Source organism: Roseateles sp. P5_E8 (genome assembly GCF_054177665.1).
Genome location: NZ_JBGCUM010000003.1, coordinates 1 through 199,081 on the forward strand (window position 1 = coordinate 1; position 199,081 = coordinate 199,081).

The following is a 199,081-nucleotide window of genomic DNA, read 5'->3' on the forward strand; positions in this document are numbered from 1 at the left end:
CAGTAGTTCTGCTCGCCGATGAAGGCACGCGGCAGGTCGCCGCGCGGTAGCGACCGGGCGACCTCGGCGACGGCGGCATTGCGGTCGGGCCATTGGGCGGCGTCGCGCAGTTCGACCTCGGGCGGGGCCTTGCCTTCATGGCGAACCCGCAACCAGCGCCATTCCTGCTCGCCGACAAAGAGTGCGCGGCCGGGGCGCGAGGACAGCAGCTTCCAGCGCCGGTTGTCGTCCGACGCCTCAACGCGCGTGGCCGCGCCGCTGGCGAACCACAGGCCGTTGAACTCGCGCAGGCGGTGGAAGTCCAGCGTCACCTCGCCACCGCCGATCTTGCGTTTCGGTTCGGGCCAGGTCCTGGGCGCGGGTTCGCGCGGCTCCAGGCTGATTGCGCCCACGCACAAGGCCCCTGCGCCGCCACCGCCCTGCTGGCCGGCAACGACGACGAACTCGATGAACTGGCTGCGCTTGAGGACGCGGTCTTCGGTGGGGCCCCACGCGAAGGCGATGTGGCGGCGCTTGAAGCTCAGTTCGGTCAGCGTCTCGGGCAGGGCGAACGACGGGCGGTTGACCCACCAGACGTTGTCGCCGCTGGCGTCGACGAGCTTGATCTGGATGTCGTTGTTCTTGCTTGTGCCTTTGATCTGCGTCGTCAGGGCGAAGTCTGTCGGCCAGTCGAGTGGCAGTTCGCGGCGCAGAACGGCGTAGCCGGAGACGCCGGAGAAGTCGTAGTCGAGGCAGAGGCTGTCGTCACGGGCGTCACGGCGGACGGTCGCCTTCACCTGGTCGGAGGCAGTGGCCAGCCAGGGGGTGGGGTCCTTCATGTCGTCGAGCGCTGTGGCACTTGCGAAGCGAGCGGCTAGCAGCAACGTGAGAAGGAGGTATCTCATGCTGTGGCTTTGTGCGACGGCCCATGCGGGGATTTCGCCCCCGCAGGCGAGTCACTTTCTGGGCCGCCAGAAAGTAACCAAAGAGCTCCCCCCTGACCGCCCCGCCCTTCGCTGCGCTGCGGGTCCCCTGCGGTACTCAGCCCCGAAGCCCCGCGCCGAACTCGCGCCGCTACGCTCTGCTCAAACAGGCGTCGCGAGTCAGTTCTTGAAGTTCGCTGCGCGAACGGGCTTCGGGTCTTCCGCTCCTCGGCGGGGCTAAAAGGGGGCAGACAGAAATACATCCACCACCCGGATTTCGGGCTTGGCTGTTGGCTGTTTAGGCTGTTCGGCTGTTCTGGTGCCTCCCCTTCTAAACCGCCGAGAAGCGCAGAAGCCCGGGGCCCGAGCGAAGCGAGGTTCAAGCGCTGACTTCGCACCCCTTTGTTTGAACGGAGCGTAGCGAAGTGAGTTGGGTGCGGCCCCGGGCTTCGAGCATCGCAGGGGACCCGGCTCCGCCGGGCGGTTTCGCAGGGGAGAGCTTTTTGCCTACTTTTTGGCGGCGCAAAAAGTAGGTCGCCTGCGGGGGCGAAATCCCCGCTGGGCCTGGCCACAAAGCCACCACAACGAGAAGCGAAGCCGATCACTTCACGCTCCCCATCAACAACCCCTGCATGTAATACCGCTGCAGCGCCACAAACAACACCAGCACCGGCAACACAGTAATCACGGCGCCCGCCATCATCAGTTCGCTGTCGTTCACATGCTCCCGCGACAAGGCCGCGAGCGCGACGGGCAGCGTGTGCATGTCGCCGTCGGTCAGCACGATCAACGGCCACATGAAGTCGTTCCAGCTGCCCAAAAAAGCAAACACTGCCAACGTCACCAACACCGGCTTCAACGTAGGCAACACGATGTTCCAGAAGATGCGCCACTCCCCGGCGCCATCCAGCCGCGCCGCCTCCAGCAACTCATCCGGCACCCCCCGCGCGTACTGCCGCACCAAAAAAATCCCGAAGATCCCCGCCATGCTCGGAATCAACACGCCCATCCACGTATTCACCAGCCCCATGCCCTTGAGCATCAGGAACAGCGGCAGCATCGCCACCTGACCGGGGATGACCAGCGCTGCGATCAACAGTCCGAACACGCGCTCGCGGTGACGAAACCGCAGCTTGGCGAAGGAGTACCCCGCCAGCGTGTTGAAGCTCACCGACATCAGCGTGCTCACCACCGCCAGCCCCAGGCTGTTGACGAAGGCACGCTTGAGGCCACCGTCGCCGAGCAGCAGCCGGTAATGCTCCAGCGTCGGGTGCGCCGGAATCAAGGGCGGCGGCAGGCTGGACGCGCTGCCGGCGGGCATCAGCGACACACAGACCATCCAGACCAGCGGGAACACCGCCAACCCGGCGAAGGCCCACAGCAGCATGTTGAGGACGACACGCTTCATGCGCCCTCCCCCGTCAGCCGCCGCTGCACCGCGATCAAGCCCTTGCTGACCACGACGATGATGACGAACAGCACGAAGGCCACGGCCGAGGCCAGGCCCAGGTTCCACCACTTGAAGCCTTCCTCGTACATCAGGTAGAGCACGCTGACCGTGCTCTGCAGCGGGCCGCCCTGCGTCATCACATAAGGCTCGGCAAACAGCTGGAAGTAGCCCGCCGTCGTCAGGATGGCCACCATCAGCAGCGTCGGCGCAATATTGGGCACCGTGATGTGGCGGAACTGCGCCCACGAACGCGCACCGTCGAGCCGCGCGGCTTCGTAGAGGTCATGCGGCACGGCCTGCAGCGCGGCGATGAAGATGATCATGTTGCCGCCAAAGTTCTTCCATGCGGCGAAGCCAATGATGGTCGGCATCGACCAGTGCGGATCACCCAACCAATCGATGGGGTCGACACCGAAGGACTGCAACGTGTAGTTCACGAGGCCGTACTTCACGTGGAAGAGATAACGCCAGATCACCGCGACCGCCACCAGCGTGGTGACGACGGGGGCGAACAGCGCGGTGCGCAGCAGCGGTTTGAAGCGGACCAGCTTCGACTGCAGCAGCACGGCGGCGGCAAGAGACAGCGCGATGGACAGCGGCACGCCCAGCACGACGAAGTAAGCGGTGTTGCCCAGGGCCTGCCAGAACAGCGGCAGGCTCAGCACATGGACATAGTTGTTCCAGCCCTGCCAGCGCAGGTTGCCGATATCGGCCAAGGCGTAGATATCGAAGTCGGTCAGGCTCAGCGCCAGCCCGGCGAACACGGGCACGCCGAAGAACAGCGCGATGACGATGAGCGCCGGAGCGGCGAAGGCCCAGGCGGCGAGGGATTCGCGATGAAGCGTTCTCATGCCCTGGCCTTGTCCAGCATCCAACGCCGCTTTTCCAGGATGCCGTCGACACGCGCATCCAAAGCCTTCACGGTCGCGTCGAGGTCGCTCACGCCGTGCACCGCACGCGTGGCAGCGAGCTGCATCTCCTTCTCGATGCGCTCCCACTCGGGCACGGCCGGTGCTGCGCGCACGCGGTCGAGCTGGCGATGGAAGGCGGCGGCGTGGCGGTCCTCGGCCAGCGTCGCGCCGTTCAGCGGCAGCGACCAGGCGCTGCGGCGGGCCGGCAGATCACCGGTCAGGCGGTAGAACTCCAGCTGCACATCGGGCCGGCTCAGGTAGCTGATCAGTGCCCAGGCCTCCGGCTTGTGGCGCGAGCGCTTGAACATGGCCAGGCTGGCGCCGCCGGCGATGGAGGTGCCGGGGCCGGTTGGCCCGGGCAGCTCGGCGGTGATCCACGCATTGGCCAGTTCGGCCGGCAGGCGGCGCTTGAACTCGCCGATGTCCCAGGGGCCCGACAGGTAGAAGGCGAAGCTGCCACGGCCGAACTCCTGCCAGAGGTTGCCGATCTGGACCTCGCTGACGCCCGGCGCCTCGCCGCGCTGAAAGCGCTCCAGGTAGAAGGCCAACGCCGTGCGAAAACCCGCGCCCGAGAAGTTGCCGTAGCGGCCGCCGTCGCGCAGCACTTCTTCCGGCTGCTGCAGCGCCAGAGCCAGCAGCGGCGCGGACTCGTTAGTGGGCAGCAGCAGCGGTTTGTCCATGCCGTGCTGGCGCAGCCGTGCCAGGGTCTCGCGCCAGGCGGCCCAGTCGCGCGGCATCTCGGCAATGCCGGCCTTGGCGAGCAAGTCCTGGCGCACGAACATCAGCCGCGTGTCCACGTACCAGGGCAGGCCGACGCGCTGGCCACTCGGCGCGTTGGTGGCCCAAATGCCGCTGAAATAGTCGGCCGCCTTCAGCATGGGCGTGCGGTCTATCCAGGGCTGTAGCGGCTCCAGCGCGCCCAGGGCCTGCATCTCGGGCAGCCAGGTGTTGCCGACCTGGGCGAGGTCGGGCGTGGCGTCGCCGGCAAAGGCCGTCAGCAGCTTCTCGTGCGCGGCCGTCCAGGGCAGTTGCTCGACCTTGACGCGCACCTTGGGGTGCTCGCGCTCGAAGCCTGCAATCAGTTCGGCCGCGACTTCGCTCTCGCGGCCCATGGCCCAGAAGCGCAGCGTGGTGGTGCCGCTATCGCGCGCGCAGCCGGCCAATGAGGCGACTGCCGCAGCGGTGAGCAGGCGGCGACGCTGCATCAGCCTAGCCAGCCGCCCGTGAAGCCGGCGCGCTTCAGGCCGCGCACCAGATGCGCGTTCTTGCGCATCACCTGCCACACCAGCTCGCCCCGGTGGTTGCCCATCATCGCCAACATGGGGCCTTGGTCTATGCCCAGCATGTCGGTGTCCACCCATCCCTTGCCAGCCTCGATGCGGCCGTGCGTCAGGCGCACGTCGGGGTAGTTGAAGCTGGGATTGAAGGCATCCCAGAAGCCGTAGCGGCCGAACGTGTGCGGGTAGCGCTGCTTGATGGCCATCAGCGCGGGAATGGCGATCTCGGGCGCGAAGGCGATGGAGCTGCCCGCCGCGTAAGGCGCCAGCGTGCCGTCGTCGACCTCGCCCATGCCCCGGCCGGCATAGCTGATGAAGCGGCGCTGCTCGACCTTGCCGGTGGCGGTCTTGTACGGCAGCTTGATGTCCGCCGGACCATCGCTGGCGCTGACGCCCCAGACCTCGGCGCTGTAGCCCTGCCAGCCCCGTGGGTTGGCGGCGGCGTAGGCCTGCTGCGCGTAGGTGGCGCGGCGCGAGTTCTCGAAATAGTCCAGGCCTTTGCCGCGCATGTAGGAGTCGCGAATGCCGCGGAAGTCCACCCAGCAGTGTGTGAACTGGTGGCCGAACAACGGCGCAAAGCGCAGCAGGCTCTGGCCTTGGGTCAGACCCTCGATCGGGCCCCAGCTGCGGTCGTAGGTGCTGAGCCAGGCTTCATACGCGTCGGGCGCGACCGGCCGCGTGGGCGAGCCCAGCGCGAGCAGATAGACCATCATGGCCTCGTTGTAGCCCTTCCAGTCCGACGGGATGAAGCCCTTCTCCGGAAACCAGCCATGGCTGATGGACGGCGGGCGCACCTGGGCCCAGGCCCAGTCGACGCGGCCGTAGATCTCGTCGACCAGCTTACGGATGGCGGCCTCTTCGGCGTGCTCGCCATCGAAGTAGCTCTGCGCATGCAGGGCACCCATCAGCAGCAGCGCGGTGTCGACGGTGGACAGCTCGCAGCGGCCAAAACGCAAGCCCTCCTTCATGTCGAGGAAGTGATAGAAAAAGCCCTTGTGGCCGGCCACGCCGGTCTTGCCCGGGCCCTGCGGCAGGCCGGCGAAGAAGCGCAGCGTGGTCACTGTGCGTTCGCGCGCCTGGGCTTGGCTGATGTAGCCGCGCGCCACGCCGATGGGATAGGCGCTGAGCGCGAAGCCGACGGCCGCGATGCTGGCGAACGAAGGCGTGGGCCAGCGGTCGGGCGCCAGGCCGGTGCGGGCGTCGGTCGTCTCCCAGAAGAAATCGAAGGTGCGGCGCTCCAGGTCGGCAAGGAAGGCCTCGGCCGTTTGCTCAGGCTTGAGTGCGTTTGATTCGGCAGCCCAGGCGGGCAGCGTGCCGGCCAGCGCCAGGCCGGCGCCGTGCGACAGCAGGGCGCGTCGATTCAGCATGTCCATGATGAGGTTGATTGTGGGAGCAGGCACGGGGCCCACTCCCACGGGTCAGGCAAGGTAGGACAAGTTCAGAAGGCGTAGCTGACGGTGAGCTTCACGGAGCGGGCGTTGTCCTTCACGCTGTTGGGCGTGCCGACGTTCAGGTTGTCGCCGCCGAACTTGTTCGCCGGTTGGCCCGTGCCCACCGGGCCACCACCCCAATCGTCCAAACCGTCATAGCTGGTGCTGTTGAACAGATTGAGGACGTCCATGCGCAGGCTGACGCGGTGGATGCCGAACTGCATGGCCTTGGCGATGCCGACGTCGATCTGGCGGAACACGGCGCCGTCACCCTCGACGTTGATGCACTTGTCCCAGCCCGCAGCGCAACTGGTCACGCGGCGCGGCGAGCCGCTGGACCAGGTGCCCTTGCCCGACAGCGACAGGTCCCAGGGCAGCAGGCGGTCCGCCACACCGGCCATGACCAGGCGGTGCTTGGGCGCATCCGTCGAGCGGTTCCAGCCGTGGGTGCCGCGGCCATAGGTCCAGTCATACGGGTCGTTCTTCCACTCCTTGTGCGTGGTCTTGGCGTCGCTGTAGGTGTAGGCGATGTTGGCCGCCCAACCGGACGCAGCCGTGTAGGGCTTGGCCGCGCTGATCAGCACCGCGCGCGTCTTGGTCTCGCCCACGGAGTCGCCCAGGATGAGATTGCCGTAGGTGGTCGGGCCGTTCCACAGCGGGTCGATGGGGCTCTGGGTGGCCGTGCCGCCATTGGCGTCGCGGTTGCCGCTGTACTGGATGAACTGGTTCTTGGCATGCACCTGGCTCAGCGCAATCTCGGTGTTCCATTCGCCCAGGCCCTGTCGCAGGCCAAAGCTGAACTGGTCGGAGAACGGCACCTTGAGCTTGTTGCTGATGAGGCGGATCTCGCCGGAACCCGGCGTGGCGTTGCTTTGCAACACGTCAATGGCGTAGTTGGCCATGGTGCGGTCATAGCTGCGGCCCCAGCCGCCGAAGAGCACGGACATGCGGTTGCCGAACAGGTCATAGGACGCGCCGACGCGCGGTGCGAACGCGCCCTTGAAGGGCTTGCGGTTGCCGGTGCTGATGAAGTCTTCGATGTTGACGCCGCCCTTGGCAAGGGACTGTGCGTACGTCTGCCCGGCCGGCGGCGTGATGCCCCAACGCGGCACGTCCAGGCCGCGCAGCGCGGTGACGCGGTCGGCCGGTGTGCTGTAGGCGTTGTTCAGCATGTTGGACTCGTAGTCCCAGCGGATGCCGAGGTTAAGTTCCAGCTGCTTGCTCAGCGCCCAGTCGTCCTGGATGTAGATGCCGAACTGGTTGTTGCTGTAGTCGACATTGCCGCGCGGCACGGCGCGGTCGATCCTGCACTCGTCGCTGTTGGTGCCGCCGTTGGTGACGTTGGTACCTGTGCAGGCGGTGCCATTGAAGTAAGAGTTGCCGGTGACGCGGTCGATCAGCGTCTCGACGACGTCCACCGCACGGTAGGTGCCACTGAGCTTGTACTTCATGGCCTTGAACTTCGCGCCCATCTTGAGGACGTGGCCGGCAATGCCGGTGTAGGTCAGGTCATTGGCGAGCGAGAAGCCCTTCTGGGCGCGGTTCTGCGCATCGGGCGAGCCGCCGCCGAAGATCACGTCGCCTGCTGCGGTCAAAAGTTGGGGCGTCAGGTTGTTGGCGACCTTGTATCTGATGAAGGGCGTGGTGCTAGCCGCTTCAGGGTTCCACGTGTAGTCCTCATAGCCGGCGCGGGCCTCGTTGAGCCAGGAACCGCGAGCCCACTCGTGCTTCAGGTCGACGCGGGTCTCGTCGTTCTTGCGCGCCTTGTCGTTGCCGGGCAGGCTGAGGTTGCGGTCCTCGGGCACGCGGTCTTCCTCGCGGCGCAGCCGGAAGGAGACGCTCAGGCGCTGCTCGTCGTCGATGTTGAGGTCGACCTTGCCGAACAGCAGGTGCTCCTTGAAGGTGTCGACCTGGCTGCCCTGGGCGGCCAGAAGCGAGGGCACGATGCCGGTGTTGGGCAGCTTCTCGGGGTTGCGCAGCAGGATCTGGCGCGAGTCGTCGATGTTCTTGCCGTCGTAGGCGAAAAAGAAATGCGCCTGGTCCTTCTTGATGGGTCCGCCAATGCTGAAGCCGTACTCGTTCTTGCTCGACGGCGGGCGGGGTACGCCGGCAGCCTCGCGCTGGCGCTCACTCATGTTGAGGGCGCGCCAGTTGGTGCCAGTGCGGTCGCCGTAGACCTCGCCATGCAGCTCGTTCGTGCCCGACTTGGTGACGGCCGTGATGGCCGCGCTGCTGACCTGGTCGAACTCGGCCTTGTAGTTCTGCGTGATGACCTTGTATTCGGCAATGGCCGACTGCGGGAATGGGTTGCCGCGCGAGGTGGCCTGGCCGCTCACGCCACCGGGCTGGATGTTGTTCTTCTGGCCCACGCCATCGATGAAGACGTTTACATGGTCATTGCTTTGCGAACCGGCCTGGATGGAGGTGTAGCCCGCGCCATCCGTCTGGAAGGCCACGCCGGGGGCCAGGTCGATGGCGCTGAGGAAGTTGCGTGATGTCTGCGGCAGGCCTTCGAGCATCTTGGCCGAGACGCTGGTGCCCACCTGAGAGTCGCGCACGCCCTGGCGCTGCGCCGTGCCGAGGATGGTGACGGTGCCCAGGTTGTTGGCGGCGGCGAGTTGCAGGTCGAGGGCGGCGGTTTCGCCGACTGCCAGCGTGACGCGCTCGCTCTTGGCGCTGCCGACGCGGATCTCGTAGCTGCCCGGTGCCAGGCCCAGCAGCGTGTAGCTGCCGTCGGCCTGGGTCTGGGCGCGGTAGGTGGCGCCGTTGGCGGTGTTGACGGCCAGCACGGTCAGGCCGGCGCGCTGCTCGTTGCCGGCTGCCTGCACCGAGCCTTTCAGGGTCGCCGTGCTGACCTGGGCCGAAGCGGCACCGGCCAGCGCGAGAAAGACCGCCGTTGAAATGGTCGTGCGAATGGCGTGGCGCTGCCAGGGCCTGCGATTCAAAGCTGTTGTCATGTCCATGTCTCCTATGTGTTGTGCTGTGGTTTCGGACGGGATTCAGGTCTTGTTGGCCGCGCCGCAGGAGCGGCGCACGACGAGCTGCACCGGCATCACGGTGGTGCTGACGTCGCTGCTGTCTTTCTCAAGGGCGTCGGCCAGCGCGTCGAGCGCCTGGCTGCCCAGCGCCGCGATGGGCACATGCATGGTGGTCAGCGCCGGGCTGACGTAACGCGCGACGGGGATGTCGTCGAAGCCGGCGAGGGCGATGTCCTCGGGCACGCGCACCCCGCCGGCCTGCAACGCGCCAAGCAGGCCGATGGCCATGATGTCGTTGGCCGCGAAGACGGCGTCGGGCCGGGCGCTCGGGTGCAGGCCCAGCAGCGAGGCAGCGGCACGCTGGCCGCCCGCCTCGAAGAAGTCGCCCTCCAGCAGCCAGGGCTGCGTGCCCTCGGGCAGGCCGGCGCGGTAGCCGCGCTCGCGCTCGCGGGCCTCGAAGTTGGCGGCCGGGCCGCCGAGGAAGGCGATGCGGCGGCGGCCGCTGCGCACGAGGTGCTCGGTCATCTCGCGCGCGCCGCCGAAGTTGTCGACGGCGAAGACGCGCTGGGTCGGTTCGCTGACGCCGGAGTTCAGCAGCACGGCCGGCAGGCTGACCGGCAGGTTCTGCGACAGGAAGTCGTCATCGGCATGCGGGGACATGACGATGAGGCCATCCACGCGACCGTTCATGGCGCGCAGCGCGGCGGCGGCCTCGTTGGCGTCGTCGTGCGAGCTGGACAGCAGCAGGTGCAGGCCGCGCGCACGGGCGGCCTGGTCGATGCCGCGGATGAGCTCAGAGAAGAACTCGCCGTGCAGGTCGGGCAGCAGCGCGCCTATGGTGTCGGTGCGGCGGGTGATGAGGCTGCGCGCGGCGCCGGAGGGGCTGTAGCGCAGCTCGCGGGCCACGTCGACGATGCGCTGGCGGGTGTCGGGCAGCACGTTCTCGGCGCCGTTCAGCGCGCGCGACACGGTAGCCACCGACACGCCGGCGACACGGGCGACATCCTTGATGGTGGCGGGCGATGGGCTCATTGGGAGGATGTCAGTCGAGTTGGACGCCATGTCTGGCAATGGCGCGCGGGACAGCGCCCGCACCGTCGGCGAGGGGCGCGCCTTGAAGCTGACAGGCAGGAGTCGCACGGCTCCAAAGGGAGCCTGGCGGGAACGGTTGTCTCATCCGTGGATCGGCTGGGCTTGCGCCTGCCGATGTCATGTAAACGTTTACACGTGATTTTGTCGGCCGGCCGCGAGCGAGTCAACAGCGTGTTTACCCGGCGCACGGTTAGGGATGGCGGCACCGGCTGTTGCACCGCGCCTCTCATCGCGGCAGGCCCAGGAAGGCAGCGTTAGGATCCGCGCCCCCGCCCCACGCCACCGGATGAAAGAGATGCTGGAAAAGCCCGTCGGACATGTCTTTGAAGCCAGCGCACTCGACGCCCTGGCGCCAAGCCAGCGCCTGCATCTGATCCTGCTCGGCGTGGAGAGTGTCGAGCGGTCGACGGCCTTCTACGAGGCGCTGGGTTGGGCTCGCTCACCCACCACCAACGCCGGCTTTGTGAAGTTCGATCTCGGGGGCTACGCGCTGTGCCTGATCTCGCGGGCCGACTTCGCCAAGGACGCGCAGTTCGATTCCCCGCAGGGCAGCGGCTTCCCGGGTGTCGGCCTGATCCACCTGGCCCGGTCGCCCGGCGACGTGGCGCGCATCCTCGCCAACGCCGTCGAAGCCGGTGGCCGGCTCGTGAAGCCGGCGACGCGTACGCAGTGGGGCATCGCCGGCTACTTCGCCGACCCGGACGGGCATCTCTTCGAGGTGGACTACGAAGAGGTCTGGGTGCTTGATGACGAGCACCGGCTGGTGGTCGATCAAATCAACGCCAACTGACGGACGACGGGCCTGCCACGCGAAACGTGGCGGGCCCTTTTCAGGCGCTGCGAAGTCGCAGCTACTTCAGTTCAGTCTGCGTACTGGCCAGCGGCCTTGATCACAGGCCCGAGCTTGTTGATCTCGGCCTCGACAAACTTCTTGTGCTCGGCCGGTGCCAGGCGGGCGTCGTTGACGATGACGGCGCCCAGGGCCTCCTGGCGCTTGTGGAAGTCGGCGTCCTTCAGCGCGGCGCGCAGTGCCGTGTTGATCTTGTCGACCACCGCCTTGGGCGTGCCCTTGGGCGCGTACAGCCCGTGCCAGACGGTCAGGTTGAAGCCCTTGAGGCCCGATTCGTCGGCCGTCGGCAGCTTGGCCAGAACCCCGCTGGTCAGGCGCTTGGCCGACATGACGGCGAAGGCCTTGACCTTGCCGGCCTCGATCTGACTGGTCGTGTTGGTGGTCTGGTCGCACATGATGTCGACCTGGCCGCCGAGCAGGTCGTTCATGGCCGGCGAGGTGCCCTTGTAGGGCACGGTCGTCATGTCGATCTTGACCGCCTGCTGGAACAGCAGGCCGCACAGGTGCGAGGCCGAACCGACTCCCGCGTTGGCCAGGTTGATGGTGCCCTTGTTGGCCTCCAGCCACTTGCTGAGCTCGGCGTAATTGGTGGCCGGCAGCGTGGTGCGGCCGATCAGCGTCATCGGCACTTCGTTGACCATGCCAAGGTATTCGAAGTCCTCCAGCGTCTTGTACGGCAGCGTGCGGTACAGCGACGGCGCGGTGGCCAGACCGATGTGATGCAGCAGCAGCGTATAGCCATCGGGCGCAGCCTTGGCGACCTTGTTGGCGCCCAGCGTGCCGCCGACGCCGCCGACGTTCTCGATGATGACGGTGGCGCCCAGCGGCTTGCGCAGCGCCTCGGCAAGATCACGGCCGACCTTGTCGGTCGGGCCGCCCGCAGTGAAGGGCACGATGAGGGTGATGGGCTTGTCGGGGTAGTCGGCAAGGGCGGGCAGGCAGGCCATCAGGCCCGCGGCGAGCAACAACGTACGGCGCATCGGGTTGTCTCCAACAAACAGTTAGCGACGGTCTTCGATGAGTTTGCCGTCGTTGGGCAGGCTGCCGGGTGGCAGCAGGTCTACCTCGATACGCAGTTTGGTCAGGTCGCGCGCCGTCTGCATCAGGCTTTCCACGAAGCCGGGGGTTGTGGGTTTCCACATTTCCAGCTGCAGCACGACCTGGTCCTGTGCCAGTTCGCCGCTGACGACGAGGCGGGCGCGCCGCACTTCGGGGTGGCGCTTGACGAGCTCGGCCACCTGGCCGGCGTGTACGAACATGCCACGCACCTTGGCGGACTGGTCGGCCCGGCCTAGCCAGCCGCGCAGGCGCTGGTTGCTGCGGCCGGTCGGGCAAGCGCCGGGCAGCACGGCCGACAAATCGCCCGTGGCAAAGCGGATCAGCGGGTAGCCCGGGCTGAGCGTCGTCACGACGACCTCGCCCACTTCACCTTCAGGCAGCGGCTCACCCGAGCCGGGGCGCACGATCTCGACGATGACGCCTTCATCGACGACCAGGCCCTCGCGCGCTGCGGTCTCGTAGGCGATGAGGCCGAGGTCGGCGGTGGCATAGCACTGGTAGGCGGCCACGCCGCGCTCGGCGAACCAGGCCACCAGAGCCGGCGGGCAGGCCTCGCCGCCGACGAGGGCGCGCTGCAGCCAGGGCAGTGAATGGCCGCCTTCGGCCGCCTTGTCGAGCAGGATGCGCAGGAAGCTGGGCGTGCCGGCATAGGCTTCGGGCTGCAAATCCAGCACCGCCTGCAATTGCAGCTCGGTGTTGCCGACGCCGCCGGGGAAGCTTGCCGCGCCCAAGGCGCGCAAGCCGGCTTCCATCATGGCGCCGGCAGGAGTGAGGTGGTAGCTGAAGCTGACATGCGCGAGCTGACCCGCGCGGATGCCGGCCGCGTGCAGAGCGCGGGCGATGCGCCAGGGGTCGGAGGCGTCGGCATCGGGCTCGGGCTCGTAGAGCGAGCCGGGCGACTGGAAAACACGTCGAGGCAGGCCCGCCGCGTAGCCGCCCAGGCGCAGCGTGCGGCGTGCGGCCTGGGCTGCGGCGAGGCTGCTCTTGCGCGTCAGCGGCAGCGTGGCGAGGGCCGCGCGCGAGGTGATGCTGGCCGCGTCGACGGCGGCGAGCAGCTCCGCATAGGCCGGGCTGCCAGCCTGGGCATGGGCGATCTGTGCCGGCAGCGCGCCCATCAACGCGGCCTCGCGCTCGGCGGGGTCACGGGTCTCCAGCGCGTCGAAGAACTCCGCGCTCATTCGTGCACCCTTCGGCCTACGGCCTTGCCTGTCCGACGGATCGGCCAGGCGTTCGCCAGGCTTGGAATGCCCACTGGGCATCCCAAGTCCGGGCTCACTCCCGCCAGGCGGGAGCGAGCTTGCTTGGGACGGCCCGGCGCGGCGCTCACGCGGTGTCCTTCCAGCGCAGCAGCCGCCGCTTGATCTCATCCTGCAGCTTGCGCGAATCGGGCGCCGACTTCAGCGTGAAGCTGTCCCACTCGGGTGTGCTCGCCGGTCGTTTGGCAAGCTGGGCCTTGACCGTGGCGCCGTCCACGCTTAGCTTCATCACCACGTTGCCGCCTAGCGCCCAGCCCTCGCTGCGCTCGGTCAGCGCGTGCTGGTCGCGGACAAAGCGCTTGAGCGCCAGCAGCGTCGCGTCGGCATTGAACGGTGGGAGCGCGATGTCCCAGGACTCTTCACTCATGCCAGCCACCTTTTCCTTCGCTTGTAGCTCTTCACATCCTTGAAGCTGCGCCGCCCTTCCCCGCCCACGCCGAGGTAGAACTCCTTGACGTCCTCGTTCTCGCGCAGCTCGGCGGCGGCGCCATCCATGACGACGCGGCCGTTCTCCAGGATGTAGCCGTAGTCGGCATAGCGCAGCGCCATGCTGGTGTTCTGCTCGGCCAGCAGGAAGGTCGTGCCTTCGCGCGTGTTGAGGTCACGCACGATCTCGAAGACCTCCTCGACGATCTGCGGCGCCAGGCCCATGGACGGTTCGTCCAGCAGCACCATCTTCGGGTTGGCCATCAGCGCGCGGCCGATGGCGCACATCTGCTGCTCGCCGCCCGACGTGTAGGCAGCCTGGCTGCTGCGGCGGGTCTTGAGGCGCGGGAAGTAGGTGTAGACCTTGTCCAGCGTCGCCGCTATTGCCGCGCGGCCGTCCTTGCGGGTGTAGGCGCCGGTCATGAGGTTCTCTTCGATGGTGAGGTGGGCGAAGCAGTGGCGGCCTTCCATGACCTGCACGACGCCGCGCTCCACCATGGCCGAGGTGGACAGCTTCTCGATGCGTTCGCCGCGGAGTTCGATGCTGCCCTTGGTCACTTCGCCGCGTTCGCCTTCGAGCAGGTTGGACACGGCGCGCAACGTCGTTGTCTTGCCGGCGCCGTTGCCGCCGAGCAGGGCGACGATCTTGCGCTCGGGGACTTGGAGCGACACGCCCTTGAGGACGAGGATGACGTGGTTGTAGATGACTTCGATGCCGTTGACGTTCAAGAGTGGAGCAGTCATGTCTGGCGCTCCTGCTGTTTTGTGGCTAGGCCCATGCCGGGATTTCGCCCCGGCGGGCGACCTACTTTCTGGGCCGCCAGAAAGTAGGAAAAGAGCTCCCCCCGACCGCCCCGCCCTACGCTGCGCTTCGGGTCCCCTGCGGTACTCAGACCCGAAGCCCCGCGCCGAACTCGCGTCGCTACGCTCTGCTCAAACAAGCGTCGCGAGTCAGTTCTTGAGGCGAGCTGCGCTCGCGGGCTTCGGGTCTTCCGTTCCTCGGCGGGGCTAAAGGGGGCATGCAGAAATACATCCACCGCCCGGACTCCGGGTTTGGCTGTTGGCTGTTGCGGCTGTTCGGGAACCTCCCCTTCTAAACCGCCGAGAAGCGCAGAAGCCCGGGGCGCGAGCGCAGCGAGCTTCAAGCTCTGACTTCGCACCCCTTTGTTTGAACGGAGCGTAGCGAAGTGAGTTGGGTGCGGCCCCGGGCTTCGAGCATCGCAGGGGACCCCGCAAGGGGCGGTTTCGCAGGGGAGAGCTTTTTGCCTACTTTTTGGCGGCGCAAAAAGTAGGTCGGCCGCCGGGACGAAATCCCGGCTGGGCCTGGCCACAAAGCCAAAGCAGCGCAAAGCCAACCTCAACTCTGGCACTCAGCCGGCGTACGCCGAGTCAGCTTCTTCTCCCCGGCGTACTTGTCCGCCGCCGCCTTCACCATCGGCTTGATGATCTGCTCATCCGCCTGGTACCAGTCCGAGCTGAAGGCCCATTGCTTGCCGTCCCAGGTGTGCACCCGCACCCAGGTCGAGCCCTGGTGGTCGTAGCAGCTCGTGCTGATCGGCCGAATGACGCCGGTCAAGCCCAGCGCAGCCAGCTTCTTGTCGTCCAGCGCCAGGTTCTCCAGCCCCCAGCGCACCTGCTCGCCGGTCATGACCTTGCCCTTGCCATAGCGCTCCTGCGCCCGCCGCACGGCCTCCACGCCCAGCGCCTGGATGACCAGGCCGCGCGTGTAGAGCACCGACCCGACCTCGTCCTTCGGCCCCGTGCCCTGGCCCTTGTCGTGCACCAGCTTCAGGATGTCCTGGATGACCTTGGGCGACTGCCCGGACGTGTTCAGGTTCAGCGCGTTGTAGCCCTTGGCGCCCTCGCCCACGTCCTTCACATCGGGCTCCGCGCCCGACCACCAGACGCCGTACATCTTCTCGCGCGGGTAGCCGGTCGCCTGGGCCTCCTTCAATGCGGTGGAGTTCATGACGCCCCAGCCCCAAAGCAGTACGTAGTCGGGCCTCGCCTGCCTCACCTGCAGCCAGGCCGACTTCTGCTCCACGCCCGGCGCGGTCACCGGGATCTTCACCAGCTCGAAGCCATGCGTCTTGCTGCGCTCGTCCAGCAGCGGGATGGGCTCCTTGCCGAAGGGGCTGTCGTGATAGACCAGCGCAATCTTCTTGCCCTTGAGCTTGTCCAGCCCGCCCTCCTTCTTGCCCAGATGCTGGATGAGCACGTCGGCCGCCGTCCAGTAGCTGCCCATCAGCGGGAAGTTCCACGCGAACACACCGCCGTCCGCCGACGCCGACAGGCCGTAGCCCAGCGTGATCAGCGGGATCTTGTCGTTAGGCACCTTGTCGGTCAGCGCGAAGGTGATGCCCGTGGCCTGCGGATCGAACAAGGTCGCGCCCTTGCCCTTAAGGCGTTCGTAGCACTCCACGCCCTTGTCGGTCGCGTAGCCGGTCTCGCACTCCTCGAAGGTGAGCTTCACGCCGTTGATGCCGCCGTCGCGCGCGTTGATGAGCTTGATGTAGTCCTGCTTGCCATTGGCCCAGGGCGTGCCGTTGGGCGAGTAGGGCCCCGTTCGATACACCAGCAACGGGAAGAACTGCTCCTTGGCTTGCGCCAGCGCTGCGGGTGCGGCGATGAACTGCAGAGCGGCGAGGGCCGCACAGGTGATGAAGGTCTTCATGGCTTGTCTCCTGTCGTCGTTGTGGTGCGTTGGATTCAATGCGGGAAGGGCCAAAGGCGCAACTTCTCCTTGGCGGTGGCCCAAAGGCGCGCCAGGCCGTGCGGTTCCTTGATGAGGAAGAAGACGATCAGCGCGCCGAAGATCATCAGCGCGAGATGCGAGGCGGTGGCCGTGTCCATGGGCAGGCCGGTCCAGTAGGGCAGCTTGTCCAGCAGCAGCGGCAGCACGACGATGAAGGCCGCGCCGAAGAATGCGCCCGAGATGGAGCCCAGGCCGCCGATGATGACCATGAACAGCAGGTCGAACGAACGGTTGATGCCGAAGGCCGCCGGCTCCCAGGAGCCCAGGTGCACGAAGCCCCACAGCGCACCGGCCACGCCGATGATGAAGCTGCTGACCGCGAACGCGCTGAGCTTGGCCTGCATGGGCCGGATGCCGACGACGGCGGCCGCCACGTCCATGTCGCGCATGGCCATCCACGAGCGGCCGATATGGCCGCGCACGAGGTTCTTGGTGCCCAGCGCGAAGACGACGACGAAGGCGAGGCACAGCAGGTAGCGCGATGCCGGTGACTCGACGCTGAAGCCCGCAATGCTCAGCCCCGCCACGCTCACCGAGCCGGACGATGAGCCGTTGGTGACCCAGGGCAGGCGCAGGCAGGCCCAGTCGACGAAGAACTGCGCCGCCAGCGTGGCGACGGCCAGGTACAGCCCCTTGATGCGCAGCGACGGCAGCCCGAAGGCCACGCCCAGCACCGTCGCGCCGAGGCCGCCGGCCAGCAGCGAGACGATCAGCGGCATGCCCTCCACACGCGCCTGGCAGTTGTAGGCCACGTAAGCGCCGACGGCCATGAAGGCGCCGGAACCGAGTGAGATCTGGCCGCAGTAGCCGACGAGCACGTTGAGCCCGAGCGCGGCCAGCGACAGGATCAGGAAGGGGATGAGCACAGCGCGCAGCAGGTACTCGCTGGACACCATGGGCACGACGACGAAGGCAACCGCCAGCAGCAGCGCCATGCCGATGCGGTCCTGCCGGATGGGCAGGATCTGGCTGTCTGCCGGGTATGTGGTCTTGAACTGGCCGTTCTCGCGGTAGAGCATCGTCAGACCCGATCAATGATCTTCTCGCCGAACAAGCCTTGCGGCCGGACGAGCAGTACAACCAAGACAAGCACATACCCAAACCAGTACTCGATGCCGCCCCCCAGCATCGGCCCGAGATACGCCTCCGACAGCTTCTCCCCCACGCCGATCAACAGCCCGCCGACGATGGCACCCGGCACGCTCGTCAAGCCGCCGAGGATGACCACCGGCAGTGCTTTCAACGCGACGAGCGACAGCGAGAACTGCACGCCCAGCTTGCTGCCCCAGATCATCCCGGCCACCAGCGCAACGAAGCCGGCCACGCTCCAGACGATGACCCAGATGCGTGACAGCGGGATGCCGATGCTCTGTGCGGCCTGGTGATCGTCGGCCACGGCGCGCAGCGCGCGGCCGGTCGCCGTTTTCTGAAAGAAAAGCGACAGGCCCGCGACCAGCGCCGCCGCGATCAGCGCCGCGTAGAGGTCTTCCTTGCTGACGAGGATGCCGCCGGGGAAGGTTTGTTCGAACAGGAACATCGGGTCCTTGGGCAGGCCGATGTCGATCTTGTAGATGTCGTTGCCGAAGATCATCTGGCCCGCGCCTTCGAGCAGGTAGGCGATGCCCAGCGTGGCCATCAGCAGCGTGATGCCTTCCTGGTTGACAAGCTTGGACAACGCCAGCCGCTCGACCAGCCAGGCGACGACGACCATCACGGCCACCGCGCCGGCAAAGGCCAGCCCGTTGACGACGATCTTGCCGTCCAGGCCCGTGTACTTCGGTATCCATTCGGCGAAGCGCGCCATCGCGAGTGCAGCGAACAGCACCATGGCGCCCTGCGCAAAGTTGAAGACGCCACTGGCCTTGTAGATCAGCACGAAGCCGAGCGCGATGAGCGAGTACAGGATGCCCGACATCAGGCCGCCGATGAGGGTTTCGAGGAATTGGCCCATCAGTGGCTCACTCCGAGATAGGCGCGAATCACGTCCTCGTTGGCCCGCACCTCGTCCGGCGCGCCATCGCCAATCTTCCGGCCGTAGTCCAACACGACGACGCGATCCGAGATGTCCATGACGACACCCATGTCGTGCTCGATCAGCACGATGGTCGTGCCGAACTCGTCGTTGACGTCGAGGATGAAGCGGCACATGTCCCGCTTCTCCTCGACGTTCATGCCGGCCATGGGCTCGTCCAGCAGCAGCAGGCTGGGCTCCATGGCCAGCGCGCGACCGAGGTCGACGCGCTTTTGCAGACCGTAGGGCAGGCGGCCGACGGGTGTCTTGCGGTAGGCCTGGATTTCGAGAAAGTCGATGACGCGCTCCACCGCCTCACGCTGCTCGGTCTCCTCGCGCCGCGCAGGGCCGACGTGCAGGGCCTGCCAGAACAGGCCGCGCCGCATGCGCAGGTTGCGGCCGGTCATGAGGTTGTCCAGCACGCTCATGCCCTTGAACAGCGCCAAGTTCTGGAAGGTGCGCGCCACGCCCATCTCGGCGACCTGGCGCGGGCTCATGTGCTTGAAGCTGCGGCCGCGCAAGGTGATGGCGCCCTGCTGCGGTTGGTAGACGCCGTTGATGCAGTTCAGCATCGAGCTCTTGCCCGCGCCGTTGGGGCCGATGATGGCCCGCACCTCGTGCTCGCGCACGTCAAAGCTGATGTCGGTCAGCGCCTTCACGCCGCCGAAGGCCAGCGAAATGTTCTTCACGTCGAGGACGACATCGCCAATCTTCTTCATGCCGCCTGGCCCTTCACCGCAGGGAAGGTGCGCGCCTCGACGATGCGCAGGTCGGCCGCGATCAGGGCCGTGCGCCCATCTTCGAACGTCACCTTCGTCTCTATGTACTGCGAGACCTTGCCGTCGTAGAGCGCATCGATCAGCACGCCGTACTTCTCGGCGATGGCCCCGCGCCTGACCTTGCGCGTGCGCGTCAGCTCGCCGTCGTCGGCGTCCAGTTCCTTGTGCAGCACCAGGAAGCGGCTGATCTGGCTGCCGGCCAGCAACTCGTCCTGCGCCAGATCGGCGTTGACCTTCTCGACACAGTCAAGGATCAGCGCGTAGACCTCGGCGCGCTGGGCCAGGTCGGTGTAGCCGGCGTACGGCAGATTGCGCCGCTCGGCCCAGTTGCCCACGGCCTCGAAGTCGATGTTGATGAAGGCGCAAACCCTGTCGCGCCGGTCACCAAAGCACACCGCCTCCTTGATGTGCGGGAAGAACTTCAGCTTGTTCTCCAGGTACTTGGGCGCAAACATCGCGCCGTCGAAGGCGCCGCCCATCAGGCGCCCCACATCCTTGGCGCGGTCGATGATCTTCAGGTGGCCGCCCGGCGTCAGGAAGCCGGCGTCGCCGGTGTGATACCAGCCGTCGGCCGTCAGCGCCTCGGCCGTCGCGGCCTCGTTCTTGTAATAGCCCTTGAGCAAGCCGGGCGAGCGCACCAGCAGCTCGCCGCTGTCGGTCAGCTTGATCTCCACACCATCGATGGGCACGCCCACCGTGTCGGCGCGGGCCTCGTGGTCGGGTTGCAGGCAGACGAACACGGCCGTCTCTGTCGAACCGTAGAGCTGCTTGAGGTTGATGCCGATGGCGCGGTAGAAGCTGAACAGGTCGGGGCCTATGGCCTCGCCCGCCGTGTAGGCCACACGCACGCGCGAGAAGCCCAGCGTGTTGCGCAGCGGGCCGTAGACCAGCACATCGCCTAACGCGTAGACCAGCCGGTCAAACAGGCCAACCGGCTGCCTGTCCATGCGCCGCGGGCCGACGCGGCGGGCCAGCGCCATGAAGCGGTCGAACAGCCAGCGCTTGGGCGCCGACGCATCTTCCATGCGGATCATCACCGTCGTCAGCAGCCCCTCGAAGACCCGCGGTGGCGCGAAGTAATAGGTCGGGCCCACTTCCTTCAGGTCGATACTGACCGTGGACGCCGACTCCGGGCAGTTGACGACATAGCCCACGGCCAGCCACTGCGCGTAGCTGAAGATGTTCTGGCCCACCCAGGCAGGTGGCAGATAGGCCAGCACCTCCTCCACGTCGGTCAGCTTGTCGAAGCGCTGGCCGGCCTGGGCGCGGTCGATCAGCGACGCATGCGTGTGCATGACGCCCTTGGGGTTGCCCGTCGTGCCCGACGTGAAGAACAGCGCCGCCACGTCGCCGGGCTGGCCGGCCGCGACCTCGGTGGCGTAGAAGTACGGCGACCCGGCGCGACCCGCTTCGATCAGCGCGTCCAGCGACGCCAGCCCCGGCTCGTCGTAGTGGCGCAGGCCACGCGGGTCGTCGAACCAGATGTGCGCCAGCTGCGGGCACTGCCCGCGCAACTCCAGCAGCTTGTCGACCTGCTCCTGGTCCTCCACCACGGCAAAGGCGACCTCGGCGTTGTTGAGCGGGAAGACGTACTCCGCCGCTGCCGCGTCCTGGTAGAGCGGCACCGGCACTGCACCCAGGGCCTGCGCGGCCAGCATGCTGGCGTACAGCCGCGGCCGGTTCTCGCCGATGACGACCAGATGCTCGCCGCGCTTCAGCCCCGCCGCCGCCAGGCCCAGCGCCAGTTGCTGCACCAGTGCCGCAAGCTGCGCCCAGCTCAGCGTCTGCCAGACGCCGAACGCCTTCTCGCGCAGCGCCGGCGCATCAGGCCGTCGGGCCGCATGGTCGAGCAAGAGCCTGGGAAAGGTGGTCAAGCCGGTCTCCGTTGCACGGGTTGGGGCCCGCGTCTGTGTGGCCCATTCTGGGCACTACTTTGACGCCCATCTGTCGGCACGACGACAATTTACGGGTCTTCACGGCCCAGACTTTCCCGCATGGCCCCTGTTGCACCCCTCCCGCTGCGTCAGCGCGCCCGCCAAGCGACACCGGCCGAACTGGACGCCATCCCCTGGCTGAAGCTGCTCGACGGCGGTCAGCGCGAACTGGCCGTCAGCACGCTGGAGGTGGCCGACGCCGAGCCGGGTGAGCGCCTGTGCCGCATCGGCCGGCCGGCCACCTTCTGGTTCGGCGTCGTCGACGGCCTGTTGAAGATGAACAACGACGACTCGCTGGGCGCGGCCATCACCTTCACCGGCATTCCGCCGGGTGGCTGGTTCGGCGAGGGCACGCTGCTCAAGCGCGAGGTCTACCGCTACAACATCCAGGCCCTGCGCCCCAGCGTCGTGGCCGGCCTGCCCATAGACAGCTTCCATGCGCTGCTGGACGGCAGCATCGCCTTCAACCGCTTCGTGCTGGACCAGTTGAACGAACGGCTGGGCCAGTTCATCGGCGCCCGCGAGACCGACCGCATCCATGACCCTGACGTGCGCGTGGCGCGCAACCTGGGCGCCCTCTTCCACCCGACGCTCTACCCGGGCGTGGGCAACTGGCTGCGCATCACGCAGCAGGAACTGGGCTATCTGGTGGGGCTGTCGCGCCAGCGGGTGAACCTGGCACTGCACCGCTTGAGCGATGCGGGCCTGATCCGCATCGAGTACGGCGGCCTGCGGGTGCTGGACCTCGCCGGCCTCAGGCGCTTCCCGGCCTAGGGTCGAAAGCGCTGCGGCGACAGCTGCTGCGCCGCCACACCCATGTCGACCAAGTCCTGCGGCAGCGCCCGACCCAACGCGAGTGCCGCGGCGGCGCGGCCCAGGGCGGGTGAGGTCTGGATGCCGTAGCCGCCCTGGCCGGCACACCAGAAAAAGCCGGACGCTGATGCGTCGAAGCCGATGACGGGCGAGCGGTCGGGGCTGAACACGCGCAGCCCCGCCCAGCGCTGGCGCACACGGCGCACCGGCTGACCGGTCAGCATCTCGAAGCGGTCCACGGCGATGGCCACGTCCAGTTCCTCGGGCTGGGCGTCGCAGGGCGGGCTGGGCGTTTCGTCGGCGGCCGAGATGAGCAGCAGGCCCGCGTCGGGCTTGAAGTACTGGCTCTCGTCGATAGCGACGACCGCGGGCCACAACGCCGCATCCACACCGTCCGGCAGCTCGATGAGGACGGCGGTGCGGCGCAGCGGCTGCAGCGGCACCGGCGCGATGCCGGCCATGGCAGCCACGCCGTCGGCCCAGGCGCCGGCCGCGTTGATGACGACGCCGGCGCGAAAGCTGCCGGCGGCCGTGTGCGCGAGCCAACTGCCTCCCTCGCGCTCCAGCGCCTGCAAGCCGGTACCCAAGTGCAGCTGGGCGCCGGCCGCGCGAGCCGTGCGCAAAAAGCCCTGATGCAGCAGGTCGACGTCGATGTCGGCGGAGGTCGCGTCCAGCAATGCGCCGGCGATGCGGTCACGCTGCAGCAGCGGCACGCGGGCCAGCACCTCGTCCACGCTCAGCGCCGTCGTCCGCTCGCGCACGTCGGCATCGGCGGTGAAGCCCGCGACCATCCCCTCCTGCCCGGCGCCGACGAGGAAGAGCGTGTGTCGCTCACGCAGCAGCGCCTGCTTGACCATGCCCTGCGACGGCGTGCGGAAGTAGCCCAGGCTGGCCCGCGTCAACGCGCGGATCGTCGCGTTGCCGTACAGCGCCGAGTAAAGCGCTGCCGAACGGCCGGTGGAGTGGTAACCCGCATGGGGCTCGGTTTCCAGCACGGCCACACTCGCCTCGCCCGCCAGCGAAGCCGCCACGGACGCGCCCGCGATGCCGGCGCCGATGACGATGCAGTCCACGTTCTTCGTTGTCTCTTGGCCCATGGCTGGTTTATGAATTTTCCAAAACGGAAAATAAATGTACCATCACGAAAATAGTTGAGCAATGCTGAAATCAGCGCATACGGCGCCGTTCTAGGAGATCTTGTGGACGCTTCCCTGCAACCTCCGCTGCAAGCCCGCCCGACCGCGCAGTGGCTCGGCCAGCCGCGTGGCCTGGTGGTGCTCTTCCTGACCGAGATGTGGGAGAAGTTCTCCTTCTACGGCATGAAGGCGCTGCTGATCTATTACATGATCCGGCACCTGCAGTTCCCGCAGGCCGACGCGTCGCTGATCTACGGCGCGTACACGGGCGGCGTGTATCTGACGCCCATCTTCGGTGGCTACATCGCCGACCGCTGGCTGGGCCGGTGGCGCGCCATCCTCATCGGCGGCTCGCTGATGGCGCTGGGCCACTTCACGCTGGCCTTCGAATCGGCCTTCTTCCCGGCCCTGGTGCTGATCGCGCTGGGCAACGGCCTGTTCCTGCCCAACCTGCCCAGCCAAGTGGGCGACCTCTATGACGAGAAGGACCCACGCCGCGGCGGCTCGTACAACATCTACTACGTCGGCGTGAACCTGGGCGCGCTGCTGGCGCCGCTGGTGTGCGGCACGCTGGGCGAGCTGTACGGCTGGCACTTCGGCTTTGGCGCCGCAGGCATCGGCATGTGCGTGGGGCTGGTCATCTACGTGCTCGGCAGGCGTCATCTGCCGCCGGACCGGCCGAGCGCCGCAGAGCCCGCCACTGACCGGCCTGCTGGGCTCTCGGCCGGCGCCATCGTGCCGCTGCTGCTGGTGGGCCTGGCGGTCGTCGTGTTCCGCAGCGGCTACGAGCAGAGCGGCAACACGCTGGCGGTGTGGGCCGAGACTGGCGTGCAGCGCGCGCTGTGGGGCTACACCATCCCGGTCACGTGGATGCAGTCGCTGAACCCACTGTTCGTCTTCATGTTCACGCCCTTCGTCGTGGCGAGCTGGCGCCGCGCGGCGGAGCGCGGGCGGGAGCCGTCGTCGCTGGCCAAGATGGCGCTGGGCGCGGCCGGCGTGGCACTGTCCTACCTGATGCTGGCCCTGCTGGCCGTGGGCAACGCTCCTGTGAGCCTGCTCTGGTTGGTGGCCTTCTTCGCTGTCTACACGGTGGCGGAGCTCTACATCCTGCCCGCGGGCCTGGGCCTGTTCGCGCGGCTGGCGCCTAGGGGCATGGGCGGCACTTTCGTCGCGGCCTGGTTCCTGGCGTCGTTCGGCGGCAACCTGTTGTCGGGCGTGGTGGGGCGCTGGCTGGAACCGTTGGGCGCTGCGGGCTTCTTTGTCTTGCTGGGGGTGGTCACCGGGGTCGCTGCGGTGGCGCTGCTGGCGCTGCGGCCGGCGCTGCGGCGCGTGGAGAGCGCGCGGGCGTCTAGCGGCGCGTAGCCTTGCCCACCGGCCGGGCAGCACGCGCCGCTCTGGCAGGCGCGGCGGGCTCGGGCGCCGGCGCAGCCAGGCGCTGCGAGGCCTCGACGAAGTGATGCGTCATCACGTCGCCGTGGCCGTTGCGCGGCGCGCAGGTGGCAACGAGGCGGCAGGGGGCGTCGGAGGCCTTCAGGTAGGCATGCCCCATCTCGCTGTCGAAGAAGATGGAGTCGCCCGTCTTCAACAGCACCGGCGCGTACAGCTCCGAGTGGAAGGCGACTTCGCCCTCGATGACGAAGGCGAACTCCTCGCCCGGGTGGCGGATGAGGTCGCCAAACTCGGCCTTGAACTCTTCCAGCGTGCGTGCCCGCACCTCGACGATCAGCGGCGTGAAGCGCTTGTTCAGCAGCTCCGACGCGAGATAGCTCTGCTTGTAGCTCAGCGTGTCGACGACCTGGCCGTCGCCCGCGCGGTGCACGACGCGCCGGCCGCCGCCACTCGGCGCGGGCCGCGCACCCTGTGTGTCGTGCAGCAGCTCGGCCATGTCCACGCCCAGGCCGCGACTGAGCAGCATCAGCTTGTCGTAGGACAGCGAGACGTTGCCTTTTTCCAATTTGGACAACGTCGAAACCGCCATGCCGGTGCGCTCGCCCACCTGGCTCAGCGTCAGGCCGAGCCGCTTGCGGACGCTGCGGATGTGTTCGCCGGGAGTGATGTTGGAGCTGGCCATGGGGTGGAGGAAATCCAATTCCATCTTAGGTCACAGCCCCTTGCCGGCCGTCTCCACAGTTGCCCTTAGACCAGTTGGGCATTTCATATAAGGTTTACACCGATGGGAAAGATTTTTCCAAATTGGAAACTTCACTCATCAAACAACCCAACTCTGATCCAGGAGAAGCCATGAGCCGGTCCTCCCGCGTCGCTCGCCCAGGCGCGCTGCCCCAACGCCACAAGCGTCATCGGCTGGCAGCCCTGCTGGTGCCCGGCCTCGCCACACTGTCCGCGCTGTGCGCGTCGCCACTGTGGGCGCAGTCCACTGCCGCAGCGGCACCCGAGGCCCAGCGCGACGTCGAGAAGCTCGACATCGTGACCGTCACCGCCACGCGCCGCCGCGAGCCGGTGCGCGACGTGCCGCTGCGCGTGGAGACGCTGGGCGCCGAGCCGATGGAGCGTGCGGGCGCCGCGTCGCTGAGCGACTACGTCGGCGGCCTGCCCGGCGTGGACGTGAAGACGAGCGGCGGCCCCGGCCGCGGCGCGGTGACGATGCGCGGCGTCAGCGTCGGCGAGCAGCAGATCGCCACCGTCGGCATGTATGTCGACGACGTCGCCTTCGGCTCCAGCAGCGCCTTCGTCGGCGGCGCCAACACGGCGCTGGACCTGTCGCTGCTGGACCTGCGCCACATCGAGGTGCTGCGCGGCCCGCAGGGCACGCTGTACGGCGCGGGCGCCATGGGTGGGCTGTTGAAGTACGTGACCAACGAACCCGACAGCTCGCAGTTCTCCGGCAAGGTCGGCCTGGGCGTGCGCCAGGCCCGCGGCGGCGCGCTAGGCCACACCGAGCAGGCGGTGCTCAACGTGCCGCTGAGCCAGGACGTGGCGGCGCTGCGCGTGGCCGCCTTCAACGACCACGAGGGCGGCCACATCGACGCCGTCGGCAAGGCGGCCGGTGAGCACATCAACGACGGCAACACGCGCGGCGCGCGGGTGTCGGTGCTGATCGAGCCCATGTCCAGGATGAAACTGCGCCTGGCTCACACGCAGCAGGAGATCCGGCGCAACGGCCTGAACGTCGTCGAGTACGACATCGCCACCGGCCAACCCATCTACGGCGAGCGGACGCGCCACCTCGACACCGCCGAGGCCTACAAGCTCAAGACGCGCCTCAGCTCGGCCGACTTCGAATACGACTTCGGCTGGGCGCGCTTCAACGCCATCGCGTCGACACAACGCGTCGACAGCGCCACCGGCCAGGACGCCACGGCCCTGCTGGGCAACAACCCGGCCTTCGACTTTGTGTCGCTGAACAACGCCTTCGGCCTGCGCAAGCAGACGCAGGAGCTGCGCCTGACCTCGCAGCGCGGCACCGTCGAATGGCTGTTGGGCTACTTCCGCACCAAGGAGACCGGCCTCGTCGGCCAGCGCCTGTGGGCGCAGGTGGCCGGCGGCGGCGGCGAGATGGTGCTGACGACGACCGGCCAGCCCTCCGAGTACCGCGAGCGCGCCCTTTACGGCGATGTGACCTGGAACATCGACCCGACGTGGTCCGTGACGCTCGGTGCCCGCGTGGCGAAGAACGAGCAGGTCTACACGGTGTTCGTCAACGACGTGCTGAACTCCTCGGCGCCCAGCGACGACACGGCCAGGACCTATCTCGCCACGCTGCGCTACGCGATCGACAAGACGAGCAACGTCTACTTCCGCGCCGCCAGCGGCTACCGGCCGGGCGGCCCGAACTCGCCGGCCATCGACACCAACGGCCAGGTCATCGCCGGCACGCCGGCGACCTTCGGCCACGACACGCTGTGGAGCTACGAGCTGGGCTACAAGGCCGACCTGCTGGACAAGCGCCTGAACGTCGAAGCGGCGCTGTTCAACATCGACTGGAACGACCTGCAGCAGCCCAAGGCCATCGGCGCCAGCCAGATCGTCGTCAACGCCGGCAAGGCGCGCGTGCGCGGCCTGGAGCTGGCCGCCCGCTACAAGGTCGACGCGCACTGGCAGCTGGAAGGCAGCCTGGCCTGGACCGACCCCAAGCTGACCGAGGACGCCCCGGCGCTGGGCCCGGCCGGCTCGCGCATGCCCAACAGCGCCAAGCTCGCCTTCACGCTGGGCGCGCGCTATGCCTTCGACCTGGTCAACAACCCGTCCTATGCCGGCCTGAACGTGCGCCGCGTCGGCCAGCGCAACGCCGGCTTCGACACGGTCGGCGGCTCGGTGCCCAACTTCAGTCAGCCCGGCTACACGCTGGTGGATGCGCAGTGGGGCGTGGAGATCGGCCGCTGGCAGCTCTCCACCTTTGTGCGCAACCTGACCGACAAGCGCGCCATCCTGGGCGCCGACACCGGCTTGACCGCCTTCGGCCTGCCGCTCAACGTGACGACGGTGGCGCCGCGCACGATCGGTGCCAACCTGACCCTGAACTTCTGATCACGGGACCTCGCATGACGAAGCTGTTCACCCGCCTGCACGCGCTGGCCTTCGCACTCACCGCGCTGGCGCCCGCCTGGGCACAGACCGGCCCTGCGCCGGCCGTGACGCCGCCCGCAGCCATTGCCGCACCGGAAGTCACGACGGCCATGCCCAAGCTCAAGGCAGGCGTGGCGCTCACCGCCGTCGATGCCGAGGCCTTCCTCGACGGCCTGATGCCGAGCGCGTTGCGCAGCGCCCGCGTGCCGGGCGCCGTGGTCATCCTCGTCAAGGACGGCCAGCCGCTGGTGCAGAAGGGCTACGGCTACGCCGACTGGGACAAGCATCTGCCGGTGGACCCGCAGAAGACGCTGTTCCGCCCCGGTTCGGTGTCCAAGCTGTTCACGTGGACGGCCGTCATGCAGCTCGTCGAGCAGGGCAAGCTGGACCTGGACGCCGACCTGAACAAGTACCTCGACTTCACGATGCCGGGCCGCAACGGCAAGGCGCTGACGCTGCGCCACGTGATGACGCACACGACCGGCCTGGAAGAGACGGCGCGCGACCTGCTGACCTACGCGCCCGTCACGCCCGACCTCGGCAAGGTGCTCAAGGGCTATATCCCGCCCTACGTCTACGACCCCGGCACCACGCCCGGCTACTCCAACTACGCCACCTCGCTGGCCGGCTACATCGTCCAGCGCGTCAGCGGCAAGTCGTTCGACGACTACCTGGAGCAGCACGTCTTCGCGCCGCTGGGCATGAAGCAGTCGACCTTCCGCCAGCCGCTGCCGGATGCGCTCAAGGGCCAGATGTCGCAGGGCTATATGACGCAGGACGAGAAGCCCCTGGGCTTCGAGATCATCAGCATGCCGCCGGCCGGCAGCATGTCGGCTCCGGGCGCGGACATGGGCCGCTTCATGCTGGCCTATCTGCAACAGGGCCGGCTCGGTGATGCACAGCTGCTCAAGCCCGAGACCGTCAAACTGATGTTCGGCCAGCTGACGCGGCCGATGCCCGGCCTCTCCGGTATCGGCCTGGGCTTCTACGAGCAGAACATCAACGGCCACCGCGTGCTGGCCCACGGCGGCGACACGGTGCTGTTCCACAGCGACCTGCTGCTGTTCGTCGACGATGGCATCGGCCTGTACGTGTCGGTCAACGGCGCCGGCCACGAGCGCCAGGGCGCCTGGCTGCGCGACAAGCTGTTCGAGGCCTTCGCCGACCGCTACCTGCCCGACGCCCGCCCGGCCACCAAGCCCGAGGTGAACGAAGCCACCGCCAAGCAGCATGCGCAGCAGATGGCCGGCGCCTACCGCAACACGCGCCGCGAGGACTCGACCTGGCTGTCCGTGCTGCAACTGCTGAGCCCGCTGAAGGTGCAAGCGCTGGAAGACGGCCGCCTGGCCATCGACCTGGCAGGCGCGCGCAGCGTCTACCGCGAGGTGAAGCCCTATTTCTGGGAGGAGGAACACGGCAAGCGCCGGCTGCAGGCCGCTGTGGAGAACGGCAAGGTCAAGCACTGGGGGCTGGAGCCTTTCGTGTTCGCCTTCATCTTCGAGCCGGTGCCCTTCATGGCCAGCCCGATGGTGCTGGTGCTGACGGGCCTGGCCCTCATCACGCTGCTGCTGACCGCCCTGCTGTGGCCCGTGGCCGCCGTGCTGCGCCGCCGCTACCACGTGGCGGTGCCCCCGCCCAAGCAGGTCACGTGGGTGCGCATCGCCAGCGTGGGCGCACTGCTGGGCCTGGGCCTGTGGGCCTGGGTGGTCTCGCTGCTGGAGAGCCTGGGGGACGCGTCGCTGCTGTTGCCGCTGGCGCAGCTGGTGCTGGCGGTGTCGGCGGTCGGCGGGCTCGTCGTGGCCGGCCTGCATGCCCGCCATGTGCTGAAGGTCGGCAACAAGGCCGCCAAGGCGCTGGCCATCGTCTGGGTGCTGGCCTTTGCCGTGCTGCTTGCGGTGGCGGTGTACCACCACCTGATCGGCTTCAACCAGTACTACTGAGAGGCCAGCCATGAAGCTCTTCCTGGGCGGGCTGGTGCATGAGACCAGCAGCTTCTCGCCGCTGCCCACCAGCGTGCAGTCCTTCCGCGAGGGCGTGCTGATCCACCGCAGCGACGCGCGCGCGCTGCAGAAGATCGTCGCCCAGCCGACGCTGATGGGCGTCATCGCCGCCGCCGCGCGCCAGGGCGACACGCTGCTGCCGGGGCTGTACGCCGAGGCGCAGCCGTCCGGCCCGCTGTCCCGCGCCGACTACGAGCAATTGCGCGACGAACTGCTGGCCGACCTGCGCGCGTCCCTGAGCCTGGGCCCGGTGGACGCCGTGTTGCTGGTGCTGCACGGCGCCATGCTGGCCGACGGCTACCCCGACTGCGAAGGCGACCTGCTGACCCGCGTGCGCGAGCTGATCGGCCCGCGCGTGCCGCTGGGTGCGCTGCTGGACCTGCACTGCAACCTGAGCCCGGCCATGGTCGACTCGGGCGCGGTACTGGTGGCCTGCAAGGAGTATCCGCACATCGACTACGCCGCCCGCGGCGAGGAGCTGCACGCGATGCTGAGCGCGATGGCGCGCGGCGAACTGGCGATCAAGGCGCAGTGGCGGCGCGTGCCCATGCTGGGCATCTTCGGCACGACGCAGCCGCCGATGAGCGACTTCGTGCGCCAGCTGCAGGCCAGCGAGCAGACGGTGCCGGGGGTGGCCTCGGTATCGGTGCTGCACGGCTTCCCGTGGTCGGACACGCCGTACACCAGCGCGGCCGTGCTCGTGCTGGCGCAGGACACGCCGGCCGCAGCCAAGGCGGCCGCGCAACTGCTGGGCGAACTCGCCGACAGCTTCTACGGCCTGCGCGAACGCGCCGTTGCCAACCGCCTGCCGCTGGATGCGGCGCTGGACGAGGCCCTGGCCGCCATGCAGCGGGCCGAAGGGCGCCCCGTCGTGCTGGCCGACACGGCCGACAACCCCGGCGGCGGCGCGGCCGGCGACAGCACCTTCGTGCTGCGCGAGCTGCTGCGGCGTGGCGTGCAGGACGTGGCGCTCGGCATGATCTGGGACCCACAGGCCGTGGCCATCGCGACGTCAGCAGGCGTCGGCGCGCGCCTGCAGCTGCGCATCGGCGGCAAAGTGGGGCCGATGTCCGGCGACCCAGTGGACCTCGACGTCGAAGTGCTCGCCTGCCGCGCCAATGCCTGCCAGCGCAGCCTGACGCCCGGCGGCACCGACCCGCTGGGCACGGCCGTCGCCGTGCGTGCGCAGGGCATAGACATCGTGCTCAACAGCACCCGCCAGCAGGTGTTCTCACCGGAATGCTTTACCGAACTCGGCATTGACCCCAGCGCCAAGCGCCTGGTCGTCGTCAAGTCGACCCAGCACTTCCGCTCAGGCTTCGACGCGATGGCCGCGGCGGTCGTGTACGCCGACACACCGGGCAGCCTGGCCTCGGACCTGGGCCGGCTGCCCTACAGGCAACTGCCCCGCCCAGTCTGGCCGCTCGACTAAGCGCTAAGCCGCGAAGGCGATGGCTTCCGGCTCGCCGCGCGGCAGGCTGGCCCAGCGGTCGGCGTTCAGCTCGTAGAGCAGCGCCGCAGCGCTGCCGGGGCCATCGGCCAGCGCGCCCTTGAGGCGCAGGCCCAGGCATTCCAGCGTCTTGCGTGTCGGCGCATTGCTGGGCAGCACTGCGGCGACGACCGTGCTCTCACGGCGCTGCTCGAACGCCTGCGTGAAGGCGTGAAGCGCCATTTCAGACGCCAGGCCGCGGCCCCAGGCCTGGGGCGTGATGCGGTAGTAGAGGTAGAGGCCGGCATGGCCGGCGACGCTACGGTGCATCAGGCCGCCAAAGCCGATCAGCACCTCGGGCTTGTCGCGCTCGGCAATGGCCCAGTGACCGAAACCCAGCTTCTGCCAGTGGGCGATCCAGCCCTGCAGCTGCGCCTCGATGGCGGCGGCACCCTGCGGCGTGGCAGCGGCACAAAAGCGGTTGACGGCGGGGTCGGCGTACAGCGCGACCAACGTCTGGAGATCATTTTCCCGAGGTGGCCGCAACACGAGGCGGTGGGTCACCATGGCCGCTGGCACGGCAGGAACAGGCGCGCAGAACTCACTCGGAACCATGGACGACGCTAACTCGGTGAAAACCCTAGGAGGGTATCCGCGAGCCGCTCGCAACGGAAGCCCGCAGCGACGGGTGTTGTCGCATTGCTGTCACAAATCGTGACGTGCGCACGTAAAGCTGAGCCGTCGGCCTGGCAACGGACGTCACGTTTGAACACGAAATATGGCTAGTGGATTCCAAGTGGATGGCGCATCATGCCGCCATGCCTGCTACTCCCCTGCTCTCGCCCAAGGCGGCCAAGCCCGTCGATGAAAAGCTGACGATCAACATTGGCTGCGTCGACCTCGGTCAGATCGACCTGCTGGTGCAGGAAGGCTTCTACGCCAACCGCAGCGACCTGATCCGCACGGCCATCCGCAACCAGATCGCCAACCACGCTGACGTGGTGCGCCAGGTCGTCACGCGCAAGAGCATCGTGCTGGGCATCCAGCAGTTCAGCGCGGCGGACCTCATCCAGGCCCAGGCGGCCGGCGAAAAGCTGCAGATCCGCGTGCTCGGCTTGGCCGTCATCGCGCCCGACGTCACACCCGAGCTGGCGCTGGCCACCATCGAGTCGCTGGCCGTGCTGGGCGCGCTGCATGCCAGCCCCGCCGTGAAAGCGGCCCTGGTCGGCCGGCTGCTGTAAACCTTTCATGAAAGTTCCCATGCACCCCCAGTTTTCCCAGTTGATGAAAAACGCCACCGCGCTGACGCGCTCCGGCGACCTCAGGGGCGCGATGGCCGCCATTGCCGGCGCGCTGAAAGGCGGCGCGGCGGTGGCGCCGCCAGCGCCCTCGGCCGATGCCGACGTCATCGACGTGGAGGCGCGCGTCATCGAGCGCGACACGCCGGTGTCACCCGCGCCGATCAAGGAGCGCGAGCAATTCGTCTCCGGCCACTTCAGCCACCGGGCCGGCGCGCGCGACTACCGCCTGTTCATCCCTGTCCCCCAGCGCGACAAGCCCCGCGCGCTGGTCCTCATGCTGCACGGCTGCACGCAGAACCCCGACGACTTCGCCAAGGGCACGCGCATGAACGCGCTCGGCGCCGAATACAACGCGCTGGTGCTCTACCCGGCGCAGACGCAACAGGCCAATGCCCAGGGCTGCTGGAACTGGTTCAAGCACAACCACCAGGGCCGCGAACGCGGAGAGCCCGCACTGCTGGCCGCGATGACGAAGCACATCGCCGAGACCCACGGCGTCGATCCCTCACGCGTTTTTGTCGCCGGCCTGTCCGCCGGTGGCGCGATGGCGGCCATCCTGGCGGCGACGCACCCGGACGTCTTCGCCGCAGCCGGCGTGCACTCGGGCCTGCCGGCCGGCGCGGCCCGCGATCTGCCAGGCGCGCTGGCGGCGATGCAGGGCCAGGCCGGCCACGCCTCGGTGGGCGCGCCGAAGTCGGGCGTGCGCATGATCGTCTTCCACGGCGATGCCGATGCCACGGTTCACCCGAGCAACGGCGAGCGGGTGGTGGCGGCGCATGGCGGTGCGGCGGTCCGCGTCGACGAGCAGGCCGGCCTTAAGCACGGCACGCGCACCTGCACGCGGCGCCTGCACAAGGATGCGCAGGGGCGTGTCGTCACCGAGCAGTGGACGGTGCACGGCGCCGGCCACGCCTGGTCGGGCGGCAACCCGGCGGGCTCCTACGCGGATGCGCGCGGGCCGGACGCCAGCGCGGAAATGATGCGGTTCTTCTTCGAGCGCTGAGTCCACGTCATTGATTCAGGGAACAGGGTGTGGTCCCTTCCCCGCAAAACAGGCATGGCCGGACCCGTTACGTGCGCCAGCCGGCACGCCGCGCCACGACGCCTACACTGAGCCGCACACCCCCTACCCAAGCGACCCATGGACAGTCGAGAGAGCAGCCGGTTGACGGCGCCTCTGGCTCATCGTGTCGCAGAGGACGCCGACTCCCACCAGATTGCCGCCGCGATCCACGCGCTGTGGACGGACATCGAAGCCGCCCTGCAGCCCATCGTCGGCCGTCGCGGCGTCGCGGCGCTGTTCAAGCGCACGCTGCACCTGGCCGCAGCGCGCCATCCCTGGCTGGCGCCGCTCAAGCCGGGCAGCGACGACGCGGTCGACCTGGGCCAGCTGACGGCGCTTTTCGCTGCACAACCACCATCGCGGGCAGGCGAGGCGGGCAGCGCCTTGTTCGAGATCTTTCGCGAGCTGCTCGTCACCTTGATCGGCGCCCCGCTGAGCGAGCGATTGCTCCAGACCGCCTGGTCGAATTCTTCAAGCGCTGCCCCGGCGCAGGACCCCACGCCATGACTTCCAAAGTGACCATCAACAGCCTGTCGACCGGCGTGCCCGGCCTGGACGACTTGCTGGGCGGAGGGTTGCCGGAGTTCTCGTTCAACCTGATCGCCGGCCAGCCCGGCTGCGGCAAGACGACGCTGGCGCACCAGATCATGTTTTCGCTGGCCACCGAGGCGCGGCCGGCGCTGTACTTCACCGTGCTGGGCGAGCCGCCGCTGAAGATGCTGCGCTACCAGCAGCAGTTCGCCTTCTTCGACCATGACGCCATCAACCGCAGCGTGCGCTTCGTCAACCTGTGCGACGAGGCCATGCTGGGCGACCTGGACCGCGTGCTGGCGCGCATCACCGAAGAAGTCGCCAGGCACGAGCCGGCGCTGGTGTTCGTCGACTCCTTCCGCTCCGTCGTGCTGGCCACACATGGCGACGGCAACGCGCACAACCACCTGCAGCGCTTCATGCAGCAGCTCGGCATGCTGATGACGAGCTGGCAGGCCACCACCTTCCTGATCGGCGAGTACTTCACCGACAGCGACGCCAACCCGGTGTTCACGGTGGCAGATGGCCTGATCTGGATGCGCCAGAACGTGCAGCGCAACGCCATGGTGCGCAAGATGGAGATCATGAAGATGCGCGGCCAGCCCTCGCTGCCCGGGCTGCACGCCTTCCGCATCAATGAGAGCGGGCTGCAGATCTTCGTGCCGGCGTCTGGCGCGCCTGAGGCGGCGCCACGCCACGGCACCGCGGACCGCGCCTCGATGGGCGTGCCCGGGCTGGACGAGATGATGAACGGCGGGCTGCCACGCGGCTATTCGCTGCTGCTGGCCGGGCCGTCGGGGTCGGGCAAGAGCATCCTGGCGGCGGCCTTCCTGAACGCCGGCGTGAGCAACGGCGAGACGGGCGTCATCGCCGCCTTCGAGCGCCGCCCCAACCGCGCGCACAACCAGGAACTGGCGCAGAACATCGCGCAAGGCCGCATCGGCCTGGTGGAAAGCCACGCGACCGACATCTCCATCGAGGAGGTCGTGCACCTGCTGGCCAAGGAAATCCACCGCTTGAAGGCCACCCGCGTCGTCATCGACTCGCTGTCCGGCTTCGAGCTGGCCCTCGGGCCGTCGTTCAAGGAGGATTTCCGCGAATCGCTGCTGCGGCTGGTGGCCTCGCTGACCGGCATGGGCGTGACGGTGCTGATGACCTCCGAGCTGGAGGACCGCTACACCGACCTGCGCTTCAGCCCCTACGGCACGGCCTTCATGACCGACGCCATCATCGTGCAGCGCTACATCGAGGTGGACAGCCGGCTGCGGCGCGTGATGGCGGTGGTCAAGGTGCGCGACAGCGCCCACTCCGACCAGCTGCGCGAGTACAGCATCGACGACAGCGGCATCCGCATCGGCACGATGCTCGCCGAGCAGGAAGGCCTGCTGGGCGGTCGCCCGGCCACCCGACGCCGCGCCGCCGCCGAGGCCTGACGCGGCGCGGTCTGGCCCACACCCAAGCAGCCGCAGGAGCGTATGGAAACCAGCCCTGAACCTCGCGGAACGGCGTCGACGGCGCTGGCGGCGGAGGTCGCCGCGCTGGAGCGCATGACGCTCAGCGCCCGCGCCGAGCTGGCCACCGTGCTGGCGGACCTGGCCCTGGCGCAGGCGCAGCTCGGCGGCCATCAGGTGCAGCAGTTGCTTGAAGCGAACGAGCAACTGGTGATCGACGCGGTGCGCTCCCGCACGATGGCCGACTCGTCAGCACTGCTGGTGACCGAGCTGACGAAGTCCAGCGAACTCGACGGCCTGACGGGGCTGCCGAACAGGGTGCTGCTGGTCGACCGCTTCTCGCAGGCGCTGACGCATGCCAAGCGGCGCGACACCCGCCTCGCCCTGCTGTTCCTGGATCTCGACCAGTTCAAGCGGATCAACGACACGCTGGGGCACAAGGTGGGCGACGCCGTGCTGCGCGAGGTCGGGCACTGCCTGAATGCCTGCGTGCGCCAGGTGGACACGGTGTGCCGCCTGGGTGGCGACGAGTTCGTGCTGCTGCTGACCGAGATCGCCGGCCCGGCCGACCCCGGGCGGGTGGCCGAGAAGCTGTTGGCCTCGCTGGCCCAGCTCACCACGGCGGGCGGCGTGGCGGTGCGGGTGTCGGCCAGCATCGGCATTGCCGTGTTCCCCGACGACGCCGCTGACGTCGAGCGCCTGGTGGACTGCGCCGACCAGGCCATGTACCGCAGCAAGCACGCTGGCGGCAATTGCTACCGATTCTTTTCCATGCACGACCCGCACACGGATGCGGCCTGGCCGGGCAAGCCACGAGAGGCGGGCGGCGCGCAGTTGCTGGAGGCGAACCAGAACCTGGTGCTGTCGGCGATGGCCGCGTCGGCCGTGGCGGAGCAGAAGGAGCTGCTGCTGGCCGACCTGCAGCATGCGGCCACGAACAAGGACGAGTTCCTCAGCGTGCTGGGCCATGAGCTGCGCAACCCCCTGGCGCCGCTGGTGACCACACTCGACGTGATGCGCCTGCGCGCAGGCGGCCACGAGACGGTCGAGCATTCGACGATGCGCCGCCACCTCGGCCACCTGATGCGCCTGGTGAGCGACCTGCAGGACGTGGCCAAGATCGCCACGGGCAAGGTCGACCTGCGGCTGGGAATCGTCCAGATCGGCGACATCGCCGTGGAAGCCATCGCGATGGCCAAGCCCCTGCTTGAGAAACGCCAGCAGCACTTCAGCTTCAACGAGGCGCCGCACCCCCTGACCTGCCGGGGCGACGCGGTGCGACTGGAGCAATCCGTCGCCAACCTGCTCATCAACGCCGCCAAGTACACGCCGCCGGGCGGCAGCATCTCACTGACGACGCGGCAGGAGGGCGAGCAGGCCGTCATCAGCGTCAGGGACAACGGCCGCGGCATTTCCGCCGAGGCGCTGCCGGACGTGTTCAACCTGTTCTTCCAGGAGCGCGGCGGCGATGCGCTACTGCGCGACGCAGGGCTGGGCGTCGGGCTGGCCCTGGTGCGCAGCCTGGTGGGCCTGCATGCGGGCAGCGTCAGCGCACACAGCGACGGCGTCGGCCTGGGCAGCGAGTTCACGATCCGCCTGCCCCTGCTGGCCGCCGACGAGACCGAGCTGATGCAGGCCGCATCGGCAGACGCAGCCGGCTCGGCACAGACCCCACGCCGCATCCTGATCGTCGACGACAACTACGACGCAGCGGATTCGCTGAGCATGCTGCTGCGCATGTATGGCCACGAGGTCTGGGTGGCGACGCACCCGGTCGCCGCGCTGCAGCTGGTGGCCACGGCGGCCCCCGACCTGGCCCTGTTGGACATCGGTCTGCCCGGCATGGACGGCTACGAGCTGGCGCGGCGCATCCGGCGGCAGTACCCCGAGCTCCGCGTGGCCATGGTGGCCTTGAGCGGCTATGGCCGCGCTGCCGATTTCGAGAACAGCACGGCGGCCGGTTTCGATGCGCACCTGGTCAAGCCCGTGCAGATCGACGAGCTGGAGCGCGTCGTGCGGACCGTGCATTTCACGCCGCGCAGCTAGGCCCCGGTCTCGACCCGCACACGCTTGAAGCGCGAGCCGCCGCCGCTGTGGATGCTCACCGCTGATTTGGCGCAGCCGAAATGCTTCGCCACCAGCGCGATCAGCTCGGCATTGGCCTTGCCGTCCACCGGCGGCGACTTCAGCCAGGCCGTCCAGGTGCCGTCGGCCTCCTGGACCAGCTCGGACCGTGACGATCCGGGCTTGGCCTTGAGCTGAAGCGTCGTGACGGTCAACCCGTCAGCAACGCGTTGACACGGCGCACGTAGGCAGCCGGGTCTTCCAGGTGGCCGCCCTCGGCCAGCACGGCCTGGTCGAACAGCACCTGGGCCAGGTCGTCGAAGTGATCGCTGCCGTCCAGCTTCTTGACCAGCGCATGGTCGGCATTGATCTCCAGCGTCGGCTTGCTCTCGGGTGCCGTCTGGCCGGCCTGCTTCAGCAGCCGCGCCAGGTGGCCGCTCACGTCGCCCTCTTCGACGACGATGCAGGCCGGCGAGTCGACCAGGCGGGTCGTCACGCGCACGTCCTTGGCGCGGTCCTTGAGCGCTTCCTTGAGCTTGTCGAGCAGCGGCTTCAGGCTCTCGGCGGTTTCGTCGGCCTTCTTCTTCTCGTCCTCGTCCAACAGCTTGCCGAGGTCGACCGCACCCTTGGCGACGGACTGCAGCGTCTTGCCCTCGAACTCGTAGAGGTGGCTCAGCATCCACTCGTCGACGCGGTCCACCAGCAGCAGCACCTCGATGCCCTTCTTGCGGAAGATCTCCAGCTGCGGGCTGTGCTTCGCGGCGGCCAGCGAGTCGGCGGTGATGTAGTAGATGACCTCCTGGCCGTCCTTGGCGCGCGACACGTAGTCGGCCAGGCTGACGTTGGCGTCGGCGTGCGTGGACGCAAAACGGAACAGCTTGGCCAGGCGTTCCTGGTTGGCGTGGTCTTCGCCGATGCCTTCCTTCAGCACCTGGCCGAAGTCGGTCCAGAAGGCCGCGTACTTGTCCTTGTCGGCTTGGTCTTCGCTGTTGGCCAGGCTCTCCAGCATGCCCAGCACGCGCTTGGTGGAACCCTCGCGGATGGCCTTCACGTCGCGGCTTTCCTGCAGCAGCTCACGGCTCACATTCAGCGGCAGGTCGGCCGAGTCGATGACGCCCTTGACGAAGCGCAGGTAGACCGGCATCAGCGCCTCGGCGTCGTCCATGATGAAGACTCGCTTCACGTACAGCTTCACGCCGCCGCGCTTGTCACGGTTCCACAGGTCGAAGGGCGCCTTCTGCGGGATGTAGAGCAGCTGCGTGTACTCGCTGCGGCCTTCCACGCGGTTGTGCGTGTAGGCCAGCGGCGCGTCGCTGTCGTGGCTGATCTGCTTGTAGAACTCCTCGTACTGCTCGGCCGTGACCTCGCTCTTGCTGCGCGCCCACAGCGCCGAGGCCTTGTTGACCGGCTCCCACTCGTCGAGCACAACCTGCTTGGCGTTGTCTGCGTCCCACTCTTCCTTCTTCATCAGGATGGGGAGGGAAATGTGGTCGCTGTACTTGCTGATCGTCGACTTGACGCGCCAGGTCTTCAGGAACTCTTCCTCGCCGTCGCGCAGATGCAGCACGACGTCGGTGCCGCGGCCCGGCTTGGTGATGGTCTCCAGCTCGTACTCGCCGGTGCCTTCGCTGCTCCAGCGCACGCCCTGGTCGGCGGGCAACCCGGCGCGGCGGGTTTCCACCGTGATGCGGTCGGCGACGATGAAGCCGGAGTAGAAGCCCACGCCGAACTGGCCGATCAGCTGCGCGTCCTTCTTCTGGTCGCCCTCCAGCTTGGCCATGAACTCGCGCGTGCCGCTCTTGGCGATGGTGCCCAGGTGGGACGCGGCTTCCTCGGCGCTCATGCCGATGCCGTTGTCGCTGATGGTCAGCGTCTTGGCTTCCTCGTCAAAGCTGACGCGCACTTCCAGGTTGGGTGTGTCCTCGAACAGCGCGGCGTTGTCCAGCGCCTCGAAGCGCAGCTTGTCGCAGGCGTCGCTCGCGTTGCTCACCAGCTCGCGCAGGAAGATCTCCTTGTTGGAGTACAGCGAGTGGGTGACGAGGTGCAGGATCTGCTTGACTTCGGCCTGGAAGGCGTGGGTTTGCTTGGTCATGGCGAGAGGTATTCCGTGAACGAAAACGCGGCCCACGTGGGGCCGCGCGATGCGGATTTCAAGAGCCGCGATTGTGTCAGCGGCGCGCCTTCACGGCTTCGCTCAGCACATCCAGCACCGCCAGCGAGTCGTCCCAGCCCAGGCAGGCGTCTGTGATGCTCTTGCCGTATTCCAGCGCGTTCGGATCATCCTGGCCCGGCGTGAACTTCTGGGCGCCGTCGTTCAGATGGCTCTCCACCATGACGCCGAAGATGTTGTTGCCGCCCTCGCGCATCTGGCCGGCGATGTCGCGGGCGACGTCGACCTGGCGCTGGTGCTGCTTGCTGGAGTTGGCGTGCGAGCAGTCCACCATCAGGCGTTGCGGCAGCTTGGCCTTGGCCAGGTCGGCGCAGGCCGCGGCGACATTGGCCGCGTCGTAGTTCGGCGCCTTGCCGCCGCGCAGGATGACGTGGCAGTCCTCGTTGCCGCTGGTCTGCACGATGGCGACCTGGCCGTTCTTGTGGACCGACAGGAAGTGGTGGCCGCGCGCCGCGGCCTGAATCGCGTCGGTGGCGATCTTGATGTTGCCGTCGGTGCCGTTCTTGAAGCCGATGGGTGCGGACAGGCCCGAGGCCAGTTCGCGGTGCACCTGGCTCTCGGTCGTGCGCGCGCCGATGGCGCCCCAGGCGATCAGGTCGCCGATGTACTGGGGCGAGATCACGTCCAGGAATTCGCTGCCGGCCGGCACGCCCAGGCGGTTGATCTCCAGCAGCAGCTGGCGGGCGATGCGCAGGCCTTCGTCGATGCGGTAGCTCTCGTCCAGGTAGGGGTCGTTGATCAGCCCCTTCCAGCCCACCGTCGTGCGCGGCTTCTCGAAGTAGACGCGCATGACGATCTCCAGCGTGCCGGCGTACTTCTCGCGCTCGATCTTGAGCTTGCGGGCGTACTCCAGCGCGGCGTTGGGGTCGTGGATGGAGCAGGGGCCGATGACGACGAGCAGGCGGTCGTCCTCGCCGCTCATGATCTTGCGGATGCGCTGGCGGGTGCTGCTGATCAGGCCTTCCATCGCGGTGCCGCGGATGGGGAAGAAGCGGATCAGATGCTCCGGCGGCGGCAGCGGCGTGATGTCGAGGATGCGCTCGTCATCGGTGGCGCTGGTCTTGTCGTCCTGGGAGTACCAGCGCTGGGCTTCGGGTTCGACGTTGGAGACTTTGGCATTCATCGTTGGCACCTCTGAAATGAAAAAACCGCCGGGCTTTGGAGGCCCGGCGGTTTGTAGGGAGTCTGTGGTCAGCGCGCGCGCTCAGGACTCTCCACCGCCGGGGCGGGGAAAAAACCAAAAGCTAAAAAGGGTGGCGCGGGACATGGGTGCGGAATCTAGCACGCGCCACCGCGGCTGGCTTCGCCGATGGGCAAGCGGATCTTCAGGCGCGCAACAGCGCCGCAGCCGTCCACAGCAGCGGCGCCTGGCCGTGCTTGTCGCCCACCACGCGCGGCCGCGCGAGGCAGTAGGCCACGTCCCGGCTGTGGCCCGTGCCCACGCAGACTTCGCGTACATCGCCCTCCGGCGTCAACTGCCCGACCAGCGCCAGCCAGGCACGGCGAGCCGGTGCGGCGAACTCGGCTTCGGGCAGCAAGCCCTGCTTGACGCCCGTGACGAAGGCGAACGTGAACATCGCCGTGGCCGAGCTTTCCTCCCAGCTGGCGGGCCGGTCGATGACCTGGCGCCACATGCCGCTGGGCGCCTGTTGGGCGAGCAGGCTGCGCATCATCTTCAGGTAGCCGGCCAGGATGGTCTTGTGCAGCGCATGACTGGCCGGCAGCTCGCGGAGCAGCTCGGTCAGGCCGGAGGCCACCCAGCCATTGCCACGCCCCCAGTGGATGGGTGCCTCCAGCGTGTGGAAGAACAGGCCGTTGGGCTGCTGCAACCGCTCCAGATAGGCCGCCAGCGTCTGCGCTGCGCGGTCCAGGTAGCGCGGCTCGCCGGTCGCGCGCCAGGCCTGCACCTGCAGCGCGGTGATCATGTACATGTCGTCGATCCAGAACCGCGACTGGCCGCTCAGCCCATCGGCGCGCGGGCGATCTCATTGCGCATCGGCGAATGCCAGGCCCATGCTGCGGTCCATGTGCCGCCGACCTTGCAGGTAAAGCTCCAGCGGCAACGCGCCAAAGACGGCGCCATCGACATGATCGGTCTGCGGCACGCGCGGCGATTCGATCTCGCGAAAGGGCAGGAAGCGCTCGGTCAGCTTGCCGCTGAGTACCTTGTCGCCTGAGAGGCCGGCGAACTGCAGGGCGCCGACCCAGGCCACCACGTCCGCGTAGTGCAGGGCCTCGGGCCCGTGCTTGCGGTTCTGCATATAGGGCGACGCTGTGAAGCGCAGCGCCACGCGCCGGCCCACGGCGACGGGATCCACCTCGGCCGGCCAGGCGCCGAGCTCGACGGCCTTCGCCCACAGGGGCAGGCCACCCAGGGCCGCGCCCAGGACCGTGCGCCGCCGCATCACGCTCAGGCGGTGCCGCCGACGGTCAAGCCTTCGATGCGCAGCGTCGGCTGGCCCACGCCCACGGGCACACTCTGGCCTTCCTTGCCGCAGACGCCGACGCCGGTGTCGAGCTGCATGTCGTTGCCGATCATGCTGACGCGCGTCAGTGCGTCCGGGCCGTTGCCGATGATGGTGGCGCCCTTGACGGGGTACTGGATCTTGCCGTTTTCGACCCAGTAGGCCTCGCTGGCCGAGAACACGAACTTGCCGCTGGTGATGTCGACCTGGCCGCCGCCGAAGTTGGTGGCGTACAGGCCCTTCTTGATCGACGCGACGATCTCCTTGGGGTCGTCCTTTCCGCCGAGCATGTAGGTGTTGGTCATGCGCGGCATGGGCACATGCGCGTAACTTTCGCGGCGGCCGTTGCCGGTGGGCGCGGTCTTCATCAGGCGGGCGTTCATCGCGTCCTGGATGTAGCCCTTCAGGATGCCGTCCTCGATCAGCACATTGCGCTGGCTGGCGCAGCCCTCGTCGTCGACGTTGAGCGAACCGCGGCGGTCGGGAATGGTGCCGTCGTCCAGCACCGTCACGCCCTTGGCGGCGACGCGCTGGCCGATGCGGCCGGCAAAGGCGCTGGAGCCCTTGCGGTTGAAGTCGCCTTCCAGGCCGTGGCCAACAGCCTCATGCAGCAACACGCCGGGCCAGCCGGGGCCGACGACGACGACCATCTCGCCCGCCGGCGCCGGGCGGCTGTCCAGATTCGTCAGCGCCGCGTGCACGGCCTGCTCGACATAGCTCGCGATCATCTCGTCGGTGAAATAGGCCAAGCCGAAGCGCCCGCCGCCGCCGCCCGAGCCCACCTCGCGGCGGCCGTTGCTCTCTGCGATGACGGTGATGGACAGGCGCACCAGCGGACGCACGTCCGCCGCCAGCGTGCCGTCGGCGCGGGCGATCAGCACCACCTCGTGCTCGGCGGCCAGGCCGGCCATGACCTGGGCCACGCGCGGGTCCTTGGCGCGGGCCATCTTCTCGGCGCGCTCCAGCAGCGCGACCTTGGCCGAGCTGTCCAGGCTGGCGATGGGGTCGGACACGCCATACAGCTCGCGGCTGCCGGCCACGCGGTGGGTGCCGGGCACCTTGACCTTTTTGCTCTGGCCAGCCGCCGCAATCGTGCGCACGGTGCGGGCGGCGTCGAGCAGCGAGTCCAGCGAGATGTCGTCCGAGTAGGCAAAGGCTGTCTTCTCGCCGGCCACGGCGCGAACGCCCACGCCCTGGTCGATGCTGAACGAGCCGCTCTTGACAATGCCCTCTTCCAGGCTCCAGCCCTCGGCGCGCGTGGTCTGGAAATAGAGGTCCGCATCGTCGATGCGGTGCTCGGTAATGAGGCGCAGCGCCTGCGAGAGCGAGGCCTCGGTCAGGCCGAAGGGCTCCAGCAGTTGGGAGCGGGCGGTGGCCAGGCGGGCCAGGGTGGGTTCGACGGCGATCATGGGTTGATTCTAGGAAGACTGCGGTCCCTGCGTTTTTTTGCGGCGACCGCTGCGCACGAGTCATTTCAAATTCGATACCGCTGCTAACAAATCAATGCTTGGCCAGACTCTCTTAGGGATGTGCCCTGGCTCGCAGCAAGCACAGCATCCAGCGCTCCTGCACCACGTCGGAGCGTCGAATGAAGTTGCTTGCCATTGCCAGCCTTGCGCTGGCCGCCGCCGGAGCCGCACCCGCCGCCACGCTGGTTGGCTCAGGATTTGACCAACCCGTCTTCCTGAGTGCGCCCGTCGGCGACTCGCGCCTCTTCATCGTCGAGAAAGGCGGCGTCATCAAAGTCAGGGACAGCCTGGGCAGCGTGTCCACGGTGCTGGACCTCACGACCAAGGTTGACAGCAGCGGCGAGCGCGGCCTGCTGGGTCTGGCGTTCGACCCCGGCTTCGCGACCAATGGCCGCATCTATGTCGACTACATCGACAAGACGACGCTGAGCACGGTGGTCGCGAGCTACTCGCTGACCGCGAGCGACGTCAACGCCAGCGCGCGCACCATCCTCACGGTCGCCCAACCGGCCAACCGCAGCAACCACAAGGCGGGCTGGATTGGCTTCAGCGCCGCCGACCCTGGCCAGCTCTACATCGCCACCGGCGACGGCGGCAGCAGCAACGACCCCGACAACAACGCGCAGAACTTGAACAGCAACCTGGGCAAGCTGCTGCGCGTCACGCCCGGCGCCGATGGCGGCTATACGGTGCCCGCGAACAACCCCTTCGTCGGCGTGGCCGGCAATGACGAGATCTGGGCCTATGGCCTGCGCAACCCCTTCCGCAACAGCTTCGACCGCGCGACCGGCGACCTGTGGATCGGCGACGTCGGCCAGGGTGCACGCGAGGAGATCGACTTCGCCTCCTTTGCATCAGGCCTGGGCCGAGGCGCCAACTACGGCTGGCGCGTGCGCGAAGGCAGCATCGCCACGCCGGGCATCAGCGACCCCGTGCCCGACGACCTGACCGGCCCGCGCTTCGACTACGGCCGCGCCAACGGCGACGCCACGGTCATCGGTGGCTATGTCTACCGCGGCGGCGGCGACGCGGCCCTCGACGGCAAATATGTCTTTGGCGACTATGTCTCCGGCCGCATCTGGACGCTGACCGGCAACACGGCCACTGAGCTGGCGTCGCCCTTTGCCGGCTCTCAGCTGACCAGCTTCGGCGAAGGCGGCGACGGCTCGCTTTACGCCGTCGGCATCAACGGCAACATCTACCTGCTCGCGGCGGCCGTGCCCGAGCCGGCACCGGCCCTGCTGCTGGCACTCGGCTTGGCGGCCGGCGGCCTGCTCACTCGTCGCCGCCGTTCTTGAGCTTCAGGCCAGCGTCGTAAAGCCGGTTGCGCGGCGCGCCGGTGATCTGGGCGGCCAGGGCCACGGCCTGCTTCAGCGGCAGCTCGGCCACGAGCAGCGCCAACACGCGCAGCGGCTCGGCGGGCAGATCGTCCTCTGCCACCGGCTGCGGCAGCCGCGCATGCAGCACCAGCACGAACTCGCCACGCTGGCGCTGCGAATCGGCCGCCAGCCAGGCCGGCAGCGTGGCGGCCTCGGCGGTGTGGATGCTCTCGAACTGCTTGGTCAGCTCGCGGCAGACCGTCACGCGGCGCTCCGGCGCCAGCTCGGCCAGCAGCGCGATGACCTCGACGATGCGGTGCGGCGCCTCGAAGACGACCTGGCTCTGGCCCTCGACGGCCAGCACCGCCTGCAAGGCCGTGCGGCGCTCGCCGGCCTTGGTGGGCAGGAAGCCGGCGAAGGCAAAGCTCGCGGCCGCCGTGTCGCCGGCGACGCTGAGCGCCGTCACCGTGCTGCTAGGCCCGGGCAGCGGCAGCACGCGGTAGCCGGCGGCGACAACGGCCTGCACGAGCACGGCGCCGGGGTCGGAGATGGCGGGTGTGCCGGCGTCCGATGCATAGGCCACGCGCTCGCCGGCCGCCAGCCGCGCAATGACCGTGGCACTCGCTTCGTGCTCGTTGTGCTGGTGCAGCGCAATCAGCGGCTTGTGCAGGCCCAGGTGGCGCAGCAGGCCGCCGCCCATGCGCGTGTCCTCGCAGGCCAGCGCATCGGCCATGCCAAGCAGGTGGATGGCGCGCAGGCTCAGGTCGGCGAGGTTGCCGATGGGCGTCGCGACGAGGTAGAGCGTGGCGGCCGGATACTGCTGGCCGCCGGCCGCAGCCTGCGCGGCCTGGCGAAGCAGAGAGGCATCAATGTTCAAGTGGGGCTCTCGATCAAAACCGGATACCAAGGCGCGCGGTGACGCGGCGGAGGACGCCGCACTGGCGCATCTGCAACGCGCCGGCCTGCGCCTGTTGGAGCGGAATTATCGAGTCGGTGCCGGCCCCAATCGCCGCGCCGGCGAAGTGGACCTCATCCTGCTCGACCACGACGGCACGCTGGTCTTCGTCGAAGTGCGCGCCCGGGCCAGTGCTTCGCACGGCGGCGCGGCGGCCAGCGTCACGGTACGCAAACAGCAGAGGCTCATCTACGCCGCCCAGCATTACCTGCTGCGCTACGCCAGCCCGCCGCCCTGCCGCTTCGATGTCGTCGCGCTCGACGGCGACCAGCTGACCTGGCTGAAAGCAGCCTTCGATGCCGGCTGACTATGATCCCGCCCTGATGATCGAACAGCGAATACAGCAGCAATTCTTCGAGAGCGCCGACCTGCTCTACCAAGCCGCCGAGCAATTGGCCCGACCCCTGGCGATGGCCGCGCAGATGGTGGTGGACGCCATCACCGGCGGCAACCGCATCCTGTGCGCCGGCCAGGGCCTGGCCAGCATGGACGCCGACTACCTCGCCGCCCGCCTGGCCGGCCGCTTCGAGCAGGAACGCCCGGGCCTGGCCGCCTGGAGCCTGTCCGCCCAGGTGCGGGACGCCGCCGGGCTGGACCTGACCCGCCTGCTGCAGGCCCATGGCCACCCGGGCGACGTGCTCATCATGATCGAGCCGCTGCGCGAGCAGCGCGACGCCTGGCAGCCCGCACTCGCCGTGGCCCATGCGCAGGAGATGAGCATCATCGCGTTGACGGCCCAGCCGCCGGGCTCGGCCGACGAGTGGCGCGGCGTGCTGCTCGACACCGATATCCAGATCCGCGTCAGCCACGGCCGCGAGCCGCGCGTTGTCGAAGCCCAGCGCGTGCTGCTGCATGCGCTGGCCGACGCTGTCGACCTGCAATTGCTGGGCAGCGACGAATAACCTTTTCGATGGAATTCCCGATGAAGAAGCTCTCTCTGACCCTGACCGCCGCCGTCCTCGCCAGCACGCTTGCCACCGGCTGCGCGCCGCTGCTGATCGGCGGCGCCATGATGGGCGGCGTCAGCGTCGCCACGGACCGCCGCACCTCGGGTGCCCAGCTGGAAGACGAGACCATCGAGGTCAAGGCCGGTGCCCGCGTGCGCGAGCAGCTCGGCAACAAGGTGCACGTCAACGTCAACAGCTACAACCGCGTCGCGCTGATCACCGGCGAGGCCAACTCCGAAGAGTCCCGCGCTGCGCTGGACGGCGTTGTCGGCGGCGTGGAGAACGTGCAGAAGGTGTTGAACGAAGTCGTCGTCGGCGCGGCCAGCTCGCTGGGCGACCGTTCCAACGACGTTGTCATCACCAGCAAGGTCAAGGCCAAGCTCATCGACGCGCGCGACCTGCACAGCAACGCCTTCTACGTCGTCGTCGAGCGCGCCCAGGTCTATCTGCTGGGCCGCGTGACCGAACGCGAGGCGGATCGCGCGACGGAGATCGTTCGCCAGACCGGCGGCGTCAAGAAGGTCGTGCGGGCGTTCGAGATCATCAGCGAGGAAGAACTCGCTCGCACGCTGCCGAAGAAGTAGGACGGGTCGCGACCCGCCCCGCAGGCTCAGGCCGACCGGGGCTGGGCGCGGCGGTCGGCGGGCGCAGGGCTGAGGCGCTTGATCAGGCTGGACGTGTCCCAGCGATTGCCGCCCATGGCCTGCACGTCGGCATAGAACTGGTCCACCAGCGCCGTGACCGGCAGGCGTGAGCCATTGCGGCGGGCCTCGTCGAGCACGAGGCCGAGGTCCTTGCGCATCCAGTCGACCGCGAAGCCGAAGTCGAACTTGCCCTCGACCATGGTCTTGCCGCGGTTGTCCATCTGCCAGCTCTGGGCCGCGCCCTTGCCGATGACGTCGAGCACTTGGGCCATGTCCAGGCCGGCGTTCTGGCCGAAGCGCACCGCCTCGGACAGGCCCTGCACGAGGCCGGCGATGCAGATCTGATTGACCATCTTGGCCAGCTGGCCCGAGCCCGTGCCGCCCAGCAGCGTGACGGCCTTGGCGAAGGCGAGCGCGAGTGGCCTGGCGGACTCAAAGGGCGCCGCGTCGCCGCCGCACATGACGGTCAGCGCGCCGTTGACCGCACCGGCCTGGCCGCCGGAGACCGGCGCGTCGATGAAGTGCAGGCCCTGCAAGGCCGCCACCGAGTGCAGGTCTCGCGCCACCTCGGCCGAGGCCGTCGTGTGATCGACGAACACCGTTCCCGGCGTCATGCCGGCAAAGGCGCCTTCGTCGCCCAGCACGACAGAGCGCAGGTCGGCGTCATTGCCGACGCAGCAAAAGACGAACTCCGCGTCCTTCGCGGCTTCCGCCGGCGTCGCGGCAAAGCTGCCGCCGTATTCGTTCACCCAGGCCTCGGCCTTGGCGGCGGTGCGGTTGTAGACGGTGACCTGATGCCCAGCGCGCGCCAGGTGGCCGGCCATCGGATGGCCCATGACGCCCAGGCCCAGGAAGGCAACGCGGCGGGAAGGAACGGGGTCGTAGCTGCGGGTACTCATGTTCAAAGAATCGTCAGGTGTTCGGTGCCGGAGGACAGGTCGCCGCTGCGCGCGCGCTCGCTGTTCAGCTTGATCTGCAGGCGCAGGTCATTCACGGAATCGGCATTGCGCAGCGCGTCTTCGTAGGTCACCTTGCCGGCCTCGTAGAGATCGAACAGCGCCTGGTCGAAGGTCTGCATGCCGAGCTCGCGCGAGCGCTTCATCAGCTCCTTGATCTCGGTGATCTCACCCTTGAAGATGAGGTCCGAGATCAGCGGCGAATTCAGCAGGATCTCGACCGCCGCGACTCGGCCCTTGCCCTCGCGGCGCGGCAGCAGGCGCTGACTGACCAGGGCGCGCAGGTTCAGCGAGATGTCCATCAGCAGTTGCTGGCGACGCTCTTCGGGGAAGAAATTGATGATGCGGTCCAGCGCCTGGTTGGCGCTGTTGGCGTGCAGCGTGGCCATGCACAGGTGGCCGGTCTCGGCGAAGGCGACGGCGTGCTCCATGGTCTCGCGGTCGCGCAGCTCGCCCATCAGGATGACGTCGGGCGCCTGGCGCAGCGAGTTCTTCAGCGCGGCCTCCCAGCTGTCGGTGTCCAGGCCCAGCTCGCGCTGCGTGACGATGCAGTTCTTGTGCGGGTGCACGAACTCGATCGGGTCCTCGATGGTGACGATGTGGCCATAGGTCGTCTCGTTGCGCTCGTCGATCATGGCGGCCAGCGACGTGCTCTTGCCCGAACCCGTGGCGCCCACGACGATGACCAGGCCGCGCTTGTGCTGCACCACCTCACGCAGCACCACGGGCAGGTCCAGCGACTCGATGGTGGGCAGCACGGACGGGATGGTCCGCAACACCAGGCCTACCTGGCCTTGCTGGATGAAGGCGTTGACGCGGAAGCGACCGATGCCGTGCGGCGAGATCGCGAAGTTGCACTCCTTGGTGCGCTCGAACTCGGCCGCCTGCTTGTCGTTCATGATGGCCCGCGCCAGCTGCAGCGTGTGCTGGCCGGTCAGGGGCTGGGGCGAGACCTTGGTCAGCTTGCCGTCCACCTTGATGGCCGGCGGGAACTCGGCGGTCAGGAAGAGGTCGGAGCCCTTGCGCGACAGCATCAGCCGCAGCAGGTCGTTGATGAACTTGGAGGCCTGGTCGCGTTCCATGATGGTGGGGTTCCTTGGCGATCAGCCGGGGAAGTTCTCTGGGAACTTGGCCTTCGACCGAGCTTCGGCCGGAGAAATGATGTTGCGGCGAACCAGATCCGTCAGATTCTGGTCCAGCGTCTGCATGCCCTGCGAATTGCCCGTCTGGATGGACGAGTACATCTGCGCCACCTTGTTCTCGCGGATGAGATTTCGGATGGCCGAGGTGCCCAGCATGATCTCGTGGGCGGCGACGCGGCCGGTGCCGTCCTTCAACTTGCACAAGCTCTGCGAGATGACGGCGACGAGGGACTCCGACACCATCGCCCGCACCATTTCCTTTTCGGCCGCGGGGAAGACGTCGACGATGCGGTCCACCGTCTTGGCGGCCGACGAGGTGTGCAGCGTGCCGAACACCAGGTGACCCGTCTCGGCCGCGGTCAGCGCCAGGCGGATGGTTTCCAGGTCGCGCATTTCGCCGACCAGCACGCAGTCCGGGTCTTCGCGCAGCGCCGAGCGCAGCGCGTTCGCGAAGGAGTGCGTGTGCGGGCCGACCTCGCGCTGGTTGATCAGGCTCTTCTTGCTCTCGTGCACGAACTCGATCGGGTCCTCGATGGTGAGGATGTGGCCGTACTCGTTCTCGTTGAGGTGGTTGACCATGCCGGCCAGCGTCGTGCTCTTGCCCGAGCCGGTCGGGCCGGTCACCAGCACCATGCCGCGGGGCTTCAGCGCCAGGTCGGCAAAGATCTTGGGCGCGTTGAGTTGCTCCAGCGACAGGATCTTGCTCGGAATCGTCCGGAACACGGCGCCCGCGCCGCGGTTCTGGTTGAAGGCGTTGACGCGGAAACGCGCCAGACCCTGGATCTCGAAGGAGAAGTCAACTTCCAGCGCCTCCTCGTACATCTTGCGCTGGGTGTCGTTCATGATGTCGTACACCATGTCGTGGACCGCGCGGTGGTCCAGCGCCTCGACATTGATGCGGCGCACATCGCCATGCACCCGGATCATGGGTGGCAACCCAGCCGAGAGGTGCAAGTCCGACGCCTTGTTCTTGACCGAAAATGCCAGCAGCTGAGTGATGTCCATGATGATCTGTGGAGTGCTCGGACCATTATGGCGATCTCCGACTCTCTCCAATCCACCAAAAGCCGCATCGTTGCGGCATGCGTCGCAGCCGGCAGAGCACCTGAGGCGGTTCGGCTGCTCGTCGTCAGCAAGACCTTCCCTGCCACCGCGGTGCGTGAAGCCTTTGCGGCCGGCGCTCGCGCCTTCGGTGAAAACTACGTGCAGGAAGGCCTGGCCAAGTCGCAAGAGCTGGCTGACCTCCCCATCGAGTGGCACCTGATCGGCCCGCTGCAGTCCAACAAGACGCGGCCGGTGGCTGAAGCCTTCGCCTGGGTGCATTCGGTGGACCGGCTCAAGACCGCCGAGCGCCTGTCCGAGCAGCGCCCCGCCGGGATGCCACCGCTGAACATCTGCCTGCAGGTCAACATCAGCGCCGAGGCCAGCAAGAGCGGGCTGTTGCCGGCCGATGTGGCCGCGCTGGCCCGCCAGGTTGCCGCCCTGCCCCGGCTGACGCTGCGCGGCCTGATGGCCGTGCCCGAGCCCGGCCCGGGCGCGCTGGCCCAGCACAAGGCGATGGCGGCGTTGTTCGAGGCACTGAAGGCCGAGGGCCTGGCGCTGGATACGCTGTCGCTGGGCATGAGTGCCGACCTCGAAGACGCCATCCGGGCCGGCTCGACGATGGTGCGCGTCGGCTCGGCGATCTTCGGCGCGCGGTGAGCGGCGACACGCCACGCTACCGCAGGCTGGCCGACGAGCTGGCGCAACTGATCCACAGCGGCGCGCTGCGCCCGGGCGACCGCCTGCCCTCGGTGCGCCAGACCCAGGCCAGCCGCAGCTGCAGCGCGGCGACAGTGTTCCAGGCCTACCACCTGCTCGAAGCGCGTGGGCTCATCCGCGCGGCCGAGCGCTCGGGCTATTTCGTGGCGCCCGCCGCTGCGCTGCCGGCGGCTCCCGCGCGGGAGCCACAGCCCGTTGCGGTCAGCGAGCTCGTCTTCCAGCTGCTCGGCACGGGCGGGCACGACATTCATGCGCCGCTCGGCTCGGCCTTCCCCAGCGCCACGCTGTTCCCCTTCGACAAGCTGCGCAGCGCCATGGCCGCCGGCAGCCGGCGCCTGGACCCGGCCGAGCTGACCCAGCAGCTGCCCGGTGGCCACGAGGGCCTGCGCCGCCAGATCGCGCTGCGCTACCTGCGGCTGGGCATGAGCATCACGCCCGACGAGATCGTGCTGACCGACGGCGCGCTGGAAGGCCTGAACCTGTCGCTGCAGCTGCTGACGCGGCCGGGCGACGCGGTGCTGGTGGAGTCACCCTGCTTCTACGCCGCGCTGCAGGCGCTGGAGCGGCTGGGGCTGCGCGCCGTCGAGGTGCCGACCGACCCGACCGAAGGCGCCGACCTGGACGCCATGACCGCGCTGATAGCCCGCCACGCACCCACGGCCTGCTGGCTGATGACGAGCTTCCAGAACCCGCTCGGCAGCCTGATGCCGCCGGACAGGAAGCGCGCCCTCGTCGCGCTGCTGGAAGGCCACGGCATCCCGCTGATCGAGGACGACGTCTACGCCGAACTGCAGCACGCCGGGGCGCCGCCGCTGCCCGCCAAGGCGTTTTCAACGCAGGGCGGCGTGCTGCACGCCGGCTCGTTCGCCAAGACGCTGGCGCCGGGCTACCGCGTCGGCTGGGTCGCCGCCGGCCGCTTTGCACCGGCGCTGCGGCGCGCCAAGTTGAGCCAGAGCCTGTCGGGCTCCTGGCCCGCGCAGGCCGCCGTCGCCCAGTATCTGGAAGGCGGCGACTACGAGCGCCACCTGCGTGCGCTGCGCCGCGCGCTGGCGTCTCAGCAGCGGGCGCTGCGGGCGGCGGTGCTGCTGCACTTTCCGGCCGGCACCCAGGTCACGCAGCCCCAAGGCGGCTACTTTCTTTGGGTGACGCTGCCGCCCGGGTACGACAGCCTGGCCCTGCACCGCGCCGCGCTGCTGGAGGGCATCAGCCTGGCACCGGGCCCGCTGTTCTCGGCCAGCGGCGGCTTCGCCCACTGCCTGCGCCTGAACAGCGGCCAGCCCTGGACGCCCGCGCTCGCCGCCGCCGTGGCACGGCTGGGCGAACTGATCCGGTCGCAGACGGCCTGATCTGCGCCTTACGCCGGCCGGCCGGCCCAGGCAAGATGACGAGCCATGTCCGCCACGATCCGCTCCCTTGCCGCCGCGCTGTGCCTCGTCGCGGCTGCCGCACAGGCTCAGACCCAAGCCGTGCCCAACACGCTCGCGCAGCGCGCCCTGGCGTGCACCGGCTGCCACGGCAAGGAAGGCCGCGCTGCGCCGGACGGCTACTACCCGCGTCTGGCGGGCAAGCCGGCCGGCTATCTGCACAACCAGCTGCTGAACTTCCGCGACGGCCGGCGCGACTACGGGCTGATGAGCGAGCTGATCGCGCCGCTGTCCGACGCCTATCTGAAGGAGCTGGCCGGCCACTTCGCATCGCTGGACCTGCCCTACCCGCCACCGCAGAAGCCCACGCTGCCCGCGCCCGTACTGGCCCGCGCTGAAAAACTCATCCGCAGCGGCGACGCCACGCGCCGCCTGCCCGCCTGCACCGCCTGCCACGGCGAGCGCCTGACCGGCACCCAGCCCGCCGTGCCCGGGCTGCTGGGCCTGTCGCGTGACTACCTGAACGGCCAGCTCGGCGCCTGGCGCAGCGGCCAGCGCCGCGCTCAATCGCCCGACTGCATGGCCGACATCGCCAAGGCGCTGACCACCGCCGAGATCAACGCGGTGACCCAGTTCCTGGCCGGCCAGGCCATGCCCGCCGCCCCTCACCCCGCCGCCACGCTGGCCGCGCCGGCCCCGGTGCGCTGCGGAGGTCTGCAATGAAGCGGCTGTTCATCGTCATCGTCGTGCTGGTCCTCGGCACGCCGTGGGCGCTGTTGGCCTGGCAGCGCAGCTTGAGCGACGCCACACCGCCGTCCACTGCCCCCGTCAGCTTAGAGCGCGGCGCCTACCTGGCGGCCGTTGGCAACTGCGCCGGCTGCCACACGGCGCGCGGCGGTGAGCGCCTTGCCGGCGGCCGGGCCATCCCGACGCCCTTCGGCACTGTCTTTTCGACCAACCTGACGCCCGACGCCACCGGCCTGGCCGGCTGGGGTGCCGACGACTTCTGGCGTGCCCTGCACCTGGGCATCGGTCGCGACGGCCGGCTGCTTGTGCCGGCCCACCCGATCACCAACACCACGCTCGTCACCCGCGAGGACGCCGACGCGCTGCACGCCTGGCTGCAGGCCCAGCCCGCCGTGGTCGCCACGCGTCGCGAGCACGAGCTGCGCGGCCTCTACGGCAGCCAGTTGGCCATCGCCGCCTGGCGGGCGCTGTACTTCAACCCCGGCGTCTACCAGAGCAACCCGGCGCACGACGCCGCCTGGAATCGCGGCGCCTACCTCAGCCAGGGCCTGGCCCACTGCAGCGCCTGCCATGCCGGGCGCGATGCGCTGGGCGGCGACCGCGGCGCGGCGGACTTCCGCGGCGGGCTGCTGGCCGGCATCGGCTGGGTGGCGCCCTCGCTGCTGGACCCGGCCGAGGCTGGCGTTCAGCGCTGGCCGGCCGCGACCGTGCAGCGCCTGCTGAGCGACGGCCATGCCGAGGGCCATTCAGCGCAAGGCCCAATGGCCGAGGTCGTGCTGGGCAGCACGGCGGCGCTGAACGACGACGACCTGGCCGCCATGACGGCCTATCTGCGCGCCCTCCCCGAGCAGGTCGTTGCGCGGCCTGACGGTGCCGAGCCCGACCCGCGCCGCCGCGAGCTGGGTGCCGGCCTCTACCGCGAGCATTGCGCCGCCTGCCATGGCGCCAACGGCGAGGGCCGGCGCGACGAGGCCGGCGCTCTGGCCTACCCGGCGCTGGCCGGCAGCCGCCTCGTCACCCAGGCCAGCGCGGCCAACCTGATCCGCCTCATCGAGCGCGGCGGCTTCGCACCGGCCACGCCCGGCCACCCGCAGCCCTACGGCATGCCGCCCTTTGCCGGCGTGCTCGGTGCCGACGATCTGGCCGCGCTGGCCAGCCATCTGCGCCAGGCTTTCGGTCACCAGTCGGGCGAAATCGACGCCGTCGAGGTGCTGCGTTTGCGATCGGCAGCCACTTCACACTGATTTACCAAGCCCCAGGGCGAGGGGCCGTCGTGAACGACTTCACGGCGGGGGTGAAGACACGGGAAGCAAATGGTCACAGGTCGCGACACACTGCGCGGCGGCCCGTCGCTGGGGCAGCCAAATATTGGCATGCGGGCCTACAGTCCAGTTCGGACATGGCGGCACGCGCCGCTGGATACCCGAAGAACACGACAAGGAATAGAACCGAATGAACTTCCTGACTCAACTGCGCATCGGCCAGCGCCTGGCCGTGAGCTTCGGCCTGCTGATCCTGCTGTTGATCGCCATCGGCGTCTATGGCGCGACCAACGCCAACCGCCTGGCCAAGGATCTGGACCGCACGGCCAACACCAGCCTGGTGAAGATCGCCGCGGCCAACGGGCTGGAAAGCCAGGTCAACATCATTTCCCGCGCCGTGCGCGACCTGCTGCTGCTGGACACGGCAGGCGCCATCAAGAAGCAGAAGGCGGCCATCGCCGGCGCACTGGCCGAGGGCGAGCGGCAGTTGAAGAGCCTGGAAGACGCCGCCTCTGCCAACGACACCGGCGAGAAGGCGGTCGTCGATGAAGTGCGCGGCCACAAGGCCAAATTCCTGGCGGCGCTGGAGAAGTTCCAGAAGATCCAGGCCGACGGCAGCCCCGATGAGGCCCGCGAAAGCCTGATCACCGACCTGCGCCCCGCCCAGGCCGCGCTGCAGGACGGACTGAAGAAGCTGGTCGACATGCAGTTCGACAGCGCCAAGGCCCTGGCCGTCTCCGGCGGCGAACTGGCCCGCTCCTCCGTCATGCTGACCGCGATCCTCGTCGTCGTGGCGGCCGCCCTCGGCATCGGTGGCGGCATCGTCATCTCCCGCTCCATCGTCGGCCCGGCCCGTAAGGCGCAAGCCGCCGCCGAAGCCATCCGCGACGGTGACCTCATGCAGGACATCCAGGTCGAAGGCCGCGACGAGCTGAGCCAGATGCTGCAGGCCATGAAGGACATGCAGGCTGCCCTTTCGGGCGTCGTGCGCGACGTGTCCACCGCCGCCAGCGAGGTGGCCCTGAACTCCGGCACCATCGCCGACAGCAACGCCAACCTGGCCGACCGCACCAACCGCTCCGCCGCCAGCCTGCAGAACACGGCAGCCTCGGTGGAAGAGATCGCCTCCACGCTCAAGGGCGCCAGCGACCTGACCCGCCGCGCCGCCGGCATCGCCATCACGGCCCGCCAGGCCGCCAGCAACGGTGGCGCCGTCGTCTCCAAGGTCGTCGAGACCATGGAAGAGATCAGCGCCAGCTCCAAGAAGATCGGCGACATCATCGGCGTGATCGACGGCATCGCCTTCCAGACCAATATCCTGGCCCTGAACGCTGCGGTGGAAGCCGCCCGTGCCGGCGAACATGGCCGCGGCTTCGCGGTGGTGGCCTCCGAAGTGCGCGCGCTGGCTCAGCGCTCGGCCGGCGCCGCCAAGGAAATCAAGGTGCTGATCCAGGAATCGACGGTCAAGGTCGAGAACGGCACCACGCTGGTCAACAACGCCGGCGTGACCATCCGCAGCGTCGTCGACGAAGTGAACAACATGGGCCAGCTGATCGAGGAGATCTCGCACTCGGCCCAGGAGCAGGCCACGGGCGTGGGCGTCGTCAACGGCGCGATGAACGAGCTGGACAAGGCCACGCAGCAGAACACCACCCTGGTCGGCGACCTGAGCCGCTCGGCCGATGCGCTGCGCGACAGCTCCACCCGCCTGATCGAAGCCGTCGGCTTCTTCCGCGCGGCCTGAACCTCACTCTCAACTGCAAAGGTTCGCCATGTCCTTTCTGCGTTCCGCCACCGTCCTCGTCGCCACCCTGATGCTGGCCATGGCCGCCCACGCCGTGCCCAAGGTCGTCAAGAAAGTGCCGCCCGAATTCCCCAACGAGGCTGCCAAGAAGGGCATCTCGACCGGCTCGGTCAAGGCCAAGCTCAACATCGAAGCCGACGGCAAGGTCAGCAGCGTCGAAATCATCGAAGCCGAACCCAAGCGCGTCTTCGACCGCGCGGTGATCGCGGCGCTGATGGAGTGGAAGTTCGAGCCGGGCGAAAAAGCCAGCCACGAAGTGAAGCTGGTCTTCAAGAACGAAGACTGAAGATTGAGAGCCCCTCGCCCGAGGGGGCGGTGATGCTCAGCGCCTCATCACGACGGGAACGTCGTCCGCCTTAGCCGCGGGCCACCACTTCACCCCGCCCAGCACCAGCATCACCGCGATCACGGCGCCGACCGCCAGGCCCAGGCGCCGTTTTCTTTGGGCTCGCTGCACGCGCGCCTGGCCCACGCCGACCGCCTCGCGCATGACCGAGCCGCGCGCGACCGGTTGCAGGCGCTTCAGGCTCACAGCCTGCTTGCGGCCGTCACGGCCGGTCACAATTTCAAAGCTGAGACGCTCGTCCAGCCTTGGCCCCGCACCATCGGTCGGGAAAGCGCCCAAACCCACAAACACCTCGTCGCCGCCGCCCACAGGGCGGATGCTGCCGTAGCCGGCATCCGGGTTCCACGCACTCAATACACCTTCGAATCGCATACAACCCTCTATCGCGCAAGACTTAAATCTTGGGGGTTGCAGCCTCAGGTCGGGCAACCGGATGTAAGCCCACGACAATCCCGCCCTTCGCCCAAATCCGTCAGCGCATGCCCATCAATTGGTTTCCCGGCCACATGAACTCCACCCGCCAGGCGATCAAGGATCGCGTGAAGGCGGGGCTGGATGTGGTCATCGAGCTGCTCGACGCGCGCCTGCCCGGCTCCAGCAGCAATCCGCTGCTGGCCGCGCTCACCACCGGCCGCCCGTCGCTGAAGGTGCTGAACAAGCAGGACCTGGCCGATGCCGCCCAGACCGAGGCCTGGCTGGCCTTCTACAACGCCCAGCCGCACACCCGCGCCATCCCGCTGGATGCGGGCGACAAGGCGCCGGCCCGCGCTCTCATCAAGGCCTGCCGCGAGCTGGCGCCATTGCGCGGCGACATCCACAAGCCGCTGCGCGTGCTGATCTGCGGCATTCCTAACGTGGGCAAGAGCACGCTGATCAACACGCTGGTCGGCAAGAAGGCCGCGAAGACCGGCGACGAGCCCGGCATCACCAAGCTGGAACAGAAGTTCGTGCTGGAGAACGGTTTTTACCTTTTCGACACACCCGGCATGCTGTGGCCGCGCATCGCCATCGAGCAGAGCGGCTACAACCTCGCCGCCAGCGGCGCCATCGGCCGCAATGCCTTCGACGAGGAAGAGGTGGCGCTGGAGCTGATCGCCACGCTCAAGCGCCGCTACCCCGAGCGGCTGCAGGAACGCTACGGCCTGACCGAGCTGGGCGCGGACGACGCGGTGCTGGAGGCCATCGGCCTGAAGCGCGGCGCCAAGGTGCGCGGCGGCGGCGTGCAGATGCACAAGGCCGCCGAAGCGGTGCTGATCGACTACCGGCAAGGCCTGCTGGGCCGCATCACGCTGGAGACGCCCGACGAAATGGCCGCCTGGCGCCGCGAGGCCGCCGAGGACGAAGCCCGCAAGGCCGACGAGCGCGACGCCGCCCAGGCGGCCGAGAAGATCAAGCGCAGCGGGCGGCGCAAGGCGTCCAGCGGCGAGGCGTGATTTCCCGGGTTTGACCGCCCACGGCGCCGGCCTATGCTGGCCCCATGACGCGCCTCTCCCTGCTGGACCTCGCCTTCTTCATCGCCGAGAGCGAGGCCAGCCCCAAGCATGTAGCGGGGCTGCACATCCACCGCATTCCCAAGGGTGGCACGGCCGGCTTCGCCAAGCAGCTGTACGAGGACTTCCTCGAAAAGACCGATGTCCAACCGCCCTTCGACCAGGTCATCCATTTCCTGTCCGCCGGGCTGATGCCGAGCTGGTCTGCGGCCGAGTCGGTGGACCTCACACAGCATGTCTTCTTCCACAAGCTCAAAGCCGGCGCCAACGACCGCGAGGCCCTGTATGCGCTGACTTCCCAACTGCACGAACCCCTGCTGGACCGCAGCCGGCCGCTGTGGGAGGTGCACGTCATCGCCGGGCTGTGGGACAAGCAGTTCGCCGTCTACTACAAGATGCATCACGCGGTCGCCGACGGCATCACGATGATGCGCTGGGGCATCAACTCGCTGCGCACGACGCCCGATGACCTGACCGTCACGCCGGTCTGGACCTTCGACCACACGCGCCGCGGCGGCCACGGCCGCAAGAAGCGGCTGGACCAGGCCGTCGCCGGCACCGTGTGGAAGCAGCTCACCGCCAACAGCAAGCGCGCCGTCGGCATCGGCCGGCTCACGGCCATGCTGGCACTGGAAGCCATCAAGCTGACCAAGAACGCCATCGCCCTGCCCTTCATGGCCAGCGGCGGCACGCCCTTCACCGGCAACGCCACGCCGGGCCGCCAGTTCGCCACCGCCTCCGTGCCCATGGCCCGCATCGACGCCATCCGCAAGGTCGCCCGCGCCACGCTCAACCACGTCGCGCTGACCTGCCTGGACGGCGCCATGCACCGCTACCTGGCCGACGAAGGGATAGAACTCGACCGGCCCATCACCATCCAGATGCCGGTCAACCTGCGCCGCGAGGGCGAGAAGGACGGCGGCAACAAGATCGGCATCATCCTCGTCGACCTGTCGCCGCCCACCGACGACGCCTATGTGCGCCTGCGCAATGTCGGCTACTCGCTGCGCAATGTGCGCGCCATGATCGACTCGGTCGCGCCCGAGGCGGTCGAGACCTACACCATCCTCACCGGCCTGCTCGGCCAGATCGCCGGCATGCTCAAGCTGGCTGACGTCGTCACGCCGCTGGGCAACACGTTGGTGTCCAACGTGCCCGGGCCGGCCGCCAAGCTCTACCTGAAGGGCGCGGAGCTGACCGAGATGCATCCGGTGTCGACGCTGCCGGCCACGCACCTGCTCAACATCACGCTGTTCAGCTACGCCGGCACGCTTTCCTTCGGCTTCATCGCGACGGACGCGCTGCCCAATCTGGGCCGGCTCGCCAGCTATGTCGACGAAGAAATCGCGGCGCTGGAAGCGGCCGTCGGCATCGCGTGACATTCGACGCCTACCTCTTCGACCACTGCCGCACGCCGCGTGGCCGGGGCAAGCCCGAGGGCAGCCTGCACGCGGCCACGCCGATCTGGCTGGTGCGCACGCTGTTGCAAGCGCTGCGCGAACGCACGGGGCTGGACACGGCGCTGGTCGACGACGTGGTGCTCGGCTGCGTGACGCCCATCGGCGAGCAGGGCGGCGACATCGCGCGCATCGCCGTGCTGGATGCGGGCTGGGCGGAGTCGGTGGCCGGCGTCACGCAGTCGCGCTTCTGCGCGTCGGGGCTGGAGAGCGTCAACCTCGCCGCAGCCAAGGTGGCCAGCGGCTTCGAGCGCCTGGTGGTGGCCGGTGGCGTGGAGAGCATGAGCCGTGTGTCCATGGGCAGCGACGGCGGCGCCTGGCTGCTGGACGAGCGCGTCGTGCAGGCGATAGGCCTGGTGCCGCAAGGCATAGGCGCCGACCTCATCGCGACGCTGGAAGGTTTCTCGCGCGGTGACCTGGACGCCTATGCCGCCCGCTCGCATCAACGTGCGGCGACGGCCCGCGCCGAGGGCCGCTTTGCGCGTGCTTTGGTGGCCGTGCATGACGAGTCTGGCGCGCTGCTGCTGGCCGAGGACGAGACCGTCCGCCCGCAGACGACCACCGACACGTTGGCCGCGCTGAACCCGGCCTTCATCAAGCTGGGTGCGAAATTCGACGCGCTGGCGCTGCGCAAGTACCCGCAGACAACGGCCATCGAGCACCGCCATCACGCCGGCAATTCATCGGGCATCGTCGACGGCGCGGCACTGGTGCTGGTCGGATCAAAGGCGGGCGGGGAGGCGGCGGGCTTGAAACCCCGCGCCCGCATCCGCGCCGCCGCCGTGACTGGCAGCGAGCCGACCATCATGCTGACCGGCACGACGCTGGCCTGCCGCAAGGCCTTGAAGCAGGCGGGCATGCAGGCGTCGGACGTGGACCTGTGGGAGATCAACGAGGCCTTTGCCGCCGTACCGATGAAGACGGCGCGCGATCTCGGGCTGGACATGGATCGCGTCAACGTCAACGGCGGCGCCATTGCGCTGGGCCATCCGCTGGGTGCCACCGGCGCGATGCTGCTGGGCACGCTGCTGGACGAACTGGAGCGCCGCGACCTTCAGACCGGCGTCGTGACGTTATGCGTGGGCGGTGGCATGGGCATCGCCACCGTCATCGAGCGGGTCTGATCAGTAGCGCCGGCCGGGCTGGCCGTAGCCAGGGCTGCGGTCATAGGAGTCGCTGTAGTGATGGCGGTCACCGCCGCGATAGCCACCATGGCGGGGCGGCACGATGATGCAGCCCGACAAAAGGGCGGCGGAAGTGATGAGGGCAATGGCCAGGGCCAGTCGTTTCATGAGGGAACTCCAGGCTGCAAGGATGCAGCCGCCCGTCCTTAACCGTCTGGCGCGTCACCCGGATGACGGGGTCACAGAGAGTTACTCGGTGCTCAGAGCCCGATATCCTGCAAGTCTCGAATTCCTGAGGGCACCATGAAGCACCTTTTCCTCATCCTCCTGCCGGCAGCGCTGCTCGGCTGCGCCGGCCCGCCGCCCGTCGAAGAAAAGACGGCCGCCGCAGCGGGCGACACCGTCTGCGAACGCTCCGAGGTCACCGGCACCCGCTTCACCGGCATGCGCTGCCGCACCGCTGCCCAGCGGGAGCAGGACAAGCGCAATGTCAGCGACCTGGAAGACGTGGCGCGGCGCGGCGCGGCGGTCACCAAGCCGGGAGGCAGCTGATCAGGAAGTGGCTCCTGGTACCCCTGCTCGCCATCGAGCCTGGCGGGACCGGCGTGCCGCCGAGGCCATCGGAGAAAACATCAAACCAGGCGCGGCGACAACGCCCGGGCGTCGGGTCCTGATCAGCGCGTCTCTCGCGATTCACGCAGCACGGCCACCAGCAGCAGCATGCCGACGACCATGACACCCGCAGTCAACCAGAGTGCTGCGTTGAAACTGCCGCTGGCCTCCACCATGCGGCCCGTCAGGGCCGGCGCGCTGATCTGCGCAACACCGTAGCTCAGCGTCAGCCGCGCCATCGCCTTGCCGGGGTTGGCGGGCGAGCGCCGGCCGACGAGGGCCAGCGTCAGGCTGACGATGCCGATGAAGGTCGCGCCATAGAGCAGCGCGCCCAGCAGCGCCGCCGCCAACCCGCCGAAGAGCGCCGGTAGCAGCACGCCGACGATCTGCACGCCGAAGGCGATCAGCAGCGCACCGACATCACCCGTGCGCCGTGCGATGCGGTCCCAGACGAACACGGCCGGCGTGGCCGCCAGGCCGACGAGCAGCCAGGCCCACGGCCCCTGGCCGGCCAGCAGCGGCTGCTTCTCGACGATGGCGACTGTGAACGTCGCATTGATGACGAAGCCCCAGCCGGCGCAGAAATAGGCGGCTACCATCAGCGCCATCCAGCGCCGGCTGGGCGCCGCACCGGCTTGCGACTTGGGCGGCGGCGGGGGAACCGGCGGGCGCCACAGCCAGGCCGGGATCAGGAAGGCCAGGCCGAGCAGCGCAAAGCCTTGCCACTGCCCAGCCCAGCCCAGGTTCAGTCCGGTCATGCCCATGGCGCCAACGGCCGACACGACGATGCCCAGACCCAGGCCGATGAAGTACAGCCCCAGCTCCGGCCGCCGCCCCGAGCGCATCAGCCAACCTTGAATCAGCCCCGAGCCGAGCAGCATGCCGGCCGCGCCGCACAGGCCGCCGATGTAGCGCGACAACGCCCAGGTTCCGAACGACGTGCTCAGGCCCATCAACGCCGTGATGACGAGGGCCAGCGGCAAGGCCCAGACGTAGAGGCGCCGACGCCAGGTCGGGTTCTCTATCCAGGCCGCCAACAGCGCACCGCTCATGTAGCCGGCGTAGTTGATGGCCGCGAGCAGCCCGCCGTCGGCCACGCCCAGGCCGGCCTGGGCGTGCATCTGCGGCAGCAGCGGCGTGTAGGCGAAGCGCGCCAGGCCGATGGTGAGCACCAGCGCGCAGACGCCGCCGCAAAGCACCTGCCAAGCCTGCAAATGGGGTGGATCGGCGCTGTCGTGGGGCATGGCCGCAGATTACGCGACGCAGCGGTGCTGCCTGCTTGCGGGGGCTTGCAAAGTGCGCCGCCGGGCCCAGTTGCCAGGCATGCCGCTGCTTATCTGCTTTGCCCTCGTCCTGCTCGCCGCCGGCGCCATCGCACTGTGGCCGCTGTGGGTCAGGCGGCGGCGTGAGCGCATCGCCGGCCGGCCCTTCCCGAGTGCCTGGCGGCGGCTGCTGCGCCGGCATGTGCCGCTGGTGTCGCGGCTGCCGGCGCGGCAGCAACTCAAGCTCAAGGGGCTGATGCAGGTCTTCCTGGCCGAGAAGCCCATCCTCGGCTGCGGCGGCCTGCGCGTGACGGACGAGATGCGCGTGACCATCGCCGCGCTGGCCTGCCTGCCCCTGCTGGGCGCCGCGCGCGGCCTCTACCCCGAGTTGCGCCAGGTGCTGCTCTACCCCGGCGCCTTCGTCGTGGACAGGCCGGTGACCGAGGGCGGCGTCCAGTCGGACCAGCGCCGGGTGCTGGCCGGTGAGAGCTGGAGCCAGGGCCAGGTGCTGCTGGCCTGGGATGAGGTCAGGCGCGGCGCGTCAACGCCGGGCGATGGCCACAACGTCGTCATCCATGAATTCGCCCACCAGCTCGACCAGGCAGGCGGCCCGGCCAACGGCGCGCCCGCGCTGCCGACGGCCGAGGCCTACCGACGCTGGTCGACGGTGATGCAGAACGAGTTCGATGGACTGCGCTGGCGGCTGGCGCGGGGCGAGCCGGGATTGATCGATGCCTACGGCGCAACCGACCCGGCGGAGTTCTTCGCGGTGATCAGCGAGCTGTTCTTCGAGCGGCCCATCGAGTTGGCCGCCGGTCACCCGGCGCTGTACGGCGAGCTGAGTGGCTATTACCGGCTGGACCCGGTGGCCTGGCTTTAGAACCCCAAGGACGCCAGCAGGTCGTCCACGTCGTCCTGCTTGAGGGCCTTGTCGGGCGTCTGCACGCCGCCGAGTTCTTCGGACGCTGCGGCCGCAGCAGGCTTGGGCAGGGACGCAACCAGGTCCTTGAGCGGCGGTTCGGCGCGCTCCAGCATCTTGCTGACCTTGTTGATGACCTGGCCGGAGAGATCCTGGAAGTCCTGCGACATCATGATCTCGGTGTGCAGGGACTTCTCGCGCGCGGCAAAGCTGGCAGCATCCGACGCGTAGGCGGCGCACAGCTTCATCAGCGCGCGGGCGCGGTCGGGGCTGATGTTGCTGGACAGGGCCAGGCGGTTCAGCGCGTCGGACAGCTCGCGGCCCTTCTTGCGCACGGCCTCGGCGTCGTCCTGGGCGGCTTCCACCAGGTTGAGCACCTTGGTGGCGGCCTGCTCCGTCATGCTGCGCACATATTGCAGACGCTCGCGGGCATCTGGCAGTTCCTCGACGACGGTGTGCAGGATCTGGGCGGCGTCGGCTCGGATCAAGGCCTGGATGGACGCATCGGACATTAGGGGGCTCCCTGGCAACACCCGTCTACAGCGACAGGGCCAGGGCAGTTTAGGACCGCCCCCCGGCGCGACGCAGATGTAAGCGTGTGCCGAGCGAGGCCTTTGTCACGGCCGATGCAAACGTGTTCAGAGTGGCGCCAGCAGGGCCCGCAAAGCGGCGACCTGGGGGCCATCCAGCCGCCCGGCGGCCTCGGCCAAAGCGAGCTGGCGCCGGCCCAGGGCGAGCAGCAGGTCGTTGCTCAAACCGGCGGCGGCGAGTGCCTCGAGGTGGCGGGTCAGCACGCCGGCATCACCCCGGGCGATGGGGCCGGCCACGGCGCCGGCCAGGCCGCGTGCGGCGGCGGTGTCCAGCGCACCGCGCGTCAGCGGCAGCAGCACTGGCAAGGCCTCAGCGCTTGCCAAGCCGGCGGCGCCCCACAGCGCAGAGGCCTCTGCCAGCACGCCCAGCACGCCGCTGGCGGCGAGGTTGGCGGCGGCGTGATAGGCAGCGCGGGCCTGCGCGCTCATCGGCGACGGCAGGGCCAGCGGGATGAGGCCGAGGCGCCCGGCCAGCGCATGCAGTTCGGGCTGGTGGCCTGGACCGGCTTCGATGCCGACGTGCACGCCGGCCAGGTCGCTGTCACCGGCCAGCAGCTTCAGCGGATGAAAGCCAGCTGCGGCGGGCGCGGCTGCCAGCGCGGTGAGCGGCGTCGCGCCGCTGCAATGCAGGGCGAGCTGGCCGGTCCGCCAGGGCAAGGCGGCGGCGGTGGCGGCGATGTGGTCGTCGGGGACGGTCAGCCAGACCCAGTCGGCTCCAGCCCCTGCCGAGGCAGCGGTGAACTCACCCGTGCCCGGAGCGCGTCGGCCGATGACGACATCCTCGCCCGCGGCACGCAATGCCGGCACAAGCGCCCGCGCCAGCCGGCCGTAGCCGATCACCGCGTGTCGTGTCATGACTTGCAGCGCGCGAAGAAGGTGTGAATGGGCCCCGCGCGTCCGAGCAGACCGCCGGGCGGGAGGGTTCGTTCACACCTGGTCATAGGTCGGCGGCGGCGTCCAGAGGCCTTCTGGGTGTTCGGTGGTGTCCTTCAAGGGTCGTCGCCCTGGGCAGGCGTGCCGAAGGCGGTCGGCATGAAAGTGGCAGTGAGGAACCGCGCCTTTCATCGGCAAGTCTCCTGTGGCATGCATCAGTATCCCGCGCGGCGGACGTGGCGTCGCTGGCAACGGTTGGCCGCTGTGGCCCACCCACGGCCGTGGCTGCTGCAGGCCATGCGCGCCATCTCGGCGGGCTGAACGCAACAAATTCGTGACGACATATCGAAATCGGAATCATGGATTTCGATTAGTGAACCATTGTTTTAATCCTATTGCCATCGCTGGCATGCTGCCTATACTGCGCTTTTGAATCATTGCCATCGCTGGCAATAGGCCACTTGACGGCTGGCCCCCTGCCCGCTGATCCGCCCCGCCGCACTGCTGTGGCGCCCGGCCCCTTGCAGCGCCCTGCGTGCGCGCTCCCCCATCAAGAACCTGCAACGCACAGGTTCGATGCATCACGGAGACCCTGCATGACCTCGTCGCGCCGCCGCGCCGCTACCCACGATCGCCCTGCCATCGGCCTCGCCCTGCTGGCGCAGGCCCCAGCAGGCCGCTCCATCCAACCCTGCCCTGGGAGCGGTCGTCGTCGCGAGCATCCGCACCTCGCCTTGGACAAGAAGCGCGAGGCGATGAGCGGCACGCACAACAGCCCGGTGCAGACACCGTGACGGGCCGCGAGTGCCTGTTCGGCGCGCGCTACCAGTGCTGATGGCGCCTGCCCATTGACGGTCACCGGCGCCGACACCGCGCCGGGCCATCGCCCCCAGTCTTCCGGTTCCCTTCCCACACCCCCCGCATCCGCGCTGCCCGAGCACTGGGTGGCCGCCAGCGCTCTTTCCACCCGCGTGCCTTCCACGGGCCTACGAAACCCGGAAGCGCCATCACCTCGTCGTTCATCCCTTTTCAATTTGGAGCTCTTCGATATGACCAGCACTTCCCGCGCAAACGCAGCGCGCCCATCGTTTCGGCTGGCCCGCCTCTCCACGCTGACGCTCGCGGTTCTAGGACTGTCAGCACAAGCCCAGGAGCAGAACCAGGCACTGGAAACCGTCGTCGTGACCGGCCTGCGCGCGTCGCTGGAAAGCGCGCTGAACAAGAAGCGCACGTCATCTGGCGTGATAGACGTCATCCGCGCCGAGGACCTGGGCAAGTTCCCCGACACGAACCTCGCTGAGTCCCTGCAGCGCGTTCCGGGCGTGGCCATCGACCGCGACGCGGGCGAAGGCCGGCAAGTCACCGTGCGCGGCCTGGGAGGGGGCTTCACCCGGACCCGGATCAACGGGCTAGAGGCCAACGCCACCACGGGCGGCTCCGACGCCTCGGGTGGCAACAACCGCAGCCGGACGATGGACTTCAACGTCTTCGCGTCGGAGCTGTTCAACCAGATCACGGTTCGCAAGACCAGCCAGGCCGAGGTGGACGAGGGGTCGCTCGGCGCGACGGTCGACCTGACGACCGGGCGGCCCTTCGACCTGAAGAAGGGATTCACCGCGCTCGCCAGCGTCAAGGGCACCTACAACGACCTGTCGGGCAAGGCCACGCCTCGCGGCACCTTCCTGATCGCCGACACCTTCATGAACAAGAAGATCGGCGTGCTGTTCTCGGCGGCTTATTCCAAGCGCAGCCTGTTGGAGGAAGGCTTCGGCACCGTGCGCTGGGACAACGGCCCGTCCCTCGGCGGCTGGTGCTCGCCCCAAGGCGCAACCGTCGCGCCGGGCACCACCTTGCCTGCCGGTTCGACAGCAACGACCTGCGGCCCGGCGGCGCAGGGCGTGCTGCGATTGCCGAACACGCCCGAGAACATTGCCGCTTACAACACCGCCTCGTCGGCAGCGAACTTCCACCCGCGCATTCCCCGCTACATGCGCTTGGTGCATGACCAGGAACGGCTGGGCATCACCAGCTCATTCCAGGCCCGGCCGACCGACTCGACGTTGATCACGGTCGACTACCTGTACGCGAAGCTGGACGCCACCCGCCAGGAAAACTACCTGGAGAGCTTCTCCTTCAGCCGCAACCTGAGCTCGGGCGGCAAGCAGCAGATCAGCGTAGTGGCCGCCGAATACGACCCGAACGGCAATCTGCTGTACGGCAAGTTCAATGGCGTCGACATCCGGGCAGAGCAGCGGTTTGATCGCCTGTACACCGTCTACAAGCAGCCCACGCTGACCATCGACCAGGACCTGGGCGACACCCTCAAGCTGAACCTGGCCGTCGGCCGGTCGGATTCGAAGTTCCGCAATCCCATCCAGACCACCGCCATGCTGGATGCGCCGAACACCGACGGCTACGAACTCGACTTCCGCACCGGCAGCCGCACGCCGCTCATCAAATATGGTTTCGATCCGCTGGCGTCGAATGGCGTGATGACCCTGGTCACCATTCCGGCGGGCGGGACGACGCTCGCGAACAGCCTGCCAAGCGAGATCCGGATCCGTCCGACCGGGACGAACAACCGGACCGACACCGCAACCGCAAACCTCGCCTGGGAGGTGACGGACGACATCACCCTCAAGGGCGGAGCAAGCTACAAGAAATTCAGCTTCGACACCTATGAGTTCCGCCGCGGCGGAACGGCGGGCGCCGAGGTCGTCAACATGTATGCGCCTCCGGCGGGCGTGACGATTGCGAGTCTCACCAGCAAGTTGACCGGCATCGGCAAAGGACAAAGCCTGCCTGCCGGCACGATTTCCGGCTGGGAAATGCCCAACCTGGATGCCATCGCGGCCGCCTACGACCTCTACTGCAACTGCCTGAAAAGCGGCCCCGTCAACGGCCCGGGTGACTTCACGCTCGGCTCGATCACGAACGGTGGCGCGCGGGGCAACAACTACAGCGTCACGGAAGTCGATCGTGGCGGGTATCTGCAGGCCGACTTCAAGCTGCGCGTCGGCGGCATTCCCATCCGTGGCGACGCGGGCGTCCGCTACGTCAAGACCGACGTCACGTCGACCGGCTACCTGGCCACCGGTGGCGCCACGCAGATCACCGTGCCCAACAGCTACAAGGACACGCTGCCCTCCGTCAATCTGACGGCGGAACTGACCCGCGACTGGCTGCTGCGTGCGGGCGCCGCCAAGGTCATGACGCGCCCGGCCATGGGCGCCATGCGCCCCGGTGGCAGCGTCACCGCGGTGGGCCAATTGAGTGTCAGCTACGGCAACCCCTACCTCATGCCGGTGCGCGCGAAAACGTTCGATCTCGGCACCGAGTGGTACTTCGCGAAGAACTCGATGCTGGGCGCCGGGTTCTTCTACAAGGACATCGGCACTTTGATCACGACGGCCACGCAGAACATGCCGTTCAACCAGACCGGCCTGCCCTTGAGCCTGCTGCCCAGCTCGTTCACCGGCACCGAGATCTTTGCCGTGAATTCGAGCTTCAATACCGAGGGAGGCAAAGTGAAGGGGCTGGAACTGAACTACCAGCAGCCCTTCACGTTCCTCCCCTCGTTCGGCAAGAACATCGGCCTCATCGCGAACTACACCTTCATCCAATCGAAGATCAAGTACGCGGCCGCGCCCGGCAGCACCACGTTGATCGAAGCGGACCTGATCAACATGTCGCCACGCTCGTGGAACGCATCGATCTACTACGACGATGGTGCGCTGATGCTGCGTGCTTCGTTCGCCAGCCGGTCCAAGTTCCTGCAGGCCGTGCCCTCGGCCACGAACACCAACGATGTGGACGGCAAGAACGCCACCCGCAACGTGGACTTTTCGGCCTCCTACAAGTTCAACAACAAGTTCAGCGTCAGCTTGGAGGCCATCAACCTGACCAACCAGGCAGGCGACCAGTACACCAGCAGCCTGCGCAACAGCGTGGCGCAGAACACGGTGACGGGCCGGGAATACCTGATCGGCGCGCGGTACGAGTTTTAAGCCGCGTCGTTGCCCCGGCTGCAACAGCCGGGGTTGCATTCGCTTGCGCAAGCTGAATGGGCCTGGCTGGAAACTGCCAGGCCCGTTTTCCTTTGGCGCCAGGGGGGCAACGAGTCGGTTGTGATGGGTTTTCAAATCGAATGGTCACGCCTCATCTGGCACTAGAGTCGCGGCATGAACGGAGCACGCACAGGCGAAACATCGGGCGCCACGATCGCCGACGTGGCGGCATTGGCCAAGGTGTCGATCAGGACCGTCTCGCGGGTCATCAACGATTCGTCGCTGGTGAACGCCGATACGCGCAGCCGCGTACTGGCGGTGGTGGAGGAACTGCGCTTCCGCCCCAGCCCGCGCGCGCGCGGACTGGCCACGGGGCGCTCCTACCTCATCGGGCTGGTCCACGACGAGCGCAACGCCCTCGTGCTTCACGCCGTCCAGCGCGGCATCGTGGCCGAAACGGCCAAGCGCGGTTACGAACTGGTCGTGCACTCGATCCCGGCGGACCAGGAGCCCTCGGTGGATGACGTGCTGAGCTTTCTCGGCCGCTCGCATGTCGACGGCATCATCATCCTCGCCACCATGTCGGGCTTGCGTGGCCTCGCGCAAGCGTTGGCGGACGCCAAGGCCCACGTCGTCGCCCTGTCTTCGGCGCACATCGACGGCTACCCCGCCATGCTGCTGACGAACGAACGCGAAGCGGTCGGGCAGGCAGCGGATTACCTGATCGCGCTCGGTCACAGGCAGTTGGGGCTGATCACCGGCCCTGCCGGCTTCTATTCGTCGCGCGAGCGCCGGGCCGGTTTCATCGAGGCCATGCAACGCGCCGGGTGCGAACTGGTGGGCGAAGCAGAAGGTGACTACGGGTTCGAATCCGGCGTGGCCGGCGCCCACCGACTGCTTGACGGCGTGCCGCGCCCCACGGCGATCTTTGCCTCCAACGACGTCATGGCAGCCGGTGTTCTCAAGGCCGCGGCAGCGCGCAACCTGGCTGTGCCGGGCGATCTCTCGGTGGTCGGCTTCGACGGCTCCCTGATCTCCGAGATGGTGACGCCAGCCCTGACCACGCTGCGCCGGCCGATGGAAAGCATGGCCCAGGACGCCACCAGGTGCCTGCTGGACATGATCGAGGGCATTGACACCCAGCATCAGTTGCGGGCCACGGTGACGCTGTGCGTCGGTGAGTCCACCGGGCCGGCCAAGTAGGCGAAGACGAGAAGACGGGATCACGCCTGGCCGATGGGCTGGCGCCGCGCGGCCATCAGGGTTTGACGAACTTCAGCGTCATGCGGTCGCTCTCGCCGATCGCCTGGTATTTGGCGCGGTCCTTGTCCTTCAGCGCGTAGGTCGGCGGCAGCGTCCAGACGCCTTCCGCGTGGTCGGCCGTGTCCTTGGCATTGGCATTGACCTCGCTCCTGCCGGCCAGCTTGAAACCGGCCTTCTCGGCGAACTTGATGACCACGGCCTCCTGCACATAGCCGCTGCCGGCCTTGGGGTCTTGCGTGCGTGATGCGGGCAGGCGGTGCTCCTCCACACCCAGCACGCCGCCCGGCTTGAGCGCCTTGAAGGCGGCATCGAAGACAGCCTGGGTCTTCTCCGGGCCCATGCTCATCCAGTTGTGCACGTTGCGGAAGGTCAGCACCGCGTCGGCGCTGGCCGGCGGGGCGATGTCGAGCAGGCCCTTGGCCGGGTCGAAGAGCGTGAGCTTGACCTTGCCGTAGACGCTCATCGAGTCCATCTTGGCCTTGAAGCGGCCGCCTTCGCCACCAGCCGCGTAGAGCTGGCCACCGTCGCGCAGCAAAGGCGCCAGGATCTCGGTGTACCAGCCGCCGCCGGGCGCGAGTTCGACGACGGTGTCGGTCGGCTTGATGCCGAAGAAGGCCAGTGTCTCGTAGGGGTGGCGGTGCACGTCGCGGGCCACGTTGCCCACCGTGCGGTGGTCGGCCGCGACGGCGGCCTTCAGCGGGTCGGCGGCCTGGGCTTGCGCGCCGAGGGCGGCGAGGGTGAGGGCGGCAGTGAGCCAAGTCTTCATGGGCGATGTCTCCTTGTGGGGCAGGCAGTATCCGGTCGCCACGATTCCCCTGCCGAAGGTCAGTGAAGCGAGCCCAGCCAGGCAGCTAGCGTGTCGAACAGCAGGGTGATGACGGCGATGGGCAGGGGCAGGCCGAGCAGCGTGCCGATGACGTAGTCGCGCAGGCTGACGCCGGACAGGGCCAGCGTGTAGTTCAGCGCCGGCATGGACTGGAAGAGCAGGCGCAGCAGCAGGACGCTGCGCGCCGGGTGGGCGTCCAGCCGCGCGAGCAGGCGCCGCGCGATGCGGTTGTCGAGCCCGCGCAGCGCGTCGGCGCCCAGGCTGCGCACGACGACGAAGGTCAGCGTGCAGCCGATGCAGGCCGCGACATAGGTGGCCAGCGCGCCCCACAGCGGCCCCAGCGCCAGCACGGCGGCCGCGAGGAAGAAGCCGCCCGGGATGTGCATGAGGTTGGCCAGCGCGAACAGCGCGGCGAAGAGCGCGAAGCCCCAGACCCGGTGCTGTGCAAAACCCTCGCGCAAGGCCTGCGCGCTGAGCTGGCCGCGCAGGCCGCTGAACTCGACGACGGCCCACATCAGGCCCACGAAGGCCAACACCGCCAGCCAGCGCCAGCGGGGGCGCGTGGGGGTGGCGGTGTCGGGAGTGTTCAACGCTTGGGCTTGGGCGGCTTCTTGGCGCCGGAAGTATCCGCCGGAGCGACGACACCCTTCACGGCCGCCTGGGCGAGCTTGAAGAACACGTCGGTGTTGTCAATGACGCCGGTGAAGGCCAGCGCGCCGGGGCCGTAGGCCGAGAGCGGCACGTCGGTCGCCGTGTGCACGGCCTGCTCACCAGGCACCTGGCCGGTGACGAGGAAGTCGCCCTGCGCGTCGTCGCGCTCCTGGGCGTTGGCGGGGTACCACTTCAGCGGCGCCTCGACGGCGAAGGGCTGCTGCACGTCGCGCTGCGGCGTCTTCTTGGTGCGCCAGTCCTCGTAGCGGTCGGCGTTGGCGCCGTAGCCCACCAGCAGCCGGTAGTCGATATCGGTGGTCTCGGGGTAGCCATCGGCGGCGATCCGGTAGCGCGGGAAGCCGGCCTTCTCGTAGGTGCCGACGACGCCGTTGCGCAGGTTGGCCACGCCCTTCTTCGCGGCGAGTTCGGCCAGGGCCTTGTCGGTGACGGTGGCGCCGCCGATCAGCGCGGCACCCGAGCATTCATGGTCCGCCGTGACGATGACCAGGGTGTCGCCCTGCTCGGCCGCAAAGTCCTGGGCCACGCGCACGGCGCGGTCGAACTCCAGCGTGTCCAGCATCCAGCGCTCGGTGTCCATCGCGTGGGCCTGCTTGTCGATGGAGGCGCCTTCGACCATCAGCACGAAGCCCTTGGGCGAGCGCTTGAGCACGCTGAGCGCCTTGGTAGCCATCTCGTCCAGCATGGGCTGGTCGGGCAGGCCGAAATCGTCGACGACGCTGCCGCCGTTCAAGCCGTTCTTCTCGCTGCCACGGCGGCCGTTGATCTTGTCCAGCGCGACGTTCATGTTGGAGAAGGCGAACAGGCCCAGCAGCGGCTTGGTCGCATCGGCCTTGTCCAGCGCGGCCTTGGTGGGCGCGTAGCTGAAGCCGGCGGCTTGGAAGTCCTTGATGAGGTCGCGCTGCTTGTCCAGGCTGCCTGCCGAAGCGCCCCAGCGCTTGACGAGGTCATCGCCCGGGGAAAAGGCGTAGTCGTTGGTGTCGGTGCGCGCGGAGCCCGGTGTGCCGGCGGGCAAGAACCACTTGCGGCCGCCGCCCATCAGCACGGTCAGGCCGGTCAGGCCGCGGTCGTCGAAGAACTGGTCGACGATGCCGGTGCCTGCGCCGCGGTTGCTGGTGTGCACGGCGTTGGCGGCGGGCGTTGCGTCGAAGACGTCGGCCGTCGTGACGATGCCGAACTGCTTGCCCTGGGTGCGGTGCAGGTACTCGCTGAGGTATTCGATGCGCGGGTTGTCGAAGGCATCCACCGTGTCGTCAGGGAACACGCCCTCCTCGTTGTTGTTGTTCTTGTTGCCGCTGACATAGGCGCTCATGCCGGGCGAGGAGTCGGTGACGATGCTGTTCAGCGAGGCCGTCTTGACGAGGGCCGTGGCGGTGAATGTGTCCATGGCCAGCGGTTGCAGCGCCTTGCCCTGAGCGTAGCCGTGCACGATGCGCGCGGCCGTGCGCTGCGAGGCACCCATGCCGTCGCCGAGCAGGATGATGATGTTCTTCACCTTGGGGCCGAGGGCGGCGGCGAACGGCACGACCTCGAAGTTGCCCTTGGCGATGACCTTCTGGCCGTCGGCCTGTGTGGCCTCGACGCTGAACTCGTGCTTGCCCGCCGTCTCGCTCGACACGGCGCGCACGGTGGCGATGGCGGTCGCTGCATCGACGCCCTTCAGGCAGCCGCTGGCGCAGTCGCGCAGCGCGACCGTGGCCGCCACCGGCTTGCCGTCGACCAGGAAGAGCGCGGCCGTGATCTTCTGGCCGGCGTCGGGCTTGATGCTGGCCTGCAGGTCGAAGCGCTGGCCGGGTAGGAAGCGGGCGATGACGGGGTCGGCGCGGCCGCTGGCGAAGAGTTCGCTGGGCGGCGTCAAGCGGGTGACGGTGGGGGCGGCGAATGCCGAACCCGCGCTGAGTGCGGCGAGGAGCAGGACGTGTTTCATCGGGTGGACTCGGTACGGACGGGTGTGATGGCCAGGGCCTCGGGGGCGAGGTGCAGTCGCAGCCAGCTGACGCGGCCGGTCTCGTCCTCGGCGGGGCCGACCTCGAGGCGGCCGGTCAGCGCGACGGGGCCGCCCTGGTGAGCAACAAAGCGCTGGCGCTGCGACTCGGGCAGCACGACGGTGACGGTGGCGGCGGGCAGGTCGTCGGCCTCGCCGTCGGCATGCTCGGCCATGGAGACGGGGCGCGGCGCCAGCAGGAAGCGGCCGGGCTGGGGCTGCTCGCGCTGCACCATGAAGCCGACCAGGCGCACGTCCTGGCCGCTGGCGGCCTGAAGCTTGGCCGTGGGCTGCAGGCCGCGCGGGCCGATGGGCTGGGCGAAGAAGTCGGCAAAGCTGAGCTCGACCGGCGCGGCGGTCTGCGGGACGGCCTGTGCGGTGGCCGAGAGTGCGGCCAGCCCGAGCAGGGCCAGCGTGGGGAGAAGTCTCATGCGGTCGACGCCAAAAGCTGCCCATGCTCGGGGACCGGTGTGTCAGGACCGTGACGACGCGAGGCGATGAGCCGCCGCAGCTCGGGCCGGGCAGCGACACCGCCCCGGCGTCCTGTCCGACACCGACGTAGGCGGGCCAAACCTACGCTCGGGTTACATCTTCTTGCGATCCCCATGCCGCCCACCGCCGCCACTGCCGACCCGGCCGCCCCCGCCCCCGCCCCCGCCGGGCCCTCCGCCTGGGGCCGATTCCTCATCGTCGCCCGCCCCTACTGGATGGGCGACCGAAAACGCGTCGCCTGGGCCGTGCTGGTGGGCCTCGTGGTGCTGATGCTGCTGGACACGCAGCTGGCCGTGCTCGTCAACCGCCAGACCGGCGAACTGACCTCGGCGCTGTCGGCGCGCGATGAAGGGCGCTTCTGGGAAGCCGTGCGCAACATGCTGTGGGTGGTGGGCTTTGCGGTGCCCGTCTACGCCATCTACTACGCCTCGCGCGACGCCTATGCCAACGACTGGCGGCGCTGGCTCACCAACCGCTTCCTGGACGCCTATCTCGGCGACCGCGCCTACTTCCGCCTCGTCGGCGTCGACAACCCCGACCAGCGCATCGCCGAGGACGTCAACACCTTCACCGGCCGCTCGCTGAACTTCCTGCTCATCCTGCTCGGCTCGGCCATGCAGCTGGTCGCCTTCAGCACGGTGCTGTGGGGGTTGTCCAAGATGCTGGTGGGTTTTCTCATCGTCTACGCGCTGGTGGGCACGGCGCTGTCGATGCTGATCTTCGGCCGGCCGCTGATCCGGCTGAACTTCTGGCAGCTCAAGCGCGAGGCGGACTTCCGCTTTCGCCTGATGCGGCTGCGCGAGAACGCCGAGTCCATCGCCTTCTACCGCGGCGAGAAGCAGGAGCGCCACCAGCTCGACCAGCGCCTGCGCGCGACGCTGCTGAACACCAAGAAGATGATCCGCGCGCAGTTCATGCTGAACCTGTTCCAGCGCTCCTTCAGCCAACTGAGCCTGCTGGTGCCCTTCGTCGTGCTGGCGGGCCAGGTGCTGTCGGGTGAACTGGAAGTAGGCCAGGCCGTGCAGGCCGGCGGCGCCTTTGCGGCGGTGCTGAGCGCGGTGTCCCTCATCGTCGACAACTTCGACAGCCTCAGCCGCTTCGTCGCCGGCATCGACCGCCTGCATGTCATGGCCGCGAAGCTGGAGGAAGCGCCGCCCACCGCCGGCATCAACCTGCAGCCGGCCCAAGACCTGAAGCTGTCCCATGTGACGGTGAAGGCACCAAACAGCGACCGCGTCTTCGTCAAGGACTTGTCGCTGAGCGTGGCGGCCGGCGAGTCCCTGCTCATCACCGGCGCCAGCGGCAGCGGCAAGAGCTCGCTGCTGCGCGCCATCGCCGGCCTGTGGACGCAGGGCAGCGGCCAGATCGACCACCCGCCGCACGAAGACGTCTTCTTCCTGCCGCAGCGGCCCTACCTCCAGGTGGGCTCGCTGCGCAGCCAGCTCATCTACCCCAGCACCCACACCACGCACGACGACGCGGCGCTGCTGAAGGTGCTGGACGACGTGCAGCTGCGCCACCTGTCCGAGACCCCCAACGGTCTGGACCGCAGCGAGGACTGGGAGAAGCTGCTCAGCGGCGGCGAGCAGCAGCGCCTGGCCTTTGCGCGGCTGCTGGTGCATGCGCCGAAGGTGGCCATCCTCGACGAGGCCACCAGCGCGCTGGACGACGCCAACCAGCAGCGCCTGTACGAGCGCCTGCGCGACCGCGGCACGACGCTGATCAGCATCGCCCACCGCGCCGCCGTCGCAGGCTTCCACCGCCGCGTGCTGCAGCTGCTGGGCGGCGGGCGATGGAAGTTGTCCAAGACGCCGGCCGTAGCGGCAGAGCCCGTGCCCGTGCCCTTACCGGCGGAGAAGCCGGACCCTTCAGCCTAGCTCCATCAGCAGGGCGCGCCCGAGGGCCTGGCGAGGCGGGTCGCTGGCAAGGCGCGCCGACGACGTGGGCTCATGCCCACGAGGAGAAGCAACACGGCCCCGTGGGGCCTGCCAGCGGCCCGAAGCGCCAGGCCAGCGGGCGCGCACTCAGCCGCCGGGGCCGATGACGACATGCAGCATCGAGGTCTGCACCCAGACGGCGCCCTGCTGCTCCATCACCGCATAGTCGGTCAGCGCATTGCCGTAGACGTCGGTGCCGGAAGACAGCGTCTGCAGCTGCGTGTCGGCCGCAACGTGGATGACGTCGCCGCTGTCCAGCTTCAGCGTCAGCGCATGGTTGGCATCGGTGATGCTGGTGATGCCGAGGCTGGACAGGTCGATGCCGCCGGCGCTGCCATTGCGCAGGTCCAGCGCCTCGATGTTGTGCGCCACGTTGATCAGCGAGGCGATGTCGAAGCTGGCGCCGCTGGTGGTGAACTTCAGCAGGTCGATGCCGGCGCCACCGTCGGCCGAGGCCAGGTCGGCGGGCGACGCGGCGATCAGCGTGTCGTCGCCATTGCCGCCCAGCAGCGTGTCGGCACCGCCGCCGCCGGTCAGCGTGTCGTTACCGTCGGCGCCGCTCAGCGTGTTGGCGGCGCTGTTGCCGGTGATCTGGTTGTCCAGCGTGTTGCCTGTGCCGTTGATGGCGGACCCACCCGTAAGCGTCAGGTGTTCGACGTTGGCGCCCAGCGTGTGCGTCACCGAGGCCTGCACGCTGTCGGTGCCGGCGGCCGCGCCTTCGGTGACCATGTCGCCCGCGTTGTCGACGACGTAGCTGTCATTGCCCGCACCACCGGCCATCGCGTCGGCACCAGCACCACCGTCCAGCAGGTTGTCACCCGCGTTGCCGGTGAGCTGGTTGTTCAGCGTGTTGCCGGTGGCGTTGAGGTTGGCCGAGCCGGTCAGGATGAGTTGTTCGACGTTGACCGGCAGCGCAAAGCTGATGGACGCCTGCACGATGTCCAGCCCGGCGTTGGCGGCCTCGGTGACGACGTCACCGGCGTTGTCGACGACATAGGTGTCGTTGCCTGCACCGCCCGCCATCGCGTCGGCACCCGCGCCGCCGTCGAGCTGGTTGTCGCCGATGTTGCCGATCAGCGCGTTGTCCAGCGCGTTGCCGGTGGCGTTGATGTTGGCGCTGCCCGTCAGCGTCAGGTTCTCGACATTGGCGGCCAGCGTGTAGCTGACTGATGCCAGCACGATGTCGGTGCCCTCGCCGAGCGCCTCAGTGACCACGTCGCCCGCGTTGTCGACGACATAGCTGTCGTTGCCCGTGCCGCCGACCAGCGTGTCGGCGCCCGCGCCACCGTCCAGCGTGTCGTTGCCGGCCAGGCCGGTCAGCGTGTTGGCGGCGCCGTTGCCGGTCAGCAGGTTGTCCAGCGTGTTGCCGGTGCCGTTGATGGCGGCGGCACCCGTCAGCGTCAGGTTTTCCAGATTCAGGCCGAGCGTCGTCGTGATGCTGGCCTGCACGGTGTCGTTGCCTTCGCTCACGGCCTCGGTGATGGCGTCCGTGGCCGAGTCGACGACGTAGATGTCGTTGCCGACGCCGCCGGCCATCGTGTCGTTGCCGGCACCGCCGTCGAGCAGGTCGTCGCCGTTGCCGCCGGTCAGCGTGTCGTTGCCGTTGCCGCCGTAGAGCGAGCCGCCCGCGCTGGCGACGACGAAGACCGTCGGCGCCGCGGTCTTGTAGGGGTTGGCCACGGCGAGCTGGTTGACCGTGCCCCACTTCCAGGCCAGATAGCCGTCCAGGCGCTGCTGGTCGGCCGCAGACAGCGTCGTGCCGGTGACGATGACTTCGCTGTAGTCGCTGCTGGTGTTCCACTGGCTGCCCCAGCCGGTGCCTATGGTCAGCAAGCCGCTGAAGTTGAGCGACTGGTTGACGGTGGACACGACGTGCGTGGCCTCGGCCAGCGTCGTGTAGACATTGGCGCGGGTGTTCCAGGCCTGCAGCGTGCCGTCGACGGTCCAGGCCGACTTGAGGTTGTTGTTGGCGGCGCCCACCACGTCCGTGCCGCCGTCGCCCTGCCCCGAGATGAGAAGCCAGTTGCTGCCGCTGGCGCCGGTGGACATGGGCATGGAGAAGCTGTCGCCCGACTTCTGCACCCAGTAGAGGCTGCCGCCCGAGGCGATGGTGGCCAGGCTGATGCTCAGGCGGTCGTCCAGGCCGTCGAGCCGCACGGTGGGCAGGTTGTTCATGCCGTCCAGCACCAGCAGCGGCTCGAAGCTGCCGTTGCTGGCCGTGGCGTCATGCGCGCCGCCACTCTTGTCGCGCCAGACGGCAACGCGGCCGTCCGCCGTGTGGCCGCTCTCGTTGATGCCTTCCTGCACGCCGTCGCCGTCCAGGTCGGCAGCGTCCAGCCACACGGTCAGGTTGGAGAGCTGCCCGGGTGTCCAGGCCGCGACGTTGCCCAGCTTGAGCACGTCGTCGCCGTCATTGCCCTGCAGCGTGCTGCCGCCGTCGGCGGTGAGGCTGTCGTTGCCGTTGCCGCCCAGCAGCGTGTCGGCACCGCCGCCGCCCAGCAGCGTGTCGTTACCGTCGCCGCCGTCCAGCGTGTTGGTCGCTGCATTGCCCGTCAGCACGTTGGCCGCCGCGTTGCCGGTGGCGTTGACCACGGCGCTGCCCGTCAGCGTGATGTTCTCGATGTTGGGCAGGCTGGCCAGCGTGTAGCTGACGCTGGACTGCACGGTGTCCGTGCCCTCCGCCGCGTTCTCGGTCAGCGTGTCGGCGGTGTTGGTGACGACGTAGGTGTCGTCGCCCGTGCCGCCCGCCAGCGTGTCCACGTTCGGGCCGCCGATCAGCGTGTCGTTGCCGGCACCGCCGTTGAGCGTGTCGCCAGCGGTATCGGTCGCGGCCGCGTCGCCGAAGCTGAACACCGTGGACGGCACGGCCACGAAGGACGGCGCGCCCGGCGTCAGCCAGGCCAGCTGCGCCGTCGCGGTGCCGCTGCCTTCGTTCATCTGCACCAGGATGCTGTGCAAGCCGGCGCTGAGCGAGAACGACAGCGAATCGATGTTGTTGAGGTTGCTGCTGATGCCGACGACGTACTGGCCGTCGATGAAGACGGACATGCCGTCGTCCGCGCTGACGCGGAAGGTGTAGTTGCCCGCCGTGGCGATGTTGACGTAGCCGTTCCAGCGAACGGAGAAGTTGTCGGTGTTGACGACGCCCGTGGCCGGCGAGCCGGAGGCCCAGCTGAAGGCGATGTTGGCATCCTGGCGCGTCAGCACCGGAGCGCCCAGCCAGGTGGTGTTGTTCCAGTACTCGGCGCGCAGACCGGCCTGCTGAAGGCCGGCGAGGTAGTTCGGGCGGCTGCCCGAGACGAGGATGTCGTCGCCGTTGCCGCCGCTCAGCGTATCGGTGCCGCCACCGCCGTAGAGCGTGTCGTTGCCGTCCATGCCCAGCAGCGCGTCGTTGCCACTGTTGCCGACGACGAGGTTGGCCAGCGCATTGCCCGTGCCAGTGTGGGCGCCGGTATCGGTGAAGCTCAGGCGCTCCAGCGTGGCGCCCATCGTGTAGGTGGCCAGCGAGGTCTCGACGCTGTCCAGGCCGAAGGTGTCGGTGATGACGTCAGTGGCGCTGTCCACCACATAGGTGTCGTCGCCGGCCGCGCCCACCATCGTGTCGTTGCCAGCGCCGCCGTCCAGGCGCTCGTTGGCCACGGTGCCGGTCAGCGTGTTGTTCAGCGAATTGCCGAGGAGCTTGAGGTTGTTCTGGCTCAGCGCGCTCAGGTTCTCGATGTTGGCCGGCAGCCGGAAATCGATGTTGGCCTGGATGAGGTCGGTGCCCTCGCTCGCGTTCTCGATGACCGTGGTGAACGGCAGGTAGACGTTGTAGGTGTCATTGCCCGCCGCGCCGGCCATCGACGTGGCGTTGGGGTTGCCGGCGTTGGACGGGCCGGTGATGACGTTGTCGAGCGCGTTGCCAGTGACGTTGATGTTGTAGGAGGACTGCAGGTCCAGGTTCTCGACGTTGGCGCCCAGCGTGTAGCTCAGGATGGTCGCGTTGTTGGTCGTGCGCTGCAGGATGACCGTGTCGATGCCCTCGCCCGCGTTCTCGACGACGACGAGGTTCAAGCTGAAGTTGCCCAGGCTGTCGGCCTGCTGGTAGTAGGTGTCGTCGCCCAAGCCGCCGGCCATGGTCGTGGCGATGCCGCTGTAAACGCTGGCGTAGAGCGCGTTGGCGACCGTGTTGCCGGTGATGGTGCCGGCCGTGCGGCCGACGTAGTAGATGTTCTCGACGTTGGCGCCCAGCGTGTAGCTGGCGGAGGCGTAGACGGCGTCCGTGCCTTCGCTGGCGTTCTCGTTGATGACGTCACCGGCGTTGTCGACGAAGTAGACGTCGTTGCCCGCGCCGCCGGTCATCGTGTCGGCGCCCGCGCCGCCGTCGATGCGGTTGGCGCCGCTGTTGCCGAGGATGGTGTTGGCCAGCGCGTTGCCGGCGCCGTTGATGGCGGCGGTGCCGGTCAGCGTCAGGTTCTCGGTGTTGGCCGTCAGCGTGTAGCTGACCGAGGTCAGCACGAGGTCGGTGCCGCCGCTGGCTTCCTCGACGACGGTGTCGCCGATGTCGTCCACCGTGTAGGTGTCATTGCCTGCGCCGCCGACCATCCAGTCGGCGCCGGTCTTGCCGTCCAGCGTGTCGTTGCCGTTGCCGCCGAAGAGCGCGTCCACGCGCACGCCGCCGTTCAGCGTGTCGTTGCCGTCGCCGCCGAAGAGGACGGCGTCGACCCGGCCCGTGCCGCGCGCCGCAGCGCCGTTGTAGGCGGCGGTCAGGGTCTCGTTGGCGGCCGTGCCGAAGGTGATCTTGGCCGCCGTCCACATCGTGTCCAGGCCGACGGTGCCCAAGGCGCCGCCGGTCATGCTGACGGGCGTGCCCACGCCCCACTTGGTGGCCAGGTAGTTCTCGATGACGCGTTGCTCGCCGGGAGAGAGCACATGGTCGAACACCAGCAGCTCGGAGACGCTGCCGCGGCTGGCCTCGCCGGTGCCGCCCTGGTAGCCGGAGAGCTGGATCTTGCCCAGCCAGCCGTCACTGGTGCTGCCGGTGGCGGCCAGCGCCACGCCGTTCTTGTAGAGCGTGCCCGAGCCGACCTGGTCGTTGGCGGTGTACTGGATGGGCGTGTTGGCCTGCACGGTGCCGTTGGTCTGCGACACCCAGTTCTGGCCATAGAGCTGGTCCTGGTAGCCGCCGTGCCAGCCGATCAGCGAGTTGTCGGTGGACGAGGACACGAGCCGCCCGTTCTGCGTGCCGGTCATCTGGCCGACGACGAAGAGCGAGTAGTTCTGGCCCACCCACAAGCCGCTGTTCAGCGTGTCGCCGCCGTCGAAAGTGACCGTGGGCTGCCCGTTCAGGCCGCTCAGGTCGAGCTTGGGCGAAGCGGCGGCTGTGCCCTGCGTGAAGTTGTTGCCGCTGCCGCTCTTGTCGACCCAGGTGCTGAGGTTGCCGTTGCCGTTGATGAGGCCGGCCTCGCCGAGGCCCGATGACGTGCCGTTGCCGTCCAGATCGTTGGCGTCCAGCCAGGTGATCTTGCCGCCAATGGTGGCAAAGGTCGGGTCGGCCGACATGCCCCACAGCGTGCGCAGGTCCGCAAGGCTCGGCAGCACCAGCCCGCTGATGTCGATGGCCAGGTTCACGCCGCCGGCGGAGATGGCCACCAGCAACTTGCCGGTGTTGCCGTTGGACAGCAGCACGTCGGGCGCGGCGTTGACGTTGGTGGTGTTGTTGTAGTCGCTGCCGTTGAGCAGCAGCAGGTCGTTGCCGTCGAGCAGGATCTCCAGCTTGCCGCCGCCGTCGGCGCCGACGAAGTTGCTGGTGTTGACGTCGCTGGAGCGCACGGTGATGGTCTCGACCGTGCCGCCGAAGAAGTCCAGCACCTCGATGCCCTGGACCTTGGCGGTGAGCTGGTTGACGTTGGTGACACCTAGGCCGTCGAGCCTGAAGGTGTCGACGCCAGTGCCACCGTTGACGGACGCGAACGTGAGGTCGCTGACGACGATGGTGTCGGCACCAGCAGCGGCGCTGATGGTGTCCGCCCCACCGCCGCCGATGATGGTGTTGTTGCCTGCGTTGCCGGTGATGACGTTGGCCAGGCTGTTGCCGGTGGCCGTGATGTTGGCGCTGCCGGTCAGCGTCAGGTTCTCGAAGTTGGCGGCCAGCGCCCAGCTGACGCTGGACATCACCGTGTCGGTGCCGCCGCCGGCCTGCTCGTAGAGCTGGTCGCCGACGTTGTCGACGACATAGCTGTCGTTGCCCGCACCGCCCACCAGCACGTCAGCGCCCTGGCCGCCGTCCAGCACGTTGTTGCCGCTGTTGCCCGTGATGGTGTTGCTCAGCGCGTTGCCGGTGCCGTTGATGTCGCCGGTGCCGGTCAGCACCAGCGTCTCGACGTTGGCGGCCAGCGTGATGCTGATGCCGGCCTGGACGATGTCGGTGCCCTCGCCGAAATACTCGACGACGAGGTCGCTGGCGCTGTCGATGACATAGGTGTCGTCGCCCAGGCCGCCGGTCAGCACGTCGGCACCAACGCCGCCGTCGAGCACGTTGTTGCCCTCGTTGCCGGTGATGAAGTTGACGAGGCCGTTGCCGGTCGCGTCGATGGCATCGGCGCCGGTGAGTTCCAGGTTTTCGAGGTTGGCACCCAGCACCCAGCTGATGGAGCTGCGCACGGTGTCCGTGCCCTCGCCGCTGTTTTCGGTGATGAGGTCGCCGGCGCTGTCGACGACGTAGATGTCATTGCCCGCGCCGCCAATCAGGCGGTCGTCGCCGGCGTCGCCGTCCAGCAGGTTGGCGCCGGCGTTGCCGGTGATCTGGTTGTTCAGGTCGTTGCCGGTGCCGTCGATGTCGGCGGTGCCGGAGAGCACCAGGTTCTCGACGTTGTCGGCCAGGCCGTAGCTGATGCCGGCCGTGACGGTGTCGGTGCCGCCACCGGCAAACTCGACGACGGTGTCGCCGAGGTTGTCGACGAGGTAGCTGTCATTGCCCGCGCCGCCCACGAGACGGTCCACGCCCGCGCCGCCGTCCAGCACGTTGTTGCCGCTGTTGCCGGTGATGACGTTGTCCAGCGTGTTGCCGGTGGCGTTCAGGTTGGCCGCACCTGTGAGCGTCAGGTTCTCGACCTCGTTGACGAGCGTGTAGTTGATCGAAGCCAGTACCGTGTCGCTGCCCTCGCCTGGGTTCTCGGTGACGAGGTCGCCGGCGTTGTCGACGACGTAGCTGTCGTTGCCCGAGCCGCCGGCCAGCGTGTCGGCCCCGAGGCCGCCGTCCAGCACGTTGTTGCCGGTGTTGCCGGTCAGCGTGTTGGCCAGGTCGTTGCCGGTACCGTTGATGTTGTTGCTGCCCGTCAGCAGCAGGTTCTCCAGGTTCGCTCCGAGCGTCCACGTGACGGACGACTGCACCGTGTCGTTGCCCTCGGCCGCGTTCTCGGTGAGGGCGTCGCCGCTGTTGTCGACGATGTAGATGTCGTCGCCCACGCCGCCGGCCATCTGGTCGGCGCCGGCGCCACCGTCCAGCACGTTGACGCCGCTGTTGCCGGTGATCTGGTTGGCCAGCGTGTTGCCGCTGCCGTTGAGGTCGTTGCTGCCGGTGAGGATGAGGTTCTCGACGTTGGCGCCGAGGGTGAAGCTGACGCTGCTGCGCACCAGGTCCACGCCTTCGCCGGCGCCTTCGATGACGACGTCGCCGGCGTTGTCGACGAGGAAGGTGTCGTTGCCGGCGCCGCCGGTCATCGTGTCGGCGCCCAGGCCGCCGTCGATGAGGTTGCTGCCGCCGTTGCCGGTGATCTGGTTGTTGGCGGTGTTGCCGGTGGCGTTGATGGCGTCGGTGCCGGTCAGCACCAGGTTCTCGAGGTTGGCGCCCAGCGTGTAGGTGATGGCCGAGCGAACGGTGTCCGTGCCCTCGCCGACGTTCTCGGTGATGAGGTCGCCGGCGTCGTCGACGACATAGGTGTCGTTGCCGACGCCGCCGACGAGGCGGTCCGCGCCCGCGCCGCCATCCAGCACGTTGGCGCCGCTGTTGCCGGTGATGGTGTTGTCCAGCTCGTTGCCGGTGCCGTCCACGCTGGCGGTGCCGGTCAGGATCAGGTTCTCGATGTTGGCGCCCAGCACGAAGCTGGCCGCGGCGCGCACGGTGTCCGTGCCCTCGCCTGGGTTCTCGACGACCTGGTCGCCGGAGTCGTCCACCACATAGGTGTCGTCGCCCGCGCCGCCGGCCATCAGGTCAGCGCCCGCGCCGCCGTCGATGGAGTTGTTGCCCGAGTTGCCGGTGATCTGGTTGGCCAGCTCGTTGCCGGTGCCGCTGAGGTTGGCGCTGCCGGTGAGGATCAGGTTCTCGACGTTGGCGGCCAGCACGCGGCTGACGGACGAGATCTCGGTGTCCGTGCCCGCGGCGAAGTCTTCGACGACGGCGTCGCCGCTGTTGTCGACGTAGAAGGTGTCGTCGCCGCCGCCGCCGGCCATCGTGTCGGCGCCCGCGCCGCCGTCGATGACGTTGGCCGCCGCGTTGCCGGTGATCTGGTTGCTGCCCGCGTTGCCGGTGCCGCTGATGTTGCCGGTGCCGACGAGCACCAGGTTCTCCAGCGTGGCGCCGAGCGTGTAGCTGATGCTGGAGCGGACCGTGTCCGTGCCTTCGCCGCTGGCTTCGATGACCTGGTCGCCGGCGTTGTCGACGCCGTAGGTGTCATCACCGAGGCCGCCGGTCATGATGTCGGCGCCCGCGCCGCCGTCCAGCACGTTGTTGCCGCTGTTGCCGGTCAACTGGTTGGCCTGGCCGTTGCCGCTGCCGTCGATGTCGGCGGTGCCCAGCAGGACGAGGTTCTCGATGTTCGCGCCGAGCACGAAGCTCACGCTGCTGCGCACGAGGTCCGTGCCCTCGCCCACCGATTCGGTGACCGTGTCGCCCGCGTTGTCGACGAGGTAGGTGTCGTCACCCGCGCCGCCGGCCATGCGGTCGGCGCCCGTGCCGCCGTCGACGAGGTTGGCGCCGGCGTTGCCGGTGATCGTGTTGTCGAGCTCGTTGCCGGTGGCGCTGAGGTTGCCGGTGCCAGTCAGCACGAGGTTCTCGACGTTGGCGCCGAGCGCATAACTGACCGACGCGCGGACCGTGTCCGTGCCCTCGCCGGTGCCTTCGGTGACCACGTCGCCAGCGTTGTCGACGACGTAGATGTCGTTGCCCGCGCCGCCGGCCATCGCGTCGGCGCCCAGGCCGCCGTCCAGCGTGTTGTTGGCGATGTTGCCGGTGAGCGTGTTGTCGAGGTCGTTCCCGCTTCCGTTGACATCGCCGGTGCCGGTCAGCACCAGGCGCTCGATGTTGGCGCCGAGCGTGAAGCTGACGCTGCTGCGCACGGTGTCCGTGCCCTGGCCGCTGAACTCGGTGACGGTGTCGCCCAGGTCGTCGACGACGTAGCTGTCGTCGCCCGCGCCGCCAGCCATCGCGTCAGCGCCCGCGCCGCCGTCTAGCAGGTTGTTGCCGCTGTTGCCGGTGAGCTGGTTGGCCAGCTCGTTGCCGGTGCCGTCAGCGTTGGCGCTGCCCGTCAGCACCAGGTTCTCGATGTTGGGGCCGAGCGTGAACGTGACGCTTGAGCGAACGATGTCCGTGCCCTCGCCCGCGGCTTCCGTCACCGTGTCGCCGAGGTTGTCGACGAGGTAGGTGTCGTTGCCCGCGCCGCCCGCCAGTGCATCAGCACCTGCCCCGCCGTCGAGCGTGTTGTTGCCGGCATTGCCGGTGATGACGTTGTCCTGCGCGTTGCCGGTCGCGTCGATGTTGGCGTTGCCCGTCAGCACGAGGTTCTCGACGTTGGCCGGCAGGCTCAGCGTGACGGACGAGCGGATGGTGTCGGTGCCCGCGGCCGCGTTCTCGGTGACGGTGTCGCCGGCGTTGTCCACCACGTAGCTGTCGTCGCCCGCGCCGCCGGCCATCTGATCGGCGCCCGCGCCGCCGTCCAGCACGTTGTTGCCGGCGTTGCCGGTCAGGCGGTTGGCGGAGGAATTGCCCGTCGCGTTGATGCTGGCGCTGCCCGTCAGCGTGATGTCTTCGATGTTCTCGCCGAGGCGGAAGCTGACCGTCGAGAAGACCTGGTCGTTGCCTTCGCTGACGGCCTCGGTGACGGTGTCGCCGGCGTTGTCGACGTAATACGTGTCGTCGCCCGTGCCGCCGGCCATCGCGTCGGCACCGGCCTTGCCGTCCAGCACGTTGTTGCCGCCGTTGCCCAGCAGCGCGTTGTCCAGCTCGTTGCCGGTGGCGTTGATGTCGCCGCTGCCCGTCAACGTCAGGTTCTCGACGTTGGCGCCCAGCACATGGCTCAGCGACGAGCGCACGAGGTCAGCTCCCTCGCCGACGTTCTCGGTCACGGTGTCGCCGGCGTTGTCGACGACGTAGGTGTCGTCGCCCGCGCCGCCGGCCATTGCGTCGGCACCGGCGCGGCCGTCCAGCACGTTGTTGCCGCCGTTGCCGATGAGGACGTTGGCGGCAGCATTGCCGGTGGCGTCGATGTCGGCGCCGCCGGTCAGCGTCAGGTTCTCCAGGTTGGCACCGAGCGTCCACGTCACGCTGCTGCGCACGAGGTCCGTGCCTTCGCCGGCCTGCTCGGTGATGCTGTCGCCTGCCACGTCCACCACGTAGGTGTCGTCGCCCGCGCCGCCCAGCAGCACATCCGCACCGGCGCCACCGTCCAGCACGTTGTTGCCGGCGTTGCCGGTGATGACGTTCGCCAGCGCGTTGCCGGTGCCGTCGATGTTGGCGCTGCCGGTCAGCGTGAGCTGCTCGATGTTGGCGCCCAGGCGGAAGCTGACGCTGGACTGCACGAGGTCGATGCCTTCGCCGGCCTGTTCAGTCACCGTGTCGCCGGTGTTGTCGACGAGATAGATGTCGTTGCCCGCGCCGCCGGCCATCGCGTCGGCGCCCAGGCCGCCATCGATCGTGTTGTTGCCGGCGTTGCCAGTGATGACGTTGTCCAGCGCGTTGCCGTTGCCGGTCCAGTCGCCGGTGCCGGTCAGCACGAGGTTTTCGAGGTTGGCGCCCAGCGTGTAGCTGAAGCCGGCGCGCACGGTGTCCGTGCCTTCGCCGGCGTTCTCGGTGACGACGTCGCCGGCGTTGTCCACCACGTAGCTGTCGTTGCCCGCGCCGCCCAGCATCGTGTCGGCGCCCAGGCCGCCGTCGATGAGGTTGTTGCCGCTGTTGCCGGTGATGACGTTGTCGAGGTCGTTGCCCGTGCCGCTGATGGGCGCGGTGCCGCTCAGCGTCAGGTTCTCGATGTTGCTGCCGAGCGTGAAGCTGACGCCGCTGCGCACGAGGTCCGTGCCGCCGCCTGCGGCTTCCGTCACCACGTCGCCGGCGTCGTCGACGATGTAGGTGTCGTCGCCCGAGCCGCCGAGCATCGTGTCGGCGCCCGCGCCGCCGTCGATGAGGTTGGCGCCGCCGTTGCCGACGATGCGGTTGTCCAGCTCGTTGCCGGTGCCGGCGATGTTGGCGCCGCCGGTGAGCTGCAGTTCCTCGACGTTGGCCGACAGCGCATAGCTGACGCTGGCCTTGACCGTGTCGTAGCCGGCGTTGCCGTCTTCGGCCACGGTGTCGCCAGTGTTGTCGACGATGTAGCTGTCGTCGCCCGCGCCGCCGGCCATCGTGTCCGCGCCGGCCTTGCCGTCGATGAGGTTGGCGCCGGCGTTGCCGGTGATGACGTTGTCGGCCGCGTTGCCGGTGGCGTCGAGGTTGCCGCTGCCGGTCAGCGTCAGGTTTTCGAGGTTGTCGCCGAGCGTCCAGGTGATGGACGAGCGGACGAGGTCCGTGCCTTCGTTGGCGGCTTCGGCGAGTTGGTCGCCGATGTTGTCGACGACGTAGATGTCGTCGCCCGCGCCGCCGGCCATCGCGTCGGCGCCGGCCTTGCCGTCGAGCAGGTTGTTGCCGCTGTTGCCGAGCAGCGTGTTGGCCAGCGAGTTGCCGGTCGCGTCGACGTTGGCGCTGCCCGTCAGCGTCAGGTTCTCGATGTTGGCGCCGAGGGTGAAGCTGACGCCGGAGCGAACCAGGTCCGTGCCCTCGCCCGAGCCTTCGGTGACCGTGTCGCCGGTGTTGTCGACGACATAAATGTCATCACCCGCGCCGCCGGCCATGGCATCGACACCCGCGCCGCCGTCGATGACGTTCGCGCCGCTGTTGCCGGTGATGACGTTGTCCTGCGCATTGCCGGTGGCGTTGTTGTTCGCGCTGCCCGTCAGCACGAGGTTCTCGACGTTGGCCGTCAGTGCGTAGCTGATGCCGGAGCGGACCGTGTCGGTGCCTTCGCCGAAGGCCTCGGTGACGACGTCGCCGCTGCTGTCGACGACATAGCTGTCATCGCCCGCGCCGCCGGCCATCTGGTCGGAGCCCGCACGGCCGTCCAGCACGTTGTCGCCGCCGTTGCCGGTGAGCTGGTTGTCCAGCGCATTGCCGGTCGCGTCGATGTTGGGGCTGCCCGTCAGCGTCAGGTTTTCGAGGTTGGCGCCCAGCGTCCAGCTGACGGAGCTGCGAACCAGGTCCACGCCTTCGCCGGCCAATTCGGCGAGTTGGTCGCCCGCGTTGTCGACAACGTAGCTGTCGTCGCCCGCGCCGCCAGTCATCACGTCGGCGCCAGCGCCGCCGTCCAGCACGTTGTTGCCCGCATTGCCGGTGATGACGTTGACGAGGGTATTGCCCGTGCCGTCGATGTTGCCCGTGCCGGTCAGCACCAGGTTCTCGACGTTGGCGCCGAGGCGGAAGCTGACGCTGGACTGCACGAGGTCCGTGCCCTCGCCCGACTGCTCGGTGACCGTATCGCCAAGGTTGTCGACGAGGTAGATGTCGTCGCCGGCCGCGCCGGCCAGCGTGTCGGCGCCCGCGCCGCCGTCGATGACGTTGGCGCCGCTGTTGCCGCTGATGACGTTGTTCAGCGCGTTGCCGGTGGCGTCGATGTTGGCGCTGCCGGTCAGCGTCAGGTTCTCGACGTTGGCGCCGAGCGTGAACGTGACGCTGCTGCGCACGAGGTCCGTGCCCTCGCCCGCGGCTTCGGTGACGGTGTCGCCGAGGTTGTCGACGACGTAGCTGTCGTTGCCCGCGCCGCCGGCCATCGCATCGGCGCCCGCACCGCCGTCCAGCACGTTGTTGCCGGCGTTGCCGGTGATGACGTTATCCAGTTCGTTGCCCGTCGCGTCGATGTTGGTCGCGCCGGTCAGGATCAGGTTCTCGACGTTGGCCGGCAGCACCAGCGTGACGGACGAGCGGATGGTGTCCGTGCCTTCGCCGGCGTTCTCGGTCACCACGTCGCCCGCGTTGTCGACGACGTAGCTGTCGTCGCCCAGGCCGCCCGCCATCTGGTCCGCGCCCGCGCCGCCGTCCAGCACGTTGTTGCCGCTGTTGCCGGTCAGGCGGTTGGCCAGCGTGTTGCCGGTCGCGTTGACGTTGGCGTTGCCCGTCAGCGTCAGGTCTTCGATGTTCTCGCCGAGGCGGAAGCTGACGCTGGACAGCACCAGATCGTTGCCTTCGTTCGTCGCTTCTGTGACGGTGTCGCCGACGTTGTCGACGACGTAGGTGTCGTCGCCCGCGCCGCCCGCCATCGTGTCCGCGCCGGCCTTGCCGTCGATGACGTTGGCGCCCGCGTTGCCGGTGATGACGTTGTCCAGCGCGTTGCCGGTGGCGTTGATGTCGGCCGTGCCGGTCAGCGTCAGGTTCTCGATGTCCGCACCCAGCACCCAGGTGACGGAGGAACGCACGAGGTCCGTGCCTTCGGCCAGGCTTTCAGTGACCGTGTCGCCGAGGTTGTCGACGACGTAGATGTCGTCGCCCGCGCCGCCCGACATCGTGTCCGCGCCGGCCTTGCCGTCCAGCACGTTGTTGCCGGCATTGCCGAGCAGTGTGTTGGCCAGCGCGTTGCCGGTGGCGTCGATGTTGGCGGCGCCCGTCAGCGTCAGGTTCTCGACGTTGGCGCCGAGCGTGAACGTGACGCTCGAACGAACCAGGTCGGTGCCCTCGCCGGCGTTCTCGGTGACGGTGTCGCCGGCGTTGTCGACGACATAGCTGTCGTCGCCCGCACCGCCCGCCATCGTGTCGGCGCCCGCGCCGCCGTCGATCTGGTTATTGCCGCTGTTGCCGGTGATGACGTTGTCGAGCGCGTTGCCGGTGGCGCTGTTGCCGGCCGTGCCGGTCAGCACGAGGTTCTCGACGTTGGCGCCCAGCGCGTAGCTGATGCCGGCGCGGACCGTGTCTGTGCCTTCGCCGAAGTTCTCGCTGACCGCGTCGCCGGCGTTGTCGACGATGTAGCTGTCGTCGCCCGCGCCGCCGGCCATGCGGTCGGCGCCCGCGCCGCCATCCAGCACGTTGTTGCCGGCATTGCCGGTCAGCACGTTGTCCAGCGCGTTGCCGGTCGCGTCGATGTCGGCACTGCCGGTCAGCGTCAGGTTCTCGACGTTGGCGGACAGCGCGTAGCTGACGGACGCATTGACGCTGTCTGTGCCTTCGCCCGCTGCCTCGACGACGACATCGGCCGAGTCGTCGACGTTGTAAACATCGTTGCCCGTGCCGCCGGTCAGCAGGTTGATGCCGGCCGCGCCGGTCAGCACGTCGTCGAAGGCGCTGCCGACGAGGTTCTCGATGCCGGCGAGCGTGTCGCCCTGCGCATCGCCGCCCGTGCCGCGGCCGGTGGACAGGCTCACGGTGACGCCCGCCGTCGATGCGGCGTAGGTGGCCGTGTCGACGCCCGAGCCGCCGATCAGCACGTCGGCGCCCGCGCCGCCCACGAGCAGGTCATTGCCCGCGCCGCCGTCCAGCCGGTTGGCCGTGGCGGTGCCGATCAGCACGTCGTCGAAGCCGGAGCCGGTCAGGTTCTCGATGGCGTCGAAGCTGTCGCCGGCCGCATCGCCGGTGTTCAGCGTCGTGTCGGCCAAGCTGACGGTGAGGCCCGCAGCAGCGCCGGCATAGCTGGCCGTGTCGCTGCCGGCGCCGCCGATGAGCACGTCTGCACCCGCGCCGCCGATCAGCACGTCGTCGCCCGCGCCGCCCAGCAGGCGGTTGACGCCCGCGTCGCCTTCCAGCGTGTCGTCGAAGGCGGAGCCGGTCAGGTTCTCGATGCTGCTGAAGCTGTCGCCGGCCGCATCGCCGGCATTGCTCGTCGCGTTGACCAGGCTGGCCTTCACGCCGCTCGAAGCGCCCACGTAGGTGGCCGTGTCGTTACCCGCGCCGCCGATGAGCTGGTCGGCGCCCGCGCCGCCGTCCAGCAGGTCGTCGCCGCTGCCGCCGTCCAGGCGGTTGTCGCCGGCGTCGCCCTTCAGCGAGTCGGCGAAGTTGGAGCCGATGAGGTTCTCGATGCCGTCGATCAGGTTGCCCTGCGCGTCGCCGCCGTTACCGGTGCCGACCACCAGGTCGACCTGCACGGCCGCGCTTGATGCGGCATAGCTCAGCGTATCGTTGCCCAGGCCGCCGTGGATGACGTCCGCGCCGCCACGGCCTTCGATGAAGTCGTCGCCGTCACCGCCGTTGATCACGTTGGCGTTCGTGTCGCCGACCAGCGTGTCGTTGTAGTTGGAGCCGGCCAGGTTCTCGATGGACGCATAGCTGTCGCCCGCCGCCGCGCCGGTGTTGGTGGCCGGTGCCAGCAGGCTGGCCGCAACGCCGGCCGTGGCGCTGGCATAACTCGCCGTGTCCACGCCGTCGCCGCCGTCAAGCACGTCGCCGGCGTCACCGCCGTCCAGCACGTCGTCGCCCGCGCCGCCCACCAATCTGTTGACGCCGGCGGTGCCGGTGAGTGCGTCGTCCTTGTCGGAGCCGATCAGGTTCTCGACGCCGCTGAGCCGGTCGCCCTCGGCGTCGCCGCCCAAGCCGATGCCGGTCGCGAGATTGACGCGAACGCCTTGTGCAGATGCCGCGTAGGTCGCCGTGTCGGTGCCGGCGCCGCCGGTCAGCACATCCGCGCCGGTGCCGCCATCGAGTTGGTCGTCGCCGTCGCCGCCGTCGAGCTTGTCGTTGCCGGCCAGGCCGACGAGCGTGTCGTTGCCGGCATTGCCGATCAGCGTGTTGGCGCTTGACTCACCGGTGAGCGTGTCATCGCCACTGCCGCCGGCCAGGTTCTCGATGGACTGGAAGCTGTCGCCCGTCGCATCGCCGCCCGTCACGACGCCGCTGGTCAGGTTGATCTGCACCGCCACCGTCGAGGTGCTGTAGTCGGCCATGTCGGAGCCGTCGCCACCCATCAGCGTGTCGGCGCCCGCGCCGCCGATCAGCACGTCGTTGCCGCGCCCGCCGTCCAGCACATTGCTGCCGTCGCCGGCCACGAGGCGGTCGGAGAAGCGTGAGCCGATCAGGTTCTCGATGTTCGCCAGCGTGTCGCCGTTGGCGTCGCCGCCGGTGCTGGGCGTGGCGCCGGTGAGGTCGACCTTCACGCCTTCCTGCGAGTCGGCATAACTGGCCGTGTCCGTGCCGTCGCCGCCGTCCATCACGTCGGCGCCCGCGCCGCCGATCAGCGTGTCGTCGCCGGCGCCGCCCTGCAGGCCATCGTTGCCGGGGTTGCCGATCAGCACGTTGTCAAAGCCATCGCCGATCAGCAGGTCGTCGTTCTCGGAGCCGGCCAGGTTCTCGATGCCACTGAAGACATCACCCTTCGCCTCGCCCGTGTTCAAGGCCGCGTTGGCCAGGCTGACGGTCACGCCGGTCTGCGCGTCGATGTAGCTGGCCGTGTCCTTGCCGTCGCCGCCGGTCAGCGCGTCGGCGCCCTCGCCGCCTTCGAGCTCGTCATCGCCCGCGCCGCCGTCCAGCTTGTTGGCGCCGGCATCGCCGATCAGCAGGTCGTTCAGCGCCGAGCCGGTCAGGTTCTCGATGTCCTGCAGGCGGTCGCCCGTCGCGTCGCCGCCGCTGCCCTGGCCGGTGCCCAGGCTCACGTTCACGCCGGCGGCTGAGTTGGCGTAGCTGGCTGTGTCGTTGCCGGCGCCGCCCTGCAGCGTGTCCGCACCGGCTCGGCCTTCCAGCAGGTCGTCGCCCGCGCCGGCCTGCAGCACGTTGGCGAGCACGTCGCCGCGCAGCGTGTCGTCAAGCTCGGAGCCGATGACGTTCTCGATCTGCGTCAGCGTGTCACCCTCGGCCTCGCCGCCCTTGGCGGAGCCGGTGGCCAGGTCGATGGTGACGCCTGCCGTGGAGGCGCTGTAGACGGCTGTGTCGATGCCGGCGCCGCCGATGAGCTGGTCCGCGCCGCCGCGGCCTTCCAGCACGTCGTTGCCGGCGCCGCCGTCGAGCTTGTTCGCTGCGTTGTCGCCGCGCAGCGTGTCCGCGCCGCCACTGCCGCTGAGGTTCTCTATGCCTTCCAGCGTGTCGCCTTCGGCATCGCCGCCGCTGCCCGTGCCTGCAACCATGTCCACGTTGACGCCGGCCGACGAGCCCTCGAAGCTGGCCGTGTCGACACCCGTGCCGCCAACGAGCTTGTCGGCGCCCTCGCCGCCCACCAGCCAGTCGCTGCCGGCGCCGCCGTCGAGCTTGTCTGCGCCCGCGCCGCCGGAGATGCGGTCCGCGCCGACCAGGCCGGTGATGGTGTCGTTGCCGGCACCGCCGTCGATGATGTCGCCCAGGCCATAGGCCGGGAAGACGACGCCGGGCTTGCCGCCGGCGTCGTAGTTCATGTCCGCGGCGCTGCTCACGTCGCGCACTATTGCCGGCACGGTGAGCTTGCCTTCCAGCGTCGCGCCGTCGACGGTGGCCGTGGCGGTGACGACGATGTCGAAGGTCGCGCCGCTGGCGCCACCCGTGTCCGACGCGACGGCGTAGCGCACCATGACGCTGAAGCTCGTCTTCGCGCCATCGGCCGGCACGGCCAGCTCCCAGCCGGTGGCACCCTTGGTGGCGCCGACGACCTCGAAGCCGTCGGGCAGGCCGCTGATGACGACCGTCTTGACGACCGGCGCGGTCTTGGACGACAGCGTGATGTCGAACTGGCGCGCCCAGCCCGAGCCCATGCCCTGGCCGCCGTCGCCGGCGATGGTGTCGTCACCCGCCGTGCCGTGGATGACCTCGGGCGCGGCCTGGGCGGCGGCGGAGAAGTCGCTGGACGATTCGGCCGAACCGCCGGAGCCGGTGATGGTCGTGCCACTGACTTCCTGGCCGGTGACGTTGTGGAACTGACCTGCCACCGTCAGCGTCGGCCCCGCTGGCGGCGGCGGCGGTGTGCCGCCGCCGGGGTTGCCGGCGGGCGCGGGTGCCACCTGGATGACCAGCGAGAACGGCCGCGCCTCATCGTGGTACTCGGCCTTGGAGTTGCCGTCGCCGCTGCCCGTGCCCGAGACCATGCCGCTTTCCAGCACGGGCTTGGGCGGGGGCGGCATCTCGCTGCTTTCACGAGCGGACGGCGCGGGCGCGTCTTCAGTCGTGTTCTTCTCGATGGTTCGCAGCATCGTGTCGGTGATGTTCACCGGCCCGGCCTGGGCGATCAGCGTCGACGCCTCGACGGCGCCGTCCGAGAACAGCAGCTTGAAGTCGGGGTCGGCCAACGCGCGCAGCGCGGCGCCCTGGAAGACGTGCTGGGTGCCGTCGGCCATGACGAGCACCAGATCCACGCCGGCCACCTGCACCTTGACGACGGATGCGCGCGACAGCGCGAGCTTGATCGCGGCGTCCGCAGTGGCGGCATGGATGACGACTTTGCCCGCGACGTTGTCCATCAGGTACTCCGTGATTCTTCAGTCGGCAGGTCGGCGCAGGGGATGCCGGCAGCGCGCAGCAGCTCGGCATCCGACACGCTGGCCGCCTCGCCGGCCAGCACGCGCAAGCCCTCCGATGCGCCCAGCTCCACCATCAATTGCAGCAGGCGGCGCTTGCCCGCGCTGCCGTCGCCGGCCAGGCCGGTGCTCATCGTCGGCCCGAGGCGCAGATAGCCCACACCCAGGCGGCGCAACAGCGCCAGGTCTTCGGGCGGCGACACGACGCGGCGGATGCCGATGCGCACGCCGTGGCGCTGCAGCATGGTCGTCAGCGGCCCGAGCACGCTCACCACATTGCGTTCGCCGTCGATCTCGAACTCCACCCACAGCCTGGCGGCCAGCGGGCCGACGGCGGTCAGCGCCTCGTCAAATCGGCTGACGAAGGTGGGCCGCTCGGCGGAGCGCGGCGAGATGCGGATGGCCAGCTCGTCACCGTGGCCGGCAATCTGCGCCAGCGCCAGCTCGGCCACGCGCAGGTCGACGTCGGCGATGCGCGCGGTGCGCAAGGCCGCGGGCAGCACATCGTCGGGGCCGAAGAAGCGGCCATCCGCATGCTGCAGTCTCACCAGCGCGAGTTGGTGGACGGCGGCGCCATCCGCCGCGGCAACCGGCGCCACGCTGAGGTCGACGCGGCCGGTCAGGAGGGCCTCGTCGATGAGGCTGCGCCACTGCGCCAGCGACACCGTCGGGCCGGATCGGCTGGCACGCGCCATCATCCAGGGCGTGTCGCCACCCTCGCTGGACTGCAGCGCCCGGTCCACGCGGGACATCACCGCGCCAATCGTCTCGCCGCCATGGAAGGCGCTGGCCGCCAGCCAGCCCACGCGCGGCCGGTCGGTCAGCTCGCGCTGCTTGAGCCCGTGCAGCGCATCGGCCAGCTCACGCGTCCAGGCGTCCAGCGCGTCGGGCGGCACGCGCGGCACCAGCACGCCGAAGTCCGCGCCGTTCAGCCGCGCCACCACGCCGCCCGCTTCGTCCATCCTCAGCGCCCGCGTGCGCAGCAGCGTGGCCACCTGCTTGAGCAGCTCGTCCGCGCGCTCGCGGCCGGCGCGCTGGTTCAGGCCGGCCAGGTCGTCCACGCGCAGCAGCACCATGCCGCCGGTGGCTTCTTCATCCGGGTCGCGCAGCAGCGTGGCCAAGCGGTCCATGAACTGGGCGCGCGCGGCCAGGCCGGTCACCGGGTCGACCGAGATCTCGGCATGCAGCACGCCCAGGCGGTGGTCGCGGTCGTCCAGCTGCGCCTTGATGCGGGTCAGCGCGACATTGATGGTGCGCGACATCGAGGCCCACTCGACCGGCCCGTCCTGAGGCCGCTCGGCGATGCGGCCCTGGCCTGCGGCGTCGAGCTGACCCATCAGCGGCTCGGCACCGCGCAGCCACCAGCGCGAGACGAACAGGAGTACCGCCATCGTCACGACTGCCGCCACGCCATGGATGACGAGCAGCCAGCCGAACTGGGTCGGCGTCAACGCGCCATGCAGCAGCCACCAGTTGCCAATGGCCGACAGCGTGAAGCCGCCCGCCACCGCGCCTGCGGCTCGCTGCGTGGCGCTCCCTATGCTCACGCCTCGCCCCCCGCCGCGATCTGCTCGTACTGCGGCCCGAAGCGCTCGTCCAGGTTCTCAGCCACCAGCGAAGCCGCCGCCACGAGGCTGGCGTCCAGCTTGTGCAAGGCGCGCTGAGCGTTGTCGCCGGCCTCGATGGAGGCGGCCACCTGCGTGGCCAGGGCCAGCACCGGTGCCAGCGTGCCGGGCGCCGGATTGGCGTCCAGGTGATGGGCGACGGCCTCCACCACGGCGGTCGGGAAGCCGAGTTCATCCAGCCAGGCGGCGCTGACCTGGGCGTGGTCCAGGCCGCAGGCCTCGTGCTCCAGCGCCGCCAGCACCCGGCCGCGCGCGTGGCGCGACCCGGCCAGCACGCCGGGCAAGGTCTCCGGGAAGGCCTGGCAGAGGATGAGGTGGCCCACGTTGTGCAGCAGGCCGGCCAGGAAGGCGGCTTCGGCATCCGCGCCGGCCAGCCGAGCCAGGCTGCGCGCGGCCTTGGCGGTGAGCGTAGCGTCCAGCCAGAACTGGCGCAGGTTGACGCCCGGCACCGCGACGAACACGGCCTCCAGCCCGCCGCTGATGACGAGCGTGCGCAGCGTGTCCGTGCCGATGATGGCGACGGCGTCCTTCAGGCTCGCCAGGCTGCGGCGACCGCTGTAGTAGGGTGAATTGGCGATGCGCAGCGTGCGTGCGGCGAGCTGGGGCTCCTGCTCCAGTTCGTCCACCACCAGGGCGATGGACGCGCCGGGGTCGCGCAGCTGGCTGATGAGGCGGCGCACGACGCGCGGCACCGACGGCAGTTGCAGCCGGCCACCTGCGGCGGCGCGGAGCTTGTCCATGTGCTGGCTCATGTGCGCGGCCCCTTGCCGTCGGACAACGCGTCGCGGAGCTGGTCTTTCTCCAGGTTCCATAGCGTCGAGTCCATGCGCTTGACGAGGGCGGCCTGTTGCAGCACCTCGTCCTTGAGGCCTTCGTTGGACGCCGTCAGCGCGCCGATCTCGCGCTCCAGGCTTTCCACACGCGTCAGCGCCAGCTTCACGTTGACGACCAAGGCCTCTTGCGCGGGCAGGAAGTCCAGCATGCGGCCGACGCGCTCGTTGGACGAACCGCTCTCCTGCAGCATGCCCTCGGCCGCGTTGGCCAGCCGCGCCATCGCCGGCACCACGTCGCCCACGCCGCCGACGGTGGCCGTGGTGCGCTCCAGCACGGCCTCCTGGCTTTCCAGCCTCTCGGTCAGGCGCGCCGAGGCGCCGGCCATCTGCGCGACCTGCGGCACCAGTTGGTCGAGCCGCGCCACGACGTCGGCCAGGCCGGTGGTGGACGCGCGGTGCTGCTCCAGGATGTCGGCCAGCAATGTCGCCAGGAAGCGCTCGCTGATCTCGACGTTCTCGTTGACGCTGCTCTTCTCGGCCAGCGACAGCACATTGCCGCGCACCGTCTCGATGAGGTCGGTGGCGGCCTTGCGCACGGCCACCATCTGGAAGCCCAGCACGATGGAGCCCACCAGGCCGAACATGGACGCCGAGAAGGCGGTGCCCATCGCAGACAGCGGCTTTTGCAGACCGCCAACGATCTTGACGAACTCGCCCTCCATGTCGCCACCGCCTCCCGCGCCCTTGGCGATGGTGCCGATGAGGTTGGAGGTCTCGACCAGCGTCTCCAGCAGGCCGACGAAGGTGCCCAGCAGGCCCAGGCCCACCATCAGGCCGACGAGGAACTGGCTCAGCTCCTGGCGCTTGTTGAGGTACTGCTCCAGCGCCTCGATCTCGGGCTCCATCGCCGAGCTGTGGATGTAGACCTGGTGGCCGAGGCCGAGCTTCTGCAGCCGGTCCAGCATGCCGGTCACGAAGGCCGGCGGCCCCAGGCGCGGATGCTGCTCGCCGCTGGCGTCGCCGTCCTGCAGCCAGCGCATGCCGGCGCGGAAGACGCGGTCCTCGCCGAACAGCTCCAGCAAGTGGCCCACCATGGTCCACATGCCCCAGCACAGCACGGCAATGATCAGGCCGTTGAGGACGGGGTTGGCCATGATGGCGAAGGACACGAAGTGCCACATCGACGCCGCGCCGGCCAGCATGGCCAGCAGCGGCAGCGCCACGAAGAAGACGTGCCGGGCGCCGATGCCGTGGTCGCGCCCCTTCGGCCCGCGCGGCAGCAGCGGCTCGGACACGACGGCGGTGTGGGTGTCGCTCATTGGAAATTCCTTGAACTCATTTGCGATCCCGCAAGGCGGTGTCGGCCATGCCGCGAATCGGCGACAGCAGGTATTGCAAAACGGTGCGACGGCCCGTGACGACGTCGGCGCTGACGCTCATGCCCGGGCCCAGCGGCTGCGCAAAGCGCTTGGCGCTGGCGGGGTCCACGGCGGACACGACGCGGAAATAGCGCTCGCCGCGTTCGTCGACGAGGCTGTCGGCGCTGATCTCGGTGACGCGCGCTTCCAGCGTGCCGTAGGTCGTGTAGTCGAAGGCCGCGACCTTGACGCGCGTCGGCAGGCCGACGCGCAGCGTGCCGCGCTCGGCGGGCGAGGCACGGGTCTCGACGACGAGGGCGTCGTCCTGCGGCGTCAGCTCCAGCAGCGTCTCGCCGGGCTTGACGACGCCGCCCACCGTGTTGCTGGCCAGCTTGTTGACGATGCCGGCCACGGGCGCCGTCAACACCGTGCGGCGCACGCGGTCGTTCTCGGTCTTGATGTCTTCCTCCAGCCGACGCAGTTCCACGCGCGCGTCGCTCAGCGCGGTGCGGGCCTCGCTGTGGAACTGGGCGACCACCTCGGCCTTGCGGGCGGCCAGCTCGGCGGCGGCGGCGGCCAGGCGCGGCAGCGAGGCCTCGCTCTCGGCGATCTGCGTCGTCAGCCGCTCGACGCGGCCGCGCGCATCGAGCAGTTCGCTCTGCGAGCCGGCGTTGCGGTTGACCATGTTCTGCACCAGGCTCAGCTGGGAGCGCGCCACCTCCAGCTCCGCGCGCAGGCCCTTGCCGCGCGCGGCGGCCTCGGCGGCCTCCTGGCGGCGCTGCGTGGCCTGCTCGTCCAGCACGCGGGTGGTCTGCGCCAGCTTGGCGGTGCGGGCGGCAAAAGACTCCGACTCGGCGCGCACGGCCGGGTCGTTCGCCGCCGCGCCGGCCGGTGGCAGGAAGCGCGGCGCGCCGCTGGCCTCGGCATCCAGGCGTGCCACGCGGGCCGCCATGCCTGTCAGCCGCGCGCTCTTCTCGGCGCGGGATGAATTGGCCTGCAGGTCCGACACGGCGACGAGGGGCTGGCCGGCCGTCACCGTGTCACCCTCGTGCACAAAGACCTTGGACAGGATGCCGCCTTCCAGATGCTGCACCAGCTGCTGCTTGCCCGAGGGCACGATGCGGCCCTGCGTGTGCACGACCAGGTCGACGTTGGCGAGCGCCGTCCACAGCCCCAGCGCGGCGATGACGACCGTCGTCGCATAGATCAGCGCACGCGGGCGGCGCAGGCGGCGGGTCTGGCCGAGCGTGTTGTCGAAGTAGGAGAGCAGCAGGTCCACGGGGACGTCGCGCGTCGCTGCTGCGGTGGCTGCTGTCGTCATGGCTTCTCTCCCAGGCGCACGGCGACGGCCGCCTGCGGCGCGCTGGCATTCATGTCGATGCGCGTGACGATGCGGTCGCCCGCGATGCCCTGGCCCAGCAGCTCGTTGCGAACGGCCATCGCGCGGATGAATGCGGCGCGCTGGTTCTCGCTGAGGTGGATTTCCGGGCCGATGGCGACGACCTCCAGCCGCAAGGTGGGCGATTCGGCCAGGCGCTGCTTCAAGGGCGCGAGCGCGTCGCCCAGCGCCTTGGCGGCGGCGGCATCGACGGTCAGGGCGCCCGGCGCGAAGTCCAATTGCAGATAGTGCTCCGCCGGCTTGACCTTGGCGCTGGCCGCACTCGCGGCGAGCGCGGCCTCGTTGCCGGCCACGGCGATGCGGGTGCGCTGCGGCGCCTTCGTGTCGACGAGGGGTGCACCGGTCACGGGCCGCTCCTTCTCAGCGGCCGGCGCGATGACAACCTGCCGCGCCTTGCCCAGCTCGGCCTGCTGCTCGGCGATCTTGGCCGCCATGCGCTTGGCCAGCATCTGCGCCGAGAAGCTCAGCGCGATCGCCAGCACGACGATGACGAACACCATCGCGATGACCACATTGGTCAGCGCATCCACGAAGCCTGGCCAGAAATCCCCACCGCCGCCTTTGCCGCCGCCTGACATCGGATTACCTCGCGATGACCGTGCGCAGAGCGCCGGTCAAATGGGCAATGCGCCACTCGTTCTGGGCGGCGCTGACGACGACCTGCACGATGTCCAGGCGGCTCTGGTGCAGGCGCTGGTAGGCGTCCAGCACGTCCAGCAGCTGGCGGTTGCCGCCGGTGAGCTGGGCGCGGAAGGCGTCGACGACCTTGCGATTGGCCTCCAGCTCGTCGCGCACGGAGGCGAAGCGCTCGGTCGCCGCGCCGAGGTTGGCGTAGCTGGTCTCCAGGTCCTGCACGACGCGGCGGCGCACGCCCTCGCCGCGCGCCTCCAGCTCGCTGCGGCGCGCCTCGGCGGCCTTCATGCGCGAGTAGTCGGCGCCGCCGTTGAGCAGCGGCAACGTCATGACGACCATGGCCTTGCTGTCGCGCTGCTGGGCCTCGCTGCCGGCGGCGTTGCGGGTCTGCGAGTGCGTCAGCTCCAGCGCCACGCGCGGGAGGAAGGCGGCGCGGTTGCCCTTGCGCTCGGACTCCGCAGCCTGCTGCTCCAGCCGCGACGCCAGGATCTCGGCGTTGGCGCCGTCGGCCTCGGTCAGCGCAGCTTCCGCGTCGCTCGGCAGATAGAGGTCCATGGGCGCATCCAGCGCCAGGCCAAAGGGCGTCACCGACGACAGGCGCTGGAAGTTGCGCAGCGCCGCCGCCAGCGCCGCGCGCGAGTCGGCCAGGCCGGAGCGCACGTTGGCCACGCGCGCCGTGATGCGTTCGCGCTCCGCCGGGCTGGCGCCACCGGCGGCCACGCGGTCGCTGATGTAGCGCAGCAGCTCGTTCAACTCCTTCTCGTAGCCCTGGCCCAGCTCCACGCCGACGCGCTGCTGCAGCACGGCGAACCATGCGCTGCCGGTGTCCAGCAGCGTCTGCGACTCGACGCCGGCCTGCTGGATCTCAGCCGAGGCAGCCAGCAGCTCCTGGCGCGTCCATTCGTGGCGCGCGCTCTCGTCCACCAGCGCCTGGCTGAGCACGGCGGAGTTGTCGCTGCGCAGCAGGTTGTCCTTGCGGTCCGGCGTTTCCAGGTGGCCACGGCCGACGGAGAAGCGCGTTTCCAACTTGGGCAGCAGCGCACCGCGCGCGGCCTTGCGGGTGTAGTCGAAGCTCAGCGCCCGGTAGCGCGCGGCGGCCACTTCGGGGCTGTTCTGCCAAGCCAGCTGCAACGCATCGCCGAGCGACAGCGCCGGGCCGGTGCCGGTCAGCGGCAGCACGGGCGGCATGCCGAGCAGCAGTTGCAGGCTGGCGACGCGAGGCTTGGCCGTTTCAACGGCCGAGGCCGCCGCAGCGGGCGGCTCGGCTTGAGCGGCGGCCCAGGTTGGCGCCAGGCAGAGCAGCAGCAGGCTGCTCAGGCGACGCGGGGAGAAAGACATTTGACGCATTCCTTCAGGCAGACGTCGCGCGCGGCGCGGGCGTCCGCGGTGTCACCGAGCCGGGCGCCAGCAGCCGCTGCGGCGGCGCGTCGGCCACCAGGCGCCCACGCTCCAGCACCAGCACGCGGTCGCAGATCTGGATCAGCTCGGCACTGTGCGTAGCGACGACGACGCAGCGCCCGTCGCGCCAGCTGGGCAGCGCCGCGAGAAAACCTTCCTGGGCCTGGCGGTCCAGGCCCAGCGTGGGCTCGTCCAGCAGCACCAGGTCGGACATCTGGTGCAGCACGCGCGCCAGGGCCAGCATCTGCCGCTGGCCGCCCGACAGCCCGGCGCCGTTGGAGCCCAGCTCGGTGTTCAGGCCCAGCTCGCCACGGTCCAGCTGCGGACCCAGGCCGGCGACGCGCAGCGTGCGCAGCAGCTCGGCCTCGCGGCTGCCGCCCTCACCGGGCGCCACCACGTCCTGCAACGCGCCGGCCAGGAAGCCCGGCTCCTGCGGCTTGTAGGCCACGGCACCGGCCAGCCAGCGGCGGGTCAGGTCGTCCTGCACGACGCGACCGCCGAGCGCGTACTGCCCCGAGGTCGGCACGACATGGCCTGCCAGCAGCTTCAACAACGTCGACTTGCCGGCACCCGAGCTGCCCACCACGGCAACCAGCTCGCCCGGCTTCAACGTCACGTTCAGGTCGGCCAGCACGGGCGGCCGGTCCGGGTAGGCAAAGCCGACGCCGCCCAGGCGCACGCCTTCGGCCGCTGCAACCCCGAGCGGGCCACCCAGCTCGCGGTCGGGCAGCGTCGCCGCGTCCAGCGCCACGGTCTGGCCCATGTCGCGCAGCGCGCGCATGAATTCCTGCCAGCGCAGCACCACCGGCGCAAACAGGCAGATCGAGCTGACCAGGCGGCCGCCCAGCATCGTCGTGGAGATGAGCCCGCCGACGCTGAGCGCCTGGGCTTCGATGCGGTAGACGCCGGCCACCAGCGTCAGCACCGTGCAGGCCGACATGCCCACCGGCAGCAACTGCTGGCTGACCTGCTGCCACACGCGCGCCCGCGCCGCCGCCCGCGCCGAGATGGCCGAGGGCTCGCGCAGGCCGCCCTCGGCCACGCGCGCGGCGGCGACGGACATGAGGCTTTCGCGCGCCATCAGCACATCCACCAGCCACGACAGTTTGGTGCCCGACGCCTGCGTCGCCACCCGCGAACGGCGCGCGGCGGCGGCCTGCAGCACGCCGCCCGTCAGCAACAGCAGCGCGCCAAAGCCAAGCGGAATCAGCACCAGCGGGCCGGCGATGACGGCCAGCACGATGGCGAAGATCAGTGCAAACGGCACGTCGGCCAGCGGCAGCAGGAACTGGGCGGACAGCACGTCCCGTGTGGAGCCCAGCTCGCGGTAGCGCGCCAGCAGCGTGCCCACCGCCAGCGGCTTGGAGGCCGGCGCGGCCAGCACGCCGCGCAGCAGGCGCTCGTCCAGATGCATGTCCCAACGCGCGCCGGCATGCTCCACCAGCATCACGCGGGAGAAGCGCAGCACCAGCTCCAGCGCGAACAGCAGCACCATGCCCAGCGCCAGCGCCCACAGCGTCTCGTGCAACTCGTTGCCGACGGCCTTGTCGTAGACCAGCATCGAGAACAGCGGCAGCGTCAACACGAAAGCGTTGACCAGCAGGCTCGCCAGCCCTAAATCCAGCAGGTGCCGACGGTTCGCGCGGAGAAACAGGAGGATCGATTCACGCATGCGTCGGTAGCGACTCGTACCTCACGCTGGCGAAAGATGGACCAGGCGGGATGGAAGGAAAGGGGCCAATCGGATAACCAATAAATGATAGCCACCGATAAAAGCTCACCATCAACGGGAATACCAGTCAAAACCCTTGCAGTTGCCAACTTGTAGGAGGGCTGGGCGGCTGTTACGCCTGCGCAAAACTGGCTTTCGCGCTGCAGCCTGCGTCGCGCAGGCTGTAAATACCAAACGGGGAGTTTGGTAGGCCGTGTTGGACTTGAACCAACGACCAAAGGATTATGAGTCCTCTGCTCTGACCAACTGAGCTAACGGCCCCTGGGAAATCTCCCGGAAGGCGCGGATTCTAGTGGTCGTCTGAGCGGCGTAATCAGCGTTGCGAGAGCGCCTGCCCCACCATGCGCGACGTGATGTCGACGATCTGGATCATGCGGTCGTAGGCCATGCGCGTGGGGCCGATGACGCCAAGCGTGCCGACGACCTGACCGTCCACCTCGTAGGGCGCCGACACGATGGACAGCTCCTCGTAGGGCACGACCTTGCTCTCGCCGCCGATGTAGATGCGCACGCCCTCAGCGCGGCTGGACGTGTCCAGCAGGCGCATCAGCTGCGTCTTCTGCTCGAAGAGGTCGAAGAGGCGGCGCAGGCTGCCCATGTCGTGGCTGAAGTCCTGCACGGTCAGCAGGTTGCGTTCGCCGGAGACGACGACCTGTTCGTCCTGCTGCTCCATGGCCTCGGTACCGACCTTCACCGCCGCGCTCATCAACTGGGCGATCTCACCGCGCAGTTCGTCCACCTCGCTGCGCAGGCGTTCGCGCACGCCCTCCAGCGTCAGGCCCGCGTAGCCGGCGTTCAGGCGGTTGCTGGCCTCGGCCAGTTCGCCCTGGCTGAGGTCCTGAGCCGTGAAGATGACGCGGTTCTGCACGTCGCCGTCCGGCGAGACGAGGATGACGAGGACGCGGCGTTCGCCCAGGCGCAGGAACTCGATGTGATGAAAGACGCTGGGCTTCCTGGGTGAAGTGACTACCCCGACGAAGCTGGACAGGTTGGACAGCATCTGCGCCGCGCTGGCGATGACGCGCTGCGGCTGATCGGGCTGCAAGCGGGTCGTCTCCACGCCGATGAGGGCGGGTTGAGCCGTCAGCATCGTGTCGACGAAAAGGCGATAGCCACGCGGCGTCGGGATGCGACCGGCGCTGGTGTGCGGGCTGGCGATGAGGCCGAGTTCTTCCAGGTCGGCCATCACATTGCGGATGGTCGCCGCGCTGAGTTCCAGGCCCGAGGCCTTGGACAGCGTGCGCGAACCGACGGGCTGCCCGTCCGCGATATAGCGTTCGACCAGGGTTTTCAGCAGGGATTTGGAGCGCTCGTCGAGCATCTGTGCATTCTATGGACACCCCCTTTCCTCGATGGAGAGGCGATACCCCTGTGGTGTAATTTGCCGCATGGCCGAGCGCTTCAGACATGTCGCCATCGTGGGCAAGCATCAGGCGCCGGGCATCAGGCCGGTGCTGGAGGAAATTGCCCATTTTTTGTGCAGCCAAGGGCTCGACGTGTCGCTCGAAGCCGAGACGGCGCTCAACACCGGGCTGACCGACTACGACGCCCTCTCCCACGACGAACTCGGCAAGGCCTGCGACCTGGCCGTCGTCATCGGCGGCGACGGCACCATGCTGGGTTTCGCCCGCGAGATGGCGCGGTATGGCGTGCCGCTGCTGGGCATCAACCAGGGCCGGCTGGGCTTCATCACCGACATCCCCATCGAACGCTGGCGCGAATCGCTGGCGCCCGTGCTGGCCGGCGACTACGAGGTGGAATCGCGCGCGATGCTGGAAGGCGCCGTGCTGCGCGATGGCGAATCCATCTTCTCGGGCCTGGCGCTCAACGACGTTGTCGTCAGCCGCGGCGGCACGGCGGGCATGGTGGAGCTGAAGGTCTCGGTGGGCGATCAGTTCGTCGCCAACATGCGCGCCGACGGCCTCATCGTCGCCTCGCCCACCGGCTCCACGGCGTACGCGCTGTCGGCCGGCGGCCCCCTCATGCACCCCAGCATCGCCGGCTGGCTGCTGGTGCCGATTGCGCCGCACACGCTGTCCAACCGGCCCATCGTGCTGCCCGACCTGGGCGAGGTCAGCCTGGAAATCCTGGCCGGGCGCGACGCGTCGGTGAACTTTGACATGCAAAGCCTGGCCAGCCTGCTGCACGGCGACACCATCACCGTGCGGCGCAGCCAGCATCAGGTCCGCTTCCTGCACCCCAAGGGCTGGAGCTATTACGCGACGCTGCGTCGCAAACTCCGCTGGTACTTGTAGGCCAAATCCAAAACATGCTGCGGCACCTGTCCCTCAAAGACTTCGTCATCGTCCCGGTCCTCGAGCTTGATTTCGAGCCCGGCTTTGCCGTGCTGACCGGCGAGACCGGCGCGGGCAAGTCCATCCTCATCGACGCATTGCAGCTGGCCCTGGGCGGCCGGGGCGAGGCCGGCGTCGTGCGCGAGGGCGCGGCCAAGGCGGAGATCACGGCCGAGTTCGACACGCCGGCGCATCTGCGCGGCTGGCTGGATGACGCCGGCTTCGATGCCGACGACACGCTGCTGCTGCGCCGCGTCATCGACGCCGCCGGCAAGAGTCGCGCCTGGATCAACGGCGGCGCTGCCACACTGACGCAGTTGCGCGAGCTGGCCGACCATCTGCTCGACATCCACGGGCAGCATGCCTGGCAAGGCCTGACCCGCCCGGCCGCCGTGCGCGAGCTGCTGGACGGCTTTGCCGGCCTGGACACCGCGCCGCTGGCTCGCGCCTACGCCGCCTGGAAGCAGGCCGCCGAGTCACTGCAGAAGGCGCAGAGCCTGCAGGCCGACGCCCAGCGCGAACGCGAGCGCCTGGCCTGGCAGATCGGCGAGTTGGACAGCCTGGCGCCGGCCGAGGGCGAGTGGGACGAGCTGAACGCCGAGCACCAGCGCCTGTCCCACGGGCAGTCGTTGCTCGACGCGGCACGCTCGGCGCTGGACGCGCTGGACGACGCCGAACCCAGCGCCCAGTCCCTGGCCAGCGGCGCGCTGGACCAGTTGGAGCGCGTGCTCGACCACGACGCCCGCCTGCTGCCCGCCGTGCAGGCGCTGCGCGACGTGCAGGCCCAGCTGCAGGACGCCAGCCACACGTTGGCCGGCTATCTGCACAAGACCGACCTGGACCCCACCCGCCTGGGTGAGCTGGACGAGCGCGTCTCCGCCTGGATGACGCTGGCGCGCCGCTACCGCCGCCAGCCGCAGGAGCTGCCCGCGCTGCTCGCCCAGTGGCGCGACGAGCTGGCCGCGCTGAACGCCGCCAGCGATCCCGCCCAGCTGGAAGCCGCCCTGGCCAGCGCCCGCAAGGCCTTCGATGCCGAGGCCCAGGCCGCCAGCCGCGCCCGCAAAAAGGCCGCGCCCCAGCTCGCGTCGGCCGTCACCGCAGCGATGCAGCAGCTCGGCATGGCCGGCGGCCAGTTCGACGTCACGCTGCTGCCGGCTGCGGAGCCGCAGAGCTATGGCGCCGAGTCCGCCGAGTTTCTGGTCGCCGGCCACGCCGGCAGCACGCCGCGGCCGCTGGCCAAGGTGGCGTCGGGCGGCGAGCTGTCGCGCATCGCCTTGGCGATCTCGGTGACCGCCAGCCAGGCGAGCGATGGCAACGCACCGGGCACGCTGATCTTTGACGAGATCGACGTCGGCATCGGCGGCGCCGTGGCCGAGACCGTGGGCCGGCTGATGAAGCAGCTGGGCCGGGAACGCCAGGTTCTGGCCGTGACCCACCTGCCCCAGGTGGCCGCCTGCGCCGACCGTCATCTTGTCGTCGCCAAGAGCCTGCAGGATGGCGCCACCGCCAGCCGCGTCACGCCGGTGGCCGGCGAAGCCCGCGTCGCCGAGATCGCCCGCATGCTGGGCGGCGAGCGGCTGTCGTCCACCAGCCTCGCCCATGCGCAGGAGATGCTGGCGGCCTCCACCTCTGCAACCAAGGCAAAGAAGGCCAGATCATGAGCCTGGAACACGAGCTGCAAGGCGACGTCGTGCTGCTGACCGGCATGTCCGGCGGCGGCAAATCCGTCGCCATGCATGCGCTGGAGGACGCCGGCTATTTCTGCGTCGACAACCTGCCGGCCGAACTGCTGCTGGACTTCCTGAAGCTTGAGCAACAGCGCGGCGAGCGCCGTGTCGCCATCGCCGTGGACGTGCGCTCGGCGGGCTCGCTGCCGCTGATGCTGCCGCTGCTGAAGGAGTTGCGCGCCAGCGGCGTGCAGGTGCGCTCCATCTTCCTGGACGCCAGCGACGAGGCGCTGATGCGCCGCTTCTCCGAGACGCGCCGCCCTCACCCGCTGCGCCAGGGCCGCGACACCGGTTTCGGCTCGCTGGACGGTGCCGCCGAAGACAGCCACCGCCTGCTGCTCGACGCCATCCAGCTGGAGCGCGAACTGATGAGCGGCCTGAAGGCCGAGTCCACCGTCATCGACACCAGCCAGCTGCGCCCCGCCCAGCTGCGCGCCTGGCTGGGCGATCTTGTGGGTCCCAATGCCAGCACCAAACTGACCCTGGTGTTCGAGAGCTTTGCCTTCAAGCGCGGCGTGCCCAGCGACGCGGATTTCGTCTTCGACGTGCGCGTGCTGCCCAACCCTTACTACGACCGCGAGCTGCGGCCGCTGACGGGGCGCGACGCGCCGGTGGCGGCTTATCTGGCGGCCCAGCCCGAGGTGGGTTTGATGATGGGCCAGATCGCCGGCTTCCTGTCGCGCTGGCTACCCAACTTCGCGGCCGACCAGCGCAGCTACCTCACCATCGCCATCGGCTGCACGGGCGGCCAGCACCGCTCGGTCTATCTGGTGGAGATGCTGGCTCGGCAGTTCAGCCATCACGGCCACGTGCTCAAACGGCACCGTGAGTTGGACGCTCGCTGAGCCAAGCCGATTGGGGCTGAGGTCAGCCCCGATAGGCTGATGGAGGTTTCGTCCAATACGCCAGATTGGCCTCGATGTCAGCCGCCGCCTCGGGGTCCAGGTTGGGGTTGTTCAGGTGCAGCACACGGCGCTTGCGAAACGCGGCCCGCGCGACCGACGGCCCGTGGTGGCGCCACAGGTGCGCGTCAAAGCTGCCATCCGCCTTCATCTCCAGCAAGCCCTTTTCGACACGCGCCGCCAGCGCCGACTGGCTGGGCGCAAAGTAGTAATGGTAGGGATAGGGGTAGACCAGCAGCAGGTTGGGGTCGACCGCCAGCTGCGGCATCTGCACGCGGTGCGCCTCGAACTCGCCGAACACCTCGCCGACACCGCGCGGGAACAGGTCGAAACGGCCGGCAAGCAGCATGCGGAACAGGTTCTCGTAGCCGGACACGGTGTAGACCTTCAGGCCGCTGGCCTGAAAGACGTCGACGTCCGGCCAGGCCAGGCCCTGGCCGATGGTGAAGCGCCGCAACCCCTCCAGGTCGGTGACCTTGGCAAGGTCGGGCAGCCGCTGCTGGCTGACCAGGGACACGCGCATGCCCAGCAGGCCGCGCCGGGCATCGAAGAGCACGGGCTGCGCACGCGTCCTGCGCTGCGCGGACGGGGTCGCCCAGGTCACGTGCAGCAGGCCGCGGTCCGCGTTCAGCTCGGCGAACTGGCGCAACTCGGTCAGGTTGTCCTGCGAAGGCTCCAACCGGACGGCGCCATGGCTGGCCTCGGTGCGGCGCAGCACCGCATCCAGCAGATCGATCAAGTCCTGCGAGCGGGTGTCCAGATGCGACTGCGGCGCCGGATAACGCACCACGGTCGCTTCCGAGCTGTGGGCAGCCTGCACGGCGCGCGCAGAACCCCCACCCATGAGGCCGGCGAGGCCGAGTTGGAGACAGTGCCGGCGGCTGGCGATCATTCGGCTGAGTTTGGCATGGCCGGCCAGCCGGCCAGCGTCGCTATCTCACGGTCGCCGCCGCCAGCCGGGCCCTCTCAGAACGGGTCCAACGCGCTCGTGAAGTAGCCCGAGCCGTTCAGCGCGCCCCATGTATAGCCCTGCCAGCCGGGATAGGCCTGCGGCTCCCAATACAGCACGCCCAGGCCGTTGGAGCCCAGTGCGGTCAGGCGTGTCATCACGTCGGCGAGCATGGCCTTGGCGGCGCTGGCCTGCTGCCAGTCCATGCCCGTCTCGGCCACGATCACCGGCTTGCCGTAGCGCGACACCATGTCGGCCATGTTGGTGGACAGCTGTGCGTTGAGCGTGCTCCAGTTGCTGGATGTCGGGTAGTGCGACAGCCCGATCACGTCGTACTTGGCACCATTGGCCTTCATGCCGTCGAAGAACCAGCGGAACACCGTGTTGTTGTAGCCGTTGGCCAGGTGCAGGATGACCTTGGCGTTGGGGAACACCGACTTGGTGGCCGTGTAGCCGTTGTTGATCAGCGAGACGAGGCCGCTGAAGCTGGAACCCGAGGCCTGGCCCTGCGGCCACAGCATGCCGCTGTTGATCTCGTTGCCCACCTGCACGTAGTCCACGGTCACGCCGTTGCTCTTCATGTAGCTCAGGATGCCTTGCGTGTGCGAGTAGACATCGGCCTGCAGCTGCGTCAGCGTGTGGCTGGCCCAGGCGGCGGGCTTGGTCTGCTGGCCGGGGTCGGCCCAGGAGTCGCTGTAGTGGAAGGTCAGCATGACCTTCTGGCCCTGGGCCACGGCGCGCTTGGCCTTGTAGAGCGTGTCGGCGCCGTTGCACCAGCCGCCGCTGGGGTTCACCCAGACGCGCAGCCGGATGGTGTTCACGCCCAGGTTCTTCAGCAGCACGAAGGGGTCGGTCTTGGCGCCCGACGAGTTGTAGAAGCTGTAGCCGGCCGATTCTTCCTGGCTGACCCAGCTCACGTCCGCGCCCTTGACGAGGGCGGCCGCCGCTGGCCCCGCCGCCACCATCGCCAACGCAATGCCCGCGCACCAGCGGCGCAGGCTCCATCCATTCTTCGGCATCGTCATCTTTGTCTCCGGGTTGTGTTTTATGAAGGGATGCGAAGCCAGCTTAGGCGGCGAGGCCGCGCTACAAATATTCCTTGTTGCGCAGGCGGTATGGCTCTTTCGGATAGGGGTTTACCGAATTCAGAACAACAGTTCTAGACAACGAGTTCTAGAACTTCTATGCTGCACGCCATGAGCAAACCACCCCCTCCCGCCACCCGCCCGACGGCGGCCGAGCTGGACCTGCTGCAGGTGCTGTGGCGCCTCGGCCCGGCCGACGCCAAGGCCGTGCACGAGGCCTTGCTGCCCGAGCGCCCCGAGGCCACCTACGCCACCGTGCTGCGCCAGCTGCAGGTCATGCACGGCAAGGGCCTGCTGATGCGCGACGAAAGCCAGCGCCCCCAGCTCTACGCGCCCGTGCATGCGCAGGACAAGCTGCAGCAGTCCCTCGTCAGGGACTTCATCGCCAAGGCCTTTGCCGGCTCGGGCAAGGCGCTGGTGCTGGCGGCCTTGAAGAACCATGTCAGCGCGAAGGAGCGCGCGGAAATCCGCCAGCTGCTGGCCAAGAACGGAGAGCAGTCTTGAGCCTGGACCTAGCCATGAATGCCTGGGGCTGGGCCCTGGTGAACTTTGTCTGGCAGGGCGCCGTCATCGGCGCCGGCGCCGCGCTGCTGCTGGCCGTGCTGCGCGGCGCGTCGGCACGCTGGCGCTACGCCGTCTGCGCGGCCGGCCTGGGCCTGTGCCTGGCGCTGCCGCTGGCGCAATGCCTGGACCTCACGCCCGCCGACGTCGAGTTCACCACCGAGCTGCCGCCACTGGCAGCAGAGATGCCGGCCCTCGTCACCGCCTGGGCGCTGGGCACGTCCCTGATGCTGGGCCGCCTGGCGCTGGGCCTGGCCTGGGTGGGCCGTGCACGCAGGCGCAGCACGCCGGCACCGCTTGAGTGGCAGGCGCGGCTGGACGCCCTTGCTCGCCGTCTTGGCCTGAAGCACAAGGTGAGCCTGCGCCTGCTGCCCGAACTGCCCGGTCCCATCGCGCTGGGCGTGCTCAGGCCCTGCGTGCTGTTGCCCGCCGCCCTGCTGAGCCGCCTGCCGGTCGACCTGCTCGAAGCCTTGCTGGCCCACGAGCTGGCCCACGTGCGGCGCTGGGACTACGTCGCCAACCTGCTGCAAAGCGCGGTCGAGGCCCTGCTCTTCTTCCACCCGGTCGTCTGGTGGCTGTCGGCCCGCATGCGCGCCGAGCGCGAGTTGGTGGCGGACGAGGTGTCGGCCGAGCTGCTGGGCGACCGTCGCCGCCTGGCGCTCGCCCTGCATGCGCTGAGCGAATTGCCCGAGCTGGCGCCGCAGCCCACCCCTGCCATCGCCATGGCCGCACGCGGCGGCGACCTGCTGCGGCGCATCGAGCGCCTGCTGGCGCCCCGGCCCCAGGCCACCGGCTGGAAGCTGGCCCTGCCCGCGCTGCTGATCGCCGCGACCAGCTTCGTCGTGCAGGCCAAGGGCCGCGACGCGCCCGAACCGCCCGCACCCGCAAGCCCTGTCGCCGCCGCCAAGGAGGCACCACCGGCCCAGCAACTGCGCCTGCCAGTCAATGCCAAGCATGTCCTGGTCATCGACGACGAGACCGGCAAGGTGCTGATGTCCCGCGACGCCGATACCGTCGTGCCCATCGCCTCGCTGACCAAGCTGCTCACGGCCATGGTGGTGCTGGACGCGAAGCTGGACCCGAGCGAGAAGCTGCGCATCACCGATGACGATGTCGACACGCTCAAGCACAGCCGCTCGCGGGTGCGGGTGGGCACGCAGATGTCGCGCCAGTCGGCGCTGGAGATGGCCTTGATGGAGTCCGAGAACCGCGCGGCGGCGGCGCTGGCCCGCACCTTCCCTGGCGGCGATGCCGGCTTCGCGCGGGCCATGCAGGCCAAGATCCGCGCGCTCGGCCTGAGCCGCACCGCCATCACCGATCCCACCGGCCTGTCACCCGCCAACACGTCGACGGCCACCGAGATGGCTGCCATCACCGCCGCCGCCGCGCGTTACCGCGAGATCGAGCGCATCACCAGCGTCAAGAAGGCCAAGGTGCCGGTGGACGGCCGGCAACGCGAGATCCGCAACACCAACCGGCTCGTCGGCGCCAAGGGCTGGAACATCCGCGTCTCCAAGACCGGCTACACCGAGGAGGCCGGCCGCTGCCTGGCCATGCGCATGATGAACGGCACGCGCCCGATCACCGTCGTGCTGCTGGACGCCGATGGCTCGGCCAACCGGCTGCGTGATGCGGCGCTGATCCGCAAGTCGCTGGGCCGCAAGGTGCCCTGATGCAGCGACGCCACCTCATCGCCGCCAGCAGCGCGGCTTTTGCACTGCCGACACGCGCCCTCGATTTCGCCCAGCCACGCGCACCGGCCGCGATGCGCGTCAGCGTCGACCGCATCATCGACATCGCCGTCGGCATCCGCCCATTCCGCGCGCAAGGCCCACGCATCGAGGCCGAGCGGCTGTTCGGCAAGGCAGTCATTCACCACTACGGCCATGGCGGCAGTGGCTGGTCGCTGAGCTGGGGCTCGGCACAGCACGCCCTCACGCTGATCCAGGCCCAGGCCCGGCCGGGCGAGCGCATCGCCGTGATCGGGGCCGGCGCCATAGGCCTGACGACGGCGCGCACAGCCCAGCAAGCTGGCTTCAAGGTACGCCTCTACGCCAAGGACCGGCCGCCGCGCGTGTATTCCTCCGCCGCCACGGGCTTGTGGACACCGGACTCGCGCATCGTCACGAGCGAGCACGCCAGCCCGGCCTGGCAGGCCGGTTGGGAGGCCATGGCACGCGCCTCGTTCAAGGTGCACCAGAGCTATCTGGGCCTGCCCTCGGGGCCGGTGGAATGGCATGACGGCTACCTCGTATCCGACAACGGGTTCGACACGCCACTGCCGATCTACGCCGTCGAGCCCGACTACCCCGACCTCGCCGACCGCATCGCCGACCTGCGCCCGCGCGGCAAGGCGCTGGCCGCAGGCGAGCACCCGTTCCACAGCGCCCAGGCGCGCCGCTTCACGCAGCTGGTCTTCAACATCCCGGCCTACCAGCGCCTGCTGCTGGATGACTTCGCGCGCGATGGCGGCGAGCTGGTGCAGCGCGAGTTCCGCCAACCGCGTGAACTCGCCCGCCTGCCTGAGCGTGTCGTCGTCAACTGCACGGGCGACGGCGCGCGCACGCTGCTGGGCGACGCCAGCCTCACCCCCGTGCGCGGCCAGACGGCGCGGCTCATTCCCCAGCCCGAGGTGGACTACGCGGTGCTCTACCGTGGCCGTAACGTCGTCGCCCTGCCGCGCCGCGACGGCCTGCTCGTCGCCTCCATGGGCGAGCATGACTTCGGCAACGACGACCTCACGCCCGACCGCGCGCATTCCGAAGACGCCGTGCGGCGCCTGGCCGCGCTGTTCGCCTAAAAGGTCTCCCAGTCACCTTCGCCGGCACCGGGCGCTGGCGCGGCAGGCCTGGGCGCTGGGGCCGGTGCAGGCCGGGGCTGGGCGACCGGTCTCGCCGCGGCTGGCTTGACCGCCGGCTTGTGCATGACCGCCTTGGGAGCAGCGGGACGGGGCGCAGCCCTCGGCGCCGAACGCGACGCGGCTGCATGACCGGCCTCCACGCGGAAGGCCGCAACCGCCTCGTTCAGCTGCGTCGTCTGCATGCGCATGCTCTCGGCCGCTGCGGCTGTCTGCTCGACGAGGGCGGCGTTCTGCTGCGTGGCTTGGTCGAGCTGGTTCACCGCGGCGTTGATCTGGCCCACGCCCTCGCTCTGCTCGCGGCTTGACACGGTGATCTCGCCGACGAGGTCGGTCACCTTGCGCACTTCGGTCACCATCTGGGCAATGGTCTCGCGCGCGGCCAGTACCTGGGCACTGCCGCTCTCGACCTTGCCGACGCTGTCGCCGATGAGGCTCTTGATCTCCTTGGCCGCCTCGGCGCTGCGCTGCGCCAGCAGGCGAACCTCGCCGGCCACGACGGCAAAGCCCCGGCCCTGCTCGCCCGCACGGGCCGCCTCCACCGCCGCGTTCAATGCGAGGATGTTGGTCTGGAAGGCAATGCCGTCGATGGTGCCGATGATGTCGGCGATCTTGCGGCTGGAGGCCGAGATCGCGTCCATCGTCGTGACGACCTCGCCCACCGCCGTGCCGCCGGCCTGAGCCACCTCCGAGGCGCTGTTGGCGAGCTGATTGGCCTGGCGCGCGTTGTCGGCATTGGCCTTGATCTGCGCGGCCATCTGCTCGACCGACGCGGCCGTCTCTTCCAGGCTCGATGCCTGACTCTCGGTGCGGGCCGACAGGTCGGCATTGCCCTGGGCGATCTCGGCGGCCGCCACGTTGAGCTGCTCGCAACCCTGGCGCACGCCCGACACCATGCGCGCCAGGTTCTGTGTCATCTCGTCCAGCATGGACAGCAGCTGGCCCAGCTCGTCGCGCCCGCCGCCTTGCAGGCGCTGCGTCAGGTCGCCGCCGGCCACGGCCTTGACGGCCTCGGCCGCACGTTGCACCGGGCCGGTGATGGAGCGCGTGATCGTCAGGGCCGCCAGCACGCCGATGACCAGGGTCACGAACGAAGCGATGGCGAAGATCCACAGCACGCGACGGTAGGCGGCCTGGGCCGACGCGGTTGTCGCGGCTGCCAGCTTCTCGTTGTAGTCCCACCATTTGCTGACGTTCTCACGCAGCGACAGAAAGGCAGTGCGGGCGGCGCCAGAACTCATCTCGCGGGCCGCCGTGCCCTGGGTCGGGTCCGACGCGCTCTCGTCGGACGCCTTGAGCAACTTCTGCTGGCCTGCGAGGTAGGCTTCAACGCCCTGGCCCACCGTCTTCAGCAGCGCGCGGTCCTCATCGTCCGCCACCAGCAGCTCATAGTCCTTGAGGCGCTGGCGCAGGTCATCGCGGATCTTGGCGAGCTGAGCACCGAGCGCCTGCTTGCCCTTGTCGTCCTCGGTCAGGATGTGCTGCTGTTCCAACCGTCGCGCGTCGGCGACGCGGCCGTCGATCTGATGAATGACGCGCAGCGACGGAAGGATGTTCTCGGGGTAGTACTCCACGTACTGGTTGATGGAACGCGCCAGCAGCGCTCCCACGCCGGCCATCGCCAGCATCAATGCCAGCAGGACGGCGAAGGCAAGGCCGAGGCGGGCGCCGACGCGCAGGTTCTTCAGGAAGTCCATGCCTGTCCCCTCTTGTTGTGCAGGGGACTTTGCCTCTTTCAGCGTGGACAGGCAATGCGGGCGCCGGCCCGCCCGGTCAGCTTTCCGAAGGCTCGGATTCGCTCAGCAGCAGGGCCAGCAGCACGGCCGTGCCCAGCGGCATGAAGATGACGATGGCGACGAACCACGGCGCAAACGACCGCCCCGTGCGCCGCACCAACTGCATCATGAAGACGCAATGCATGGCACCTGCCACCAGCACGCCCAGGCCCATGACGGCGATCTTGGCGGCCGGTGGGTCGGGCTCGTTGGCGCCGCTGAGGAGCTGCCACAGGCAGATGCCCGCCACCAGCAGCGTGATGACCGCGTATTCGATGCCGCTCTTGATGTCACTTCGCATGTCAGCTTTCCTCGATCAGTTTCTTCAGCGGCGCTGGCAGCGCGTATTCCACGAGTTTCTCCCGGGCCACCCAGGTGCCGCCATCCGTCATGCCTGCGGTCACTCCGTGCACCTCGGCCCGCAGCGTGTGCAGTACCCAGTCGAAGTGGGTCAGCGCGTGCTGGATGCGCGGCAGCGTCGCCAGCTCGCCGCCGGGCAGGGCCGCGCGCGCACTGGCCTCGTCGTCGAACATGGGTAGCGTCCACAGCCCCGCCCACACCCCTGTGGCCGGTCGCTGGTGCAGCAAGACCTGGCCCCCGGGCTTCTCCACCCACAGCCACCAGTTCTCGCGCCGGCCGCGCTTGAGCTTGCGCGTCTTGACGGGGTAGCGCGTCGGGTCGCCCGCCTGCTGGCCACGGCACATGGGCTGCACTGGGCAGAGCAGGCAGTCGGGCGATCGGGTGCTGCAGACCGTCGCGCCCAGGTCCATCAGGCCCTGGGTGTAGCGGTCTACGTCCTGCTCGGGCAGCAGCTCGGTGGCGTGGCCCCACAGGCGCTTCTCCGCCGCGCTGCTGGCCAGATCGCCGTCGAAGGCCAGCACGCGGCCCAGCACGCGCTTGACGTTGCCGTCCAGGATGGCGACGCGCTCGCCGTAGCAGAAAGCTGCAATCGCCGCAGCCGTCGAGCGGCCTATGCCGGGCAGTGTCTGCAGGCCGGCGGCCGTGCGCGGGAACTCGCCGCCATGCAGCTCGGCCACGGCCTTGGCGCAGGCGTAAAGGTTGCGCGCACGGCTGTAATAGCCCAGGCCCGCCCATTGCGCCAGCACTTCGTCCAGCGTCGCGCTCGCCAGGTCCGTGACCTTGGGCCAGCGCGCCAGGAAGCGCTCGTAATAGCCCAGCACCGTCACCACCTGGGTCTGCTGGAGCATGACCTCGGACAGCCAGACGCGGTAAGGGTCGCGCGTGTTCTGCCAGGGCAGCGTGTGGCGGCCGTGACGGCGCTGCCAAGCGACGACGGTCTTGCCGAAGTCGGCGATCAACGCTTCTGGCATGAAGGGCAGAAAAAGGTTGAACGCGCGCCCTGCACGATGCGCCGGATGGCCGTGCCGCAGCGCCGGCAGGGCTCGCCCTCGCGGCCGTAGACCTGGGCCTGCATCTGGAAGCTGCCGGCCACGCCGTGCGCATCGCGGAAGTCGCGCAGCGTCGTGCCGCCGGCCTCCAGCGCCTGGCCCAGCACCGTGCGCACGGCAGAAGCCAGCTTGTCTGCGCGCGGGCGGCTCAGCTTGCCGGCGGGCAGGCGCGGGTCGATGCCGGCCATGAACAGCGACTCGCAGGCGTAGATATTGCCGGCGCCGACGACGATGTCGCCCGCCAGCAGCGCCTGCTTGATGGCCACGCGCCGGCCACTCAGCGCCGCGTGCAGATGCAGGCCGTCGAAGCGCTCGTCGAAGGGCTCCAGGCCCAGGCTGCCCAGCAGCGTTGCCACCGGCTCGGCATCCAGCGCCGCGCCCCAGACGACAGCGCCAAAGCGGCGCGGGTCGGTCAGGCGCAGCAGGCCGCGGTCGGTGTGCAGGTCGAAATGGTCATGCGCGCCGGGCGCCGGGGTCGTGTCCAGAAACGCCAGCGAGCCCGACATGCCCAGGTGCATCAGCAGCCCACCGCTGTTTTCCAGCGGAAGCCACAAATATTTACCCCTTCTTTGCACGCTGCCGACCAGGGCGCCAAGCAGGGTTTCGGGGTCCACGCCTATGGGCCAGCGCAGGGGTTTTCCCAGGCGCAGGCCGGTGACCCGGGCTCCGTGGATGGCGCCTGCAAAGCTGCGACGCGTGACTTCTACTTCGGGTAACTCGGGCATGAGACGGAAATCATAATCAGCGCCTTGCCCTTGGGGCCCTGGAGTACGAATGCTGTTCACGTTACGCCGCGTCGCCTGCGCCACCGCCCTGCTGCTGGGCTTGCACGCCCACGCGCAAGAAGGTCCCTCCACGCCGTTCACCAACTCGGCGATGGACGGGCAGCTGTTCCTTCAATTGCTGCAAGGTGAACTGCTGTTGAATGAGGAAGAGGAACTCGGCTTCCAGCTCTTGCTGGATGCCGCACGCCGTACTGGCGACGAACCTCTGTTCGAACGGGTGGTCCGCATCGCACTGAGCGCACGCGACGGTAGGCTGGCCTTGATGGCCGCTCGCGCTTGGGCCGAAACGGTGCCAGATTCGATGAAAGGGCATCTGACGGTTGTGCAGGTACTGGCGCTGCTAAACAAGCCTGCCGAAGTGCCGCTGCCTCTGGTGGCACTGTTGCGAGTGGCCCCTGCCGAACAGCGCCCCGGCCTCATCGCGGCCCTGCCTCGCCTGTTCCAGCGTGCTCCCGACTCCAAGGCGGTATGGAAAGCCCTTTCGCCGGTACTGAAGACACAGCCCGGCGCACTGCGCCCCGCTGCGCTCTACGCCGAGGCGAAGCTGGCCATCAATGCCGGCGAAAACGCGCGCGCGCTGGCAGCCACGCGCGAACTGGCCCGACTCATGCCCGACGGCGACGACGCGATGCAGCTCGCCGTCGAGCTGATGTCGGTCGAGCCGCAGGCCGAAGCCCTCATCACCGAACGCTTGGCGCAAAAGCCCGACCAGCATGCGTTGCGCCAGGCCTATGGCCGCGCGTTGATCAAGGCCCAGCGCCCTGCCGACGCCGCGCGCGAGTTCGGCCTGCTGACCGAGGCGACGCCTGACAACCCCGCCAACTGGCTGGCCCTGGGCGCCATCGAGCTGGAGCTCAAGCACCTGCCCGCCGCCGAGACTGCGCTGCGCGAGAGCCTCAAGCGCCTGGACACGCCGGCCGCCGGCACTGATGCCGAAATCAAGGCCCGCGCCGATGGCCGCCAGAGTGCCTGGCTGATGCTGTCCCGCGTGGCCGAGCAAAAGGGCGACCTGAAGGCCGCTGAAGCTGCGCTGTTGAAGGTCGATGGCAGTGGCATCGACGTGAAGTTCCGCCGCGCCAGCCTGCTGGCCCGGCAGGGCAAGCTGGCCGAGGGCCGCAAGCTGCTCAAGCCCGCCGCCGACGCCAGCGACGCCGATGCCCGCGCCGCCATGCTGGCCGAGGCCCAACTGCTGCGCGAGCAGCGCGACTTTGCCGGCGCCGCCGCCGCGCTGAAGGTGGTCAGCGAGCGCTTCCCGGACGACACCGACCTCATCTACGAACAAGCCATGATGAGCGAGAAGCTCGGCCGCTTCGACGAGATGGAGGCCTTGTTGCGCAAGGTCATCGAGCTCAAGGCCGACCACCACCATGCCTACAACGCGCTGGGCTATTCCTTCGCCGATCGCAATGTGCGCCTGCCCGAGGCCAAGCAGCTCATCGAGAGCGCGCTCAAGATGGCGCCGGGCGAGTCCTTCATCGTCGACAGCCTGGGCTGGGTCGAGTTCCGCCTGGGCAACCTGCCCGAGGCCGCCAGGCTGCTGCGCCAGGCCTATGCCGGCCAGCCCGACGCCGAGATTGCTGCGCACCTCGGCGAAGTGCTGTGGGCCAGCGGCGCCCAGGACGAGGCGCGCAAGGTGCTCGCCGAGGCCGCCCAGCGCGACGCTGACAACGAGGCACTGCGTGAAACGATGGGCCGATTGAAGGTCAAGCCTTGAGGTTGCCCACTCTGCTCCTTGCCGTCGCCCTGACCGGCTGCGCGCAACTGCCCCGCGAACAGGCGCCCACCACGGAGGCCCGCCTGAGCGGCCGCATCAGCGTGACCGTGGCAGGCGACGTCCACAACCGCGGCACCGGCGGCGCGGCCAGCTTTGAGCTGTTCGGCGGCCCCGAGACCGGCCGGCTGGAGCTGACCTCGCCGCTCGGCACCCTGGTCGCCCGCGCCACCTGGCAGCCCGGCCTGGTCGCACTGCGGACGCCCGACGGCGAACGCCGCTTCGACGACCTCGATGCGCTGACCCGCGAGATGCTCGGCGAGACCGTGCCCGTGGCCGCGCTGTTCGACTGGCTCAAGGCCCGGCCCTGGCCCGCCGCGCCGCACCAGAAGACGGCGAGCGGCTTCGAGCAGCTCGGCTGGCGCATCGAGCCCAGGCTGCCCGCCCTCGTCGCCACGCGCCTGACCGCCCCGGTCGTCACGCTGCGCGCGAAGCTGGATGGGGGCGATGAAGGCACTCCATGATCTGGCTGCGCCGGCCAAGCTGAATCTCTTCCTGCACGTAGTCGGCAAGCGAGCTGACGGCTATCACCTGCTGCAATCCGTCTTTGTGCTCGTCGACTGGGCGGACACGCTGCACATCGAGCTGCGCGGCGATGGCCGGCTGGCCCGCCATGACGTGCTGGCCGGTGACTTGCCCGCCGACGACCTCTGCCTGCGCGCCGCGCGCCTGCTGCAGGCCGAGACCGGCTGCACGTTGGGCGCCGACATTCACCTCGAAAAGCGCCTGCCTGCCGGCGCCGGCATGGGCGGCGGCTCGTCCGATGCGGCGACCACGCTGCTGGCGCTGAACCGGCTGTGGGACCTGCGCCTGCCGCTGACGCGGCTGCTGGAACTGGGCTTGAAGCTCGGCGCCGACGTGCCCTTCTTCCTCGGCGGCGGCCCGGCCTTCGTCGAGGGCATAGGCGAAATCCTGCATCCGTTGACGCTGCCGGAGCAGCGGTTTGCCGTGCTCAAGGGCCCGGCCGGCCTGGCGACCAAGGACATCTTTTCAAGCCCTCTCTTGGCAAGGAGCGAAAACCTGGCTATAGTCGCGGGCTTTCCCGCCCTGGCTGGAACTGCAGAGAACTTAATCAACGGCTTCGGTCAAAACGACCTTCAGCCTGCGGCAGAAGCGATCAGCAGTGACGTCCGAGAGGCCCTTGCGCTGATGTCGAAGCAATTCGGCAACGCCCGGATGACGGGCTCAGGCGCTGCGGTTTTCTCAGTGCTTGGGGATGGAAAAGAAGGCAATGACGACCAGTCCCTGGCGACATTACTTCAGCGTCTTTCAAAAGAAGGGCCTGAAGGGTGGACCGGTCGAATCTGCCGCAGCTTGGCTCAACACCCGCTCGCGGGCTGGGCTGACTGAAAGGTTATAGGGTGCAGCAGCTCTGCTGTGTCCTGTGTAGGGGAGTCGCCAAGTTGGTAAAGGCACTGGATTTTGATTCCAGCATGCGAGGGTTCGAGTCCTTCCTCCCCTGCCAAATGTTTTCTGTATTTCGCTGAACCGGCTCTTTCTTCAGCGGGCCACTGACTCAAGGAAGCACAGTGCTGCTCAACACGGTTCTCTTCACCGGCAACGCGAACCCGGTCCTCTCCCAGGAAATCGCCACCCACCTCGGCCTCGAACTCGGCAAGGCGGTGGTCGGTCGTTTCTCGGATGGTGAGGTCGCCGTCGAGATCCAGCAGAACGTGCGTGCCCGTGACGTCTTCGTCATCCAGCCCACCTGCGCGCCGACGAACGAGAACCTGATGGAGCTGCTGATCATGGCGGACGCGCTCAAGCGTTCCAGCGCCCGTCGCATCACCGCGGTCATCCCCTACTACGGCTACGCCCGCCAGGACCGCCGCCCGCGCTCCACCCGCGTGCCCATCTCCGCCAAGGTCGTGGCCAACTGCCTCGAGACCGTGGGCGTCGAGCGTGTCCTGACGATGGACTTGCACGCCGACCAGATCCAGGGCTTCTTCGACATCCCGGTCGACAACATCTACGCGTCGCCCGTGCTGCTGTCGGACCTGAAGAGCCGCAACTACAGCAACCTCGTCGTCGTGAGCCCGGACGTCGGCGGTGTGGTTCGTGCCCGCGCACTGGCCAAGCAGCTCGGCTGCGACCTCGCCATCATCGACAAGCGCCGCCCGGCCGCCAACGTCTCCGAAGTGATGCACGTCATCGGCGACATCGACGGCCGCAACTGCGTCATCATGGACGACATGATCGACACGGCAGGCACGCTGGTGAAGGCGGCCGAGGTGCTGAAGGCGCGCGGCGCCAAGAGCGTGTTCGCCTACTGCACGCACCCCATCCTGTCGGGCCCGGCCATCGAGCGCATCGCCGGCTCGCAGCTGGACGAAGTCGTCATCACCAACACCATTCCGCTGACCGACGCGGCCAAGGCCTGCAAGAAGATCCGCCAGCTGTCGGTGGCCTTCCTGTTTGCCGAGACCATCCGCCGCATCTCTGACGGTGAGTCCGTCACAAGCCTCTTCTCGGAACAGAACAACAACTTCTGATCCGGAATCCGCCGCAGCCGCAAGGCTGCATTCCCAACGGCAACCTGGTCGCGGGTGCCGTTTCTCTTTTTGGAGAAAACCATGAAGTTCGTCGCTTTTGAGCGCAATCTGCAGGGGACCGGAGCGAGCCGCCGCCTGCGCGTGGCCGGCAAAGTGCCCGGTATTGTTTATGGCGCCGGTGAGCCCGCATTGATCGAACTCGATCACAACGCGCTCTATCACGCCCTCAAGAAGGAAGCCTTCCACAGCTCCCTGCTGGACATGGAGCTGAACGGCGCCGTGACCCAGGTCTTGCTGCGTGACTTCCAGGTGCACCCGTACAAGCCGCAAGTCCTGCACTGCGACTTCCAACGCGTGGACGCCACGACCAAGATCACCAAGAAGGTGCCGCTGCACTTCGTCGGCGAAGAGACCTCGGTGGCCGTCAAAACCGACCACTGCACGGTCAACCACGTCATCACCGAGCTGGAAATCGCCTGCCTGGCGCAGCAGTTGCCCGAGTTCATCGAGGTGGACCTGTCGGGCCTGACGCAAGGTCACTCGCTGCACGTCAACGACATCAAGCTGCCTGCCGGCGTCAAGATCGTCACGCACGGCAAGCCGAACCCGGTCGTCGCAACGCCGATCGCGCCGGCCGCTGAAGAAGTCATCGTCGTGGCCGCTCCGGTCGCTGACGACGGCAAGAAGAAGAAGAAGAAGTAATTTCTTCCCGGCAGACATGCCGATCGAAAGGGCCCTCGCGGGCCCTTTTTTTATTTCCGGCCCCTAGATAATCCCGCCCCATGATTCGCCTGATCGTCGGCCTCGGCAACCCGGGCCAAGAATATGAAGACACCCGGCATAACGCCGGCTTCTGGTGGGTCGACGGCCTTGCCCGCGGGCTCAAGGCCAGCCTGCTGCCCGACAAGGCCTATCACGGCCTCGTGGCCCGCGTGAACGGGGCGCCGGGCGCCAGTGGCCCGATCTGGCTGCTGCAGCCCATGACCTACATGAACCTCTCCGGCAAGTCGGTCGCGCCGCTGGCCCGCTTCTTCAAGATCGCGCCGGAGGAAATCCTCGCCGTCCACGATGAGCTGGACCTCTCCCCCGGTGAGATGAAGTTCAAGAAGGGCGGCGGCAATGGCGGCCACAACGGCCTGAAGGACATGCAGGCCCAGCTCGGCAGCGGCGACTTCTGGCGCCTGCGCTTAGGGATTGGCCACCCGGGCCACAAGGACGAGGTCGCCGGCTATGTGCTGCGCCGGCCGCCGCTGGCCGAGCGCCAGGCGGTGGAGGACTGCATCGAGAAGAGCTACGGCGCGGTCGAGCTGATGCTGCGCGGCGAGATGGACAAGGCACTCGCCAAAATTCACGCTAAACCGCCGCGGCCCAAGCCCCCCAAACCCGAGCCGCCGAAGGAAACTCCGGCCTCATGAAACCCCTGCTGCTGGCCCTCATCCTGTGCGCTGCGCTGCCTGCGCTCGCGCAGACGCAGGTCCGGCGCACCCAGGTCTACCGCTGCGGCCCCGACGGCCGCGACCTGCGCGATTCGCCCTGCCCCGGCGGCACGGCGGCCAACAGCGTGGACTACGACGAACCCAGCTCCGCAGACAGCCGTGCCGCGCGTGACCGCCATCTGGCGGACTCCAAACGCGCCGCCGCGCTGGCCTCGGCGCGGCGCGCCAGCGAGGCCGAGGGGCGCCACACGCGCGCCACGCACATCGGCTTGCAGCCGGCGGTGGCGCCCGCCCAGCCGGCGAGTTCGCCCCAGGTCACCTACCTGAAGCCACCCAAGACGGCGAAGCCGCACAAGCCCTCCACCAGCGCCAACAACGGCTCTCGATAGAATCCCCGCCGTTGGTGCTCGCGCCCGCCCTCACGGCGGCTGCAGTTCAACGGGAATCAGGAGGGTGGGTCACACCGTGACGAACCTAACCTGAGCTGTCCCCGCAACGGTAAGTGGACGGAGCCCCGCGCTCCTGCTCTCCATCACATGCCACTGGTGCGCAAGCACCGGGAAGGCGGAGAGCAGAGGGTGAGAGGGCGTCCGGCGTGCCCGAGAAGGCTTTCCAAGGCGCCCCAATCTAGGCGCAAAGTGCAGCCGTAGTGTCGACTACGGCAAGTCTTTGCAACGACGAGTGGGGTGGCTTGGGAAGTCAGAACGGGCATGTCGGGCGTCCTGTCACCCTCTATGTCCATCAGCCCGGATACCGGCCAACGACGGGGCTTTCGCGCAATCAGCGGAGGCCGTTTTCAGCTTTGCTGCGGAGGTCAGCGAGGCTGAGTGATTCGTTTGCGTTCCTCTTCCATGTCCCCATCATTCATCGCGGCCCGTCGGCCGCTGCTGGCCCTTTCCGTGCTGGCCCTGGCTGCGTCCGCCCACGCCCAGACTCAGAACAAGCTCGACACCGTCGTCACCACCGCCACGCGCACGCCGCAGAAGCTGTCCGAGGTGCTGGCCGACCTGACCGTCATCACCCGCGCCGACATCGAGCGCCAGGCCGCCGCGAGCCTGGCCGACCTGCTGCGCAACAACGGCTGCGCCGAGGTGACGCGCACCGGCGGCGCCGCATCGACGACATCGGTGTTCCTGCGCGGTGCCGACAACCGCCACACGCTGGTGCTGATCGACGGCGTCAAGGTCGACTCCCAGTCCACCGGCGGCGCCAGCTGGCAAGGCCTGCCGCTGTCGCAGATCGAGCGCGTCGAGGTGCTCAAGGGCCCGGCCAGCGCCATCTACGGCTCCGATGCCGTGGGCGGCGTGGTGCAGATCTTCACGCGCAAGGGCGGCAGCCGCACGAGCGCGGACTTCGGCGTCGCGGCCGGCAACCTGGGCCTCTACAAGGCCGACGCCGGCATCTTCGGCGCCGCAGGCATCTTCGACTACGCGCTGACGGCCGCCATCGAAGGCACCGACGGCTTCAACGCGACCGTGGACTACCCCGGCTCCTTCAGCTACGTGCCGGACCGCGACGGCCACCGCAAGCGCCAGGCCATGCTGCGCGTGGGCGCACAACTCAGCGCCGCGCACCGCGCCGAAGCGCTGGTCATGCGCACCTACACGGTCGGCCAGTACGACGGCTCCAAGTCCCGCCCGCTGGTGGACGACCTGACCAAGCAGGACGCCGACGTGGCCCGCCTGGCCTGGACGGCGCAGTGGACGCCCGAGCTGCAGACGCAGCTGAGCTTCGGCGAATCGCGCGACCGCTACGAGACCACGCCCTCGCCCTACCTGACCGACACGCGCGTGCGCAACGTCGCGCTGACCGGCTTCTACAAGCTGGCCGCCGGGCAGCAGCTCAACTTCACGGCCGAGCGCATCGAGGACAAGCTGGAGAACAGCGGCCTGGTGACGGCCGGCGTCGGCACCCGCCACCGCAACGGCGCGGGCCTGGGCTACATGCTGTCGGCCGGCGCCTTCGACCTGCAGGCCCATGCCCGCCATGACCGCGACAGCCAGTTCGGCGACGTCAACACGGGCACGCTGCTGGCGGGCTTTGCGGTGGCACCGGGCCTGCGCGTGGTGGGTTCCATCGGCAACGCCTTCCGCGCGCCGACGATCTACCAGCAGGGCACGGTCTACGGCCCCGACCTCAGCAAGCCCGGCGTCACGCCGCTGGATGCCGAGCGTGGCCGCAACATGGAAACCGGCCTGAAGTGGGCCAGCGGCGATCACGAGTTGTCGGTCACGGCCTACCGCAACCGCATCAGCAACCTGATCATCTTTGGCGCGGCGGGCAGCTGCAACAGCAGCTTCGGCTGCTACCAGAACGTGGCCAAGGCTCGCCTGCAGGGCGTCAGCCTGGCCGGTGCCACGCGGGTTGCCAACGTGAACCTGCGCGGCACGCTGGACGTGCAGAAGCACACGGACGCTGCCAACGGCCTGCTGCTGGCTCGCCGCGCCAAGCGCCTGGCCACGGTCAACGCCGACACGGCGCTGGGCGCATGGATCCTGGGCGCCGGCGTGACGGCCTCGGGCGCGCGTTTCGACAACGCGACCAACACGCGCAAGCTCGGCGGCTATGCGCTGCTGAACCTGAACGCGCAGGTCGCCGTCAGCCGTGAGGTGAAGCTGCAGCTCAACCTGGACAACGCCTTCAGCCGCAAGTACCAGACGGCCTACGGCTACGCCTCTGCACCGATGACGGTGCAGGCCTCGCTGCGCTGGACGCCGCAGTTCTGAGTTGAAGATTGAAGAAGCCATGAGCGCACACCAACTCATCGTCGGCGGCCAGCGCAGCGGCAAGTCGCGTCAGGCCGAACGGCTGGCACTGCGCTGGCAGGCCGGTGGCGGGCGGGTCACCGTCGTCGCCACCGCGCTGGCGGCCGATGAAGAGATGCGTGCGCGCATCGCCCACCACCGCGCTTCACGACCAGCGGGCTTCGACACCCTCGAAGCCTCGCTGGGCTTGAGCGCGGCACTGCAACAGGCCGACGACGCGGGCACGCTCGTCATCGTCGACTGCCTGACGCTGTGGCTCACCAACTGGCTGATGCCGATGAGCGACGCGCCCGACACGACCGGCTGGCAGGCCGAGCGAGCCACGCTGCTCGACCTGCTGCCACGGCTGGCCTCGCCGGTTGTCTTCGTCTCGAACGAGGTTGGCTGGGGCGTGTCCCCGCTGGGCCGCGAGGTGCGCGACTATGTCGACGAACTCGGCCGGCTGAACCAGGACATCGCGCGCCTGTGCGGCCAGCTGACACTGATGGTGGCGGGCCAGGCCTGGACCCGCCCTGTGGAGGATTCAAACAATGCTTGAACGTCTGTTGCTGGCGCTGCTGCTCGCCTGCGCGCTGCCTGCCAGCGCCGTCGAAATCAAGGACGACCTCGGCCACACCACGGTCATCACGGCCGCACCGCAGCGCATCGTCAGCCTGCTGCCCTCGCTGACCGAGACGGTCTGCGAACTGGGCGCTTGCGCCAGACTGGTGGGCGTCGACCGCTACTCCAACTTCCCCGCCCAGGTGAACGCGCTGCCCAAGCTCGGCGGCATGGAGGACACCAATGTCGAGATGGTCGCGGCGCTGAAGCCCGACGTGGTGCTGGTGGCCGTGTCCTCGCGCGTGGCCGAGCGGCTGCGCGCTCTGGGCCTGAAGGTCATCGCGCTGGAGCCGCGCTCTTACCGCGACGTGCAGCGCGTGCTGGGCACCGTGGGCCAGGTGCTGGGCGTGCCGGATGCCCAGCGCGTCTGGCGCCACATCGAGGCCGGCGTGGCGGCGGCGGCCAGCAGCGTGCCGGCGGCGGCGCGCGGCGTGCGGGTCTATTACGAAGTGGCCAGCGGCATCTGGGCGGCCGGCACCGTCTCCTTCATGGGCGAAACGCTGACCCGCCTGGGCGCCGGCAACATCATCCCGCCCGAGCTCGGCCCCTTTCCCAAGATCAACCCCGAGTTCGTCGTCAAGGCCAACCCGGCGCTCATCATGATCGGCCAGCGCGGCTCCGAGGGCCTGGCGCAACGCCCGGGCTGGGACCGCATCGACGCCATCAAGCGCGGCCGTGTCTGCATCTTCAAGGCCGAGGAGGGCGACATCCTGTCCCGCCCCGGCCCACGCATGGCCGAGGCCGCGCAGATCATGGCCCGGTGCCTGCGCGAGAAGGCGGCGTCGTGACGAACAAGCGCCCCGCGCTGCTGCTGGTGTTGCTGCTCGCCGTAGGCGCTGCCGGCGTGCTGGCGGGTGTGCTGACCGGCAGCACCGGCTGGGCCGACCTGCAGGACGGCAGCATGAGCGTCATCCTGTGGGAGATCCGCCTGCCGCGCTCGCTGGGCGCCTGGCTGGCGGGCGCGCTGCTGGGCATGGCGGGCGCGATGGCGCAGGGCCTGTTCCGCAACCCGCTGGCCGACCCCTATCTGCTGGGCAGCGCCTCGGGCGCCGGCCTGGCCGTGGCCATCGCGCTGGCGCTGACGGGTGTGTCGCCACAGACCTCCTCGCTGCTGGCCCATGTCGGCCTGACCGGCATCGCCTTCATCGGCACGCTGGTGGGCGTGGGGCTGACGCTGGTGCTCGCGCGCGGCGTGGAGCAGACGCTGCGGCTGCTGCTGGCCGGCGTCGTCGTCGGCGTGGTGCTGAACGCGCTGACCGGCCTGGCCACCCTGTGGGCGCCGGACATCCTGCGTGCCATGCAGGCCTTCCTGCTCGGCAACACCGGCCTGCTGGGCTGGAGCAGCGTCACGGTGATGGCGGCCTGCGGCGCGGCGGCACTGGTCGTCGGCCTGCTGGCCAGCCCGGCGCTGGACGCGCTGACGCTGGGCGAAGCCACCGCCGCGTCGCTGGGCATCCGCATGGGTCTGATGCGGCTGCTGCTGATCTGCGCCTTCGCGCTGGCCACCGGGGCGGCGGTCGCCCAGACGGGCATCGTTGCCTTTGTCGGCCTGGTCGCGCCCCACCTCGTGCGCGCGCTGTGCCCGATGCTGCATGGCCGTTTGATCGTCATGTCCGCAGCTGCTGGCGGCGCGCTGCTGCTGGCGGCGGACGTGCTGGCGCGCGGGCTGATCCGGCCGCAGGAATTGCCTGTCGGCCTGGTGACGGCGCTGCTGGGTGGTGTCTACCTGCTGGTGCTCATGCATCGCCGTGGAGCACCCAGGCGATGAGCGCACTGCAAGCTCAGATCCAGCGCGTGCGCATCGACGGCCGCGACCTCATCAGCAACATAGCCCTGCACATTCCGCAAGGCCGCTGGACGGCCATCGTCGGCCCAAACGGTGCCGGCAAGTCCACGCTGCTGCGCGCCGTGGCCGGCCTGCAGCGCTGCGACGGCAGCGTTCAGCTGGCGGGCAAACCGCTGCAAGACTGGTCCAGCCGCGAGCGCGCCCGCCATCTCGCCTGGATGGGCCAGCAGGAGACCGGTGCCGACGACCTGATGGCGCTGGACGTCGTCATGCTCGGCCGCCTGCCGCACCGCCCCTGGCTGGCCCCGCCCACCGCCGCCGACCACGCCGCCGTGCACGCCGCCATGCAGTCCACGCAGAGCTGGGCCTGGCGCGAGCGGCGCCTGGGCTCGCTGTCGGGCGGCGAACGCCAACGCGTGCTGCTGGCGCGCGCGCTGGCGGTCGACGCGCCGCTGACGCTGATGGACGAGCCCCTCGCCCACCTCGACCCGCCCCATCAGGCCGAGTGGATGGCCCTGGTGCGCGCCCGCGTGGCGGCCGGGCACAGCGTCGTTAGCGTGCTGCACGAGCTGCACCTCGCGCTGCAGGCCGACCACCTCGTGCTGATGGCCGATGGCCGCATCGTGCACACCGGCTCGCCGGCCGACACGGCCACGCACGACGCACTCAGGCGCGTCTTCGGCCCCAGCCTGCACATCGCGCAGATCGAGGGGCGCTGGGTGGCCCTGCCTTTATGAGCTCCTGCCCCGCCCTCTTCATCAGTGCGCCCGCCTCCGGCGCGGGCAAGACGAGCATCACGGCTGCCATCGCGCGTTCACACGCCCGGCGCGGCCGGCGCGTGCGCGTCTTCAAGACCGGGCCGGACTTCCTCGACCCGGGCATCCTGGCCCTGGCCAGCGGCGCGCCGGTCTACCAACTCGACCTCTTCATGGGCGGCTTCGCGCATTGCCAGTCGCTGCTGGCGCGCGCGGCGGCCGACGCCGACCTCATCCTCGTCGAGGGCGTCATGGGGCTGTTCGACGGCAACCCCAGCAGCGCCGACCTGGCTGCGGCCTTCGGACTGCCGGTGGTCTGCGTCGTCGACGCCTCGGCCATGGCCCAGACCTTCGCGGCGTTGGCCACGGGGCTGCAGCGCTTCCGGACCGATGTGCACCACGGCGGCGTCATCGCCAACCGCGTGGGCGGCCCGGCGCACGGCCGCATGCTCATCGAGGGCTTGCCCGCGGACCTGCCGCTGATCGCCGCCCTGCCGCGTGATGCCAGCTTGAGCCTGCCGGAGCGCCATCTGGGCCTGGTGCAGGCCCAGGAGCAGCCGGGGCTGGATGCACAGCTCGATGCCTGGGCCGATGCCTGGGATGCGTCGCTGCGGCCGGGCCTGGCGTTTTGCGCGGTCGATTTCAGGCACGAGCCGGAGCCCCCGCCGCCGCCGCTGCTGCAAGGCCGGCGCATCGCCATCGCGCGCGACGCGGCCTTCGGCTTCATCTACCCGGCCAATGTCGACCTGCTGCGCGCGCTGGGCGCCGAGCTGGTGTTCTTCTCGCCGGTGGCCGGCGAGCGCCTGCCTCGCTGCGACGCACTGTGGCTGCCGGGCGGCTACCCCGAACTGCATGCCCCGGCGCTGAAAGCCAACGCCGCGCTGGTCGACGATCTGCATGCCCATGTCGCACAGGGGCGCCCGCTGCTGGCCGAATGTGGCGGCATGCTGTCCCTGCTGGACGAACTGACCGACGCCGGCGGCCTGGCGCACGGCATGGCCGGCCTCATGCCTGGCAAGGCCCGCCTGCAACAGCGCGTGGCGGCCCTCGGTCTGCAGGCCATCGACTGGCCCGAAGGCCCGTTGCGCGGCCACAGCTATCACTACTCGACGCTCGAAACGCCGCTCGCGCCCGTCGCCCACGCCAGCAACCCCAATGGCGGCAAGACGGCCGAGGCGCTCTACCAGCGGGGCTCACTGCGCGCGAGCTACGTGCACCACTACTTCCCGTCCAACCCCGAGGCGATTGCCGCCTTCTTTGGAAGCTGACATGGAAATCGAACAACCGCCGGTCAACCGCGAGCGAGTCATCCCGACCGCCGAGCGCCGCGGCCTCGTGCTCGTGCACACCGGCGACGGCAAGGGCAAGAGCACGGCCGCCTTCGGCCTGGCGCTGCGTGCGCATGGGCGCGGCAAGCCGGTGCTGATCTACCAGTTCATGAAGGTGCCTAGCGCCCGCTTCGGCGAGCACCGCGTCTTCGAGCAGCTGGGCGTGCCCATCATCGGCCTGGGCGATGGCTTCTCGTGGAAGAGCAAGGACCTGGAGCACTCCGCCGAGCTGGCTCGCGAGGGCTGGGCACGCGCCGACGCGACAATCCGCAGCGGCGACCATTTCCTCGTTGTGCTGGACGAGATCATGTATCCGCTGCGCTATGGCTGGGTGGCCCTGGAGCCGGTGCTGGCATGCCTGCGTGAGCGGCCGGCGCATGTGCATGTCGTGCTGACGGGTCGGGGCGCGCCGGCCGAGCTGATCGAGCTGGCGGACACGGTGACGGAGATGACGCTGGTGAAGCATCACTACAAGGCCGGCGTGCCGGCGCAGCGGGGCATCGAGGATTGAGCGCCCTCGTCATCTGCATCACCTGCGCCGACGGCCAGGGGCAGGCGCTGCTGGAAGCCGTCGAGAACGAGGCCCTGGCGCGCGACTGGCCTCTGCCCATTCGCGGCCAGGCCTGCATGGCGGCCTGCAAGCAAAGCTGCACGGCGGCGCTTCAGGGCGCGGGCAAACACAGCTACCTGTTCGGGCAACTGGCACCGGATGCAGCCAGCGTCGACGCACTGCTGGACGTGGCCACCCAGCATGCCGAGCCCGGTGACGGCCTGCTGGCCTGGAGCCGCCGGCCCGCCTGCCTCAAGACCGGCCTGCTGGCCCGGCTGCCACCGCTGTGATGAGCTTTGCGTCCCCTGTGCTGGCTGTTGTGATCTTTGGTGCGACGACGTCATCGGCCAGGCCCAGCCGGGATTTCGCCCCGGCAGGCGACCTACTTTTTGCGCCGCCAAAAAGTAGGCAAAAAGCTCTCCCCTGCGAAACCGCCCCTGTCGGGGTGCCCTGCGTGCCATGCCGCTTGCATGCGGCATGGCGTTCGTCAGGCGTCGCACAGCACGCAGGTGCTGTGCTCGGTCCTGCCTCACTGCATCGAAACCCGGGGCCAAACCCAACTCACTTCGCTACGCTGCGTTCAAACAAAGGGGTGCGAAGTCAGAGCTTGAGGCTCGCTGCGCTCGCGCCCCGGGCTTCTGCGCTTCTCGGCGGTTTAGAAGGGGAGGTTCCCAAACAGCCAACAGCCAAGCCCGAAAACCGGGCGGTGGATGTATTTCTGTATGCGCCCTTTAGCCTCGCCGAGGAACGGAAAGGCTTGAGGCCGTGCGCGAAGCGCACTTCAAGAACTGACTCCGCACGGTTGTCTGAGCAGAGCGTAGCGGCGCGAGTTCCGGGCGGGGCCTCAAGGCTTGAGTACCGCAGGGCACCCGAAGCGCAGCGAAGGGCGGGGCGGTCGGGGGGAGCTCTTTGGTTACTTTCTGGCGGACCAGAAAGTGACTCGCCCGCCGGGGCGAACTCCCGGCACGGCACTCGGCAGAAAGCAAGCGCAACGAAGGCGCCGCCATGCTGATGGCCCTCCTGCTCCCCCTGGCCATGCTCATCGCCCTGCTCATCGACCGAGCCTTCGGCGAGCCCCCAACCTGGGCGCATCCGGTCGTCGGCATGGGCCGCTACCTCAGCCTGTTAAAGCTCACCCAACTGCCCCCGGCATTGAGCTTCATCGCCGGCGCCCTCGCCTGGCTCATCGGCGCTGCGGCAGTCGGCTTCATCGCGCTGTGGCTGTCCGGCTGGGCACTGCTGGCACTCCAGCCCTCAACGTCGCTGCTGCGGCTGCTGGCAACAGCCCTGCTGCTCGGCCTGCTTCTCAAGCCCCTGCTCGCCTGGCGCATGCTGGCCGACGAAGCCATGGCCGTGGAGACGGCCTTGAACGAATCGCTGGCCGCCGGCCGCGCAAGGCTCTCGCGGCTCGTCAGCCGCGACACCTCGGCGCTGACCGAGACCGAAGTGCGCGAAGCCGCCATCGAGACACTGGCCGAGAACCTGAACGACTCGGTCATCGCGCCGCTGTTCTGGTTCGCGCTGCTGGGCCTGCCGGGCGCAGCGATCTACCGCTTTGCGAACACGGCCGATGCGATGTGGGGCTACCGGGACGAGCGCGAGTGGAGCGGCAAATGGGCGGCGCGGGCGGATGACGTGCTGTCCTGGCTGCCTGCGCGGCTGACGGCGCTGATGCTGCTGCCGCCGTCGCTGCTGACCGTGGCACGCGAGGCCCGCCGCACGCCGTCGCCCAACAGCGGCTGGCCCATGGCCGCGATGGCGCTGCGGCTGGGCGTGCGTTTGAGCAAACCTGGTGTCTACTCGCTGCACGCCAGCGGGCAACCTGCGGCGGCTGGCGCGCTGCAGGCGGCGTGCACGGTGGCCCGACATGCCGTCGTGGCCGGCACCGTGTTGATCGCCGCGCTGGCCTGGGTGCTGAGGATGGCGCCATGAACTATTTGCAAGCCGAACACGGCGGCCCCGACGGCGGCCCGACGGCCGCGCACGACTTCTCGACCAACGCCAGCCCGCTAGGCCCGCCGCCGGCGCTGATGAACGCCGTGCAGCAGGCCGACCGCCAGGCCTACCCCGACCCGCAGTACGGCGCGCTGCGCCGGCGCCTGGGCGAGGCCCACGCGAGCGATCACGAACTGCTGCTGCCCACGGCCGGCGGCGCCGAGGGCATTCGCCGCCTCACGCTGGCCGCGCTGCTGGCCGGCCATCGCGAGGTCTGGGTGCCGCAGCCGGGCTTTGGCGACTACGCCGCTGCGGCCCAGGCACTCGGGCTGGCCGTGAGGCCCTATGCCGACCCGGCCGACATCCGCCCCGAGGCGCCAGCGCTGATCTGGATCTGCGAACCCTGCAACCCGACCGGCGCGAGCGTGGCGGCCTGGCCCGAGCTCGGCGACCACCTCGTGGTGGTGGACCGCGCCTACGAGCCGCTGCGCCTGCTGGGCGGCGTGCCCGCGCTGCCGCCCCGGGCCTGGCAGCTGTTCTGCCCCAACAAGGCCCTCGGCCTGACCGGCGTGCGCGCCGGCTATCTCATCGCCCCGGCGGCCGACGCCGTCTGGACGCATGCGCAAGCCCTGGCACCCAGCTGGGTGCTGTCGGCCGAAGGCGTGGCTCTGCTGTCGCACTGGCACGACGACGCGACCGCCGCCTGGCTGGCCGACGCCCGCGCCCAGCTGCGCGAATGGACGGCCCAACAGCGCGCAATGCTGGCCGCGCTGGACTGGCAGCAGCGGCCCAGCTGCACCAACTTCTGGCTGGCCCGCCCGCCGCGACATGACATAGACACGCGGCTGCACGAGTGGGGCATTCGCCTGCGCGACGCCGCCTCGTTCGGCCTGCCCGGCTGGGTGCGCGTGTCCGCCCAGCCACCGGGCGCGCAGCAGGCGCTGCAGCTGGCCCTGCTTGAAATCGAAAGCGAGGACGCATGAGCCATCAAGGCAAGGCCGTCATGGTGCTGGGCACCACCAGCGGCGCCGGCAAGAGCTGGCTGGCCACGGCGCTGTGCCGCTGGTATGCCCGCCAGGGGCTCAAGGTCGCGCCGTTCAAGGCGCAGAACATGAGCAACAACGCGCGCGTGGTGCCAGGTCTGAATGGCGGCATGGGCGAGATCGGCAGCGCCCAGTACTTCCAGGCCCTGGCCGCACGCCGCGTGCCCGAGGTGCGCATGAACCCCGTGCTGCTCAAGCCCGAGGCCGACACGCAGAGCCAGGTCGTCGTGCTGGGCGAAGTGGACGCCGCCCTGTCCCGCATGCCCTGGCGCGAGCGCAGCGCGCTGCTCAAGCCGCGTGCGCGCGCAGCGCTGCTGGAGCTGATGGGCGAGAACGACGTCGTCGTCATCGAGGGCGCTGGCTCGCCGGCCGAGATCAACCTCGCACCCAGCGACTACGTGAACCTGGGTACCGCACGCGACGCCAACGCCGCCTGCCTGCTCGTCACCGACATCGACCGCGGCGGCGCCTTCGCCCACCTCTACGGCACGCATCAACTGATGCCGGCCGACGTGCGTGCTCAGGTCAAGGGCTTCGTGCTGAACCGCTTTCGCGGCGACGCCGGCTTGCTGGCGCCCGGCCCCGAGCAATTGCAGGCGCTGACCGGCGTGCCCACCATCGCCACGCTGCCAATGTGGCGCGGCCACGGCCTGCCGGAAGAGGACGGTGTGTTTGACAGCGCCGCCACCGGCGAGGGCCTGCACATCGCCGTCGTCGCCTACCCGCGCCTGTCCAACCTGGACGAGTTCCAGCCGCTGCGCCAGCTGCCTGGTGTGCGCCTGTCGTGGGCACGCGAGCCCAGAGATCTAGCCGGCGCGGACTGGATCATCCTGCCCGGCAGCAAGTCCACCGCCGCCGACCTGGCCTGGCTGCGCGCGCAGAAGCTCGATCTGGCCATCAACAGCCACCGCGGCCGCGTGCTGGGCATCTGCGGCGGGCTGCAGATGTTGGGCGAGGCGCTGATCGACACGCATGGCGTGGATGGCAACGCGCCCGGCCTGGGCCTGCTGCCGCTGGTGACCGTCTTCGAGACCGAGAAGCTGCTGCGCAGCACCGCCCTGCACTTCGGCGCGACGGACGGACCCTGGGGCGCGCTGGCCGGCGTGCAGGCCGAGGGCTACGAGATCCGCCACGGCCGCACTCAGCCCCACCCGGGCCTGCCACCGCCTCAGGTGGCGCTGCGCAACGCGGCGGGCGAGGCCATCGGCTGGCAGGCCGGACGTGTGCTGGGCGTCTACGCCCACGGCCTGTTCGAGCAGCCGGCCGTGCTGCAGGCGCTGTTCGGCCAGACGGGTCGGCCGCTGGACGCCGTGTTCGACGGCCTCGCGGACTTCATTGACCTGCACTTCCAGCCGGGCAGACTAGCGGGCCTGATTGCCTGAGAACACAAGCCCATGCGCCGCCTGCTTGCCACCGCCCTGATCGCAATTCCTTTTGCCGCCCAGGCCTGGGGCCCGGACGGCCACCAGACCGTGGCGACCATCGCCGCCGGCCTGATCAAGGGCACACCCACCGAGGCCCGTGTGGCGGCGCTGCTGGGCGACATCCCGCTGCCGCTGGCCTCGATTTGGGCCGACTGCGTGAAGGGCATCTCGCCGAAGGACGGCTACACCTACCCGGCGCCCGGCAAATACGCCGAGTGCGCGCCTCTGGAAACGCCGGCCCGCATCGCCGAGATGGCCGACTACGTGAAGCGCAACGACAAGCAGTGCCGCATCGGCATGGACGAGGACAGCTGCCACCGCCAGACGCACTACGCCGACATCGCCTTGCAGCGCAGCCGCTATCTGCTGGGCTTCGCCGGCACGCGCAGCGACGACGTGACGGGCGCGCTGCGCCAGGCCATCCTCGTGCTGCAGGGCAAGCCGGCGCCTGGCCAGCCGCAGTTCAGGAGCCGGCGCGAGGCCCTGCTGGTGCTGACCCACCTGGTGGGCGACCTGCACCAGCCCTTGCACGTGGGCGCGGTCTATCTCAACGCACAGGGCCAGCGCGTGGACCCAGACAAGACCGGGCTGGACGAGCACAGCTTCACCGTCGGCGGCAACAGCCTCTGGGTGGTGACCCCGCCGACCGGCCCCGCCGCGGCAGGCTCGGGCCCGCTGAAGCTGCACACGCTGTGGGACAGCGTGCCCGACAAGCTCAAGCCCTCACGCGTCAACGCCGCCTGGCTGGCCGAGGCGCGCAAGGTCCACATGAACCCGGGCGACCCGGCCGACTGGCCGGCCCGCTGGGCCACACAGTCGCTGGAGCAGGCGGGGCTGGCGTTCCAGGGCCTGAAGTTCTCGGCCAGGCAGGGGTCGCACTGGGCGGTGAGCCTGCCGAGTGGCTACAGCGCAAGGGCGGATGCGATCAAGCGACAGCAGTTAACGGCGGCGGGGGCGGGGCTAGCGTTTGTGTTGAGAACTGTGTTGCCGAACTAGGAGCCTGTCGAGCTCTCGCCAGCTCATTGCTCGTCCTCCTCTCGCAAAGGCGAGTGCGACCAGGAGAAGAACTCCAGCAGCGCGGCAGCGTCGGCATCGAACTCCTGCCGGTAGTGATGCTGATGGGCAAAGGAAATTCCCGCATCGCCTTCACTGAAGCCAAGCGCATCCAGCTCCGCCGAGAACTTGTCGAGCGGGCCATAGGCAAAGAGTTGGTTATGACGATCCCAGACGACGGTGGCAGCTTCGGTCGCCGAGTGCGCCCAGACGTCAAACCGCGCATCCGAGGACAGGTAGTTGCCGAACCTTGCCATGAATGCATGGAACTGTTCTGGCGAGACTTCGGCGCTCTGGTAGCGCCCTGCCTCAGCTTCTCCTCGCGGCGTGTGCAAAACGTAGAGCAGCCGGTATGGCGGCTCAAGGCACAGCACCAGCCTCTCGAACGGCGTCGGGTCTCCGCCAGGAACGCCGGCCAGTATTCGAGTCCCCTGGCCCGAAGGCTTGAGGCTGTACACCGGAAGATGGGAGTGCGGCTGCCAGCCATCAGCGACCGCATGCGACAACTTATGCATCTTGGGACTCTTGGGATCTGCGGCGCAACCCTCGTCAGCGCCTGGCCGCCGCCGAGTAACGTGACGAGTGTTAAGCGGCCGTCAGGCGCTGGTACTTCTGCAGCAGCGTGTCACGGCTCTCGATGTGAGCCGGGTTGATGGGGATGCAGGCGACGGGGCAGAGCATCACGCACTGCGGCTCGTCGAAGTGGCCGACGCACTCGGTGCACTTGCTCGGCTCGATCTTGTAGAACTCCTCGCCCATGGAGATCGCGTTGTTCGGGCAGGCGGGTTCGCAGACATCGCAGTTGATGCACTCATCCGTAATCATCAAAGCCATGGTCAGCCCTCCTTGAACTTGTCGTTCAAGCGCGCCAGCACGCCGGGCGATACGAACTCGGCCACCTCGCCGCCCAGCGTCGCGATCTCGCGCACGAAGGTGCTGGACGTGTACTGGTGATGCTCGCCGGGCGTCAGGAAGATGGTCTCGACCTCGGGCATGAGCTTGCGGTTCATGCCGGCCATCTGGAATTCGTATTCGAAGTCGCCCCCCGTGCGCAGGCCGCGCACGACGACGCGGCCGGCGTGGGTGCGCACGAAGTCGCGCAGCAGACCGTCGAAGGCGCAGACCTCGACATTGCCCAGCGGTGCCGCCGCCTCCTGAACCATGGCCAGCCGCTCGTCGAGAGGGAACAGCGTCTTCTTGTGATGGCCCACGGCCACCGCCACCACCAGGCGCTCGAACATGCCGGCCGCGCGGCGCATCAGGTCTTCGTGGCCGAGGGTGATCGGATCGAAGGTGCCCGGGTAGATGGCCGTGATGATGGTGCGCGTGGTCATGAAGCCGGATTGTCCTCGTGACGCAGGAGTTGGTAATGCACCGCGCCGGCACGGCCCTGGCGCCAGGTGGTGAATCCGGCCGGCGGGGCGATCTCACGCGGGGACTCGACGTAGATCACGCCACCTTGCGTCAGCAGCGGCACGGCGGCGGCCAGCGCGCGGTCGAACAGGTCGTCCGCGAACGGCGGGTCGAGAAAGATCAGATCAAAACGGTCCGCGCTGGCCGTCATCCAGTTCAGCGCATTGGCCCGGAGGATGGTGATGGCCGTGGCCTGCAAGCGCTTCTGGCTGGCCCGCAGCCCGTCCACCAGCACCGCCTCGCGCTCGACCATCACGACGGCATCCGCCCCGCGCGACGCGGCCTCGAAGCCCAGCGCGCCGCTACCGGCAAACGCATCCAGCACGCGCCAGCCGTTCAGCGTCTGGCCCAGCCAGTTGAAGAGGGTTTCGCGGATGCGGTCGCCCGTGGGCCGCAGGCCTGGCAGGTCGGGCACGGGCAGCTTGGAACGCTTCCACTGGCCACCAATGATGCGGACTTCGCTCATCTCACCACCCCATCGCAGTCCCGGGCCAGCGCCACTTCGATGCGGCGACGCAGGGCGGGCGTGGCCTCGTTCGACCAATCCGAAAGCCCAGAGTCGTCGCTGCGACTGAGCACGTTGTCCTTGCTGCAGCGTCGCAGCGCCAGGATAGGGCCCCAGTCCTCGGCCGGCAGCCAGCCACGTAGCGAGGACAGTGCCTCGTCGGTCAGCGAGCTTGCGTACGCGGGCAAGGCCAGCAACCAGGCCATGCGCCGTCGCCTGGCCTCCAGCGGCTGTCCGGCGTCGGCACTCAGGGCCAGCACGGCCTCATTCAGCCAGGGCGCGAAAAGGCCGGCGCGCCGCTGGGCCGACAGCGCCTCCCGATCCAATGTCGCAAAGGCGACGAGAAAACGCTGCTTATCGTCCGCCCAGTGCACGTCAACGAAGTGAGCGATCGGGACCGGCACACGCGGACCGGCCGCGTGAGGGTCTTCGGGAACCAGATCGAAGACATCACCCGTCTTGTCCGGGTCGATCAGGGACCGCCAGGCGTCGTTCAGCACCGCCCCCTCCTGCACTGCTTCGAAGACCGGCTTGTCGGCCTGCCAGCTCAGCAAATAGGCGCCGGGGCCGCGCCGGCCATTGGCTTCGTTCTCGGTACCCAGCCAGAAGCGATCGCCACGCGGCGCCAGTTCCACCTCGAGCAGTTGGGTGACGAAAGAGAAGCCCTGCAACTCGGCAAAGCGCTGCGAGGCTTCGTCCCAGCGCTCGAGGTTCAAGGTCTGCTCGATGCTGCCGCGCGCCATATGGGTGGCAAAGCCGTCGAAGAATGATTCGTCCGACCAGCTGCCGCCGGTGACGATCGCCGAAGTCCTCAGCCATTGGCATTGAGGCTGCCGCGGCGCGGTCACCGGCTGCAGCCAGCCGAGCTTTTCCTGGTCGTACACCCAGGATCGCGTCGCAAGCGTCAGCTGGGCCAGGGCGAGGCGCAGCCCCGGCGACACCACGGCCGTGCAATCCAAAGGCTCCGTCACCAGCCGCAGTGCGACTAGATCGGCGGGCGTCCTGTGCGGCGTCGAAGCCGTAACGCTCGGGCCGCTCGACCCTGTAGAAGCGGTGGCCACTTTTGTCGGCTCGGGTCGCAGGGCGAGGCCTTCGGCAAGCGCCCAGCGCACCAGGTCGGCATCGCTCCAACCAGAACCATCGGACATCAGGCCGGCGCGCAGGCGGCGCGGCGTGACATTCGGCGAACGCGGCAGCAGCCAGCGCGCCAGCGACACGTCGCCCGCGCTCCAGCCGGTCATGCGGTCCGCAAGACGGCTCCGCGGTGGGTCCACCCACAGGCGTGACAGCAGGGCCGGCAGCAACTCCCCCGCCAGATCCGGTGCATGCCGCTGCAGGGCTGCCCAGAGGATGTCGTAGTCCTGGGGCTGCAGGCTCTGGACGAAGATCGGCAAGGCCTCCTGCAGCGCGTCATCGGCAGCGGCCCAGGCGATGAAGTCGGGCAGGAAGGCCGGCGGCAGCTCACTCATCCTGTAGTGGAGCCGCCAATTGGGATCGCCCCAGAGTTCGCGTCGGCGTTGTGCAGGCAGAGCACGCAGACGCTCGACCAGAGGCGCCCAGCGAACCTGCCAGGCCTGCACTTCGGCCGCCGGTGCCCCTGCCCGCTGCGCACGTTCCCGTAAGCCACTGCCCGCGACCAGGTTCAGGCTGTTCATGACGATGTCGATCGCCGGCGCGGCGAGCACATAGGCCCGCCAGTCGTCCGGAGGCATGCCACGCAACTCGCTGGCACGTTCGCGCGACACATAACCCCACACCTGGCCGAGGTCGGCGCCGCGGGGCGGATCGAGCAGCAGCCGGGGCAGCGCCGCCATCGGCAGGGAGCGCGCCACGTCGGCCGAGAAGCGCACGTCGGACCAGGGTGCGCGCAGGCCTGCGCCCAGCAGTGCGCGCACCTCGGCCTCGCTGCCAGCACGCTCCAGCGCCCAGGGGAGGACGGGCTTCAGCAGGCGTACGTCCAGCTGGCGCCAGCGCTGCAGGGTCCAGACTTCAGGCACCCGGGGCTCGCTCGCCCGCAGCGGGTAGTCGAGGGCCACGCGGCCCGCGCGCCCGGCCAGCAGGCGGTCCACCACGGTGGCGTCGCGAGCGCGTAGGGCTGTCGCGAGAAGCGGCGACTGCTGAGCCACGGCTTTGGGCACGTCGAGCTTCAGCCGCAGCAGGGCCCGGGTATGCGCGTCCGTCACCGCGCCGGCCCACAGGCGCTTGCCGAGCTCTTCAGCGGGCAATTGCCGGTAGGCGGGGTGGCGCAACAGCTTGCGCACCCAGGGCCAACGCTGCATGCGCACGGCCACGCCCAGGGCGTCCAGCCAGCCCTCGCCTTGGATGGTCTGAAGCGGATCGGCGCCATGGTCCAGCAGCCACTGGGTGACGTCGCCGAACCCCGCCCTGAGACTGTGGTGCAGCATCGTGCCGTTCCAGCGATAGCGGTCCAGCCGGGCTCCCCGCGCCAGCTGTTCGGCCAGCGTCTCGATCAGGTCGTCATGGTCCCGGGCTTCGGCTGCCGGTGTGTCCGGCTCGCCGGCCTCGACGACTCGCGGCACCGCACCGTCCAGCGCAAAAAAAGCGTCCATGGCCGCCTTGGTGGCGAGAACGGCTTCGTCGGCATTCCGCTTGGCTGGCACCGCCTGCGCCAGCAGCGGCAGCGCCAGCAACGCCGAGGCCAGCCAGCCCCTCACTGCCGCACCGGGATGCCACGCGCCGCCATCAGCGCCTTGGCTTCACCCACCGTGTGCTCACCAAAGTGGAAGATGCTGGCGGCCAGCACTGCGTCGGCGCCGCCGAGGGTGATGCCGTCGGCCAGATGGTCCAGCGAGCCGACGCCGCCCGAGGCGATGACGGGCACCGGCACGGCGTCCGACACCGCGCGCGTCAGCGCCAAGTCGAAACCGCTCTTGGTGCCGTCGCGGTCCATGCTGGTCAGCAGGATCTCGCCGGCGCCGAACTCGGCCATCTTGCGAGCCCATTCGACCGCATCCAGGCCCACGTTCTTGCGGCCGCCATGCGTGTAGACGTCCCAACCCGAGCCGTCCGCGCGGCGCTTGGCATCGATCGCTACGACGATGCACTGGGCGCCGTACTTGTCGCTGGCGGCGCGGATCAGCTCGGGGTCGGCAACCGCCGCCGAATTGAACGACACCTTGTCGGCGCCCGCGTTCAGCAGCCGCCGCACATCGGCCACAGCGCGCACGCCGCCGCCCACCGTCAGCGGGATGAAGACCTTGGACGCGACCGCTTCGATGATGTGCAGGATGAGGTCGCGGCCGTCGCTGGTGGCGGTGATGTCGAGGAAAGTCAGCTCGTCGGCGCCCTGCTCGTTGTAGCGGGCGGCTATGTCCACCGGGTCGCCGGCGTCACGCAGGCCGACGAAGTTGACGCCCTTGACCACGCGGCCGGCGGTGACGTCAAGGCAGGGAATGATTCGTTTGGCGAGCATGAGAGGGGGACGGGAATCGAACCCGGATTATTCCTTTGCTGATTAGGGCTTCGCAGCGGCGCAGGAACAACGCTCAATCGCGGCTGCCTGACCCACAACCTGCCACCCAACGGAGACGACGATGAGATTGCTTGCTTCCACCCTGCTCGCCGCAGCCCTCGCCCTGTGCGCCACCGGCGCCTCGGCTCATTCCACGGTCTTCACGGGCACCTTCGCGCCCGAAGCGGTGGGCGCCACCGGCTCGGGCACGCTGAGCCTGGAGTACGACGACGATGGCCACACGCTGCTGATCAACGCCACCTGGGCGGGCCTGTCGGGCACGACCAACAACGCACACATCCATTGCTGCACCGCAGCCGCCAAGGCAGGCACCGCCGGCGTGGCCCTGGCGCAGGGCGGGCTGCTGCCGAACTTCCCGCTCGGTGTGTCCTCGGGTACCTACGTCAAGATCATCGACCTGACGCAGACCAACCAGTACGGCGGCACCTTCCTGACCGCCAGCGGCGGCACGGCTGCGCTGGCCGAAGCCCGCCTGATCGCAAACCTGACCTCGGGCAACGCCTACTTCAACATCCACACGACGACGTTCGGTGGCGGCGAGATCCGCACCTTCGTCACCGCCGTGCCGGAGCCCGAAACCTACGCGCTGATGCTGGGCGGCCTGGGCGTGGTTGCCTGGGTGGCGCGCCGCCGCCGCAACAGCTGAACAGGCCTCAACCGGCCGCTGCCATGAGTTCGTCCGCCCGCACCTGGGCGGCCGAGAAGTCCAGCGCGCCGGTGTAGATGGAGCGGCCGCAGATGACGCCTTCGACGCCGTCGCCGAACACGGCGCACAAGCGCTCGATGTCGGCGATGTCCGAGAGGCCGCCCGAGGCGATGACGGGGATGGTCAGCGCCTGGGCCAGCTTGACGGTGGCCTCGATGTTGATGCCCGTCAGCATGCCGTCGCGGCCGATGTCGGTGTAGATGACGCCTTCGACGCCGTAGTCCTGGAACTTCAGCGCCAGGTCGACGACCTCGTGGCCAGTCAGCTTGCTCCAGCCGTCGGTGGCGACCTTGCCGTCCTTGGCATCCAGGCCGACGATGATGTGGCCGCCGAAGGCCGTGCAGGCGTCTCTCAGGAAGCCGGGGTTCTTGACCGCAGCCGTGCCGATGATGACGTAGCTGAGGCCGTCGTCCAGGTAGCGCTCGATGGTGTCGAGGTCGCGGATGCCGCCACCGAGCTGGATCGGGATCTCGTCGCCGATCTCCTTGATGATGGCCTTGATGGCGGGCTCGTTGACCGGCTTGCCCGCGAAGGCGCCGTTCAAGTCCACTAGGTGCAGGCGCCGCGCGCCGGCATCGAGCCAGCGTCGCGCCATCGCGGCGGGGTCTTCGCCGAAGGTGGTGGAGTCGTTCATGTCGCCTTGCTTGAGGCGGACACAGCGACCATCTTTCAGGTCAATCGCAGGGATCAGCAGCATGGCTGGGGACTGAAGGGGCTGGAGGAGGAAGGCGGGCGAAAAGTGCGGATCGGCGGGAACCGATCAGGGTTTCCAGTGCAGGAAATTGCGATAGAGGGCGAGGCCCAGCGCGGCACTTTTCTCGGGGTGGAATTGGGTCGCAAAAATGTTATCCCGGGCCACTGCGCAGGTAAAGCGAGCGCCGTAATCGGTCTCGCCGGCGCTGTGTTCCTGCAACGCCGTGGTCGCGTAGAAGCTGTGCACGAAGTAGAACCAGCTGTCGTCCGGAATGCCGGCCCAGACCGGGTGCGCACGCGGCTGGTGCACGCGGTTCCAGCCCATCTGCGGCACCTTGAAGCGGCTGCCGTCTTCCTGCAGCCGGCCTTCGAGGCGAAAGCGCTGCACGCGGCCGGGGATGAGCCCCAGACCCGGCGTGTCCTGCTCCTCGCTGTGGTCCAGCAGCATCTGCATGCCGACGCACACGCCCAGCAGCGGCTTGGTGGCAGCGGCTTCGAGCACGGCCTCCTTGACGCCGGAGTCGGCCAGCTCGCGCATGCAGTCGCGCATGGCGCCCTGGCCCGGCAGCACGACGCGCTCGGCAGCGCGCACCACGTCGGGGTCGCAGGTGATGGCGACATCAAAGCCCTGGCCTTCGGCGGCATGGATGACAGCCTGCGACACGGAGCGCAGATTGCCCATGCCGTAGTCGACGACGGCGACGGTTCGGGTCATGTCAGAGCGAGCCTTTGGTCGACGGGATCACGCCAGCGGACCGCGGGTCCTGCGCGGCCGCCATGCGCAGCGCGCGCCCGAAAGCCTTGAACATCGTCTCGGCCTGGTGATGGGCGTTGTGGCCCTTCAGGTTGTCGATGTGGACGGTGGCCAGCGCATGGTTGACGAAGCCCTGGAAGAACTCGAAGGTCAGCTGCGTGTCGAAGGCGCCGATGCTGCCGGCCGTGAACTTCACGTCCATGTGCAGGCCCGGGCGGCCGGACAGGTCGATGACAACGCGAGACAGCGCCTCGTCCAGCGGCACGTAGCTGTGGCCGTAGCGCGTCAGACCGGCCTTGTCGCCCACGGCCTTGGCCACGGCCAGGCCCAGCGTGATGCCGACGTCTTCCACCGTGTGGTGACCGTCGATGTGCAGGTCACCCTCGCAGTGCACGTCCAGGTCGATGAGGCCGTGGCGGGCGATCTGGTCGAGCATGTGGTCGAAGAAACCGATGCCGGTCTGCAGCTTGGACTGGCCCGTGCCGTCGAGGTTGATGCGCACCGTGATGCGCGTCTCGCGGGTGTTGCGGGTGACTTCGGCCGTCCGCGGAGGCTGGGGGGGTGCTAGTTCAGACATGCTTCGAGCGCTTGGAGCAGCAGGGTGTTTTCGTCGGGCGTCCCGACAGTGAGGCGCACACAGTTCGCGAGCAGCGGATGCAGGGCGGAGACGTTCTTGATAAGCACGCCGCGTGCCTTCAGTGCCGCGAAGGTGGCAGCGGCGTCCTGCACCCTGGCCAGGATCATATTGCCCTGGCTGGGCCAGGGCGTGATGCCGGGCATGGCTTGCAGCGCCGCATAGAGGCGCTCGCGCTGCTGGCGCAGCTCGGCGGCCTGAGCGGCATAGACGTCGGCGTGTTCCAGCGCGAAGAAGGCCGCTTCGGCGTTCAGCACGCTGATGTTGTAGGGCGGGCGCAGCTTTTCGATCTGGCCGACCAGCTCGGCCGCACCCAGCAGATAGCCGATGCGCACGCCGGCCAGGCCGAACTTGCTCATGGTGCGCATGACCAGCACATTGGGCTGGCGGGCCATCAGCGCGAGGCTGTCGGCGCTGGCAAAAGGTTGGTAGGCCTCGTCCATGACGACCAGGCCGGGCGCCGCTTTGGCGATGCGCTCGATGACGGCGGCGTCCCACAGCGTGGCGGTGGGGTTGTTGGGATAGGCCAGGTAGATCAGCGCGGGCTGATGCTCGGCAATGGCGGCCAGCATCGCGGGCTCGTCCAGCTCGAAGTCGTTGGCGCGAAGCGGCACGCCCACGAAGTTGAGCTGCTGCTGGCGGGCCAGCGCCTCGTACATGACGAAGCCGGGCACGGGGGCCAGCACCGTGGCGCCGGGCCTGGCGATGGCGATGGTCAGCAGGCCGATGAGTTCGTCGGAACCATTGCCCAGCGTCACGCCCACGTCGTCACCCACACCGGCATGGCGAGCCAGCGCGCGGGCCAGTTGGGCTGTCCGCTCCGCCGGGTAGCGGTTCAGCGCGACGGCACCCAGGCGCGCGCCCAGGGCCTGCTGCAGCTCGGGCGGCAGGCGGTAGGGGTTCTCCATCGCGTCCAGCTTGAGCAGGCCGTGGCTGGGTTGCACGACGTAGGCATGGGCCGCAAGCACGTCAGGGCGGATTTGGGCGAGGGCTTTGTCGAGAGCTTCAGTCATGGGGCAATGACGAGGGGGTTGAGGACTTGCACGCTGTCGAACTGGGCTTCGTGCGGCAGGGCCAGGCTGAGCAGGCGGGTGCAGCCCTGCGCCTTGGCGCTGGCCACCACCAGGGCGTCGGCAAACGGCAGGCCGAAGCGGCTTTCCAGCGACCAGGCGGATTCGACCGTAGCCTGGTCAAGACCCCAGGGTCGCCAGTGCTGGTAGCGGCGCACCTCGGCGCGCGCGTCGCCCTGCGGCATGGCGGGGCTGACCTGGCGCGTGGCAAGCAGGTAGAAGTCGTTCAGCACCTGCACCGACACGCGGCCGGTTCGGCTGGCCCACAGCTCGCGCAGCCAGGCCAGCACCTGCTCTCGCTCGGCCGGGCGGGCGCCGTCTTCGCTGAAGAGCAGCACGGAGGTGTCGACGAAGACCGCGTCGCTCACAGGATGTCTCGACCGGGGTACGGCTCGCCGTCCGACGACCACGACCGCTCACGGTGCAGCCAGTCCTGCAGCGCGCGCTCGTAGGCGTCGTCGTGCTGCATCTTCTCGGCGAGCAACTCGCCGAGCAGCCGCGAGACGCTGGTGTTGCGCCGCGCCGCCTCCAGCCGCGCCCACTCGGCCACGGCGTCGTCCATCGAGACGGTGACGTTCTTCATGGCCTGAAGAGTACACGAAGTTCGTGTTGCACGAACTTCGTGTGACGTTAACCCTAGGGTCTATACCAAAGCTTTGGCTTGTCCATGGGAGTCTGCGGCGGCAGCAGCGGGTTGCCTGTTGCTCGCGCTCAACGCACGTCATCGTCCACACCACGTCCAGCCGGCGGCGGCTGCCCAGTTCCTGCAGCGCGCGGTTCTGCGGGATCAGCTCGGACGTGGGCTCCAGCGTGACCGGCATGCCGGCCGCTTCCAGCGCCTGGCCCAGCAGCACGGCGGCGTAGCTGCGCTCCAGCTCGGCCTTGGCCGACACATGCGGGATGCGCAGCAGGCGCAGCGCGGCGTGGGCCATGAGCGGCGCGGCGGCGGTGGACAGCAGCAGTTCGCGACGACGCAGGGGCATCGCGCCAGCGTAGCCCAAGCGTCCGCCGCGTTTCAATCGCCACATCGGCTGCGTTAGGCTTTGCGGCCCGCCCCCACCAGCTCGTCAATGCCCATCTCGCCCTTCGCCAAGAAGCCCTTGCAGGCCACCGTCGCCAAACTCAAGCACACCGGCCGCGCGCTCGGCCGGCTCAAGCCGCAACCGGTCAACCCCATGCAGGCGCTGCAGGACATCAAGGCCAGGCGCGTCGCGCGTCGCACCTCGTCGGGGCTGCAGCTGGTGCTGGCCGACCGCATTGACTTCGTCAACCCGGCGCACTGGGACGCGCTGGCGGCGCAGACCGTCTTCCTGTCGCGCGACTACCTGCGTGTGCTGGAGGCGCATGCGCCGGCCAACGTGGAGCCGCGCTACGCGATGGCCTATGCGGATGGCGAGCCGATGGCGGCCTTGCTGCTGCAACGCGTGAGCGTGGGTAGCGCGCAGTTGCGCAAGCCGGGCGCCAAGCGGCTGGTGGACTTGTCCGTGGCGGGGCTCAAGGAGCACTTGCTGGTCTGCGGCAATCTGCTCGTCTGGGGTCCACGGGCCATGGCGCTGGCGCCGCATGCCGACGCAGACCAGCTGTGGCACGCCGTCTGCGAAGCGATCTATCGGCTGCGCCGTGCAGACAAGCTGGACGGCCAGTCCGACGTCGCATTGATCAAGGACCTTGGCATGGCGGAGCAAGACGTGCCGCCCGCGCTGCGCCTGCTGGGCTACCGCAGCGTGGAGACCGAGCCCGACATGGTGCTGGCGCTGCGGCCGGAGTGGCGCAGCTGGGACGACTACCTGGCCAGCATGACCTCCGGCTACCGCAGCGCGGCCAAGAAGTTGTTGAAGGACTGCGCGGCCGGCAGTTTGACGCTGCGCCTCGCAACGGCCGAGGAGATGGTGGCGCGCGCCGACGAACTGCACGGCCTGTACGGCCAGGTCCACCAGGGCCAGGGGCTGCGGCTGGCGACGCTCACGCCCGGCTATCTGCCGGCCATGGCCGCGGCGCTGGGCGCGCGCTTTCGCTGCCGCGTTGCCGAGCATGCAGACGGCCGCTGGCTGGGCTTCGTGACCAGCGTGCACGACGGCGACACGACCTTGGGCTACTACATCGGTTACGACCGCGCCGCCAATGCCGAGGCGCCCATCTATCTGACGCTGCTGCAATCCACCGTGCAGGACGCCCTCGCCTTCGGCTCCACGCGGCTGAGCCTGGGCCGCACGGCGCTGGAGCCCAAGGCCAAGATGGGCTGCAAGCCCGAGCCGCTGAGCTGCGCGGTACGGCACCGCGTGTCGGCGCTGAACTGGATCACCACCGCGTTGACCCGCACGGCCGAACACGACGAGCCGCCGGAGCGCAGCCCGTTCAAGGCCGCGCCCGTGGACGCGGCCTGAGAGTCACTTCAAGCGGAGTTCTGCGGCGCGCGCGTGGGCCTGCAAGCCTTCGCCGTGCGCCAGCTCGCTGGCGATGCGGCCCAGGCTCTGCGCACCCGCTTCGCTGACCTCGATGAGGCTGCTGCGCTTCTGGAAGTCGTAGACGCCCAGCGGCGACGAGAAGCGCGCCGTGCTGGCCGTGGGCAGCACGTGGTTGGGCCCGGCGCAGTAGTCGCCGAGAGACTCGCTCGTGTACGCGCCCATGAAGATGGCGCCCGCATGGCGCAGCAGCGGCTCCCAGCGCTGCGGCTGCTCGGCGCTGATCTCCAGATGTTCGGGGGCGATGGCGTTGCTGATCTCGCAGGCTTCTTCCATCGAGCGCGTCAGGATCAGCGCGCCGCGGCCTTCCAGTGAGGCGCGGATGACGGCCTCGCGCGGCAGCGACGGCAGCAGACGTTCCATGCTGGCGCGCACGGCGTCCAGATAGGCGGCATCGGGGCTGAGCAGGATGCTCTGCGCCATTTCGTCGTGCTCGGCCTGGCTGAAGAGGTCCATCGCCACCCAGTCCGGCGGCGTCGTACCGTCGGCGATGACGAGGATCTCGCTCGGGCCGGCAATCATGTCGATGCCGACCTGGCCGAACACATGCTTCTTGGCCGAGGCCACGTAGGCATTGCCCGGGCCGGTGATCTTGTCGACGCGCGGGATGGTGGCCGTGCCGTAGGCCAGCGCGGCCACGGCTTGCGCACCGCCGACGGTGAACACGCGATGCACGCCAGCAACCGCCGCGGCGGCCAGCACCAGCGAATTGCGCGTGCCGTCGGGCGTGGGCACGACCATGATGATTTCCTGCACGCCGGCGACGTGGGCAGGAATCGCGTTCATCAGCACGCTGCTCGGATAGGCCGCCTTGCCGCCGGGCACATAGATGCCCACCCGGTCCAGCGGCGTGACCTTTTGGCCGAGCAGGTTGCCGTCTTCGTCGCGGTAGCTCCAGCTCAGGCCGCAGGCTTCGAGCTGGCGTTGGTGATAGGCCCGCACGCGCTGGGCGGCGGCTTCCAGCGCGCTGCGCTGGGCAGGCGTGATCGACGACAGCGCGGCTTGCAACTCGGCCTGACCAATCTCCAGCGCGCCAACGCTGTCGACGCTCATGCGGTCGAAGCGCGCGGTGTACTCAAGCACCGCCGCGTCGCCACGCTTTTGCACATCGGCCAGGATCTCAGCCACGCGGCCCTCGATGGCCGCATCCGTCTCCGCCGACCAATGGCGCAGGCGTTCGAACTCGGTGTCGAAGTCGGCGGCGGCGGTCGAGAGTTGGCGGAGCTTCATGGCTGGATAGCGGAGGCGAAGGCGTCGATGAGGGGGCGGAGCAGGTCACGCTTCAACTTGAGCGCGGCCTGGTTGACGACGAGGCGGGACGAGATGTCCATGATCTGCTCGACCTCGACCAGCTTGTTCGCGCGCAGCGTGCCGCCGGTGGAGACCAAGTCGACGATGGCCTCGGCCAGGCCCGTCAGCGGCGCCAGCTCCATGGAGCCGTAGAGCTTGATGAGGTCGACGTGCACGCCCTTGTCGGCGAAGTGCTGGCGAGCGATCTCGGTGTATTTGGTGGCGACGCGGATGCGCGAGCCCTGCTTGATGGCGGCGGCGTAGTCGAAGTCGGCGCGCACGGCCACGCTCATGCGGCAGCGGGCAATCTTCAGGTCCAGCGGTTGGTAGAGGCCGTGCGAGCCGCCTTGCGCCAGCGCCTGCTCGTGCAGCACATCGCGGCCGGCCACGCCGAGGTCGGCGCCGCCGTATTGGACATAGGTCGGCACGTCGCTGGCGCGCACCAGCACGACGCGCACGCCGTCGCGGTTGGTCGGCAGGATGAGCTTGCGCGAGGTCTCGGGGTCTTCCAGCACCTCGATGCCGGCGGCGCGCAGCAGCGGCAGCGTCTCTTCGAAGATGCGGCCCTTGGAGAGCGCCAGGGTCAAGCCACTCATTTCGCGCTCCATTCTTCAGGGCTCAGGGTCTTCATCGACAGGGCATGGATCTGCTCGCGCATGCGCTCGCCCAGGGCGGCGTAGACGCGCTGGTGGCGCTTGATGCGCGAGAGGCCCAGAAACTCGTCCGACACGATGGTCGCGAAGAAATGGCGGCCGTCGCCCTCGACTTCGAGATGCGCGCAGGGCAGGCCTGCGGCGATGAAGTCGCGCACTTCTTGCGGGGTCGGGTCGGCCATCACGGTCCTCGGTGGAAACCCCTGAGTTTAGAGGCTCACCCCGTTCGCCTGCTTCGTGACTTACCAAGCGGCCACCGTGGAACCGGCTTTGCCGGGCCACCAGTGGCGCCCCCTTGAGGGGGCCGGCGTAAGCCGGTAGGGGGTGGTCTCAGGACCTGATCTTGTAGCCGCTCTTCAGGAGCGATAAAGCGAGCCCCGCCGCGACCGCGAAGCTGATGCCGACGACTCCCAGGCTGATCCACGGCGACACGTCGCTGACGCCGAAGAAGCCGCGCCGGAAGCCGTCGATCATGTAGAAGAACGGGTTCAGGTGGCTGATGCCCAGCCAGAAGCTAGGCAGCGAGTGCACCGAGTAGAAGACGCCGGAGAGGAACGTCATCGGCATGATGATGAAGTTCTGGAAGGCTGCGAGTTGGTCGAACTTCTCGGCCCACAGGCCTGCGATCAGGCCCAGCGTGCCCATCAGGCCGGCGCCCAGCACGGTAAAGGCCAGCACCCACAGCAGGTTGTCCAGCCCAGGCGGCGCGAACCAGACGGTGACCGCCAGCACGCCCGCACCCACCGCCAGCCCGCGCACGACGGCCGCGCCGACATAGGCGACGAACCACGCGGCCGGCGACAGCGGCGTCAGCAGCAGGAAGACGAGGTTGCCGGTGATCTTGCTCTGGATGAGGCTGGACGAGCTGTTGGCGAAGGCGTTCTGCAACACGCTCATCATCACAAGGCCGGGGATCAGGAACTGCGTATAGCCGACGCTGTCGTAGACCTTGACGTGGTTCTCGAGCGTGTGGCCGAAGACGAGCAGGTACATCACCGCCGTCAGCACCGGCGCGCAGACGGTCTGGAAGGCGACCTTCCAGAAGCGCAGCACTTCCTTCTTGAAGAGAGTCGAGGCGCCGTTCATGCGTGTTCTCCCTGCATGATTTCGAGGAACACGTCCTCAAGGTCGGCGCGGCCGATCTCCAGGTCTTCGATGGGGCAGCCGACCTGGCGCAGCTCGGCCAGCGTGGACTCCACTTCACCCGCGTCATGCGCCGTCACCTGCACGATGCGCCCGGTCACCCGGGCTCGCGCCGCAATGTCGGGCGGCAGCGCCGCGTCCGTCTTGAAGCGCAGCATCGTCGACGCCGTGCCCGCCAGCAGCTGCGACGTGCGATCCAGCGCGACGATGCGGCCGGCCTTCAGCATGCCGATGCGCTGGCACAGGGCCTCCGCTTCTTCCAGGTAATGCGTCGTCAGCAGCACCGTGTGGCCTTCCTTGTTGAGGCGGGCGATGAACTGCCACAGCGTCTGGCGCAGTTCCACGTCGACCCCGGCGGTGGGCTCGTCCAGCACGATGACCGGCGGGCGGTGCACCAGGGCCTGCGCCACCAGCACACGGCGCTTCATGCCGCCCGAGAGCTGGCGCATGTTGGCGTCGGCCTTGTCGGTGAGTCCGAGGTTGTGCAGCAGCTCGTCGATCCAGTCGTCGTTGCCGTGCACGCCGAAATAGCCGCTCTGGATGCGCAGCGATTCGCGCACGCTGAAGAAGGGGTCGAACACCAGTTCCTGCGGCACCACGCCCAGCGCCTTGCGAGCGGCGGCGTAGTCGTCGACGACGTCGTGGCCCATCACGCGCACGCGGCCTTCGGTCGCCTTGGTCAGGCCGGCCAGCACGCTGATCAGCGTCGTCTTGCCCGCGCCGTTGGGGCCCAGCAGGCCGAAGAACTCGCCGCAGTGGATGTCGAACGACACGCCATCCAGCGCCTTCACCTGCCCTCCCCGGTATGTTTTCTTGACGTTCTCGAAGGAGATGGCGGGCGGAGAGCTCTGGTTAGGCATAGCCCACCATTCTAAAAGTCGCCCCCTTTTTGACGACGGACGCTGCCAGAATGCCCCGCGATGCCCACGCCCAAACGCCCCCGCCGCACTGCCGAACGCATCCTGGAGGTCACGCTGGATCTCTTCAACCGCTTCGGCGAGCCCAATGTGTCGACGACGCTGATCTCGGCCGAACTGAAGATCAGCCCGGGCAATCTCTACTACCACTACCCGGCCAAGGACGAGCTGATCAACGCGCTCTTCGGCCGCTACGAGGCCGAGCTCAACGAGCTGCTGGGGGCGGCCGACAACGTGCGCAACGTGGAGGACGCCTGGCTGTTCTTCCACATGCTGTTCGAGCTGATCTGGCGGCACCGCTTCCTCTACCGCGACCTGAACGATCTGCTGTTCAAGAACCGCCGGCTGGAGACTCACTTCCAGACGCTGCTGGCCGCCAAGGAGCTGGCGATGCGCCAGGTGCTGTCGGGCCTGCACCTGGGCGGCGCGCTGAAGATGGAGCTGCGCGAGGCGGCGCCGACGGCCAATGCGATGGTCGTGGTGGTCAGCTACTGGCTGAGCTACGAATACGTGCGCGACCCGCGCCACGCGCTGGAGCCCGACCGCGCCGGCGCGGCGCTGCTGCGCGGCGCCTTCCACGCTTTAAGCCTGCTGCTACCCTACCTTGAGCCTGGGTCCAAGGACCACCTCTACAAGCTCGCCGGCCAATACCAATCACTCACCTGACTGACGGAGACAAGCCATGGCCAAGTGGACCGCCTTCCCCTACGACAACGCCGCCTTCGTGTACACGCCGGCCACGCTGAAGAAGCAATGGGCCCGGCTGCACGCCGGCGACGCCGAGCCCTATCCCAAGGACGCGGCCGTCGTGCAGGCCTGGATCCACTTCCACGCCGGTGACTTCCAGGCCGCGTATGACGCCGGCCTGGCCGCAGGCGGCGCCGGCATCACCGTCGCCAACAAGGCCCAGGGCATCTACGCCAACTACCTTGAGAAGAAGGAGAAGGTGAAGCTGGAGATGTTCCTGGAGATTGCCGAGCGCGCCGAGGAGCAGCAGGGCGAGGACGCCAAGAACCCCAACGCCTGGTACTGGCAGGCCTACGCGCTGGGCCGCTATGGTCAGGGCATCAGCATCGCCAAGGCGCTGGCGCAAGGCCTGGGTACCAAGGTCAAGGGCGCGCTGGAGACGACCATCCAGCTCGCACCCAAGCATGCCGACGCCCACATCGCCTTGGGCGCCTTTCATGCCGAGGTCATCGACAAGGTTGGCAAGCTGCTGGGCCGCACCCAGGGCGCCGACACGGCGACCGGGTTGAAGATGTTCGAGCAGGCTCTCAAGCTCAACCCGACCAGCGCCATCGCGATGATCGAACGCGCCAACGGCCTGGTCATGCTGGAGGGCGACAAGCGCATGACCGAGGCCGAAAAGCTCTACGCCGACGCGGCCGCCGGCGAGGCGCTGGACGCGATGGAGTTGCTCGATATCGAGCTGGCCAAAGAGGAACTCGAAGACTGAGTAAAAACCCTCAGCCTTGCCCGGCACACCCCGTCGGGAAGCGGGCATAAGTCACAGTCCTGAGGCCGATTCGTGAAGCAGTTCACGGCCTGCCCACCCGTAGTTCCGGGGGTGCGCGTCAGGATATGGCAACGTAAGCTTCGCTCCATACCCAACCCCTCAACGAGACAAGCGCCATGAAGTTCCTGATCCCCGCCCTCGCCGCCGTCGCCGCCTTCTCCGTGCAGGCTGCCGACAAGCAAACGCCCGAGCAGTCCGAGCTGCGCGCCGAGTGCGCCAGCAGCTACAGCGCCACCAGCAGCATCACGACGCCGGTCGCCGCTAACGAGTACCAGTTCGTCTACGCCAACGGCAAGTACAAGGGCGAAGCCAAGCCAGGCAAGCTGCTGGCCTGCACCTCGCAGCAGTACGCCGCCTACCTGGACAACAAGGCTGACCCGGCCAAGGTGATGTCTGCCTACCCGACCGCCGCCGGCCGCCCGACCACCAAGAAGAAGGCCGACCGCTCCTGAGTCAACGACTCTTCAGGACAGCCAAGGCGCTCTTCGGAGCGCCTTTGTTTTTGGGCGCTCGGCGACGTAATCTTGAACGTGCTTTCCCAGCACTCAGGAGGTCAGCCATGAGAACCCTTGCAGCCGCCATTGCCGCTCTGGTGTTCACCCTCCCCGCCTCTGCCGCCAGCACGCCTGCGGACTACGCCCAGGCCACGTTGCGCGACGGGTGCGCGCAGAGTGTCGCCAGCCACAGCGCCCACCAAGCGCCCGGTAGCCAGATGCCGGGTTTCACCGGTGAACGCTACAAAGGCGACAACCGCTACTACAACGACGCCAAACCTTGCGACGAAGCGCAGTACGCGGTCTACCTCGAAAAAGCGGATCCCGCCACGGTGATGATGGCCCACCCCACCGGCACCGGCAAGAAAGCCAAGAAACCCGCGGCAGCCTCGTCAGCGCCCGCCAAGTCGAAATAGGCTCAGGCTGCGTCCTGCCCCCAGGGCATCATCAACGACAGCAGCAGCAGCTTCTCAAACTCCGGTGCGAAGTTGGCGATGATGGCCTCGGGGTCGGGGCACAGGCCTGCGTCGGTGATGAGGCCGAACTGCACGCGGCCGGCATAGGTCAGGATGCTCAGGCCCATGCCGATGTCACCCGACTGCGGCACCCAGAACATCACCTTCTCCACCGTCGAGCCGCAGAACTTCAGCGCCTCGGCCGGGCCGGGCACATTGGTCATCACGGCCGTCGCCTTCTTGGCGAAGAGGTTCAGCATCGCGTGCTGCACGGGCTTGATGAGCAGCCCGGCAATCGACAGCAGTCCGAAGGCCATCACCGGCTGAAAGCTGCCCTTCAGCTCGCTCATGCGTGCCCGCACCGCGAACAGCCGCTCGACGGGGTTGGCGATGCCGATGGGCAGCACCAGCGGCACCAGGCCGAAGCGGTTGCCCAGCTGCCAGGCCTGCTCCAGCGGGCGCAGGTTGACGGGCACCATGGCGCGAATCTCCTTGCCCGCCGGGTCCTCGCCCTTGTCAGCGAGGTACTTGCCGATGGCGCCGGCCGCGCAGGCCAGCAGCACATCGTTGATGGACGCACCCAGCACCTTGCCGACGGCCTTGACCTCGTCCAGCGCCAGGCTGTCGTCCCAGGCCACGGTCTTCTTCGCGCCGGGCTTGCCCTTGAGGCGCGTGGGCGAGTCGTCGGGCATGAGCGCAAACGCGGCCACGTCGGACACGGCCTGGTAGCCCATGCGGGCCATTTCCAGCGACTGATCCATAGGCGTGCTGCCGCTCATGGCCAGATCCACGCCCTTGGCGACCCCCTTGCCCGTCAGGCCAATGGCCTTGAGCGTCATGCTGGTCATGGGGCGCAGGAAGGCATCGAGCAGCCAGTCGGCCTCGCCAGCAGGCTCTTCCTTGGGCGCACGCTGGGGTGGCGCCTTGCCGCCGTCGGTGATGGACAGCATCACGGCGATCAGCGCAATGCCGTCGGCGATGCAGTGATGGATGCGGGCGATCAGCGCGCTGGTGCCGTCGCCCATGTCCTCGATGAGCTGGAACTGCCAGAGCGGGTGAGCCGGGTCCAGCGGCTCGGAGCACAGCTCGGCCACGCGCTCGCGCAGCACCTCGTCGCGGCTCTGGCCGCGCAGCGGCAGCGGCTCCTCGGCGACAACGTGGCGGGCAATGTCAAAGTCGCGGTCGGCCACCCACTGCGCGCCCAGCAGCGCGTCTTCAACGACCTTCTGCCGGAAGCGCGGGTATTGCAGCAGCCGCTCGGCCACGCGCTCGCGCAGCTGGCTCAGCATGATGCCGGGGCGGATGGACCAGACCCCGACGATCATCATCAGGTTGGCCTCGGTGTCCATGCGCAACCAGGCGGTATCCACCTTGGACATGCGTTCGCTGCTGGGGCCCATGTGTCTCCTCGGAATCGTTATTTGCCGGGCCTAAACTCGCCGGCCCGTCGTTCGATTGTGACCAACACGAACCCCTCGAATCTGCCTGGAGAACCCCCATGAGCCTGAAAGACCAATTCGAAGCCGCCGTCGCCGATTCGAAGAACCTGCCCGAGCGGCCCGACAACCAGACGCTGCTCAAGCTCTACGCCCTCTACAAGCAAGGCAGCACCGGCGATGCCAACGGCAAGCGCCCCGGCTTCACCGACATGGTCGGCCGCGCCAAGTGGGATGCCTGGAACGAGCTGAAGGGCACCTCGGCCGACGACGCTCAACAGCAGTACGTCGACTTGATTGAATCTTTGAAGTAATTGCGCCAACGGCGCTCGGCAAGAACCGGCTGAGCCTGTGCTCAGGCCGGTTTCTTTTTGGTTGGCGCCTTCTTGTTGCTGGCGCTGAGCAGTGCGTCCAGTTCCTTCTGGATCTCGCCCTCGATGGTCCCCTTGAACGCGCCGAGCAGGAAACCGAGCTGGGCGACAAGGTCGAAGCTGCTGGCCGTGACCGTCAGCTCGCCCTTGACGCCCGAGCGCGTGAACTCGACGGTGTCCTCGTCGTCGCCCTCGTGCACGGTGCATTCCATGTCGAACTTGGCTTCGACCTGCTCGGCCCATTTCCAGGCGATTTCGCGCGCCTTCTTCAGGCCCAGGTCGTGGTCTCGGTGAATGCGGATCTCGGCCACGGTGGCTCTCCTCAATGTGGTGCGCTGCACTCTAAGCCAGACCCGCGATCTGATCAGGATTAACAGGCCCTAACACCCTGACTGATCGTTTGCACAGATACTTCGGCGCCTCAAAAGCCAGGCAAGAGCCGGGCATCAAGCCCGCCAGCCGCCCAGGGAGAAATCTTGCGACCCGTCGACCCCGACCCGCACAACCTCGACCCGCTCAGCGAGGGTCTGGCCCACCTGCGCGCGGCGGAGCCCGACCATGAGCAGGCGGTTTATTGGTTCCGCGTCGCGGCCGATGCGGGCAGTGCCGAGGGCCTGGCCCTGTTCGCCTTCTGCCAGCTCGAGGGCCTGGGCCTGCCGCGCGACCCCGAGCAGGCCCGCCAGCGCCTGGAGCGCGCCTCCAGCGAGGGCAGCCTGACGGCCAAGTTCAACCTCGGCCGCGCGCTGGTCGCCGGCTGGGGCGGCGCGGCCGACGCCACGCGGGGCGTGGCTCTCTACACGGCTGCTGCGGCCCAGGGCCACGCCGACGCCACCTTCAACCTCGCCAGTTGCCTGGACGCCGGCTGGGGCTGCCAGGCCGACCGCCTCGCCGCCAAGGCCTTGTTCCTGCGCGCCCGCACCCTGGGCAGCACGCTGCGGGCTCCGGGCCTGCGCGTGCGCGAACGCGAACTGGACGCCGTGCGCAAGCTGGCCCGCCGCTTCGCTCAAGGCGACGACCTCGCCCACCTCATCGAGGAGCGCCAGCACGAGATCGCGCTGATGCACGAGCTGGTGCACCACCCCCGCCGCAAGCCACGCCTCAGCCGTCGCCAGCGCGGCTGGCTGACGCGCGCTGTCAGCGTCACCGCAGTAGTCGCGGGCGTGGCGGGTGCGGTGGCGGGGTTCTTCGGGTGGCGTGGCGGCCAAGCGCTGAAGCACGATGCCGGCCCGACTTCGATCCGCTGACCCGCCGACATGACTGACTACGACGATCCCGAAGTGGACGCGCAATGGTGCGCCGAACGCCGCGAAGAGATCGCTGCATATTTGCAGCGCGAAGGGCTGACGCACGGTCAGATTGGTGCCGATCCCGCTTGGCACGTCGCGCCCTACGTTTCTGTCTGGGCCATCGAAAGTCTTATCGCTCCTGGCGCCGTCGGCTGGTGGGCAATCTCGGGAGACTTGCCTAACGACTATGTGTCTGCCGAAGGCGCCAAGAATCCGCGTGAAGCCGTTCGATCTATCGCGTTGCTTTGGCAGGAGACGGCTGATTACATGTCGCGCGGAGAGGCGCATCCGTCGTTGCGCATCGGATCAGGCCAGCAAGATCATGAGCTAGCCCCTCTACTCGCATCCCGCGCTAAGTTGCTGCTCGACTGGGCGAGCGACACCGAGCTCTGGGAAGACGCTTAACTGCGCGGCGCCTGCACCATCGGCTGCCTCGGATGCAGCCTCGCCATCGTCACCACATCATCAAAGACGCCATTGCGCAGCGCATAGGCCTTGAGCCGCCCCTCGTGCTCGAAGCCATGCCGCTCATACAGCCGGATCGCCCGCGCGTTGTCGTGATAGACCGTCAACTCGATGCGCAGGATCTGCGCCCAGTTGTCGGCGTAGTCGATCAGGCCTGCCATCAACGCCTGGCCGACGCCCTGCCCTTGCGAAGCCTTGGCGACCGTGATGCCCAGACCCATCACATGGCGGCGGCGCACCGAGGGGCCGACCGGGTGCAGGCCGGCGAGGCCGACGGGCTTGTCGTCGATCACCGCCGCAAGCACCAGTTCGTTGGACCCCGCCGCCGGCGGGTTCATGCCGGCAATGCGCTGGGCCCACATCTCTTCGCTGGCGAAGGGCAGTTGCAGCGTGCCGCCGAAGACTTCGGGGTCGGCGAATTGCTCGGCGATGGCCGCGGCGTCAGCGGGTTTGACTCGTCGCAGGGTCAGCTTCATTCAAGGCCTTTCAATCGGGCTCGGCGTTCTTCTCTAGGCAGCGGCACCAACCGCTCCACTGCCGCGTGGAATTTCGCCCAGTCCCGCCCCTCGCGCTCGAACAGGCGCATGAAGGCGGGCACGAGTTCGTCATAGGCGGCGAGGATGGCGAAGTTGGCGTTGTTGGCGCGCTGGAACCAGGCCTCGTAGCCGGGCGCCTCGCGCGGCACGCGTTCGCGCAGCTCGGCGAGGATCGCGGCCTTGGCGTCGCGGCGGGCTTCTGTCGGGCCGTCGTAGACCGCCTGCAGGCGCTCGCGGCCTTCGCGGGCGAGCTTGAGGAAGGCCGCGCGGCGCGCCCGGCCGGCCTCGAAGGCGGCCAGGGCCTCGGGCTTGGTCGCAAGCCACTGGCGCGCACCGATCAGCTCGACGGCGCTGGCATAAGCCTCGTTGAAGCCGGTGTCGTCGCTGGCGTAGACGCGCTGGTGGGCCAGCTCGTGGAAGATCATGGCCGCCAGCTCGCCCTCGGCGTAGCGGATGAAGGTGTTGAGCAGCGGGTCGCCGCCCAGCATGCGGCTCCAGCCCAGCGTGGAGTAGGCGGGAATGGCCTGCACCTGCGCCTCCCAGCCCTCGGCCTTCAGCGCGTCGGCGCGGGCCTTGGCTTCGTCCAGGTTGAACCAGCCCTGGTAGCCGGCGCAGCCCATGATGGGATAGCACCAGGTCTTGAGCACGAAGCCGAACTCGGGCGCGGCGATGACGTTCCACACCGCCGCCGGGCGGCCAAGGTCGGCGTAGCGGCGGTAGCTGTTGTTCTCGGGCAGGGCCAGTTGGCTGCTGGCGTAGTCGCGCATCTGCTGCGACAGGCGCAGGCGCTCGGCGAGGTCGGGCTTGGTCGCCGGGTCGGCCAGCCAGTCCTGCACCGGTTTGGCGGCGCGCACGATGCCCAGATGGCCCCCAGCGGCCTGGGTCCAGTGGCCGACGGCGCTGCAGCCTCCCAAGCCAAGCAGCGCGGCCGACAGCAACAGGCGACGAATCAAGCTGCTTCCACCTGCACAAGGCAGTCGTAGAACGCCGGCGCGTTGCCCATGTCGGTCAGGTGCTGGTGCGTCACCTCGTTGACGTTGGTGCCTTGCGCGCCGAGCTTGCGCCACCACACGCCCAGGCCGTTGACAACGCCGGGTCGGGCGCGCTGGCTGACCTTGAGCCGGGCGACGTAGCGGCCCCGGTCGTTGAAGGCGGAGACCAGCGCATCATCGGCCAGGCCGCGCGCCGTGGCATCGTCGGCGTGCATCTCGATGAGCGGCTCGCCCTCGATGTCGCGCAGGCTCTTCACGTTCACAAAACTGCTGTTCAGGAAGTTGCGCGCCGGCGGCGAGATCATGGCCAGCGGGTAGCGGGCGGCCAGCTCGGGCGAGCTTTGCGCGCTCTCGTAATTGGGCAGGTAGTCGGCGCCCGCCGCCTGGGCGCGGCCGTTGGGCGTGCGGAAACCGCCTTGGGCAAACGGCGCCTCGGCGATGGGCAGCGGCAGCCAGCCTTGCTCGCGCAGCAGGCCCATGTCGATGTCGGCCGTGAAGGCCTGGGCGGCAAGGTCTTTGTCGCTGTCGCTGAAAGCTTGGTCGGTCAAGCCCATCGCTGCTGCCAGCTCGCGGAAGATCTGCGTGTTGGTCTTGGACTCGCCCAGCGGCGCCACGGCCGGCTGGTTCATCAGCACGTCGGTGTGGCCGTAGGAGGTGTGAACGTCCAGATGTTCGAGCTGGGTCGTGGCCGGCAAAACGTAATCGGCCAGGTCGGCCGTGTCGGTCATGAAGTGCTCGAGCACGACGGTGAACAAGTCCTCGCGCTGGAAGCCCTTCACCACCTTGGGCGACTCGGGCGCCACGGCGACGGGGTTGCTGTTGTAGACGATGAGAGCGGCGATAGGCGGGTCGGCCTGCAGCAGCGCGTCGCCGATGCTGCTCATGTTGACCATGCGCGGCTGGCGGCCGGCGAGCAGGTCGGGCCGCTCCAGATTCGGGTTCTTGAAGGGCGCATTCCAGCCCGAGGCCGACAACAGCACGCCGCCGCTTTGATGCCGCCAGGCGCCGGTCAGGCAGGGCAGCAGCGCGATCAGGCGCACCGCATTGCCGCCGCCGCGCACACGCTGCAGGCCGTAGTTCATGCGGATGGCTGCGGGTTTGATCGTCGCGTAGTCGCGCGCCAGGCCGCGCACCTCGTCGGCGCTGATGCCGCAGGTGGTGGCCACGCGCTCCGGCGTCCAGGCCAGGGCCTTGGCGCGCAGTTCGTCCCAGCCGTCGACGTAGTTGGCTATGTAGTCGCGGTCCAGCCAGTCGTTGGCGATCAACTCGTGCATCAGGCCCAGGGCCAACGCGCCATCGGTGCCGGGCAGCACGGCGATGTGCTGGTGGCACTTGTCTGCCGTCTCGGTCTTGCGCGGGTCAATGCAGATGAGCTTGGCGCCCTCGCGCTTGGCCTGGTTGGCATAGGTCCAGAAGTGCAGGTTGGACGCGATGCTGTTGCTGCCCCAGATGACGATCAGCTTCGCGCCCGCGAAATGGCGTGTGTGCATGCCCAGCTTGTGGCCGTAGGTGGCGGCCAGGCCCGCTCCGCCGGCGGAGGCGCAGATGGTGCGGTCCAGGCGTGCGGCGCCCAGCGCGTTCCACAGCCGGCCGGCCATGGCCTCGCCCTGGATCAGGCCCATGGTGCCGGCGTAGCTGTAGGGCTGGATGGTCTGCGGGTCCTTGATGGCCTTGAGCTTCGCGGCGATGTCGGCGATGGCCTCGGCCCAGCTGACCTGCACGAAGGCCGGCGCCTCGGTCTTCTTGCTGACGCGCTTGAGCGGGTGCAGCAGGCGCTCGGCGTGGTATGTCCGCTCGGGGTAGCGCGAGACCTTGGTGCAGAGCGCGCCATGGGTGTTGGGGTGGTCGGCGCGACCCTGGACCTTGATGACGCGTTCGTTCTCGACGGTGACCTGCATCGCGCAGGTGTCAGGGCAGTCGTGGGGGCAGGCGCCGTGGACGGTACGAATGGTCATGGCAATCGCGGTTCGGGCAGAACCGCGATTGTCGCAAGCTCAAAGTTGGCTCATGCCACCGTCAACAATGATTTCCGTGCCGACGATGAAGGCCGACTCCGGCGCGGCCAGGTGCAGCACGGTGGAGGCGATCTCTTCCGGCGTGCCGAAGCGGCCCAGCGGCACCTGGCTTTGGATCTGCGCGGCAACGGTCTTCAGCGTCTCGGCGTCGAAGCCCAGCTTTCCATACAGCGGCGTCGTCACCGGGCCGGGGCTGATGACGTTGACGCGCGCGCCCTGCGGCAGCAGCTCGGCCGACAGCGTCTTGGCCAACGAGATCAGCGCGGCCTTGCTGGCGGCGTAGATGGCCGAGTTGGGCATGCCGATGTGGGCGTTGATGGAGCCGTTCAGCACGATGGACGCGCCCTTGGCCAGCACCGGGCGCAGCGCCTGGATCAGGAAGAAGGCGCCCTTGGCATTGGTGTTGAAGGTGCGGTCCCAGAGGTCTTCGCTGGCGTCGCCCAGCGACGCGAACTCGGCGATGCCGGCGTTGACGAAAACGGCGTCCAGCTGGCGTCCAGCGGCGGCGAGGTGGGCGCCCAGGGCCTTGGCGCCGAGCACGTCGGCGGCATCCAGCGCGACCAGCTCGAAGCCCTCGGCCTCGTGGTTCTTGCCCGGGCGGGCGGTGACGATGACATGGGCGCCTTCGGCCTTGAAGGCGCGGGCGGCAGCCAGGCCGATGCCGGAGGTGCCACCGGTGACGAGGACGGTCTTGTTGGTGAAGCGGGACATGATGGTTTCCTTGGAGTCTGGGGTTGAGCGGCTTGTTTGCCGTGGACTCGATACTCGGCCGCGCACCCCTTTTTGACGTCCGGCCTTGTTGGCCGACTCGTGCAAGGCTTTCGAACATCCCATCCATGCTCAGCGACGACGAGATCCAGTTGATGGAGGCCATCCTGGCCAGCGGAAGCCTCACGCGCGCTGCGGCCAGCCTGGGCAAGGCGCCGTCCACCGTGTCCTACACGCTGCGCCAGATCGAGACCCGCTTCGACGCCCTGCTCTTCGACCGCCGCCGCTACCGGCTGGCACTGACGCCGGCCGGTGCGCTGCTGGTGCGTGAGGCGACGCGGCTGCGCGACGACATGCAGCGCCTGACGCGCCGCGTCACGCAGGTGGCCAAGGGTTGGGAAGACAGGCTGTGGGTGGTCACCGACGAGATCATCGAGTTCGACTCGCTGCTGCCCGTCATCCAGGACTTCGACGCGCTGGACTCGGGCGTGGGCCTGCGCGTGACACACGAGGTGCTGGGCGGCACCTGGGAGGCGCTGGCCGAGGGCCGGGCCGACCTAGTCATCGGCGCGACGAATGAGCCACCCGCGCTGGCTGGCGTGCAGTGGCGCGAGCTGGGCGAGATGCGTTGGGTCTACGCCGTGGCGCCCCGCCACCCGCTGGCCAAGGCCAAGGGGCCGCTGACGGCCGCGCAGATGCAGGCGCACCGCGCCGTCGTCGTGGCCGACACGTCAAGGCGCAGCGACGGCAAGGCCTACGGCCATGGCGCCGGCCAGGCCACGCTGGCCGTGCCCAGCATGGCGGCAAAGATCGCGGCGCAGCGGGCGGGCCTGGGTGTGGGCTGGCTGCCCGAAGCGCGCGTGGCCTCGCTGCTCAAGCGCGGCGAGCTGGTGCAGCTGGCGACCGCCGTGCCGCGCGAGCCCAACACCCTCTACATCGGCTGGCGGGCCAGCGACGGCCGCGCACTGGCCTGGTGGCTGGAGAAGCTGGGCGACCCCCGGCTGTGCCAGCGCCTCGTGGACGGCCTGGACCGCCACGTCTGAGCACGCCCTGCCCGTGGGGCATTGCGGCAAATTGCCGCTCTTTCTACCGAAGATTCCTGCATCGCCGGCGCCATCCGCTAGTAAGCTGCCGCCATTCCAAGACCGGGCCGGCGCCTGCCGAGCCTGCGGAGACAACGGAGGCGGCGCATGGAGTTCCAGGACAGCCCAACCCACAGCACGAGGTCCGCGCCAGCCAGCTGGCAGCGGCTCGCGCCCTTAGGTCTTGGCGTGGCTGCGGCACTGGCGGTGCTGGGCCTGTGCGGGCTGAACCTGCTGTCGGCAGTCATCGCACTGGCGCTGTTAGCGGCCGGCTTCGTGCTGATGCGCAGCCTCTCCCAATGGCAGGCCGGTCTGCGCGCCGAGGTGCGTGCCCATCTGGACGGCCAGCAGCAGCTGGGCGAGACGCTGCTGCCGGTCTGGAGCGGTCATATCGAGTCCACGCGCAGCCAGGTCGAGACGGCCGTCTCGGCACTGGCGGAGCGCTTCGCCGGCATCGTGCAGCAACTGGACGAGACGGCCCGCCTGTCCGACATGGCGGCTGACTCCATTGCCGGCGGCGCGGGCGGCAACGGCGGCCTGGTGGCCGTGTTCGCCCAGGGCGAGCGCGAGCTGGGCCAGGTGGTCAGGTCGCTGGAGGAGGCCATGGTCACCAAGGCCGAGATGCTGGCCAAGATCCAGACGCTGGAGCAGTACATCCGCGAGCTGCAGGACATGGCCGCCGACGTCGCCCGCATCGCCCAGCAGACCAATCTGCTGGCGCTGAACGCCGCCATCGAGGCCGCGCGCGCCGGTGAGCAGGGCCGCAGCTTCGCCGTCGTGGCGCAGGAGGTGCGGCAGCTCTCCAAGGCCTCGGCCGACACCGGCCGCAACATCGCCGCCAAGGTGACGCTGGTCAGCGACGCCATCACCGCCACCAGCAAGGCGGCGGCCGATTCGCGCGTCCGGGACGACGCAGCCACCAAACAGTCCGCCGAGATCATCGACACCGTGCTGCAGCAGTTCCGCCGCTCGACGGACGCGCTCGTCGAGTCCGGCAGCCACCTGAAGAGCGGCCGCGACTTCCTGCAGCAGGAGATCAGCGAGGCGCTGGTGCATCTGCAGTTCCAGGACCGCATCAGCCAGATCATGAGCCATGTGCGCGACAGCATCGACGGCGTGCCACCCGCGCTGCGCGAACTGCAGCAGCGCTACGAAAACGGCGGCGCCCTCGGCGCACTGGACGCCCGGAGCCTGCTGGCCTCGCTGGAGAAGACCTACGCCATGGCCGACGAGCGCAAGGTGCATCGCGGCGGCAGCAACACCAGCGCGCCCGCGCCGGCCGCGGCGGACGAGATCACTTTTTTCTAAGGTAGCAGCATGAGCAAGACGATCCTGGTGGTGGATGACTCCGCCTCGCTGCGGCAGGTCGTGGGCATCGCACTCAAGGGCGCGGGCTACACGGTCATCGAGGGCTGCGACGGCCTCGACGCGCTCAGCAAGCTGACCGGCCAGAAGATCCACCTCGTCATCAGCGACGTGAACATGCCCAACATGGACGGCATCAGCTTCGTCAAGGCCTTGAAGGCCATGCCGGCCTACCGCTTCACGCCGGTCATCATGCTGACCACCGAATCGGCCGAAGGCAAGAAGGCCGAGGGCCAGGCCGCCGGCGCCAAGGCCTGGGTGGTCAAGCCCTTCCGACCCGAGGTCATGCTCAATGCCGTCCAGAAGCTGGTGCTGCCGTGAGCCCCTCGCCCAGTCTCGCCTCGCTGAACGCCGGCGATCCCAGTCGGTCCCCCGCGGGGACGGCGATGCTTGCCGGTTCGACCGGCAAGCACATCGCCCAAGGCGGGCCGGCTTGGGAGCGGCCCGGCGCTCGGCCCGCAAAGGTGCTGACATGAGTGCCACTCTGGCGCTCGACGGTGAGCTGAGCATCTATCGCGCGGCGGAGCTCAAGCCGCTGCTGCTGCAGGCGCTGGCCAAGGCCGATGCCGGGCTGGAGATCGACCTGTCCGGCGTCACCGAGTTCGACAGCGCCGGCCTGCAGCTGCTGATGCTGGCCAAGCAGCAGGCGCGCGCGCTGAAACGCGAGCTGCGCCTGGTGGGCCACAGCCCGGCCGTGCTGGAGGTGTTCGAGTTGCTCAACGTCGCCGCCCACTTCGGCGACCCGCTGATCGTGGCCGCGTCTGCGGCGGGAGCCCGCCATGGATCTTGACGCCGCGCTGCAGACCTTCATCGCCGAGTGCCGCGAGCTGCTGGCCGACATGGAGACGGCGCTGCTGGGCATCGAGCAGGCGCCCAACCGCGACGAGGCGGTCAACGCCATCTTCCGCGCCGCCCACACCATCAAAGGCTCGGCCGGCCTGTTCGGCCTGGACCATTTCGTCAGCTTCACCCATGTGGTGGAGAGCCTGCTGGACCAGGTGCGCGACGGCAAGCTGGACATCGGCGACGAGCTGGTCGTGCTGCTGCTGTCCTGCTGCGACCACCTCACCGTGCTGACCGACGCGCTGCAGGCCGGCCACACCGAGGAAGACGCCACCAGCGCCCAGAACGCGCAACTGCTGGTCAGCCAGCTGCGCCGCTGGCTGGAGCCGCAGGCCTCGGCGCTGGCGCTGCCCGAGGTGCCGGTCGCCGATGTCGAGCGCATCGCCCGCCACGACCAGGCCGGCACGACGGAAGAGCTCTGGCACCTGTCGCTGCGCTTCGGGCCGGACGTGCTGCGCATGGGCATGGACCCGCTGTCCTTCATCCGTTACCTGAGCCAGATCGGCCGCATCGCCGCCCTTGTCACGCTGGCCGACGCCCTGCCCGCCGATGCCGACGAGATGGACGCCGAGAGCTGCTACCTCGGCTTCGAGATCGCGCTGCAGAGCAAGGCCGACAAGGCCACCATCGAGGGCGTGTTCGAGTTCGTGCAGGACGACTGCGCGCTGCGCATCCTGCCGCCGCACAGCCGCATCGAGGACTACGTGGCTCTCATCAAGGGCCTGCCCGAAGAGCCCGCGCGACTGGGCGACATCCTGGTCAGCTGCGGCAGCGTCACCGCGCGCGAGCTGCAGGCTGCGCTGGCCGCGCAGGCCCAGGGCAGCGGCAGCGGCGGTGTGGAGGCCAAGCTCGGCACCATCCTCGTCGAGCAGCAGGCGGTGCCGCCAGCCGTCGTCGACGCCGCGCTGGCCAAGCAGCGCCAGAGCAGCGAGACGCGCACGCAGGAGAGCCGCTCCATCCGCGTCGATGCCGACCGGCTGGACCACCTCATCAACCTGGTGGGCGAACTCATCATCGCCGGCGCCGGCGCCGACCTGCTGGCCCGGCAGGTGCAGCACGCCGAGCTGCAGGAGGCCACGTCGCGCATGGCCGGCCTGGTGCAGGAGGTGCGCGACGGCGCGCTGCAGCTGCGCATGGTCAAGATCGGCGCCACCTTCAACAAGTTCCAACGCGTGGTGCATGACGTGTCGCGCGAGATCGGCAAGGACATCGCGCTGCAGGTCAGCGGCGAGGACGCCGAGCTGGACAAGACCGTCGTCGAGAAGATCGGCGACCCGCTGATGCACCTGGTGCGCAACGCCATCGATCACGGCATCGAGTCCGTCGAGGCGCGGCTGGCACGCGGCAAGCCGGCCAAGGGGCTGGTCAAGCTCAACGCCTTCCACGACTCGGGCAGCATCGTCATCGAGGTCAGCGACGACGGTGGCGGCCTCAAGCGCGAGCGCATCCTGGCCAAGGCCATCGAGCGCGGCCTGGTGGACGCCGAGGCCAGGCTCAGCGACGCCGAAGTCTTCGAGCTCATCTTCGCGCCCGGCTTCTCCACGGCCGAGCAGATCACCAACCTGTCGGGGCGCGGCGTCGGCATGGATGTGGTGAAGCGCAACATCACCGCGCTGCGCGGCACCGTCGGCATCCGCAGCAGCGAGGGCCAGGGCACGACGGTCAGCGTGCGCCTGCCGCTGACGCTGGCCATCATCGACGGCTTCCTCGTCAAGGTTGGCGACTCGACCTTCGTCGTGCCGCTGGACCTCATCGAGGAGTGCATCGAGTTCGACAGCGAGTCCGGCCACGACTACTGCAACCTGCGCGGCGAAGTGCTGCCCTTCGTCAGGCTGCGCCAGTTTTTCGACATCGATGCCCCGGCGGCGCGGCGCGAGAGCGTCGTCGTCATCCAGCACGCCGGCCAGCGCGCCGGCCTGGTCGTGGATGCGCTGCTGGGCGAATTCCAGACCGTCATCAAGCCGTTGAGCCGCGTCTTCCAGCAGGTCAAGTGCATCAGCGGCTCGACCATCCTGGGCACCGGCGCCGTCGCGCTGATCCTGGACGTCGGCGCGCTGCTTCATCAGACGGGCGCCCGCCAGCACCACCGGTCCATCGCACAAGAACACTGAACCCTTTTGGGTACACGGAAGGAAGACGAATGCTCAACAAACTGACCGTCGCCACGCGGCTGAGCCTGCTGGTCGCACTGATGGCGGCCGCGATGCTGCTGATCGGCTTTGCCGGCTTGCGCGGCATGCAGTTCAGCAACGACAAGCTGAAAACGGTGTACGAGGACCGCACGGTGGCCCTGGTTCAACTCAGCAAGATTGCCGATGCGGCCTATCAGATCCGCATCAACACGCAGAAATCCGCCGAGGCCGACAAGCCGCAGGAAGCCGAGCCCTTCATGCAGACCATCGTCAAGCAGGAAGAGATCTTCAACAGTCAGGTGAAGGCCTATCTGGCCACCACGCTGACGGTCGAGGAGAAGCGGCTGGCCGAGGAATTGCAGCAGGGCTGGAGCGCCTACAACGAGGCACGCGGGCAGATCCTGGGGCTGGTCAGGGCCGGCAACCTGAAGGCTGCGGTGGAGAAGGTGCCGGGCAGCGAACCCGCGTTCCGCAACGCCCGCACCGCCTTGTCCAAATTGCGCGAGCTGCAGGAAAACGTTGCCAAGCAGGAATACGAAGAGGCGACGGCTCAGGCCGCCGCGACCATCAAGGTCAACATCGGCCTGATCCTCGGCGGCCTGGTGCTCGGCGCGCTGTTTGCCTTCGTCATCATCCGCAACCTGATGGCCCAACTGGGCGGCGAGCCCGGCTATGCGGCGGCCATGGTGTCCGAGGTGGCTGCCGGCAACCTGACCGTGGACATCCAGACCAAGCCGGGCGATACCAAGAGTCTGCTGGCCGCGATGAAGGCCATGGTGGACAAGCTCAGCCAGGTCGTCAGCGAGGTGTCCAGCGGCGCCGAGGGCATCACCGGCGCGGCCGAGCAGGTCAGCGCGACGGCGCAGTCGCTGTCGCAGGCGACCAGCGAGCAGGCCGCCGGCGTCGAGGAGACCAGCGCCTCCGTCGAGCAGATGACGGCCTCCATCTCGCAGAACACCGAGAACGCCAAGATCACCGATGCGATGGCCAGCAAGGCCGCCACCGAAGCCGCCGAGGGCGGCGAGGCGGTCAAGTCCACCGTGGCGGCGATGAAGCAGATCGCCAAGAAGATCGTCATCATCGATGACATCGCCTACCAGACCAATCTGTTGGCGCTGAACGCGGCCATCGAGGCCGCACGCGCCGGCGAGCACGGCAAGGGCTTCGCCGTCGTCGCGGCCGAGGTGCGCAAGCTGGCCGAGCGCAGCCAAGTGGCGGCCCAGGAGATCGGCGAGGTGGCCAGCAGCAGCGTCGAGCTGGCGGAGCGCGCCGGCCATCTGCTGGACGCCATCGTGCCCAACATCAAGAAGACCTCCGACCTGGTGCAGGAGATCACGGCGGCGTCCGAGGAGCAGTCCAGCGGCGTGGCCCAGATCAACTCCGCCGTCGGTCAGCTCAGCCAGACCACGCAGCAGAACGCCGCCGGCTCCGAGCAACTGGCCGCCACGGCCGAGGAGATGAGCAGCCAGGCCGAGGAGCTGCAGGCCACCATCGCCTTCTTCCGCGTGGACGGTGGCGGTGGCGGGCGGCCCGTGGCGCAGCGCCGCCGGCCGGCCGCGGGCAAGCGCCCGCCCGCGCGCGGCGGCCTGGCCGAGGCCAAGAGCGGCTTCAGCGACGCGGAGCCGGACGAGTCCCTGTTCGTCAAGTATTGATGGCCGAGGAGCTGCGCCCATGAACGCCCTCGTCCCCCAGTCCGGCGGCCGGCCGCCCGCCACGGAACCGCAGCAGTACCTGACCTTCATGCTCGGCGGCGAGGTCTTCGCCATCGGCATCCTGGCCATCAAGGAGATCATCGAATACGGCGGCATCACGCCCGTGCCCATGATGCCCAGCACGATCCGCGGCGTCATCAATCTGCGTGGCGCCGTCGTGCCGGTCATGGACCTGGCGGCCCGCTTCGGCCGCCCCAGCAGCGAGCCCGGCAAGCGCACCTGCATCGTCATCGTCGAGCTGCGCGGCCGCGAAGAGCAGCAGGTCATCGGCGTCGTCGTCGACTCGGTCAACGCCGTGCAGGAGATTGGCCCCGGCGACATCGAGCCGGCACCGGGCTTCGGCATGCGCGTGGCGCCGCAGTTCATCGCCGGCATGGGCAAGGTGAACGGCAAGTTCGTCATCCTGCTGGACATCGAGCAGGTGCTGTCCCTGCACGACATGGAGCAGTTGCAGGCCGCCAAGGCTGCCGCACCCGAAGCATGAGCCCCTCGTCCAACGAATACGTTGGCCGGTCCCCCGGGGGGACGACGATGCTTGCCGGATTGACCGGCAAGCACATCGCCATGACGGGCCGGCTTGGGAACGGCCCGGCGCTCGGCCCGCAAGTTCACGGCCATCCGCAATGGAACTCCTAACGTGATCGAACTCCACGACCAGGAGTTCGCGCGCTTCCAGTCCTTCATTTACGAAGCCGCCGGCATCAGTCTGTCCAACAACAAGAAGGTGCTGGTCAGTGGCCGGCTGGAGAAGCGGCTGCGCCACCACAAGCTGGCCAGCTACAGCGACTACCTGCGGCTCATCAGCCAGCCCGGCCACGCCGACGAGCGCCAGGTCGCCATCGACCAGCTCACCACCAACGAGACCTACTTCTTCCGCGAGCCGCGTCATTTCGAGCTTCTGCGCGCCTGGGCGCTGGCCGCGCGCGATGCCGGCCGCGGCCTGCGCGTCTGGAGCGCTGCCTGCTCCAGCGGTGAGGAGCCCTACAGCATCGCCATGGTGCTGGCCGACTGCCTGGGCGACAACCGGCCCTGGGAAGTGGTGGCCTCGGACATCAGCAGCCGCGTGCTGCAGCGTGCGCGCTGCGGCCACTATCCGCTGGAGCGCACCACCCACATCCCGCCGGCTTATCTGCAGCGCTTCTGCCTGCGCGGCACCGGCAGCGAGGCCGGCACCCTGCTCGTGCAGCGGCCGCTGCGCCAGCGCGTGCAGTTCACGCAGATCAACCTCGACCAGACGCTGCCGCCGCAGGCGGCGTTCGACGTGATCTTCCTGCGCAACGTGATGATCTATTTCAGCGCGGACACCAAGCGCCGCGTGGTGTCGCGCCTGGTGGGCCAGCTCAGACCCGGCGGCCACCTCGTGATCGGTCATTCCGAGACGCTCAACGACATCAGCACCCAGGTGCGGCCGCTGGTACCGTCGGTCTATCTCAAGCCATGACGCGATGCCCGACTACCAGAACATCTTGTTGCTGCCCGGCGAGCATTTCGCCGGCAACGAGCAGTTCCGCGTGCGCACGCTGCTGGGCTCCTGCGTGTCCATCGTGCTGTGGGAGCCCGGTCGACGCATCGGCGCGATGTCGCATTTCGTGCTGGCCGGCGGCCGCCCCGGCGTCGACCAGGCCCTCAATGGCCGCTATGGCAACGAGGCGCTGGCGTTGATGCTGGCCGACCTGCGCGCGCTGGGCGTGGAGCCCACCGACTGTGTTGCCAAGGTGTTCGGCGGCGGCGCGATGTTCGAGACCGGCCCGCGGCTGAAGCTGCCCGACGTCGGCCGCAAGAACGGCGAGGCGGCGCGCGAACTGTTGGAGCAGCACGGCATTCCCATCGTCTCCGAGAGCCTGTTCGGCGACGGCCATCGGCAGATCATCTTCAGCATCCGCACCGGCGAGGTCTGGGTGCGCCACGTCACGCAGGCGCCGACCAGCGTGTGGGGGGAGGCATGAGCATCAAGGTCATAGTGGTCGACGACTCGGCCGTCGTGCGGCAGGTGCTTTCCGGCCTGCTCAACGCCGCGCCGGGCATCGAGGTGCTGCATGCCGTGGCCGACCCGCTGCTGGCGATGGAGCGCATGAAGACGGTCTGGCCCGACGTCATCGTGCTGGACGTGGAGATGCCGCGCATGGACGGCATCACTTTCCTGCGCCACATCATGGCCGAGCGGCCCACGCCGGTCGTCATCTGCTCGACGCTGACCGAGAAGGGCGCGCAGACCTCCATGGACGCGCTGGCAGCCGGCGCCGTGGCCATCGTCACCAAGCCCAAGCTGGAGCTGAAGAAGTTCCTGCAGACCAACGCTGGCGAACTGGTGGGCGCCGTGCGTGCCGCAGCCGGGGCCAACGTGAGCCGGCTGGCGCCGCGCGCCGCCGCCTCGGGCGCGGCACCGGTCGCGCGCACCAAGCTCACGGCCGACGCGGTGCTGCCGCCCGCCGACGGCCGCGCCATGGCGCAGACCACCGAGCAGGTTGTCGCCATCGGCACGTCCACCGGCGGCACGCAGGCGCTGGAGGAGGTGCTGACCGCCCTGCCCCGCGTCTGCCCCGGCATCGTCATCGTGCAGCACATGCCCGAGAAGTTCACGGCGGCGTTTGCAGCGCGACTCAACGGGCTGTGCGCGATCGAGGTCAAGGAGGCCGCCAACAACGACCGCGTGCTGCCCGGGCGGGCGCTGATCGCGCCGGGTGGCAAGCACATGATCCTGCGCCGCAACGGCGCGCAGTATTTCGTCGAGGTGGCTGACGGGCCGCTGGTCAACCGCCATCGGCCGTCGGTGGACGTGCTGTTCCGCTCGGTCAGCCGCTGCGCCGGCGCCAATGCCCTGGGCATCATCATGACCGGCATGGGCGACGACGGCGCCGCCGGCCTGCTGGAGATGCGCCAGGCCGGCGCCCGCACGCTGGGCCAGGACGAGCGCAGCTGCGTCGTCTACGGCATGCCCAAGGAGGCGGTCAAGCGCGGCGCGGTGGAGCGCAGCGTGACGCTGGGCGCCATCGCGAACGAGATCGTGCAGCAGATGTCGCGCAGCGGCGGCCTGCGGGGAGAGGCTCCGTGAGCGGCGACCCCATGAGCGAGCTGGTGGCCCTCGTTGTCGAGGACAGCGCCGTGCAGCGCAACCATCTGGTGTCGCTGGTAGAGGAGCTGAAGATAGGCACGGTGCTGCAGGCCGCCGACGGCCTGGAGGCGCTGCGCATGCTGGAGCAGCAGCCGCAGCGGCGCATCTTCCTCGTCATCACCGACATCGACATGCCGGGCATGGACGGCATCGAGCTGATCGGCCGCCTGGCCGAGGGCGGGCAGGTGGAGAACCTCATCGTCACCAGCGCGCGCGACCCACGCCTGCTGGAGACGGTGGAGAGCATGGGCGCGGGCGAGAAGCGGTTGAAGCTGCTGGGCACCCTGCCCAAGCCGGTCACGGCCGCCGCGCTGGCGCGCATGGTCGAGCACTCCCGGCCACGCCAGGGCGGCGCCGGGCCGCGCCTGCAGTTCGAGCCGGACGAAGCCGAGATCTGCCGCGCATTGAAGGCGGGCGAGTTCATTCCTTTCGTGCAGCCCAAGGTGAGCATCGCCACGGGCCTGGTCAAGGGGGTCGAGGCGCTGGCCCGCTGGCAGCACCCGCAGCACGGCCTGCTGGGCCCGCAGGTCTTCATCGAGCGCATCGAGGGCACGCCGCTGATGGCGCGCTTCACGCTCTCCATGGTGGAGCAGGCACTGCGCCATCTGCAGGACTGGCGGCGCGCCATGCCGGCAATGACGCTGTCGCTGAACCTGTCGGCCGACGACCTGTCGGACCAGGGCTTCGTCGACCGGCTGACCGACCTCGTCACCCAGCACGGCGCGACGCCTGCGGCGCTGATCTGGGAGGTCACCGAGACCATGATCATGAACAGCCAGGCCATGGCCAACCTGGCGCGCCTGGGCCTGAAGGGCTTCGGGCTGTCGATGGACGACTACGGCATCGGTTATTCGTCCATGCAGACGCTGTCGCGCAGCCCGTTCACCGAGCTCAAGATCGACCGCATCTTCGTCAACGGTGCCAGCGAGCGCAGCAACCGCCGCGCCATCCTGAACAGCTCGCTGGACATGGGCAAGCGCCTGGGCGTGTGCACAGTGGCCGAGGGCGTGGAGACCGTCGAGGACTGGCGGCTGCTGGCCGAGCTGGGCTGCGACATAGCCCAGGGCTATCTGATCGCCCGACCCATGCCGGCCGGGGAGCTGATTGGCTGGTGCCGCAGCGAACGGGGCCGGTTGCGGGCGCTAGCCGCGAGCAAGGCAGCCTAGGCCGCCGGCAGCGTCAGCCTGGCGATGCAGCCGCGTGGCGCGGCGGGCAGCAGTTCGGCGCTGCCGCCATGGCGCTCGGCGATCTCGCGCGCAATGGCCAGGCCCAGGCCGCAGCCCTCGCCGTGGGCCGAACCGCGCACGAAGCGCTCGAAGGCGCGCTCGCGCAACTCGGGCGCCAGGCCCGGGCCGTTGTCCTCGACGTCCATCCACACGTCGTCGCCCGCACGGCGCAGCTTCACCGTGATCGTCGCGCCCGCGCCGGCATAGCGCACGGCGTTGTCGATGAGGTTGATGACGGCCTCGCGCAGCAAGACCTCCACGCCCTGCACGCTCAGGCCCTCGTGGGCGATCTCCACACCCAGGTCGCAACCTGCAGCCAGCGCGCGGGGCACCCAGTCGGCCACCACCTCGCGCACCAGGCGGGCACAGTCCACCGCCGCCCAACCCTGGGCCGCCACGGCCTCGGGCTCGGTGCGGGCCAGCGTCAGCAACTGGGACACGAGGCGCGCGGCGCGCACGGCACTCTCGCGCACGCGCTCCAGGCGCTGGCGCAGGGCCGGGTCGGTGGTGGCGTCGAGCGCCAGTTCCGTCTGGCTCTTCAGCCCGGCCAGCGGCGTGCGCAGCTGGTGGGCCGCGTCGCTGATGAAGCGGCGCTGCGTGGCCAGGCTGTGCTGCACCTGGCCCAGCAGCTCGTTGACGGCGCCGGCCAGCGCCCGCACCTCGGGTGGCGCGGCCTGCAGCTCGATGGCGTCCAGCGCGTCGGCGCGTCGGCCCTCCATCTGCTGCTGCAGCTCGGCCAGCGGCGCCAGGCCTTTGCGGATGCCGGCCCACACGCCCATGCTCATCAGCGCGATCAGCAGGGACAGGGGCAGAGCAGTGTCAAGCAGCATGCGCCGCGCCAACAGGTCGCGCGGGGCGCTTGAGCGGGCGATCTGCACGCGCAGAGCCGATTCCGGCGCGCCGGCGGCGGCAAGCTGCAGGTCCAGCGACACGACGCGCATGGGCTCGGGCACGGTGGCGTCGAAGAACACGGGTTCGCCGATCGCGCCAGCCTCGGGCGGAGGTGGCATGCGCGCATCACCCAGCAACAACTGCCCCGGCGGCGAGCTGACCATGTAGATAACACGCTCATCGGGGTCGGCCGGGTTGACGCTCAGGATGTCCTGCGCCGAGCGCGGCAGGTCCACGAACAGCCCGCTGGCCGTGGGCCGGATCTGCCGCGCCAGCGCGCGCGCGGCCTGCAGCAGGCTGGCGTCCACCAGCTCGTCGGCATGCCGGCTGGCCACGCGGTAGGCGCCGAACGCCGCCACCAGCCACAGCACGATCTGCGGCAGCAGCAGCCACAGCAGCAGTTGCCGGTGCAGCGAGCGGCCGGCTTGCGCGGTCACGACGCGGTGGCTTCGAGCAGATAGCCCAGGCCGCGCACGGTACGCACGGCCAGGCCCGAGCCTTCGAGCTTCTTGCGCAGGCGGTGGATATAGACCTCCAGCGAGCCGCCATCGTCGCTGCCCCAGGCGTCGGCGATCTGCGCCTTGGTGACGACACGGTCGCGCTCGGTCAGCAGCAGGTCCAGCAGCGTCCATTCGCGCGGGCTGAGGTCCACGGGCTCGCCGGCGATGCTGGCGCGGCGCGCAGCGCGGTCCAGCGTCAGGCCGCGCAGCTGCTGGGCGGCGCTGCTGCGCCGGCCGCGGCGCAGCAGCGCGTGCAGGCGCGCCTCCAGCTCGGGGAAGTCGAAGGGCTTGGTCAGGTAGTCGTCGGCACCGGCCTGCAGCCCGGCCACGCGGTGCTCCAGCGCGTCCAGCGCCGTCAGCACGAGGATGGGCAGCGTGCGGCCGGCCTCGCGCACACGCTTGAGCACGGTGAGACCGTCCACCAGCGGCAGGCCCAGGTCGAGGATGGCGACGTCGAAGTCCTGCTTGCGCAGCAGGTACTCGGCCACGGCGCCGTTCTCGGCCCACTCGACCTTGAACGAGGCGTTCGCCAATTGCTGCTGCAGGGCGTCGGCCAGCAGGGGGTCGTCTTCGGCGAGCAGCAGGTTCATGGGGGTCACACTTTAGTCGCGCCGACCCTTATGGTTAATACGATATTAAGTTTATTAATTGTCGGTAATCATGGCGGCATGTTCCGCGCCTTTGCCCTCGCCACGGCTCTGTTGCCCGCCGTCGCCTTGGCCGGGCCGCAGGCGGACGTGGTGCATTGGTGGACGTCCCCCGGCGAGACCGCCGCCATGCATGCGCTGGCCGACGCCTACCGCGCCGCCGGTGGCCAGTGGCGCGACATCGCCGTCGTCGCCTCCGAGCAGGCGCGCGCCGTCGTGCTGGAGCGCATCAAGGCCGGCAACCCGCCGATGGCCGCCCAGTTCAATCCGTCGCAGCCGTTCCGGCAACTGGCCCGCCAGGGCCGGCTGAACGCGCTGGACGACGTCGCGCGCCAGGACCGCTGGGCCGAGACCCTGCCCGCCGTGCTGCTGGACGCCGTGCGCGTGGATGGCCACTTCTACGCCGTGCCGCTGAGCGTCCACATGCCGGCCTGGCTGTGGAGCTCCAAGGCGGCGCTGACCCGGGCCGGCGTGAAGCAGGAGCCGCGCAGCATGGCCGAACTCTTCGCCACGCTCGACAGGCTGAAGGCGGCCGGCCTGATCCCGCTCGCCCACGGTGGCCAGCCCTGGCAGGACCTGAACCTCTTCTCGGCCGTGCTGGCCAACCAGGGCGGGCGCGAGCTCTATCTCGCCGTGTTTCGCGACCGCGATGCGGCGGCCCTGCAGGGCGAGGCGCTGCGCCAGGTGCTCGCCAGCTACAAGAAGTTGCGCCGTTATGTCGATGCCGCCTCGCCGGGCCGCAGCTGGAGCGACACGACGGCCCTGCTCATCAGCGGCCGCGCCGGCCTGGCCTTCATGGGCGACTGGGCCAAGGGCGAATTCGCCCAGGCCGGCCAGCAGCCGGGCCGCGACTACGGCTGCACGCCGGGCCTGAGCGCGCGCTCGCCCTATATCGTCGACGGCGACGTGCTGGTGTTCCCGAAGGACAAGGACGGCAGTGTGCTGCCCGCCCAACGCCTGCTCGCGCGAGTGGCGACGGCGCCGGCCACGCAGCTGGCCTTCAGCGCCCGCAAGGGCTCGGTGCCCGTGCGCACCGACCTCGACACCCGCACGCTCGACACCTGCGCTCAAGCAGGCGCGGCCGCGCTGCGCGACGCCGGCCGCCTGGTGGGCAACACCGAGATGCTGCTGGCGCCCGAACAACTGACGGCGCTCGAACGTGCCGTCAGCGATTTCTGGAACCGCGACATCCCTATCCAGACGGCGCAGCAGACGCTCGCCAGGATTCTTCAGAACAACGACAGCCCCGACAGGAGACAGCCTTGACCCGCGTTCACATCCAGGACCTCAGCATCCGCTTCGGCAGCCACGACGTCATCAAGGGGCTGGACCTCGACGTCAACAGCGGCGAGTTCCTCGTGCTGCTGGGCCCCTCGGGCTGCGGCAAGTCCACGCTGCTGCACACCATCGCCGGGCTCAACCCCGTCAGCGGCGGCAGCATCCAGATCGGCGAGCAGGACATGACGAACGCCGAGCCCAGCCAGCGCGGCGTGGGCATGGTGTTCCAGAGCTACGCGCTCTACCCGACCATGACGGTGAAGGAGAACCTCGCCTTCCCGCTCAAGATGGCCAAGACGCCCAAGGCCGAACTGGAAAAGCGCGTTGCCGCCGCCGCAGACATGCTGCAGCTGGGCCCCTTGCTGGAGCGCCGGCCCGGCCAGCTCTCCGGCGGCCAGCGCCAGCGTGTCGCCATCGGCCGCGCGGTGGTGCGCGAAGCCAAGGTGTTGCTGCTGGACGAGCCGCTGTCCAACCTCGACGCCAAGCTGCGCACCGACCTGCGCCGCGAGCTCAAGCTGCTGCACGCGCGGCTGGGCAACACCATGATCTACGTGACCCACGATCAGGTCGAGGCCATGACGCTGGCCACGCGCATCGTCGTCATGCACCAAGGCGTCATCCAGCAGATCGGCACGCCGGCGGAGGTCTACGAGAAACCGAAGAACCTGCTGGTGGCAGGCTTCGTCGGCTCGCCGGCCATCAACCGCGTGGAAGGTCAGGTGGGCGAAGGTGCCCTGTTCGTCGCGCCCGGCATCAGCCTGCCGCTGCCCGCCGCGCTGGCCTCGCGCAAGCAGGGCGAGACACTGACGCTGGCCGTGCGACCCGAGAACGTGCGCCTGGAAGCCGGCCAGCCCTTCGCGGCCGAGATCCAGCTGGTCGAGCCGCTGGGCAACCAGCATGTGGTGTGGATGGGCTGCGCCGGCACCACCGTGTCGGCCGTGCTGCCGGGTCAGCCGGTGGTGGCGGATGGGGCCAAGGTCGCGTTCGGCTTCGATGCGGCGAAGACGATGTGGTTCGATGCGGCGGGGGAGCGGATAGCGGTGTGAAGAGGCCAGGTTTGGCGTCGCCGGATTGACACCGCGGACGGGAGCTCGCTTGCAAGTCGTCCGTTGAGCGTTGAAGCGGGCGCCGGAAAAAACAAAAAAGGGAACGTACACAACACGTTCCCCTTTTGCCTGATTCAGCGCCGCCCGATTCGTTCACCGCGATCAACTGCCGGCAGGGACCTGCACCACGCGCTCTTGCCGGACTCACAACGAAAAACGGGCCGCTGTCGCGGCCCGTTGAATAAGCGGACAGGCCCCGAGGGGCCCGCTTGGTCGATCAGAAGCGGTGACGCAGGCCCACCATGGCACCGCCGCGCTTTTGCGCGCCGTTCGCGAACGCCACGGCGCCGCTGAATTTGGTGTAGTCCACTTCGAGGTAGGCGTCGGTACGCTTGGAGAAGGCGTAGTCGGCGACTGCCGCGAAGAAGTCGCCCTTGCTGGTGCCTGCAAACGCTTGGTGCGTCTGCGTTGCATACCAGTAATGGCCACCCAGGTTCAACTGCGGCGTCAGTTGATAGGTCACGCCAGCCGACCACATTTCACGCTTGGAGACGCTGTTGCCAGCCGCGTTGACGGCGTTCTGCGCGTTCATCAGGCCGCTGGTGTAGGCGGCTTGCAGCAGGCTGCCCGTGTCGAACTTGTTCTGAGCCCAGGACAGGTTCAGGTACAGCGGACCAGCCGTGTAGGAGCCGCCGATCGTCGTGGCCTTGACCTTCTTGCCGGCCGTGTCACTCACCTGCAGGTAAGCGCCGCCGAAGCCGAAGGTGCCGTCCGAGTAGCGCAGCAAGCCGCCTTGGGACTTGTTCTGCGAATTGCCTTCACCGGCGGACACCTGGATCTCGGCATAGACGTTGCCGAATTGGCCCAGGTACTTCACCATGTTGTCCTGACGCGCGCCGGCAGACAGGCCGATCTCAGGCTTGTAAGCCTCGATGTACGGCGAGTAGCGGAAGGACGCATACGTCGACGTGTAGATGTCGAACAGGATGTTGTACTGACGGCCGAGGCGGACCTGGCCGAAATCGCTGGATTGCAGGCCAACCCAGGCCTGGCGCCAGAAGTCGGTTGCCGAAGAAGTCACGCCCGTGTCGGAATTGAAGCGGTGCTCCATGTTCACGAGTGCCTTGAGGCCGCCACCCATGTCTTCGGTGACATTCACACCGAGACGGCTTTGCGACATGCCACCCGGGATGAGTTGCTTGTCGGACTGGCCCGCGTTGGAATTCGTGGTGTAACGCGCAGCTGCGTCCACGATGCCGTACAGGGTGACGCTGGACTGGGCCCAGGCGGCGGAAGTGCTGGCGGCCAGAATGGCGAGGGCCAAAGTAGCTTTTTTCATCAAGGTTGTCTCCTGCGAAGAAAAGTGAACCGTCTTATTCTCAGCGAAGCACTGCGTCGGGGCGCTATGCCTGTTGTTCCTTGCCCACATCGGTTCCCCGCGCCCCAATCGTGGGCAGGCAACAAAAAAGCCGCCCGAAGGCGGCTTGTCTGATCGGCAGCGACTGAGAAGCCGCCCCAAGAAATCAGAAGCTGTGGCGGACGCCGACGTCGAAGCCGCTGGACTTCTGGCCGTTGGCCACGGCCGGGGAACCCGACACGGCGAAGCGACCCAGGCCGTTGTTGTCGATCTGGCCGTAGGTCGTGTACAGCGCGGTGCGCTTGGACAGGTTGTAGATGTAGCCGATCGCGAACAGCTTGGCATCACCCACGCCGCTCAGGGCTTCGGCCGCGCCGTTGGCCTTGGCATCCGTGTAGGAAGCGTTGATCTGGCCTTGGCCCAGGGGCACAGTCACGGCAACCGTGTAGATGGTCTGCTTGAGGGCGTTGTATTTGCCTTCAGAGTAGATAAACGACGGCTTGGCGAAGACCAGGTCGTAGGACATGCCGACCGAGGTCAGCTTGTACTTGCCAGCCACGCCGGTAGCGTTGGCGTACGTGCCGGACACGTGCAGGGGGCCGGCCTTGTAGCCCAGGCGAGCCGACTCGTGCTTGTTGTTGCTGCCGCCTTCGCCGGCGGCAACGTCCACGCCACCGTAGAAGCCACCCAGATCATTCGGCAGCGAGTAGGAAGCCAGGTTGTCGGCGCGACCGATGGCCGTGCTGTTGCCGCTGCCCAGGTTGCTGTAGAGGGCGCCGACGCTGCCCAGGCCCGTGAAGGCATAGGGGTCGAACTCTTCGATGTGCAGACGCGAGGCCGTCTTGTTGCGGCCCAGGCGCACTTCGCCGAAGTCGCCAGACAGGCTCACGGTGGCACGACGGCCCCAGAAGGCACCGCCGCCGCCGGCAACGCCGGTGTCGACACCGACTTCGGATTCCAGCCAGAAACCGGCCTTGAGGCCGCCGCCCAGGTCTTCCGTGCCGCGCACGCCGAGACGACTGGTGTTCAGACCGCTGGAGTCAAGCTTCTTCAGCGTTTGGCCGCTGGACTTGGTGTAGCGGAGGTCGGCGTCCATGACACCGAACAGCGTGACAGAGGATTGCGCAACAGCAGCGCCGCCGGTCAGACCGAGGACGGCCAAGGCAATCAGAGCTTTCTTCATTCGATACTCCTAGATATTCATCCGAGCCGCCGACCGAGACGGCGCGGCGGCTTACCTCCTGTGAGGAAGTGCGCGTATTCCACTACAGGTTTGGCCGATTCGGGAATTTACGGATGTGGAATTGTGTGTTGCCGTTGCCCGACCACAACGACCGACCTTGTCACGAAATCTTCATATCAATAGACGTTAACTGCATGCATTCGCAAACAGGCCCTGCATCCTTTCGCGCCATCAGCTTTGGCGATCGCCTGCTTGGCGCGCTCGATTCCGGCCTGCGAACGGTCTTCGCGCCGACACGCGCCGCACGCCCCTCGCCCGCCGCAGGTTTGGCCTCAGCCGCGCTGAGCGCCGCCGAGGCGCGGGAAGCCGGTGCATTGATGCGGGTCAACCACGTCGGGGAAATCTGCGCCCAGGCCCTCTATCAATCGCAGGCGCTGTTCGGCCGCAGTGATGAGTTGCGCCGGCATTTCGAGCAGGCGGCCGAGGAGGAGCTGGATCACCTGGCCTGGACGGCCGAGCGCGTCGCCGATCTCGGCACGCACACCAGCCATCTGGCACCTCTTTGGTGGGCCGGTGCCTTCGCCTGCGGCAGCCTCGCCGGACTGGCGGGCGACCGCCGCAGCCTGGGCTTTGTCGTCGAGACCGAGCGCCAGGTCGAAGCGCATCTGGCCTCGCATCTGGACCGGTTGCCCGAAGGCGACACCGCATCGCGAGCCATCGTCGAGCAGATGAAGCGCGAGGAGGCCGAGCACGCCGACGCTGCTCTTGCTGCCGGCGCCCTGCCCTTGCCGGCGCCCGTGCGCAGCCTGATGCGAGCGGCGGCCAGGGTCATGACGACCGTGGCTCATCGCGTCTGACTCAGCCCTCGACGACTTCGAAGGACGTGCTGATCGCCGAGGTCTTGGCCAGCATGGCCGTCGCCGAGCAATATTTTTCGTGCGACAGCGTGACGGCGCGCTCGACGATCTCGGGCTTCAGACCCTTGCCGCTGACGACGAAGTGGAAGTGGATGGCCGTGAAGACCTTGGGGTCGCTGGTCGCGCGCTCCGCCTTCAGCACGACCTTGCAGCCGCGCACGTCGTGGCGGCCCCGCTTCAGGATGAGGACGACGTCATAGGCCGTGCAGCCGCCCGTGCCGGCCAGCACGGTTTCCATGGGCCGGGGCGCCAGGTTGCGGCCACCGCCATCGGGGGCGCCGTCCATGGACAACACATGGCCGCTGCCGGTCTCGGCAACGAAGCTCATGCCACTCGGGCCCTCGGGACCCAGCCAACTGACTGTGCATTCCATCGTCATCTAGGGAGCGAACTCCAATTTGTTCACAGAAAAATATTGCACCGCAGCATAACTGGACGCTAAACTGCAAGCACGCGAAAACGCTTTCGCACCGATTGTCTCCTCCACCGCCTCCATGGTGGATTCAACCCGAGCTTGCAAGAGCTCGGGTTTTTTTTGACTTTCGTTTTGGCCAACGCCTCGCTGCGCGAGGCGTTGCGGCGCTGGCGCACCGCAGGCCTGCGGCCTTTCGCCAAAACGCCCGTCCGCGCCGCAAGGCGGCGCGAGGTCCGGCCGAGAGCGCACGGGGGGTCTCTTATCATGCGGCGCCACAACGCCCCCATGGAGACCCGATGAGCGCCCCCTCGCGCCGCAAAGCACCCGCAACCCAGGTGCCCGCGATGCTGCCGCCCGGCAGCAGCTATCTGCAGCGCATCCTGAACGCCCGGGTCTACGAGGTCGCCCGCGAGACCGCGCTCACCGCGGCCACCAAGCTGTCCAAACGCCTGTCCAACAAGGTCTGGCTCAAGCGCGAGGACGAGCAGGATGTCTTCAGCTTCAAGCTGCGCGGCGCCTACAACAAGATGGCGCATCTGACGCCCGAGCAGCGCGCTGCCGGCGTCATCTGCGCCTCGGCCGGCAATCACGCCCAGGGAGTGGCGCTGTCGGCCAAGAAGCTGGGTTGCCGCGCCGTCATCGTCATGCCCGTGACGACACCTCAGCTCAAGATTGACGCTGTCAAGGCGCTGGGCGGCGAGGTCGTGCTGCACGGCGAAAGCTTCACCGACGCCTACGGACGCGCGCTGGAGCTGGAGAAGGCGCAAAACCTGTCGTTCGTGCACCCCTTTGACGACCCCGACGTCATCGCCGGCCAGGGCACCATCGCGATGGAGCTGCTGCGCCAGCATCCCGGCCCCATCGACGCCATCTTCGTCGCCATCGGCGGCGGCGGCCTGATCTCGGGCGTCGCCGCCTATGTGAAAGCGCTGCGGCCCGACATCAAGATCATCGGCGTGCAGACCACCGATTCCGACGCGATGCTGCGCTCGGTCAAGGCCGGCAAGCGCGTGACGCTCGCCGATGTCGGCTTGTTCGCCGACGGCACGGCCGTGAAGCTGGTCGGCGAGGAGACTTTTCGCATCGCCCGCGAGCTGGTGGACGACTACATCGTCGTCGACACGGACGCCGTCTGCGCAGCGATCAAGGACGTCTTCGAGGACACGCGCTCCATCCTGGAACCCTCAGGCGCGATGAGCGTCGCCGCCGTCAAGCAATACGCGGCGACGTCCGGCGCCAAGGGTCAGACCTTGATCGCCATCACCTGCGGCGCCAACATGAACTTCGACCGCCTGCGCTTCGTCGCCGAGCGGGCCGAGGTGGGCGAGCATCGCGAGGCGCTGTTTGCCATCACCATCCCCGAGGCGCGCGGCAGCTTCAAGCGCTTCTGCGAACTGCTCGGGCCGCGCAGCGTCACCGAGTTCAACTACCGCATCGCCGATGCCGACGTGGCCCACATCTTCGTCGGCATCGCGATCTCCAAGCCGGACGACGCCGCCAAGCTGGCCCGCACCTTCACGAAGGCGGGCTTCGAGACGCTGGACCTGACCAACGACGAGCTCGCCAAGCAGCATATCCGCCACATGGTGGGCGGGCGCAGCGAGTTGGCGCGCGACGAGCGGCTGTACCGCTTCCTGTTCCCGGAGCGGCCGGGCGCGTTGATGAAGTTCCTGTCCAGCATGCACCCGGACTGGAACATCAGCCTCTTCCACTACCGCAACCAGGGCGCGGACTACGGCCGCATCCTCGTCGGCATCCAGGTGCCCAAGGGCGACGCCGCCGCGCTAAGGGAATTCCTCGGAGGGTTGAATTACCCATTCGAGGATGAAACAACGAACCCGGCCTACCGCTTGTTCCTGGGTTGAGTTGAAATCCGGGGGTATGACAACGCCTGCGCCATGACCGTCGCCCAACAGTCGCTGATTTCCCCCACAGCCAATCCAGAGCTTGAAAAAGCGCTGCGCGACCGCGTCGACCGCCGCTCGGCCATTGCCGGCGGCCTGGGCGAACTGGAGCCCCTGGCCGTTCGCCTGGGGCTCGTGCAGAACAGCCTGACGCCGCGCTTCCGCGACCCCGTGCTGGGCCTGTTTGCATCCGACCACGGCATCGTCGTCGACGGGGTCGGCGCCCAGTGGGGCCGGGCCACCAAGGACCAGGTGCAGATGGCGCTGCACGCACAGCTGCCCGTGTCAGTCTTTGCCCGGCTGCAAGGCCTGCACCTCACCGTCGTCGACTGCGGCGTGGCAGACAACCTGCCGCCCCACGCCCGGCTGCTGGCGCGCAAGGTCGCTCACGGCACGCGCAATGCACGCACGGCGCTGGCCATGAGCGTGGAGCAGGCCCACGCCGGCGTGCGCGTCGGCATGGAGATCGCCGACAACCTGCCCGGCAACGTGCTGGCCTGTGCGGCCATGGGTCAGGGCTCGGCGGAATGCGCGGCCCTGGTGCTGTCGCGCCTCGCCGATCAGCCGGTGCGGGACTTCGTCGTCTCCGGCCCGACGATGCGTCAGGACGACCTCATCCACCTGCTCGACGTGTTGCACGGCGCCCAGGCGCGCCACCGCGATGCCAAGGACCCGATGGACCTGCTGGCGGCCTTTGGTGGCCATGAGCTGGCCGTCATGGTGGGTGCCATGCTGGTGGCGGCCAGCAAGCGCAGCCTCATCATCGTTGACGGTATCGCCGCCTGCGCCGCGCTCAAGCTCGCGTCACTGATCTGCGCGCCGGTGACCGACTACGCCGTGTTCTGCCGCAGTCACGTGCACCGCGGCCTGGACGAAGCCCTGGCCCTCTTCCACGCCTCGGCGCTGCTGGAACTGGGCATGGACAGCGCCGACGGCACCGGCGCGGCACTGGCCTGGCCCATGATCCGCTCGGCGGCAGCGCTGCTGACCGACCTGCACGAGGTGGCCGAGGCGCGCCTGGCTATCAGGCCGGAACCTGGTGCCCACGTGCCCACGCTGGGCGCCTGAACCTCAGCGAGGCTGGCCGCGCGGGCCGGGGCCCGATGCGGCCAGCGGCAGGCCATAGGCGGGCGGCGCGGCAGCGGGGGGCGGTGGCATTTGGGGCATCTGCGCCATCGTTCCCGGCGGGTTGCCACCCAGGACCACGGGTGACGGCGCCGCCGCCATCAGCGAGCCCGTTGCGGGCGCCACCGGCGGGCTCATCTGCAGCACCTGCGTGGGCGCCTGGCCCACCCGGCCCAGGCCGGCACTGCGCGCATCCACGCGCAGCAGGCGTAACTCGCCATCGACGACAGCCCCGACGCGCACCGTGCGCGTCACGCCATCCACCTCGATCAATGCAACGCCCTCGCCAGCTTCAGCGGCCTTGGCACTCTTGGGCGCCACGACGCCAACCAGACGCAACCGCGTGGACGGCGCCAGTTCGGGCTCGGCCGCAGCCTCGGGTGCCTCCGCGCCGAGCAAGCGAGCCAGGTCGACCGGACCCGACCTGACCTCGCTGGCGGGCAGCACCGACGCCGGCATGGCCAGCGGCCGGGCGAACAGCTGCAGACCCCAGTAAGCCACCGTGCCGCCGAGCAGCAGCCACACCCAGAACGCCATCAATCGAGCAAGCATGGCCCATTATGATGGCCCGCTCACTGCAGCCTAAGCGCTCCCCCATGCCTGCCCTGCGTCGCTCCCCCATCGCCCGCGGCTTCACGCTGATCGAACTGCTGGTCGTGCTTGCCATCATGGGCGTACTCGCCGCCATCGTCGTGCCCAACGTGATGGACCGCCTCGATGGGTCCCGCGTCACCGCGGCCCGTACCGAGATCAACAACCTGATGCAGGCGCTCAAGCTTTACAAGCTCGACAACCAGCGATACCCCAGCGCCGAGCAGGGCCTGGACGCCCTCGTCCACAAACCCACAGCCGGCACGCCGCCGCCGAACTGGAAACCCTACATCGACAAGCTGCCCATCGACGCCTGGGGCAATCCTTACCAGTACGCCAACCCGGGCGTGAAGGGCGAGATCGATGTCTACAGCTTCGGCGCCGACGGCCGCGCCGGCGGCGAGGGCAATGACGCGGACATCGGCTCCTGGCAGTAAGCCGCGCGGCTTCACGCTGATTGAGTTGCTCGTCGTGGTGGCGTTGATCGCCATCACCAGCGCAACGATTTCTCTGGCCCTGCGCGACCCCGCCGAGCTGCAACTGCAGCGCGAAGCCCAGCGCCTTGCGGCGCTGCTGGAGACGGCACGCGCCGAGAGCCGGGCCTCGGGCCTGACCGTGCGCTGGATCCCCAAGGCCATCAAGACCGGCGACGACTTCCGCTTCGAGGGCCTGCCGCGCACCATCCAACTGCCGTCGCGCTGGCTCGGTGACCCGGTGGCCGTGACCATCGCGAACGCCAGCGCCGCCAACCCCGGCCTGCTGCTCGGGCCCGAGCCCGTCATCCCGGCCCAACGCCTGCAGCTGCAGCTGGGCAGCCAGCGCGTCGTGCTGGGCACCGACGGCTTGTCGGCCTTCGACGTCATCAACCCGCAATGAACACGCAGCGCGGCTTCACGCTGATCGAGGTGCTCGTGGCGCTCGTCATCGTCGCCATTGCGCTGGGCGCAGGCATCAAGGCCGCCGGCGCGCTGGCCAACAATGCCGACCGGCTGGCCCAGGTCAGCGCGGCGCAGTGGTGTGCCGAGAACATGCTGACCGAGCTGCGGCTGACACAGCAGTTCCCCGACATCGGCGAGTCGCCCTTCTCCTGCGAGCAACTGGGCCGCACCTATGGCGGCAAGCTCAAGGTGGGCGCAACGCCCAACCCGCTGTTCCGCCGCGTCGACGCCGACGTGGCCGACGACGAGGGCCGGCCGATGCTGACGCTGTCCACCATCATGGGCAAGCCATGAACAACCTGGAGCCCCCACGCGCCTTGCAGTCGCTGCCCCCCACGGGGGCGCTGGCCGGCTTGGGACGGCCCGACGCCAGCCAGGTTCGCGGCTTCACCCTCGTCGAAGTGCTCGTCGCCCTGGTCGTCATGGCGACGATGGCGGCCATGGCCTGGCGCGGCATCGACGCGCTGGTGAAGAGCCGCGAGATCGCGCAGGCGCGGCTGGCTCAGACCGCGCGCCTGCAGACCGTGCTGGCCCAGTGGGAGGTCGACCTGCGCGCGCTGCAGGACAGCCACAGCAGCGTGCAGCCCATCGCCTTCGACGGCGGCAACCTCGTGCTGACGCGCCAGGTGCCGACGGGCCTGCAGATTGTCGTCTGGAGCCTGCGTGACAGCAGCCTGTGGCGCTGGGAAAGCCCGAGCGTGCGGACCATCCAGGACCTGGAGAACGAGCGCCAGCGCGGCCTGCAGCAACTGGCCCAAGGCAACCCGGCGCTGCGGGCCTTCGACGGCGTGGCCGGCTGGCAGTTCTATTGCTTCTGGGGCAACGCCTGGAGCAACTGCCAGTCCACCGGTGGCACGGCGCAGACCAACGCCGGCCCGGTCAACCCCAAGGCTTCCAGCCAGACACCGGCCGGCCTGCGCATCGCCATGCAGTTCGCCGAAGGCAGCGGCCTGCTTGGCACGCTGACGCGCGAGCTGGAGGTTACTGTCCGATGACAGTCCGCCGGCATGAACGCGGCGCCGCTCTGCTGACCGCCATGATCATCGTCACGCTGATCGCCAGCCTGGCGGCCGGCATGGTCTGGCAGCAATACCGCGCCGTGCAGATCGAGGCCGCCGACCGCGCCCGCGCGCAGAGCACCTGGATCCTGCAGGGCGCGCTGGACTGGGCGCGGCTCATCCTGAAGGAGGACGCCCTGGCGAACCGCCAGAAGCCCGTCGACCACCTTGGCGAGCCCTGGGCCGTGCCCCTGGCCGAGGCGCGGCTGTCCACCTTCCTGGCCGCTGACCGCACTGCAGCCACCGACGACGAAGGCCCAGAGGCCTTCCTGTCCGGCACCATCGAAGACGCCCAGAGCCGCTACAACCTGCGTGCCCTGATGGCCGGCGCCCAGGTGGACCCGCTGGAGCAGCGCGTGCTGGAGCGGCTGTGCAGCCAGGTCAACGCGCCGCCGGGCACGGCCGCCGTCATCATCAGCGGGCTGCGCGCCGCCTTCCCGGCGCCGGCCAGCGGCGCCAGCGGGCCGGCCAGCGGCGCGGCCCCCAACGACAGCGGCCCCCTCCAGCCCGCCGGCCTCGACCAACTCGCCTGGCTGGGGCTGGACGCTGCCACGCTGGCACGCCTGCAGCCCTATGTCGTGCTGCTGCCCAAGCTCACGCCGGTCAACCTGAACACCGCGCCACGCGAGGTCATCTACGCCCTGTTCGATGGCAACGACCTCGCCTCCGCCGAGCGCCTGGTGCAGGCCCGCAAGGCCCAGCCGCTGCAGAACACCGCCGACGCCACGCCTTTGCTGCCCGCCACCGTGCAGATCACCGCCGGCCGCGCGTCGGTGGACTCGGCCTTCTTCGTCGTTACCGGCCGCCTGCGGCTGGATGAGCGGCAGCTGGAGCAGCGTTCGCTGATCGAGCGCCAGGGCACGAACATGGTCGTGCTGGCCCGCGAGCGCATCAACCAACTGTTGGACCGTTGACCGATCTTTACCGCCCGCCTTTGATTCGAGCCTTCACTGCCACAGCCCCCTCCTAGAATGCGCCGCGCCTGCCTGCCCCTATGAGCACCCTGCTGCTGTTCCTGCCCGCCCGAGCGCGCCTGCGCGCCCTGGGCAGAGCCGCGCCCGCGACGACCGCGCTGCGCGAGTACGACTGGGCGCTGACGGCCGATGGCCGCCACGTCGAGCGCGAAGGCCGCTCCGCCGCCACCGCGCTGCCGGCGGCCGACAGCGTCATCGCCATCCCGGCAGAGTCCGACATCGGCTGGCGCTGCGTCGAGCTGCCGCGCGCCGGCCGCCAGATGCGCGCGGCGCTCGCCGGCAAGCTGGAAGAGGCCTTGCTCGACGACCCCGAGGCCGTGCACTTCGCCATCGAGCCCGATGCCGCCGGCGGCGACACGGCCTGGGTGGCCATCACGTCCAAGCTATGGCTGGCAGACCACCTCGCCCAGCTCGACGCGGCGCACGTCTTCGTCGATCGCGTGGCGCCGCTGTCCTGGCCCGATGAGCTGGCACGCGGACATTTCTTCGAAGCCCACGACGGCAGCGGCAATGGCAACAGCGACGACGGCATCGCGCTGCGCTGGAGCCACGCCGAAGGCGTCGCGACGCTGCCGCTGCAGGGCGGCCTGCCGCGCCAGCTGTTCCCGCCCGGCCTCGTGCACGCGGCGCAGTGGACGGCCACGCCCGGCATCGCCACCAGCGCCGAGCGCTGGCTGGGCACCACCGTCACCGTGCAGACGCCGGCCCAGCGGGCGCTGGCCGTCGTCGACGGCGCCTGGGACCTGCGCCAGTTCGAGCTGGCGCCGCGCGCCCGTGGCGTGCGGGCGCTGCGCCTCTTCAGCCGCGGCCTGATGCGCAAGCCCTGGCAGCCGGTGCGCTGGGGCCTGGCGGCGCTGGTCGTCGTGCAACTGCTCGGGCTGAACCTCTGGGCCTGGCACCAGAACCGCGAGCTGGCCGCGCGCCGCGAGGCCATCACGGCGACGTTGACCGGCGCCTTCCCCGAAGTGCGCGCCATCCTCGACGCACCAGTGCAGATGCGCAAGCAGCTCGACCTGCTGCGTATCAGCGCCGGCAGCGTTGGCGAGCAAGACCTGGAAGCCCTGCTCGGCGCCGCCGCCACCGCCTGGCCCGCCGACCGGCCGCCCGCCGAGGCGCTGGCCTTCGAGCCCGGCCGGCTCACCGTGTCGGCCCAAGGCTGGGGCCCGCCCCAGGTCGACAACTTCCGCAGCCAGTTGCAGAGCGACGGCTGGCAACTCGACGCCAGCGAGGGCAAGCTGACCATCAGCCGCGCCAGCGCCCAAGGACGACGCTGATGGCTTCCCGCTTCACCTCCACCGCTGCCGATGACGGCTTCGCCGCCCAGTTGCGCCATGCGCGCGCCCAGGCCCTGACGCAATGGCAGACGCTGGGCGAGCGCGAACGTTTTGCACTCGCCTCCATTGCCGTGCTGCTGGGTCTGCTGCTGGCCTGGGCCATCCTGCTGGCGCCGGCCCTGCGCACGCTCAAGGCCGCACCCGCCGAACTCGAAAAGCTGGAACTGCAGCTGCAGCAGATGCAGTCGCAAGCCCAGGAAGCCGGCGCGCTGCGCAAGGCCCCCAGCGTGCCACCGGCCCAGGCGCAGGCGGCGCTGACGGCCTCGGTCGAGCACCTGGGCCCGGTTGCGCGCCTGAACCTGACCGGCGACCGCGCCGTCGTCACGCTGAACGGCATTGCGCCGCAGGCCTTGCAGGCCTGGCTGGGCGAGGTGCGCTCGGCCGCACGCGCACGCCCCGTCGAAGCGCAACTCACACGCGGCCCCAAGGGCTATTCCGGCAGCCTCGTCCTCAGCCTGGGAGGGGGCGCCTGATGGCCTGGTTCAAGAAGAAGCCCGCGCAACCGCCGATGACGGTGCAGGACTCGGTCTTCCAGGCCAGCACGCTGCAAGCCGGGCGCCCGGTGCGCCATGGCACGGCGCGGCGCTGGAGCATTGCCGGTGCGCTGATCGGCCTGGTCGGCGCCCTCATCCTGTTTGCGCCGGCCAGCTGGCTGGCGCGCTCGCTGGCCTCGGCCACGGGCGAGCACCTGCTGCTCGTCGACACGCGCGGCAGCATCTGGAACGGCTCGGGCGTGCTGGTGCTGACCGGCGGCGCGGGCAGCCGCGACGCGTCGTCCCTGCCGGGCCGCCTGCACTGGAAGATGAGCCTCAAGGGCGCTGGCCTGCAGCTCGCGGCGCGGCAGGACTGCTGCATCAACGGCGAGCTGCTGCTGGGCCTGAAGCCCGGCCTGGGCCGCATGGAGATCAGCGTCGACAGCCGCGCCGACTGGCTGGCGCGCCTGCCGGCCAGTGTGCTGGCCGGCCTGGGCACGCCGTGGAACACGCTGCAGCTGGGCGGCTCGCTGCGGCTGTCGGCGCGTGAGTTCAAGCTGGAGTCGGTGCAGGGCCGCTGGCGCCAGTTCGGCGACCTGCAGCTCGACCTGCTCAACCTGTCCTCGCGCATCTCCACCATCGCGCCACTGGGCAGCTACCGCCTCAACCTGAGCGCCGACCCCGGCAACCCCGGCGTCAGCGCGCTGCACCTGTCCACGCTGGAAGGCGCCTTGCAGCTCAGCGGCGCAGGCACCGTGGTGCCGGGCGGCAAGAGCCGCTTCATCGGCGAGGCCAGTGCCGCGCCGGGGCGCGAGCAAGCGCTCGACAACCTGCTGAACATCATCGGACGCCGCCAGGGGGCGCGCTCCGTCTTGACGATCGGATGATCATGAATCTCCAACGCACCGCCACCGCCGTTGCGATCGCAGCTCTGCTGCTGACCGCAGGCAGCGCGTTCGCGCAGCCAGACAACGCCACCGTGCAACGCTCTCGTCCGCGCGGTCCAGCCGTCAGGGCCAGCTCGCCGGTCACGCTTAACTTCGTCAACGCCGACATCGAGGCCGTGACCCGAGCCATCGGCGTCATGCTGGACCGCCAGATCATCATCGACCCACGCGTCAAGGGCACGGTCACGGTCTACAGCGAGCAGCCGGTGTCGGTGGCCGAGGCCTACCGCAACTACCTCGCCGCGCTGCGCGGTCTGGGCTTCACCGTCGTCGAGACGGCGGGCCTGCTCAAGGTGCTGCCCGAGGCCGACGCCAAGCTGCAGGCCGGCTCGGTGGCCGTGGAAACCAGCAGCGCCCGCGGCGACCAGATCCTGACGCAGATCTTCCGCATCCAGCACGAGAACGCGAACAACCTCGTCGCCGTGCTGCGCCCGCTGATCAGCCCCAACAACACCATCAACGCCAACCCGGGCAACAACAGCCTGGTCATCACCGACTACGCCGACAACCTGCAGCGCATCGCCAAGATCATCGCGGCCATGGACACGCCGGGCACCAGCGACATCGAGATCGTGACGCTGAAACACGCCGTCGCGGCCGACCTGGCGCCGCTGGTGCAGCGCCTGGCCGACGGCGGCGCCACCACCGGCGCGGCCGTGCCGGGGCAGAGCAGCAGCGCCGTCAACGTGCTGGTGGACCCGCGCTCCAACGGCCTCATCCTGCGCGCCAGCAACCCGACGCGCCTGGCCGCCGTCAGGGCCATGGTCGACAAGCTCGACCAGCCCAGCGTCGACGGCGCCGGCAACAACATCCGCGTCGTCTACCTGAAGAACGCCGACGCCGTGAAGCTGGCCACCGTGCTGCGCGCCGCCTTTGGCGCGGGCTCGTCGAGCAGCGCGGGCGGCAGCAGCGGCAGCGGCACGTCCGGCACCAACACCGGCAGCCTGAGCGGCGCGGGCACCAGCTTTGGCGGCGCCAACAACAACGCGATGGGCAACAACGCGGGCAACAGCAGCGGCATAGGCGGCGCCTCGACGGCGGCGACGTCGCCGCTGAGCGCCTCGGCCGGCCCGTCCACGGGCGGCTTCGTGCAGGCCGACCCAACGACCAACTCCCTCGTCATCACGGCGCCCGAGCCCCTGTACCGGCAGGTGCGCGCCGTCATCGAGCAGCTCGACGCGCGCCGCGCCCAGGTCTATGTCGAGTCGCTGATCGTCAAGATCGACAACACCAAGGCCGGCCAGTTCGGCGTGCAGTGGCAGAACCTGTTCGGCAGCAAGGGCGACAACACCATCACCGGCGCCGGCACCAACTTCGGCTCGGGCCTGGCCAACATCATCAACGGCACCGTGGCCGTGGCCAGTGGCCGCGAGGGTGTCGGCAGCGCGCTCAGCTCGGGCACGGCACCCACAGGCCTGAACATCGGCATCCTGAAGAAGGTCGGCGACTTCTACACACTGGGCGCGGTGGCCAACTTCTTCGAGAGCCAGAGCGGCGCCAACGTGCTGTCTACGCCCAACCTCGTGTCGCTGGACAACGAGGAAGCCCGCATCGTCATCGGCCAGAACGTGCCCTTCGTGACCGGCTCCTATGCCAACTCGGGCACCAGCACCGGCGGCACGGTCAACCCGTTCACGACGGTGGACCGCAAGGACGTGGGCCTGACGCTGAAGATCAAGAGCCAGATCGGCGAAGGCGGCACCATCCGCATGCAGGTCTACCAGGAGAACTCCTCCGTCGTGCCTGGCAGCAGCGGCACGCAGGGCCCGACGCTGGACAAGAGCGCCATCGAGACCTCGGTCGTCGTCGATGACGGCGACATCATCGTGCTGGGCGGCCTGCTCAAGGACGAGTACACCGATGGCGACGACGGCGTGCCCGGCCTGTCCAAGATCCCGCTGATCGGCAACCTGTTCAGCAGCAAGAACCGCAAGCGCGTGAAGACCAACCTGATGGTCTTCCTGCGCCCCGTCGTGCTGCGCACGGCCAGCGGCGCCAACCAGCTCTCGCTGGACCGCTACGAAAGCATCCGCGGCGTGCAGCAGGTCAACCAGCCGACCAAGAACTTCATGCTGCCCGACACCGGCGCACCGGTGCTGCCGGAGCCCAAGGCACCGGTCAGCAAGATCCCGCCGCAGCAATAACGTCTCCCGTTCATGGCCGCGAACCGCCACCCCCTGCCTTATGCCTTTGCGAAGGCCAACTGCGTGCTGCTGGAAGACGACGGCAGCACGCTGACGCTGTGGGCACCGCCCGAGGTCGCGTGGGCCACGCTGTCCGAGGTGCAACGCCTGTACTCGGTGGACCGGCTCGAAGCCGAGGCCGCAAACTCCCTGACTGCACGCATCAACGCGGCCTATGCGGGCAGCGAGTCGAGCGCGGCCGTCGTCGTCGGCGAGGTCGAGAGCGCGGTGGACCTGTCCCGCATGATGCAGGACCTGCCGGCGGTGGAAGACCTGCTGGAAGCCGCCAACGACGCGCCCATCATCCGCATGCTCAATGCGCTGCTGACGCAGGCGGCCAAGGACGGCGCGAGCGACATCCACATCGAGCCCTACGAGCGCAGCAGCTCGGTGCGCTTTCGCGTCGACGGCACGCTGCGCGAGGTGGTGCAGCCGAACCGGGCATTGCACGCGGCACTGATCTCGCGGCTGAAGATCATGGCCGAGCTGGACATCGCCGAGAAGCGCCTGCCGCAGGACGGCCGCATCAGCCTGCGCATCGGCGGCCGCGCCATCGACGTGCGCGTGTCGACCCTGCCCAGCGCCCATGGCGAGCGCGCCGTGCTGCGCCTGCTGGACAAGAGCGAATCCAAGTTCACGCTGGAAGGCCTGGGCATGGACGGCCAGGTGCTGTCGGCGTTCAAGAAACTGGTGCAGCAGCCGCACGGCATCGTCCTCGTCACCGGCCCGACGGGCTCGGGCAAGACGACGTCGCTGTACGCCTCGCTGCAGACCGTGGACACGGCCACCACGAATGTGCTGACCGTCGAGGACCCGATCGAATACGAGCTGCCCGGCATTGGCCAGACCCAGGTCAACGCCAAGATCGACCTGACGTTTGCCAAAGCCCTGCGCGCCATCCTGCGCCAGGACCCGGACGTCATCATGATCGGTGAAATCCGCGACTACGAGACCGCGCAGATCGCCATCCAGGCGTCCCTCACGGGCCACCTGGTGCTGGCCACGCTGCACACGAATGACGCGCCCAGCGCCGTCACGCGGCTGACCGACATGGGCGTGGAACCCTTCCTGCTGTCGTCATCGCTGTTGGGCGTGCTGGCCCAGCGCCTGGTGCGGCGGCTGTGCCCCGTCTGCAAGACCCAGGACGACCACGGCCGCTGGCACCCCGTGGGCTGCGATGCCTGCGGCCACACCGGCTACAAGGGCCGGACCGGCGTCTACGAGCTGATGGTGGCCGACGATGCCGTGCGCAGCCTCATCCACAACCGCGCGCCCGAAAGCCAGCTGCAGGCTGCGGCCGAAGCCATCGGCCTGCGTTCGATGCGTGAGGATGGTGAGCGCTTGATCGAGAGCGGCGTGACATCTCTGGAAGAAGTGCTGCGCGTGACCCGCGAATAAGCCGTGCCCGCCTACAAATACGAAGCCCTTGCCGAGTCCGGCCGCCAGGCCAGCGGCCTGATCGAGGCCGACAACCCACGCGCCGCCCGCGCGATGGTGCGTGGCCTGGGGCTGACGCCACTGTCCATCGAGATGGTGCAGCAGCACGGTGCCCAGGAAGGCAGCCGATTCACGCGGCGCGTCTTCAGCGCGACCGCCCTGTCCGTCTGGACCCGCCAGCTCGCCGGCCTCGTCGGCTCCAGCCTGCCCATCGAGCGCGCGCTGACCGCACTGGCCGACGAGAGCGAAGACGCCAGGCAGCGCGAGCTCATCAGCCAGCTCAAGGCCGAGGTCAACGCCGGCTCGACCTTCGCCCGCGCGCTGGCCACGGCGCCGCGCGAATTCGATGACGTCTACCGCGGCGTGGTGGCCGCCGGCGAGCAGAGCGGCGCGCTGGGCCAGGTGCTGGAGAAGCTGGCCGACGACCTGGAGGCGCGCGAGGACCTGAAGTCCAAGCTCATCGGCGCCATGGCCTATCCGGCCATCGTGTCCCTCATCTCGGTGCTCATCGTCATCTTCCTGGTCACCTACGTCGTGCCGCAGATCGCGACCGTGTTCACCAGTTCCAAGCGCACGCTGCCGGCACTGACCATCGCGATGCTGGCCGTCAGCGACTTCGTGCGCAGCTGGGGCTGGGCCATGCTGGGTGGCCTCGTCGCCGCTGCGCTGATCCTGCGCCAGGCACTGAAGGCGCCGGCCTTCCGGCTGCGCTTTGACGCCGGCATCCTGGGCCTGCCGCTGGTCGGGCGCCTCGCGCGCGGCTACAACGCGGCGCGCTTTGCCGGCACGCTGGCCATGCTGGCCGGCGCCGGCGTGCCCATCCTGAAGGCGTTGCAGGCAGCGGCCGAGACGCTGTCCAACCGCGCCATGCAGGCCGATGCGCTGGACGCGCTGACGCAGGTGCGTGAAGGCGCGCCGCTGGGCTCGGCGTTGGCGGCCAAGAAGCGTTTCCCTGGCATCCTGGCCATGTTCGCCCGCCTGGGCGAGCAGACCGGCCAGCTGCCCGAGATGCTAGGGCGCGCGGCGCGCCAGCTCAGCGTCGAGGTGCAGCGCCGCTCCATGGCCGCAGCCACGCTGCTGGAGCCGCTGCTCATCGTCGCGATGGGCGCCGTCGTGCTGCTGATCGTGCTGGCGGTGCTGCTGCCGATCATCCAGCTCAACACCTGGGTCAAATAAGACCACCCCTACCGGCTTCGCCGGCCCCTCAAGGGGCATTGCCAGCAGCCAGGCAAAGCCGGTTCCGCGGCAGTCGCTGGAGGGGCGGCCGCGCTGCGCGTGCCTGGCTGTATCCGCGGTCTTAGCGGTAGAAGTAGTAGACCGCCGTGTAGGCGACGCGGGCCGGCTGGCCGAGCTTGGCGGTCGTGCATGGCTCGGCGGGCTCCACGCCGCCGCCGGTCTGCACGCGCTGGATGCTGCGCACCTCGGCCAGCACGCCGCTGCCACTGTTGCTCTTGGCACTCAGCAGCAGCCACGGAATGGCCGTTGCCGGCGTGGGGCTGGGCGCGCGTTCCTTGACCTCGCCGACGACGCGACTGCCGTCCAGCGCTTCCCAGGTCGGGCCGGCGTAGTGCTTGCCCAGCGGATTGCTGCGGCGATCCGCCAGCGCGGCCTCAGGCGCGCGGAAAGCCCACGCCGGGCCGCTGCCATCGGCCTTGGCGGTGCAGTCGTAGATCTGCACACCGCTGGCCAATGCCTCGAAGACCAGCACCTGGCCGGCGGGCGGCTTCAGGTTGTCGGGCACCTCGGAAGGCCTGGTTGGTACCGAGGCGCAGCCGGCAAGGGTGATGACGGCAAGCAGGACGGATGCGACGCGCATGAAGATCTTTCGAGCTGTGACGCCGCGAGTCTAGAAAGTCGAAGCCGTCAGGTCGCCCCCTATCATCAACCGCCATGCCAGCCACGCTCACCGGTCAACTCGTCGTCGCGATCTCGTCGCGGGCCCTCTTCGATTTCGAGGCCGAAAACGAGGTCTTCGAGGCCCGTGACGACCGGGCCTACATGGCCTTGCAGCAGCAGCGCCTGGACGAACCCGCGCCGCCCGGCGTGGCCTTCTCGCTGGTGCGCAAGCTGCTCGCCTTCAACGACGGTCGGGCGCCACAGGTCGAGGTGGTCGTGCTGTCGCGCAACGACCCCATCTCCGGCCTGCGCGTGTTTCGCTCGGCCAAGCACTACGGCCTGCCGGTGGAGCGCGGCGTGTTCACGCGCGGCGCGTCACCGTGGCGTTATCTGAAGCCGCTGTCGGCCCACCTCTTCCTGTCGGCCAACGACGACGATGTGCGCCAAGCCCTGGCCGCCGGCGTGGCCGCGGCGCGCGTGATGCCGCTGGCGGCGCGCGCCTCGGCGGCCCACCCCAACGAGTTGCGCATTGCCTTCGACGGCGACGCGGTGCTGTTCTCCGACGAGGCCGAGCAGGTCTTCCAGCGCGACGGGCTGGCCGCCTTCCGCGAGCACGAGGTGCAGCGCGCCCACCTGCCGCTGCCGGCCGGGCCGTTCAAGCCGGTGCTTGAGGCCTTGCAGCGCCTGCAGCAGTCACCTGGCGGCGGCATGCGGGTGCGCACGGCCCTGGTCACCGCGCGCAGCGCACCGGCCCATGAGCGCGCCATCCGCACGCTGATGGACTGGAACATCGAGGTCGACGAGGCGATGTTCCTCGGCGGCCTGGCCAAGGGCGAGTTCCTGCGCGAGTTCGAGCCGGACTTCTTCTTCGATGACCAGGTGGGTCATGTGGAGAGTGCGGCAGTGCATGTGCCGGCGGGGCAGGTGACGATGGGGATCGCGGCGGTTTGATCTTGGCTCGTGGATGGGGTGTCAGGGTGACGGCCGCGCCGGGATTTCGCCCCGGCGGGCGAGTCACTTTCTGGTCCGCCAGAAAGTAACCAAAGAGCTCCCCCCGACCGCCCCGCCCTACGCTGCGCTTCGGGTGCCCTGCGGTACTCAAGCCTTGAGGCCCCGCCCGGAACTCGCGCCGCTACGCTCTGCTCAAACAACCGTGCGGAGTCAGTTCTTGAAGTGCGCTGCGCGCACGGCCTCAAGCCTTTCCGTTCCTCGGCGGGGCTAAAGGGGGCATACGAAATACATCCACCGAACGGCTTCGGGGTTTGGCTGTTGGCTGTTCCGGGAACCTCCCCTTCTAAACCGCCGAGAAGCGCAGAAACCCGGGGCGCGAGCGCAGCGAGCCTCAAGCTCTGACTTCGCACCCCTTTGTTTGAACGGAGCGTAGCGAAGTGAGTTGGGTGCGGCCCCGGGTTTCGAGA

The 199,081-nt window shown here is 68.8% G+C and carries 176 protein-coding genes, 2 tRNA genes and 1 riboswitch; of the genes, 94 read left to right on the forward strand and 84 right to left on the reverse strand.

Annotation, left to right across the window (positions count from 1 at the left end; genetic code table 11):
• The 7 genes from ACXRVZ_RS02460 to ACXRVZ_RS02490 form a co-directional block, all read right to left on the reverse strand.
• On the reverse strand, window positions 1-818 hold an 818-nt coding region (locus tag ACXRVZ_RS02460), incomplete at its 3' end, for a hypothetical protein (RefSeq protein WP_458232168.1).
• A 685-nt stretch (window positions 819-1,503) separates the two neighbouring features.
• A complete protein-coding gene (locus ACXRVZ_RS02465; protein ID WP_457421380.1) occupies window positions 1,504-2,310 on the reverse strand; it encodes a carbohydrate ABC transporter permease in 807 nt (268 codons plus the stop codon).
• Window positions 2,307-3,203, reverse strand: a complete 897-nt coding sequence (locus ACXRVZ_RS02470; protein WP_457421378.1) for a carbohydrate ABC transporter permease — start codon at window positions 3,201-3,203, stop codon at window positions 2,307-2,309. The genes ACXRVZ_RS02465 and ACXRVZ_RS02470 overlap by 4 nt, the downstream gene beginning before the upstream one ends.
• The gene (locus tag ACXRVZ_RS02475) at window positions 3,200-4,468 is read right to left on the reverse strand and encodes a sugar ABC transporter substrate-binding protein (RefSeq protein ID WP_457421376.1); all 1,269 of its coding nucleotides are present in this window, start codon (window positions 4,466-4,468) and stop codon (window positions 3,200-3,202) included. Before ACXRVZ_RS02475 ends, ACXRVZ_RS02470 begins: the two co-directional genes overlap by 4 nt.
• On the reverse strand, window positions 4,468-5,940 hold the full coding sequence (locus ACXRVZ_RS02480) for a glucoamylase family protein (protein WP_457421374.1): 1,473 nt from the start codon (window positions 5,938-5,940) through the stop codon (window positions 4,468-4,470). Before ACXRVZ_RS02480 ends, ACXRVZ_RS02475 begins: the two co-directional genes overlap by 1 nt.
• 38 nt (window positions 5,941-5,978) lie before the next feature.
• A complete protein-coding gene (locus tag ACXRVZ_RS02485; protein ID WP_457421372.1) occupies window positions 5,979-8,927 on the reverse strand; it encodes a TonB-dependent receptor in 2,949 nt (982 codons plus the stop codon).
• Window positions 8,928-8,969: 42 nt separating this feature from the next.
• The gene (locus ACXRVZ_RS02490; protein ID WP_457421370.1) at window positions 8,970-9,980 is read right to left on the reverse strand and encodes a LacI family DNA-binding transcriptional regulator; all 1,011 of its coding nucleotides are present in this window, start codon (window positions 9,978-9,980) and stop codon (window positions 8,970-8,972) included.
• Window positions 9,981-10,326: 346 nt separating this feature from the next.
• On the opposite strand from ACXRVZ_RS02490, the gene ACXRVZ_RS02495 reads away from it, so the two are divergent.
• Window positions 10,327-10,830 carry a VOC family protein gene (locus tag ACXRVZ_RS02495; protein WP_457421368.1) on the forward strand — a complete coding sequence of 168 codons (504 nt, stop codon included), beginning with the start codon at window positions 10,327-10,329 and terminating at the stop codon, window positions 10,828-10,830.
• A gap of 71 nt (window positions 10,831-10,901) precedes the next feature.
• On the opposite strand, the gene ACXRVZ_RS02500 is transcribed toward ACXRVZ_RS02495, so the two are convergent.
• From ACXRVZ_RS02500 to ACXRVZ_RS02540, 9 genes are all read right to left on the reverse strand, one after another.
• Window positions 10,902-11,870, reverse strand: a complete 969-nt coding sequence (locus ACXRVZ_RS02500) for a tripartite tricarboxylate transporter substrate-binding protein (protein ID WP_457421366.1) — start codon at window positions 11,868-11,870, stop codon at window positions 10,902-10,904.
• 21 nt (window positions 11,871-11,891) lie between these two features.
• Window positions 11,892-13,127, reverse strand: coding sequence for a phenylacetate--CoA ligase family protein (locus ACXRVZ_RS02505; RefSeq protein ID WP_457421364.1), 1,236 nt, complete (start codon window positions 13,125-13,127; stop codon window positions 11,892-11,894).
• A 145-nt stretch (window positions 13,128-13,272) separates the two neighbouring features.
• Window positions 13,273-13,572, reverse strand: coding sequence for a hypothetical protein (locus ACXRVZ_RS02510; protein ID WP_457421362.1), 300 nt, complete (start codon window positions 13,570-13,572; stop codon window positions 13,273-13,275).
• Window positions 13,569-14,375, reverse strand: a complete 807-nt coding sequence (locus ACXRVZ_RS02515; protein ID WP_457421360.1) for an ABC transporter ATP-binding protein — start codon at window positions 14,373-14,375, stop codon at window positions 13,569-13,571. Before ACXRVZ_RS02515 ends, ACXRVZ_RS02510 begins: the two co-directional genes overlap by 4 nt.
• A 613-nt stretch (window positions 14,376-14,988) precedes the next feature.
• Window positions 14,989-16,305 carry an ABC transporter substrate-binding protein gene (locus ACXRVZ_RS02520; RefSeq protein ID WP_457421358.1) on the reverse strand — a complete coding sequence of 439 codons (1,317 nt, stop codon included), beginning with the start codon at window positions 16,303-16,305 and terminating at the stop codon, window positions 14,989-14,991.
• 35 nt (window positions 16,306-16,340) lie between these two features.
• Window positions 16,341-17,405 carry a branched-chain amino acid ABC transporter permease gene (locus ACXRVZ_RS02525; protein ID WP_458232169.1) on the reverse strand — a complete coding sequence of 355 codons (1,065 nt, stop codon included), beginning with the start codon at window positions 17,403-17,405 and terminating at the stop codon, window positions 16,341-16,343.
• A 2-nt stretch (window positions 17,406-17,407) separates the two neighbouring features.
• On the reverse strand, window positions 17,408-18,337 hold the full coding sequence (locus tag ACXRVZ_RS02530) for a branched-chain amino acid ABC transporter permease (protein WP_457421354.1): 930 nt from the start codon (window positions 18,335-18,337) through the stop codon (window positions 17,408-17,410).
• Window positions 18,337-19,116 carry an ABC transporter ATP-binding protein gene (locus ACXRVZ_RS02535; RefSeq protein WP_457421352.1) on the reverse strand — a complete coding sequence of 260 codons (780 nt, stop codon included), beginning with the start codon at window positions 19,114-19,116 and terminating at the stop codon, window positions 18,337-18,339. Before ACXRVZ_RS02535 ends, ACXRVZ_RS02530 begins: the two co-directional genes overlap by 1 nt.
• Entirely contained in the window at window positions 19,113-21,050 is a 1,938-nt protein-coding gene (locus tag ACXRVZ_RS02540; RefSeq protein ID WP_457421350.1) for an AMP-dependent synthetase/ligase, read from the reverse strand. Before ACXRVZ_RS02540 ends, ACXRVZ_RS02535 begins: the two co-directional genes overlap by 4 nt.
• Window positions 21,051-21,170: 120 nt before the next feature.
• Between ACXRVZ_RS02540 and ACXRVZ_RS02545 the strand changes: the two genes are divergently transcribed.
• The gene (locus ACXRVZ_RS02545) at window positions 21,171-21,884 is read left to right on the forward strand and encodes a Crp/Fnr family transcriptional regulator (protein WP_458232170.1); all 714 of its coding nucleotides are present in this window, start codon (window positions 21,171-21,173) and stop codon (window positions 21,882-21,884) included.
• Here ACXRVZ_RS02545 and ACXRVZ_RS02550 read toward each other — a convergent pair.
• On the reverse strand, window positions 21,881-23,020 hold the full coding sequence (locus ACXRVZ_RS02550; protein ID WP_457421346.1) for an NAD(P)/FAD-dependent oxidoreductase: 1,140 nt from the start codon (window positions 23,018-23,020) through the stop codon (window positions 21,881-21,883). The two genes, ACXRVZ_RS02545 and ACXRVZ_RS02550, sit on opposite strands and share 4 nt — an antisense overlap.
• Before the next feature lie 102 nt (window positions 23,021-23,122).
• Between ACXRVZ_RS02550 and ACXRVZ_RS02555 the strand changes: the two genes are divergently transcribed.
• Window positions 23,123-24,421, forward strand: coding sequence for a peptide MFS transporter (locus ACXRVZ_RS02555; protein ID WP_457421345.1), 1,299 nt, complete (start codon window positions 23,123-23,125; stop codon window positions 24,419-24,421).
• Here the strand turns inward: ACXRVZ_RS02555 and ACXRVZ_RS02560 are convergent.
• Window positions 24,408-25,130, reverse strand: coding sequence for a helix-turn-helix domain-containing protein (locus tag ACXRVZ_RS02560; protein WP_458232171.1), 723 nt, complete (start codon window positions 25,128-25,130; stop codon window positions 24,408-24,410). The genes ACXRVZ_RS02555 and ACXRVZ_RS02560 overlap by 14 nt on opposite strands.
• Before the next feature lie 170 nt (window positions 25,131-25,300).
• Between ACXRVZ_RS02560 and ACXRVZ_RS02565 the strand changes: the two genes are divergently transcribed.
• Genes ACXRVZ_RS02565 through ACXRVZ_RS02575 form a run of 3 tightly spaced genes read left to right on the forward strand, consistent with a single transcriptional unit; the run spans window position 25,301 to window position 31,018 of the window.
• Entirely contained in the window at window positions 25,301-27,547 is a 2,247-nt protein-coding gene (locus tag ACXRVZ_RS02565; protein WP_457421341.1) for a TonB-dependent receptor, read from the forward strand.
• Between the two features lie 14 nt (window positions 27,548-27,561).
• Complete coding sequence (locus ACXRVZ_RS02570) at window positions 27,562-29,526, forward strand: serine hydrolase domain-containing protein (RefSeq protein WP_457421339.1); 1,965 nt, start codon at window positions 27,562-27,564, stop codon at window positions 29,524-29,526.
• Window positions 29,527-29,536: 10 nt separating this feature from the next.
• Window positions 29,537-31,018 carry a M81 family metallopeptidase gene (locus tag ACXRVZ_RS02575; protein WP_457421337.1) on the forward strand — a complete coding sequence of 494 codons (1,482 nt, stop codon included), beginning with the start codon at window positions 29,537-29,539 and terminating at the stop codon, window positions 31,016-31,018.
• 3 nt (window positions 31,019-31,021) lie between these two features.
• On the opposite strand, the gene ACXRVZ_RS02580 is transcribed toward ACXRVZ_RS02575, so the two are convergent.
• Entirely contained in the window at window positions 31,022-31,630 is a 609-nt protein-coding gene (locus ACXRVZ_RS02580; RefSeq protein ID WP_458232172.1) for a GNAT family N-acetyltransferase, read from the reverse strand.
• Window positions 31,631-31,833: 203 nt separating this feature from the next.
• Here ACXRVZ_RS02580 and ACXRVZ_RS02585 point away from each other — a divergent pair, with 203 nt between their 5' ends.
• The 5 genes from ACXRVZ_RS02585 (at window position 31,834) to ACXRVZ_RS02605 (ending at window position 37,407) form a co-directional block, all read left to right on the forward strand.
• A complete protein-coding gene (locus ACXRVZ_RS02585; RefSeq protein ID WP_457421333.1) occupies window positions 31,834-32,256 on the forward strand; it encodes a CopG family transcriptional regulator in 423 nt (140 codons plus the stop codon).
• A gap of 43 nt (window positions 32,257-32,299) precedes the next feature.
• Window positions 32,300-33,319 carry an extracellular catalytic domain type 1 short-chain-length polyhydroxyalkanoate depolymerase gene (locus tag ACXRVZ_RS02590; RefSeq protein ID WP_457421331.1) on the forward strand — a complete coding sequence of 340 codons (1,020 nt, stop codon included), beginning with the start codon at window positions 32,300-32,302 and terminating at the stop codon, window positions 33,317-33,319.
• A 138-nt stretch (window positions 33,320-33,457) separates the two neighbouring features.
• Window positions 33,458-33,886 (forward strand): hypothetical protein, encoded by a 429-nt coding sequence (locus tag ACXRVZ_RS02595; RefSeq protein WP_457421329.1) that lies wholly within the window; start codon window positions 33,458-33,460, stop codon window positions 33,884-33,886.
• Window positions 33,883-35,343: an RAD55 family ATPase gene (locus tag ACXRVZ_RS02600; protein WP_457421327.1), complete on the forward strand. Its 1,461-nt coding sequence runs from the start codon at window positions 33,883-33,885 to the stop codon at window positions 35,341-35,343. The genes ACXRVZ_RS02595 and ACXRVZ_RS02600 overlap by 4 nt, the downstream gene beginning before the upstream one ends.
• A gap of 42 nt (window positions 35,344-35,385) precedes the next feature.
• Window positions 35,386-37,407, forward strand: coding sequence for a diguanylate cyclase domain-containing protein (locus ACXRVZ_RS02605; protein WP_457421325.1), 2,022 nt, complete (start codon window positions 35,386-35,388; stop codon window positions 37,405-37,407).
• Here the strand turns inward: ACXRVZ_RS02605 and ACXRVZ_RS02610 are convergent.
• The 6 genes from ACXRVZ_RS02610 to tldD form a co-directional block, all read right to left on the reverse strand.
• A complete protein-coding gene (locus ACXRVZ_RS02610; protein ID WP_457421323.1) occupies window positions 37,404-37,640 on the reverse strand; it encodes a DUF167 domain-containing protein in 237 nt (78 codons plus the stop codon). The genes ACXRVZ_RS02605 and ACXRVZ_RS02610 overlap by 4 nt on opposite strands.
• Window positions 37,637-39,517 carry a molecular chaperone HtpG gene (htpG, locus tag ACXRVZ_RS02615; protein WP_457421321.1) on the reverse strand — a complete coding sequence of 627 codons (1,881 nt, stop codon included), beginning with the start codon at window positions 39,515-39,517 and terminating at the stop codon, window positions 37,637-37,639. Before htpG ends, ACXRVZ_RS02610 begins: the two co-directional genes overlap by 4 nt.
• A gap of 76 nt (window positions 39,518-39,593) precedes the next feature.
• Entirely contained in the window at window positions 39,594-40,718 is a 1,125-nt protein-coding gene (locus tag ACXRVZ_RS02620) for a 3-deoxy-7-phosphoheptulonate synthase (protein ID WP_457421319.1), read from the reverse strand.
• A gap of 202 nt (window positions 40,719-40,920) precedes the next feature.
• Complete coding sequence (locus tag ACXRVZ_RS02625; protein ID WP_458232183.1) at window positions 40,921-41,559, reverse strand: glycoside hydrolase family 88/105 protein; 639 nt, start codon at window positions 41,557-41,559, stop codon at window positions 40,921-40,923.
• Window positions 41,560-41,580: 21 nt separating this feature from the next.
• On the reverse strand, window positions 41,581-42,000 hold the full coding sequence (locus ACXRVZ_RS02630; protein ID WP_457421317.1) for a hypothetical protein: 420 nt from the start codon (window positions 41,998-42,000) through the stop codon (window positions 41,581-41,583).
• Window positions 42,001-42,005: 5 nt separating this feature from the next.
• The gene (gene tldD, locus ACXRVZ_RS02635) at window positions 42,006-43,469 is read right to left on the reverse strand and encodes a metalloprotease TldD (RefSeq protein WP_457421315.1); all 1,464 of its coding nucleotides are present in this window, start codon (window positions 43,467-43,469) and stop codon (window positions 42,006-42,008) included.
• A 179-nt stretch (window positions 43,470-43,648) separates the two neighbouring features.
• Here tldD and ACXRVZ_RS02640 point away from each other — a divergent pair, with 179 nt between their 5' ends.
• A complete protein-coding gene (locus ACXRVZ_RS02640) occupies window positions 43,649-44,827 on the forward strand; it encodes a PQQ-dependent sugar dehydrogenase (RefSeq protein WP_457421313.1) in 1,179 nt (392 codons plus the stop codon).
• Here the strand turns inward: ACXRVZ_RS02640 and rsmI are convergent.
• A complete protein-coding gene (rsmI, locus tag ACXRVZ_RS02645) occupies window positions 44,805-45,725 on the reverse strand; it encodes a 16S rRNA (cytidine(1402)-2'-O)-methyltransferase (protein WP_457421311.1) in 921 nt (306 codons plus the stop codon). The two genes, ACXRVZ_RS02640 and rsmI, sit on opposite strands and share 23 nt — an antisense overlap.
• Between rsmI and ACXRVZ_RS02650 the strand changes: the two genes are divergently transcribed.
• From ACXRVZ_RS02650 to ACXRVZ_RS02660, 3 genes are read left to right on the forward strand one after another with little or no spacing between them, the layout of a single operon-like run.
• Entirely contained in the window at window positions 45,718-46,110 is a 393-nt protein-coding gene (locus ACXRVZ_RS02650) for a YraN family protein (protein ID WP_457421309.1), read from the forward strand. The genes rsmI and ACXRVZ_RS02650 overlap by 8 nt on opposite strands.
• Before the next feature lie 16 nt (window positions 46,111-46,126).
• Entirely contained in the window at window positions 46,127-46,705 is a 579-nt protein-coding gene (locus ACXRVZ_RS02655; RefSeq protein WP_457421307.1) for an SIS domain-containing protein, read from the forward strand.
• Window positions 46,706-46,725: 20 nt separating this feature from the next.
• Entirely contained in the window at window positions 46,726-47,334 is a 609-nt protein-coding gene (locus ACXRVZ_RS02660; RefSeq protein WP_457421305.1) for a BON domain-containing protein, read from the forward strand.
• Window positions 47,335-47,360: 26 nt separating this feature from the next.
• On the opposite strand, the gene ACXRVZ_RS02665 is transcribed toward ACXRVZ_RS02660, so the two are convergent.
• From ACXRVZ_RS02665 to ACXRVZ_RS02675, 3 genes are read right to left on the reverse strand one after another with little or no spacing between them, the layout of a single operon-like run.
• Window positions 47,361-48,293 carry an NAD(P)-dependent oxidoreductase gene (locus tag ACXRVZ_RS02665; protein ID WP_457421303.1) on the reverse strand — a complete coding sequence of 311 codons (933 nt, stop codon included), beginning with the start codon at window positions 48,291-48,293 and terminating at the stop codon, window positions 47,361-47,363.
• Between the two features lie 2 nt (window positions 48,294-48,295).
• Window positions 48,296-49,432 (reverse strand): PilT/PilU family type 4a pilus ATPase, encoded by a 1,137-nt coding sequence (locus tag ACXRVZ_RS02670; RefSeq protein ID WP_457421302.1) that lies wholly within the window; start codon window positions 49,430-49,432, stop codon window positions 48,296-48,298.
• Window positions 49,433-49,453: 21 nt separating this feature from the next.
• Window positions 49,454-50,497: a type IV pilus twitching motility protein PilT gene (locus ACXRVZ_RS02675; RefSeq protein WP_457421300.1), complete on the reverse strand. Its 1,044-nt coding sequence runs from the start codon at window positions 50,495-50,497 to the stop codon at window positions 49,454-49,456.
• A gap of 24 nt (window positions 50,498-50,521) precedes the next feature.
• Between ACXRVZ_RS02675 and ACXRVZ_RS02680 the strand changes: the two genes are divergently transcribed.
• The 6 genes from ACXRVZ_RS02680 to ACXRVZ_RS02705 all read left to right on the forward strand — a co-directional run bounded on the left by ACXRVZ_RS02680 (window position 50,522) and on the right by ACXRVZ_RS02705 (window position 56,716).
• Window positions 50,522-51,193: a YggS family pyridoxal phosphate-dependent enzyme gene (locus tag ACXRVZ_RS02680; RefSeq protein ID WP_457421460.1), complete on the forward strand. Its 672-nt coding sequence runs from the start codon at window positions 50,522-50,524 to the stop codon at window positions 51,191-51,193.
• Window positions 51,190-52,599, forward strand: a complete 1,410-nt coding sequence (locus ACXRVZ_RS02685; protein ID WP_457421298.1) for an aminotransferase-like domain-containing protein — start codon at window positions 51,190-51,192, stop codon at window positions 52,597-52,599. Before ACXRVZ_RS02680 ends, ACXRVZ_RS02685 begins: the two co-directional genes overlap by 4 nt.
• A 45-nt stretch (window positions 52,600-52,644) precedes the next feature.
• Entirely contained in the window at window positions 52,645-53,340 is a 696-nt protein-coding gene (locus tag ACXRVZ_RS02690) for a c-type cytochrome (RefSeq protein WP_457421296.1), read from the forward strand.
• Entirely contained in the window at window positions 53,337-54,608 is a 1,272-nt protein-coding gene (locus tag ACXRVZ_RS02695; RefSeq protein WP_457421294.1) for a c-type cytochrome, read from the forward strand. Before ACXRVZ_RS02690 ends, ACXRVZ_RS02695 begins: the two co-directional genes overlap by 4 nt.
• 208 nt (window positions 54,609-54,816) lie before the next feature.
• Window positions 54,817-56,370: a methyl-accepting chemotaxis protein gene (locus tag ACXRVZ_RS02700; protein ID WP_458232173.1), complete on the forward strand. Its 1,554-nt coding sequence runs from the start codon at window positions 54,817-54,819 to the stop codon at window positions 56,368-56,370.
• Window positions 56,371-56,398: 28 nt separating this feature from the next.
• Window positions 56,399-56,716 (forward strand): energy transducer TonB, encoded by a 318-nt coding sequence (locus ACXRVZ_RS02705; protein WP_457421290.1) that lies wholly within the window; start codon window positions 56,399-56,401, stop codon window positions 56,714-56,716.
• A 36-nt stretch (window positions 56,717-56,752) separates the two neighbouring features.
• On the opposite strand, the gene ACXRVZ_RS02710 is transcribed toward ACXRVZ_RS02705, so the two are convergent.
• Entirely contained in the window at window positions 56,753-57,148 is a 396-nt protein-coding gene (locus ACXRVZ_RS02710; protein WP_457421288.1) for a cold-shock protein, read from the reverse strand.
• 107 nt (window positions 57,149-57,255) lie between these two features.
• On the opposite strand from ACXRVZ_RS02710, the gene ylqF reads away from it, so the two are divergent.
• Genes ylqF through ACXRVZ_RS02725 form a run of 3 tightly spaced genes read left to right on the forward strand, consistent with a single transcriptional unit; the run spans window position 57,256 to window position 60,847 of the window.
• Complete coding sequence (gene ylqF, locus ACXRVZ_RS02715; RefSeq protein WP_457421286.1) at window positions 57,256-58,209, forward strand: ribosome biogenesis GTPase YlqF; 954 nt, start codon at window positions 57,256-57,258, stop codon at window positions 58,207-58,209.
• A gap of 44 nt (window positions 58,210-58,253) precedes the next feature.
• Entirely contained in the window at window positions 58,254-59,645 is a 1,392-nt protein-coding gene (locus tag ACXRVZ_RS02720; protein WP_457421284.1) for a wax ester/triacylglycerol synthase domain-containing protein, read from the forward strand.
• A complete protein-coding gene (locus ACXRVZ_RS02725) occupies window positions 59,642-60,847 on the forward strand; it encodes an acetyl-CoA C-acetyltransferase (protein ID WP_457421282.1) in 1,206 nt (401 codons plus the stop codon). Before ACXRVZ_RS02720 ends, ACXRVZ_RS02725 begins: the two co-directional genes overlap by 4 nt.
• Here ACXRVZ_RS02725 and ACXRVZ_RS02730 read toward each other — a convergent pair whose 3' ends face one another.
• The gene (locus ACXRVZ_RS02730) at window positions 60,848-61,015 is read right to left on the reverse strand and encodes a hypothetical protein (protein ID WP_457421280.1); all 168 of its coding nucleotides are present in this window, start codon (window positions 61,013-61,015) and stop codon (window positions 60,848-60,850) included. It abuts the gene before it with no gap.
• A gap of 135 nt (window positions 61,016-61,150) precedes the next feature.
• On the opposite strand from ACXRVZ_RS02730, the gene ACXRVZ_RS02735 reads away from it, so the two are divergent.
• Window positions 61,151-61,399: a hypothetical protein gene (locus ACXRVZ_RS02735; protein ID WP_457421278.1), complete on the forward strand. Its 249-nt coding sequence runs from the start codon at window positions 61,151-61,153 to the stop codon at window positions 61,397-61,399.
• Between the two features lie 122 nt (window positions 61,400-61,521).
• On the opposite strand, the gene ACXRVZ_RS02740 is transcribed toward ACXRVZ_RS02735, so the two are convergent.
• On the reverse strand, window positions 61,522-62,703 hold the full coding sequence (locus ACXRVZ_RS02740; protein WP_457421276.1) for a YbfB/YjiJ family MFS transporter: 1,182 nt from the start codon (window positions 62,701-62,703) through the stop codon (window positions 61,522-61,524).
• 79 nt (window positions 62,704-62,782) lie between these two features.
• Here ACXRVZ_RS02740 and ACXRVZ_RS02745 point away from each other — a divergent pair, with 79 nt between their 5' ends.
• Window positions 62,783-63,601: a M90 family metallopeptidase gene (locus tag ACXRVZ_RS02745; protein WP_457421274.1), complete on the forward strand. Its 819-nt coding sequence runs from the start codon at window positions 62,783-62,785 to the stop codon at window positions 63,599-63,601.
• On the opposite strand, the gene ACXRVZ_RS02750 is transcribed toward ACXRVZ_RS02745, so the two are convergent.
• Window positions 63,598-64,152, reverse strand: coding sequence for a protein phosphatase CheZ (locus ACXRVZ_RS02750; RefSeq protein WP_457421272.1), 555 nt, complete (start codon window positions 64,150-64,152; stop codon window positions 63,598-63,600). The genes ACXRVZ_RS02745 and ACXRVZ_RS02750 overlap by 4 nt on opposite strands.
• Window positions 64,153-64,278: 126 nt before the next feature.
• A complete protein-coding gene (locus tag ACXRVZ_RS02755; RefSeq protein WP_457421270.1) occupies window positions 64,279-65,085 on the reverse strand; it encodes a DUF2520 domain-containing protein in 807 nt (268 codons plus the stop codon).
• A 614-nt stretch (window positions 65,086-65,699) separates the two neighbouring features.
• Here ACXRVZ_RS02755 and ACXRVZ_RS02760 point away from each other — a divergent pair.
• The 3 genes from ACXRVZ_RS02760 to ACXRVZ_RS02770 all read left to right on the forward strand — a co-directional run bounded on the left by ACXRVZ_RS02760 (window position 65,700) and on the right by ACXRVZ_RS02770 (window position 70,313).
• Window positions 65,700-65,897: a hypothetical protein gene (locus ACXRVZ_RS02760; protein WP_457421268.1), complete on the forward strand. Its 198-nt coding sequence runs from the start codon at window positions 65,700-65,702 to the stop codon at window positions 65,895-65,897.
• A gap of 54 nt (window positions 65,898-65,951) precedes the next feature.
• On the forward strand, window positions 65,952-69,110 hold the full coding sequence (locus ACXRVZ_RS02765; protein ID WP_457421266.1) for a TonB-dependent receptor: 3,159 nt from the start codon (window positions 65,952-65,954) through the stop codon (window positions 69,108-69,110).
• Between the two features lie 174 nt (window positions 69,111-69,284).
• Window positions 69,285-70,313, forward strand: coding sequence for a LacI family DNA-binding transcriptional regulator (locus ACXRVZ_RS02770; protein WP_457421264.1), 1,029 nt, complete (start codon window positions 69,285-69,287; stop codon window positions 70,311-70,313).
• 55 nt (window positions 70,314-70,368) lie between these two features.
• On the opposite strand, the gene ACXRVZ_RS02775 is transcribed toward ACXRVZ_RS02770, so the two are convergent.
• Genes ACXRVZ_RS02775 through ACXRVZ_RS02790 form a run of 4 tightly spaced genes read right to left on the reverse strand, consistent with a single transcriptional unit; the run spans window position 70,369 to window position 74,283 of the window.
• Window positions 70,369-71,139 carry a class I SAM-dependent methyltransferase gene (locus ACXRVZ_RS02775; protein WP_457421262.1) on the reverse strand — a complete coding sequence of 257 codons (771 nt, stop codon included), beginning with the start codon at window positions 71,137-71,139 and terminating at the stop codon, window positions 70,369-70,371.
• Between the two features lie 59 nt (window positions 71,140-71,198).
• Window positions 71,199-71,789, reverse strand: coding sequence for a TVP38/TMEM64 family protein (locus ACXRVZ_RS02780; protein WP_457421260.1), 591 nt, complete (start codon window positions 71,787-71,789; stop codon window positions 71,199-71,201).
• The gene (locus ACXRVZ_RS02785) at window positions 71,786-73,795 is read right to left on the reverse strand and encodes an alkaline phosphatase (RefSeq protein WP_457421258.1); all 2,010 of its coding nucleotides are present in this window, start codon (window positions 73,793-73,795) and stop codon (window positions 71,786-71,788) included. The genes ACXRVZ_RS02780 and ACXRVZ_RS02785 overlap by 4 nt, the downstream gene beginning before the upstream one ends.
• Window positions 73,792-74,283: a hypothetical protein gene (locus ACXRVZ_RS02790; protein ID WP_457421256.1), complete on the reverse strand. Its 492-nt coding sequence runs from the start codon at window positions 74,281-74,283 to the stop codon at window positions 73,792-73,794. The genes ACXRVZ_RS02785 and ACXRVZ_RS02790 overlap by 4 nt, the downstream gene beginning before the upstream one ends.
• A gap of 174 nt (window positions 74,284-74,457) precedes the next feature.
• Here ACXRVZ_RS02790 and ACXRVZ_RS02795 point away from each other — a divergent pair, with 174 nt between their 5' ends.
• Window positions 74,458-76,221 (forward strand): ABC transporter ATP-binding protein/permease, encoded by a 1,764-nt coding sequence (locus ACXRVZ_RS02795; protein WP_457421254.1) that lies wholly within the window; start codon window positions 74,458-74,460, stop codon window positions 76,219-76,221.
• Between the two features lie 147 nt (window positions 76,222-76,368).
• On the opposite strand, the gene ACXRVZ_RS02800 is transcribed toward ACXRVZ_RS02795, so the two are convergent.
• The 10 genes from ACXRVZ_RS02800 to hrcA form a co-directional block, all read right to left on the reverse strand.
• A complete protein-coding gene (locus tag ACXRVZ_RS02800) occupies window positions 76,369-94,893 on the reverse strand; it encodes a beta strand repeat-containing protein (RefSeq protein WP_457421253.1) in 18,525 nt (6,174 codons plus the stop codon).
• Window positions 94,893-96,497: an EAL domain-containing protein gene (locus ACXRVZ_RS02805; RefSeq protein WP_458232174.1), complete on the reverse strand. Its 1,605-nt coding sequence runs from the start codon at window positions 96,495-96,497 to the stop codon at window positions 94,893-94,895. The genes ACXRVZ_RS02800 and ACXRVZ_RS02805 overlap by 1 nt, the downstream gene beginning before the upstream one ends.
• On the reverse strand, window positions 96,494-97,315 hold the full coding sequence (locus ACXRVZ_RS02810; protein ID WP_457421249.1) for an HDOD domain-containing protein: 822 nt from the start codon (window positions 97,313-97,315) through the stop codon (window positions 96,494-96,496). The genes ACXRVZ_RS02805 and ACXRVZ_RS02810 overlap by 4 nt, the downstream gene beginning before the upstream one ends.
• An 8-nt stretch (window positions 97,316-97,323) precedes the next feature.
• Window positions 97,324-98,667 carry a hypothetical protein gene (locus ACXRVZ_RS02815; protein ID WP_457421247.1) on the reverse strand — a complete coding sequence of 448 codons (1,344 nt, stop codon included), beginning with the start codon at window positions 98,665-98,667 and terminating at the stop codon, window positions 97,324-97,326.
• A 16-nt stretch (window positions 98,668-98,683) separates the two neighbouring features.
• Complete coding sequence (locus ACXRVZ_RS02820; protein ID WP_457421245.1) at window positions 98,684-100,027, reverse strand: HlyD family type I secretion periplasmic adaptor subunit; 1,344 nt, start codon at window positions 100,025-100,027, stop codon at window positions 98,684-98,686.
• Window positions 100,024-100,635 (reverse strand): hypothetical protein, encoded by a 612-nt coding sequence (locus ACXRVZ_RS02825; protein ID WP_457421243.1) that lies wholly within the window; start codon window positions 100,633-100,635, stop codon window positions 100,024-100,026. Before ACXRVZ_RS02825 ends, ACXRVZ_RS02820 begins: the two co-directional genes overlap by 4 nt.
• 52 nt (window positions 100,636-100,687) lie before the next feature.
• On the reverse strand, window positions 100,688-102,076 hold the full coding sequence (locus ACXRVZ_RS02830) for a TolC family protein (RefSeq protein ID WP_457421241.1): 1,389 nt from the start codon (window positions 102,074-102,076) through the stop codon (window positions 100,688-100,690).
• A 13-nt stretch (window positions 102,077-102,089) separates the two neighbouring features.
• Window positions 102,090-103,808 (reverse strand): ATP-binding cassette domain-containing protein, encoded by a 1,719-nt coding sequence (locus ACXRVZ_RS02835; RefSeq protein WP_457421239.1) that lies wholly within the window; start codon window positions 103,806-103,808, stop codon window positions 102,090-102,092.
• A 244-nt stretch (window positions 103,809-104,052) separates the two neighbouring features.
• A tRNA-Ile gene (locus tag ACXRVZ_RS02840) sits at window positions 104,053-104,129 on the reverse strand.
• A 52-nt stretch (window positions 104,130-104,181) separates the two neighbouring features.
• Window positions 104,182-105,189, reverse strand: coding sequence for a heat-inducible transcriptional repressor HrcA (gene hrcA / locus ACXRVZ_RS02845; RefSeq protein WP_457422515.1), 1,008 nt, complete (start codon window positions 105,187-105,189; stop codon window positions 104,182-104,184).
• Between the two features lie 67 nt (window positions 105,190-105,256).
• Between hrcA and ACXRVZ_RS02850 the strand changes: the two genes are divergently transcribed.
• From ACXRVZ_RS02850 to rapZ, 3 genes are read left to right on the forward strand one after another with little or no spacing between them, the layout of a single operon-like run.
• On the forward strand, window positions 105,257-106,123 hold the full coding sequence (locus ACXRVZ_RS02850; RefSeq protein WP_457422516.1) for an NAD kinase: 867 nt from the start codon (window positions 105,257-105,259) through the stop codon (window positions 106,121-106,123).
• Between the two features lie 14 nt (window positions 106,124-106,137).
• Window positions 106,138-107,823: a DNA repair protein RecN gene (gene recN / locus ACXRVZ_RS02855; RefSeq protein ID WP_457422518.1), complete on the forward strand. Its 1,686-nt coding sequence runs from the start codon at window positions 106,138-106,140 to the stop codon at window positions 107,821-107,823.
• Complete coding sequence (gene rapZ, locus ACXRVZ_RS02860) at window positions 107,820-108,734, forward strand: RNase adapter RapZ (RefSeq protein WP_457422520.1); 915 nt, start codon at window positions 107,820-107,822, stop codon at window positions 108,732-108,734. The genes recN and rapZ overlap by 4 nt, the downstream gene beginning before the upstream one ends.
• A 22-nt stretch (window positions 108,735-108,756) precedes the next feature.
• Here rapZ and ACXRVZ_RS02865 read toward each other — a convergent pair whose 3' ends face one another.
• Window positions 108,757-109,611: a hypothetical protein gene (locus tag ACXRVZ_RS02865; RefSeq protein WP_458232175.1), complete on the reverse strand. Its 855-nt coding sequence runs from the start codon at window positions 109,609-109,611 to the stop codon at window positions 108,757-108,759.
• A 146-nt stretch (window positions 109,612-109,757) separates the two neighbouring features.
• Window positions 109,758-110,765 (reverse strand): glycoside hydrolase family 53 protein, encoded by a 1,008-nt coding sequence (locus ACXRVZ_RS02870; protein ID WP_457422524.1) that lies wholly within the window; start codon window positions 110,763-110,765, stop codon window positions 109,758-109,760.
• 171 nt (window positions 110,766-110,936) lie between these two features.
• On the opposite strand from ACXRVZ_RS02870, the gene ACXRVZ_RS02875 reads away from it, so the two are divergent.
• Genes ACXRVZ_RS02875 through ACXRVZ_RS02885 form a run of 3 tightly spaced genes read left to right on the forward strand, consistent with a single transcriptional unit; the run spans window position 110,937 to window position 114,186 of the window.
• On the forward strand, window positions 110,937-111,329 hold the full coding sequence (locus ACXRVZ_RS02875; protein WP_458232176.1) for a BlaI/MecI/CopY family transcriptional regulator: 393 nt from the start codon (window positions 110,937-110,939) through the stop codon (window positions 111,327-111,329).
• On the forward strand, window positions 111,326-113,059 hold the full coding sequence (locus ACXRVZ_RS02880; protein WP_457422528.1) for a M56 family metallopeptidase: 1,734 nt from the start codon (window positions 111,326-111,328) through the stop codon (window positions 113,057-113,059). Before ACXRVZ_RS02875 ends, ACXRVZ_RS02880 begins: the two co-directional genes overlap by 4 nt.
• Entirely contained in the window at window positions 113,059-114,186 is a 1,128-nt protein-coding gene (locus ACXRVZ_RS02885) for an FAD-dependent oxidoreductase (protein WP_458232177.1), read from the forward strand. Before ACXRVZ_RS02880 ends, ACXRVZ_RS02885 begins: the two co-directional genes overlap by 1 nt.
• Here the strand turns inward: ACXRVZ_RS02885 and ACXRVZ_RS02890 are convergent.
• The 4 genes from ACXRVZ_RS02890 to mutM all read right to left on the reverse strand — a co-directional run bounded on the left by ACXRVZ_RS02890 (window position 114,183) and on the right by mutM (window position 118,152).
• Window positions 114,183-115,940 carry a methyl-accepting chemotaxis protein gene (locus ACXRVZ_RS02890; protein WP_457422532.1) on the reverse strand — a complete coding sequence of 586 codons (1,758 nt, stop codon included), beginning with the start codon at window positions 115,938-115,940 and terminating at the stop codon, window positions 114,183-114,185. The two genes, ACXRVZ_RS02885 and ACXRVZ_RS02890, sit on opposite strands and share 4 nt — an antisense overlap.
• A 76-nt stretch (window positions 115,941-116,016) precedes the next feature.
• Window positions 116,017-116,319 (reverse strand): hypothetical protein, encoded by a 303-nt coding sequence (locus tag ACXRVZ_RS02895; protein ID WP_457422534.1) that lies wholly within the window; start codon window positions 116,317-116,319, stop codon window positions 116,017-116,019.
• A 1-nt stretch (window position 116,320) separates the two neighbouring features.
• A complete protein-coding gene (mutY, locus tag ACXRVZ_RS02900) occupies window positions 116,321-117,349 on the reverse strand; it encodes an A/G-specific adenine glycosylase (RefSeq protein ID WP_457422536.1) in 1,029 nt (342 codons plus the stop codon).
• Window positions 117,334-118,152: a bifunctional DNA-formamidopyrimidine glycosylase/DNA-(apurinic or apyrimidinic site) lyase gene (gene mutM / locus ACXRVZ_RS02905; protein WP_457422538.1), complete on the reverse strand. Its 819-nt coding sequence runs from the start codon at window positions 118,150-118,152 to the stop codon at window positions 117,334-117,336. Before mutM ends, mutY begins: the two co-directional genes overlap by 16 nt.
• A gap of 49 nt (window positions 118,153-118,201) precedes the next feature.
• Here mutM and ACXRVZ_RS02910 point away from each other — a divergent pair, with 49 nt between their 5' ends.
• The 20 genes from ACXRVZ_RS02910 (at window position 118,202) to ACXRVZ_RS03005 (ending at window position 137,093) form a co-directional block, all read left to right on the forward strand.
• Window positions 118,202-119,926 carry a tetratricopeptide repeat protein gene (locus ACXRVZ_RS02910; RefSeq protein WP_457422540.1) on the forward strand — a complete coding sequence of 575 codons (1,725 nt, stop codon included), beginning with the start codon at window positions 118,202-118,204 and terminating at the stop codon, window positions 119,924-119,926.
• On the forward strand, window positions 119,923-120,447 hold the full coding sequence (locus tag ACXRVZ_RS02915; RefSeq protein WP_457422542.1) for a lipoprotein insertase outer membrane protein LolB: 525 nt from the start codon (window positions 119,923-119,925) through the stop codon (window positions 120,445-120,447). The genes ACXRVZ_RS02910 and ACXRVZ_RS02915 overlap by 4 nt, the downstream gene beginning before the upstream one ends.
• Window positions 120,431-121,333, forward strand: coding sequence for a 4-(cytidine 5'-diphospho)-2-C-methyl-D-erythritol kinase (gene ispE, locus ACXRVZ_RS02920; protein WP_457422713.1), 903 nt, complete (start codon window positions 120,431-120,433; stop codon window positions 121,331-121,333). The genes ACXRVZ_RS02915 and ispE overlap by 17 nt, the downstream gene beginning before the upstream one ends.
• Window positions 121,334-121,371: 38 nt before the next feature.
• Window positions 121,372-121,448 (forward strand) — tRNA-Gln (locus tag ACXRVZ_RS02925).
• 64 nt (window positions 121,449-121,512) lie between these two features.
• Window positions 121,513-122,475 carry a ribose-phosphate pyrophosphokinase gene (locus tag ACXRVZ_RS02930; RefSeq protein ID WP_457422544.1) on the forward strand — a complete coding sequence of 321 codons (963 nt, stop codon included), beginning with the start codon at window positions 121,513-121,515 and terminating at the stop codon, window positions 122,473-122,475.
• An 81-nt stretch (window positions 122,476-122,556) separates the two neighbouring features.
• Window positions 122,557-123,177, forward strand: a complete 621-nt coding sequence (locus ACXRVZ_RS02935; protein WP_457422546.1) for a 50S ribosomal protein L25/general stress protein Ctc — start codon at window positions 122,557-122,559, stop codon at window positions 123,175-123,177.
• Between the two features lie 80 nt (window positions 123,178-123,257).
• Window positions 123,258-123,890, forward strand: coding sequence for an aminoacyl-tRNA hydrolase (pth, locus tag ACXRVZ_RS02940; protein WP_457422548.1), 633 nt, complete (start codon window positions 123,258-123,260; stop codon window positions 123,888-123,890).
• On the forward strand, window positions 123,887-124,300 hold the full coding sequence (locus ACXRVZ_RS02945) for a hypothetical protein (RefSeq protein ID WP_457422550.1): 414 nt from the start codon (window positions 123,887-123,889) through the stop codon (window positions 124,298-124,300). The genes pth and ACXRVZ_RS02945 overlap by 4 nt, the downstream gene beginning before the upstream one ends.
• Window positions 124,296-124,687, forward strand: a riboswitch (cobalamin riboswitch). Its footprint overlaps the gene before it by 5 nt.
• A 75-nt stretch (window positions 124,688-124,762) precedes the next feature.
• Window positions 124,763-126,637: a TonB-dependent receptor plug domain-containing protein gene (locus tag ACXRVZ_RS02950; protein WP_457422552.1), complete on the forward strand. Its 1,875-nt coding sequence runs from the start codon at window positions 124,763-124,765 to the stop codon at window positions 126,635-126,637.
• A 19-nt stretch (window positions 126,638-126,656) separates the two neighbouring features.
• Entirely contained in the window at window positions 126,657-127,214 is a 558-nt protein-coding gene (cobU, locus tag ACXRVZ_RS02955) for a bifunctional adenosylcobinamide kinase/adenosylcobinamide-phosphate guanylyltransferase (RefSeq protein ID WP_457422554.1), read from the forward strand.
• On the forward strand, window positions 127,207-128,064 hold the full coding sequence (locus tag ACXRVZ_RS02960) for an ABC transporter substrate-binding protein (RefSeq protein ID WP_457422556.1): 858 nt from the start codon (window positions 127,207-127,209) through the stop codon (window positions 128,062-128,064). The genes cobU and ACXRVZ_RS02960 overlap by 8 nt, the downstream gene beginning before the upstream one ends.
• The gene (locus ACXRVZ_RS02965; protein WP_457422558.1) at window positions 128,061-129,044 is read left to right on the forward strand and encodes a FecCD family ABC transporter permease; all 984 of its coding nucleotides are present in this window, start codon (window positions 128,061-128,063) and stop codon (window positions 129,042-129,044) included. Before ACXRVZ_RS02960 ends, ACXRVZ_RS02965 begins: the two co-directional genes overlap by 4 nt.
• A complete protein-coding gene (locus tag ACXRVZ_RS02970; protein ID WP_457422560.1) occupies window positions 129,041-129,799 on the forward strand; it encodes an ABC transporter ATP-binding protein in 759 nt (252 codons plus the stop codon). The genes ACXRVZ_RS02965 and ACXRVZ_RS02970 overlap by 4 nt, the downstream gene beginning before the upstream one ends.
• Window positions 129,796-131,085, forward strand: a complete 1,290-nt coding sequence (locus ACXRVZ_RS02975) for a cobyrinate a,c-diamide synthase (RefSeq protein ID WP_457422562.1) — start codon at window positions 129,796-129,798, stop codon at window positions 131,083-131,085. Before ACXRVZ_RS02970 ends, ACXRVZ_RS02975 begins: the two co-directional genes overlap by 4 nt.
• A 1-nt stretch (window position 131,086) precedes the next feature.
• Window positions 131,087-131,656: a cob(I)yrinic acid a,c-diamide adenosyltransferase gene (gene cobO, locus ACXRVZ_RS02980; RefSeq protein ID WP_457422564.1), complete on the forward strand. Its 570-nt coding sequence runs from the start codon at window positions 131,087-131,089 to the stop codon at window positions 131,654-131,656.
• On the forward strand, window positions 131,653-131,985 hold the full coding sequence (locus ACXRVZ_RS02985) for a DUF1636 family protein (RefSeq protein ID WP_457422566.1): 333 nt from the start codon (window positions 131,653-131,655) through the stop codon (window positions 131,983-131,985). The genes cobO and ACXRVZ_RS02985 overlap by 4 nt, the downstream gene beginning before the upstream one ends.
• Before the next feature lie 715 nt (window positions 131,986-132,700).
• Entirely contained in the window at window positions 132,701-133,627 is a 927-nt protein-coding gene (cbiB, locus tag ACXRVZ_RS02990) for an adenosylcobinamide-phosphate synthase CbiB (RefSeq protein WP_458232178.1), read from the forward strand.
• The gene (locus tag ACXRVZ_RS02995) at window positions 133,624-134,613 is read left to right on the forward strand and encodes an aminotransferase class I/II-fold pyridoxal phosphate-dependent enzyme (RefSeq protein WP_457422570.1); all 990 of its coding nucleotides are present in this window, start codon (window positions 133,624-133,626) and stop codon (window positions 134,611-134,613) included. Before cbiB ends, ACXRVZ_RS02995 begins: the two co-directional genes overlap by 4 nt.
• Complete coding sequence (locus ACXRVZ_RS03000) at window positions 134,610-136,055, forward strand: cobyric acid synthase (RefSeq protein ID WP_457422572.1); 1,446 nt, start codon at window positions 134,610-134,612, stop codon at window positions 136,053-136,055. Before ACXRVZ_RS02995 ends, ACXRVZ_RS03000 begins: the two co-directional genes overlap by 4 nt.
• A gap of 12 nt (window positions 136,056-136,067) precedes the next feature.
• Window positions 136,068-137,093: a S1/P1 nuclease gene (locus ACXRVZ_RS03005; protein ID WP_457422574.1), complete on the forward strand. Its 1,026-nt coding sequence runs from the start codon at window positions 136,068-136,070 to the stop codon at window positions 137,091-137,093.
• Between the two features lie 23 nt (window positions 137,094-137,116).
• Here the strand turns inward: ACXRVZ_RS03005 and ACXRVZ_RS03010 are convergent, their stop codons facing one another.
• The 6 genes from ACXRVZ_RS03010 to hisF form a co-directional block, all read right to left on the reverse strand.
• Entirely contained in the window at window positions 137,117-137,665 is a 549-nt protein-coding gene (locus tag ACXRVZ_RS03010) for a hypothetical protein (protein ID WP_457422576.1), read from the reverse strand.
• Between the two features lie 70 nt (window positions 137,666-137,735).
• A complete protein-coding gene (locus tag ACXRVZ_RS03015) occupies window positions 137,736-137,984 on the reverse strand; it encodes a YfhL family 4Fe-4S dicluster ferredoxin (RefSeq protein ID WP_457422578.1) in 249 nt (82 codons plus the stop codon).
• Window positions 137,985-137,986: 2 nt separating this feature from the next.
• Window positions 137,987-138,484, reverse strand: coding sequence for a pantetheine-phosphate adenylyltransferase (gene coaD, locus ACXRVZ_RS03020; protein WP_457422580.1), 498 nt, complete (start codon window positions 138,482-138,484; stop codon window positions 137,987-137,989).
• Window positions 138,481-139,029: a 16S rRNA (guanine(966)-N(2))-methyltransferase RsmD gene (gene rsmD, locus ACXRVZ_RS03025; protein WP_457422582.1), complete on the reverse strand. Its 549-nt coding sequence runs from the start codon at window positions 139,027-139,029 to the stop codon at window positions 138,481-138,483. Before rsmD ends, coaD begins: the two co-directional genes overlap by 4 nt.
• Window positions 139,026-141,743 carry a hypothetical protein gene (locus ACXRVZ_RS03030; RefSeq protein WP_457422584.1) on the reverse strand — a complete coding sequence of 906 codons (2,718 nt, stop codon included), beginning with the start codon at window positions 141,741-141,743 and terminating at the stop codon, window positions 139,026-139,028. The genes rsmD and ACXRVZ_RS03030 overlap by 4 nt, the downstream gene beginning before the upstream one ends.
• Window positions 141,740-142,501 carry an imidazole glycerol phosphate synthase subunit HisF gene (gene hisF, locus ACXRVZ_RS03035; RefSeq protein WP_457422586.1) on the reverse strand — a complete coding sequence of 254 codons (762 nt, stop codon included), beginning with the start codon at window positions 142,499-142,501 and terminating at the stop codon, window positions 141,740-141,742. The genes ACXRVZ_RS03030 and hisF overlap by 4 nt, the downstream gene beginning before the upstream one ends.
• 121 nt (window positions 142,502-142,622) lie before the next feature.
• Between hisF and ACXRVZ_RS03040 the strand changes: the two genes are divergently transcribed.
• Entirely contained in the window at window positions 142,623-143,207 is a 585-nt protein-coding gene (locus tag ACXRVZ_RS03040) for a CHRD domain-containing protein (protein WP_457422588.1), read from the forward strand.
• 7 nt (window positions 143,208-143,214) lie between these two features.
• On the opposite strand, the gene hisA is transcribed toward ACXRVZ_RS03040, so the two are convergent.
• The 6 genes from hisA to ACXRVZ_RS03070 form a co-directional block, all read right to left on the reverse strand.
• Window positions 143,215-143,964, reverse strand: a complete 750-nt coding sequence (gene hisA, locus ACXRVZ_RS03045; RefSeq protein WP_457422590.1) for a 1-(5-phosphoribosyl)-5-[(5-phosphoribosylamino)methylideneamino]imidazole-4-carboxamide isomerase — start codon at window positions 143,962-143,964, stop codon at window positions 143,215-143,217.
• 63 nt (window positions 143,965-144,027) lie between these two features.
• Entirely contained in the window at window positions 144,028-144,675 is a 648-nt protein-coding gene (gene hisH, locus ACXRVZ_RS03050) for an imidazole glycerol phosphate synthase subunit HisH (RefSeq protein WP_457422592.1), read from the reverse strand.
• 1 nt (window position 144,676) lies between these two features.
• Window positions 144,677-145,291: an imidazoleglycerol-phosphate dehydratase HisB gene (gene hisB, locus ACXRVZ_RS03055; RefSeq protein ID WP_457422594.1), complete on the reverse strand. Its 615-nt coding sequence runs from the start codon at window positions 145,289-145,291 to the stop codon at window positions 144,677-144,679.
• Complete coding sequence (gene hisC, locus ACXRVZ_RS03060) at window positions 145,279-146,361, reverse strand: histidinol-phosphate transaminase (RefSeq protein ID WP_457422596.1); 1,083 nt, start codon at window positions 146,359-146,361, stop codon at window positions 145,279-145,281. The genes hisB and hisC overlap by 13 nt, the downstream gene beginning before the upstream one ends.
• Window positions 146,358-146,786, reverse strand: a complete 429-nt coding sequence (locus ACXRVZ_RS03065) for a PIN domain-containing protein (RefSeq protein WP_457422598.1) — start codon at window positions 146,784-146,786, stop codon at window positions 146,358-146,360. The genes hisC and ACXRVZ_RS03065 overlap by 4 nt, the downstream gene beginning before the upstream one ends.
• Complete coding sequence (locus ACXRVZ_RS03070) at window positions 146,783-147,001, reverse strand: CopG family transcriptional regulator (RefSeq protein WP_457422600.1); 219 nt, start codon at window positions 146,999-147,001, stop codon at window positions 146,783-146,785. The genes ACXRVZ_RS03065 and ACXRVZ_RS03070 overlap by 4 nt, the downstream gene beginning before the upstream one ends.
• Window positions 147,002-147,119: 118 nt before the next feature.
• Between ACXRVZ_RS03070 and ACXRVZ_RS03075 the strand changes: the two genes are divergently transcribed.
• A complete protein-coding gene (locus ACXRVZ_RS03075) occupies window positions 147,120-147,458 on the forward strand; it encodes a hypothetical protein (protein WP_457422602.1) in 339 nt (112 codons plus the stop codon).
• A 30-nt stretch (window positions 147,459-147,488) separates the two neighbouring features.
• Window positions 147,489-148,802 carry a GNAT family N-acetyltransferase gene (locus ACXRVZ_RS03080; protein WP_457422604.1) on the forward strand — a complete coding sequence of 438 codons (1,314 nt, stop codon included), beginning with the start codon at window positions 147,489-147,491 and terminating at the stop codon, window positions 148,800-148,802.
• A 3-nt stretch (window positions 148,803-148,805) separates the two neighbouring features.
• Here ACXRVZ_RS03080 and hisD read toward each other — a convergent pair whose 3' ends face one another.
• From hisD to ACXRVZ_RS03105, 5 genes are all read right to left on the reverse strand, one after another.
• The gene (hisD, locus tag ACXRVZ_RS03085; protein WP_457422606.1) at window positions 148,806-150,110 is read right to left on the reverse strand and encodes a histidinol dehydrogenase; all 1,305 of its coding nucleotides are present in this window, start codon (window positions 150,108-150,110) and stop codon (window positions 148,806-148,808) included.
• Window positions 150,107-150,766, reverse strand: coding sequence for an ATP phosphoribosyltransferase (gene hisG / locus ACXRVZ_RS03090; protein ID WP_457422608.1), 660 nt, complete (start codon window positions 150,764-150,766; stop codon window positions 150,107-150,109). Before hisG ends, hisD begins: the two co-directional genes overlap by 4 nt.
• Window positions 150,763-151,005 (reverse strand): BolA family protein, encoded by a 243-nt coding sequence (locus tag ACXRVZ_RS03095; RefSeq protein ID WP_457422610.1) that lies wholly within the window; start codon window positions 151,003-151,005, stop codon window positions 150,763-150,765. Before ACXRVZ_RS03095 ends, hisG begins: the two co-directional genes overlap by 4 nt.
• A 148-nt stretch (window positions 151,006-151,153) precedes the next feature.
• Window positions 151,154-151,909, reverse strand: a complete 756-nt coding sequence (locus ACXRVZ_RS03100) for an ABC transporter permease (protein WP_457422612.1) — start codon at window positions 151,907-151,909, stop codon at window positions 151,154-151,156.
• A complete protein-coding gene (locus ACXRVZ_RS03105; RefSeq protein ID WP_458232179.1) occupies window positions 151,906-152,826 on the reverse strand; it encodes an ABC transporter ATP-binding protein in 921 nt (306 codons plus the stop codon). Before ACXRVZ_RS03105 ends, ACXRVZ_RS03100 begins: the two co-directional genes overlap by 4 nt.
• A 60-nt stretch (window positions 152,827-152,886) precedes the next feature.
• Here ACXRVZ_RS03105 and ACXRVZ_RS03110 point away from each other — a divergent pair, with 60 nt between their 5' ends.
• From ACXRVZ_RS03110 to ACXRVZ_RS03125, 4 genes are all read left to right on the forward strand, one after another.
• On the forward strand, window positions 152,887-153,549 hold the full coding sequence (locus ACXRVZ_RS03110) for a TetR/AcrR family transcriptional regulator (RefSeq protein ID WP_457422616.1): 663 nt from the start codon (window positions 152,887-152,889) through the stop codon (window positions 153,547-153,549).
• Between the two features lie 16 nt (window positions 153,550-153,565).
• Window positions 153,566-154,339 (forward strand): hypothetical protein, encoded by a 774-nt coding sequence (locus ACXRVZ_RS03115; RefSeq protein WP_457422618.1) that lies wholly within the window; start codon window positions 153,566-153,568, stop codon window positions 154,337-154,339.
• A 176-nt stretch (window positions 154,340-154,515) separates the two neighbouring features.
• On the forward strand, window positions 154,516-154,851 hold the full coding sequence (locus tag ACXRVZ_RS03120) for a hypothetical protein (protein WP_457422620.1): 336 nt from the start codon (window positions 154,516-154,518) through the stop codon (window positions 154,849-154,851).
• A gap of 107 nt (window positions 154,852-154,958) precedes the next feature.
• On the forward strand, window positions 154,959-155,309 hold the full coding sequence (locus tag ACXRVZ_RS03125; RefSeq protein ID WP_457422622.1) for a hypothetical protein: 351 nt from the start codon (window positions 154,959-154,961) through the stop codon (window positions 155,307-155,309).
• A 2-nt stretch (window positions 155,310-155,311) separates the two neighbouring features.
• On the opposite strand, the gene ACXRVZ_RS03130 is transcribed toward ACXRVZ_RS03125, so the two are convergent.
• A complete protein-coding gene (locus ACXRVZ_RS03130) occupies window positions 155,312-156,748 on the reverse strand; it encodes a wax ester/triacylglycerol synthase family O-acyltransferase (RefSeq protein WP_458232180.1) in 1,437 nt (478 codons plus the stop codon).
• 98 nt (window positions 156,749-156,846) lie between these two features.
• Here ACXRVZ_RS03130 and ACXRVZ_RS03135 point away from each other — a divergent pair, with 98 nt between their 5' ends.
• Entirely contained in the window at window positions 156,847-157,098 is a 252-nt protein-coding gene (locus ACXRVZ_RS03135) for an acyl-CoA-binding protein (protein WP_457422626.1), read from the forward strand.
• Between the two features lie 41 nt (window positions 157,099-157,139).
• Here ACXRVZ_RS03135 and ACXRVZ_RS03140 read toward each other — a convergent pair whose 3' ends face one another.
• A complete protein-coding gene (locus tag ACXRVZ_RS03140; RefSeq protein WP_458232181.1) occupies window positions 157,140-157,466 on the reverse strand; it encodes a polyhydroxyalkanoic acid system family protein in 327 nt (108 codons plus the stop codon).
• A 165-nt stretch (window positions 157,467-157,631) separates the two neighbouring features.
• Here ACXRVZ_RS03140 and ACXRVZ_RS03145 point away from each other — a divergent pair, with 165 nt between their 5' ends.
• Together ACXRVZ_RS03145 and ACXRVZ_RS03150 are read left to right on the forward strand one after the other, a co-directional pair.
• Entirely contained in the window at window positions 157,632-158,399 is a 768-nt protein-coding gene (locus ACXRVZ_RS03145) for a tetratricopeptide repeat protein (RefSeq protein ID WP_457422630.1), read from the forward strand.
• A 9-nt stretch (window positions 158,400-158,408) separates the two neighbouring features.
• The gene (locus ACXRVZ_RS03150; protein WP_457422632.1) at window positions 158,409-158,846 is read left to right on the forward strand and encodes a DUF4826 family protein; all 438 of its coding nucleotides are present in this window, start codon (window positions 158,409-158,411) and stop codon (window positions 158,844-158,846) included.
• Here the strand turns inward: ACXRVZ_RS03150 and ACXRVZ_RS03155 are convergent.
• Genes ACXRVZ_RS03155 through ACXRVZ_RS03170 form a run of 4 tightly spaced genes read right to left on the reverse strand, consistent with a single transcriptional unit; the run spans window position 158,843 to window position 163,160 of the window.
• Window positions 158,843-159,382: a GNAT family N-acetyltransferase gene (locus ACXRVZ_RS03155; RefSeq protein WP_457422634.1), complete on the reverse strand. Its 540-nt coding sequence runs from the start codon at window positions 159,380-159,382 to the stop codon at window positions 158,843-158,845. The two genes, ACXRVZ_RS03150 and ACXRVZ_RS03155, sit on opposite strands and share 4 nt — an antisense overlap.
• A complete protein-coding gene (locus tag ACXRVZ_RS03160; protein ID WP_457422636.1) occupies window positions 159,379-160,395 on the reverse strand; it encodes an aminopeptidase in 1,017 nt (338 codons plus the stop codon). The genes ACXRVZ_RS03155 and ACXRVZ_RS03160 overlap by 4 nt, the downstream gene beginning before the upstream one ends.
• Window positions 160,392-162,389, reverse strand: coding sequence for a molybdopterin-containing oxidoreductase family protein (locus tag ACXRVZ_RS03165; protein ID WP_457422638.1), 1,998 nt, complete (start codon window positions 162,387-162,389; stop codon window positions 160,392-160,394). Before ACXRVZ_RS03165 ends, ACXRVZ_RS03160 begins: the two co-directional genes overlap by 4 nt.
• A 39-nt stretch (window positions 162,390-162,428) precedes the next feature.
• The gene (locus ACXRVZ_RS03170; RefSeq protein ID WP_457422640.1) at window positions 162,429-163,160 is read right to left on the reverse strand and encodes an SDR family oxidoreductase; all 732 of its coding nucleotides are present in this window, start codon (window positions 163,158-163,160) and stop codon (window positions 162,429-162,431) included.
• 125 nt (window positions 163,161-163,285) lie between these two features.
• On the opposite strand from ACXRVZ_RS03170, the gene ACXRVZ_RS03175 reads away from it, so the two are divergent.
• The 11 genes from ACXRVZ_RS03175 (at window position 163,286) to ACXRVZ_RS03225 (ending at window position 174,569) form a co-directional block, all read left to right on the forward strand.
• Complete coding sequence (locus ACXRVZ_RS03175) at window positions 163,286-164,200, forward strand: LysR family transcriptional regulator (protein WP_457422642.1); 915 nt, start codon at window positions 163,286-163,288, stop codon at window positions 164,198-164,200.
• Window positions 164,201-164,347: 147 nt separating this feature from the next.
• On the forward strand, window positions 164,348-165,547 hold the full coding sequence (locus ACXRVZ_RS03180) for a methyl-accepting chemotaxis protein (RefSeq protein ID WP_457422644.1): 1,200 nt from the start codon (window positions 164,348-164,350) through the stop codon (window positions 165,545-165,547).
• A gap of 9 nt (window positions 165,548-165,556) precedes the next feature.
• Window positions 165,557-165,925, forward strand: a complete 369-nt coding sequence (locus tag ACXRVZ_RS03185; RefSeq protein WP_457422646.1) for a response regulator — start codon at window positions 165,557-165,559, stop codon at window positions 165,923-165,925.
• Window positions 165,926-166,076: 151 nt separating this feature from the next.
• A complete protein-coding gene (locus ACXRVZ_RS03190; protein ID WP_457422648.1) occupies window positions 166,077-166,394 on the forward strand; it encodes an STAS domain-containing protein in 318 nt (105 codons plus the stop codon).
• On the forward strand, window positions 166,384-168,558 hold the full coding sequence (locus ACXRVZ_RS03195) for a chemotaxis protein CheA (protein ID WP_457422650.1): 2,175 nt from the start codon (window positions 166,384-166,386) through the stop codon (window positions 168,556-168,558). The genes ACXRVZ_RS03190 and ACXRVZ_RS03195 overlap by 11 nt, the downstream gene beginning before the upstream one ends.
• Before the next feature lie 29 nt (window positions 168,559-168,587).
• Window positions 168,588-170,231, forward strand: a complete 1,644-nt coding sequence (locus tag ACXRVZ_RS03200) for a methyl-accepting chemotaxis protein (protein WP_457422652.1) — start codon at window positions 168,588-168,590, stop codon at window positions 170,229-170,231.
• Window positions 170,232-170,250: 19 nt separating this feature from the next.
• A complete protein-coding gene (locus ACXRVZ_RS03205; protein WP_457422654.1) occupies window positions 170,251-170,775 on the forward strand; it encodes a chemotaxis protein CheW in 525 nt (174 codons plus the stop codon).
• A 153-nt stretch (window positions 170,776-170,928) separates the two neighbouring features.
• Window positions 170,929-171,732 carry a CheR family methyltransferase gene (locus ACXRVZ_RS03210; protein ID WP_457422656.1) on the forward strand — a complete coding sequence of 268 codons (804 nt, stop codon included), beginning with the start codon at window positions 170,929-170,931 and terminating at the stop codon, window positions 171,730-171,732.
• Window positions 171,733-171,736: 4 nt separating this feature from the next.
• A complete protein-coding gene (locus ACXRVZ_RS03215; RefSeq protein ID WP_457422658.1) occupies window positions 171,737-172,237 on the forward strand; it encodes a chemotaxis protein CheD in 501 nt (166 codons plus the stop codon).
• A complete protein-coding gene (locus tag ACXRVZ_RS03220) occupies window positions 172,234-173,343 on the forward strand; it encodes a protein-glutamate methylesterase/protein-glutamine glutaminase (RefSeq protein ID WP_457422660.1) in 1,110 nt (369 codons plus the stop codon). The genes ACXRVZ_RS03215 and ACXRVZ_RS03220 overlap by 4 nt, the downstream gene beginning before the upstream one ends.
• Complete coding sequence (locus tag ACXRVZ_RS03225) at window positions 173,340-174,569, forward strand: EAL domain-containing response regulator (protein ID WP_457422662.1); 1,230 nt, start codon at window positions 173,340-173,342, stop codon at window positions 174,567-174,569. Before ACXRVZ_RS03220 ends, ACXRVZ_RS03225 begins: the two co-directional genes overlap by 4 nt.
• On the opposite strand, the gene ACXRVZ_RS03230 is transcribed toward ACXRVZ_RS03225, so the two are convergent.
• On the reverse strand, window positions 174,566-175,957 hold the full coding sequence (locus ACXRVZ_RS03230; RefSeq protein ID WP_457422664.1) for a sensor histidine kinase: 1,392 nt from the start codon (window positions 175,955-175,957) through the stop codon (window positions 174,566-174,568). The two genes, ACXRVZ_RS03225 and ACXRVZ_RS03230, sit on opposite strands and share 4 nt — an antisense overlap.
• The gene (locus tag ACXRVZ_RS03235; RefSeq protein WP_457422666.1) at window positions 175,954-176,610 is read right to left on the reverse strand and encodes a response regulator transcription factor; all 657 of its coding nucleotides are present in this window, start codon (window positions 176,608-176,610) and stop codon (window positions 175,954-175,956) included. Before ACXRVZ_RS03235 ends, ACXRVZ_RS03230 begins: the two co-directional genes overlap by 4 nt.
• Before the next feature lie 78 nt (window positions 176,611-176,688).
• Here ACXRVZ_RS03235 and ACXRVZ_RS03240 point away from each other — a divergent pair, with 78 nt between their 5' ends.
• Both ACXRVZ_RS03240 and ACXRVZ_RS03245 read left to right on the forward strand, forming a co-directional pair.
• Window positions 176,689-177,933, forward strand: a complete 1,245-nt coding sequence (locus ACXRVZ_RS03240; protein ID WP_457422668.1) for an ABC transporter substrate-binding protein — start codon at window positions 176,689-176,691, stop codon at window positions 177,931-177,933.
• Window positions 177,930-178,991, forward strand: coding sequence for an ABC transporter ATP-binding protein (locus ACXRVZ_RS03245; RefSeq protein WP_457422670.1), 1,062 nt, complete (start codon window positions 177,930-177,932; stop codon window positions 178,989-178,991). Before ACXRVZ_RS03240 ends, ACXRVZ_RS03245 begins: the two co-directional genes overlap by 4 nt.
• A gap of 277 nt (window positions 178,992-179,268) precedes the next feature.
• On the opposite strand, the gene ACXRVZ_RS03250 is transcribed toward ACXRVZ_RS03245, so the two are convergent.
• Together ACXRVZ_RS03250 and ACXRVZ_RS03255 are read right to left on the reverse strand one after the other, a co-directional pair.
• On the reverse strand, window positions 179,269-180,330 hold the full coding sequence (locus ACXRVZ_RS03250) for a porin (protein WP_457422672.1): 1,062 nt from the start codon (window positions 180,328-180,330) through the stop codon (window positions 179,269-179,271).
• A gap of 184 nt (window positions 180,331-180,514) precedes the next feature.
• On the reverse strand, window positions 180,515-181,531 hold the full coding sequence (locus ACXRVZ_RS03255) for a porin (RefSeq protein WP_457422674.1): 1,017 nt from the start codon (window positions 181,529-181,531) through the stop codon (window positions 180,515-180,517).
• A gap of 194 nt (window positions 181,532-181,725) precedes the next feature.
• Between ACXRVZ_RS03255 and coq7 the strand changes: the two genes are divergently transcribed.
• On the forward strand, window positions 181,726-182,388 hold the full coding sequence (coq7, locus tag ACXRVZ_RS03260) for a 2-polyprenyl-3-methyl-6-methoxy-1,4-benzoquinone monooxygenase (RefSeq protein ID WP_457422715.1): 663 nt from the start codon (window positions 181,726-181,728) through the stop codon (window positions 182,386-182,388).
• 1 nt (window position 182,389) lies between these two features.
• Here coq7 and ACXRVZ_RS03265 read toward each other — a convergent pair whose 3' ends face one another.
• Window positions 182,390-182,821: an OsmC family protein gene (locus tag ACXRVZ_RS03265; RefSeq protein WP_457422717.1), complete on the reverse strand. Its 432-nt coding sequence runs from the start codon at window positions 182,819-182,821 to the stop codon at window positions 182,390-182,392.
• A 338-nt stretch (window positions 182,822-183,159) separates the two neighbouring features.
• On the opposite strand from ACXRVZ_RS03265, the gene ilvA reads away from it, so the two are divergent.
• Both ilvA and ACXRVZ_RS03275 read left to right on the forward strand, forming a co-directional pair.
• Window positions 183,160-184,728: a threonine ammonia-lyase, biosynthetic gene (ilvA, locus tag ACXRVZ_RS03270; protein WP_458232182.1), complete on the forward strand. Its 1,569-nt coding sequence runs from the start codon at window positions 183,160-183,162 to the stop codon at window positions 184,726-184,728.
• 33 nt (window positions 184,729-184,761) lie between these two features.
• Window positions 184,762-185,835, forward strand: a complete 1,074-nt coding sequence (locus ACXRVZ_RS03275; protein WP_457422678.1) for a nicotinate-nucleotide--dimethylbenzimidazole phosphoribosyltransferase — start codon at window positions 184,762-184,764, stop codon at window positions 185,833-185,835.
• Window positions 185,836-185,838: 3 nt separating this feature from the next.
• On the opposite strand, the gene ACXRVZ_RS03280 is transcribed toward ACXRVZ_RS03275, so the two are convergent.
• The gene (locus tag ACXRVZ_RS03280; protein WP_457422680.1) at window positions 185,839-186,444 is read right to left on the reverse strand and encodes a hypothetical protein; all 606 of its coding nucleotides are present in this window, start codon (window positions 186,442-186,444) and stop codon (window positions 185,839-185,841) included.
• 44 nt (window positions 186,445-186,488) lie between these two features.
• On the opposite strand from ACXRVZ_RS03280, the gene gspG reads away from it, so the two are divergent.
• The 11 genes from gspG (at window position 186,489) to gspF (ending at window position 197,003) form a co-directional block, all read left to right on the forward strand.
• Window positions 186,489-186,920, forward strand: a complete 432-nt coding sequence (gspG, locus tag ACXRVZ_RS03285; protein ID WP_457422682.1) for a type II secretion system major pseudopilin GspG — start codon at window positions 186,489-186,491, stop codon at window positions 186,918-186,920.
• Window positions 186,892-187,359: a pilus assembly FimT family protein gene (locus ACXRVZ_RS03290; RefSeq protein WP_457422684.1), complete on the forward strand. Its 468-nt coding sequence runs from the start codon at window positions 186,892-186,894 to the stop codon at window positions 187,357-187,359. The genes gspG and ACXRVZ_RS03290 overlap by 29 nt, the downstream gene beginning before the upstream one ends.
• The gene (gene gspI, locus ACXRVZ_RS03295) at window positions 187,356-187,715 is read left to right on the forward strand and encodes a type II secretion system minor pseudopilin GspI (protein WP_457422687.1); all 360 of its coding nucleotides are present in this window, start codon (window positions 187,356-187,358) and stop codon (window positions 187,713-187,715) included. The genes ACXRVZ_RS03290 and gspI overlap by 4 nt, the downstream gene beginning before the upstream one ends.
• Window positions 187,712-188,416, forward strand: coding sequence for a PulJ/GspJ family protein (locus ACXRVZ_RS03300; protein ID WP_457422689.1), 705 nt, complete (start codon window positions 187,712-187,714; stop codon window positions 188,414-188,416). The genes gspI and ACXRVZ_RS03300 overlap by 4 nt, the downstream gene beginning before the upstream one ends.
• Window positions 188,413-189,393, forward strand: coding sequence for a type II secretion system minor pseudopilin GspK (gene gspK, locus ACXRVZ_RS03305; RefSeq protein ID WP_457422691.1), 981 nt, complete (start codon window positions 188,413-188,415; stop codon window positions 189,391-189,393). The genes ACXRVZ_RS03300 and gspK overlap by 4 nt, the downstream gene beginning before the upstream one ends.
• An 80-nt stretch (window positions 189,394-189,473) precedes the next feature.
• Complete coding sequence (gene gspL / locus ACXRVZ_RS03310; RefSeq protein ID WP_457422693.1) at window positions 189,474-190,727, forward strand: type II secretion system protein GspL; 1,254 nt, start codon at window positions 189,474-189,476, stop codon at window positions 190,725-190,727.
• Window positions 190,727-191,260 (forward strand): type II secretion system protein GspM, encoded by a 534-nt coding sequence (gene gspM / locus ACXRVZ_RS03315; RefSeq protein WP_457422695.1) that lies wholly within the window; start codon window positions 190,727-190,729, stop codon window positions 191,258-191,260. Before gspL ends, gspM begins: the two co-directional genes overlap by 1 nt.
• Window positions 191,260-192,147: a type II secretion system protein N gene (gene gspN / locus ACXRVZ_RS03320; RefSeq protein ID WP_457422697.1), complete on the forward strand. Its 888-nt coding sequence runs from the start codon at window positions 191,260-191,262 to the stop codon at window positions 192,145-192,147. The genes gspM and gspN overlap by 1 nt, the downstream gene beginning before the upstream one ends.
• A gap of 2 nt (window positions 192,148-192,149) precedes the next feature.
• On the forward strand, window positions 192,150-194,351 hold the full coding sequence (gspD, locus tag ACXRVZ_RS03325; RefSeq protein ID WP_457422699.1) for a type II secretion system secretin GspD: 2,202 nt from the start codon (window positions 192,150-192,152) through the stop codon (window positions 194,349-194,351).
• 12 nt (window positions 194,352-194,363) lie between these two features.
• Complete coding sequence (gspE, locus tag ACXRVZ_RS03330; protein WP_457422701.1) at window positions 194,364-195,788, forward strand: type II secretion system ATPase GspE; 1,425 nt, start codon at window positions 194,364-194,366, stop codon at window positions 195,786-195,788.
• A 3-nt stretch (window positions 195,789-195,791) separates the two neighbouring features.
• Complete coding sequence (gene gspF, locus ACXRVZ_RS03335) at window positions 195,792-197,003, forward strand: type II secretion system inner membrane protein GspF (RefSeq protein ID WP_457422703.1); 1,212 nt, start codon at window positions 195,792-195,794, stop codon at window positions 197,001-197,003.
• 121 nt (window positions 197,004-197,124) lie between these two features.
• Here gspF and ACXRVZ_RS03340 read toward each other — a convergent pair whose 3' ends face one another.
• Entirely contained in the window at window positions 197,125-197,643 is a 519-nt protein-coding gene (locus tag ACXRVZ_RS03340; RefSeq protein ID WP_457422705.1) for a DUF3455 domain-containing protein, read from the reverse strand.
• Window positions 197,644-197,717: 74 nt separating this feature from the next.
• Between ACXRVZ_RS03340 and ACXRVZ_RS03345 the strand changes: the two genes are divergently transcribed.
• Window positions 197,718-198,614 carry a 5'-nucleotidase gene (locus tag ACXRVZ_RS03345; RefSeq protein WP_457422707.1) on the forward strand — a complete coding sequence of 299 codons (897 nt, stop codon included), beginning with the start codon at window positions 197,718-197,720 and terminating at the stop codon, window positions 198,612-198,614.
• Window positions 198,615-199,081: the final 467 nt, after the last annotated feature.

Excerpts from the sequence above, each read along its gene's own strand:
- hisA (WP_457422590.1), bottom strand. The coding sequence starts at position 143,964 with ATGCTGCTGATCCCTGCGATTGACCTGAAAGATGGTCGCTGTGTCCGC.
- ACXRVZ_RS02785 (WP_457421258.1), bottom strand. The coding sequence starts at position 73,795 with ATGAAACACGTCCTGCTCCTCGCCGCACTCAGCGCGGGTTCGGCATTC.
- ACXRVZ_RS02835 (WP_457421239.1), bottom strand. The coding sequence starts at position 103,808 with ATGCGTGAATCGATCCTCCTGTTTCTCCGCGCGAACCGTCGGCACCTG.
- ACXRVZ_RS03255 (WP_457422674.1), bottom strand. The coding sequence starts at position 181,531 with ATGAAGAAAGCTCTGATTGCCTTGGCCGTCCTCGGTCTGACCGGCGGC.
- ACXRVZ_RS02720 (WP_457421284.1), top strand. The coding sequence starts at position 58,254 with ATGACGCGCCTCTCCCTGCTGGACCTCGCCTTCTTCATCGCCGAGAGC.
- ACXRVZ_RS02975 (WP_457422562.1), top strand. The coding sequence starts at position 129,796 with ATGAGCTCCTGCCCCGCCCTCTTCATCAGTGCGCCCGCCTCCGGCGCG.
- ACXRVZ_RS02710 (WP_457421288.1), bottom strand. The coding sequence starts at position 57,148 with ATGCGATTCGAAGGTGTATTGAGTGCGTGGAACCCGGATGCCGGCTAC.
- ACXRVZ_RS02520 (WP_457421358.1), bottom strand. The coding sequence starts at position 16,305 with ATGAAGACCTTCATCACCTGTGCGGCCCTCGCCGCTCTGCAGTTCATC.
- ACXRVZ_RS02885 (WP_458232177.1), top strand. The coding sequence starts at position 113,059 with ATGCAGCGACGCCACCTCATCGCCGCCAGCAGCGCGGCTTTTGCACTG.
- ACXRVZ_RS03170 (WP_457422640.1), bottom strand. The coding sequence starts at position 163,160 with ATGTCCCGCTTCACCAACAAGACCGTCCTCGTCACCGGTGGCACCTCC.
- ACXRVZ_RS02650 (WP_457421309.1), top strand. The coding sequence starts at position 45,718 with ATGTTCAAGTGGGGCTCTCGATCAAAACCGGATACCAAGGCGCGCGGT.
- ACXRVZ_RS03135 (WP_457422626.1), top strand. The coding sequence starts at position 156,847 with ATGAGCCTGAAAGACCAATTCGAAGCCGCCGTCGCCGATTCGAAGAAC.
- hrcA (WP_457422515.1), bottom strand. The coding sequence starts at position 105,189 with ATGCTCGACGAGCGCTCCAAATCCCTGCTGAAAACCCTGGTCGAACGC.
- ACXRVZ_RS02565 (WP_457421341.1), top strand. The coding sequence starts at position 25,301 with ATGAGCCGGTCCTCCCGCGTCGCTCGCCCAGGCGCGCTGCCCCAACGC.
- ACXRVZ_RS02745 (WP_457421274.1), top strand. The coding sequence starts at position 62,783 with ATGCCGCTGCTTATCTGCTTTGCCCTCGTCCTGCTCGCCGCCGGCGCC.
- ACXRVZ_RS02505 (WP_457421364.1), bottom strand. The coding sequence starts at position 13,127 with ATGAGCGCGGAGTTCTTCGACGCGCTGGAGACCCGTGACCCCGCCGAG.
- ACXRVZ_RS03180 (WP_457422644.1), top strand. The coding sequence starts at position 164,348 with ATGGAGTTCCAGGACAGCCCAACCCACAGCACGAGGTCCGCGCCAGCC.
- ACXRVZ_RS03100 (WP_457422612.1), bottom strand. The coding sequence starts at position 151,909 with ATGAACGGCGCCTCGACTCTCTTCAAGAAGGAAGTGCTGCGCTTCTGG.
- ACXRVZ_RS03110 (WP_457422616.1), top strand. The coding sequence starts at position 152,887 with ATGCCCACGCCCAAACGCCCCCGCCGCACTGCCGAACGCATCCTGGAG.
- ACXRVZ_RS02495 (WP_457421368.1), top strand. The coding sequence starts at position 10,327 with ATGAAAGAGATGCTGGAAAAGCCCGTCGGACATGTCTTTGAAGCCAGC.
- ACXRVZ_RS02735 (WP_457421278.1), top strand. The coding sequence starts at position 61,151 with ATGAAGCACCTTTTCCTCATCCTCCTGCCGGCAGCGCTGCTCGGCTGC.
- ACXRVZ_RS02740 (WP_457421276.1), bottom strand. The coding sequence starts at position 62,703 with ATGCCCCACGACAGCGCCGATCCACCCCATTTGCAGGCTTGGCAGGTG.
- ACXRVZ_RS02850 (WP_457422516.1), top strand. The coding sequence starts at position 105,257 with ATGGCCGAGCGCTTCAGACATGTCGCCATCGTGGGCAAGCATCAGGCG.
- ACXRVZ_RS02605 (WP_457421325.1), top strand. The coding sequence starts at position 35,386 with ATGGAAACCAGCCCTGAACCTCGCGGAACGGCGTCGACGGCGCTGGCG.
- ACXRVZ_RS02775 (WP_457421262.1), bottom strand. The coding sequence starts at position 71,139 with ATGAAGACTTGGCTCACTGCCGCCCTCACCCTCGCCGCCCTCGGCGCG.
- ACXRVZ_RS02820 (WP_457421245.1), bottom strand. The coding sequence starts at position 100,027 with ATGACGACAGCAGCCACCGCAGCAGCGACGCGCGACGTCCCCGTGGAC.
- ACXRVZ_RS02750 (WP_457421272.1), bottom strand. The coding sequence starts at position 64,152 with ATGTCCGATGCGTCCATCCAGGCCTTGATCCGAGCCGACGCCGCCCAG.
- gspN (WP_457422697.1), top strand. The coding sequence starts at position 191,260 with ATGGCCTGGTTCAAGAAGAAGCCCGCGCAACCGCCGATGACGGTGCAG.
- ACXRVZ_RS02575 (WP_457421337.1), top strand. The coding sequence starts at position 29,537 with ATGAAGCTCTTCCTGGGCGGGCTGGTGCATGAGACCAGCAGCTTCTCG.
- ACXRVZ_RS02485 (WP_457421372.1), bottom strand. The coding sequence starts at position 8,927 with ATGACAACAGCTTTGAATCGCAGGCCCTGGCAGCGCCACGCCATTCGC.
- ACXRVZ_RS02950 (WP_457422552.1), top strand. The coding sequence starts at position 124,763 with ATGTCCCCATCATTCATCGCGGCCCGTCGGCCGCTGCTGGCCCTTTCC.
- ACXRVZ_RS03200 (WP_457422652.1), top strand. The coding sequence starts at position 168,588 with ATGCTCAACAAACTGACCGTCGCCACGCGGCTGAGCCTGCTGGTCGCA.
- ACXRVZ_RS02630 (WP_457421317.1), bottom strand. The coding sequence starts at position 42,000 with ATGCGGCGGCGCACGGTCCTGGGCGCGGCCCTGGGTGGCCTGCCCCTG.
- ACXRVZ_RS03015 (WP_457422578.1), bottom strand. The coding sequence starts at position 137,984 with ATGGCTTTGATGATTACGGATGAGTGCATCAACTGCGATGTCTGCGAA.
- ACXRVZ_RS03165 (WP_457422638.1), bottom strand. The coding sequence starts at position 162,389 with ATGACCATTCGTACCGTCCACGGCGCCTGCCCCCACGACTGCCCTGAC.
- ACXRVZ_RS02730 (WP_457421280.1), bottom strand. The coding sequence starts at position 61,015 with ATGAAACGACTGGCCCTGGCCATTGCCCTCATCACTTCCGCCGCCCTT.
- gspD (WP_457422699.1), top strand. The coding sequence starts at position 192,150 with ATGAATCTCCAACGCACCGCCACCGCCGTTGCGATCGCAGCTCTGCTG.
- ACXRVZ_RS03120 (WP_457422620.1), top strand. The coding sequence starts at position 154,516 with ATGAAGTTCCTGATCCCCGCCCTCGCCGCCGTCGCCGCCTTCTCCGTG.
- ACXRVZ_RS02800 (WP_457421253.1), bottom strand. The coding sequence starts at position 94,893 with ATGGACAACGTCGCGGGCAAAGTCGTCATCCATGCCGCCACTGCGGAC.
- ACXRVZ_RS02770 (WP_457421264.1), top strand. The coding sequence starts at position 69,285 with ATGAACGGAGCACGCACAGGCGAAACATCGGGCGCCACGATCGCCGAC.
- gspG (WP_457422682.1), top strand. The coding sequence starts at position 186,489 with ATGCCTGCCCTGCGTCGCTCCCCCATCGCCCGCGGCTTCACGCTGATC.
- recN (WP_457422518.1), top strand. The coding sequence starts at position 106,138 with ATGCTGCGGCACCTGTCCCTCAAAGACTTCGTCATCGTCCCGGTCCTC.
- ACXRVZ_RS03175 (WP_457422642.1), top strand. The coding sequence starts at position 163,286 with ATGCTCAGCGACGACGAGATCCAGTTGATGGAGGCCATCCTGGCCAGC.
- ACXRVZ_RS02510 (WP_457421362.1), bottom strand. The coding sequence starts at position 13,572 with ATGAGTGAAGAGTCCTGGGACATCGCGCTCCCACCGTTCAATGCCGAC.
- ACXRVZ_RS03205 (WP_457422654.1), top strand. The coding sequence starts at position 170,251 with ATGAACGCCCTCGTCCCCCAGTCCGGCGGCCGGCCGCCCGCCACGGAA.
- ACXRVZ_RS03195 (WP_457422650.1), top strand. The coding sequence starts at position 166,384 with ATGGATCTTGACGCCGCGCTGCAGACCTTCATCGCCGAGTGCCGCGAG.
- gspK (WP_457422691.1), top strand. The coding sequence starts at position 188,413 with ATGACAGTCCGCCGGCATGAACGCGGCGCCGCTCTGCTGACCGCCATG.
- ACXRVZ_RS02815 (WP_457421247.1), bottom strand. The coding sequence starts at position 98,667 with ATGAGCGACACCCACACCGCCGTCGTGTCCGAGCCGCTGCTGCCGCGC.
- ACXRVZ_RS02755 (WP_457421270.1), bottom strand. The coding sequence starts at position 65,085 with ATGACACGACACGCGGTGATCGGCTACGGCCGGCTGGCGCGGGCGCTT.
- ACXRVZ_RS02585 (WP_457421333.1), top strand. The coding sequence starts at position 31,834 with ATGCCTGCTACTCCCCTGCTCTCGCCCAAGGCGGCCAAGCCCGTCGAT.
- ACXRVZ_RS02660 (WP_457421305.1), top strand. The coding sequence starts at position 46,726 with ATGAAGAAGCTCTCTCTGACCCTGACCGCCGCCGTCCTCGCCAGCACG.
- cobO (WP_457422564.1), top strand. The coding sequence starts at position 131,087 with ATGGAAATCGAACAACCGCCGGTCAACCGCGAGCGAGTCATCCCGACC.
- ACXRVZ_RS02470 (WP_457421378.1), bottom strand. The coding sequence starts at position 3,203 with ATGAGAACGCTTCATCGCGAATCCCTCGCCGCCTGGGCCTTCGCCGCT.
- ACXRVZ_RS03125 (WP_457422622.1), top strand. The coding sequence starts at position 154,959 with ATGAGAACCCTTGCAGCCGCCATTGCCGCTCTGGTGTTCACCCTCCCC.
- gspM (WP_457422695.1), top strand. The coding sequence starts at position 190,727 with ATGGCTTCCCGCTTCACCTCCACCGCTGCCGATGACGGCTTCGCCGCC.
- ACXRVZ_RS02580 (WP_458232172.1), bottom strand. The coding sequence starts at position 31,630 with ATGGTTCCGAGTGAGTTCTGCGCGCCTGTTCCTGCCGTGCCAGCGGCC.
- ACXRVZ_RS02945 (WP_457422550.1), top strand. The coding sequence starts at position 123,887 with ATGAAACCCCTGCTGCTGGCCCTCATCCTGTGCGCTGCGCTGCCTGCG.
- ACXRVZ_RS03220 (WP_457422660.1), top strand. The coding sequence starts at position 172,234 with ATGAGCATCAAGGTCATAGTGGTCGACGACTCGGCCGTCGTGCGGCAG.
- tldD (WP_457421315.1), bottom strand. The coding sequence starts at position 43,469 with ATGATCGCCGTCGAACCCACCCTGGCCCGCCTGGCCACCGCCCGCTCC.
- ACXRVZ_RS03345 (WP_457422707.1), top strand. The coding sequence starts at position 197,718 with ATGCCAGCCACGCTCACCGGTCAACTCGTCGTCGCGATCTCGTCGCGG.
- ACXRVZ_RS02910 (WP_457422540.1), top strand. The coding sequence starts at position 118,202 with ATGCTGTTCACGTTACGCCGCGTCGCCTGCGCCACCGCCCTGCTGCTG.
- ACXRVZ_RS02550 (WP_457421346.1), bottom strand. The coding sequence starts at position 23,020 with ATGGGCCAAGAGACAACGAAGAACGTGGACTGCATCGTCATCGGCGCC.
- ACXRVZ_RS03215 (WP_457422658.1), top strand. The coding sequence starts at position 171,737 with ATGCCCGACTACCAGAACATCTTGTTGCTGCCCGGCGAGCATTTCGCC.
- ACXRVZ_RS02790 (WP_457421256.1), bottom strand. The coding sequence starts at position 74,283 with ATGAGACTTCTCCCCACGCTGGCCCTGCTCGGGCTGGCCGCACTCTCG.
- ACXRVZ_RS02620 (WP_457421319.1), bottom strand. The coding sequence starts at position 40,718 with ATGAATGCCAAAGTCTCCAACGTCGAACCCGAAGCCCAGCGCTGGTAC.
- ACXRVZ_RS03155 (WP_457422634.1), bottom strand. The coding sequence starts at position 159,382 with ATGAAGCTGACCCTGCGACGAGTCAAACCCGCTGACGCCGCGGCCATC.
- ACXRVZ_RS03130 (WP_458232180.1), bottom strand. The coding sequence starts at position 156,748 with ATGGGCCCCAGCAGCGAACGCATGTCCAAGGTGGATACCGCCTGGTTG.
- ACXRVZ_RS02560 (WP_458232171.1), bottom strand. The coding sequence starts at position 25,130 with ATGGCCAGCTCCAACATCACTCCCGGCGAACACATCCGCAGCGTCCGC.
- ACXRVZ_RS02890 (WP_457422532.1), bottom strand. The coding sequence starts at position 115,940 with ATGGACTTCCTGAAGAACCTGCGCGTCGGCGCCCGCCTCGGCCTTGCC.
- ACXRVZ_RS02810 (WP_457421249.1), bottom strand. The coding sequence starts at position 97,315 with ATGGACAAGCTCCGCGCCGCCGCAGGTGGCCGGCTGCAACTGCCGTCG.
- gspI (WP_457422687.1), top strand. The coding sequence starts at position 187,356 with ATGAACACGCAGCGCGGCTTCACGCTGATCGAGGTGCTCGTGGCGCTC.
- ACXRVZ_RS02640 (WP_457421313.1), top strand. The coding sequence starts at position 43,649 with ATGAAGTTGCTTGCCATTGCCAGCCTTGCGCTGGCCGCCGCCGGAGCC.
- hisF (WP_457422586.1), bottom strand. The coding sequence starts at position 142,501 with ATGCTCGCCAAACGAATCATTCCCTGCCTTGACGTCACCGCCGGCCGC.
- hisG (WP_457422608.1), bottom strand. The coding sequence starts at position 150,766 with ATGAGTGGCTTGACCCTGGCGCTCTCCAAGGGCCGCATCTTCGAAGAG.
- ACXRVZ_RS03005 (WP_457422574.1), top strand. The coding sequence starts at position 136,068 with ATGCGCCGCCTGCTTGCCACCGCCCTGATCGCAATTCCTTTTGCCGCC.
- ACXRVZ_RS02695 (WP_457421294.1), top strand. The coding sequence starts at position 53,337 with ATGAAGCGGCTGTTCATCGTCATCGTCGTGCTGGTCCTCGGCACGCCG.
- ACXRVZ_RS02935 (WP_457422546.1), top strand. The coding sequence starts at position 122,557 with ATGAAGTTCGTCGCTTTTGAGCGCAATCTGCAGGGGACCGGAGCGAGC.
- ACXRVZ_RS02690 (WP_457421296.1), top strand. The coding sequence starts at position 52,645 with ATGTCCGCCACGATCCGCTCCCTTGCCGCCGCGCTGTGCCTCGTCGCG.
- ACXRVZ_RS03185 (WP_457422646.1), top strand. The coding sequence starts at position 165,557 with ATGAGCAAGACGATCCTGGTGGTGGATGACTCCGCCTCGCTGCGGCAG.
- ACXRVZ_RS03070 (WP_457422600.1), bottom strand. The coding sequence starts at position 147,001 with ATGAAGAACGTCACCGTCTCGATGGACGACGCCGTGGCCGAGTGGGCG.
- ACXRVZ_RS02475 (WP_457421376.1), bottom strand. The coding sequence starts at position 4,468 with ATGCAGCGTCGCCGCCTGCTCACCGCTGCGGCAGTCGCCTCATTGGCC.
- hisC (WP_457422596.1), bottom strand. The coding sequence starts at position 146,361 with ATGACTGAAGCTCTCGACAAAGCCCTCGCCCAAATCCGCCCTGACGTG.
- coq7 (WP_457422715.1), top strand. The coding sequence starts at position 181,726 with ATGCATTCGCAAACAGGCCCTGCATCCTTTCGCGCCATCAGCTTTGGC.
- ACXRVZ_RS02795 (WP_457421254.1), top strand. The coding sequence starts at position 74,458 with ATGCCGCCCACCGCCGCCACTGCCGACCCGGCCGCCCCCGCCCCCGCC.
- ACXRVZ_RS03105 (WP_458232179.1), bottom strand. The coding sequence starts at position 152,826 with ATGCCTAACCAGAGCTCTCCGCCCGCCATCTCCTTCGAGAACGTCAAG.
- ACXRVZ_RS02530 (WP_457421354.1), bottom strand. The coding sequence starts at position 18,337 with ATGGGCCAATTCCTCGAAACCCTCATCGGCGGCCTGATGTCGGGCATC.
- ACXRVZ_RS03000 (WP_457422572.1), top strand. The coding sequence starts at position 134,610 with ATGAGCCATCAAGGCAAGGCCGTCATGGTGCTGGGCACCACCAGCGGC.
- ACXRVZ_RS02500 (WP_457421366.1), bottom strand. The coding sequence starts at position 11,870 with ATGCGCCGTACGTTGTTGCTCGCCGCGGGCCTGATGGCCTGCCTGCCC.
- mutY (WP_457422536.1), bottom strand. The coding sequence starts at position 117,349 with ATGCCAGAAGCGTTGATCGCCGACTTCGGCAAGACCGTCGTCGCTTGG.
- ACXRVZ_RS03010 (WP_457422576.1), bottom strand. The coding sequence starts at position 137,665 with ATGCATAAGTTGTCGCATGCGGTCGCTGATGGCTGGCAGCCGCACTCC.
- ACXRVZ_RS02870 (WP_457422524.1), bottom strand. The coding sequence starts at position 110,765 with ATGACGATGCCGAAGAATGGATGGAGCCTGCGCCGCTGGTGCGCGGGC.
- ACXRVZ_RS02465 (WP_457421380.1), bottom strand. The coding sequence starts at position 2,310 with ATGAAGCGTGTCGTCCTCAACATGCTGCTGTGGGCCTTCGCCGGGTTG.
- ACXRVZ_RS03250 (WP_457422672.1), bottom strand. The coding sequence starts at position 180,330 with ATGAAAAAAGCTACTTTGGCCCTCGCCATTCTGGCCGCCAGCACTTCC.
- ACXRVZ_RS02995 (WP_457422570.1), top strand. The coding sequence starts at position 133,624 with ATGAACTATTTGCAAGCCGAACACGGCGGCCCCGACGGCGGCCCGACG.
- mutM (WP_457422538.1), bottom strand. The coding sequence starts at position 118,152 with ATGCCCGAGTTACCCGAAGTAGAAGTCACGCGTCGCAGCTTTGCAGGC.
- ACXRVZ_RS03115 (WP_457422618.1), top strand. The coding sequence starts at position 153,566 with ATGGCCAAGTGGACCGCCTTCCCCTACGACAACGCCGCCTTCGTGTAC.
- pth (WP_457422548.1), top strand. The coding sequence starts at position 123,258 with ATGATTCGCCTGATCGTCGGCCTCGGCAACCCGGGCCAAGAATATGAA.
- ACXRVZ_RS03150 (WP_457422632.1), top strand. The coding sequence starts at position 158,409 with ATGACTGACTACGACGATCCCGAAGTGGACGCGCAATGGTGCGCCGAA.
- ACXRVZ_RS03340 (WP_457422705.1), bottom strand. The coding sequence starts at position 197,643 with ATGCGCGTCGCATCCGTCCTGCTTGCCGTCATCACCCTTGCCGGCTGC.
- ACXRVZ_RS02670 (WP_457421302.1), bottom strand. The coding sequence starts at position 49,432 with ATGGAACGCGACCAGGCCTCCAAGTTCATCAACGACCTGCTGCGGCTG.
- ACXRVZ_RS02970 (WP_457422560.1), top strand. The coding sequence starts at position 129,041 with ATGAGCGCACTGCAAGCTCAGATCCAGCGCGTGCGCATCGACGGCCGC.
- ACXRVZ_RS03235 (WP_457422666.1), bottom strand. The coding sequence starts at position 176,610 with ATGAACCTGCTGCTCGCCGAAGACGACCCCCTGCTGGCCGACGCCCTG.
- rapZ (WP_457422520.1), top strand. The coding sequence starts at position 107,820 with ATGAGCCTGGAACACGAGCTGCAAGGCGACGTCGTGCTGCTGACCGGC.
- ilvA (WP_458232182.1), top strand. The coding sequence starts at position 183,160 with ATGAGCGCCCCCTCGCGCCGCAAAGCACCCGCAACCCAGGTGCCCGCG.
- ACXRVZ_RS02515 (WP_457421360.1), bottom strand. The coding sequence starts at position 14,375 with ATGACTGCTCCACTCTTGAACGTCAACGGCATCGAAGTCATCTACAAC.
- htpG (WP_457421321.1), bottom strand. The coding sequence starts at position 39,517 with ATGACCAAGCAAACCCACGCCTTCCAGGCCGAAGTCAAGCAGATCCTG.
- ACXRVZ_RS02600 (WP_457421327.1), top strand. The coding sequence starts at position 33,883 with ATGACTTCCAAAGTGACCATCAACAGCCTGTCGACCGGCGTGCCCGGC.
- ACXRVZ_RS03265 (WP_457422717.1), bottom strand. The coding sequence starts at position 182,821 with ATGGAATGCACAGTCAGTTGGCTGGGTCCCGAGGGCCCGAGTGGCATG.
- cobU (WP_457422554.1), top strand. The coding sequence starts at position 126,657 with ATGAGCGCACACCAACTCATCGTCGGCGGCCAGCGCAGCGGCAAGTCG.
- ACXRVZ_RS02595 (WP_457421329.1), top strand. The coding sequence starts at position 33,458 with ATGGACAGTCGAGAGAGCAGCCGGTTGACGGCGCCTCTGGCTCATCGT.
- ACXRVZ_RS03095 (WP_457422610.1), bottom strand. The coding sequence starts at position 151,005 with ATGGCCGACCCGACCCCGCAAGAAGTGCGCGACTTCATCGCCGCAGGC.
- ACXRVZ_RS02655 (WP_457421307.1), top strand. The coding sequence starts at position 46,127 with ATGATCGAACAGCGAATACAGCAGCAATTCTTCGAGAGCGCCGACCTG.
- rsmD (WP_457422582.1), bottom strand. The coding sequence starts at position 139,029 with ATGAGCGAAGTCCGCATCATTGGTGGCCAGTGGAAGCGTTCCAAGCTG.
- ACXRVZ_RS02895 (WP_457422534.1), bottom strand. The coding sequence starts at position 116,319 with ATGCGAAGTGACATCAAGAGCGGCATCGAATACGCGGTCATCACGCTG.
- ACXRVZ_RS02545 (WP_458232170.1), top strand. The coding sequence starts at position 21,171 with ATGGCCCCTGTTGCACCCCTCCCGCTGCGTCAGCGCGCCCGCCAAGCG.
- ACXRVZ_RS03190 (WP_457422648.1), top strand. The coding sequence starts at position 166,077 with ATGAGTGCCACTCTGGCGCTCGACGGTGAGCTGAGCATCTATCGCGCG.
- ACXRVZ_RS02705 (WP_457421290.1), top strand. The coding sequence starts at position 56,399 with ATGTCCTTTCTGCGTTCCGCCACCGTCCTCGTCGCCACCCTGATGCTG.
- gspL (WP_457422693.1), top strand. The coding sequence starts at position 189,474 with ATGAGCACCCTGCTGCTGTTCCTGCCCGCCCGAGCGCGCCTGCGCGCC.
- ACXRVZ_RS03290 (WP_457422684.1), top strand. The coding sequence starts at position 186,892 with ATGACGCGGACATCGGCTCCTGGCAGTAAGCCGCGCGGCTTCACGCTG.
- ACXRVZ_RS03040 (WP_457422588.1), top strand. The coding sequence starts at position 142,623 with ATGAGATTGCTTGCTTCCACCCTGCTCGCCGCAGCCCTCGCCCTGTGC.
- ACXRVZ_RS02960 (WP_457422556.1), top strand. The coding sequence starts at position 127,207 with ATGCTTGAACGTCTGTTGCTGGCGCTGCTGCTCGCCTGCGCGCTGCCT.
- ACXRVZ_RS03275 (WP_457422678.1), top strand. The coding sequence starts at position 184,762 with ATGACCGTCGCCCAACAGTCGCTGATTTCCCCCACAGCCAATCCAGAG.
- ACXRVZ_RS02590 (WP_457421331.1), top strand. The coding sequence starts at position 32,300 with ATGAAAAACGCCACCGCGCTGACGCGCTCCGGCGACCTCAGGGGCGCG.
- ACXRVZ_RS02830 (WP_457421241.1), bottom strand. The coding sequence starts at position 102,076 with ATGTCTTTCTCCCCGCGTCGCCTGAGCAGCCTGCTGCTGCTCTGCCTG.
- ACXRVZ_RS02525 (WP_458232169.1), bottom strand. The coding sequence starts at position 17,405 with ATGCTCTACCGCGAGAACGGCCAGTTCAAGACCACATACCCGGCAGAC.
- ACXRVZ_RS02675 (WP_457421300.1), bottom strand. The coding sequence starts at position 50,497 with ATGGACATCACTCAGCTGCTGGCATTTTCGGTCAAGAACAAGGCGTCG.
- ACXRVZ_RS02760 (WP_457421268.1), top strand. The coding sequence starts at position 65,700 with ATGACCTCGTCGCGCCGCCGCGCCGCTACCCACGATCGCCCTGCCATC.
- ylqF (WP_457421286.1), top strand. The coding sequence starts at position 57,256 with ATGCCCATCAATTGGTTTCCCGGCCACATGAACTCCACCCGCCAGGCG.
- cbiB (WP_458232178.1), top strand. The coding sequence starts at position 132,701 with ATGCTGATGGCCCTCCTGCTCCCCCTGGCCATGCTCATCGCCCTGCTC.
- hisD (WP_457422606.1), bottom strand. The coding sequence starts at position 150,110 with ATGAAGCTCCGCCAACTCTCGACCGCCGCCGCCGACTTCGACACCGAG.
- ACXRVZ_RS03240 (WP_457422668.1), top strand. The coding sequence starts at position 176,689 with ATGTTCCGCGCCTTTGCCCTCGCCACGGCTCTGTTGCCCGCCGTCGCC.
- ACXRVZ_RS03080 (WP_457422604.1), top strand. The coding sequence starts at position 147,489 with ATGCCCATCTCGCCCTTCGCCAAGAAGCCCTTGCAGGCCACCGTCGCC.
- hisB (WP_457422594.1), bottom strand. The coding sequence starts at position 145,291 with ATGTCTGAACTAGCACCCCCCCAGCCTCCGCGGACGGCCGAAGTCACC.
- ACXRVZ_RS02700 (WP_458232173.1), top strand. The coding sequence starts at position 54,817 with ATGAACTTCCTGACTCAACTGCGCATCGGCCAGCGCCTGGCCGTGAGC.
- ACXRVZ_RS03280 (WP_457422680.1), bottom strand. The coding sequence starts at position 186,444 with ATGCTTGCTCGATTGATGGCGTTCTGGGTGTGGCTGCTGCTCGGCGGC.
- gspE (WP_457422701.1), top strand. The coding sequence starts at position 194,364 with ATGGCCGCGAACCGCCACCCCCTGCCTTATGCCTTTGCGAAGGCCAAC.
- hisH (WP_457422592.1), bottom strand. The coding sequence starts at position 144,675 with ATGACCCGAACCGTCGCCGTCGTCGACTACGGCATGGGCAATCTGCGC.
- ACXRVZ_RS02875 (WP_458232176.1), top strand. The coding sequence starts at position 110,937 with ATGAGCAAACCACCCCCTCCCGCCACCCGCCCGACGGCGGCCGAGCTG.
- coaD (WP_457422580.1), bottom strand. The coding sequence starts at position 138,484 with ATGACCACGCGCACCATCATCACGGCCATCTACCCGGGCACCTTCGAT.
- ACXRVZ_RS02490 (WP_457421370.1), bottom strand. The coding sequence starts at position 9,980 with ATGAGCCCATCGCCCGCCACCATCAAGGATGTCGCCCGTGTCGCCGGC.
- ACXRVZ_RS03300 (WP_457422689.1), top strand. The coding sequence starts at position 187,712 with ATGAACAACCTGGAGCCCCCACGCGCCTTGCAGTCGCTGCCCCCCACG.
- ACXRVZ_RS02665 (WP_457421303.1), bottom strand. The coding sequence starts at position 48,293 with ATGAGTACCCGCAGCTACGACCCCGTTCCTTCCCGCCGCGTTGCCTTC.
- ACXRVZ_RS02570 (WP_457421339.1), top strand. The coding sequence starts at position 27,562 with ATGACGAAGCTGTTCACCCGCCTGCACGCGCTGGCCTTCGCACTCACC.
- ACXRVZ_RS02535 (WP_457421352.1), bottom strand. The coding sequence starts at position 19,116 with ATGAAGAAGATTGGCGATGTCGTCCTCGACGTGAAGAACATTTCGCTG.
- ispE (WP_457422713.1), top strand. The coding sequence starts at position 120,431 with ATGAAGGCACTCCATGATCTGGCTGCGCCGGCCAAGCTGAATCTCTTC.